Below are 230,686 nucleotides of genomic sequence, written 5' to 3' on the forward strand. Positions count from 1 at the left end.
AGTATTAGACGCCGTTTCCAGCGCTTATCCCAGAGTCCAGGGCAGGTTGCTCACGTGTTACTCACCCGTTCGCCACTGATCCACCCAGCAAGCTGGGCTTCACCGTTCGACTTGCATGTGTTAAGCACGCCGCCAGCGTTCATCCTGAGCCAGGATCAAACTCTCCATAAAAAATGAATACCACCCACAACCCGGGAAAACAGGTCACAAGCAGCGAGTTCAACCATGACCAAAAACGAATATCAAACTGACATCCATGAATTGATCCAAAAAAGACCCCCACCAACCAGAAAACTGGTCGACAGAGAAATAAATTTGGCATTTGACAAGTGCACGCTGTTGAGTTCTCAAAGATCGGACGCACCCGCGTTCTGGCCTCTCAGCCGTCGCCGCAGGGCAACTTCTCTATCTTACACATCCCGACCCGCTTGTCAAACCGCCTCAGCGGGGCACGAGACCCCACCACGGCCGACAGCACACGGAAGTGGAAGAAACCCATCCTAGACCGAAACCGGACAGACTCGCCAGGAGCTGATTCGGATGGGGTGGTCCGCTGCTTGAGGGGAGCCAGGCCTTCCGGCCTTCCGCTCTACCCTTTGGGGCGAACAACAATTACTTTACGTGGCACCGACGCACGCGTCGAATCCACCCCGCATCCCGGGCGTGTCGCACCGCCGATCCGCGTGAATACGCGGAAGCGTCGCCCTCCCACCGCGCTAGCGTTGATCGCATGAGTCAAGAACGATGGGTGTGGGGCGTCGGCCTCGCGACGACCGCAGATGACGGAACCGTGCTCGACACGTGGTTCCCCTCCCCCAGCGCCGGACGGATCCCCCTGGGATTCGACCCCAAGATGCCGCCGGACGAGTTGGACCGCCTGGCTGTCGCCGACCCGCGACGTGCCGTCTCCGTCGACGTCGTCACCCTCGAGGCGGACCTCGACGCGGCGCCGACCTCCACCTCCGACGCGTACCTGCGCCTGCACGCGCTGTCCCACCGGCTCGTCCGCCCCAACGAGGTGAACCTGGACGGCATCTTCTCCCACCTCCCGAACGTGGCGTGGACGAACGCCGGCCCGATGCATCCCGATGCGCTCACCCGGCTCCGCCCCTTCCTCGCGCGCGACGGCATCCAGGTGCAGGGCCTGGACAAGTTCCCGCGCCTGCTGGACTACGTCACCCCGTCGGGCGTGCGGATCGCCGACGCCTCCCGTGTGCGGCTGGGCGCATACCTGTCTCCCGGCACGACCGTGATGCACGAGGGGTTCGTGAACTTCAACGCCGGCACCCTGGGTCAGAGCATGGTCGAGGGTCGCATCTCGCAGGGCGTCGTCATCGGCGACGGCAGCGACATCGGCGGCGGGGCATCCATCATGGGAACGCTGTCCGGCGGCGGCACGCTCAAGGTGTCCATCGGCGCACGCACGCTGCTGGGGGCGAACGCGGGTGTCGGGATCTCGCTGGGAGACGACTGCGTCGTCGAGGCCGGCCTCTACGTCACGGCCGGCACGAAGATCGTCCTCGCGGACGAGACCCCGCGCGCGGACGGCTCGTTCCCGACCGCCAAGGGCGCAGAGCTCTCCGGCCGCGACGGACTGCTCTTCCGCCGCAACTCGCTCTCCGGCGCGGTGGAGGCGGTGCGCCGCGCGGGCGTGGGCGTGACGCTCAATGAGGCGCTGCACGCCTAGCGCGCTGCCCTCGCCGCCCCGGCACTGACGCCGCGGCGCCCCCCGGTGCCATAATGTGCGCGTCAGATCGTGACGCAAAGGGGGGCGGCACGTGGATGAACGCGACGTCGAGCACGTGGATGCCCTCGTGGTGGGCAGTGGTTTCGGCGGATCCGTGGCGGCCTACCGCCTCGCCGAGGGCGGCAGGTCGGTGGTCGTCATGGAGCGCGGACGGCCGTATCCGCCGGGCTCGTTCGCGCGCACGCCGAGCGAGTTCGGCGCCAACTTCTGGTCGCCGTCCGACGCGCTCTACGGTCTGTTCGAGACGTGGAGCTTCCGTGGCCTGGAGGGGGTGGTGTCCAGCGGTCTCGGCGGCGGCTCGCTGATCTACGCGAACGTCCTCCTGCGCAAGGACCCCGAATGGTTCGTGCACGATTCCCCGCTCCCCGGCGGCGGGTACGAGAACTGGCCCATCTCGCGGGAGGACCTCGACCCGCACTACGACAGCGTCGAGGCGATGCTGGGGGCGAACCCGTATCCGTACACCGACACGGCCAAGACGGTGGCGTTCGAGCAGGCGGCCCGACGTGCCGGCCTTCCCACCTTCCGTCCGCCGCTGGCGGTGTCGTTCGCGCCCGAGCGTGAAGGGCGCCCGTCGATCGGGCTCGTGCCGACACCGGCGTACGGCAGCATCCACGGCTCCGAGCGCTTCACATGCATGCTGTGCGGGGAGTGCGACATCGGCTGCAACTACGGCGCCAAGAACACCCTCGATCACACCTACCTCTCCGCGGCGGCCCATGCCGGCGCCGACATCCGTGCGCTCCACGAGGTCAAGGGATTCCACCGCCGCGACGGAGCGTGGGAGGTGCGCTATCGCGTGCACGACGCGGATGCCGCGACCGCGGAGGACAGGATCATCTCCGCGACCTCGTTGATCCTCGCCGCAGGGACCTTCGGGTCCACCTACCTGCTCCTGAAGAATCGGGCCTCCCTCCCCGGCCTCAGCACCGCGCTGGGAACCCGCTTCTGCGGGAACGGGGACCTGCTGGGCTTCCTGTTCAACGCCCGCGAGAGCATCGATCGCACCGCCAAGGCACGATCGCTGGTCAGCAGCCGCGGCGCGGTCATCACGAGCGCCGTCCGCGTGGGCGATCGCGTCGACAGCGACGACACCGATGCGGACGGGCGCGGCTACTACGTGCAGGATGCCGGCTACCCCGGCTTCCTCAACTGGCTGATGGAGCTGAGCCAGCTGCGGTCGGTGATCTCCCGCAGCACCCGCGTGGCCGCCCGCATGCTGGCCTCGCGGCTGTTCGGCGACGGGCGGTCCAACGTCTCGCGCGACCTCGCGGCGGCGATCGGCAAGGTCTCGCTCTCGTCCTCGTCCATGCCCGTGCTCGGCATGGGGCGCGACCTGCCCGACGGGATGATGTACCTCGAGGAGGGTCGCCTGCAGATCGACTGGACGACGGCCACCTCGATGGAGTACTTCGACCGCATGCGGCACACGATGGCCCGCATCGCCGACGAGCTGGGCGCCGAGTACGCCGACAACCCGCTGTGGTGGGCCAAGCGGGTCATCACCGTGCACCCGCTCGGCGGTGCGCCGATGGGGCGGAATCCCTACGAGGGCGTGGTCGACGAATGGGGCCGCGCCTTCGGCGTCGACGACCTCTGGGTGCTGGACGGCGCCTCGATGCCCGGTCCGGTCGGGCCGAACCCCGCGCTCACGATCGCCGCCTTCGCCGATCGAGCCATCGAGCATGCTCTCGAGGCTCCCGCTCCACAGCCCCAGAGACGACCCCGGACCGGTTCCGGCGGCGAGAGGAGACACGCCATGCAGGACGCGCCCCTTCCCGGTCCCGACGCCAGGAAAGTCCGGTTCACCGAGCAGATGAAGGGATTCGTCGCCCTCGGGGCGCGCGACCCGCACGACGCCTACGAGGATGCCCGCATCCTCGACGAGAAGTTCATGTTCGAGCTGACGATCGAGACCTCCGACATCGATGCCTTCGTCGCCGACCCCTCACACGCCGGGACGGCATCGGGATACGTCGACGCGGACGTCCTCGGAGGTCGCGTGCCCGTCGAACGCGGGTGGTTCCACCTCTTCGTCCGACCCGATGACGGGGCGGACCGGCGCATGGTCTACCGTCTGTGGATCACCCCCGACTCCGGTGCGCCCTTCACGGTCCTGGGGATCAAGGAGGTGCGGGACGATCCGGGCTTCGACCTGTGGGACGACACGACGACGCTGTACGTGCAGCTGCTCACCGGGCACGTCCCGCCTCCCGACGTGGGAGAGCTCGGGCAGCTGCATCCCACGGGCGACGAGTTCGTCGCCGGGGCGGGGGTGCTCCGCATCAAGCCGCTCGATTTCGCCCGGCAGATGACGACGTTCCGCGCGACCGGCGAGGACGGCGCCGCCGCGATCGGCGCGTTCGGATCGCTCTTCCTCGGGCAGCTGTGGGACGCCTACGCCGGGCTGGCCGTCAAGGGGGCGTGACCGCATGGCGACGAAAGCGGACCCGGCGCCGTGGCGGTACGTGCGCCGCGGGGCGCGCGGGCACGACACGGAGCTCATCCCGTTCCCGGCGGACGACGGGGTTCCGCTGCTGATGCTCCACCTCACCCGCCCCGGTGCGGAGACTCCCCGCGGACCGGTGATGCTCGTCCACGGCGCCGGCGTGCGCGCCGAGATCTTCCGGCCGCCGCTGGAGCGGACGCTCGTCGACGCGCTGCTCGACGACGGCTTCGACGTCTGGCTCCTCAACTGGCGTGCGTCGATCGACCTGCGGCCGGTGGCCTGGACGCTCGACGACGCCGCCGCGTACGACTACCCGGCGGCGGTGCGCCTGATCCGGCAGCGGACCGGCCACCAGACCATGAAGGCGTTCGTGCACTGCCAGGGGTCGACGTCGTTCATGATCGCCGCGATCTCGGGCCTCGTCCCGGAGGTGACGACGGTCGTCACCAACGCGGTGTCGCTGCACACGGTCCTGCCCCGCTGGTCGACCATGAAGATCCAGGTGCTCTCGCCGATGGTGCGTCGCATCAGCCCCACGCTCTCGCCGAAGTGGGGCTACAAGACGGAGGGGCCCTTCTCGCGAGTGCTGCGCTCGGTCGTCACGGCCACGCACCCGGAATGCGACAGCCCCGTGTGCGCGATGGTGAGCTTCACCTACGGCGCGGGCCATCCGGCGCTCTGGGCGCACCGCAACATCGACCGAGCCACACACGACTGGATCACGGGCGAGTTCGCCGGCTCGCCGATGACGTTCTTCGCTCAGATGCGCGACAGCGTGCGCGCCGGGCATCTCGTCCCGACGGGGGATGTGCCGGAGGTGGTGCCGGATCTCCTGGCCCGTCCGCAGACCGACGCGCGGTTCGTCTTCCTCGCGGGAGCGGACAACCGCTGCTTCCTCCCGCTCGGCCAGCGGCTCTCGTTCGCGCACTTCGAGGCGTTCGCCCCCGGCAGGCACACCCACCACGAGTTCCCGGGCTACGGGCACCTCGACGTGATCTTCGGCGCCGACGCGTGGCGCGACACCCACCCGGTCATCGTGGACGAGCTCCGACGCTAGGCGAAGGACCTCGGCAGAAGCCGTCGGGTCAGGACAGGCCGGGGTAGCTGCGCTCGGATGCGCCGACGTAGAGCTGCTGCGGGCGGCCGATCTTCCCCTGCGGATCGTTCGCCGCCTCGCGCCACTGCGCGAGCCAGCCGGGCAGACGCCCGATGGCGAACAGCACCGTGAACATGCGTGTCGGGAAGCCCATCGCCTTGTAGATCACGCCGGTGTAGAAGTCCACGTTCGGGTACAGCCGCCGGTCCTGGAAGTACGCGTCGTTGAGCGCGATCTCCTCCAGCTCCTTCGCGAGGTCCAACAGCGGGTCGCTGACGCCGAGCGCCGAGAGGACCTCGTCGGCCGACTCCTTGACGAGCTTCGCGCGCGGGTCGTAGTTCTTGTACACGCGGTGGCCGAAGCCCATCAGCTTGACGCCGTCCTCCTTGTTCTTCACCCGCTCGACGAAGCGCTGCACGCTCTCGCCCGAGTCGCGGATGCGCGCCAGCATGTCGAGCACCGCCTCGTTGGCGCCGCCGTGGAGCGGGCCGTAGAGGGCGTTGATGCCGGCGGAGATCGACGAGAACTGGTTGGCGCCCGTCGAACCGACCAGGCGCACCGTGGATGTGGAGGCGTTCTGCTCGTGGTCCTCATGGAGGATCAGCAGGCGCTCCAGCGCGCGCGACATGACCGGGTCGACCTGGTAGACCTCGGAGAGCACGCCGAAGTTCAGCTTCAGGAAGTTGTCGACGAAGCCGAGCGAGTTGTCGGGGTACAGGAACGCCTGCCCGATGCTCTTCTTGTGCGCGTACGCGGCGATCACCGGCAGCTTCGCCAGCATGCGGATCGTGTTGAGCTCGACGTGCTCGGGGTTGTTCGGATCGGACTGGTGCTCGTAGTACGTCGACAGGGCCGACACCGCCGACGACAGCACCGACATGGGGTGCGCCGTGTGCGGCAGGGCTGAGAAGAAGCGCTTGAGATCCTCGTGCAGCAGCGTGTGGCGACGGATCTTCTCGTCGAACTCGCCCAGCTCGTCGGCGGTCGGCAGCTCGCCGTAGATCAGCAGCCATGCGACCTCGAGGTACGTGCTGTTCTTCGCCAGCTGCTCGATCGGGTAGCCGCGGTAGCGCAGCACGCCCTGGTCGCCGTCGATGTAGGTGATCGCCGACTTGGTGGCCGCGGTGTTGACGAACCCGTAGTCGAGCGCCGTGTAGCCGGTCTGGCGGGTGAGGGTCGAGACATCCACGCTCGGTGTGCCGTCCGTGCCCCGCAGCAGCGGGAACTCTGCGGTCTTGTCACCGATCGTGAGGGTGGCCTTCTCCTGCTGGGTGCCCGCTTCGCTCACGGCGCCTCCTCGCGATTGTCGTCGTACGGGGGGTTTCGTCCACTCCGGCGCGACGCCGTGACGTCGTCTGCGTGAGGACTTCGGGAGCGGGACGGGGGATGCCGCGTCGCCGCGTTCCTACAGCCTAGTGCGCCGCTGCGCCTACTGCTGACACAGCCAAACGGACGAGGCATCCGATGGAGGAATCCTCACGACCCGTCTGCGGATGCGGCGCGCAGGCGCTCGGCCGCCCGGAAGATGCCGTCGTCGGTCGCCGTCAGCGACAGCCTGACGTGCTCCGGATGGTGCGTGCCGTAGAAGTGCCCGGGCCCCGCCAGGATCCCGAGGTCTGCGAGCCGGCCGAGGCTCTCCCATCCGTCGCGGCCCTCCGTCGCCCAGAGATACAGGCCCGCTTCGCTCCCGTCGATCCGGAACCCGGCCGCCTCGACCGCAGGACGCAGCACCTCCCGGCGGCGGCGGTACAGCTCCTTCTGGGCGGCGACGTGCGCGTCGTCTTCGAGAGCGGCGACCATCGCCGACTGCACGGGCGCCGGCAGCATCAGGCCGAGGTGCTTGCGCGCGGTCAGCAGGCGCGCGACGATCGCCGGATCTCCGGCGAGGAAGGCCGCGCGGTAGCCGGCGAGATTGGACTGCTTGCTCAGCGAGTACACCGACAGGATGCCGCCGACGTCGCCGTCGGTGACGCGGGGGTCCAGCGCTGAGGGCACCGGCTCGGAATCCCACGGCGCATCCCAGCCGAGCTCCGCGTAGCACTCGTCCGAGGCGAGCACGGCGCCGAGCTGTCGCGCGCGTGCCGCCGCGCGCCGCAGGGCGGCGGCATCCAGGACCCGCCCGTCCGGGTTGCCCGGCGAGTTCACCCACACGAGCCGCGTGCCCTCCGGCCACTCCGCCGGGTCGTCGGACGCCAGGGGCGTCGCGTCGACCAGCCGCGCGCCGACCTCATAGGTCGGGTACGCGGCGCGGGGATGCACGACGATGTCGCCGGGGCCGAGTCCGAGCAGCAGCGGCAGCAGGGCGACGAGCTCCTTGGAGCCGACCGTCGGAAGCACGTGCGCCGGCGTCAGCCCCGGCACTCCCCGCCGCCGCTCGAACCACGCCGCGATGGCGGCACGAAGCGCCGGCGTTCCGACGGTCTGCGGGTACGCGTGCGCGTCGGTGGCCGCCCGCAGCGCGTCCGCCACGACGGCGGGCGTCGCGTCGACGGGCGAGCCGATCGAGAGGTCGACGATGCCGTCGGGGTGGGAGCGGGCGCGCGCCGCATACGGGGCGACGGCATCCCAGGGGTAGTCGGCGAGGTCGGCGACCCCCACGTCAGTGTTCCTGCGGCGGGAGGGCCTCGATGATCGGGTGGTCCTTGTGGATCACGCCCACCTTGGCGGCGCCGCCCGGCGAGCCGATGTCGTCGAAGAACTCGACGTTGGCCTTGTAGTAGTCCTGCCACTCGTCCGGGAGGTCGTCCTCGTAGTAGATGGCCTCGACCGGGCAGACCGGCTCGCAGGCGCCGCAGTCCACGCATTCGTCGGGGTGGATGTACAGCGAGCGCTCGCCCTCGTAGATGCAGTCCACGGGACACTCGTCGATGCAGGCGCGGTCCTTGACGTCCACGCAGGGAAGGGCGATCACGTACGTCACGGTGCCAGTCTAGCCGCGGCCCTCGGCCTGAGCGGCGGGACGCCGATCAGGCGGTGCGATCGGATGCCGCGACGGCGGGCACGCGCGTCTGCGGCCAGGCGATCACGATCGCGGAGACCAGCGGCACGAGGATCGTCCACGCCACGCCGGGATTGAATGCGCCGTCCGCCTCCTGCGGCACCACGACGGAGCCGCCGGGCCCGGCACCGGAGAAGACCAGCGTGGCGACCATGGCGCCCAGTGCGGTCGCCAGCGTCGCCCAGCGGTCGCTCGTGAGCAGCCGGACCGCCACGAGCAGCGCGGTCACCCCGACGAGTGCGAGCACCAGCCCGAGGGGGAACCAGCCGAGCCGGAACCCCTGGGCCACGGTGCCGGCCACGCCGTAGAAGGCGCCGATGACGAACGCCACGACCCAGGCGCCGATGCGCGACCAGAACGAACCCACGTCTCGAGTCTAGGCGGCGGGACCACGCGACGACCGCCCGGCTCAGGCCGCCCAGCCCCACAGCCGCAGGAGCGCGGCCACGAGCGCGGCCGCGATGACGACGACGAGGAACGGCGCCCGCAGCACCAGCAGACCGGCCGCGACCAGCAGCGCGGGCACCCGGGCGTCGACGACCACCGCCTGGCCGGCGCCCAGTGTCTGCACGGCGACGAGCGCTGCCAGCAGTGCGACGGTGAGCAGATCTGCGATCCGCATGGGTCGCGGCGCCGCCACCCACCGGGGCGGGATCAGGTATCCGACCGTCTTCAGCGCCACGCAGACGATGGCTGCCACGAGCACGGCGGTCCACATGGTCACGGCAGTCCCTCCCACGGCTCCTGAGCCCGCCGCTGTGCGGCGTCCTCAGGTTCGGCGCCGTCCGCCGCGTCGTCGGCGCCCAGCCAGTTCGACCAGCCGACGACGATGGCCACGGCGGCGGCGATGATGACCGGCATCCCCGGCATCAGCACCGGGGTCAGCACCGTCGCCACGACCGCGGCGGCGACACCGACCACGATGGGCTGGCGGGCGCGAAGCCGCGGCCACAGCAGGGCGAGGAACGCCGCCGCTGCCGCCGCATCCAGCCCATAGGCGCGGGGATCGCCCAGCACGTCGCCGAGCAGGGCGCCGGCGAGGGTCGAGAGGTTCCAGCCGATGTAGATGCCGATGCCCGTGACCCAGAAGCCCAGCGTGCGCGCGCGATGCGACGACTGCGCGAGCGACACCGCCGTTGACTCGTCGATCGTGAACTGCGCTGCGGCGGCGCGTCGCCAGAATCCCGGGCCGATGACCGGTGACATGCGGATGCCGTAGGCGACGTTGCGCACGCCGAGCAGCCCGGCGGACGCGATGGCGGCGGGCGCGGCGGCGACTCCCCCGGCGCCGACGATGCCGGCGAAGGCGAACTGCGATCCGCCGGTGAACATCACGAGGCTGAGGATGCACGTCTGCCAGACGTCCAGGCCGGACGCGACCGCCAGTGCGCCGAACGAGATCCCGTAGGCGCTCGTCGCCAGGGCGACCCCGAGCGCCTCGCGCACCGCCCGCCTCGCCTCTCCGGCGCTGTGCACGTCGTCGAAGTGAGGGTCGTGGGTCACCTCGTCATGGTAACCAGCGTCGCCGGACGTCGCGGCGGTCCGCTCTGCGACGAGTGGCCCACCCGCCGCGGCATCCGTTCGCCCGTCTCTTACGCGTTGGCGTCCTGCCGCTTGAGACGCGCGGCGGCGCGGCCGCGCTCGGTGGCGTCGAGGACGACCTTGCGGATGCGCACCTTCTCGGGCGTGACCTCGACGCACTCGTCATCGCGGGCGAACTCGAGGCTCTCCTCGAGCGACAGCTGGCGCGGCGGCGTCATCGACTCGAACGCGTCGGCCGTCGACGAGCGCATGTTCGTGAGCTTCTTCTCCTTGGTGATGTTCACGTCCATGTCGTCGGCGCGCGAGTTCTCACCGACCACCATGCCCTCGTACACCTCTTCGGTGGGCTGCACGAAGAAGCTCATGCGCTCCTGCAGCGCGATCATCGCGAACGGCGTGACGACGCCCGCACGGTCGGCGACGATCGACCCGTTCTGGCGGGACTGGATGTGCCCGGCCCAGTCGTCGTAGCCATGGGAGATCGCGTTGGCGATACCGGTGCCGCGGGTGGTCGAGAGGAACTCGGTGCGGAAGCCGATGAGACCGCGGGACGGGACGATGAACTCCATGCGCACCCAGCCGGTGCCGTGGTTGGTCATGCTGTCCATGCGGCCCTTGCGCGCCGCCATGAGCTGGGTGATGGCGCCGAGGTACTCCTCCGGCGCGTCGATGGTGAGGTGCTCGAACGGCTCCTTCACCTTGCCGTCCTCACCCTTGCGCGTGACGACCTGCGGCTTGCCGACGGTGAGCTCGAAGCCCTCGCGGCGCATGTTCTCGACGAGGATCGCCAGCGCGAGCTCGCCGCGGCCCTGCACCTCCCACGCGTCGGGACGGCCGATGTCGACGACCTTGAGCGAGACGTTGCCCACGAGCTCGCGATCGAGGCGGTCCTTGACCATGCGGGCGGTGAGCTTGTGGCCCTTCACCTTGCCGACGAGGGGGCTGGTGTTGGTGCCGATCGTCATGGAGATGGCGGGGTCGTCGACGTGGATCTGGGGCAGCGGGCGGACGTCCTCGGGGTCGGCGATCGTCTCGCCGATCGTGATGTCCTCGAAGCCCGCGATCGCGACGATGTCACCGGGTCCGGCGCTTTCGGCGGGGTACCGATCGAGCGCACGGGTCTTCAGCAGCTCGGTGACGCGGGCGTTGCTGGTCGTGCCGTCGTGGCGCACCCACGCGACCGTCTGGCCCTTCTTGAGCGTGCCGTTGAAGACGCGCAGCAGCGCCAGGCGGCCGAGGAAGGGGCTCGAGTCGAGGTTGGTCACCCACGCCTGCAGCGGCGCCTCGTCGTCGTACGACGGAGCGGGAACATGCTCGAGGATCGCCTCGAAGAGCGGCTCGAGGTCGCCGTTGTCGGGAAGCTCGCCGTTGCCGGGACGGTTGTGGGATGCCGCGCCCGCGCGTCCTGACGCGTACACCACGGGCACGTCCAGCAGCGCGTCGACGTCCAGGTCGGGCACGTCCTCGTGGAGGTCCGACGCGAGCCCGAGCAGCAGATCGTGAGCCTCCTCCTCGACCTCGGCGATACGCGCGTCGGGGCGGTCGGTCTTGTTGACCAGCAGGATCACCGGCAGCTTCGCCTCGAGGGCCTTGCGCAGCACGAAGCGGGTCTGCGGCAGCGGCCCTTCACTGGCGTCGACGAGCAGCACGACGCCGTCGACCATCGACAGACCGCGCTCCACCTCGCCGCCGAAGTCGGCGTGGCCGGGGGTGTCGATGACGTTGATCGTCACCGGGACCTCGGTGTGCACGCCGTTGTAGGTGATCGCCGTGTTCTTGGCGAGGATCGTGATGCCCTTCTCGCGCTCGAGGTCGTTCGAGTCCATCGCGCGCTCTTCCATGTGCTCGTGCGAGCCGAACGAGCCGGTCTGGCGGAGCATGGCGTCGACGAGGGTCGTCTTGCCGTGGTCGACGTGGGCGACGATCGCCACGTTGCGGAGGTCCGGACGGAGGGCGCGCGCCATGAGGGAATCCTTGAAAGTGAGGGGAAGAACGAGGTCGGCCCCTGAACGTGTCGAGGGGACCGGCATCCGTCATTCTACCGGTCCGACCAGGACGTCTCCCGCGAACGCCTCCGCGCCGCCCCGGAGGACCGGGACGGCGCGGCGCCGACAGAGGCCGGCCGGGTCAGCTCGCGGCGGGGCCGCTGCGCTCGAGCAGCGCGGCGCGCGCCTCGCGGCGCACCCGCTGCTCCTCGGGGTTCGGCACCGGCACGGCGGCGATGAGGCGCTGCGTGTACGGATCCTTCGCCCCGCGCAGGATCTGGTCGCGGGTGCCCGACTCGACCAGCTTGCCGTGGTGCATCACCGCGATGCGGTGCGCGAGGATGTCGACCACCGCGAGGTCGTGGCTGATGAACAGGCACGCGAACTGCAGCTCCTGCTGCAGCTCCTGCAGGAGGTCCAGGAACCGCGCCTGCACCGACACGTCCAGGGCCGAGGTGGGCTCGTCGGCGACCAGCAGCTCGGGTGCCAGCGCGAGCGCCCGGGCGATGCCCACGCGCTGGCGCTGCCCACCCGAGAGCTCGTGCGGGAAGCGGTTCCGGTACGACGCGGGCAGCTCGACCTGGCTGAGCAGCTCCTCCACGCGCTTGTCGAGGTCCTTGCCCTTCGCGACCCCGGCGAGCAGGATCGGCTCGCCGATGGACTGCCCGATCGGCATACGCGGGTTCAGCGACGATGCGGGGTCCTGGAACACGATGCCCGTCTTGCGGCGGATCGCGAACAGCTCCTTCTGCGTCGCGTGCGAGATGTCGGTGCCGACGGTGGTGAGCTTGCCCTCGGCGATCGGCAGCAGGCCGATGGCGGCGCGACCCAGGGTCGTCTTGCCGGAGCCCGACTCGCCCACGAGGCCGACGATCTCGCCGGGATAGATCGCGAGATCGATGTGCTCGGCGGCGCGGAACGCCGGGATGCGGCCGCGCTTGGGGTAGTCGATGGCGACGTCCTCGAACGCGAGCACGGGGGTGCGCGTCTCGATGATCTCCTCGGCCGCTTCGCTGGCGCGCTCGCGGATGTAGGAGACCGACGGCACCGCCGACGTCTCGGTGACGACCTCCGCCGGCCCGGGCTCCGCCTCTTCGAGGACGCCGAGGCCGAGGTGCGGCACCGACGCCAGCAGCTGCTGCGTGTACGGGTGCACCGGGGCGTGGAAGATCTTGTCGACCGTGCCCGACTCGACCACGACGCCGTTCTTCATCACCATGATGCGGTCGGCGAGGTCGGCGACCACGCCCATGTCGTGGGTGATGAGGATGATCGCGGAGTCCAGCCGCTTGTGCAGGTTCCGCAGGAGGTCGAGGACCTCCGCCTGCACGGTCACGTCCAGGGCCGTGGTCGGCTCGTCGGCGATGAGCAGCAGGGGGTCGCACGAGATGGACTGCGCGATCATCGCGCGCTGGCGCTGACCGCCGGAGAGCTGATGGGGGTACTTGTGGAACGACTGCTCCGGCTCGGGCATCTCCACCATGCGCAGCAGCTCCACCGCGCGGTCCCGGGCATCGCTCGGGGCCATGCCGCGATCGTGCGAGCGCAGCGCCTCCATGATCTGGAAGCCGACGGTGTAGACGGGGTTGAGGGCCGTCATCGGCTCCTGGAAGATCACGGCGATCTCGTTGCCGCGGAGGGACCGCAGCGCCGCCTCGTCGAGGCCCCGCAGCTCGCGGCCCAGCAGCTTGATCGATCCCGTGACGCGGGAGTTCTCGGGAAGCAGCCCGAGAAGCGCCATCGAGCTCGTGCTCTTGCCGGAGCCCGACTCGCCGACGATGGCGAGCACCTCGCCGCGGCGGACCTGGTAGTTCATGTCGATGGCTGCCGGGTAGAACTGCCCGTCCACCCAGAACTCGACCCCGAGGTTGTCGACCTCGAGGATCGTCTCCGGAAGGGCTCCTCGCGACGCCGCCGCAGCGGCGTCGATGCCCGTCGTGTCAGTCATTCCGTGGTGTCCAATCTGCGAAGCTTGAAGTCATGTCGTTTCAGGAGGTCCGCTACCGGCCGGCGTTCGGCCGCATCCTCGCTGTCGTGACCGTTGTGGTGTGCGCCCTCGGCGTCGTCGCGCTGATCGTCACCGATCCCGCTGCGGCACTGCGCTATGTCTGGCCGATCCTGCTGGTCGGCGTGCTGGCGTGGGCGCTGTTCTGGCGACCGGCGCTCATCGTGCAGGAGCACGGCATCACCGTGGTGAACGTCCTGCGCACGAGCTTCGTGCCCTGGCCGTCGATCACGGCGATCGACACCCGCTACTCGCTCACCCTGCACACCGCCCACGGCCGTGTGCCCGTGTGGGCGGCACCCGCACCCGGCCGGCACCGCACCCTGGGGCTGGCCCCGAAGGACTTCGACGGCGTCGGTGAGACCGCGCGGGGCGAGGTCGGGGAGCTGCGCCCCAACGATGCCGTCACGACGCCCACCGGCAACCTGGCCCAGCTCATCCGCGGCCGCTGGGAGCGCCTGCGCGACGAGGGCGCGTTCGCGAGCGGCGTCGACCCCGAGGCGTCGACGCAGACGTGGCACTGGGGGACGATCGCCACCGTCGCGGCGCTCGGCGCCGCGACGGTGGTCGGCGCGCTGGCGTGAGAGCACGTCACCGCTCCGGATCGAGCGGCTTGTGCTGCACGTCGCCGGGCTCCTCGGGGCGCGGATCGTTGAAGTTCACGATCCGGTCGCCCGTGTAGGCCGTCTGGATGCCGACGTCGACCATCGCCGCGTCGGTCGACGGCGTCGTGTCGACCTCTGGTGCCACCGGTCCGCCCGCCCGACCCGCGCGGGCCATCGCCCGCTCGCTCGGCATCTTCTTCTGGCGCGGGTCGAACGCGTCGCGCAGCCCGTCGCCGATGAAGTTCACGCACAGGGCGATCGCGATGATGAACAGACCCGGCCACCAGAACAGCCACGGACGCGTGGAGAACGCGGCCTGGTTCTCGGAGATGATCTTGCCCAGCGAGGTGTCCGGCGACTGCACGCCGAAGCCGAGGAAGCTCAGCGCCGACTCCAGCAGGATCGCGCCGGCCATCAGCAGGGTGGCGTTGACCACGATCACGCCGACGGAGTTGGGCAGGATGTGCCGGAAGATGATGCGGCGGTCCCGCGCACCCGAGACCCGGGCGGCGTCCACGAACTCGCGCTCGCGGAGGGTGAGGAACTCGCCGCGCACCAGCCGGGCCATGGTGGTCCACGCGAACAGGCCGATGACGACGCCGAGCACGGCCGCACCGAGGCTGCCGAACGTGTTGCCGAGCACGGAGCCGATCACGATGAGGGGGATCGTGATGATGATGTCGGTGAAGCGCATGAGCACCGAGTCGGTCAGCTTGCCGTAGTACCCGGCGACGGCGCCGATCACCACGCCGAAGATCGTCGCGACGACACCGGCGATGACCATCACCATGATCGACTGCTGCGCACCGCGCATGACGACCGCGAAGATGTCGCGCCCGACCTCGTCCTGGCCGAACGGGTGGTCGCCGAACTGCAGCGGCCACAGGCTCAGCGTCGGAACGCCGTTGTCGATCTTCGGGGGGATCTCGTCCCAGGAGTACTGCCACCACCCGGGGATGCGTATGCCCCACAGGTTCACGCCGACGGAGGTGAACGCGAGGAGCACGATGAACGCCAGCACGATCATCGAGATGAGCGCAGCGCGGTGACGGAAGAACCGCCGGCGGACGATCTGGCCCTGGCTGAGGCCCTGGGTCTCCTTCTGCTCGATCGAGATCTCGGCCTTGGCCTCGGTCTCCCTCGAGTCGGAGTCGTTGACGGTCGTGGTGTTCATGTCAGCCCACCTTGATTCTCGGGTCGAGGGCCGCGTAGACGAGGTCCGCGATGAGGTTGAAGAGCACGGCGAGCGTGCCGGTGACCACGAAGAACGCCATGACGGGGTTGGGGTCGTGCACGGCCAGCGCATCGACGAAGAGGCGGCCCATGCCGGTCCAGCCGAACACCGTCTCGGTGATGACGGCGCCGCCGATGAGCGCGCCGATGTCGAAGGCGATGATCGTGGTGATCGGGATCAGCGCGTTGCGGAACGCGTGCCGGACGATCACCGTGCGACCGGTGAGGCCCTTCGCACGCGCGGTGCGGATGTAGTCCTGGTTCATCACCTCGAGCAGGCTCGCGCGCGAGTAGCGGGTGTAGCTCGCGAACGAGATGAGGATGATCGCGATCGTGGGCAGCAGCAGGTGCGTGAACAGGTCGATGCCCTGCACCCAGAAGTTGCCGCCGAGTCCAGGCGTCGAGGCCCCCACCGTCGCGATCGGACGGCCGCGCACGCGGCTGGAGTTGGCGTACGCCTCCCAATACGACATGTACTTGTCCAGCGCGATGAAGGCGGCGACGATGAACCCGACGATCGCGGTGGTCCGCACGACGGGCCCCCGGTCGGGAGCGCCCATGAACCAGCCGATCGCCCCCGAGACGACGACGGCGCCCACTGCCAGGAGCACGAAGACCCACAGCGTCATCCCGTTCAGGATGTAGTTCATCATCGGCGAGTACAGCGCGATGCCGATGGCCGCGACGATGAGGGACGCGTACAGCGCCTTGCGGTTGCGCAGGCCCGTCGAGATGGCCGTCACGCCGACGGCCACGCCGATCGCGAGGAAGGCGTACACGACGATGCCGATGCTGGGGTCTGCGAACCACTGGGTCACCGACAGGAACGTCAGCACCGCTGCGGTGGCGACCGCCGAGATGCCGAAGACGGTCAGCCGGCGGCGCCATCTCCCGCCGACCAGCGACATCCAGATCAAGCCGGCGAAGATCGACATGCCGATGATCACGGGTACCGAGATCGTCGGGTCGCCGAGCCAGTTGTTCAGCTGGATGGCACCGTACTGCTTGAGCAGCACCGCGACCCAGAAGATGGGCAGCGAGAAGAACAGGAATGACAGCAGCGTCACCCCGTAGTCGAAGCCCGTGTACTGGCGCAGCGCCGACACGATGCCGACCGTGATGCCCAGCACGATGGCCACGATCGTCGCCGTGGTGACCAGCGTCAGCGTCGACGTGATCGCGTTGCCCAGCAGGGCGTTGACGGGCTGGTTCTGGATGCTGATGCCGAAGTCCCCGCGGAAGAGCGCGCCGAGCCACAGGAAGTAGCGCAGCGGCGGGGGGACGTCGAGGTTGAGGAGCTTGGTGCGAGCTTCCATGAGCTCGGCTTTGTTCGGTGCATTGCTCTGCCGCAGGTCCTCGAGGGGATCGCCCGAGAAGGACACCAGCAGATACATCAGGAATGTCGCGGCGAAGAGCACGAAGATCGACGCGATCAACCGCCGGATGATGAATGAAGCCATGTTGTGGCCGCCTGCCAATCGATGAAGCAGCGCAGGAGGGCCGGCGAGACGCTCGGCCCGTCCTCCGCCGCTGAGGAGGAGTCTAACGCGGTGGGGTGCAGGCCCCTCGGGGACCTGCACCCCACTTCGGTCACGACCCGGGCATGAGCCCGGCCGTGAGCCGTTATGCGCTTACTCCTCCGAGCCGCCGTCCGTGACTTCCCAGTCCCAGGCGTTCCAGAAGATCGTCGGGGCGAGGATCGACGCGTCGATGTTGGTGACGCGGTCGCTGAAGGCGGTGACCTCGGGGAACTGGAAGATCGTGACTCCGTAGAAGTCCTCCCACAGCAGGCGGTCCATCTCCTGCTGCAGCTCGATCTGGGCCTCCGCGTCGAACTCGACGTTCAGCTGGGAGATGATCTCGTCGACCTCAGCGTTCGAGTAGAAGTTGAGGTTGTTGATTCCACCGGTCTCGAACGTCGGCAGCGAGTTGGTCACGCCGAGGCTCGTCGACTGCCAGCCGAAGAGCGACGCGTCGTAGGCGCCGGGCGTGCCGAGCAGGCCGCCCCACTCCTCCGAGCCGCAGTCCGTGACGTTGAAGCCCGCCGAGTTGGCCGACTGCTGGATGAGCGAGAACTCGTTCACACGACGCGGGTTGTTCGAGGCGTACAGGATGCAGACCTCGGTGTTGGTGACACCCGACTCGGCGAGCAGCGCCTTGGCGCCCTCGATGTCGACCTCGGCGTAGTCCGCGGAGGTGTTGTTCGCGGCCGAGTCGTCGTAGCCCTCTGCACCCGGCACGAACAGCTGCGAGTCACGCAGGATCGCGTCGTCGCCGATGATCGGCTTGATGAGCGTGTCGACGATCTCCTGACGCGGGATCGTCTTCATGAACGCCTCGCGAACGAGCGGGTTCGAGAAGATGTTCTCCGGGTTGCGACCCTGGTCGAACTGCAGGTCGACGTGCTCGTAGGTGCCGCCGAGGCCCGTGTTGACCGTGATGCCGTCGATGCCCTCGAGCGCCGTCGTGATGTCGGCGGTCGCCTGGGGCTGGATGATGTCGACCTCGCCGTTCTCCAGCGCCTGGACCGCAGCGAGCGGGTCAGGGATGAAGCGGATCGTGATCTCCTCGATGTTCGCGGTGTTGTCACCGGCGTACTCGGGGTTCGCGGTCAGCGTGACGTACTGGTCGGCGACGTAGTCGCTGATCATGTACGGGCCGCTCGCGGTGACCAGCTCGGGGTCGTCGGGCATCTCGGTGAAGTTGAAGCCCGAGTTCCAGAACGACGAGATCGGCGCCAGCGCGGCGGCGTCCTCGTCCTGGATCGCGTCGAGGATCGCCTGCTTGGCCGCCTCGTTGTCGTCGAGCTCGAGAGCCTTCTTCGCGACGATGTGGGCCGGCAGCATCGCTCCGACACCCGCGAACGTGAGCTCCCAGTCCACGAAGGGCTGGTCGTACGTCATCGTGATCGACTTGCCGTCGTCGCCGACCTCGGGGGTCTCCGAGACCAGGCCGAGGCCCGACGTGGGCGTCGCACCCGAGTCGAAGTAGACGACATCGGTCGGGAACGACTCGGTGAACTCACCCGTGTCGGGGTCGGTGAACTCTGCCGGGTCGAAGTCCGGGGTGTCCAGCGAGCGCGAGTTGGCGGCCCAGTGCAGCAGCATGTCGGCGGCGTCGACGGGCGTGCCGTCGGACCAGCTCGCGTCGTCGGAGATCGTGTACTTGACGGTGAGCGGGTCTTCGCTGACGAGCTCGTACGAGCCGAACGACTCGTTCTTCACCAGCTCCGGCGTGTTGTCGTAGTAGTTGAAGCCGTCGAGCACCAAGTAGTTGATGTTGTTGTTCGCGGTCGCGTTGCCGAACGACGTGTTGCCGTTCATCGAGTAGAACGCCTGGTTCCACGCAGCCGTGATCGACGAGCCTTCGACGAGACCGGAGTCATCGTTGTTCTCTTCGCCACCACCGGCGGTGCAGCCCGAGATCACCAGTGCGCCGACTGCGGTGAGTGCCACCGCAGTCGAGATGCGCTTAATTCTCACTGTTCCTCCTGTGCAGGGTAATGCGCACACGACCAGTCGATGACCGGTCGGTGCGCGGATGGGAACACGATAAGCACCGGCTGTGAGATGGTCAAAACGATCGACGAAAACGTTACAGAGCCTTAACTCAATCGACGCCGAGTGTGACAATCTGACAAGATGACTCCCCCGAACGCGCCCGCGAACCAGAGGGAATCCACTACCCTTCCCCGGCTGGACCGGTATGGCCGGCAGCGACTGCGGTGGGAGGTCTGGATCGTCCTGGCGATCACGGTCGGCCAGTCCGCCGTGTACTCCGTCCTCTCGCTCGTCCGCAAGCTCCTCGCACCCGTCCCGCTGGGTTCGCAGCAGACGCAGGTCAATCCGTCGCGCGACGCCCAGGCGGTCTGGGACGTGGTGTATCAGCTCCTGTCGGTCTTCTTCGCGCTGGCGCTCGTGGCCCTCGTCGTCTACCTGCTGTGGGAGCCGGGTGGCAACGCGCTGCGCCGCATCGGGCTGGACTTCACGCGGTTCGGCGGCGACGTCGGCCGCGGCATCCTGCTCGCCGCCGTCATCGGCCTGCCGGGGCTCGCGCTGTACGCCGTCGGACGGGTGCTGGGCATCACGGTCGCGGTGGTGGCCTCGCCGCTGGACGCGGCGTGGTACACCGTCCCCCTCCTCCTGCTGTCCGCCCTGCGCGCCGGGCTGACGGAGGAGGTCATCTTCATCGGCTACCTCTTCGACCGCCTGCGCCGCCTGGGCTGGGGCGACTGGACGATCATCCTCACGACCGCCGCGCTGCGCGGCGCGTACCACGCCTACCAGGGCATCGGCGCGATCGTCGGCAACATCGTGATGGGCATCGTCTTCGGCTGGTGCTACCGCCGATGGGGCCGGGTCATGCCGCTCGTGATCGCGCACACGGTGCTCGACGTCGTCGCCTTCGTCGGGTACCCGCTCGCCGTCGCCCTCTGGCCCGGCGTCTTCGCGCCCGTCCCGACGCCGACCCTCACCCCGACCCCGACCCCGACTCCGGCCGCCGCGTCCTGACGGGCCAGGCCGCGGCATCCCGTCGCTCCGGGGGTGTCAGGCGAACGCCTCGATCGGGGGGCACGCGCACACGAGGTTCCGGTCGCCGTAGGCCTGGTCGATGCGGCGCACCGGCGGCCAGTACTTCGTGCGCACGAGCGCGTGGACGGGATACACGGCGGTCTCGCGGGAGTACGGATGCGACCACTCGCCGGCCACGACCGACTCGGCGGTGTGGGGGGCGTTGACCAGCGGGTTGTCGGCGGCGGGCCACTCCCCCGCGGCCACACGGTCGGCCTCGGCCTTGATCGCGATCATCGCCTCGATGAAGCGCTCGATCTCGGCCAGGTCCTCGGACTCCGTGGGCTCCACCATGAGCGTCCCCGCGACCGGGAACGACATCGTCGGGGCGTGGAAGCCGTAGTCGATGAGACGCTTGGCCACGTCGTCCACGGTCACGCCGGTGGCCTCACGCAGCGGGCGCAGGTCGAGGATGCACTCGTGCGCGACGAGTCCCCCCTCACCGGTGTAGAGCACCGGGTAGTGCTCGCGGAGCCGGAACGCGATGTAGTTCGCGGCGAGCACCGCGGACGCGGTCGCCGCGCGGAGGCCCTCGGCGCCCATCATCCGCACGTACGCCCACGAGATCGGCAGGATGCTCGCCGAGCCGTGGGGCGCGGCAGAGATCGGGCCGCCGTCGAACACGCCGCCGGCGTGGTCCTTGCGCTGCGAGAACGGGTGGCTCGGCAGGAACGGCGCGAGGTGCGCCTTGGCCGCGACCGGGCCGACGCCCGGTCCGCCGCCGCCGTGGGGGATCGCGAACGTCTTGTGCAGGTTCAGGTGCGACACGTCGCCGCCGAGGTCGCCGAACCGGGCATAGCCCAGCAGCGCGTTGAGGTTCGCGCCGTCGACGTACACCTGGCCGCCGGCGTCGTGCACCGCCTGCGTGATCTCCAGCACGTCCTGCTCGTACACGCCGTGCGTCGACGGGTACGTGATCATGAGCGCGGCGAGCTCGTCTGCGTGCGCCGCGATCTTCGCACGCAGGTCCTCGAGGTCGACGTTGCCCTGGTCGTCGCAGGCCACGACGACCACCCGCATCCCCGCGAGCACGGCGGATGCCGCGTTGGTGCCGTGCGCCGACGATGGGATGAGGCAGACCGTGCGACCCGGGTCGCCGTTCGCCCGGTGATAGCCGCGGATCGCCATGAGCCCGGCGAGCTCGCCCTGCGACCCCGCGTTCGGCTGCAGCGAGACGGCGTCGTAGCCAGTCACCTCCGCCAGCCACACCTCGAGCTGCTCGATCATCGCGAGATAGCCGTGCACGTCGGCCTCGGGGGCGAACGGGTGCACCCGTGAGAACTCCGGCCACGACACCGCCGCCATCTCGGTGGCCGCGTTCAGCTTCATCGTGCACGAGCCGAGCGGGATCATGCCGCGATCCAGCGCGTAGTCGCGATCGGCGAGCTGCTTGAGATAGCGCATCATGGCCGTCTCGGAGCGGTGGGTGTTGAACACCGGGTGGGTGAGGAACTCCTCGACGCGGCGGAGCTCCGCCGGCACGCCCGCGAGCGGCTCGGCGTCGGTGAACGGCAGCACGCGCTCCCCCTGGGCGCCCGCACCGAGGAACTCCCCCTCCGGCAGGCCGAACGCCCACGCGACGGCCGCCAGGTCGTCCTCGGTCGTGGTCTCGTCGACCGAGACGCCGACCGTCGCGTCGTCCGCCCAGAAGAGCTGATACCCGCGCTCCCGCGCGCGCTCGATCACGCGTCGCGACGCACCGGGCGTCGCGACGCGGATGGTGTCGAAGAACGAGTCCGACCGCAGCGACAGCCCGTACTCGCGCAGTCGCGCGCCGAGCGCCTCGGCCTTCTTCGCGACGTCGGTCGCGATCGCGCGAAGGCCGTCGGGACCGTGGTAGACCGCGTACATCGAGGCCATCACCGCCAGCAGCACCTGCGAGGTGCAGATGTTCGACGTGGCCTTCTCGCGCCGGATGTGCTGCTCGCGCGTCTGCAGCGCGAGGCGGTAGGCGGCGTGACCGGCGGCATCCTGCGACACCCCGACCAGGCGTCCCGGCAGCTGCCGCTCCAGACCCTGACGCACCGCCATGTAGCCGGCGTGCGGGCCGCCGAATCCGAGCGGCACGCCGAACCTCTGGGTCGTGCCGACGGCCACGTCGGCACCGAACGATCCGGGTGAGCGCAGCAGCGTCAGCGCGAGGATGTCCGCGGCGACGACGACGAGACCGCCCGCGACGTGCGCCGCATCGACGACGCCCGAGGGGTCCCAGACGTTCCCCGAGGCGCCCGGGTACTGGACCAGCACGCCGAAGAGCTCGTCGGGCAGCGTCGCGCCGCGGGCGAGGTCGAGCTCGACGAGCCGGATGCCGACGGCCGCCGCCCGGTGGGCGAGCAGGGCCTTCGTCTGCGGGAGCGTGTCGGCGTCGACCACGAAAACGTCGGAGGCGGACTTGGAGCCGCGCCGGGCGACGAGCATGCCCTCGACGACCGCGGTGGACTCGTCGAGCATCGACGCGTTCGCCGTCGCGAGACCAGTGAGATCGGTCACCATCGTCTGGAAGTTGATCAGCGCCTCGAGCCGGCCCTGCGAGATCTCGGGCTGATAGGGCGTGTAGGCGGTGTACCACGAGGGGTTCTCGAGCACGTTGCGCGCGATGACCGACGGGGTGAGCGTGTCGGCGTAGCCGAGTCCGATCATCGGGCGCGCGGTGCGGTTCTGCGACGCCAGCGCGCGCAGCTCGGCGAGCGCCTGCGCCTCCGTCGCAGCGGGCGGGATGTCGCTCGTGGACCGCGGCGTGGCGTGGATGGATGCCGGCACCGCCGCCGCCACGAGCGCGTCGACGCTGTCGTAGCCGAGCGCGTCCAGCATGAGCCGCTGGGCCGCGGCATCCGTCCCGATGTGACGGTCGGCGAACAGACCCGTCATTCGGCGCCCCCGGTCAGCGAGATGTACGCGTCGCGGTCCAGGAGGCCCGCCACCGCGGCGGGGTCGACCGTGATCTTCACGAGCCACCCGGCGCCGAACGGGTCGGCGTTGACGAGACCGGGGTCGTCCACCACGGCGTCGTTGACCGCGACGACCTCGCCCGTCAGCGGCGCGTACAGCTCGCCCACCGACTTCGTCGACTCGATCTCGCCCACGACGGTGGCGGCCGTGACGGCGCTCCCCACGGCGGGCAGCTCCACGAACACGACGTCGCCGAGCTTGTCGGCGGCGTATGAGGTGATGCCGACGGTGGCCACATCGCCGTCGAGGGCGACCCACTCGTGCTCGGCGGTGTACTTGAGGGCGGTGAGGTCGGTCATGTGTTCCTCCGATAGAAGGGCAGGGCGGTCACGGTCGCGGGGATGCGCGTCCCCCGCACGTCGATGTAGAGCTCGGTCGCGGGCGCGCTCGCCGCGGGCGGGACGAAGGCCATGGCGATCGGATGCCCCAGGGTCGGGCTGAGCGCGCCGCTGGTGATCTCGCCCACCGGCGTGTCGGCGTCGGGGCTGTCGAAGACGGCGTACCCGGCGCGGCCGGCGCGACGCCCCTCCGCGACGAGGCCGACGAGCACCGGGGCGTCGGCGGCGGCGCCGGCCTCCAGTGCGGCACGTCCGACGAAGTCGGCGTCCTTCGTCTTCAGCGGCGCGACGCGGCCCAGTCCGGCCTGGGCGGGCAGGACGTCGAGCGAGAGCTCATGGCCGTAGAGCGGCATGCCGGCCTCCAGACGCAGGGTGTCCCGTGCGGCGAGGCCCGCCGGCACCAGGCCGAGCGGTTCGCCGGCCGCGAGCAGCGCATCCCAGAGGGCACCGGCCGCACGGTTCGGAACGAGCAGCTCGAAGCCGTCCTCGCCCGTGTACCCGGTGCGGCCGATGAAGACGTGCTCGCCGTGGAACCGCGACGAGGACCATGCGTAGTATCCGAGGTCCTCGAGCGACGGGTCGGTGCCCTCCAGCGGGGCGGCCTCCAGCACAGCGCGCGCGATGGGGCCCTGCACCGCGATGAGCGCGACCTCGTCGGTGATGTCCGCGACGGTCGCGACGCCGCTCACGCCCTCGAGGTGGAGGAACGCCTCGGTGCCCGCGCCGGCGGGAGGATCTGCGGCGAAGGACGCTGCCACGGGCGCGCGGCGCGCGCGCTCGGCGAACGCGGCGGCCACGGCATCCCGGTTCCCGGCGTTCGCGATCACCAGGAAGCGGTCGTCCGCGATGCGGTAGACGATGACGTCGTCGACGATGCCGCCGTCCTCGGACAGCACGAGCGAGTACTTCGCCTTCCCGACCCGCATCGGCGAGATCGCGCCCGCCACCGCGTAGTCCAGGAATGCGGCGGCGTCGCGACCGGTGACGAGGAACTCGGCCATGTGCGAGATGTCGAACAGGCCCGCGGCGGTGCGGACCGCGTGGTGCTCGGCGAGGTCCGAGGTGTAGCGCACCGGCATCAGCCAGCCGCCGAAGTCGGTGAAGGAGGCGCCGAGCGCCTCGTGGCGCGCATGCAGGACGGTGGTGCGGGGCGGAGCGTCGCTCGGTTCGGTCATGAGTTCTCCCGGTCGTGGGCGGGCAGGCGCCTGTCGACGCCTGTGAACTCCCCCTCTGTCATGGGCCTGAGAGCTTCGCCGGATGCGAGGCATCCTGCTTTCACCGTCGGCGGATCCCGGGCGACGCGTCGCGTCGCTTGAATCGCTTTCCAGAGTCGGCCTGCCCGAACGGTACGCGTACCTGAGAGATTGGCGGGGAGGCTTGCTCCTTCGGTGCCCGGCGATCGCGCTGCCGAGGCTCTCCCGCCCGGGTCATGGGCCGTTGTTGACTTGCGGGGCCAGCATACCGGTCGGCGACCCGATCCACGCGGTTTCGGCGATTCCGTCCGCCGCCGCCGCCGGTTCAGCCCACGCAGGACCCCGACGAGACCGGGTCCGACAGCGACGGCGCCTGGGCGGCGACCGGGGTGAGCTCGGCCATCGTCATGGCGTAGCCGAGGTCCTCGTCGTTCTCCGCCCGCGCGAAGACGACGCCCGCGACGGCACCGTCGGCGGTCAGCACCGGACCGCCCGAGTTGCCCGGCCGCACCACGGACTGCAGCGCATAGATCTCGCGGGGGTTCCACGACTCGTCGTACACGTCGGGGACCGTGGCGGTGCCCACCGACTGCACCGCCGCCGGCACCATGGCGAACGGGCCGCCGAAGGGGTAGCCCTGCACGACGGCCGCGTCGCCGGCGGCGAGCGTGGGAGCGAACGGCAGGGCGGTGGCGCCGAGCTCGTCGACGGCGATCACGGCGATGTCGTCCACGGGATCGAAGTACACGACGCGTCCCTCGCGCGCGGCGACGCCCGGGAGCTCGACGATGGGCGTGTCGACGCCCGCCACGACGTGCGCGTTGGTGACGACGCGGTCGGCGGCGACGACGAATCCGGTCCCGGCCGATCCGCGTCCGCAGGCGTACGCGTTGCCGGTGATGCGGGCGACGGATGCCGCGGCGCGCTGCAGCTCCGGATCGTCCAGGGCGACCGGCGGTGCCGGCTCGACGGTGACCGGCCCGAGGAGCTGGCCGAGGCCGGGCAGCCCGTCGTCGAGGACGGCGCCGCGCAGCTCCGCGAGGGCCGCCGCGACCGGGTCGGGCGTGGCGGCCTCGATGCCCCGCAGGATGCTCGAGGACGCGACGGCCGACGAGACCCCCGGGATGCCGGCGACGGCGACCGCAGGAGCCACGAGGGCGAGCGCGAGGACGGCGGCGAACACCGAGGCGACGCCACCGAGGAAGCGCTCGACGCCGCGGAGCTTCAGCCGGTCGGCGCCCGAGCGCAGCGCCGAGCCGATGGCGGAGCCCAGCGCCGCCCCCACGAACACGAGGCCGACCGCCGTGAGGAGCACGGCGGGGCCGCGCCACACCGGCGACGGGACCCAGGTGCCCACCAGGGGTGTCAGCCAGAACGCGGCCAGTGCGCCGGCGGCGAGGCCGGCGAGGGTGCCGATGCTCGCGAAGAAGCCCCGCTGCGCACCGCTCACGAGAGCGGCCAGCAGGACGAGGACGACGATCACGTCGACGACGATCATCGCCACCCCTTCCGCACGGCCGGACTGCTCCCGCCAGGCTACGCATCGAGCCTGTGAGGGCACCGCGACACCCGGGCTCCGGCGCGTGTTACCCCAGGGGTTTCGCTTCTGGTCACTCTGACACTATGATCGTGGATGGAGAGTTAGAGTCATGATGACAAGAACAGCACCCGACCCCGTCCCGGCCGACGCGATCCGCGTCGCGGTCTCGACGGTGATCTTCACGCTGCGCCGCCTTCCCGGCAGCGACGGCGTCCAGGTGGTGCTCCCGCTGGTGCGGCGCACCCGCGACCCGCACGAGGGCCAGTGGGCGCTCCCCGGCGGCTGGCTGGATGCGGCGGAGGGCCTTGATGCCGCGGCGTCGCGCACGCTCGCCGAGACGACGGGGCTGGCGCCGAGCTACCTCGAGCAGCTGTACGCGTTCGGCGCGGTCGACCGCTCCCCCACCAGGGTCGTCTCGATCGTGTACTGGGCGCTGCTGCGGGCGGACGAGATCGCCGACGGCACGGTCGAGAACGTCGAGTGGTTCGATGCCACGCGGCTCCCGCGACTCGCGTTCGACCACAACGAGATCGTCGACTACGCCCTGTGGCGCCTGCGCAACAAGGTCGGCTACAGCCGCATCGCCCACGGCCTCCTCGCCGACGAGTTCACGCTCGCCGAGCTGCGCGAGGTGTACGAGGTGGTCCTCGGCCGGCGCCTCGATCCGGCGAACTTCCGCCGCCAGGTCGAGAACTCCGGCACCCTCATCCCCACCGACCGGTTCCGCACCGGCAGCCACCGCCCGGCCCGGCTGTACCGGTACAACCAGGACGTCGAACTGGCCGACCGCGGCCCGCTCGGCGCCCGAGACTGACCCGCACCCGAACGAGAGAGCCCATCATGTCCGCCATCAACATCGCTCTGCAGCCTCGGCCAGACCTCGACGCGTCCGTCGATCACGCGATCCAGGCGATCGTCGCCGGTGCGCAGACCGGCGAGACCTGCAACACCGACCTCGCCGCCGGTCCGTGGGACTTCGACGCCCGCCCGGGGTACGGGCCCGGATCGTCGATGGGCGACGTGATCCCGACCGGCGCCCCCCGCCAGGGCGAGCTGCCGCGGGAGTATCGCGAGGCCTCCGAGGAAGAGCTCGACGCGCGCATCCGCGCCGCCAAGGCGACCCTCGGCGAGCGCGTCGTCGTGCTGGGCCACTTCTACCAGCGCGAGGAGGTCGTCGTGCACGCGGACTACGTGGGCGACTCGTTCCAGCTCGCCAACGCGGCGCTCGAGCACCCGGACGCCGAGGCGATCGTGTTCTGCGGCGTGCACTTCATGGCGGAGACCGCCGACCTGCTGTCGCGGCCCGAGCAGGCGGTCATCCTGCCCAACCTCGCCGCGGGCTGCTCGATGGCCGACATGGCCGACATCGACCAGGTCGAGGAGTGCTGGGAGCAGCTCGCCGACGTCTACGGCGAGCTCGACGCCGTCGACGAGGAGGGCCTCGTCCCCGTCGTCCCCGTGACCTACATGAACTCCTCGGCCGCCATCAAGGGCTTCGTCGGTCGCCACGGCGGCATCGTGTGCACGTCCTCGAACGCGCGGACGGTGCTCGAGTGGGCCTTCGCGCGCGGCCGCCGCGTCCTCTTCTTCCCCGACCAGCACCTCGGCCGCAACACGGCGAAGGCGATGGGAGTGCCGCTCGAGCAGATGCCCATGTGGAATCCGCGCAAGCCGCTGGGCGGGGCATCCGCCGACCAGCTCGCCGATGCGCGCGTGATCCTGTGGCACGGCTTCTGCTCGGTGCACCGCCGCTTCTCGGTCGACCAGATCGAGAAGGCGCGCGCGGAGCACCCGGGCGTGCGGGTCATCGTGCACCCGGAGTGCCCCATGGAGGTCGTGGATGCCGCGGACGAGGCCGGTTCGACCGACTACATCCGCAAGGCGATCGAGGCCGCGACCGAGCCTGCCACCTTCGCGATCGGCACCGAGGTGAACCTCGTGCAGCGACTGGCCGCCCAGCACCCGCAGCACGACATCTTCTGCCTCGACCCCGTCGTGTGCCCGTGCTCGACGATGTACCGCATCCACCCGGGCTACCTCGCCTGGGTGCTCGAGGGTCTCGTGGCCGGCGAGGTGCGCAACCGCATCACGGTGCCGCAGGACGTCGCCGATCCGGCACGACTGGCGCTGGAGCGCATGCTCGCCGCCAAGCCGCCCGCCGCCCCCGCCGCCGCATGGGAGCACGCATCATGACTCCGCAGCCGGACCGCGCTCCGCACGCGGTCATCGTCGGGTCGGGCATCGCGGGCCTCCTTACCGCCCTGCACGCGGTGGAGCACGGATGCCGCGTCACGCTGGTGACCAAGGACGTCCTCGAGCACGCCAACACCCGGTACGCCCAGGGCGGGATCGCGGGCGTCATGTTCGACGACGACCGCGCCGACGACCACCTGCACGACACCCTCGTCGCCGGAGCGGGCCTCAGCGACCCCGACGCCGTCCGGGTGCTCGTCGACGAGGGCCCTGACCGCATCCGCGAGCTGATCGACCTGGGGGTCGCGTTCGACCGCGACGGCAGCGGCGGATTCGTGAAGGGTCTCGAAGCGGCGCACTCCTATCCGCGCATCCTCCACGCCGGCGGCGACGCCACCGGCACGGCCATCGAGCGGGCGCTGGTCGCCCGCCTGCGGTCGAGCGCCGTGACCGTCATCGAACACGCGTTCCTCGTCGACCTGCTGACCGATGGGACCCGGGCAACGGGCGTGGAGCTGCTGGTCGGCGAGACGGATTCCTCACCCGGCCGCCGCGAGGCGCTTGCGGGCGATGCGGTGGTGCTGGCGACGGGCGGCGCCGGCGAGCTCTACGCGCACTCGACGAACCCCGAGGTGGCGACGGGCGACGGCATCGCCGCTGCTGTCCGGGCCGGCGCGGCCGTCGCAGACCTCGAGTTCTTCCAGTTCCACCCGACGGTGCTCGCGGTCGGCGATTCGTTCCTCGTGTCGGAGGCGGTCCGCGGCGAGGGCGCGACGCTCGTCGACGAGCGTGGCCGCCGCTTCGCGTTCGACGCCCACCCCGACGGCGAGCTCGCACCCCGGGACGTCGTCGCCCGGGCGATCGCGCGGCGGATGGAGGAGCAGGACGGCCGGCCCGTGCTCCTCGACGCAACGGGCATCCACTCCGCCGACCCCGCGGAGCGCGCCGCGTTCCTCGCCCGCCGCTTCCCCACGATCGACCGCGCGGTGCGCGAGCGCGGGCTCGACTGGGCGCGCCAGCCGATCCCCGTGACGCCGGCCGCCCACTACCTCATGGGCGGGGTCGTGACCGACCTCTACGGACGCACGACGCTGCCGGGCCTGTACGCGGTCGGCGAGGTCGCCCGCACCGGCGTCCACGGAGCGAACCGGCTGGCGTCCAACTCGCTGCTGGAGGGCGCCGTGTTCGGCGCCCGGGCCGGCGACGCGATCGCCGCGGACGCGGCATCCGCATCGTGGCCCGCTCCCGTGCCGCCGACGTCCGGGACGCGTGAGCACTGCGCGGAAGGCGGGCGCGCACCGGCCTTCACGCGAGCGGCGCTGCAGCACCTGATGTGGGAGCACGCCGGACTCCGGCGCGACGAGGCCGGCCTCGCGCACGCGGCATCCGTCATCGCGGCGTGGCGTGCGCAGCACCGGGCCCCCTCCTCCGAGCACGACCGGGAGGACGAGAACCTGCTCCTCGTCGCCGAGCACCTGGTGGCGGCGGCCCGCGACCGCAGCGAGTCCGTCGGGGCGCACTTCCGCTCGGATGCCGCGCCCGTCCCCGTCGGCGCGGTGAAGGAGGCGGTCGCATGCTGAGCCGTGCCCACATCGATCGGGTCGTCGCGCTCGCACTCGAGGAGGACGCGCCGTGGGGCGACCTCACGAGCGAGGCGCTCATCCCCGAGAACGCGGTCGCGCGCGCCGACCTGGTCGCGCGGGAGCGCGGCGTCTTCTCCGGCGGCGAGGTCTTCGAGGCGGCGTTCCGGCTCACCGACCCGCGCACCGACGTCCAGCTCGTCGTCGAGGACGGCGAGTGGTTCGAGCCCGGAGCCGTGCTGGCGGTCGTGACCGGCCCTGCCCGAGGCGTCCTGCAGGCCGAGCGCATCGGGCTCAACTTCGTCCAGCGCATGTCGGGCATCGCGACGCTCACCGGCGCCTATGTCGCCGAGGTGGCGCACACCGGCGCCCGCATCGCCGACACCCGCAAGACGACACCGGGCCTGCGCTCGTTCGAGCGCAAGGCGGTGCGAGACGGCGGCGGCCGCAACCACCGCCACTCGCTGTCGGACGCGGTGATGGCCAAGGACAACCACCTCGCCGTGCTCGCGCAGAAGGGCGTGTCGGCGACCGCTGCGCTGCGCTCGGCGAAGGACCTGCTCCCCCACACGACGCACATCGAGGTCGAGGTCGACCGCCTCGATCAGATCGAGCCGGTGCTCGCCGCGGGCATCGGCACGATCATGCTCGACAACTTCTCGCTCGAGGATCTTCGCGCGGGCGTCGCCCAGGTGGCCGGCCGGGCGACCGTCGAGGCGTCCGGCGGCGTCTCGCTCGAGACCGTGCGTGCGATCGCCGAGACCGGCGTCGACGTCGTCTCCGTCGGCGCGCTGACCCACTCCGCCCGCGCACTCGACCTCGGGCTCGACGTGCGCCTCGACGCCCCGTGACCCGGGCAGGCGCACGATGAGCATGCTGTACCTCGACAACGCCGCCACGACACCGGTGCGCCCCGAGGTGCTCGAGGCGATGATGCCGTACCTCACCCGGTGGTACGGCAATCCGTCCAGCCACCACACCGTGGGCGAGGCGGCGGCCGACGCTCTCGCCGACGCCCGCACCCGCGTCGCCCGCGTGCTCGGCCTGCGATCGGGAGACGTCGTCTTCACCTCGGGCGGCACCGAGGCCAACAACCTCGCGATCAAGGGCATCGCGATCGCCGCCGCGCAGCGCCGGGACGACCGGCGCGCCCACGTCATCACCACGCCGATCGAGCACGAGTCGGTGCTCGAATCCGTCGCGTACCTCGAGCGCGTGCACGGGTACGCGGTGACGCGGGTGCCCGTCGACGCGCACGGACGTGTGGATCCGGATGCTGTGGCCGAGAGCCTGCGCGATGACACGGCGCTGGTGAGCCTGGGGTACGCCAACAACGAGGTCGGCACGGTGCAGGATGCCGCGGCGATCGCGGCGCTCCTGCGCGATCGGCGGGTGCCGCTGCACCTCGACGCCGTGCAGGCGGCGGGCTGGCTGCCGCTGTCGGCGGACGAACTCGGGTACGACGCGATCTCGCTGGCCGGCCACAAGCTCGGAGCACCCAAGGGCACCGGGGTGCTCTGCGTGCGCGGGCGCATCCCGCTCGAGCCGCTGCTCCACGGCGGCGGGCAGGAGCGCGGCCGCCGCAGCGGCACCGAGGACGTCGCGGGCGCCGTCGGGCTGGCGACGGCGCTGGAGCTGGCCGAGTCCGACCGCGTGGCGGCATCCGCGCGCGTGAGCGCCCTCCGCGACCGCTTCATCACGCGGGTGCTCGAGAGCATCCCGCCGGCGCGGCTCACCGGCGACCCGGTGCACCGGCTTCCCGGCACGGCGAGCTTCACCTTCGCCGGCACCAGCGGCGAGGCGGTGCTGCTCGAGCTGGAACGGCGCGGCGTCGTGTCGTCGAGCGGGTCCGCCTGCGCCGCCGGCAGCGACGAGCCGTCGCACGTGCTCGTGGCCATGGGCGTGGCACCCGACGTCGCCCGGACAGCCGTGCGCTTCACCTTCCCGCGCTGGCTCAACGCCCCTCTCGACGCCGTCGCCGATGCCGTCGCCGCCTCGGTCGCGGCCGTCGCCGCACCGGGCCGATGACGCCGGCGCCGCGGCGCCGGGCCGCCTCGCCGCGCCCGTAGGATCGGACGGTGACCCCCGCCGTGACCGTCATCGTCCCCGGGTACGACGTGGCGCTCTACGCCGCCGAGGCGCTCGAATCCCTCCGCGCCCAGACGCGCACGGACTGGGTCGCCATCCTCGTCGACGACGCCTCGAACGACGACACCGGCAGGCTTTTCGACGCCGCGGCGGCGCACGACGAGCGCTTCACCGTGATCCATCATCCCCGGCAGCGCGGACTGGGCGCGGCGCGCAACACCGGACTCGACCTCGTGCGCACCCCGTTCGTGGGCTTCCTCGACGCCGACGACCGGCTTGCGCCGCGGGCCCTGGAGCGGCTCGTCGGCACCGTCGCCGCCAGCGGCAGCGACTTCGCGGTGGGCGCGTACGTGCGGCTGCGGCCCGACACCGCCGGCGGATACGAGGCGGGGAGCGTGCAGCCGTGGGTGGCCGCCGCGACCGATCCGGCGCGGGTCGGCACGACGCTCGCCCGGCACCCGGAGGCGTCCGGCAACATCGTCGCGTGGTCGAAGGTCAGCCGAGCCGACCTGTGGCAGCGCACCGGCCTGCGCTTCCCCGTCGGGAAGGCCTACGAGGACCAGGTCGTCGCGCAGCAGATGTACACGCGCGCGCGGGCGTTCGACGTCATCCCGGACGTCGTCGTCGAATGGCGCGAGCGCGCGGACGGCTCCTCCATCACCCAGCACAAGAGCGAGCTGCCCGTGCTGCGCGACTACCTGGAAGCCCTCTCCGGCGGGGTCGCGGTGCTCGACGCGGCCGGACAGCAGCGGGCGGTGGCATCCCGCGTCCGGCTGATCCTGGGAATGGACCTGCCGCCGCTCGTCGACATCGCCCGCCACCACCCCGACGACGCGTACCGCCGCGCGCTCGGCTCGTTCGCCCGGGCGCTGACGCCGCACGCCGAGCCCGGGTCGCTGCCCGACGCCGCGGCGACGGCGCTGGCCGCCGCATCCCTGTGGTGACGTCGCCGGCGCGGATCAGCCCTCGAGCGGCCGGTCGCCGACGACCGCCCGCCCGATGCCGCGCTCCTCGAGCTGCGCGGCGGTGAGCGCGAGGGGTTGGTCCGGCGCGGTGTCGGCGCGGCGTTCGGGGTGATCGGCGGGCGGCTGATCGACCTCCGCCTCGAGGATGCGGGTGGTCGCGAGCTGCTGCGCCGCGAGCTCGGCGTAGAGTCCGCCGGCGGCCAGCAGCGAACCGTGCGTGCCGGACTCCACGATGCGGCCGGCCTCGACGACATGGATCACGTCGGCGTCGATCACCGTCGAGAGGCGATGGGCGATCGAGAGGGTGGTGCGGCCCCGCGCCGCGGCATCCAACGCCTCCTGCACCACGCGCTCCGACACCGTGTCGAGGGCCGACGTCGCCTCGTCGAGGAGCAGCACGGGAGGGTCCTTCAGCAGCACGCGGGCGATGGCGATCCGCTGCTTCTCGCCGCCCGAGAGACGGTAGCCGCGCTCGCCGACGACGGTGTCGTAGCCCTGCTCGAAGCGCTCGATCACGTGGTGGATGTTGGCCGCGCGACAGGCGGCCTCAAGCTCCGCGTCGGTCGCGTCGGGCTTGGCGTAGCGCAGGTTCTCGCGGATCGTCGCGTGGAACAGGTACGTCTCCTGCGACACGATGCCGACGCTGTCGACGATGGATTCCTGCCGGAGCCGCCGCACGTCCTCGCCCGCGAACAGGACGGATCCCTCGGATGCCTCGTACAGTCGCGGCGTCAGGTACAGCACGGTGGTCTTGCCCGCGCCGGACGGCCCGACGAACGCGACGTGCTGGCCGGGGTCGGCCACGAAGGACACGCCCTGCAGGGTCGCCCTCGTGTCGGGGGCGGCATCCGGATACCGGAACACCACGTCGCGGAACTCGATGCGCCCGACAGGACCCGGCGCCTGCGAGACGTCGATCGCATCGGGGGCGTCCTTGATCGCCGGCACCAGGTCGAGGTACTCGAAGATGCGCGCGAACAGCGCCGCCGAGGTCTGCAGGTCGAGCGAGACGCGCATGAGGCCCATGAGCGGCATGAGCAGCCGCGCCTGCACCGTCGTGAACGCGACGATCGTGCCGGCGGTGATGGCGTCGGTGCCGCTGCCGATGAGGTAGCCCGACACGAGGTAGATGATCGCCGGGACGCTGGCCATGATGACCTGCACGACGGCGAAGAAGCCCTGCCCGCTCATGGCCCGCCGCACCTGCAGGCGGACCTGGTTGACGTTCTCGTCGGCATAGCGGGCGGACTCGGTGCGCTGACGGTTGAAGGACTTGGAGAGCAGGATGCCCGAGACGCTCAGCGTCTCCTGGGTGATGGCCGTCAGCTCCGACAGCGACTCCTGCGTCTCGCCGGCGATGCGCGCCCGCACCTGGCCGACGCGGCGCTGGATGAGGATGAGGAAGGGCATCAGCACGACCGCGATGATCGTGAGCCGCCAGTCGATGAGGATCATGGCCACCAGCGACGCCACGACCGTGACGGTGTTGCCGAGGATGCTCGTCACCGTGTTGGTGAGCACGCCGGAGACCCCGCCGACGTCGTTCTGCAGACGCGACTGGATGACGCCCGTCTTGGTGCGCGTGAAGAACCCGAGCTCCATCGACTGGAGGTGGTCGAACAGCTTCACCCGCAGGTCGCCGGTGACCCGGTTGCCGACCGTGGACGTCAGCCACGTCTGCACGACGCCGACCACGGCCGACAGCAGGAAGAGCACGATCATGGCCAGCACGAGCTGCCAGAGGAGCGTCAGGTCGGGGGCGGAGCCGTCGACGGGGAACAGCGCGTCGTCGAAGACCCGCTGCACCAGCAGCGGCGGGATGACCGCGATGCCCGCTCCCACGACCACGAGCACGCCGGTGATCGCGATCGAGAACGTGTACGGCCGGAAGAGCGCGACGACCCGGCGGCCCAGGTTCGGGATCCGGGGAGCCTCGGCGTTGGCCTTGCGCTGCGCCTCGGTGTCGACCGGCCGGAACCCGGGGTGCCCTCCGCCGCCTCCACCACCGCGCATGCTCACCCCGCCAGCCTAATTCCGCCCGCCGACGCTAGGCTCGTGCCGTGAACTCCACCCCGGACCGTCCCGAGCACGACGGCAGCGACCTTGCCGAGCTCCGCGAGGAGATCGACGCGCTCAAGGCCATCCCCCACGAGGAGATCGTGAGTCCGACGCCCAAGGGCATCGAGGATCGCGAGCCCGAGCCCGAGCCGACCGACGCGATCGGCTCGGAGGACTGGGACGACGAGGAGCCCGCCGGGCGCTGACCGCGCGACCGGCGCACGCCGGCATTCCCGCGACCGATCGGGAATGCGATGTCGGAGCCTGCGGTTAAGTTGGAGGCTTGCCATCGTCGGGTGGCGCTTCGCTGTCCATCCGAGCCTCGAGGAGACGACTTTTGGCCGCCATCGAAACGAATCCCGGTACCGGCAGCATGCCCGCCGTCTCCCGCCAGGCGGCCGGTGCCCCCGTCGCCCTCCGCCCCGAGGAGAACCGCGTCATCTGGCTGCTCCTGGCGGCCGCTTTCGTCGCGATCCTCAACGAGACGACCATGGGCGTCGCGATCCCGCACCTCATCGTCGACCTCGGCATCACCGCGCTCGCCGCGCAGTGGCTGACCACGGCGTTCATGCTGACCATGGCGGTGATCATCCCGATCACCGGCTTCCTGCTGCGCCGCTTCACCACGCGAACGATGTTCGTCGCCGCGATGTCGCTGTTCTCGACGGGCACGCTCCTCGCGTTCCTCGCGCCCGGGTTCCCGATGCTCCTCATCGCGCGCGTCGTGCAGGCCTCGGGCACCGCCATCATGATGCCGCTGCTCATGACGACGCTGATGACCGTGGTGCCCGCAGCCATCCGCGGTCGCATGATGGGCCGCGTCAGCATCGTGATCTCGCTCGCCCCCGCGATCGGCCCGACGCTCGCCGGCGCCATCCTGAACAACTTCGAGTGGCGCTGGATCTTCGGAATGGTGCTGCCGATCGCGATCGTGGCGCTCGTCGTCGGCGCCCGCTGGATCCACAACCTCGGTGAGACCACGCGCGCGCCGATCGACGTGCTGTCGGTGATCCTGTCGGCCCTCGGCTTCGGTGGCCTCGTCTTCGGCCTCAGCCAGCTGGGCGCCGGCGGTCACGGGGGCGGAGCGGATGCCGCCGCTGCGACCGCCGCCTCGACGACGACGCTCATCGTGTCGCTGAGCATCGGCGTGGTGGCCCTCGGCCTCTTCGGCTGGCGACAGGTGCGCCTCCAGCGCAAGGACGACGCACTGCTGGACCTGCGGGTGTTCCGCAGCACGAACTTCTCCCTGTCGATCGCGCAGATGGCCATCATGTCGATGGCGTTCTTCGGCGCCATCACCATCGTGCCGCTCTACCTCCAGGACGTGCTGGGCGCAGACCCGCTGACGGCGGGCCTCGTGGTGCTGCCCGGCGCGCTGGCGATGGGTCTGGCGGGTCCCTTCATCGGCCGCATCTACGACCGCTGGGGCACCACGGTGCTGCTGGTGCCGGGCGCCGTCATCACCAGCTCGCTGCTGTGGTTCTACACGACGTTCACGACCGAGACGCCGGTGTGGCTCGTCGCCGTCGCGCAGACCGCGCTGTCGCTGGGTCTCGCACTCTCCTTCACGCCCCTGTTCACGGCCTCGCTCGCATCGCTGCAGCCCCGGTTCTACTCGTACGGATCGGCGGTCGTCGGCACCGTTCAGCAGGTCGCCGGTGCTGCAGGGATCGCCCTGATGTTCGGCGTCATGGCCGCCGGCACGTCGGCCGCGGTGGCATCCGGCGCCGACGAGGCCGCTGCCGGCGCGGCCGGGACCCACGCGGCGTTCCTCACGGCCGCATTCCTGTCGCTGCCGCTCCTGGTGGGCGCATTCCTCATCCGCAAGCCCGCCGACCAGCCGGTCGGGGCGCCTGCCGCGCACTGACGACGTATCACGCCGATGCCCCGCCCCTCGACAAGGGGTGGGGCATCCGCGATTCTGGATGGCGCCCGAGAACCGACGGGAAGGCAGCAGCATGATCGTCAGCACACCCGATGTCGACACCGCCGCGGGACACGTCGCCGAGATGTACCAGGCGGACCTGCGAGAAGACGGGTTCGTCTTCGCCCACACGCGGGCGATGGCGGTGAATCCTGAGGCGCATCAGGCCTTCGAGGCGCTGATCGGGGCGATCCTGCCCTCGATCGGCCTGCGCACGTACGAGCTCGCCACCCTCGGCGCAGCCCGTGCCCTGGGGTCGGAGCACTGCCTCCTGGCCCACGGGCGCAAGTCGCTGCGGGCGGGACTCCTGGACGAGGACCAGCTGGCCCGGCTCGTCCGCGACGGCGCGGCTGCCGGCACCGGCCTGAGCGATGCCGACGCCGCGGTCGTGCAGTACGCCGAGAGGCTGTCGACGGATGCTGCGGCGATGACCGACGCAGACGCGCAGCGCTTGCGCGATGTGGGGTTCACCGACCGCCAGATCGTGGACATCACCCTGGCCGCCGGTGCGCGCAACTTCTTCAGCAGGTCGCTGCAGGCGCTCGCCGTGCCGGCGGACGACGTGCCGGGGCTCAGCGCGTCGCTCACCTCCGCGCTGCGCGGGACCCGCGGCGCGGCCCGCGTCAGTGGTGGATGACGGCCTTCAGGAGGATGAGGACGCCGCCGAACGCGGCGGTGGTCAGGGCGCTCAGGATGCGCGGGAGCCAGTGAGTGCTCCAGCGGGCGACGGCGATCCACCCGAGCGCGCCGAGCATCACGGTGTTGACGATGAGGGCCACCCACAGGGAGGTGCTGTCCTCGATCACCCGGGAGGTTCCCAGGAGCAGGATCGTGAGCGGCGGCACCGACGCGAGGAGCATGCCGCCGGACTGACGCGACGAGGCCCTCAGGCTGGCGCGAAGACCGGCGTGACCGTCGGTGGCCGCCAGCCTGCCCAGCGTGCCGGCGAAGACGTGCGCCGCGAAGAACACGACGACTGTCACGGCGACCGTGATGAACGCGTCCAGCGACGTGCCCGTCGACGAGCCGCTCACGACGATCATCCCGGACACGAGGATCAGGCCGTAGATCGCCTCCTCGGACATGAGGATGCGCCCGACGCGCGGGGTGATGTGCAGCTGTTCGTCGGTCATCAGCGCGGCGAGAGTCGACTTCGGGCGCCGGGCCTCAGCCCATGCCGCAGGCGCCGCCACCGCAGCAGGAGCTGCCGGACTCGACGACCGTGAGGAGGTTCTTGTCGTCGGAGACGGGGGCGAGGGTGATCGGGGCGGGCTGCTGCGACGTGGTCATGTCGTCCATGCTACCCACGCCGTGCAGCAGCGGGGTCCGCCCTGCCGCCTCGCGCCGGGGTGCGTCGTCAGAGCGGCGCGCCCCCGTTCTGGCACGTCGGGCAGTACTGCGCCACCGTGCTCGAGAACGCGAGATCGCGCACCGTGTCACCGCACACCGGGCACGCCTCGCCGGTGCGGCCGTGCACGCGCATCGAGGCCACCTTCTCGGCCTTCAGCCGGTCGATCGGGACGCCCGTGCGCGCGGCGATCGCTTCGCGCACGGTCGACACCGTCGCATCGAACAATCGGTCGGACTCGCCCGCGTCCAGCGCGGCCGCGTGGGCGAGCGGCGAGACGCGGGCCCGATGCAGGATCTCGTCGGAGTACGCGTTGCCGATGCCGGCGAGCGACTCCTGCTCCTGCAGGATCGCCTTGATCTGCTTGCGGCGCCGCCCGAGAGCCGCGTCGAAGTCCGCACGGGTGAACCCCGGGTCCGCCGGATCGGGACCGAGCTTCGCGATCGCCGGCACCGCTTCCGCGGTGGCCACGACGAAGAGCCCGAGCGAGACCCAGGTTCCGGCATCCGTCACCGCCAGCGTCCGCCCGCCGGCAAGGGCGAATGCGGCCAGAGCAGGCGGCTCGCCGGCAGCGGAATCGGGATCGACGCCGTCGGCGTACCACCGCATCCAGCCGTGTCTGCCGAGCGAGACGACGAGGCTCCCCTCGTCGAGGATCAGCTCGACGTGCTTGCCGTGGCGTGCGGCTCCGGTGATGGTGCGCCCCACGATCGTCGCCGGGGGCGCTGCACGCGTCTTGACGACGCGGTACTCGAGGACATCGACCTCGTCGACCTGGCGGCCGGTGGCCTCGCTGCCGAGGAACCGCGCGAGCGCCTCGACCTCGGGAGACTCTGGCATGGGCACATCCTGCCACGGGCCGCCGACACGGCGAGGGCGTGGTCCCGCGTCGGCCTCACACCCGGGCAGGCGGGCGGTGCGGGATGTGCTGCGGCTTGAGGGCGCCGAGACTGCGACCGCTGTCGACGCGTTCGATCGCGTCGGCGAGCAGCGGCTCCAGCGACGGGTACCGTGCGAATCCCAGCCCCACCGACACCCACACCGCCTCGTAGGTGCCGTCCTCGAGCTCCTCCACGTACGCGATCACACTCGCCGGGTCGCTGTAGGTCAGGGCCCGATCGCACAGGCGCCACGAGCGGTCGCACAGCGGTGCGAGGACCAGCCGCCGAGCGTCTTCCTGCTGCTGCACGGTCGCCGCCGGATGCCTCGCATCACTCGTGGCGGCGGCGACCGCTCCCTTCGTCGAGGCTCCCGCGCCCCCCGTGGGTCCGGACATCATCAACCTCCTGCGGACCGAGCATCGCCCCCCGCACGGAGATCCGCAGAGGGGGTTGACATCGGCCCGGAGACGGTCCAGGCGCGAGCTGGGCTGCTCTAGCCAGGCGTCGGCTGCGTCATTGCGAGCCGCTCGGCGATCGCATCCAGCGCCGCACGGATCGAGTCGAACTCGCACACCCCCGACGAGCCGGTCACCCACAGCAGATACACCCGCTCGTCCTTGCACTCGAGGTACGCGACCGTCCGGCGGGGATCGTTCGGGTCGGCGTCCGGATCGCACGCGACCCAGGCGCCCGACCCGACCCAGGTCAGTTCAGGGCGACGAACCCCATCGGCCGAAATCGGTGCACTGAGCATGGCCACCTCCTGCTGGCGGAGCCCGCCTCGATGCGAGCGCAGGCCCACCATGGCGGCATCCGAAATGCGCCGACAAGGGGTTGACTTGCCGAGGATCCTGTGGGCCGTTCACGCCGCATGTCAAGGGCCGGGCCGGGATGCCGCGACCGGACGTAGAGTGAGCGGGATGCGCGAGTTCGCCCGGGGAGTCGGCCTGCTCGGACGCGGCTTCGCCTACTGGCGGCGGCGTCCCGGGCTGATGGCGCTCGGGCTCGTTCCCGCGGCGATCGTCGCGGTGATCTTCCTGGCCGGTCTCATCGCCCTCGGGACGTACCTGCCGACCATCACGGAGGCGATCACCCCCTTCGCCGACGGCTGGCCGGGTGTGTGGGCCAGCGTCCTCCGGCTCGCCGTCGGCACGGCGCTCCTCGGCGCCTCGCTCGTGCTGGTCGCCGTCTCCTTCACGGCGTTGACGCTGCTCATCGGCGAGCCCTTCTACGACAGGATCTGGAAGGCGGTCGAAGCCGATCTCGGCGACGCCGGAGACGACGCCGGCTACGGGTTCTGGCGATCCGTGGCCGACGGGATCTCGCTCATCTCACGCGGCATGGTGATCGCGCTCCTGGCCGCCATGGTGGCTCTGATCCCGGTCGTGGGCGGCGCGCTGAGCGCCGTCTTCGCGGTGTCGTTCACCGGCTGGCTGCTGGCGGACGAGCTCGCATCCCGCGCGCTCACCGCGCGCGGACTGGTTCCCGCCGACCGTCGACGTCTTATGCGGCGGCATCGCGCGCGCGTCCTCGGCTTCGGCGTGGCGACCCAGCTCTGCTTCTTCGTGCCGCTCGGCGCCGTCGTCACGATGCCCGCCGCCGTGGCGGGATCCACGCTGCTCGCTCGTTCGCTGCTGGAGAGCGCCCCCCGGCGCGCACCCGCCGCAGAGGAGCCCGCACGGCCAGCCGGCACGGTGCCGTCCGCCTGACGCGCGTCGCTGCCTGCGGCGTCAGGAGGCCTGCGCGAGATCCCGGGAGACGTCGACCATGTGCGGGATCGCCCGGTCGATCATGGGCATGGTCGCCGTCAGCGAGACGCGGAAGTGATGCGGCTGATCGAACAGGTCACCGGGCATGACGTACACCCCGCGGGCGGCGAGGGCGTCGCAGAAGACGCGCCCGTCCCCGCCGGGCGCCCGGCCCCAGAGATAGAACGTGCCCTCGGGGCGGGTGACCTGCACACCTGCCTCCGTGAGCACGCCATAGAGGCGGTCCCGCCTCCTCGCCAGCTCCTGCACGTCGATCGTCAGCGACTCGAGCTCGGGGACGGAGTACTGCATGATGGCGTCGGGGAACCCCCACCCGATCGCGAGTCCGAGCGGGAAGAGCGCGGCGCGCAGCTCCTCCCGCTCTGCCGCCGGGATGCGCGGCGAGAGCGCCAGATACCCGAGCCGCTGCCCGGGAGCGAGGAGCACCTTGCCGTAGCTGTAGTCGATGAGCGTCCACGGGTACGAGCCGGCCGGGCTGGCGAACCCGACGCCGTCGAACCGGATCCGGCGGTACGGCTCGTCCGAGAGCAGCCAGATGCGGCGCCCGTGGCGGCGCGACGCACGCTCCAGCTCTTCCGCGAGAGCGTCCCATGCCGACTTCGGGTGCACACGTCCGGTCGGATTGGCGGGCGAGTTGACGATGACGATCCGCGTGCGCGGCGAGATCGCCCGCGCGATGGCATCCACGTCCAGGTCGAAGGTCTCCGGATCGAGCGCGGCCCGCACCGGGACCAGGTCAGCGGCGTACAGCGTCGGCTCGTAGCAGAACCAGCCGGGCACCGGCACGACGACCTCGTCCCCCGCATCGGCCAGCAGCGCGAACGTCAGCGAGATCGCCCCGAAGGCGCCCTGCGTCATCGCGATGTCGTCGGGCTCGAAGTCGAGACCGAGCTCGGTGCGCAGGCCGGATGCGACGACCTCCTGCGCCGACCGCTCGCTGCTCTTGTAGGCGAACCAGTCGACGGACCGCGGCTGGGCGTTCGCGCGCAGTGCGGACGAGAGCCCCGGCAGCGCCATCTCGTGCGGGTTGCCGAACGTGAAGTCGAGGGCATCCTGATCGGCGGCGAGCGCCTGGATCCGGGAGAAGAACGTCGTGACGACGTCCACGGACTTCTTCGCCGCCCTCGCACGCGTCGACATCTCCATCGTCGGACCCCCGCTCCCCAGCGCCGGACTGTGACCTCGCTCAGCTTCCCAAGACGCCGCCGACGCGTCAATGGCCCGCGCGGACGGCGGCGCCGGCGTCTTCTGTCCGCAGCGCGGCGTGAGGCAGGATGAGCCCGTGACCGACGACGACGGACTGGCGCTCGTGCTCGGCGGGGGCGGAGCCTTCGCCGCCGCCCACGTCGGGGTGCTGCAGGTGCTCGCGGAGCGAGGCATCCGTCCCGGCATCGCCGTGGGCACCAGCTCGGGTGCGCTCGTCGCGGCCGCCTACGCCGCCGAGCTCGATCAGGGGGCGATCGAGCGGGCTGCACGCGAGTTCCGCTGGGGGGCGATCGCCCGATGGTCCCTCTCCCCCCGCTGGGGCCTGCTCGACACCGCAGCGGTGCGCGACTCGGTCATCCGCGTGCTCGGCAGGGACCCGCTCATCGAAGAGCTTCCCCGCCGGTTCGCCGCCTACGCCACGGACCTGCGCACCCGCCGCGGGGTGGTCATCGACGAGGGTCCGCTCAGCCTGGCGCTGCGATCGACGATCGCCGTCCCGGGGATCCTGCCGCCGGTGCGGCGCGCCGCGGCGCTGCTGGCCGACGGCGGCATGGTCGACAACGTGCCCGTCGAGGCGGCACGGATGCTCGGCGCCTCCCGCCTCATCGTGGTGCGGCTGCACGCCCGATGGGAGAACGTGCGCATGATGCGCACCGTCGCACGCACCGCCGAACTGGCGGGTGACCCCGCCGTCGTCCTGATCCAGCCGGAGATGGAACGCATGGCGCAGTGGACGATGTCCGACGTCCCGCGTCTCATCGCCGAGGGGCGTCGCGCGGCGCTCGTCGCCCTCGACGAGCGATCCGCGCGCGATCCGGGCGCAGGAGGCGCGGACGCGGAGCCGGTCTCCGGGTGAGACGGCCGCTCCCGCCGCGCTCCCCCGTGTCACATCCGGGCGTAGCGGGCGCGGGCGAAGCAGAAGACGCCGTAGATGATGAGGCCGGCGGCGACGACCCACAGGATGATGCGCCCGAAGGGCAGCTCGGCGAGCGAGTGGAGGGCGGCATCCAGGCCACCGGCGGTCTCGGCGTCGTGCGTGACAGCGGCGACGACGAAGAGCACGCCCGTCACGCCCACGGCGATCCCCTTCGCGATGTAGCCGACGACGCCGAACGTCACGATGCCCTTGCGGACCGACCCTGCCGGCAGATCCAGGTGCTTCTCGAACGCGCGCGTCGCGCCCCGGATGATGAACGCGACGCCCACCGCGAAGATGATGAGGCCCACGAGCACGAGGAGGAACACCCCGCCCGGCGTCGACATGAGCTGGGCGCTGAACGTCTGCGACGAATGGGAGGAGTCCGAGCTGCCGCCCATCGCGTACACGACGGCGGTGGCGGCGATCGCGAGGTAGGCGGCGGCGGTGCCGAGGTACTTCGCGCGGTGGCCCCACTTCTTCTTCTCGTCGGGCTCGCGCTCGAGGAAGGCGTCTGCGATCTGCCATGCGGCCAGCGCCACCAGGCCGATCGCGATCGCCCAGAGCATGAAAATCCCCGCGGGGGTCTCCCGGATGGTCTGCATCGCGCCGCCCTGGTCGGCCTGCCCGCCGCCGCCCGCCGCGACCGAGATGGCGATCGCGCCGATGACGATGTGGAGCACGCCGAGCACGACGTAGCCGATGCGGGCGATGGTGCGGAATACGGGTGATTCCTGTGCGGCCCGCGCCGCGTTCTTCGCAGTGGTCATGCTGGAACCGTATCCCTCGCCGGCTCGCGCAGAAGGGTCTTGAAATGCGGCCGGAGATCACTCATGTATCTCGCGAGACCGACGACTGGGCCCTGCGGATGCGCAGCGCGTGCATGAAGCACCACACCAGCGTGGCGACGGCGACGCCCTCGAGCATGCCCGCCACCACGTCACTGACCCAGTGCGCGTGCAGGTATGTGCGGCTCCACATCATGTAGACCACCCAGCATGCGCCGGCCACCCACACGTACCAGCGCCTGAGCAGCAGGCCCAGCGTCACGGCGACGGTCGTCGCGACGGCCGTGTGGCCGGAGGGGAACGAGGTCGGCACGCTCTCGGCCAGCGAGTTCTCCGGGCGGACGCGCGCGATGATCGCGGCCATCGGCGCGCCGATCGCCACGACGGTGACGATCGCGAGCGCCATGTTCGCCGCATCCCATGGACGCCTGCGCCACAGGAACACGGCGACCAAGAGGATGCCGATCACGATCATTCCGATCGTGCCGCCGACGACCGCGGGGATCCAGGCCAGGATCAGCCCCGCGTCCGTCGTGATGTCGATCATCAGCGCCTGCCACCAGATGTCGAGGGCGAGGGGCTCGTGCCCGCCCAGCGCGACGACGAACCGGAGCACGACGAAGGCCACGGCGGCGCACACGCCCACCACGAGGACAGTGCCGCGGTGCGGGTCGGGGTGCGGCAGCGGCTCGGTGGGCACGGGTGCGAGGGCGGACTGCCCGCCCTGCTGCTCCTGGTCCTCCGCCACGGACACCATTGTCGACCCGAAGGGCGCGGGCGCGAAGTTGTGCCCACACTCTTGCGTCGTCGCGGCGCGCTGGCTATAGGGCCCGCGATTCAGCGGGACGCCGTCCGTCAGCGGGACGCCGTCAGTGCGTATCGCTCGTCGGCGATCGGCCCGCCCCACAGCTCGGCGTCCGGGAGCTCCCGGAGCGAGCCCTCCTGGAGACCGCTCGCAGCGACCAGCCGGCGCGCGTCCTCGGCGGTCATCCCCGCGCCCGTGTGCCACCGCCCCTCGATGAGGACGATCCTGCCGTCCGGCCGCAGCAGGTCGGCCCAGTTGCGCAGAGCCTGGGCGGGGACGGTCATCGCCCACAGCACGTGACGGCTGAGCACGACGTCGAAGTGCGCCACCGGGAGCGGCGGAGCCGAGGCGTCCGCGCACACGAACGTCGCGTCCGCGCCGGCGGTGCGGCTCTTCTCCCGCGCCCGCTGGATCATCGACGGCGAGAAGTCGAGGCCCGTGACCTCGTGGCCGAGCTCGGCGAGCAGCACCGACAGCGTCCCGGTGCCGCACCCGAGGTCGGCGATCCTCGAGCGCCGCTCTCCGACGAGCGACACCAGCAGCGCCCGCCAGGCCTCACGTGCGACCGGATGCCGCAGCCCGTGGTCGACGGCGTCGTCGAAGGTCGCGGCCTCGGCGTCCCACATCGCTGAATCCGACATCGTCACAGCCTGGCAGTCGCCGCGGTCCTTTCCGGCACCGGCGGACGACGGGTCAGTCCCAGTCGAGGTAGTCCTCGATGGGCCACGCCGTCGCGCCGATGTGGGTGACGGGGAACAGGTGCCCGCCGCCCTCGACGGTGGTCACGCTCACCCGGTCGGGCGCGGATGCCTGGAGGGCCTGGCCGTTCGCCGGCGGCGTGAGGCGATCCTCCGAGCCCTGGATGACGAGCACGGGGAGCGCGGGCGGGAGCGTGGACCACTCCACGTCGGGCGTCGACGCATGTGCTGCGCGCTGCATCGCGACGACGTCGCCGTCGCGCGCCTGCGCGGGGACGTCGGAGTCGCCGGCGGCCAGCTCGTCGGTCGCCACCGCGCCCTCGACGCCCAGCAGCAGCACGCCGTTGACGCGGCCGGGGTGATCCAGTGCCACCGTGCGGGCCACGGTGCCGCCGAACGCGTGGCCGCCGACCCAGGCGCCCGCGAGACCGACGTGCGCCATCACGTCCACGACGTCCTGCGCCAGGTCGTGCAGCGACACCTCGGCGTCCGCGGCGGTGGCGGGGTGGCGCGGCCCGATGCGGACGACGTGGAAGTCCTCCTCCACGAGGGCGTGCGCGAGCGGGCCCAGATAGCTGATGTTCAGGCCCTGGCCGGGCAGCAGCACCAGCGCGGGACCGTCGCTGCGCTCGTCGACGTACGGTATCGCCCGGCCGTCGGGCTCGAAGATCTGGGTTTCAGCCACGGGTTGTCCTCTCGAAGGGCGGATCGGGTGCGGGTCGGGGGCTCAGACGTTGAACCGGAACTCGACGACGTCGCCGTCCTGCATGACGTAGTCCTTGCCCTCGAGGCGCGCCTTCCCCTTGGCGCGCGCCTCGACGACCGATCCCGCCGCGACCAGGTCGTCGAACGAGATGACCTCTGCCTTGATGAAGCCCTTCTCGAAGTCCGTGTGGATCACACCGGCAGCCTGCGGGGCCTTCCACCCCTTGCCGATGGTCCACGCGCGCGCCTCCTTGGGCCCCGCCGTCAGGTAGGTCTGCAGGCCGAGCGTGTCGAAGCCGATGCGGGCGAGCTGATCGAGACCGGACTCCTCCTGGCCCGTGGAGGCCAGCAGCTCCGCCGCGTCCTCGGGGTCGAGGTCGATGAGCTCGGACTCGATCTTCGCGTCGAGGAAGACGGCCTTGGCCGGGGCCACCAGCGCTTCCAGCTCCGCCTTGCGGGAGGCATCCGTCAGCACGGCCTCATCCACGTTGAAGACGAAGATGAACGGCTTGGCGGTCAGCAGGCCCAGCTCCTTGATCGGCGCGAGGTCGATGCCCGAGGCCGAGAGCAGCACGCCGCGTTCGAGCGCGTCCTTCGCCTCGGTCGCCGCGGCGAGCACGGCGGGGTCGAGCTTGCGGCCCCTGACCTCCTTCTCGTACCGCGTGATCGCCTTCTCGAGCGTCTCGAGGTCGGCCAGCTGCAGCTCGGCGTTGATCGTCTCCATGTCGCCGCGCGGGTTCACCGCGCCGTCGACGTGCACGACGTCGTCGTCGGCGAAGCCGCGCACGACCTGCGCGATGGCGTCGGCTTCGCGGATGTTCGCGAGGAACTTGTTCCCGAGCCCCTCGCCCTCGCTGGCCCCGCGGACGATGCCGGCGATGTCGACGAACGACACCGCTGCGGGGAGGATCCGCTCCGACGAGAAGACCTCGGCGAGCTTGTCCAGTCGCGGGTCGGGCAGGTTGACCACGCCGATGTTGGGCTCGATCGTGGCGAACGGGTAGTTCGCCGCGAGCACCTGGTTCTTGGTCAGCGCGTTGAAGAGGGTCGACTTGCCGACGTTCGGGAGTCCGACGATTCCGATGGTGAGAGCCACGGGCATCCAGTCTAGTTCGGGACGGATGCCGCTCCCCGCCGCTCCGCGATGGCCGGGCCGTTGCCGGGCCCGGAGCACGGCGGGATACTGAGCCCGTGGACGAGTGCTGCACGCCACGCACCCCCGACGGCTACGACCGCGAGTTCGGCGACCGGTTCGCCCGCCGCCTGGCGCGCGACTACCGGCGCGACGGCCTGACGCCCAGCGCACGGCTCGTCCTCGACTTCGCCCGCACGACCGGGCTGGAGGGCGCCTCGGTGCTCGAGATCGGCGGCGGCATCGGCGACATCCAGCTCGAGGCGCTCAAGGCCGGCGCCGCCCGCACCACCAACGTCGAGCTGTCGCCGGCGTACGAGCCCGAGGCACTCCGGCTCCTCGACGAAGCGGGACTGCGGGACAGGGCGACGAGGATGCTCGGAGTCGACCTCGCCGGTGCGCCCGAGGCCGTCGAGCCGGCCGACATCGTCGTGCTGCATCGCGTGGTCTGCTGCTATCCGGACTACCGGCGGCTGCTCCGCGCCGCCGCCGGTCGTGCCAGGCGCGCCGTCGTCTTCAGCCACCCGGGGAACGCGCTGTGGACGCGCGTCGCCTCCCGCGCGCTCAACGCGCTGTACACGGTGACCGGCAACCCGTATCGCTCCTTCGCCCACGACCCGCGCGCGATGGAGGACGTCCTCGTCCACCACGGCTTCGCGCCGCGCTACCGCGAGCGCAGCGGCCCCTGGCACGTCGTCGGCACCGTCCGGGGATGACGGCGCGGCATTCCTTCCGCGGCGCTCAGGGACGGATGCTGCGGAACGCGCGGGTGACGTACGGCAGGTCGACCACCTCGGCGCCGGTGGCATCGGTGAGCAGGCGCTCGTCGAAGAGGGCCGACACCGCCGCGAGGATCGCGGCGCGGTCCGCGTCGGGCGCGGTGATGACATAGCTGCGCGAGGCCGCCATGTCCAGCAGTGCGGCCCGCGTGAGCGAGCGCGTCCAGGTCCACGTGCGCGCCTCGAGCGCGTCGAACGGATACGCGACCTGCGCTCCGTCCCCGGCGAGCATCTCCTCGGCGTGGGAGCCGTGCAGGGCGGCGGTCAGGCGCGCGACCCACGGATCGGACTCGTCGCGGATGTTCCAGGCGAGGCCCAGCACGCCGCCCGCCCGCAGGACGCGTCCGGCCTCGGCGGACGCCGCGGCCGGGTCGACCCAGTGCCAGGCCTGACCGAGCAGCACCGCGTCGAGGCTGTGGTCGGGAAGCGGCATCCGCTCTGCGGTCCCCACGAAGGTGGGGACGCCGCGCACGTGCTCGCGGAGCGCGGCGAGCATGACCGGGTCCGGGTCGATCGCGACCACCTCGGCGCCCGCCTCGACGACGGTGCGGGTCAGCTTGCCGGTCCCCGCGCCCACGTCCGCCACGCGGAGCGCGCGTCCCGTCTCGCGCACCGGCGCGAGCATCCAGTCCACGGCCTCGCGCGGATAGTCCGGACGCCCGGATTCGTACGCGCCGGCGGCGGCGCCGAACGACAGCGACATCTCCTCGCGACCGGCCATGGTCCGAGCCTATGCCGCGGTGGCGACGGCGGCCCGCGTTCGGCGCGCCTCCGCCCCGCCGGCGCGGGTCCGGGTGAGTCTGGGGACGTGGCACTGGACTTCACCGCGATCGACTTCGAGACGGCGAACTCCAGCAACGCCTCCGCGTGCGCGGTCGGGCTGGTGCGTGTGCGCGACGGGCGCATCGTCGACAAGGCCGGATGGCTGATCCGCCCGCCCGCGGGCCACGACGTCTTCTTCGAGCTCAACGTGCGGATCCACGGGATCCGGCCCGAGGATGTGGCCGGCGCCGCCACGTGGGGGCGGCAGCTCGCCGATCTCGCCGCCTTCGCGGGCGACGACATCCTCGTCGCCCACAACGCCGGCTTCGACATGGCCGTGCTCAAGCGCGCGTGCGACGCGACCGGCGACGAGTGCCCGCCCTACCGCTACGCGTGCAGCCTGCAGGTGGCGCGCAAGGTGTACCGCCTGGACTCGTACCGGCTGCCGTTCGTCGCCGCCGAGGCGGGTTTCGCCGACTTCCCCCACCACAACGCCACGGCGGACGCCCTGGCCTGCGCCCACGTCATGATCGACGCGGCGAACCGCGTCGGCGCGGCGGACATCGAGGGCCTCGCCGCGGCCGTCGGCGTGCGGGTCTCGCAGATCGCGGTCGCGGAGGCTCCCGCTGTCTCGTTCGCGGTCGCCTAGAGCGGATGCCGCGGCACGGTGCCCGGCGATGTCGGAGGGATCGGGCACGCTGAGGCCATGGACGCAGTCGTGATCAGTGCCGTGGTGATCGCCGGGATCGTGGTCGGGGCCCTCGCCGGGTGGGCGGCGGGGCTCGCGCGCGGCGCGGCGCGCGCGGCGCGGCAGCACGCCGAGCTGACGGCGCACCTGGCCGCGTCCGAGGCCGGGCGCCAGGGCGTGCAGGCTCAGCTCGAGCATCAGCAGCTGCTCTATCGCGAGCTGGCCGCGCAGGCTCGCCACGACCAGGCGGCGCGCGAGGAGCGCGAGCGCCGCGAGCAGTCCGTGCTCCGCGCCCTCGCCCCGGTGCAGGAGACCCTGGCCGCTATGCATGTCAAGGTCGACGAGCTCGAGCGCGACCGTCACACGCAGTTCGGCACCCTGGCCGAGCAGCTTCGGCGCGCGCACGAGTCCGATGAGGCGCTGCGGGCCACGACCGAGTCGCTCGCGAGCGCGCTGCGCTCGGGCAGCACGCGCGGCGTGTGGGGCGAGACGCAGCTGCGCCGCGTCGTCGAGGCCGCGGGCCTGACCCGTCACGTCGACTTCGACGTGCAGACATCGATCACGACGGATGCCGGCGCCGGCCGTCCCGACATGGTGATCCGGCTGCCCGGCGACAAGGCGATCGCCGTCGACGCGAAGGTGCCGCTCGACGCCTTCCTCGAAGCCAGCGCCATCCCGCTCACCGCGCAGGGCGCGGAGGCGGCCCGGCGCCGCGCCCTCCTCGACAGGCACGTCAAGGCCGTACGCTCGCACGTCGACGCGCTCGCGCGGAAGACGTACTGGGCCGGGCTGTCGTCGAGCCCCGAGTTCGTCGTGTGCTTCCTGCCGAGCGAGTCGCTCCTGGCGGCGGCGCTGGAGGAGGATCCCGCGCTGCTGGACTACGCGTTCGGCAAGCGGGTGGCACTGGCCTCGCCGGTCAACCTGTGGGCGGTCCTCAAGACCGTGGCGTACACGTGGACGCAGCAGGACGTCTCGCACGAGGCGCGGGCGCTGTTCGACCTCGGCAACCAGCTCTACGAGCGGCTCGGCTCGCTCGCGTCGCACGCCGACGACCTCCGCCGCGCGATCGAGCGCACCGTCGACAGCTACAACCGGTTCGCCGGGTCGCTCGAGACCCGCGTGCTGGTGAGCGCCCGCAAGTTCCCCGGCATCGACGCGACGAAGCTCGACGCGGTGAGCGAGCCCGCGACCATCGACAAGACCCCGCGCCGTCTCACGGCCCCCGAGCTGCTCGACGGCACCCTCACCACGCCAGACAGCGACGAGGCCACCGAGACGCCGGCGGCCATCGCCGAGCTGGGCGATGTGCGGACGCGGATCGCCTCACCGCGCGAATAGATGCGCGGGAGCCGCTGCGCGGTGGTGGTCAGTGACCGCCGGGGACGAAGCTCAGCAGCCCGATCACGGCGGCGGAGACGCCGACGAACGCGCCGATCATCCACCACGCGCTGATCTCGTGGCCCTCGTCGCGGCGCACGCGCAGCAGCACATCGGGGCGGCGAGCCGGGTCGACCGCATTGGCGACGACCGCGTGCGCGCCGGTCTGGGGCGACGAGGTCTCTCCGGTCTGCTGCGTGGCCATCGTCACACTCCTCGCGTGGAAACACTGTGATGTCTCCGTCGGCACCACTTCGATTGTGCCAGAGATCGGTCGCGACGGGGTCACGGACGCATCACAACGACAACATCCGTCACAGCAGTCACACGGCTCCCGCCGATGGATGCCGGCGCGTCGATCGTCGCGCGCGGCGGGCGGGGCTCAGAGCCACTTGGAGACGAGATGCTCCGACGTGATGCGGCGAAGCGTGCCCGAGGCGCCGCGCAGCACGACGCTCTCGGTGTACACGTACCCGCCCTCGCGGCGCACGCCGGCCACCAGCGCGCCGTCGGTCACACCCGTCGCGACGAAGATCGTGTTGTTGCCCTTGACGAGCTCGTCGGCCTCGTACACGTGGTCGTCGAGCTTGAGGCCCGCGTCGACACCGCGCTGCCTCTCCTCGTCGCTGCGCGGCCACAGACGCCCCTGGATGTGCCCGCCGAGGGCCTTGATGGCGCACGCGGTGACGATGCCCTCCGGGCTGCCGCCGATGCCCACGCACATGTCGGTGCGGGCGTTGTGACGCGCGGCGTTGATGCCGCCGGCGACATCGCCGTCGCTCATCAGGCGCGTGCCCGCGCCCGCCTCGCGGATCTCGTCGATCAGCTTCTCGTGGCGCGGGCGGTGCAGCACCGAGACGACGAGCTCGTCGACGGGCTTGCCGAGCGCCTTGGCGAGCCGGCGGATGTTCTCCCCGATGGGAAGGCGGATGTCGACGACCCCGACGCCGGCCGGGCCGGTGACGAGCTTGTCCATGTAGAAGACGCTCGACGCGTCGAGCATCGTGCCGTGATCGGACACCGCGATCACCGACAGCGCGTTGTTGCGTCCGGCCGCGGTCAGCGACGTCCCGTCGATGGGGTCCACAGCCACGTCCGCCCGGGGGCCGCGACCGTTGCCGACCCGCTCGCCGTTGTAGAGCATCGGCGCCTCGTCCTTCTCGCCTTCGCCGATGACGATGGTGCCGTCGAAGTTGACGGTGGTGAAGAACGCGCGCATCGCATCGACGGCGGCGCCGTCGGCGGCCTCCTTCGCCCCGCGGCCGATGAACGGCACGGCGCGGATCGCGGCCGCCTCGGTCGCACGCACCAGCTCCAGGGCGAGGTTGCGATCAGGGTGGAGGGGACTCATATCCGCGGTCAGGCTCACCATGCGGTCAGCCTAGCCAGCATCCCGCCCCGGACCCGCTGATTTCGGTGGCACAGCGGTGAAGGAATCGCGATTCTTTCCGTCATCGCAGGGACGGGGATTTCCCTGCCTTACGGGAGCGGACGCATCCGTCACTGCGTGGACCCCCCTTCGATAGAGTTTGCGGTGACGCCCGCCACTATCAACAGGGAGCACCCATGCCCGTCGCCACCCCGGAGCAGTACGCCGACATGCTGGATCGCGCGAAGGCCGGTGGCTTCGCGTATCCCGCCATCAACGTCTCGAGCTCGCAGTCCATCAACGCGGTCCTGCAGGGCCTGACCGAGGCCGGCTCGGACGGCATCATCCAGGTCACCACCGGCGGCGCCGACTACTTCGCCGGTCACACCGTCAAGGCCCGCGCCGCCGGCGCGCTCGCGTTCGCGAAGTTCGCCACCGAGGTCGCCAAGAGCTACCCGATCACGGTGGCACTCCACACCGACCACTGCCCGAAGCCGGCGCTGGCCGACTTCGTGCTCCCGCTCATCGAGGCCTCCGAGGAGGAGGTCAAGGCGGGGCGCAACCCGATCTTCCAGTCGCACATGTGGGACGGCTCGGCCGTGCCGCTCGACGAGAACATCGAGATCGCCAAGGACCTGCTCCCCCGCCTCAAGAACATCAACGCCATCCTCGAGGTCGAGATCGGCGTCGTCGGAGGCGAAGAGGACGGCGTCCAGCACGAGGGCTCGAACGACGCGCTGTACACGACGGTCGCCGACGTGACAAAGGCGGTCGAGGCGCTGGGGCTCGGCGAGAACGGCCGGTACATCTCGGCCCTCACGTTCGGCAACGTCCACGGCGTCTACAAGCCGGGCAACGTCAAGCTGCGTCCCGAGCTCCTGGGCGAGATCCAGGAGGGCATCGCGGCGAAGTTCGGCACCGGCCCCAAGCCCCTCGACCTCGTCTTCCATGGCGGCAGCGGCTCGTCCGACGACGAGATCGCGCTCGCCGTCGCCAACGGCGTCGTCAAGATGAACATCGACACGGACACCCAGTACGCCTTCACCCGGTCGGTCGCCGGATTCATGTTCTCGAACTACGACGGCGTGCTGAAGGTCGACGGCGAGGTGGGCAACAAGAAGGCCTACGACCCGCGCGCGTGGGGCAAGGTCGCCGAGTCGGCGATGGCCGCCCGCGTCGTGGAGGCCACCCGGCAGCTCGGCTCGCACGGCAAGAGCCTGGCAGCCTGACGCACGATTCCAGCGGATGCCGCGGCATCGCGCCCTGATGGGCGCGGCGTCGCGGCATCCGTCGTCTACACGGGATCGACGTAGCGCTCCAGCAGGCCGGGCGCGCCGTCCGGGCGGTGGATCACGACCACCTCGTCACCGGCCCGGACCGTTCCGCTGCGGACCACGCGCAGGTACGGGCCGAGCCGGCGCTCGGCCGAGAACCGCCTGACCCACCCGCGCGCCGCCGGGCCGCCCACCCACCGGGCGAAGGTCTGGCAGGGCGTACGCGGCATCGTGACCTCGACCTCGACCCGCTCGCCGATCCGCCAGCGCTCGCCGATGAGCGCGGCGTTCACGTCGAGCCCTTCGACGCGGAGGTTCTCACCGAACCAGCCGGGCGGAAGGCTGCGGCCGAGCTCGGACTCCCAGAAGGCGGCGTCCTCCTGCGCATAGGCGTAGAGCGCCTTGTCGAGCCCGCCGTGGTGCTTCCGGTTGGCCTGGACGTCGCCGCGCACGCCGTACGGCCCGACGCGCACCGGTCCGTCCACGGCGCCCTTGTCGATCGCGGTCACGCCGTTGGTGCCGGCGTCGGGTCGGAGCTGTCGGACGGCGCAGACGGCGACGATGCGGGGCATCCGCTCATCGTAGCCAGCCGGCGCCGGGCGAGCGCATCGTTCACCCCGGCGGGTCTTCGCCGCCCGGCGGCGGGAGGAGGGCGTCGGCCCGATCCGGCGTCACGCCCTTCTCCTGCAGCGTCCGGCGCAGGGCGCGCAGGCCGTAGTGCAGGCGGGACTTCACCGTCCCCTCGGGGACCTCCAGCTCGCCGGCCATCTCGGCGACCGACATTCCGCGGTAGTACGCCCGGACCACGACCGACCGGTGCTCGATCGTCAGCGCGGCCAGCGCCTCCCCGATCAGGATCGCCTCGAACAGCGCGTCGATGGCGTCGGGCACGACGCGCTCCGGGACCTCGGCGACGCCGATCTCGCGTCTCCGGTGCGCGCTGCGGGCCTCGTCGACCACGAGGTGCCGGGCCACGGTGAACATCCACGACCTCGTCGCCGACGGGTCCTCCTCGAGGATCCTGGGCGTGCGCCACGCCCTCAGCAGCGTCTCCTGCACGATGTCGTCCGCGCCGGCGCGATCACCCGTGAGGTGCACGACGTAGCGCCACACCGGCGCCGCCTGCTCGTCGTAGAGCGCGGCCAGGCGCTCCGCGTCGCGGCTGTCGGCGCTCCGCCGTCGTTCCACGCTGTCGTGCAGCATCCCTCACCTCCCGCAGGAGACGGAAGACGCGGCGCCCGCGGTGTCAGCCTGACCAGCCGCCGCGCCCGTCCGTCACACCGAGTATGGACCCGGCCGCGGTCCACGCGCGCACGGCTGCACGTCGCGGACGATCAGCGCGCGCCGCCGGCGCTGTCGACGAGGGCCTGCCACACCGCCGGGTCGTTGACGATCGGCACCATCATCAGCGCGCCCGCCGCGAAGGAGAACACGACACCGGCGACGAGCGGGATCCACCAGGTCAGCCGGCCCTTGCGCAGGCTCCAGAGGGAGACGAGCAGTGTGAGGATCCATCCGACGGCGAGCACGAGCGCCGCGGCGATCCCCCACGGGCGGCCGGCGGCCGGGTCGGAGAGCTGCGCGTCCACCCCCATCAGGCCGAGCACCATCTCGGCATACCCGCCGTAGTCCGTGTAGGCCGGGAAGGCGGAGACGACGCTGATGAGACCGTAGGCGAGCAGCGCGAATGTGACGATGCGGTCGACCGTCCGCGGGCGCCGCGGCGCAGCAGGCGCCGGCGACGCGGGGCTCGGAACCGGCGCTTCGGCGACCGCAGGCGCCGTCGTGGGCAGCTGCCAGGGGGCCGGCTCCTGAATGCGGGCGCGCTGCTCCTCGGCCGTCGCGTACTCCCCGTACTGCGGCCGGGGCCGCGGGTCGGTGTGACGGGCCGGGTCGGTCACGAGCGGCTCCGGCCACCGATGGCGCGCTCGTCGCGCCTGCCGGCGGCATCCTGCCGCAGCTCCTTGGGCAGGGAGAACATCAGATCCTCCTCCGCCGTCCGGACCTCCTCGACCTCGCCGTAGCCGGCGGCCGCGAGGTCGCGCAGCACTTCCTGGACGAGCACGTCGGGGACGGATGCGCCGCTGGTGACGCCGACCGTCTCGACGCCCTCGAGCCACGCCTGCTCGACCTCGTCGGCGTAGTCCACGCGGTAGGCGGCCTTCGCGCCGTACTCCAACGCGACCTCGACGAGCCGCACGCTGTTCGAGGAGTTCGCCGATCCGACCACGATGACGAGGTCGGCGTCCTTCGCGACCTTCTTGATGGCGACCTGTCGGTTCTGCGTGGCGTAGCAGATGTCGTCCGACGGCGGATCCTGCAGCTGCGGGAAGCGCGCCCGCAGGCGCCGCACCGTCTCCATGGTCTCGTCGACCGAGAGAGTCGTCTGCGACAGCCACACGACCTTCGACGGGTCGCGCACCTCGATCGTGTCGGCCTCGTCGGGCGAGTTCACGATCGTGACGTGGTCGGGCGCCTCGCCCGCGGTGCCCTCTACCTCCTCGTGGCCGACGTGGCCGATGAGGAGGATCTCGAAGTCGTCGCGTGCGAAGCGCACCGCCTCGCGGTGCACCTTCGTCACGAGCGGGCAGGTCGCGTCGATCGCTCGCAGGCCCCGATCGGATGCCGCGTTCACGACGGCGGGCGACACCCCGTGAGCGCTGAACACCACGTGCGCCCCTTCGGGGACTTCGTCGACCTCCTCGACGAAGATCGCGCCCTTCGCCTCGAGCTCGGTCACGACGTGGATGTTGTGCACGATCTGCTTGCGCACGTACACCGGCGCACCGAAGCGCTCCAGCGCCTTCTCGACGGCGATGACCGCCCGGTCGACACCCGCGCAGTATCCGCGCGGAGACGCCAGCAGCACCTTCTTCTGTCCGGGTACGGCGATATCCTGGAGCGGTTCGCGCCGCCTCGGGATGCGCGGGACGGGCATGCTCACAGGGGCATGGCTCACACGGGTCGATCCCACGGTGCTGGTGCTCACCCCACGATTCTACGGGCGGCCTCCTGAGCGGGGCCTCGGCGCGGAGCCCGTGCCGCCGCGGTCCCATCCGCGGGCACCCACGGCCGGGCACGAAAGGACCGCATGACCTCCTTCCAGCCCGCCGTCGTCCCCGGCGAGCCGCCGCCGGCCGACTCGGTGCGACCCCGGGACTCCACCGCGCAGGCGCCGACCTCGGTGGCCCGCCTCAACGACACGATCCGCGGATTCGTGCAGACCTGGGGCTCGGTGTGGGTCGAGGGCGAGATCACCGCGTGGAACCAGCGCGGCGGCAACGTGTTCGGTCGCCTCAAGGACCTCGTCACCGATGCGACGATCTCGTTCCGCGTCTGGTCGTCCACGCGGGACCGGCTGCCCGGCGACCTCAAGGTCGGCGACCACGTCATCACGTGCGTCAAGGCCGACTACTTCGTCAAGAACGGCGACTTCGGCTTCAGCGTCTCGGCGATGCGCCACGTCGGACTGGGCGACCAGCTCGAGCGGCTCGAGCGGCTCCGCGTGCAGCTGCGCGGCGAGGGGCTGTTCGACCCGTCGCGCAAGAAGGCGCTGCCCTTCCTGCCGCACCTCATCGGCCTCATCACCGGCGAGAACTCCGACGCCGAGAAGGACGTCCACCGCAACGCCGAGCTGCGTTGGCCGCAGGTGCGGTTCCGCACGAAGTACGCCGCGGTGCAGGGCGACCGATGCGTCCCCGAGACGATCGCCGCGCTGAAGGCGCTGGATGCCGCACCCGACGTCGACGTCATCATCATCGCGCGCGGCGGCGGCGATCCGCAGACCCTCCTCGGGTTCAGCGACGAGCGCCTCCTCCGCGCCGTGGCTGCCGCGTCCACCCCCGTCGTGAGCGCGATCGGCCACGAGAACGACCACCCCCTCCTCGACGACGTCGCGGACCTGAGGGCGTCGACCCCGACCGACGCCGCCAAACGGGTGGTGCCGGACGTCGCCGAGCAGCGCGCCCTCGTCGCCCAGCTGCGCGCACGGCTGACGACGCGCCTGACGCAGCGCATCGGCCACGACATCGCGCAGCTGGAGCAGCTGCGCTCCCGGCCCGCGCTGCGCTCGCCGGAGTCGCTGCTCACCTCGCGCGCGCACGAGGTGGAGCTGCTCGCCGCGCGCGGCCGGGAGCGGGTCGACCGGGCGGTGCAGGTCCACGAGCGGCGCACGGCCGAGCTGCGTGCGACGCTGCGCGCGCTCTCCCCCGCCTCCACCCTCGCTCGCGGGTACGCCATCGCACACCTCGCCGACGGTGTCATCGTGCGCGATGCCACGCAGGCTCCGGCATCGACTCCCGTCGTGGTCACCGTCGGACGCGGGTCGTTCGCTGCCCGCTCGGAGGGCGAGGTGGCCGAGGGCGCCTCCCCGGCCGGCGGCGAGCCGGGCGGGGCGTCCGCCGGCGACCCCCAGGGGTCCGGGGCCGTCCCCGCGCCGAACTAGACTGGGGGCCATGACCGAGTCGAGCGGCGCCCCCAGCGACGTCGCGACCCTCTCGTTCGAGCAGGCGCGTGACGAGCTCGTCCGCGTCGTCGCCGAACTCGAGCAGGGCGCACCGACCCTCGAGCACTCGCTCGCTCTGTGGGAGCGCGGCGAGGCCCTCGCGGCCCGCTGCGAGGAGTGGCTCCTCGGCGCCAAGCGCCGGCTGGAGGCCGCCCGTGCCACGGCCGACCCCGGCGTCCGCCGCACCGACGAGAACGGCGGCGCGTGATGGCACGCGAACCGCGGATCGTGGCGGAGCTCGGCCGTCCGGAGACCCCCGACGAGACGGCGGCGCGCAAGGCCGAGTCCTCCCGGGTCTACCGTTCGAGCCAGAACGTCCGCAACCTGGTCGCCGCGCTCCTGGTGACGCTGGGCGTCGTGGTGGTGATCATGTTCGCCGTCCCCCGGGGCACGCCGCCCGCGCGCGAGCCCATCGACGTCGCGGCGGTCGCCGAGCGCGTCTCGAGCTCCGAGGATCGCGTGGTCATCGCGCCCGAGCTGGCGGACGGATGGACGGTCAACAAGGCCGGCATCGAGGGCAGCGGCTCGGTGCGCGCGTTCACCGTGGTCTACGCCCCCTCGGGCGTCGACGACCGCGGATTCCTGCGCGTCGCCCAGGGCTTCGATGCCGATGAGTCGTGGCCGGCGCGCGTGCTCTCCGGCGCTGCCCCCCAGGACACCGTCACCATCGACGGAATCACGTGGGACCGCTACGAGCTCGACCCCGATCGCACCGGGAACATCTCGGTCGCGATCGCCACGGACGCAGGACCCGACACGGTGCTCATCTACGGCACCGCCCCCGACGACGCGCTCGAAGAGACGGCGCGCTCCGTGACCGATCAGATCACCGCACTGCGCGAGGAGGCCGAGTGACCGACCAGCTCACACCCGCGAAGGTCTGGCACGAGATGGAGAGGGGCAACGCGCGGTTCGTCGCCGGTGAGCCCCGGCATCCGCGTCAAGACGTCGACACCCGTCACACGCTCGCCGACGGCCAGCGTCCCCGGGCGGCGCTGTTCGGATGCTCCGACTCCCGGCTGGCCGCCGAGATCATCTTCGACAAGGGCCTGGGCGATCTCTTCGTGGTGCGCAACGCCGGACAGGTCATCTCCGACTCCGTCGTGGGCAGCCTCGAGTACGCGGTCGCCGTGCTCGAGGTGCCGCTGATCGTGGTGCTCGGACACGACGCGTGCGGCGCCGTGCGGGCCGCGATCGACAGCATCGACATGGATGCCGCCCCCCTGCCGCCTCACATCTGGCGGCTCATCTCGCCGATCGTCCCCGCGGTGCGGCGCGTGCAGCGCCAGACGGCCGTCGACGGCGTCGTTCCCGACACCATCGACGCCGAGGAGGTCGGACGCGAGCACCTGCGCGACACCGTCGCCGACCTGCTCCACTCCTCGGAGCTCATCAGCGAGGCCGTCGCAGAGGGCAGGCTCGCGATCGTCGGCGCCAACTACCGGCTCGCCGAGGGCACCGCGATTCCCGACGTCATGGTCGGCATCACGCAGCCGTCCTGAGCCCCCAGATCTCCCCACCCCCAGTACCGACACGTGAGGAACGACGACGTGACCGACACCGAGTACCGCATCGAGCACGACACCATGGGCGAGGTGCGCGTCCCCAAGAACGCGCTCTACGCTGCGCAGACGCAGCGCGCCGTCGAGAACTTCCCGATCTCGGGCGACCCGCTCGAGGCGGCGCAGATCGTCGCCCTCGCGCGCATCAAGAAGGCCGCCGCGCAGGCGAACAAGGAGCTGGGCACGCTGGACGGCGCGATCGCCGACGCGATCGCCGGCGCCGCCGACCGCATCATCGCCGGCGAGTTCGCGGATCAGTTCCCGATCGACGTCTACCAGACCGGCAGCGGCACGTCGTCGAACATGAACATGAACGAGGTCCTCGCGACCCTCGCGACGCAGTCGCTCGGGGCCACGGTGCACCCCAACGACCACGTCAACGCCTCGCAGTCGTCGAACGACGTCTTCCCCACGTCCGTGCACATCGCCGTGACGCAGGAGCTCATCGACGATCTCATCCCCGCGCTCGACCACCTCGCGGTCGCGCTGGAGGCGAAGGCCGAGGAGTGGAAGACCGTCGTGAAGTCGGGACGCACGCACCTCATGGATGCCACGCCCGTCACGCTGGGCCAGGAGTTCGGGGGCTACGCGCGCCAGATGCGTCTCGGCATCGAGCGTGTGCAGGCCGTCCTCCCCCGCGTCGCGGAGGTGCCGCTGGGCGGCACCGCGGTCGGCACCGGCATCAACACCCCGCTGGGCTTCCCGCAGCGGGTCATCGAACTGATCGTCGCCGACACCGAGCTTCCCATCACCGAGGCCAAGGACCACTTCGAGGCCCAGGCCAACCGTGACGGCCTGGTCGAGGCATCCGGCGCCCTGCGCACCATCGCCGTATCGCTCACCAAGATCAACAACGACCTGCGCTGGATGGGCTCCGGGCCGAACACGGGCCTCGGCGAGCTGCACATCCCCGACCTGCAGCCCGGCTCGTCGATCATGCCGGGCAAGGTCAACCCCGTCGTGCCCGAGGCGACGCTCATGGTCTGCGCGCGCGTCATCGGCAACGACGCCACCGTCGCCTGGGCGGGCGCGTCCGGTTCCTTCGAGCTCAACGTGGCGATCCCCGTCATGGGCACCGCGGTGCTCGAGTCGATCGAGCTGCTCGCCAACGCTTCGCGACTGCTCGCCGACCGGACGATCTCCGGACTCCGGGCTGATGTCGAGCGCGCCGCGGCCTATGCCGGCATGTCGCCCTCGATCGTCACGCCGCTGAACAAGCTCATCGGATACGAAGCCGCCGCGAAGATCGCCAAGCACTCCGTCGCCAAGGGGATCACCGTGCGCGAGGCGGTCATCGACCTCGGCTACGTGGAGCGCGGCGAGCTCACCATCGAGCAGCTCGACGAGAAGCTGGACCTGCTGTCGATGACGCACCCGGGCTGAGCCGGCCTCCCGTGCCGGATGACGTGCCAGGGCGGGATAATCAGGGCATGGCCCGCACGCCTCGCCCGATCCCCGCGCGCGTCAGGATCCTCGCAGCGATCCTCGCGGTCGCGTGCGTGGGCCTGGCGATCGTGGGCAGCGTGACGTTCCTGGTGCAACGGGAGCAGGCGATCTCCGGCGTGAACGAACGGCTGCGGACGCAGGTGGCCGCCCTGACCACGCTGGCCGAGGACTCCGGCGCCTCCGGGGCGTCCGGCGGCGCCTCGGCGGCCGCGGAACAGCTCGACCCCGACGACTACGAGACCGTCGACGACTACCTCTACGCCGTCGTGGCCCGGCTCGTGCCGGCGCGCAACGAGGCGTCGCTGGCACTCCTGGACGGCGCCCCGCGCTGGGTTCCGTCGACGTTCTCGGGCTTCCGCATCGCGGACGATCAGGAGTTCATCGATCGCGTCGTCGCCGAGACCAGCGGCGGCGAGACGAAGCGCGGCACGGCGGTCACCGACGAGCGCTCGATCCGGTACATCGCGATCCCCGTCTCGATGCCCGGAGACCCCCGGCAGGGCCTCTACGTGCGCGCGGTCGACCTCGGGGCGGAGCTGCAGCCGGTGACCACGGCCATGGCGACCTACGTGATCGCGGCGGTCGCGGTGCTCGGCGCGATCGGCATCGTGGGGTGGTTCGTGACGGGGCGCCTGCTGTCGCCGATCCGCCACCTGCGTGACACCGCCGACGCGATCTCGATCAGCGACCTGTCACTGCGGCTGGAGCCCCAGGGCAACGACGACATCGCCGACCTCTCCCGCACCGTCAACTCCATGCTCGACCGGCTCGAGGGCTCGGTGGACGGACAGCGTCAGCTTCTGGACGACGTGCGGCATGAGCTCAAGACGCCGATCACGATCGTCCGCGGGCACCTGGAGCTCATGGATCCCACGGACGCCGGCGACGTCGCGGCCGCGCGGGAGATCGGCATCGCCGAGCTCGATCGGCTGGCCCGCCTGGTGGAGGACATCGACGTGCTGGCGGCGGCCGAGGCCGAGTCCTACACGCTCGCCGAGGTCGACCTCGGTGCGTTGACGGCTCGCGTCGGTGAGCTGGTGGCGGTGATCCCCGGCCACACCTGGCGCGTCGAGGCGATCGCCGAGGGCATCACCGTCGGCGATCAGGACCGCCTGCTCCAGGCCTGGCTGCAGCTCGCCGACAACGCCGCGAAGTACACGCCCGCCGGCAGCCCCATCGAGATCGGCAGCGCGCACGACGCCACCGGCGCCAGCCTGTGGGTGCGCGATCACGGGCCCGGCATCCCCGCAGCCTCGCGGACGCGGATCTTCCAGCGGTTCAACCGCGCGCACGTCAAGCGCTCCGTGGGAGGATCGGGGCTCGGACTCGCGATCGTCGACGCGATCGCCAAGGGCCACGGCGGGCACTGCTCGGTGACCGACACCCGCGGGGGCGGCGCCACCTTCACGATCCACCTGCCTCCGACGGAGGTCGATCTTCCGGCGCCCGTGCGCGCGGGGGATGTCGTTCTGCAACGGGAGGCATCGGGATGACGAAGATCCTCATCATCGAGGACGAGCCGCGGATCGCCGCGTTCGTCAGTCGCGGCCTGGAATCCGCGGGGTACGAGACGCTCGTGGTCGAGGACGGCCCGGAGGGCCTTGAGGCGGCGCTCCGCGGCGACGGCGACCTCGTGCTGCTGGATGTCGGCCTGCCGACGATGGACGGGTTCGAGGTGCTGCGAGAGCTTCGCGCCCGCGGCTCGGCGGTCCCCGTGATCATGCTCACCGCGCGGTCGAGCACGCGCGACACGGTGGCCGGTCTGGATGCCGGCGCGAACGACTACGTGCCCAAGCCGTTCACGTTCGAAGAGCTCCTCGCCCGCGTCCGCTCGCGCCTGCGCGAGAGCGTCCCGCAGCCCGGCGTGTCGATCTCGCGCGGCGACGTCACGCTGGACATCCTGGCGCGACGCGCCACGGTGGCAGGGCGCGAGGTGGACCTCTCGGCCCGCGAGTTCGCCCTGGCCGAGCAGTTCCTGCGCAACCCGGGCCGAGTGCTCAGTCGCGAGCAGCTGCTCAGCCGGGTGTGGGGGCTGGACTTCGACCCGGGCTCGAACGTCGTCGACGTGTACGTGCGCTACCTGCGCGGAAAGCTCGGCTCGGACCACATCGTCACGGTCCGAGGCGCGGGCTACCGCTGGGAGTGAATCGCACACGCGGGCACGAAGAAGCCCCCGGTGCTGGGGGACACCGGGGGCTGTGAAAGGCCGGACTGGGGGATCCGGCCATCATCAGTCGCGCTTGTCTGGGGGATTGCGCGACTGGCCCTTCTTCGCGTCGGGATCGGCGTCACCGCCGTGCCCGACGTTCGAGCCCGCGTGTGCGGGACGCTGTGCGTGGGAGGGGTCCTCAGCCTCTCCGACGTCATGGGTTGCGCTCGACGGCTGCGGAGCCGGTGCCATGCGTCGCTCGGCCTCCGAACCGACGAGCTGCTGCTGGTCGCTGCCGGAGTCGCCCGGTGCGGGCGCGTCGGGGCCCTGACCCTTCTCTGCGGTCTGCTCGCGTTCCAGGCGCGCCACCAGCGCGTCGATGCGCCCGGCGGACCAGCCCTGGGCTGTCGCCCACGCGCGGACGGCGTCCCACGAGCCCGAGGTCTTCCCGGTCGCGACGACCGACTCGAGGTCGTCCGCGGGCGCCGGGACGGCGGCATCCGGAATCGAGACGGTCGCCGCAGGACCGGCATCCGCGCGGTCCACGACCACCGGGGCCGGGGCCTCGACGATCTCGGCCCGCGGCGGGGCGGTCGCGTCCGGCGCCGCCGTGGGTGCGGTGTCAGGCGTGGGCCGGGGTGCCGGCGGCGTGGCCGTGGTCGGCGATGCGGCGGCGGGCACGAGGATGCGGCCGGCCGTGACGGTGGCACCCGGGGAATCCTGCAGCGCAGCGGTGTTGGTCAGCGCGACGGCGGTCACCACGGCGACGCTCGCTGCGACAGCGGTCAGACCGCCGATCACGAGCCCCGTGCGTCCGTCCACGTCGTTGTCCTGCCTTCCGTGCGCGAGCGGCGTCCATGTCCGCCTTCCATCGTCGCAGACGGGCCGACGCGGGAGCGCCGAGCGGCATGAGACTCTTCTCATCCTCACCGCGGATGACGGCGCGGACCGTCGGCCGGCCACCGGGGGCGGGATGCGCATCCCGCCCCTGGTGTTCCGACGGCTCGATCTTGCGCCCGCTCAGGCGAGCTCGCCGGCCTCCAACAGGTCCGTGACCAGCGCCGCGATCGCCGAGCGCTCCGAGCGGACGAGCGTCACGTGGCCGAAGAGCGCGTGCCCCTTGAGCGTCTCGATGACCGACGCGACGCCGTCGTGACGGCCCACGCGCAGATTGTCACGCTGCCCGACGTCGTGCGTGAGCACGACGCGCGAGTTCTGCCCGATGCGGCTCAGGACCGTCAGCAGCACGTTGCGCTCGAGCGACTGCGCCTCGTCCACGATCACGAACGCGTCGTGGAGGGAGCGCCCGCGGATGTGGGTCAGCGGCAGCACCTCCAGAAGCCCGCGCTCGATGACCTCGTCGAGCACATTGGCCGACACGACGGATCCGAGGGTGTCGAACACCGCCTGACCCCAGGGGTTCATCTTCTCCTGCTGATCCCCCGGAAGGTAGCCGAGCTCCTGGCCGCCGACGGCGAACAGCGGCCGGAAGACGATGATCTTGCGCTGCTGCTGGCGCTCGAGCACCGCCTCGAGGGCGGCGCACAGCGCGATCGCGGACTTGCCGGTTCCTGCCCGTCCGCCCAGCGACACGATGCCGACCTCGGGGTCGAGCAGAAGGTCGATGGCGATGCGCTGCTCCGCCGAGCGACCGTGGAGCCCGAAGACCTCGCGGTCGCCGCGGACCAGCCGGTACTCGCCGTCACCGACGACCCGGCCCAGGGCGGACCCGCGCTCGGAGTGGATGATGAGTCCCGTGTTCACCGGCAGACCGCGCACCTCTTCGCTGGCGGCCACCTCGCTCTCGTACAGGTCGGAGATGTCATCGCCCGACACGTCGAGGTCGCAGATGCCCGTCCACCCGGAGTCGACCGCCTGCTCGGCGAGGTACTCCTCGGCGGTGATGCCGAGCGACGCCGCTTTGACGCGCATCGGGAGGTCCTTCGAGACGACGGTGACCTCCTGCCCGTCCTGGGCGAGGTTCATCGCGACGGCGAGGATGCGGCTGTCGTTGTCGCCGAGGCGCATTCCGGACGGCAGCACCGAGGCGTCGGTGTTGTTCAGCTCGACGCGGAGGGTGCCGCCGGTGCCCACCGGGACCGGGAAGTCGAGGCGTCCGTGCTCGACGCGCAGCTCGTCGAGATGGCGCAGGGCCTGCCGGGCGAAGTATCCGATCTCGGGGTCGTGCCGCTTCCCCTCGAGCTCCGTGACCACCACGACGGGGATCACGACGCTGTGTTCGGCGAACCGGAAGAACGCCCGAGGATCGCTCAGCAGCACGGAGGTGTCCAGAACGTAGGTGCGCAGATCCTGATCGGATCCGGCGACCTGCCCGAGGTCCTGACGGCGCTGCTCGTGTGGTGCTCGTGTGGTCACAACCCACTCCCGCCCCGGGTGGTTCACCCGGCAGTTACGAGTCGACCAGGGGTCACGAGTCGCGATCCGTGAGGCCGACTCGACCGGGCTCCTTGCCCGATGCGATCACGCTACGACTCCCCTGCGACACCGGCCCGCCCCGACACGCCCGAATCTCGTGACGTCTCGGTGAACGGATGCCGCAGCGTCCGCACCGGGCAGGCGGTCACCAGACGCGTGCCGACGAGAACGCGGCCAGTGCGTCGCCGAACAGCCGCAGTGTGTCGGCGCCGGTGCCGACGTGGGGCGACACGCGGATCCGCCCGCCGCGGGCCGTCACGGTGAGGCCGTGGTTGGCGAGGGATGCCGCCAGCGCCGCGGCGTCCCGCGGCTCCGGCTCCAGCGTCACGATGCCGGCCCGGCGCCCGGGATCGCGGGGGGTGACCACGGGGATCCCGTAGCGGTCGGCGAAGAACATGACGTCGGCGGCTCGATCCGCCAGCACCGACTCGATGCTGCGGACTCCGGCATCGGCGATCTCGCGCAGCGCCGTCGCGAGTCGGGCGGCGGCCAGCGTGTCGGGGCCGGAGACCGAGAAGGCCTGGGCTGAGGCCGACGGCGCGGGCACCGTGTCGAGCGGGAGGTCGCCGTCGACGCCGCGGAAACCGGAGAGCACCGGCGCGATGCGCGCCAGCGCTCGCTCGCCGAACCAGGCGAACCCGGTGCCGCGGCCGGCGCGGAGCCACTTGTAGCCGTGGCCGCACACGACGTCGGCCGCGGCGTAGTCGGCCTCTATAGTGCCGAAGCCCTGGACGGCGTCGACGATGAGGAGGCGATCGCCGATCACCTCGCGCAGCGCCGTCAGGTCGGTGCGGTAGCCGGTGCGGAAGTCGACGAGGCTCACCGCGACGGCGCGCGTCTCGTCGGTGACCGCCGACCGGACGGCATCGGGCGACATGAACCCTCCGACGGGATCGACCCACTGCAGCTGCAGCGAGCCCAGCGCGTCGGACGCCCGGGCCGCCGCCACCGTGAGGCTCGGGAACTCCGCCCGGCTGAGCAGGAGTCCCCCTGCCAGACCGTAGACGGCGTGCATGAGGCCGTACGTGGTGGACGGCTGCAGCACCACCTGGTCGGCCTGGGCGCCGAGGAGCTCCGCGACCAGCTCGCGGGCCTCCCGGACGTGGTCCGCGACGAGCTGGATGCTCGTGCGGCGGCCGGTGCCCAGCAGCTCGGTGTCGCCCTGCGCCTCGCTGCGCACCGCCGGCGACAGCGGGCCGAACGCCGCCCAGTCCAGGTAGCCGGGTTCGGCGTCGAACGACGCCAGGTAGGGGTCCAGGTCGGTCACGCGGATCATTCTGGCAGAGCGCCGGCGCACAGCCCCCCGCACCCGCCTGTGCGCGAAACGGCGCCGCGGATCCGCTTCGGTTCAGCCGCCGTAGCGGCGGTCCCGCGAGCCGAAGTCACGGATCGCGCGGAGGAAGTCGACCTCGCGCAGATCGGGCCCCAGTGCCTCGACGAAGTAAAACTCCGAATGGGCGGACTGCCACAGCAGGAAGTCGCTCAGGCGCTGCTCCCCCGAGGTGCGGATCACGAGGTCGGGGTCGGGCTGGCCGCCGGTGTACAGGTGCTCCCCGATCTGCTCGGGGGTGAGGCTCGCGGCCAGCTGCTCGAGCGAGCCGCCCTCCTGGTCGTGCTTGGCGATGATGCTGCGGACCGCGTCGACGATCTCGCCCCGCCCGCCGTAGCCGACCGCGAGGTTCACGTGCATGCCTGCGTTGCCGCGCGTGCGCGCCTCCACATCGGCCAGCACGCGCGCGAGGTCCTCGGGGAGCGCGTCGGCGCGACCGACGTGCTTCACCCGCCAGTCGCGTTCGTGCGAGAGCTCGTCGGCGAGTTCGGCGATGATCTCGATGAGGTCGGACAGCTCGCGCGAGTCGCGCTTGCGGAGATTGTCGTTGGAGAGCAGGTAGAGCGAGACGACGCGGATGCCGACGTCGTCGCACCAGCGCAGGAACTCCTTCATCTTCGCCGCACCGGCACGGTGGCCGTGCGCGGCGGAGTCGTAGCCGAGCTGCTTGGCCCACCGGCGGTTCCCGTCGATCATCATCGCGAGGTGATGCGGCACGGACGCGGGGTCCAGCCGCCGGCGCAGGCGGTTGATGTAGAGGCGGTAGAGAGGTCCTCTGCCTTCGTTCGTCGAACCGCGCGCCACACGCCTACGCTACCCCGCGGGCGGGCCCGACCCTAGCGCGCGGCCGGGTACCGGCATCCGCGTCCCGGCGTGTGCCGTCGACGGCATGCGTCGCCGTCTACCCTGGGAGGATGAGCCGTCGCCGCCGCCTCACCGAGGCCCCTGACGTCCCGTCGCTGCCGCTCATGGACGCCGCGTCCGTCGATGCCGCCGCACCCGAGATCCGGCCCACGTGGCGGGGCTGGGTCCACGCCGGCACGTTCCCCGTCGCGATCGTCGCCGGCATCGTGCTGATCACCGTCGCACAGGGCGCCCCCGCCAAGTGGGCCTCGGCGGTGTTCATGGCCACGTCGCTGCTGCTGTTCGGCAACTCGGCCCTCTATCACCGCTTCGACTGGAAGCCCCGGACGAAGGCGATCCTCAAGCGGATCGACCACGCCAACATCCTGCTGCTGATCGCGGGCACCTACACTCCGATCGCCACGCTCGCCCTGCCGCCCGAGAAGGGCGTTCTCCTGCTCACCCTGGTGTGGGCCGGAGCGCTCCTGGGCATCCTGTTCCGCGTCTTCTGGCTCCACGCCCCGCGATGGCTGTACGTCGCGCTCTACCTGGTGCTCGGGTGGGCGGCCGTCATGTACCTCGTGGACCTCTTCGAGGCCAATGCCGCCATGATGATCCTCGTGGCGGTGGGCGGCGTGCTGTACACCGTCGGCGCCGTCGTGTACGCCATGAAGCGGCCGAACCCGTGGCCCGGCCACTTCGGCTTCCACGAGATCTTCCACGTCTGCACGGTGCTGGCGTTCCTGTGCCACTGGACCGCGGCGCTGCTCATCGCCCTGGATCCGCTGTCGCCCTCGCTGGGCGTCCCGGCCTGACGGCGATGACGGATGCCGCGGCTCGCGGCATCCGATCGCTCCCCCGTCGCGCGGGTCAGGCCTTCGGCGGGGCGGTGCCGTCGGGCTCGTCACCGGTGCGGTCGTCTCCGGCCGCGCCGGCGTCCTCGTCGTCCGTCCTCGTCGCGGCGGCGGCGCGCTGCGACTGCTCCTTCGCGTCGAGCTCCTCCTGGATGTCGGCGCGCACGCGCCCGCGGCGGATGCGGCGCATCATGTCCCAGACCAGGAAGATGACCGCCACGGCGACCAGCGCCGTGATGACGAATCCCCAGACCCCGGGGGTGACGAGGTCGGGGTCGACGTCCGCCGTCGGGGTCGGCGCGGGGGTCGTCGCAGCGCTGACGAGGGCGGCGAGCGCGTGATGCATGGGTGTCCTCGCTTGCCCGCGAGGCGGGCGGTGTCGTCGGGGATGCGCGCGAGCGCATAGCCTGGAGTTCCCAGCCTAATCTTCGCAGGGCGACCCCCGAGACCTCAGGAGCGGCGTGACCACGCAGGACATGCTCGACGAGCGCTACGGCCGGCGGCGTTCTCCGGCGCGACGCTGGATCATCGGCGCCGGCGTCGCGCTCGCGGCGGCTGCCGTCGCGCTCTTCGGCTGGACGACGGTGCAGGGGACGCTCGCGGCCGTCGACGCCGACACGACGTCGTTCGAGATCGCCGACGGACACTCCGTCACCCTCGGGTTCCAGATCTCCGCTCCCGTGGGGGCGGCGGTGGCCTGCGCCCTCGAGGCGCAGGACGAGGAGCACGGCGTCGTGGGCTGGCGGGTCGTGGAGCTGCCGGCATCCGACCTCCCCGCCCGCGCGTTCCGCGAGGTGATCCCCACCACCGCACCCGCGACGACGGGTTTCGTGAACTCGTGCTGGGTTTTGTCCTGATCGGCAACCTGTCGTAGTCTGACGGGAGATCATCCATTCGCGCCCTGGCCCGTGAGCCGGGGCGTTCGGTTTATGTCCCGTCGCGCTTCGCGCCGACGGGCGCTACGAAGGAGTCAGCCGTGTCCGATGCACCCGTGACCTTCCTCACCCAGGACGCGTACGACCGCCTGGCGGCCGAGCTCGAGCACCTCTCGACGACCGGCCGCGAGGAGATCGCCAAGCGCATCGAGGCCGCGCGCGAAGAGGGCGACCTCAAGGAGAACGGCGGCTATCACGCCGCGAAGGACGAGCAGGGCAAGCAGGAGGCGCGCATCCGCACGCTGCAGCAGCTGCTGAAGACGGCCAAGGTCGGCGAGGCACCCGAGAGCAGCGGCGTCGTCGAGCCCGGCACCGTCGTGACGGCCGTCATCGCCGGCGGCGAAGAGGTGTTCCTCCTCGGCAACCGCGAGATCGCCGTGGGCTCCGAGCTCGACGTCTACAGCGAGGCGTCCCCCCTCGGCACCGCGATCCTCGGCCGCAGGGAAGGCGAGAAGACCTCGTACACCGCGCCCAACGGTCGCGAGATCGCCGTCGAGATCGTCAAGGTCGAGACCTACAACGGGCAGTGACTCCGCGGGCCGGCCGGCGGACCCGGCCGGTCAGTCGTGCACGACGGTCGGCATGTAGCCGGCGTCCTCCAGCACCGAGATGACGTGCGCGCGGTGCTCCTCCCCGCGCGTCTCGACGCTCAGCTGCAGGATCACCTCGCTGATCTGCAGCCCCTGGCCGTGACGCGTGTGGAGCACCTCGATGACGTTCGCCCCGGCGATCGCCAGCAGCTCCGACACGCGCGCGAGCTGGCCGGGCCGATCGGGCAGCGGGATCCGCAGGGTCATGTAGCGGCCGGATGCCGAGAGACCGTGCGCGACGACGCGCTGCAGCAGCAGCGGGTCGATGTTTCCGCCGGACAGCACGGTCACCGTGGGGCCGTGCGCCACCACCTTCCCCGCGAGGATCGCGGCCACGCCGACGGCGCCCGCGGGCTCCACCACCTGCTTCGCCCGCTCCAGCAGCACCAGCAGGGCACGGGCGATGTCGTCCTCCGAGACGGTCACGATCTCGTCGACGTACTCGCGGATGATCTCGAACGGCAGGTCGCCGGGGCGCGCCACGGCGATGCCGTCGGCGATCGTCGGAGACGTCGGGACCTCGAGCGGATGCCCCGCCGCCAGCGACGCCGGGTAGGCGGCCGAGTTCTCCGCCTGCACGCCGATGACGCGCACGGTGCGGCCTTCGGCGGCGGCTCGCGCCTTGACGGCCGCGGCAACGCCGGCGATCAGCCCTCCCCCGCCGATGCCGAGCACGACGGTGTCGAGGTCGGGAAGCTCGTCCATCAGCTCGAGCCCGAGCGTGCCCTGCCCCGCGATCACGTCGGGGTGGTCGAACGGGTGAATGAACACGGCGCCGGTGCGCTGCGCGAACTCGGCGGCCAGGCGCAGCGGCGTCTCGACCGTCGCGCCCTCCAGCACCACGTCGGCGCCGTACCCGCGGGTGGCCAGGAGCTTGGGCACCGGGACGCCGAGCGGCATGAAGATCGTCGCGTGGATGCCGAGCGCTTTCGCCGCCAGCGCCACGCCCTGCGCGTGGTTGCCCGCCGAGGCGGCGACGACGCCGCGCGCGCGCTCCTCGGCGGTCAGCCGCGACAGGCGGTAGGTCGCGCCGCGGATCTTGAACGACCCGGTGCGCTGCAGGTTCTCGAGCTTCAGGTGCACGGGCACGCCGAGGACATCGGAGAGGTGCTGCGACTCGTCGAGCGGCGTGTGGGCGATGACCCCCTCGAGGGTGGCCGCGGCATCCGCGAAGTCCTTCAGGGTGGGCGCCGGCGATCGCAGCGCCGCCGCGGCGGGCGGCAGCCCGTCGGCGCGCTCGGTGTGGTCGGCGGATGGCATGGCAGTGGTCACTTGCGGACTCTCCTCGGCCGGGGGACGGTGCTCCAGATGAGGTCTCCGGTGGGCTTGGCGCCGGTCTCCCACGCGCGTTCGCCGAGATACACGGCGACGACGTTGACGAAAGCTGCGAGCGGGACGGCGAACAACGCCCCCGGGATGCCGGCGATCATGGCACCGCCGGCGACGACCAGCACGACGGCGAGCGGGTGCACCTTCACGGCCGAGCCCATGAGCAGCGGCTGCAGGACGTGACCCTCGAGCTGCTGGACGCCGAGGACGACGACGAGCATCCACAGCGCGATCCACGGCCCGTTGTACACCAGCGCGAGGAAGACCGCGACGGCGCCCGTGACGACGGCACCCACGATGGGCACGAACGCGCCGAGGAAGACCAGCACGGCGACGGGGATCGCGAGCGGCACTCCGAGCAGCGCGGCGCCGAGGCCGATGCCCACGGCGTCGATGGTCGCGACCAGCAGCTGCGTGCGCGCGTAGTTGACCACCGTGATCCAGCCCGCCCGGCCTGCGCCGTCCGCGGCGGGACGGGCCTTCTTGGGGAAGAGCTTGAGCGTCCACCGCCAGATCCCGGCGCCATCCGCGAGCAGCGTCAGCAGGATGAACAGCGCGAGGATCCCACCCGTGGCCACGTGGCCGATGGTGGTGCCGAGGGCGAGGGCACCCGACCACAGCACCCCCGCCTGCTCCTGCGCCAGCGCCGACCCCTGGGTCAGCAGATCGTCGATCTGCTCGGCGCTGAGGTGCAGCGGCCCGTCGATGAGGTACTGCCGGAACTGGGCCATCGCCGCGACGGTGCTCTCCTGCACCGAGCCCCACTGCCGCACGACCTGCCATCCCACCAGCCACAGCAGCCCCGCCACGATGGCGAGGGTGCCCAGGACCGAGAGGACGATCGCGAGCCAACGCGGCACGCGGTGCCGCAGCATCCAGGTGAAGGCGGGCCACAGCAGCGCGGTGACGAGGATCGCCACCAGCAGCGGGATGACGAGGAGCTTCAGCTGGATGACCAGCCACACGGCGACGCCGATCGCCGCGGCGACGACGATCAGTCGCCACGAATATGCGGTCGCGATGCGCAGACCGCGCGGGACGGCGGCGGACGTGTCGGTGGTGACGATCCGGCTGCGATCGCGCACGGCGTCGAACAGAGAGCCGCGTGGCTTGTCGTCGGAGCCGCTCATCCGCCCAGTCTAGGCGCGTCGCATTCCGTGCCGGTGATGAAGCGGACCGGGCGATGTCGGCGGCTCTGGCTAGGCTGACGCGCGTGAAGTCGTCGCTGAGCGCCGCCGAGGCGCGCCGGGTCTCGCTCGCCGCCCAGGGCTTCGACCGCGCGCGCCCCGCCGCGGCCGGCACCCGCCAGCTCAACCTCGCGCTCGCGAGGATGTCGACGCTGCAGATCGACTCGGTGAACGTCTTCGCCCGCTCCCACTACATGCCGCTGTTCTCGCGGGTGGGCAGCTACGACACCGCCGCCCTCGACCGGCTCCTCTTTGCCCGGCGCTCCCCCTACGTGGAGTACTGGGCGCACGTCGCCGCTTTCGTGCCCGCCGCCGACTGGGGCCTGTTCCACTTCCGCATGCAGGATCTGCGGGCCAAGTACGGCTCGAAGCCCGGCGGGTGGTTCGACACGCATCGCGACCTGGTGGACTGGGTCCGCGCCGAGCTCGCCGATCGCGGCCCGCTGCGCCCGGCGCAGATCGAGCACGACGTCAAGAAGGGCGCGCGCGGGCCGTGGTGGGACTGGGACGTCGTCAAGCACGCGCTGGAGTACCTGTGGCTGTTCGGCGAGGTCGCGATCGCCGGTCGCCGGGGCTTCGAGCGCCGGTACGCCCTCGCGGAGGATGTGATCCCTCGGGAGGTGCTCGAGGCTCCCGTGCCGCGTGACGAGGCCGTCCGCGAGCTCGTCCGGCGCGCCGCGCGCGCCTGTGGGGTCTCCACGGCTGCCGATGTCGCCGATTACTGGCGCATCGCCGACCGCAAGGCGGTGACCGCCGCGCTGCACGAGCTCACCGACGCCGGTGAGCTGCATCCCGTGACGGTCGAGGGCTGGACGACGGCGGGACGGCCCTCGCGCGCCTGGCTCCACCGCGATGCGACGGTGCCGCGACGCATCGATGCCGCGGCGATCCTGACGCCGTTCGACCCCGTGGTGTGGTTCCGCGACCGCGCGGAGCGCCTCTTCGACTTCGAGTACCGCATCGAGATCTACACACCCGCACCCCAGCGCCGCTACGGCTACTACTCTCTGCCCGTCCTGATCGGCGACGACATCGTCGGGCGCGTCGACCTCAAGGCCGATCGCCCGGCCTCCCGCCTCCTGGTGCAGTCCGCATGGTGGGAGCACGGACGCCCGGCAGAGGCGGCGGCGCGGCTGGCCGACGAGCTCCGGCTCGCCGCCGCCTGGCAGGGGCTCGAGACCATCTCGATCTCGCACTGGGGCGACGCGACCGACGATCTCGCCCGCGCCCTGCCCGAGGCGACCCGTCACGAGTCCGGCTCCCGGGAGGCCGTGGCGCTCGCCGCCGACGAGCCCGACGGCCTCGACGCCGCGGGTGGGGACGGCCTCGCGAGCTGACATCGGATGCGGACGCCCGGCGTCGCCGTCGGGTCGGCGTCCGGGCTCACGGCCGCGCAGGCCCGGACACCTCCAGTCCCAGCCAGCGTGCGAGCTCGCTGACCTGCGCGTCCACGGCGTCGCGCACGGCGTCGGTGAACGGCTCGTCCTCATGCACCGCCTGCACGCGGAAGACACCGGCCTTGCGATCGGCCTTCGCGTCGAGCTTCCCCACGAACCGGTCCCCGTGCAGGATCGGCACCGCGAAGTACCCCCAGCGCCGCTTCGCCGCGGGCTTGTACATCTCGAGGAAGTACTCGTAGCCGAAGATCTCGTCCAGCCGCCGCCGGTCGAACACCAGCCGGTCGAACGGCGACAGCAGAGCCGTCCGCGGCGAGAACCCCTCGAGTGCGTCGAGCGCTGCAGGGTCGACACGCCATGTGCCGGCGACGCCGTCGACGACCGCCTCCTCGCCGACCGCACCCACGTCGATCGGCTCGAAGGGCTGTGCGACGCCCTTCGCCCGGGCGATGCCGAGCGACCTCAGCCGGCGCTCGGCGCGCTCACGCGCCGCCTCGTGCTCGTCGAGCACCGGAACGTCGGGCGGATACACCCGGTCGGCGACGTCGAAGAGCCGGCCGCCGGAGTCGCGGGAGTGCACCGCCACGTCGCCGCAGAGCACCAGCATCTCGAGCAGCTGCATCGAGTTGCGGTTGTCCGTCCACCCCGACGAGCGCCACGACACCTGCGCCGTGTCGGGGATCTCGGCCGCCCGCAGCGGCCCCTCGCTGCGGAGCCGCGCGAGCACCTCACGCCGGAACCGGTCGTTCGCGGCGAGCCACTGTCGGGCCTGGGCCGACTCGGGCCGCCGCCGCATCTCGGGCAGCAGCAGGGCGAGGTCGGTCATGGCGCGGTAGAACCCGCCCCACTCGAAGATCGCCCGGTCCTCCTCGACGAGCCTGACGAGGTCCGCCGGCTGGTACGGCCACCCCAGCCTGCTCCACAGGATGAGGTCCGCGCTCGGCGCGACCGCCGCCGTCGGCTCGATGTTCACGACCGTGAGCGCGTCGACGGTCTCGACGATGCCCGACGGCCGGTCCGCGCTCAGCAGCTGCGCCTGGACCGCGATGCGGCGCGCCTCGCCGCGGGTGAGCTGGAGTGTCACACGCCCGACGCTACCGGCGGGCGCGGACAGTGAGATCTGGATACGCGGGAGATCTCGATACGCTCGTTCCTCGCGACCCGCCTCGACTCAGAACTGCACGCGCGGGGGCTCGGAGATCGCGGCGCCGTCGATGACCTCGAAGAACTCCCGCTCGTGGAAGCCCAGGTTGCGGGCGAACATGTTGTTCGGGAAGACCTTGATCTTGGTGTTCAGCTCGCGCACGCCGCCGTTGTAGAAGCGGCGCGAGGCCTGGATCTTGTCTTCCGTGTCGACGATCGACTGCTGCAGCTGCAGGAAGTTCTGGCTCGCCTGCAGCTGCGGGTAGGCCTCGGCGACGGCGAACAGCGACTTCAGCGCCTGCTGCATGCGGCCCTCCGCGGCCCCCGCCTCGGCGGGCCCGGAGGCCGAGAGCGTATCGGCGCGGGCCTGCGTCACCCGCTCGAACACCGCCTTCTCGTGGGTCGCATAGCCCTTCACCGACTCGATCAGGTTGGGCAGCAGGTCGGCTCGCCGCTTGAGCTGCACCGTGATGTCGCTCCAGGCCTCGTCGACGCGCACGTTCAGCTGCACCAGCGAGTTGTACGTCGCCCACAGATAGATGCCGACGATGACGGCGAGCGCCACCACGATGAGGACTGGGATCAGCCATTCCATTGCCGGGGCTCCGTTCGGTAGTGCACTCATACTATCGACGCGGGTCCACCGCATAACGGGCCCGGCCTGGGACTCTCAGCCGTTACCCACCGAGAACCCGTTCGAGATATCGGTTGCGGAAGACCCGCTCCGGGTCGAGGCGGTCGCGCAGTTCCACGAAGGCGTCGAAGCGCGGGTACCGCGGCCGCAGCGCGTCGGCGTCCAGGGTGTGCATCTTGCCCCAGTGCGGCCGCCCGTCGAAGCGGAGCATGATCTCCTCCACCGCCTCGAAGTACTCGGCCGGGTCCTCACGCCAGTACCGGTGCACCGCGATGTACGCGGACGCGCGGTCGTGCGCGGTGGACAGCCAGCGGTCGTCGGGCGCCGCGAAGCGGACCTCCACCGGGAACCCGACCCGCCAGCCGCGTGCGTCGATGAGAGCGCGCACCGCCTCGAACGCGGGGCGGACGTTCGCGACCGGCAGCGCGTACTCCATCTCGCGGAAGCGCACCGACCGACGCGTGGCGAAGACGCGGGCCGAGGCATCCGTGAACTCGCGATTCCCCCAGATCCGCGCGGACACCCGGTTGATCGGGGGCACCAGCGGCGGCACCGCGGCGCCCGCCGCGCACGCGACGCGATGGAGGCCGCCGCCGACGAGGACGTCGTCGACCCACTTGCCGACCCGCGGGAGCGGATGCCGCGGCGCGCTCTCGGGCAGGCGGATGTTGGTCTTGGTCATCGCCCGGTCGGTGTGGGGGAACCAGTAGAACTCGAAGTGATCGACGCCGGCGACGCGGTCCTCCAAGCCCGCGATCACCTCATCGAGGGGCTCGGGCTGATCCACCGCATGGAGCACGAAGGCGGGAACGCACTGCAGCGTGACCTCGACGAGGATGCCCAGCGCACCCAGCCCGAGCGCCACGGCCGGGACGAGCTCGGGGTTCTCGTCCTCGTCCACGCGCAGGAGATCCCCCGTCGCCGTCACGAGAGTCGCCCCGACCACCTGGGCGGCGATGCCCCCGAACCGCGCGCCGGTGCCGTGCGTGCCGGTCGAGACGGCGCCGGCGATCGACTGCCGGTCGATGTCGCCGAGGTTCTCCATCGCGAGGCTGTAGCGCGCGAGGAGGCCCGGAATGCGGTGCAGCCGGGTGCCGGCGAGGAGCGTCACCCGGGCGCGCTCGACGTCGACGGCGACGAGGCCGCTGAGGTCCGCGAGCTCCAGCAGCACCCCGGGGGCGACGGCGATGCCGCTGAAGCTGTGACCGGCGCCCACTGCCTTGACCGGCAGTCGCTGGGCCGCGGCGGCGGCGACGGCGCGCTGCACCGCCGCGACCGTGCGCGGATACTCCACGCGCTGGGGCCTCACCGCCTCGGTGCGCGCCCAGTTGCGCCATGTCCCGCCCGGACGCGTCACAGGAACACCTTCCCCTCACCGCGGTACGTCGGCAGGTCGGCGACGACGGCCCCGCCGTCGACGACGTGGTAGCGGTCGACGTGCTCGGCCGGCTCACCGCTCTTGGCGTGGCGGAACCACACGCGGTCCCCGACGCGCAGGTCTCGTGCCGCGTCGCCGCGCAGCGGCGTCTGCACCTCGCCGGCGCCCTCGCGCGGGGCCATGCGCAGCCCCTCCGGCCACACCGCTCGCGGCTGTCGTGACGCCAGCGCCGGGCCTGAGGCGATCCAGCCCCCGCCGAGCACCGTCGCGACGTCGGGCGCGGGCTTGCGCACCACGTCGAGGGCGAACGCGGCCGCCGGCGCCGGATGGAAGGCGCGGTATCCGTCGAACAGGTGGCCCGCGAGCAGCCCGCTGCCGGCGGTCACCTCGGTGACGGACTGATCGGATGCCGTGCGCTCCAGCGAGCCGGTGCCTCCGCCGTTGACGAACTCGAGCGGGGCGATGTCGCGCAGCCCTGCGACGATCGAGGCGCGGCGGTCGAGCAGCTCGGCCGCCGAGCGCCGCTGCATCCACCGGATCACGGCGTCGCCGGCGCCGGTGGCGTCGCCCTGCCCGGCGATCTGCGCCTCGTACATCATCAGCCCGACGAGCCGGAACCCCGGACGCGCCGCGATCGAACGCGCGAGCGCCGCCACCTCCGACGCCTCGTGCACGGGCGAGCGGAGGACGCCGATGTGACCCAGCCCCGACGCTCGCCACGACGCATCGGCGTCTATCGCGACGCGCAGCTCGGGGCGCGCGCCGGGAGCGGCCACGGCGTCGACGAGGTCGAGCTGCGCGAGGTCGTCCACCATGAGCGTGACCCGGGCCGCCGCGCGCTCGTCGGCGGCGAGCGCCGCGATCGCCGCGCGGTCGGCCGTCGGGTACCCGAGCACGATGTCGTCATGCGTGTCTGCCAGCCACAGGGCCTCCGGCAGCGTGTACGCGAGGATGCCGCGGTACCCGGGGAGGGCGAGGACGGCGTCCAGCACCTCGCGGACGCGCACCGACTTGGTGGCGACACGGATCGGCACGCCTCCCGCGCGCACGACGAGGTCCAGCGCGTTGTACCGGAGTGCGCCGGCGTGGACGGCGGCGACCGGACCGCTGACGTCGGCCACCGCGCCGGTCATCTCGCCCCAGTACGCGGCGGGACGACTCCACGGCTTCGCCGCCGGGGACGTGGACAGCAGGTCGAGACTCAACGGGCTCGGCTCCGGTGCGCGCGCATCGCCCCAGCCTACGATGAGCCGCGGTGAGCGCGCAGACCGGGTCGGTACCCCCGGTGGGATTCGAACCCACACTTGGGCGAGTTTAAGTCGCCTGCCTCTGCCGGTTGGGCTACGGGGGCGATCGCGGGAACGCGGATGCCGCAGGCTCATCCTCTCAGACGAGCCTGCGGCATCCGTTCCACATCAGTTCGCGGCGACCTTGCCGGCGTCGGCGGCAGCCTTGGCCGGAGTCTTGCGGGCCGGCGCCTTGCGAGCGGGCGCGGCGGCCGGCGTCTCGGCGGGGGCCGCCTCGACCGGCTGCGGCGGACGCGGACGCGCGGCGAACTCCTCGAAGACATAGCGGGGGTTCTGGACGGTCGACAGGTTCACCAGGTCGCGGCCCAGCCAGAAGTTGTTCCACCAGCCCCACAGCACGCGCCACTTGCGCTCCCACGAGGGCATCGCCAGGCCGTGGTAGCCGCGGTGGGCGAGCCACGCGATCGGGCCCTTCAGGGCGAGGTTGCCCGACTGGAAGACGCCCACCCACAGGCCCAGGCCTGCGACGGCGCCGAGGTTCTTGTGGAGGTACTCGCGCGGAAGCTCGCCCCGCAGCACCGCGACGAGGTTCTTCGCGAGGAGCTTCGCCTGACGCACCGCATGCTGGGCGTTGGGCACGCAGTAGCCGCCCACGCCGCCGCCGCTGAGGTCGGGAACGGCCGAGACGTCACCGGCCGCCCAGGCGCCCTCGACGATCTCCTCCTCGGTGCCCACGCGCAGGTCGGCGCGGGTGCGGATGCGTCCGCGCTCCTCGACCGGCAGGTCGCCGCCGCGCACCACCGTCGGGTTGGCCATGACGCCCGCCGTCCAGATGATGAGGTCGCTGGGGATCGTCTCGCCGGTGGAGAGCTCGATGTTGCCGCCCACGGCGCCGGTGACCTGCGTGTCGAGGTGCACCGAGGCGCCGCGCTGGGCGAGGTTCTTCAGCACCCACTCGCTGGTCTTGAGCGAGACCTCGGGCATGATGCGCCCCATGGCCTCGATGAGGTGGAAGTGGGTGTCGCTGAACGTCAGCTGCGGGTAGCTCTTGACCAGCGCGGAGGCGAGCGAGCGCAGCTCGGCGAACACCTCGATGCCCGCGAAGCCGCCGCCGACCACGACGACCGTCAGCAGCCGGTCGCGCTCGGGGCCGGGAGGCAGTGTCGAGGCCTTGTCGAAGTTCGACATCAGGCGGTCGCGGATGGCGACGGCCTCCTCGATGGTCTTCAGGCCGATCGCGTTGTCGGCGATGCCGGGGATCGGGAAGGTGCGCGAGACGGCGCCGGCGGTGACGACGATCTGGTCGTACTCGAACTCGTACGGCTCGCCCGCGATGGGGGTGATGGTGGCGACCTTGTTCGCGTGGTTGATGCCGGTGACCTTGGCGGCCACGACGGTCGTCTTCTTGAGGTGGCGACGCAGCGCCACGACGGAGTGACGCGCTTCGATGGAGCCGGCCGCGACCTCCGGGAGGAAGGGCTGGTAGGTCATGTAGGGCAGCGGGTCGACGATCGTCACGTCCGCTTCGCCCTTGCGCAGATGCTTCTCGAGCTTCCAGGCCGTGTAGAAGCCTGCGTATCCGCCACCGACGATGAGGATCTTGGGCACGGTGTTGGTCACGGTTTGGAGTACTCCTCCTGTGTCAGCGGCTCGGCGCGCGGGACGCCAATCGGATGCGTCGGACAGCAGCGGTGACGCCGAGCGCCACCAGTATAGCCGCCGCCGTGAGCATGGTGAGCGGAAGGGTGCCGTACAGCACGGTGTTCCGGTCGGGCAGGAGCGGCGACGACAGCCTGGTGGGCGCGTCCGGTTCGGGCAGGGCCGGCACGGGGGCGCTGGCCTGCGGCTCCTCCGTGACCGGCTCCGCCGGGGCCCGCCGGTACAGCCTCACCCAGTCCGCGAGGCTTCCCATCGGGTTGGCGGTGACGGCCGCCACGTCGGCGGCGACGGCGGCCGCGGCATCCACCAGTCCGAAGCCGTAGAGCAGGCGCGACTCATCGGTGTCGCCCACGGGCTCGGCCGTCTTGACGATGCGGTTGATGACGTTCGCCGCGTCGAGGTCGGGATGGGCGGCCCTGACGAGCGCCGCGATGCCGGCGACGATCGGCGCGGCGCCGCTCGTGCCGTTCCACGAGACCAGTGTCGAGTCCGCCGACACGCCGATGAGCTCTTCGCTGGGCGCGGACACCCCGATCGTGATGCCCTGCGTCGAGGCATCGACGCTCGCCCTGCCGGAGCGGTCGACGCCGCCGACGGTCAGCACGCCCGGGATCGTCGCGGGCGCTCCCACCTTGGTCGTGCCGCTTCCTCGGTTGCCGGCGGCGACGACGATGACGACGTCGTTCTCGAAGGCGTAGAGGAACGCGTCGTCCCAGCTCTCGGGCCAGTCCGGGACGTTCGTGGTCAGCGACATGTTGATGACGTCGGCGCCGTTGTCGACCGACCACCGGATCGCGTCGGCGATCTGGTCCGAGAACGGCCGCGTGGCCGACGAGCCGAAGGCGACCGACACCGAGAGCAGCTGCGCCTCGGGCGCCACGCCGACCATGCCGGTGTCCGGTCCCGTTCCACGGCCGGCTGCGAGCGAGGCGACCCAGCTGCCGTGGTCGGCGTCGACGGCGCCCACGGGCGTGCGCCCGTCAGGCGAGCCGGCGCCGGAGACATCCGTGCCGCCGACCACCGCACCGGTGAACTCGATCGGCCCGCGGCCGATGCCGGTGTCGATCACGGCGATCTTCACGCCGGCGCCGCGGGTCGTCTCCCACGCCTTCTCGATGCCGTAATCGTCGAGCCAGTACTCGGCGGCCCGGACCGGATCCTCGTCGGCCGGCGCGGCGATCGCGGCCGCGGGGGCGGCCGTGAAGAGTGTGAGCGTCATCGCGGTGGAGGCGATGGCACCGACGAGGCGACGCATCATCCGCCGGATCCCGGCTGGGTGCACACGCAACGCTGCGGAGACCAGGACGACATCGCGAGGGCCCGGTCCCCGATCGGATTGACCCCGGGACCGGCGGCGAGCGCGTGGCCGGCGAGCGCGTGCAGGCACTTCACGCGCGTCGGCATGCCGCCCGCGGAGATGCCCTCGATCTCCTCGACGGCGCCGTACGCCGCGCGGTCGCCGAGATACGCCTCGTGCGCCAGGCGATAGGCCTCGGCCACCTCGTCGTCGCCGGCGAGCACATCCGAGAGCTCCCGCATCACGTGGTCGGCCTCGAGCATCGACATCGCCGCCGTCGCCGCCGGGTGGGTGAGGTAGTAGAACGTCGGGAATGGCGTCCCGTCCGGCAGTCGCGGCGACGTCGCGACGACGGTCGGGTTGCCGCACACGCAACGCGCCGCGATCCCCACCACACCGCGGGCGGGTCGTCCGAGCTGCTCGCGGAGCACGGCGAGATCGGCGTCGCTGACAGGGGGGAACGGCGGGGTCGTCACGATTCCAGGCTAGCGGCGCCGCCTGGCAGGGCGCTGGACCGCGCCCGCCCGCGGGCGGATGCCGCAGCCGGCTGCGCTCACGGCGACGGCGTCGTCGCGGGCTCCGGGTCGGGGACGCCCACCGTCAGGGGCGCCACGGTCTGGGCGAGCCCGGCCTCGGCGACCGATCGCACGAGCTGCGACATCCAGTCCGCGCGTGCGGCCTCGAGCTCCTCGCTCACCGGCTCCTGCTCCTGCGGCTCGAGCTCGGGCGGCAGGTCGTCGTCGACGAGGTAGACCACCTCCCCCGGCTTGACGTAGTACAGCCGCTCGCGAGCCTGCGTGGTGATGTAGGCGGGATCCTGCCACCGCTCGCGCTGAGACTCCAGCTCCTCCACCTCGTCGCGGCTGACCTGGACCGCCTCCTCGAGCGCGGCGATCCGCTGGCGCTGATCGACATACGTGCCGATCGTGGGCACCAGCACGAAGGCGGCGAGCACCACGAGGCCCATCATGATCACCATGAAGCCCGAGAGCCGGATGCCGCCCAGCCACGCGCGCACGTCGACCGGGGCCCGGCCGCCCACCGGACGACGGCGCGCGGCCGGTGCCTGCCGGGTACGGGAAGGGGGAGCCGTCGTCTTTCCCACGGCTCCCCCTCTCGTCATAACGCTGTCAGCGCATCAGCCCTGGAAACGGGGGAACGCTCCGCGGCCCGCGAACACCGCGGCCTCGCCGAGCTCCTCTTCGATGCGCAGAAGCTGATTGTATTTCGCGACGCGCTCGCTGCGGGCGGGCGCGCCGGTCTTGATCTGACCCGCGTTCACCGCGACCGCGAGATCGGCGATCGTGGTGTCCTCGGTCTCGCCCGAGCGGTGCGACAGCATCGAGCGGTAGCCGTTCTGCGTGGCCAGCGAGATCGCATCGAGGGTCTCGGACAGCGTGCCGATCTGGTTCACCTTGACCAGCAGCGCGTTGGCGACACCGAGGTCGATGCCGCGCTGCAGGCGCTCGGGGTTGGTGACGAACAGGTCGTCGCCGACGAGCTGCACCTTCGTGCCGATCTTGTCGGAGAGGGCCTTCCACGCGTCCCAGTCGTCCTCGGCGAGGGCGTCCTCGATCGTGACGATCGGGTAGTTCGCGACGAGGTCGGCGAAGTAGTCGGTCAGCTGCTCGGCCGACCACGGCTTGCCCTCGACGGTGTAGACGCCGTCCTTGAAGAACTCGGTGGCGGCGACGTCCAGGCCCACGGCGATGTCGCGGCCGGGGGTGAAGCCGGCCTTCTCGATCGCCTGGATGAGGAAGTCCAGGCCCTCGCGGTTGCTGGGGAGATCGGGGGCGAAGCCGCCCTCGTCGCCGAGGCCCGTCGCGAAGCCGGCGGCCTTCAGCTCGCCCTTGAGGACGTGGTAGACCTCGGTGCCCCAGCGCAGCGACTCGGCGTACGTGTCGGCGCCGATCGGGGCGAGGAAGAACTCCTGGAAGTCGATGCCGTTGTCGGCGTGCTCGCCGCCGTTGATGACGTTGAACAGCGGCACGGGCAGCACATGGGCGTTGGGTCCGCCGAGGTAGCGGAACAGCGGCAGGTCGGCCGAGTCCGCGGCCGCCTTGGCGACCGCCAGCGACACGCCGAGGATGGCGTTGGCGCCGGTGCGGGACTTGTTCTCGGTGCCGTCGGTGGCGATGAGGATCTCGTCGATGACGCGCTGCTCGCTCGCCTCGACCCCCTCGATGGCCGGGCCGAGCTCGTCGATGACGGCCGCGACCGCCTTCAGCACGCCCTTGCCGCTGTAGCGGCTCTTGTCGCCGTCGCGCAGCTCGTACGCCTCGAAGGCGCCGGTCGACGCACCCGAGGGAACGGCCGCGCGCTGGACGATGCCGTCGTCCAGCAGCACCTCCACCTCGACGGTCGGGTTTCCGCGCGAGTCGAGGATCTCGCGCGCGCCTACAGCCTCGATCTGTGCCACAGGGGTTTCTCCTTGCTTAGGGTGATTCGCCGGAGCGTCGTCGGTCCGCCCTTCAGCGTAGCGACCGGCACGGTCCGGTGGTGACGGATGCCGCGGCCACAGGCTCGCGTCACACCACGAGTGCGATCGCGATGCCGTCGTATCCCTTCGCGTCGAGCGTCTGGATGGCCGTGGCGTCGAAGCGCGGGTCGCGGCTGAGCATCTCGAGGCCCCGCTGCACGCCGATGACCTGCGGATTCTCGGTCGCCGGATTGGCCACCTCCCCGCCGCGCACCGTGTTGTCGACCAGGACGACGGTGCCCGGCCGGCCGAGACGCGCCGCCCAGTCGAGGTAGATCGTGTTGGATTCCTTGTCGGCATCGATGAAGACGAGGTCGAACGCCCCCTCGCCCTCGAGCGTCGGCAGCACGTCGGCGCCCCGCCCGAGCCGGATGTCGACCCTCTCCCCCACGCCCGCACGGTCGAGGTTGACGCGCGCGATCTCGGCGTTGCGGGGTTCGGCCTCGATCGTCACGACGAGCCCGTCCGGAGGGAGGGCGCGTGCCAGCCAGATCGTCGAGTATGCGCCCAGCGTGCCGATCTCGAGCACACGCCGGGCGCCCGACATGCGCGCGATGAGATGGAGCAGCTTGCCGTTGACCGGCGCGACCTCGATCGCCGGCAGTCCGGCCTCGTTCTGGTCGGCCACCGCGCGTTCGAGCCCGGGGTCGTGCCCGACGAGCAGCTCCGTCAGGTACGCGTCGACGCGGGACCACTTCTCGGGGGTGGGCCAGGTGTCGGGTGCGGGTGCCGCCATGCCTTCAGCCAATCCGGCCGCGGGCCGGGCGTCAAGGCCTGGCGGCCGCCCGGCTCACCAGGGCCTCGAGAAGCGCGGCGCCCGTCGCCGCGTCGTCCACGGTGACCACGAAGCGCGTGCCGCTGCGGCGGAGCACTTCGATCGCCTCGCCGGCGCGCAGCACCACGCCGAAGCGCCCCCCGGTCGACAGGCGCAGGCCCCAGCCGCCGAACTCGCCCATCGGGTTCACGTCGACGCGCGCGGCCGACTCGATGTCGCCCAGCGGCACGTGGTATCGCGGGATGCCGAGCACCGACTCGACGTGCATCCCGCTGTCGTCGACGCGGACGTGGAAGGCGAGGGTGGTCGCGGCGATCGCCAGGAGCAGCACCGCGACTCCGACCAGGAACCACACCAGCAGCGGTTCCGCGCCGGTCACGCCCGCCACCGCGGCCGACAGGGCGATGACGAGCACTCCCGCGAAGATCGCGATCGCCGCGCCCCGGGCGATGCTGGTCGTCCGCATCCAGAGCGCCTGCTCGTGCGCCGACAGGGCGAGCGGGATCGCCGGCGGGGTCACGGCACCCGCCGACTCGCCACGAGGCTGGACGAACCACGCCGCGACGCCGGCGACGGACGCCGCGACGAGCGACGTGACGAGGGCGGGCCACACCGCGGGCGCGTCGGCGGCACTGTCGAGGCCCGCCTGCATCGCGAGCGTCCACGTCAGCGCCACGCTCACCATCGCCGACACCGCGGCGGCCGTGGCGCCCATCAGGCGGTAGGTGGGCCCGTGGTCGCCCCGACGGAGACCGGGGAGGGACGTGAGGGCGATGAGCACCGGCACGCCGAGGCCGAAGACGACGGTAGCGATCGGCTGCGTCCACGCGGGTGCGAACCGGTCCGCCTCGCCCGAGGCGCTCCAATGGACGGCGATCGTGGCGGGCGCCTGGGGCAGCAGCAGCAGCAGCTGCACGGCGACGCCGAGCGCGACGAGCGCGACGGGGAGCCACACGGCGACCAGCATGAATCGTCGCAGGGCGGGGCGGGACGGGGCTGTGCCATCAACGGTCACGGGCGATCTCCTTCACAAGGGCGGCGAGGGCGTCGGGTGAGAGTCCCGCCGCGCGCGCCCGCGCGACGAGGTCGTGGATGTCGTGACGGAGGTCCTCGAGCGTGCTCGCCTGGGAGGTCAGGACGGCGCCCCGACCGCGGCGGAGCTCGACGAGGCCTTCGTCGCGCAGGTCCTGATAGGCGTGCAGCACGGTGTGCACGTTGACCCCGAGGGCGGCGGCGATGTCGCGTGCCGCCGGAAGCCGGTCGCCGGGTCGCACGCGCCCGGCGGCGGCATCCGCCCGCACCGACGCGGCGATCTGCGCGAACAGCGGGGCGTCACTCTCGGGATCGATACGGAGCAGCATGCTGTTAATTCTAGTACCACTAGAACAAGTCGAGATGACATTCGTGGGGTCGGTCCCAGCGCTCGCCGACCGACTCGAGCTCCGCGAGGAGAGCCGGCAGCAGCGCCTCGGCGGTGCGCCGGTACCCCAGTGCGCTCGGATGGAATCTGTCGAGACTGAACATCTCGTCGGGCTGGGTGACGAAGAACGGACCCACCGCGCGCCTCAGCGACACCGGTCGCGCACCGCACCGGGAGGCGGCGTCGGCCTGGGCGTCGGCGAGCTGGCGCGACAGGCGCGAGCCGAGCGCGCGCAGCGGCTGCGGCACCGGTCGCAGCGCCCCCAAGTCGGGGCAGGTCCCGACCACCACCACCGCACCCCGAGCGCGCAGGCGCAGGATCGCGTGTTCCAGGTGCGCGATCGAGGTGGGCACGGGCACGCGGTGGGTGATGTCGTTGCCGCCGACGACGATGACCGCCGCGTCGGGCGCGTAGTCGGCGGGGAGCCCGTCGACCTGCTGGGCGAGCACCGACGACTCCGCGCCGACGATCGCGGCGGTCCGCAGCCGCACCGGACGGCCGAGCTTGCGCGCGACCCCCTTCGCGAGTCGGGCGCCCAAGGTGTCCTTTCGGCGCTCGGCGCCCAGTCCCGCGGCGATCGAGTCGCCGAGCACGACGAGGTCGACCGGCTCGCCGTCGAAGCGCCGCGCCCAGATGCGGTCGGCGTCGAGCGCCTCCTCCCCGAGCGGCTTGCCGATGCGACGGCGGGCGACTGCCGCCTGCCGTGACAGCACCGCGCGGCCTCCGAGCAGCACGAGCCCCGCCCCGATGGCGGCGCCGGCGAACGCGGCGGCGACGGCGCCCGGACCGGCCTGGTGGGTGCGCGGCATGGCGTCATGGCACAGCACCCGCATGAACGGATGCCGTCGCCCCGGTGACGCGGAGATGCCACGCCGGCGCGCTAGGGTTCGGCCGTGGCATCCCCCTCCCTGCAGCGCCGGCTCGGCCTCGGCGACGCTGTGTTCATCGGTCTGGGCTCCATGGTCGGCGCGGGGGTCTTCGCCGTCTGGGGCCCCGCGGCGGATGCCGCGGGCACGGGACTGCTCATCGGGCTCGCGATCGCGGCTCTCGTGGCCTTCGGCAATGCGACGTCGTCGGCGCAGCTCGCCGCGGCGCACCCGACGTCGGGAGGGACCTACGCCTACGGGCGCGCCGAGCTCGGGCCGTGGTGGGGATTCGTCGCCGGCTGGGGCTTCATCATCGGCAAGACCGCCAGCTGCGCGGCGATGGCGCTCACGTTCGCCGCCTATGCCGCGCCGAGCGGCTGGGAGCGACCCGTGGCCATCGGCGCGGTCGTCGTCCTCACCGCCGTGAACTGGTTCGGGGTGACGCGCACCGCGTCCGCCGCCCGCGTGATCGTCGTGATCTCGCTGGGGGCGCTCGCCGCCGCCGTCACCGCCGCCTTCTCCGCGGGCGCCGCTCCCGGGTGGCTCTCGGCCGAGACCCTCTGGACGGGCGGCGCGTACGGCATCCTGCAGTCGGCCGGCCTGCTGTTCTTCGCATTCGCCGGCTACGCGCGCATCGCGACGATGGGCGAGGAGGTCCGCGACCCGCGCCGGGTCATCCCGCGGGCCATCGTGATCGCCTTCGCCATCGCGTTCGCCGTGTACGCCGTGGTCGCGGTGGCGGTGCTCGGCTCCCTCGGTCCGGCCGCCGTCGCGGCGTCGACCGAGCCGGTGGCCGATGCCGCGGCGCGCTCCGGCTGGGCCTGGATCGACACCGCGGTCCGCGTCGGCGCGGCGGCCGCCTCGCTCGGGGCGCTGCTCGCCCTCATCGCCGGCGTCAGCCGGACGACGTTCGCGATGGCCCGGGAGCGGGACCTGCCGCGGTTCCTCGACGGCGTGCACCCCCGCTGGCATGTGCCCCACCATGCCGAGCTCGTCGTGGCCGCGGTCGTGGTGGTGCTGGTCGCGATGGTCGACCTGCGCGGCGCGATCGGGTTCTCGTCGTTCGGCGTGCTGCTGTACTACTTCGTGGCGAACGTCGCGGCCTTGCGTCAGCGCGGCGACGCACGGCGGTATCCGGCAGCCCTGCAGATCCTGGGCGGCGTCGGATGCCTCGTCCTCGCGGTGACGCTCCCCTGGCCGTCCGTGGCCGCGGGAGCGGTCGTCGTCGCCGTCGGCGTCGCCTACCGCGCGCTGCGTCTGCGCTTCGGGCGGGCCTGACCGGCCGGCGTCAGCCCAGCGGCTTCACCTCGAGCGCAGCCGTCGCGGCGCCGGCGCCGACGGTGGCGAACGCCGTGTAGCCGTCCGCCGCCGCGCGCTCCAGCAGCGCCTTGAGGTTCTTCGTGCGCTGCTCGAGGCGCACACGCGATCCCTGACGCACGAGGGCCGCCTTGTGCGCCAGGAGCTCCCCCTCGGGCACGTCGCGGTCATGGACGAGGACGACAGCCGGGGCCGCGGCATCCGTCTGCTCCGCGATGAGGTCCACGATGCGCTCGAAGCCGATCGAGAACCCGACCGCCGGGGCGTCCTGCCCGAGGAAGCGGCCGACCATGCCGTCGTAGCGGCCACCGCCGCCGAGCGAGTACTCCACGGACGGGTGGGCGAGCTCGAAGATCGTTCCGGTGTAGTAGCCCATGCCGCGCACGAGGAAGGGGTCGAACACGACCGGGATGTCCGCGAGACCCTCGTCGCCTGCCGTCGCGCCCGGCGTCGCCGCGCGGGCCGCGGCCACCGCGTGCCCGATGCCGACGAGATCCGCGACGACGTCGTCGGGCGCGCCCTCGGGCAGCGCCTTGCGGATCTGGCGTTCACCGTACGGGTTGTACTCGAGCGTCATCGGGCGGCGCAGGAACGCCTCGAAGGCGTCGACCGCGGCCGGGGACGCCCCGCGGTCGCGCAACTCGGCCACGATCCCCTCGGGGCCCAGCTTGTCGAGCTTGTCGACGGTGATCAGCACGCCCGGACGCTCCTCGACGCCGAATCCGAAGCTGTCCAGCATCCAGTCCAGCACCCGGCGGTCGTTGATGCGCACGCTCCCGCCGTCCAGGCCCATCGCGTCGAGCGTGTCGAGGGTGGCCACGATGAGCTCGGCCTCGGCGCGGGGCGACGGGTCGCCGATGATGTCGATGTCGCACTGCACGAACTGGCGGTAGCGGCCCTTCTGCGGACGCTCCGCGCGCCAGACCGGTGCGATCTGGATGGAGCGGAAGACGGCGGGGAGCTGCCCGCGGTTGGTCGCGTAGAACCGTGCGAGCGGGACCGTGAGGTCATAGCGCAGGCCGAGATCGGTCAGGCTCGCCGGGTCGTCGGCGGCCGCGCGGATCGCCTCGGCGTCGAGCCCCCGCTTGAGCACGTTGTAAGCGAGCTTCTCGTTGTCGCCGCCGATCCCGGCGTGGAGCCGGGAGTACTCCTCCATCACGGGCGTCTCGATCTCGTCGAAGCCGTGCACGCGATAGCGCTCACGGATGACGGCGAGCACACGCTCGCGCCGGGCCTTCTCAGCGGGGAGGAAGTCGCGCATGCCGCGCGGCGGATTGACGGATGCCACGCCCCTATCCTTCCAGGTCGCCCGGGGTGCCCTCGGCGGCGCGGATGTCGTGCTCGAGCCCGCGCAGACGCTCGCGCAGCGCGCGCTCGGCGTCCCACCCGTTGGCGCGCGCCGTCGCCACGAGGGCCAGCAGCGCGTCGCCGAGCTCGGCCTCGGAATCCGGCTCGGACGACCCGGCCGCTGCGGAGACCCCGACCTGCGACCCCTTGGACAGCAGCTTCTGGGCGAGCGCGAGGCTCGGCATCCGCTCGCTCACGCCCTCCAGCACCGAGCGCCGGTGGTGCTTCTCCGCTGCCTTGGCGGCGTTCCAGTGCACGAGCACCTCTTCGGGCGTGGTCGCCACGGCGTCGCCGAAGACGTGCGGGTGGCGTCGCACCATCTTCTCGGTCAGCCCGCGGGCGACGTCGTCGATGTCGAACGGCGCCTCGGGGTCGCGCGAGGCGATCTCGGCGTGGAACAGCACCTGCCACAGCAGGTCGCCCAGCTCTTCGCGCAGCTCGTCGCGGGTGCCGTCCTCCACGGCGTCGATGAGCTCCGCGCTCTCCTCGACGAGGTACGGGACCAGTGCGCGGTGGTCGATCTGCTGCGTCCACACGCAGCGGTCGCGCACCGCGCGCATGACGTCGGCCGCCTCGCGCAGCGGGTCGGACGCGGGACCGGATCCGGCGGTCATGCGATCTGGCCCTCCGTCGCGGCCGGCGGGGGCATCTCATCGCTCGGCGACGCGGACTCCGAGCGGCGGTAGTGCCGCGCCCGCTGGGCAACGAGGACCGCCGCGAGCAGGATCGAGATCATCGATCCGCCCAGCACGCCCAGGGTCGCCTCGTCGCGCAGGAGCGGATCGCCGGAGAAGGCGAGCTCGGACAGCAGCAGCGAGACGGTGAAGCCGATCCCGCCCAGGGCTCCTGCCGCGAGCAGGTCGGCGAAGGACAGATGCGGCGTCGCGCCGCGGTTGCCCACGCGCAGCGAGATCCAGCCCGCGAGGGAGATGCCGATGACCTTGCCGACCGGGAGCGCGACGAGGATGCCCCAGAACGCCGGCGACAGCTGCGACGGAGAGACGGACGGGATGACGACGAGCGCCGCCGAGAACGCGAACAGGGGAAGCACGATGCCGTTCACCCACGGCTCCAGCTCGTGCCGGGTGCGCAGGGCGGGACGCTGCGCCATCGCGAGACCGAGTGCGACGCCGGCGATGGTGGCGTGGACACCCGACAGGTAGACCAGCACCCACGTGGCGATCGCCAGCACGCCGAGCACGATCGCGATCGGCACCTGCGCGCGGGTGTCGAGCCGGCGGCTCAAGAAGCCGAACACGATCACGACCACCGCGGCGAGCGCGAGCAGCCCGACGTTGACGTCCTCGGTGAACAGCACCGCGATGAAGACGATGCCGACGATGTCGTCGAGGATCGCCAGAGCGAGGAGGAAGATGCGGATCCCGGAGGGAAGGCCCCTGCCGAAGACGGCCAGCACGCCGAGGGCGAAGGCGATGTCGGTCGCGGTGGGGATCGGCCACCCGTCGACCGCGTCGGAGCGTGCCGCGAACAGCAGGAACACGCCGATCGGCACGATGACGCCGCCCGCGGCCGCGATCGCCGGCTGCAGCGCCTTGCGCGCCGAATTCAGCTCGCCGTTGGTGAGCTCGTACTGCAGCTCGACGGCCACGATGAAGAAGAAGACGGCCAGGAGCCCGTCCTGCACCCAGTGCCCCACCGACATCTCGAACACGCCCGGAATGCCGACGTAGGCATCCTTGACGGACGCGACCGCGGGTCCGAGCGGCGAGTTGGCGAGCACGAGCGCGAGGATCGCCGCCGCGAGGAGGACGATCGCCGGAAAGCGGGCAGAGCGGAGCAGGGACACACGGGTCCTTTCGTCGATCATCGGGTTCCGGCGCCGAAGCACCGCGCCGACCAGACTTCCCGGCACACCAGGGGCCCAGTCTATCCGGACGGCGCCCGGCGGCCTTCGTCACACAGCGTCCCGCGTGACGTCGCCGAAACGACGCGCCGTTAGCCTGGAGGGATGCGCGAACTCACCCACACCGAAGCGATCGACCTCGTCGGACGATTCGAGGCGGAGCAGGCGATTCCCGAGAAGATGCGCGGCGACGTGCGCATGCTCGGCACGCTGCTGGGGCAGGTCCTGCGCGAGAGCGGCTCGCCCGGGCTGTACGAGGACGTGGAGCGACTGCGCACCGCGACCATCCAGGCCTACACCGATGAGACGCCGGAGGCCTTCGCCCGCGCCGCCGAGATCGCCGAGTCCTTCACGATCGCCCGCGCCGACGAGGTCGCCCGGGCGTTCACGGCGTACTTCCACCTCGTGAACCTGGCCGAGGAGCACCAGCGCGTGCGTGTCCTCCGCGAGCGCGACGGGCGCCCCGACCGCGAGCAGGCCACGGACTCCGTCGCCGCGGCCTTCGTGCGCCTGGCCGCCGAGGTCGGCGACGACACCGCGCTGCAGCGCCTCCAGGCCATGCGCTTCCACCCGGTCTTCACGGCCCACCCCACCGAGGCGCGCCGTCGGGCGGTGTCGTCGAGCATCCGGCGGCTCGCCGCCCTGCTCGAGGAGCACGATGCGTCCCTGCGCAACGGCGCGGACGAGCGGCGGGCGGAGCGGCGCATGCTGGAGGAGATCGACACGCTCTGGCGCACCGCTCCGCTGCGCCCCGAGAAGCCCTCGCCGACCGACGAGGTGCGCGCGGTGATGGCCGTCTTCGACGAGACGCTCTACACCGCCGTGCCCCACGTGTACCGCCGCGTCGACGACGCGCTGCAGGGTCCCGCCGCCGGAGGCCGCGCCCCCGTCGTGCGCTCCTTCGTGCGCGTCGGCTCGTGGGTCGGCGGCGACCGCGACGGCAACCCGTTCGTGACGGCATCCGTCACCCGCAAGGCATCCGCGATCGCCAGCGAGCACGTGCTGCTCGGTCTGGAGCGCACCGCGAGCCGCATCGGGCGGACGCTGACGCTGGATGCCTCCACCACGCCGCCGAGCGACGCGCTGGTCGCCCTGTGGCAGCGCATGAAGGCCGCCGACGAGGACGCGGCGAAGGAGATCGCCAAGCGATCGCCTGACGAGCCGCACCGCCGCATCCTGCTGCTCATCGCCCGGAAGATCGAGGCGACGCGTCAGCGCGACGCCGACCTCGCCTACCGGGATCCGGAGCACCTCCTCGCCGATCTGCGGGTGGTCCAGGACTCGCTCGTGCAGGCGGGCGCGCCCCGTCAGGCGTACGGGCACCTGCAGCAGCTGCTGTGGCAGGTCGAGACGTACGGGTTCCACCTGACCGAGCTCGAGGTGCGTCAGCACTCGGCCGTGCACGCCAAGGTGCTGGCGGAACTCGAAGCGGGCGGCCCGCTCAGCGAGCAGGCCGAGGAGGTGCTCGACGTGATCCGGAGCGTCGGGTTCCTGCAGGAGCGCTACGGCCCGCGAGCGGCCGGACGGTACATCGTGTCGTTCACGCAGTCGGCGGACGACCTCGCGGCGGTCCACAAGCTCGCCCGCTTCGCCGTCGGACCTGACGGCACGCCGCCGGTGCTCGACGTGATCCCATTGTTCGAGACCTTCGCCGACCTGCAGGCGGCGCCCGCGATCCTCGCAGAGATCGTGCAGCACCCCGAGTTCGCCGCGCGTCTGGATGCCACCGGCCGGCGCCTGGAGGTCATGCTCGGCTACTCGGACTCGTCGAAGGACGTCGGACCGGTCGCCGCGAACCTCGCGCTGTACGAGGCGCAGGCGAAGATCGCCGCGTGGGCGGACGAGAACGGCATCGAGCTGACCCTGTTCCACGGCCGAGGCGGAGCCCTCGGACGCGGCGGCGGGCCTGCGAACTCCGCGATCCTCGCGCAGCCGCCCCACTCGGTGGACGGTCGATTCAAGCTCACCGAGCAGGGCGAGGTCATCTTCGCCCGCTACGGCGATCCCGCCATCGCGATGCGCCACATCGACCAGGTGGCCGCGGCCATCCTGCTGGCATCCGCGCCGTCCAACGAGCAGCGCAACAGGGCGGCGGCGGACGAGTTCGCCGCCGTCGCGGCGACGATGGACGAGGCATCCCGCGAGCGCTTCTTCTCGCTCGTGAAGGCACCCGGCTTCGCGCCCTGGTTCGCCCGCGTCACCCCGATGGAGGAGATCGGCCACCTCGCGCTCGGCTCGCGTCCCGCGCGGCGCGGGCTCTCCGTCGAGTCCCTCGAGGACCTGCGCGCGATCCCGTGGGTGTTCGCGTGGACCCAGGCCCGCATCAACCTCGCCGGCTGGTTCGGGCTGGGCACGGCCCTCGACCGCGTCGGCGACGAGGAGCTGCTGCAGCGGGCCTACCGGGAGTGGCCGCTCTTCCGCACCCTGATCGACAACGTCGCCATGAGCCTGGCCAAGACCGACGACCGCATCGCCCGCCACTACCTCGAGCTCGGCGACCGCGACGACCTCGCCGCCCTCGTGCGCGACGAGATGAGGCTCACGCGGGACTGGGTGATCCGGGTCACCGGCGGCACCGAGCTGCTCGGCAACAAGCCCGTCCTCCAGCGCGCGGTCAAGATGCGCAGCCCCTACGTGGACGCGCTGTCGCTGCTGCAGCTGCGCGCCCTGCGGGCGCTGCGCGCCGCACCCGAGGGGGCACCCGTCGATCCCGAGCTCCAGCGCCTCCTGCTGTTGTCTGTCTCGGGCGTGGCCGCAGGCCTCCAGAACACCGGCTGAGCACGCGCTCGCGCGTCAGGGCTGCCCGTCCTCGGCGGCCGGCGCCTCGCCCGCCGTGCCTTTCGGTGCGTAGCGGCCGAGCCGGACGTCGACCGCCGCGGCGGCGGTGCGGGCGCTGGGACCGTATCCGACGACGACGGCGATGAAGCGGTCCGCCGCCAGCCCCTTGAGCGCGAGGGCCGTGCGCGCCACGACGGTCGCCGTGCGCCGGGTGCGTCGCAGGAGTGCGATCTCGCCGAACCCCTCCCCCTCCCCCAGCGTCGCCACCACGCGATCGTCGCCGATCACGTCCGCCTCACCGGACGCGATGACGTAATAGCGGTCGCCGACGTCCCCGGCCACGAACACCGCCCGCCCGGCGGGCACGTCGACCGGCTCGAGCCCCCGCGCCAGCTGCTCGATCGCCGGAAGCGGCAGGGGCTGGAGCATCGGCACCCGCTGCAGCAGGGCGACGTCGGCATCCAGCGCGCCGACCGCGCCGTCCAGCCGGCGCAGGCGCCACCACGAGAGCATCGCCAGCACCGGGCAGATGAGGCCGATGCCGATGAGGGCGGGCTCCAGGCCGAGCCAGGCGATGAGTGCCGAGGCCAGGATCGATCCCACGCCGATCGAGATGACGACCAGGCTCTCGAGCACGCCGAAGATGCGGGCCATGACCTCGTCGGGGGCGAGTCGGCCGATGAGCGTGAACCCCGCCAGATCGATCAGCGCGTTCCCGACGCCGACGAACGAGAGCAGCAGCAGCGCGGCCGCCTGCCCGGGGAACACGCCGACCAGCGCGATCGGCAGACCCCACAGCGCGACCCCCACCGCGAACCACGCGCCGAGTCGTCCGGTGCCGACCAGCAGCGAGGCGCACAGCGACCCCACGACTGCGCCCACGCCCACGGCAGCCATCAATGCGCCGGCGCCCGACTCGCCCATGCCCAGCAGCTCGATCGCGACGACGACCGAGAACACCGTGAGCGCGCCGCGCGTCAGCGCCTGAGCGGCCGCGAGGCCGAGGATGAGCAGGAGGTCGCGGCTGCGCACGACGGCGCGAAGGCCGTCGATCGCCTCCCGCATCAGGTCGGGTCGCGGCGCCGGTGGCCGCGGGGGCGCGTCGTAGCGGACACGAAGCAGCAGGACTGCCGCCCAGAAGGAGGCCGCCGCCGCGACCGCGAACACGATCGACACGTCGGCGACCGCCAGCAGGACCGCCGCGATCAGCGGTCCGATGAGCGTCGCGACGGAGTCGAGCAGACCCCGAACCACGTTCGCGCTCGCGAGTTCGTGCCCGGTGCGCGACAGCGTCGGCAGCAGCGCGGAGTGGGCCGGGCGGAAGAGGGTCGCCGCGATCGTGGACAGCACGGCCAGCGCGTAGACGACGAGGACCGGGCCGGCGAGGACGACCACCGCCGCGGCGACAGCGGTCGCCGCCCCGCGCAGGAGCGAGACCGTCACGAGCACCCGCTCCCGCCGTCCGCGGTCGGCGAAGGGCGACAGGATCGGCGCCAGGAGGGCCGACGGAAGCATGCGCAGGAGGCCGACCAATCCCAGCGCAAGCGCGCCGCCGTCGTTGTAGGCCACGATTCCCAGCGCGACGGTGAAGGCCCACTCCGCCGTCCAGGCGCCGAGGAAGCTCAGCTGGGCGCGGCGCAGATTGGGGTTGCGCCAGTTGCTCGAGAAGGCCCCCGCAGCCTGTTCGAGCTTCGATCGGGTCCCCAGAAGGCCCATGGACCGACCCTAGATGCTCCCGCGAGCGCCCACCAGGGTCCCGAGGTCGCTTCGCGCAACGCCGGCGGGGCCGGCCCGGCCGGAGGAGGCGACGGGCTCGCGTCAGTCCAGCCGGCGGTCGTCGGCGTGGCGGGCGAGGCTGCGTCCGTAGCGCTCGGTGAGCTGCACCATGAGGTCGGGCGTCTCGCGGTCGAGGCCGAAGACGTAGCCCGGGAAGTCGAGCTCCCGCTGCGCGGCCCAGATCTCCTCGTGCCGGTCCGGCGAGAGGATCTGCACCGGATGTCCGACCGCGACCCATCCGATCGGCACGGTGGAGTCGGGCGGCAGCGTCGTCCGCAGGTGCACCACGGCGTTGATGCGCACCTCGCTGCGCGCTCCCACGTACGCGCCGTTGAACACCCGCGTGCCGGTGGCGAGGAAGACCTCCTCCTCCACCACCGCTCCAGAGATGCTCGCCATCGGCCCGACGAGGACGTGGTCGGCGATGTGCACGGGGTTGGTGGCGGTCGCCCGGATGAGCGCGTTCTCCATCACGATGACGTTCGACCCGAGCGTGATCGCGCCGCCCTCCGCGGTGACGACCGCGCCGTGCAGGATCTGGCAGTCGGGTCCGATCACGACGTCGCCGCTGATCACCGCCGTCGGGGCGACCACCGCGTCGGGATGGATCCGGGGCGTGACCCCGAGGTGCTCGAATCGCATCATGCCTCCTCGCCTCCGCTGCCGTGCATCATCGGCGCCGGCGCGGCTCGGTTCACAGCGTAGTGCGATGCCGCGGCCCCGCGCCCGGCGCCGGGCGCCGGGGACCGCCGTCACACGGGCCGAGTGCCGTTCGGCCGTGGGTAGGGTGAAAAGGTGCCGCATCCCGGCCCATCGCTCCACCCCCCGAAAGCCTGCACCATGACTTCTGCGCCGCCCGTCGCCTCGCCCCCCGCCGCGATCGCCGCCTCCGACTCCATCCGCCTCGTCCTTGACACCGTCGAGGCGCGCAACCCGCACGAACCGGAGTTCCTGCAGGCGGTGCACGAGGTGCTCGAGTCCATCGCGCCGGTGCTGGAAGCCCACCCGGAGTTCGTCGACGGCGGCATCCTCGAGCGGCTCGTCGAACCCGAGCGCCAGATCCTCTTCCGCGTGCCGTGGGTCGATGACACCGGACGCCTGCAGGTCAATCGCGGCTACCGGGTGCAGTTCTCGTCGGTCCTCGGCCCTTACAAGGGCGGCCTGCGGTTCCACCCGTCGGTGAACCTCTCGATCATCAAGTTCCTCGGCTTCGAGCAGATCTTCAAGAACGCCCTCACCGGCCAGGGCATCGGCGGCGCCAAGGGCGGCAGCGACTTCGATCCCCACGGCAGGTCGGACGCCGAGATCATGCGCTTCTGCCAGTCCTTCATGAACGAGCTCTACCGCCACCTCGGCGAGCACACCGACGTGCCGGCCGGCGACATCGGCGTCGGCGCCCGTGAGATCGGATACCTGTTCGGCCAGTACCGCAAGGTGACCAACCGCCACGAGTCGGGCATGTTCACCGGCAAGGGCGTGCAGTGGGGCGGCGCCGAGGTGCGCACCGAGGCCACCGGCTACGGCGCGGTCTTCTTCGTCGACGAGATGCTCGGCGTCCACGGCGAGACCCTCGAGGGCAAGCGGGTCGGCGTCTCGGGCTCGGGCAACGTGGCGATCTACGCCATCGACAAGGCACGCCAGCTCGGCGCGACGCCGGTGACGGCATCCGACTCCTCCGGCTATGTCGTCGACGACGCCGGGATCGACGTCGACCTCCTCCGGCAGATCAAGGAGATCGAGCGCGCGCGCATCTCGGAGTACGCGGCGCGCCGCTCCGGCGCGCGCTATGTCGAGGGCGCGCGTCCCTGGGAGGTGCCGGTCGACGTGGCGATCCCGAGCGCGACGCAGAACGAGCTGGAGGCCGAGGACGCGCGCGCGCTGGTCGCGAACGGGGTGCGCGCGGTCGCCGAGGGCGCCAACATGCCCTCGACGCCCGAGGCGATCGAGCTGTTCCAGTCGGCGGGTGTGCTCTTCGGCCCCGGCAAGGCCGCGAACGCCGGCGGCGTCGCGACGTCCGCCCTGGAGATGAGCCAGAACGCGGCCCGACAGCGCTGGAGCTTCGACGACAGCGAGGCGAAGCTGCGTGCCATCATGGCCGACGTGCACGACTCCGCGTTCGCCGCCGCCGAGAAGTTCGGTCACCCGGGCGACTACGTCGTCGGCGCCAACTGCGCCGGCTTCGAGCGCGTCGCGCACGCGATGCTGGCTCAGGGCGTCATCTGAGCCGACCGCGGCTTCGCGAGCCTCCGGGCCGATGTGTCAGGATCGGCGTCGTGAGCATCCACGTGAGCGCCGACAACTTCACCCGCGCCGAGACGGACCGCATGTTCCGCGACCTCCAGCACAAGGCGGGCGGCGTGAACCGGTTCGTGCACAATCGGACGCCTGCGGCGATCGACGACCAGACCGTCATCCGGCTCAACCGCGACACCCTGTACAGCTTCGCCGTGGTGGATGCGACCGCCGGCGCGACGCTGACGCTCCCGGAGCACGGAGACCGCTACCTGTCCGCGATGGTGCTCGACCAGGATCACCACGTCGTGGCGGTCTACCACGATGCCGGTGCGTACCAGCTGAGCGCAGCCCGACCGGGCAGCCGCCACGTCGTGGTGGCCGTGCGGACGCTCGTCGATCCCGGCGACGCCGACGACCTGGCTGCCGTGCACGAGATCCAGGACGCCATGGGTCTGACAGCAGCCTCCGCTGCCGCCTTCGACTATCCGGACTACGACACCGGCTCGCTCGACGAGACCCGCGACGCCCTCCTGGCACTCGCCCGCAACCTGACGTCGTTCGACCGCACCTTCGGCACGCGGGACGAGGTCGACCCGATCCGTCACCTCATCGGCACCGCCGCGGGCTGGGGCGGGCTGCCCACCAGCGAGGCGGTCTACGTCAGCGAGGATCCCCGCCTCCCCGTCGGCCGGTACGAGCTCACCGTCGGCGAGGTGCCGGTCGACGGATTCTGGTCCATCTCGGTCTACAACGCCGCCGGCTTCTTCGAACCGAACGACCGCGACGCGTACACGGTGAACAACATCACCGGCGTGCGCAATCCGGACGGGTCGACCACCGTGCGCTTCGGCGACTTCCCGCCCGGGACGGCCAACGCGATCCCCGTCACCGAGGGCTGGAACTACCTGGTGCGCCTCTACCGGCCGCACCCCGAGGTGCTCGACGGCTCGTGGACCTTCCCGCGCCTGGAGGCGTCCGGCTCCTGAGTCCGGCGCACCGCCGCCCGATCAGGCCGTCGCCGCCTCGGCCGCCGTCTTCTCGGGCCAGAGCTGCTCGATGAGCTGCGCCACCCACGCGACGAGCTCGTCGTCGCCGAGCTGCTCGCCGCCTGCGGTCGGCAGGGGCACGACCAGCGCCTCGCCGCCGGCGACGACCTTCGCCTTCGGGTGCAGGCGCTGCAGCCGCACCCGCATCGAATCGGGCAGGTTCGCCGGCGCGATGCGCAGGTTCGGACCCATCGCGACGACATCGGCGAGGCCGGCCTGACCGGCGCGGCGCCGCAGCCGCGCCACCGCGAGCAGCCCCTCGACCTCCGCCGGCGGCTCCCCGTAGCGGTCGGTCAGCTCCTCGATCACCAGGTCGATCGCGTCGGGCGCCGCGGTGACGGATGCGGCCGCCGACAGCTTCTGGTAGGCCTCGAGACGCAGTCGCTCGCTGTCGATGTACGAATCGGGTATGCGCGCCTGCACCGGCAGCTCGAGCCGGAGCTCCGTCGGGCCCTCGGTGTCCTCGCCCCGGAAGGTCGCCACGGCCTCGCCGATCATGCGGAGGTACAGGTCGAACCCGACGCCGGCGATGTGCCCGGCCTGCTCGGCGCCGAGGAGGTTGCCCGCGCCGCGGATCTCGAGGTCCTTGAGCGCCACCTGCATGCCCGAGCCCAGGTCGTTGTTCACGGCGATCGTCTCGAGGCGGTCGGCCGCCGTCTCGCTCAGCGGCTTCTGGTCGTCGTACAGGAAGTACGCGTACGCCCGCTCGCGCGCACGGCCGACGCGGCCGCGCAGCTGGTGGAGCTGGCTCAGCCCGTACTTGTCGGCGCGGTCGATGATGATCGTGTTGGCGTTGGCGATGTCGAGGCCGGTCTCGATGATGGTCGTGGAGACCAGCACGTCGGCCTTGCGCTCCCAGAAGTCGTCGACGACCTGCTCGAGCTGGTGCTCCCCCATCTGCCCGTGCGCGACGACGATCCGCGCCTCCGGCACCAGCTCGGCCAGCTGCGATGCGACGCGCTGGATCGACTGCACGCGGTTGTGGACGTAGAAGATCTGCCCCTCCCGCAGCAGCTCGCGGCGGATCGCCGCGGCGATCTGCTTGTCGTTGCGTGGGCCGACGTAGGACAGGATCGGGTGCCGGTCCTCCGGCGGCGTCTGCAGCGTCGACATCTCGCGGATGCCGGTCACAGCCATCTCGAGGGTGCGCGGAATCGGCGTCGCGCTCATCGCGAGGATGTCGACGTTGGTCTTGAGCTTCTTCAGCTGGTCCTTGTGCTCGACGCCGAAGCGCTGCTCCTCGTCGATGATCATGAGGCCGAGGTCCTTGAACAGCACCTTCTCGGTGAGGATGCGGTGCGTTCCGATGACCATGTCGACGGTGCCGTCCGCGAGGCCTGCGACCACGTCGCGCGCCTGCTTGTCGGTCTGGAACCGCGACAGCGCCCGCACCTTGACCGGGAACCCGGCGAACCGCTCGGTGAAGGTCTCGAGGTGCTGCTTGACCAGGAGTGTCGTGGGCACCAGCATCGCCACCTGCTTGCCGTCCTGGATGGCCTTGAAGGCCGCGCGCACGGCGACCTCGGTCTTGCCGAATCCGACGTCGCCGGACAGCAGCCGGTCCATCGGGATCGGCTTCTCCATGTCGGCCTTGATCTCGTCGATCGTCTGCAGCTGATCGGGGGTCTCGGCGAAGGGGAAGGCCTCCTCCAGCTCCCGCTGCCACGGGGTGTCGGGGCCGAACGCGTGCCCCTTGGACGCCATGCGCGCCGAGTACAGCTTGACGAGCTCGACGGCGATGTCGCGCACCGCGCGACGGGCCTTGCTCTTGGCCTGCGCCCAGTCGCTGCCGCCCATCTTCGACAGCGACGGCGCTTCGCCGCCGACGTAGCGCGAGAGCAGGTCGAGCTGGTCGGTGGGCACGAACAGCTTGTCGCCCGGGTAGCCGCGCTTGGACGGCGCGTACTCCAGCACGAGGTACTCGCGCACGCTCTTCACGGCGTTGCGCCCGCCGCTGGAGACCTCGCGCTGGGTGAGCTCGACGAACCTGCCGATGCCGTGCGTGGCGTGAACGACGTAGTCGCCGGCCTTGAGCTGCAGCGGGTCGACGACGGTCTTGCGTCGCGACGCGAGCTTCTTCACGACACGGCTGTCGCCGCCGATGGTCCTGCCGTAGAACTCCGACTCGGTGAGCACCGCGAGCTTGGCGTCGGGGAACTGGAAGCCGCGCTCGAGGACGCTCACCACGACGTGGGCGATGCCGGGTTCGGGGGCGTGGTGCACCTCGTCGACCTTGCGCGCGGCGATGCCCCGCTCGGCGAGGACATCGCGCGCCCGCTCCACGAGGCCGGCGCCCGACGCGGCGACCACGACGCGCCACCCTTCGGCCAGGAGCGCGCCGACATGCTCGGTGGCGCCGTCGACGTTGCCATGGAATGAGGGCACGGGGGCGCCGGGGACGCGGATCGCCGCAGCGGCCTCGAGCGCGACGTCGACGTCGTCGTCGATCGCGGCGTCGAGGAGGCCTTCGGCCACGGCATCGGCCTGCCCGGAGTCGAACGAGCTCATCCGCCACCAGACACTCCCCCGCTCGCGCGCCGCCTCGCGGAGCTCGGGAAGGGTGAGGAAGTCGCCGGCACCGAGGTCGACCGGAGTCCGGGCGCCCGCTGTCGCCGCGCTCCAGGCCGCGTCCAGGAACTCGCGGTTGGTCTCGCCCAGCGTGATCGCGCGCGTGACGGCGCGCTCGGGATCGACCAGCGCGACGGCGGATCCTTCGGGGAGGTAGTCCGCGAGGGTCACGAGGTCGTCGACCACGGCCGGAAGCAGCGACTCCATCCCCTCGACCGGGATGCCCTCGGCCATCTTCTCGAGCATCGCGGCGAGTCCGGGAAACTCGTCCTTGAGCTGTCGCGCGCGTCCGCGCACGGCCTCGGTGAGAAGGAGCTCCCGGCTCGGCAGCAGCGTGACCTCGCGCACATCCCCGGCGAGGGAGCGCTGGTCGGCCACCGAGAAGGCGCGGATCTGGTCCACCTCGTCGCCGAAGAACTCGACGCGGTACGGGTGGGCGGCCGTCGGCGGGAACACGTCGAGGATGCCGCCGCGTACGGCGAACTCGCCGCGTCGCGACACCATGTCGACCCGGTGGTAGGCGAGCTCCACCAGTCGCGCCGACACCTCGCCGAGGTCGTGCCCGCGGCCGCCGACGACGATCTCGATCGGCTCGACGTCGTCCAGTCCCGCCGCCAGCGGCTGGATCGCGCCGCGCACCGATGCGGTCACCACGAGCGGCGTCGAGGCGTCCCATCGTGCGATCCGGCGGAGGATGTCGAGGCGGGCGCCCACCGTCTCTGCGCTCGGGCTCAGCCGCTCGTGCGGCAGCGTCTCCCACGCCGGGAAGTGGAGCACCTCGGCTCCGGGCAGCAGCGCTCCCAGCGCAGGCCCGAGGGATTCGGCACGGCGCCCCGTCGGGGCGATCACGAGCACGGCAGGCGGACGCCCGGCCGCGCGCCGGCGTTCCACAAGCGCCGCCAGGAGGGGGGCGTCGAGGCCCTCGACGAGCGAGAAGTCGGCGTCGACGGATGCCGCGGCCACAGCGTCCCGGAACGGTTCAGCCTGTTCGAGGGCGCGCACGATCCCGGGAACTGTCACCGCACGAGTCTACGACGCGCCGCCGACACCGGGCGCCGCGAGCCAGGGGCGGGGCGGCCGCGAACGTCGTCGGCGCTCCTAGGATGAGTCGCGTGAGCGATCCCTCGCAGCCCTCGGCCACGCCGGCCCCGCCCCCGCCCGCACCCCCGCAGACGTGGGCGCCGCCCGGAGCGGCACCCTTCGGTCCTCCGCCCGCCTCCGCGTACGCGCCCCCGCCGGGCTATGCGCCGCCCGCCGGGTTCGGCGGCACTCCCGGCGCCGCGCCGGCCATGTCGCCCTCCGCGGCACCCGCACCCGCGCGGCGCCGCGGCACGCTCGGACTCGTCGCCCTCGGCCTGGCTCTCATCGCGACGGTCGGCGCGAGCCTGCTCGCGGCGGTCGCCGCGTTCAACATCGGGCTCGGAGCGGGTCGCGAGATCAGCGCGCGCACCACCACCGGCGATTTCGACTGGTCGATCCTCTCGCCCGTGCGCGATTGGGTGCTCATGGGCGAGATCGCCTTCTGGGCCGGCACCGCGCTCGGCCTGTGGGCCCTCATCCAGGGCGTGGTGGCCATCGTGACCTCCCGCGGACGGGGAGCCGGCATCGCGGCGGTGATCATCGCCGCTCTCGGCCCCATCGCCTACGGCGCGGTGGCGCAGGGCTTCCTGACGGCCGGCCTCGCCGCCGCGGGCTGAGCCCGGAGCTACTCGCGGGGCGCGTGGTGCTTCTGCTGCGCGGCGAGGAGTCCCTCGTCGACCAGCTGCTCCACGGCGTCGGCGGCGTCGCCCAGGAGGATCGGGAGGTTCTTGCGCTCGGTGGCGCCGAACGGGTCGAGCACCCAGTCCGCCGGGTCCTGCCGGCCGTGCGGGCGGCCGATCCCGACGCGCACGCGCGGGAACGCCGGGGTGTCCAGCGCTTTGGCGACGTCGCGGACGCCGTTGTGACCGCCGTGGCCGCCGCCGACCTTCAGCTTGATGGTGTCGAACGGGATGTCCAGCTCGTCGTGGATCACCACGACGTGCGCGGGGTCGATCCCGTAGAACTTCGCCAGCCCCGCGACGGGACCGCCCGATACGTTCATGAACGTGTTCGGCTTCGCCAGCACCAGCTTCGCGCCGCCCGGCCGCAGCCACGTCTCGACCACGCGGGCGTTCGCCTTGTGCGTCTTGAAGGACTCGCCGCGCCGTCCCGCCAGCTCGTCGACCACGAGCTGGCCGACGTTGTGGCGGGTCAGCTCGTATCGGGGCCCCGGGTTGCCCAGGCCTACGATCAGCCACGCCTCTGCCATGACTTCCATCCTGCCCGACCGGGCGTCCGGCCCGGATCGAGCTCGTCGTGGAACGGGACGAGGGGGTGCGGCATCCGCACCCCCTCGCCTGAAAAGCGCTCCGAGGCTTACTCGGACTCGTTCTCCTCGGCCGGGGTCTCGGAAGCCTCCGACTGCTCGGCGGCGACCTCGGCGTCGGCCTCGGCGATCTCGTCCTCGGCGGCCAGCGTGGCAGCGGGGACCGAGATGGCGACGACGAGCATCTCCGGGTCGGCGGCGAGGGTCGCGCCACGGGGCAGCGTGAGCTCGCCGGCGGTGATGTGCGTGCCCTCCTCGAGGCCCTCGACGTCGACCTCGATGTGCTCGGGGATGTGGGTCGCCTCAACCTCGAGCGCCACGGTCTGCGCGTCCAGGTTGACGATCGTGCCGGCGAAGGGCTCGCCGTTGACGATGACCGGGACGTCGACCTGGATCTTCTCGCCCTTCTTCACGACGAGGAGGTCGATGTGCTCGATGATCTGGTGCACCGGGTCCTTCTGGACGTCCTTCACCAGCGTCAGCTGCGCCTTGCCGTCGAGATCGAGCTCGAGCACCGCGTTGGCGCGGCGGATGAGCAGCGACACCTGGTGGCCCGGAAGGGCCACGTGGACGGGATCGGTGCCGTGGCCGTAGATGACGGCGGGGATCTTGCCGGCGGCGCGCAGGCGGCGGGCGAAGCCCTTGCCGAAGTTCTCGCGCAGCTCGGCCTGGACCTTGGTGTCGACCTCAGTGGACATGGGTTCTCCTTGCGGGCCTGGGGCCCGTTGTCGCTCGGCCCGCGAGGTGGCGGACCGTGGGTATCGGGGGTGTCTTCGACTCGAACGCGCGCGCGTGAGGAAAGCCGGGGGCCCGCATCACCGCGTCGATCACGGATGCCGCAGCCCGCCGGTGGCCGACAGGCGCGAGGCATCCCTCGCCGAAGTTCGACACGAGTCTACCAGCGCCCCCACTACGATGAGGAACGCACCGACTTCCCGCTCACACGGAGGACCCCATGGAATACGGCTTCTGGTCTCACGCCCTGCTCTGGCTGATCGGCGCGATGGCCGCGGTCGGCGCCCTCGGGACGGCGCTGGCCTTCTGGGGCCTCGGGCGTCAGGCGTACCGCAACAAGGACTGAACGGGGCTATCGGAGCGCCGGATACCGGCGGATCGCGTGAACCGCGGCGTCGACGACGTCCGCCAGCGGCGGGTCCCCCGCCACCACCACGCCCGGCTCCTCGGGCTCCAGGTGCTCCAGCGTCTTCAGCTGGGAGGCCAGCAGCGACGACGGCATGAAGTGCTCGCGCGTCGCCATGCGCCGGGCCAGCTCGCGGGTGGACGTCCGCAGCTCGACGAAGACCGTCGCCGGTGCGCCGGAGAGGATGCGCTCCCGATAGCGTCGTGCCAGCGCCGAGCACGCGACCACGACTCCACCGGGCGCGTCGTGGAGCTCGGCGGCCACCACGTCCAGCCACGGCATCCGATCCGCGTCGTCCAGCGGCACCCCGGCGGCCATCTTCGCCACGTTCGCCTCCGGGTGCAGGTCATCGGCATCCACGAACGGGAGAGCGAGGCGTGCGGCCACCGCGCTCCCCACCGCGGACTTCCCCGAGCCGCTCGGACCCATCACGACGATCCGGGGGCCTTGCGCAGCGGGACTGCCGGCGGTCGCGCCGGAGTGAGACGGGATCACCCCGCCACGGTAGCCGACGGCCGCCCGCACGTCACAACCCGGCTGCGTGCCGTGTGAGCTTCCGGCCGCTGCGGCGTAACACGGAGCCGTCAGACTCTAGGCTGAAAGCGACGACTCAACCCCAGGAGCACGCGTGTCTTCCAACGATCCTTCGCTGACCGGCGAGCAGGCCCAGACCACCATCTCGACGGATCAGGACCAGGCGCCTGATGAGGCGACGACGGCGCACGAGGCCGCGCCCGCGCCCGAGGACGTCGAGCGCCCCACCCCGGAGCCGGAGGGCCCGGAGCTCGCCGTCGCCGCGACGGCGAACATCGGCGTGGTGGGCCTGGCGGTGATGGGCTCGAACCTCGCCCGCAACCTCGCCTCCCGCGAAGGCAACACCGTGGCCGTGTACAACCGCAGCCGGTCCAAGACCGACGAGCTGACCGAGACGCACCCGGAGGCGGGCTTCGTTCCCGCGTTCTCATACGAGGAGTTCGCCGCGTCGCTGCAGAAGCCGCGCGCGGCGATCATCATGGTGAAGGCCGGCCGCCCCACCGACGCGGTCATCGACTCGCTGGTCGAGGTGTTCGAGCCCGGCGACATCATCGTCGACGGCGGCAACGCCCTCTTCACCGACACCATCCGCCGCGAGAAGGCCGTCCGCGAGACCGGCATCAACTTCGTCGGCGCCGGGATCTCCGGCGGCGAGGAGGGCGCGCTCAACGGCCCGTCGATCATGCCCGGCGGCTCGGACGAGTCGTGGGTGACCCTCGGACCGATCCTCAAGTCCATCGCGGCGGTCGCGGAGGGCGAGCCGTGCGTCACGCACGTGGGTCACGACGGCGCCGGCCACTTCGTGAAGATGGTGCACAACGGCATCGAGTACGCCGACATGCAGCTCATCGCCGAGGCCTACGACCTGATCCGCCGCGGCACCGGAAAGACGCCGGCAGAGATCGCCGAGGTGTTCGCCGAGTGGAACCGCGGCGAGCTGGAGTCGTACCTGATCGAGATCACCGCCGAGGTCCTGCGCCAGGTGGACGCCGCGACCGGAGAGCCCCTGGTCGACGTCATCCTCGACCAGGCCGGCGCCAAGGGCACCGGCGCGTGGACCGTGCAGACCGCGCTGTCGCTCGGCGTCCCGGTCTCGGGCATCGCCGAGGCCACCTTCGCACGGTCGCTCTCCAGCCACCCCGAGCAGCGCGCGGTCTCCCGCGGCCTGCCCGGCCCCGCTGAGGGCCTCCAGGTCGACGACCCCGACGCGTTCATCGAGGACGTCCGCCTCGCGCTGTACGCGTCGAAGATCGTCGCCTACAGCCAGGGCTTCGACGAGATCCGCGCCGGTGCCGCCGAGTACGGCTGGACCATCGACCTCGGCGCCGTGTCGAAGATCTGGCGCGCAGGCTGCATCATCCGGGCCCAGTTCCTCAACCGCATCGCCGAGGCCTACGACCAGACCCCCGACCTGGCGGTGCTGCTGACCGCCCCGTACTTCGCCGACGCGCTCGGCCGCGCCCAGGGCGCATGGCGCCGCATCGTCTCGGCGTCTGCGAACTCCGGCGTCCCGGCTCCCGCGTTCTCGTCGTCGCTGGCCTACTACGACGGGCTGCGCGCCGAGCGCCTCCCCGCCGCGCTGATCCAGGGCCAGCGCGACTTCTTCGGCGCCCACACCTACAAGCGCATCGACAAGGAAGGCACCTTCCACACGCTGTGGTCGGGCGACCGCACCGAGATCGAGGCGGAAGACACGCACTGACGCACCGCCTGAGCGGACAGAGGGCGGATCCCCGGCCGGGGATCCGCCCTCGGCGTCTCAGGCGGCCTGTCCGTCCGAACCCGGCCGGCCGTCGCCCTCGGGCTGCACGTTGTGGTTGCGGCAGAAGACATTGCCCGGGTCCCACGTGCGCTTGACCGCCGCCAGTCGCGCCATCGTCGCCGGCGGGTAGATTCGCGCGGCGTAGGAGGGGTCGGTCGACACCGTGAAGTTGCCGTACACGCCCGAGCCGCTCGCCTCGATGGCGTCCCACGCGGCCAGCGCCCGCGCCCGGGCGTCGTCGTCGACCATGCCCGGGATGTCGAACGCCCCCGCCATGGCGAACCACGTCGCGTTGCGCGCCGGGAACGCGGAGTCGTCCTGGGCGACGTCCCCGTACGCCCCGCCGAGCGACCGCAGCAGCACGACCGATGCCGGGTTCGCCTCTCGGAACGAGACGATCCGATCGATCGCGTCATCGTCGAGGTCCGCCACGAGCGTGTTCCCCCCGAGGAACCCCGGCATGGGCTGGTCGGGGTCGAACTCGGGCGCCTCGAGCAGCACATCGGGGTAGCTCTGCACGCCGAACTCGAGCTCGGACACCCCGGGGGCTTCGGCGAGCGGCCCGAGCGCGCGGCGCGCCGCCTCCTCGTCGGTGCCGATCCACACCGCGGTAACCGTGGCGCCGGCAGGAGCGTTCGGGTCCATCGGCGGGACGTCCATGTAGGTGACGGTCAGCTCGCGCGGAGCGTCTGCGAGGATGTCGCGCAGCACCCGCAGCGCGGGCCGTGCGTCGGCATCGATGCCGTAGACGGCGTGCACCACGCCGTTCAGCCGGTGCGCCTCGAAGTCGAAGCGCGTGACGACGCCGAAGTTGCCGCCGCCGCCGCGGAGCGCCCACAGGAGCTCGGGATGCGAGGCATCCGTCACCTCCGCCACCTCGCCACGGGCGGTCACGAGCTGCGCGCCCACCAGCTGGTCGCACGCGAGCCCCCACGCGCGCACCATCCAGCCGATGCCGCCCCCGAGGGTGAGGCCGCCGACGCCGACGGACGCGGTGTCGCCGGAGCTGAGTCCGAGGTCGTGCTCGGCGAGCGCGTGCGCGACGGCACCCCACCGCGCACCGCCCCCGACACGCACCCGCGTGCCCTCGACGGAGATGGCGTCCAGCGCCGAGATGTCGAGGGTGAGACCGCCCGGGACCTCGCCCCACGCGCTGTGGCCGCCGCCGCGGATCATGACCTCGAGGCGCTCGGCCGAGGCGTAGCGGATGGCCCCTCTCACGTCGTCGACGGTGGAGGCCCGGATGACGGCGGCGGGCGAGCCGATGCCGGAGTGGAAGCGACGTGCGGACTCCCACTCGGGGTCGCCCGGACGGATGACGGTGCCGCCGGAGGCGGCGCTGAGATCGTCGTTGCTCATGCGCGCCAGACTAGGGGGCGGGACCGACATCGCGCACGGGGTCCGTCCGCGGCGGGCGTCGGCGTCGAGGCGCGTCGCCCCTGGTCGGGCGTAGGCTCGCGAGGGTGACGAGCATCCTCTACATCGGCGGTACCGGAACCATCAGCGCGGCGTGCGTCCGCCGCTCCGTCGCCCTCGGGCACGACGTCGCGGTGCTCAACCGCGGCAGCGCCCGGCGGCCCATCCCGCCCGAGGCGGAGCTGATCGAGGCCGACATCCGCGATGCCGCAGCGGTGCGCGCCGCACTGGGCAGTCGGCGCTTCGACGTGGTCGCGGAGTTCCTGGCCTTCACGCCCGACCACATCGCTTCCGATCTCGAGCTCTTCGAGGGGCGCACCGGGCAGTACATGTTCATCAGCTCGGCCTCGGCGTACGAGAAGCCCCCGCGGCGGGTGCCGGTCACCGAGTCGACGCCGCTGCGCAATCCCTATTGGCAGTACTCGCGCGACAAGATCGCGTGCGAGGACGTCCTGGTCGCCGCCCACCGGGAGCGGGGGCTTCCTGTCACCATCGTCCGCCCCTCGCACACGTACGACGAGCGTCTGCTCCCCACCCTCGGCGGCTGGACCGACATCGCCCGCATGCGCGCGGGGCGTCCCGTCATCGTGCACGGCGACGGCACGAGCCTGTGGACGATCACGCACAGCGACGACTTCGCGGTCGCGTTCACGGGGCTCGTCGCGAACCCCGCGGCGATCGGAGAGGCGTTCACCATCACCGGAACGCACGCACCGACCTGGAACCAGATCTACGGCTGGCTGGCCGAGGCTGCGGGCGTGGCCGACGCCGACATCGTCCACGTCGCCTCCGACACGATCGCGGCGTTCGCCCCCGACCTCGGTCCCGGCCTGATCGGAGACAAGGCGCACTCGATGCTGTTCGACGTCTCGAAGGTGACCGAGCTCGTGCCGGAGTTCCGCACGACGGTCACGTTCGACGAGGGGGCGCGGCGGATCCTGGCGTACTACGACGCCGCCCCCGGCGCCCGCCGGGTCGACGAGGACCGCGACGCGCTGTTCGATCGCATCGCGGCCCACGCGCGTTCGGCCGGCTGACGCCGGATCCGATCCCCGCGCCGCGGACTGGATTTCACAGCCCGCGCATAGCCGGCTCCATAGGAAGCGCATAGGAAGCCATCCACAATGGACGCATGACCAACCCGGCACCGGCCCTCCTCCGTCCCGACGGCTCCAGCCTGCGCGTCCTCGTCGTGGACGACGAGCAGATGCTCACCGATCTGCTGTCGATGGCGCTGCGGATGGAGGGCTGGGAGGTGCGCACCGCCGGGTCGGGGTTCGAGGCGCTGCAGTCGGCGCGCGAGTTCGAGCCCGACGCCATGGTGCTGGACATCATGATGCCCGACCTCGACGGCATGGCCGTGCTGCAGCGGCTGCGCCAGGCCGGCGACGACGTCCCCGTGCTCTTCCTGACCGCCAAGGATGCCGTCACCGACCGCGTGGCGGGTCTCACCGCCGGCGGCGACGACTATGTGACGAAGCCGTTCAGCCTCGAGGAGGTGGTCGCGCGGCTCCGCGGCCTCATGCGCCGCGCCGGCACCGCGCACGCGGCGGGCGCCGAGCCGATCCTGCGCGTCGGGGACCTGACGCTCAACGAGGACAGCCACGAGGTCGAGCGCGCCGGTGAGCAGATCGAGCTCACCGCGACGGAGTTCGAGCTGCTGCGCTACCTCATGCGCAACCAGCGACGCGTCGTGTCGAAGGCGCAGATCCTGGACCGCGTGTGGAACTACGACTTCGGCGGCCGCTCCAGCGTCGTCGAGCTCTACATCTCCTACCTCCGCAAGAAGATCGACGCCGGCCGCGAACCCCTCATCCACACCGTGCGTGGTGTCGGCTACATGATCAAGGCGCCCCAGTGACGGACCGGAGCCGTACGACGACGGAGCCGGATGCCGCGACCGGCGCCGGCATCGAGCCCCCGCGCGACGAAGAGGCGCCCGGGACGGGTGCTCCTGCCTCGGACGAGCTTCCCCGGCGCGCCGCGTGGACGCTGCAGCGGAAGCTCATCGTCACCGTCGTCGGCATCACGTCGTTCATCATGGTGCTGGTCGGCGTGGCGACCAGCGCGATCCTGGGGACGGTGCTCGAGGAGGGACTGAGCAGCGAGCTGCGCTCGACCGCCGACCGCATGTCGGCGCTCACCCGGCAGCCCGTGGGTGCGGGGCTCACCGCTCAGGAGATCCTGGAGCAGCAGCCCCAGCAGGCCGGATTCCTGCTGGCCATCGAGACTCCCCCCTCATCGCCCACCGCGGCGGTGACCGAGCCGGACGGCACCGTGACCGCGCTCGACGACGAGCAGATCGAGCAGCTCGCGGCGGGACTGCGCGCAGAGGGCCCGCTGGTGGTGACCATCGACGGCGTCGGCACGTTCCGCGTCGAAGGGCGCAGCGTCGACGGTCAGTCGATCGTCGTCGTGGGGCTGTCCCGCGACGAGGTGGCCGCCACGATCGCGCGCATGCTCACCACCATCGGCCTGCTGACCGCCGGCGGCCTCATCCTCCTCGCGGTCGCGACGGCATGGACGATCCGCGCCGGCCTCGCGCCGCTGCGCGCGGTCGCCGCCACGGCCGAGCGGGTCTCCCGGCAGCAGCTGGACCAGGGCGAGGTGTCCATCAGCGAACGGGTCCCCGCGCGCCAGGCGGACCCCCGCACCGAGGTCGGCCGGGTCGGCGAGGCGCTGAACACGCTCCTGGACCACGTCGACGAGTCGCTCACCGCCCGCCAGCGCAACGAACAGCGCATGCGCGCGTTCGTCGCCGATGCCAGTCACGAGCTGCGCACGCCGCTCGCCTCGATCCGCGGCTACTCCGAGCTGTCGCTGAAGGCGCTCGGTCTGGCACCGCGGCCGGAGCCCGGGCCCGCCGCCGCGACCCTCGAGACGACCGAGGCGTCGCTGGAGCGCATCCAGGCGCAGTCGCTGCGGATGACGTCCCTCGTGGAGGATCTCCTCCTCCTCGCCCGGCTCGACGAGGGCCAGGAGCTGGTGTACGGCACGGTCGATCTCACGCGGCTCGCCATCGACGCGGTGGGCGATGCCCGCCCGACCGGTCCCGACCACGAGTGGGTGCTCGAGGTCGGCGACGAGCCCGTGCTCGTCGCGGGCGACGCGAGCCGCCTCCAGCAGGTCGTCACCAACCTGCTCGCGAACGCCCGCACGCACACACCTGCCGGCACCACGGTGACGGTGACGGTGGCGCGGGACGGCGGCACGGCCGTGCTCCGCGTCCATGACGACGGCCCCGGCGTCGACCCGCGCATCGCCGACGAGCTGTTCGAGCGCTTCGCCCGCGGCGACCGCTCACGCGCGCGTCAGACCGGGGGCACAGGCCTCGGCCTCTCGATCGCGCGCGCCATCGTCGACGCGCACGGGGGCTCCATCTCGGTGGACACCCGGCCCGGCGACACCACCTTCGAGGTGCGCCTGCCCGCCCGTCCCCTCGATCCGGCCCCAGGGATCGGCGTCGGCACGGCTCAGTAGCCGCTGAAGGCGTCGGTGGTGATCGAACGGGCGCGCTCGAGGGCGGGAGCGAGATCGGCGATCAGACCGGCCGGCCCCGAGATGTAGGCGTGGCGGGAGGCGATGTCGGGTACCACCCGCATCAGGCCCTCGGCGTCCAGGCGCACGCCCTGCGCCCACTGCCAGTGACTCGGCAGGTCGACCGGACGGTCGCGCGTGAAGACCACGACGCGAGCGGCGGATGCCTCGATCTCGCCGCGGAACGCCAGCTCCGAGGCATCCGACGCGACATAGACCAGCACGATGTCGCGCTCGAGGCCCGCCGCGGTCAGATGCCGCAGCTGCGACACGAAGGGCGTCACGCCGATGCCGGCGGCGACCATGAGGATCGGCGCGGCATCGCGCTTGGGCAGCAGGAAGTCGCCCCACACCCCGGTGATCGCGAGGTCGTCGCCCGGCCGCACCTGCGCGAGGGCCTTCTTGTAGGAGCTCAGCGGCTTCGTGCCCGTGCCGTCCTTGAACGCGACCTTGAGCAGCGGCAGGTCCTCGGGCGCGGACGCGATGCTGAACTCGCGCCGCGTGCCGCGCGCGTCGGGGTGACGGTGCGGCACCTCCAGCTCCAGGTACTGCCCGGGCAGGAAGGCCAACCGGTCGTGCACCCGGAATGTGAGCTCTTCGACGGTCGGTGTGGGCTCGGCCCGCGAGACCAGGGTCAGCCGCACCGCCGTGCGCAGCGCGAACGCGAACGCGACCAGGTTGCCGATGAGCAGCGCCCGCTCCTGTCCGAGGGTGATGTCGCCGAGTGAGATCGGCCAGCCCGCGAGCACTCCGACGACCGCGGCGACGGTGAACTGCTGCCAGCGCCGGGGCGGCAGCGTGAGCGGCTCGGACAGCATGAAGGCGCCGAGGAACAGGAAGGGCGAGGACCACAGCACAGGCCACAGCACGTCGAGGATCTCCACCTCGACCCCGGCGGCCTGATACTGCGCGGCCGTGCGGATGACGGCGACCGCGACGGCGACGACGAGGAACACCGCCACGACCCGGAGCTTCTCGGTGCGCACCAGCACCGCCAGGCCCAGCACGATGACCGGTGCGGCGAGGGCGGGCGTGCCCACCCACCACGCCGACGAGCCGAGCGCCGGCCACGCGAGGCTCAGCAGCGTGAGCACGGTGGCACCCACGGCGGCGGGGTTGAAGATGTGGCGCCCGCGCCAGGCGAGCAGGTACTTCGAGAGGGACGCGACCGCGGCGGCGATCGCGATCCCCGCCAGCCCGGCGAGCTCCAGCGTCGGGCGCAGCACGAAGAGCAGGATGTGCGCCGTGATGAGCGATGACTCCAGGCGCCACGGCAGGGTCAGCACCCGCTGGGCGGCGGCATCCACCCCCACGCAGACGGCGGCGAGCACGAGCAGCGTCGCGATGAGCTCGACCGGGTCGGGTCCGACGAGGTCGAAGAGCGAGAGCACCAGGGCGACGACCGCGAGCGCCGCGAGCGCGAGGTAGACCAGGCGGTACATCGACACGCGGCCGAGCACCGCGAAGACGCGGTTCCAGAAGGCGGTGAGCGTTCCCACATCACACCGCCACGATCGGCTCGTGAATCACCAGTCCACGTTATCCGTTCGCAGGAACAGCTCGGCGCTGCAGCCGGGCGACCACTCCGCACGCCCGTCGGTCGTCATGCGCACCCATTCGACACCCCGCTCGTGCGCGAGGCGCGGGCCACCGTCGAAGAACAGCGCGGTCGCGACCGCGTCGGCCGTCATCGCGTCCCGCGCGACGGCCCACGTCGCGGCGATCGTGCGCACCGGCTGCCCCGTCCGCGCGTCGAGCACGTGATGCAGCGTCGTGCCGGTGGCCGACGGCCAGGCGCGCCGGGTGACCGCCGACGCGCACAGCGCGGCATCCGTCACCTCCCACACGCCGATCGCGCGACGCGGATCGAACGGATGCTCCAGCCCGATGCGCTGCGGCGTCCCCCGCACCGCCAGATCGCCGCCCGCGTCGACCGTGACGTCCCCCGCCGTCTCGTCGCATACGACGTCGAGCACGATGTCGACCAGGCGTCCCTTGCCGAGGGCGCCGACGTCGATCGTCGCGGCGCTGGAGAGCATGAGCCGCTCGTCGTCCCACGCGAGCAGCCTGCGCCAATCGGGGGGCGCCGCCACCGCCCCGCGATCGACCAGCGAGTACCGCGCGTCGTAGCCGAGCGCTTCGAGGGATCGCCCGACGAGCGGGTTCACGGCGCCGTCCGTCGCCTCCCACACCGCCGCCAGCGCGTCGAGCATCGGCCCGGCGTCGTCGGGGAGCGGGACTTCCCCGCCGGCCCGCGCGAGCCGGGTCACCACGGAGTCCTTCCGGAACCGCGACCAGGTGCGGTCGAACGCCTCGATGCGGCCCCGTACGCGGTCGCGTGCAGGCTCGGGCAGCGGCTCGACGGTGACGACCTCCCAGACGGTGCCGATGGCGTCGAATCGCCAGGAGGACGCCGACCCGCCCATGGCTCAGGCGGCCGCCTCGGACTTGATCGCCTCGATCGCCTCGTTGAAGCCTCCGCTGGTCAGCGACGAGCCCGCGACGCGGCTGACCTGGATGTCGTCGATGTCCTGCCCGACCACGACGTCCGCGATGCCGCCGATGAACCGCCCCTGGTACTCCTCGGACTCGCTCTTCTGCGGGTCGCCGGTCACCTCCACATCGGTGATGACGTCGCCCTCCAGGGTGACGGTGACGGTGATGGTCTCGACGGACTCGGGGGTCGCGTAGGCGCCGTCGGCGGTGTACGTGCCGTCGGCATACGAGCCCGAGGCGCTGCCGGAGCCCGTCGACCCGGAGCCGGTCGCTTCCTGATCGGCTCCGGTGGCCGGCTCCTCCGCATCGGAGGCCGTCGCCGCGCAACCGGCGAGGAGCGCGATCCCGGCGGCGGCGCTCAGTGCGGCGCCGGCTCGGACGGTGCGGGATGCGGGGGCGGTGCGGATCATTGCGGTCCTCCAGCTCGTGTCGTCGACGCGTCGGGCGTCGCGGCGATCCTCGCAACCGGTCCTATGAGGAAGCTTTGAGCGCGGGTGCCGGTGCGGACGCGGGCGGCCGGGCGCGCAGCAGCGCCTTGAGCACCTCGACGGCGACGAAGATCACGACCGAGAGCACGATGGGGAGGATCCACGCCGACGGGTCGAGCGGACGCGAGTCGAACAGCACGTTCATGAACGGCACATACGTGTAGATCAGCTGGAGGACGACGAGAGCAAGCGCCGACCACCACACCGCGCGGTTGCCGCGCAGCACGTCGAGGGTGAAGCTGGAGCGGGTCAGGAGCCGGCAGTTGAAGAGGTAGGCGAGCTGCCCCAGCGCGAGCATGAGCACCGCCTCGGTGCGTGCCACCTCGATGTCGACGCCGGTCGCCACGACGCCGTAGAACACGCCCATCGCCGCCCCGCCGATGAGGAACGACACGGCGAGCACGAAGCCGAGCTCGCGGCGGTCGATGATCGGCCCGCCGGTGGCGCGCGGGGGGCGTCGCATGATCCCGCGCTCGGCGGGCTCGTAGGCCAGCGCGAGCGAGAGGGTGACGGCGGTGACCATGTTGACCCACAGCACCTGCACCGACGTGAGGGGAAGGGCGAGCCCGAAGACGACCGCGACCAGGATGACGAGCGACTGCGCGCCGTTGGTGGGCAGCAGGAACACGATGGACTTGCGCAGGTTGTCGTAGATGCGCCTGCCCTCGGCGACGGCGCTGCGGATCGTGGCGAAGTTGTCGTCGGCGAGCACGAACTCCGCGGCCTCCTTGGTCGCCTCCGTGCCCTTGATCCCCATCGCGATGCCCACGTCCGCCCGCGTCAGGGCGGGGGCGTCGTTCACGCCGTCGCCGGTCATGGCGACCACCTCGCCGTGGGACTGCAGCGCGCGCACGATGCGGATCTTGTGCTCGGGGCTCGTGCGGGCGTAGACGTCGACGTCGCGCACCACCTCCCGCAGCTGCTCCTGGCTGAGCGCCTCGAGTTCGGTGCCGGTGAGAACCTCGGCGTCGGCGCCGGCGAGGCCCATCTCGCGGGCGATCGCCAGGGCGGTGCCGGCGTGGTCGCCGGTGATCATCTTCACGCCGATGCCGGCGGTGTGGCAGTCGGCGATCGCGTCGATCGCCTCCGGGCGCGGCGGATCGACGATCCCCCAGAGCCCGATGAACTCGAGGTCGACGAGGTCGTCCAGCGCGAACTCCTCGGTCGTCGCGCGCACGGGCTTGCGGGCGGCGGCGAGCACGCGCAGCCCGCGGGAGCTCAGCGCGGCGACCTGCTCCTCCCAGTGCGTGCGGTCCAGGGGCTGGGAGCCGTCCTCGCTCCGCTGCGTGAGCGAGCGCTCCAGCAGGCGGTCGGGCGCGCCCTTCACGAGGATCGCGCGCGACACCTCCCCCGCCGCCCCACCCGAGCGCGGGCCCTCGTTGAGCGTCGCCATCAGCTTGTTGGCCGAGTCGAACGGGATGACGGCGACGCGCCTTCCCCCCGCGCCCCCGACACCGCCCTTCATCGCGACGACCTTCAGTGCGCCCTCGGTGGGCTCGCCCACGAGGCTCCATCCGCCGTCGTCGTCGCGCACGATGTGGGCGTCGTTGCAGAGCGTGCCGATCGCCAGGATCGCGGAGAGGTCTCCGGGCAGCCCGTCCCCGGGCAGCCCGGCTCCGCCCGCCGGGGCGATGCGCCCCTCCGGCCGGTAGCCCAGACCGGTCACCTCGTAGTGCGCGAGGGGCGTGACGATGTGCCGGACCGTCATCTCGTTCCTGGTGAGCGTGCCGGTCTTGTCGGAGCAGACGGTGGTCACCGAGCCCAGCGCCTCGACAGCGGGGAGCTTGCGGGTGATGGCGTTGTGGCGGGCCATCTGCTGCACGCCGATCGCCAGCGTGATGGTCACGAGCGCGGGGAGGCCCTCGGGGATCGCCGCGACCGCGAAGCCGATGGCCGCCGAGATGAGCTCGGGGTACGGCATCCCGTGCAGGAAGCGCCCGATCATCATCATCACGGCCGCCATGCCCAGGATCACGAGCGTGAGGATCCGGCCGAACCCGTCGAGCTGGCGTGTGAGCGGCGTGGCGAGCGTCTCGGCCTCTTCGGCGAGGCTCTGGATCCGGCCGAGCTCGGTGGTCGCCCCGGTCGCGGTGACGACGCCCCGGCCCTGGCCGGCGCTCACGATGGTGCCCGAGAACGCCATCGACCGGCGGTCGCCGACGCCGGCATCGGGGTCGACCGGGTCGTCGACCTTCGACGACGGGACCGACTCACCGGTGAGCGCCGCCTCGTCGATCCGCAGCTGGAAGGCCTCGAGCAGCCGGAGGTCGGCGGGGACCTTGTCGCCCGGCATCAGCCGCACCACGTCGCCGGGGACGAGATCGGCCGCCGCCACCGTGATCCACCCGCCGTCGCGGCGGGCGCTGGCCTCGGCCGACAGCATCCCGCGAATCCCCGCGAGCGCCCGCTCGGCGCGCCCCTCCTGGATGTAGCCGATGACGGCGTTGATGATCGCGACGACCATGATGACCCAGAAGTCCAGCCAGTCCCCCATCAGCGCCTTGATGACGGCGGCGCCGAGGAGGATGTAGATCAGGGTGTCGTTGAAGTGCGAGAGGAACCGCAGCACGGCGGGGCGGCGCGCGGGCTCGGGAAGGCGGTTCGGTCCGGCGATCTCGAGGCGTCGGCCGGCGTCGTCGGAGGTCAGCCCCGACGCGTCGGCCTCGAGGTGCGCGAGCACCGCGTCCACGGGGAGCGCCCAGGGTCGTGCGACCGTCAGGCGGGCTTCGGTCAGCGGCTGCGACATCCTCACTCCGTCCTTGCGGTGCCGCCGCCCCGGCCGGGCCCGGGGGTCCGGGCCGCCTCGTCCGGCGTCGGCGTCAGGCGGCCCCGTCGAACATGCTGGTCACGGAGCCGTCCTCGAACACTTCGTGGATCGCCCGTGCGAGCAGCGGCGCGATAGGCAGAATCGTAAGGCTCGGGAAGCGCTTCTCGTCGGGGATCGGCACCGTGTCGGTGACGACGACCTGGTCGATGGCGGGGCTCTGCAGGCGCTGCGCCGCGGGGTCGCTGAAGATCGCGTGGGTCGCGGCGACGATGACCTTGACCGCGCCGTTGGCCTTGAGGGCCTCTGCGGCCTTCACGATGGTGCCGCCGGTGTCGATCATGTCGTCGACGAGGAGGCACACGCGGCCGTCGACGGCGCCGACGATCTCGTTGACGGTGACCTGGTTGGCGACGTTCGGGTCGCGGCGCTTGTGGATGATGGCCAGCGGCGCGCCGAGGCTGTCGGACCACGTGTCGGCGACGCGGACGCGGCCGGTGTCGGGCGAGACCACCGTGAGCCGGTCACGGTCCTCCGCGCTCAGGGTGTTCTCGAAGTACTCCAGCAGCACCGGCTTGGCGAAGAGGTGGTCGACGGGGCCGTCGAAGAAGCCCTGGATCTGCGCCGCGTGCAGGTCGACGCTCATGATGCGATCGGCGCCGGCGGTCTTGAACAGGTCGGCGACCAGGCGGGCGCTGATCGGCTCGCGACCTCTGCCCTTCTTGTCCTGACGCGAGTACGGGAAGTACGGGGCGACGACGGTGATGCGCTTCGCCGACGCGCGCTTGGCGGCGTCGAGCATGATGAGGGTCTCCATCATCCACTCGTTGACCGGGGGCCCGAAGCTCTGGATGAGGAAGAGGTCGCAGCCGCGGATCGACACCTCGAAGCGCGTCAGGATCTCCCCCGACGCGAACGTGCGGTACTCGGTGGGGACGAGCTCGGTGCTCAGCTGCTCGGCGACCTCGCCGGCAAGCTCGGGGTGCGAGCTGCCGCGTGCGACGACGAGGCGCTTCTTGGTCTTCGCGACGAGACCGGGGGCGATGTCGTTCGCCCGGTCGAGTTCAACGGTCTTCTTCTTGCGCGCCATCGTCCGCCTTCTGTGCGCCACGGGCCTTGGCGGCGACGTCCGCCGCACCTGTTCCCGGTCTGTTCTTCTCGACCCACCCCTCGACGTTCCGCTGAGGGGCGACGCTCAGTGCGAGGGCGCCGGCGGGGACATCCTTTCGGATGACCGCCCCGGCTCCGGTCTTCGCGCCGTCTCCGATCCTAACGGGCGCCACGAAGACGTTGTGCGAGCCGGCGTGCACCTCGTCGCCGATCTCGGTGCGGTGCTTGGTGAGGTCGTCGTAGTTGGCCGTGATGGCACCCGCGCCCAGGTTGACGCCCCTGCCGATCGTCGTGTCGCCGATGTACGACAGGTGGGGCACCTTGCTGCGCTCGCCGATGGTCGAGTTCTTCGTCTCGACGAACGTGCCGATCTTGCCCTTGTCGCCGAGGTACGTGCCCGGACGAAGGTAGGCGAACGGGCCGACCGTCGCCCCGGCGCCGATGACTGCCAGCGTGGCGTCGGTGCGGGTCACGACCGCGTTCTCGCCGACCTCGCAGTCCACGAGGCTGGTGTCGGGGCCGACGGTGGCGCCGCCGGCGATCACCGTCGCGCGCAGGATGTGCGTGTTGGGCAGCACCGTCACGTCGGGCGCGAGCTTCGCCTCGACGTCGATCCAGGTCGTGGCCGGGTCGAGGATCGTCGCGCCCTCCAGCTGCCACCGCCGCACGGTGCGCGCGTTGAGCACGCGGGCGGCCTCGGCCAGCTGCACCCGGTCGTTCACGCCCAGGGCGGCGGCGGCATCCGGCGCGGGCTGGGCCGCCACGGCGAACCCGTCGCCGCGCAGCAGCGCCACGACGTCGGTGAGGTACTTCTCGCCCTGTGCGTTGGCGGTGCCGACGAGCGCGAGCTCGGTGCGCAGCGCCGTCGCCTGGAAGACGTAGACGCCCGCGTTGATCTCGGTGACGGATGCCTCCTCCGCGGTGGCGTCCTTCTGCTCGACGATCCGCGACACGGTGCCGTCGGCGTCGCGGATGACGCGCCCGTAGCCGGTGGCGTCGCCCACCGTGGCGCTCAGGACCGTCGCGGCGACGGCGCGATCGCGGTGCGTGCGCACGAGCGCGGCGAGCGTGTCGGTCTCGAGCAGCGGCACGTCGCCGCTGAGGACCAGCACGTCCCCGGCGAAGTCGGCCAGCGCGTCCAGGGCCACCTCGACCGCGCGGCCGGTGCCGGGGATCTCGTCCTGGTCGACCACCACGACGTCGGGCGCGGCGCCGGCGACGGCCTCCGCCACGAGGTCGCGCTCGTGGCGGACGACCACGACCACGCGCTGCGGATGGAGGGAGAGCGCGGTGTCGAGCACGTGCCCGACCAGCGGACGGCCGCCGATGCGGTGCAGCACCTTCGGCAGCGAGGACTTCATGCGCGTGCCCTGCCCGGCGGCGAGCACGATGACGGCCAGGGGGGTGTCACGGGGGGTGTCGGTCATGCTCCGCCGCCAGGACTCGAACCTGGACCTCACAGCTCCAAAGGCTGTCGTGCTGCCACTACACCACGGCGGACCGCCGCTCGCGCGGCCTCGTCAAGTCTGCCAGACCGCCCACCGGTCACTGAGCCTGTCGATGGCGGTACCTGCCGCGGCGCCCCGCGATAATGAAGGCATGACGGCGCAGAGCGACGAGGTGGACCGCATCGTCGAAGCGTGGATCACCCAGCGACCCGACCTCGACTTCTCGCCGCTGGGCGTGCTGTCGCGCGTCGACCGGCTGTCACGTCATCTCGACCGCGCACGCCGCGACGCCTTCCGGCGCAGCGAGCTCGAGCCGTGGGAATGGGACGTTCTGTCGGCCCTGCGCCGCGCCGGCGAGCCGTTCCAGCTCAGCCCGAAGCAGCTGCTGCAGCAGACCCTCGTCTCCAGCGGCACCATGACCAATCGCATCGACCGGCTGGTCGGCCGCCGCCTCGTGCGGCGCGAGGCCGACCCCGACGACGGCCGCAGCGTGCTGGTGACGCTGACCGACGAGGGCAGGATCCGGGTGGATGCCGCGATCACACGGCTCGTCGACGCCGAGGCGCTCCTGCTGGAGAGCCTCTCCCGCGCCGACAGGGACCGCCTGGCCGCGCTGCTGCGAAAGCTGAGCCTCGGGTTCGACAGCGCGGACTGAGCGGCCGGCGCTCAGCCGATCTGCTCCGTGAGCTCGAACCAGCGCTCCTCGACGCCGTCCCGCTCCTTCTCGAGCTCGCCGATGCGCGTCATCTCCGCGCCGAGGCCGACGTAGTCCGACTGGTCGTGGTCGGCGAGCGCCGTGCGTGCCGCATCGATCTGCGACTCGAGCTTCTCCAGCCGCCGCTCCAGCGCGGCGACCTCCTTCTGCGCCGCCCGCAGCCCCTGCCCCGACAGCGAGGGGGACGCCGCGGGCGCGGCATCCGTCGCCTTCTCGGTCGCCGGCGACGCCCCGCGCTCCCGCTCGCGCAGCCGCAGGTACTCCTCGACGCCACCGGGAAGGTGACGCAGGCGACCGCCGAGGATCGCGTACTGCTGGTCGGTGACGCGCTCGAGGAAGTAACGGTCGTGCGAGACGACCAGGAGCGTCCCCGGCCACGAGTCGAGGAGGTCCTCGATAGCGGCCAGCATGTCGGTGTCGAGGTCGTTCGTGGGCTCGTCGAGGATGAGGACATTGGGCTGCTCGAGGAGGATGAGCAGCAGCTGCAGCCGCCGCTTCTGCCCGCCGGAGAGGTCCTTCACCGGCGTCGAGAGCTGCGCGTTCAGGAAGCCCATGCGCTCGAGGAGCTGTCCGGGCGTCAGCTCCTGCGCCTTGGATCCGCTGCCGAACGTGTACGTGGTGCGCAGGCCCGCGATGACGACCCGCACGGGATCGTCGAGGTGCTCCTCGAGCTCGTCGAGACGCTGGGTCAGCGTCGCGACCTTGACGGTCTTCCCCCGCTTGACGCGGCCCGTCGTCGGCTGGACGTCGCCGGAGACCAGGCCGAGGAGCGTCGACTTGCCGGCGCCGTTGACGCCGAGGATGCCGGTGCGCTCGCCCGGTGCGATGCGCCACTCGACGGGCCGCAGCACCTCACGCCCGGCGTAGGAGACGCCCGCGTCGAGAAGGTCGACGACGTCCTTCCCCAGCCGCGAGACGGCGAGGGAGCGCAGCTCGGTGGCGTCGCGGATCTCGGGGACGTCGGCGATGAGCACGTTCGCGGCGTCGATGCGGAACTTCGGCTTCGACGTGCGCGCGGGCGCACCGCGGCGCAGCCACGCCAGCTCCTTGCGTGCGAGGTTCTGGCGCCGCTGCTCGATGACGGCAGCCTGGCGGTCCCGCTCGACCCGCTGCAGGATGTATGCCGCGTAGCCGCCCTCGAACGGCTCGACGATGCGGTCGTGCACCTCCCAGGTCGTCGTGCACACCTCGTCGAGGAACCACCGGTCGTGCGTCACGACGAGCAGTCCGCCCTGGTTGGCGGGCCAGCGCCGCTTGACGTGGTCGGCAAGCCACGCGATCGCCTCGACGTCGAGGTGGTTCGTCGGCTCGTCGAGGAACAGCACGTCGTGGTCGCCCACGAGGAGGGCGGCGAGTGAGACGCGCCTCCGCTGGCCGCCGGAGAGCCCGGCGACGGGCCCGTCCCAGGCGAGGTCGCCGAGGAGTCCGGCAATGACGTCGCGCGCGCGTGCGTCGCCGGCCCACTCATGATCCGGCCGGTCGCCGACGACCGCCTGACGCACCGTGAGCGCCTCGTCGAGGGCATCGGCCTGGTCGAGCACGCCGACCCGCACGCCCCCGCGCACGGTGACGCGTCCGCCGTCGGGCTCGAGGCGGCCGGCGAGCATCGCCAGCAGGCTCGACTTGCCGTCGCCGTTGCGTCCGACGACGCCGATGCGGTCGCCCTCGTCGATGCCCAGCGACACGCGGTCGAAGACGACCTTGGTCGGGAACTCCAGGTGCAGGGCCTCGGCCCCCAGAAGATGTGCCATCCCTTACAGGCTAGGCGAGGGAGAGGAACAGCTTCTCCAGCTCGTCGGGCTGCGGGCCGTCGGCGTCGGGGTCCGACAGACACCCCTTCAGCGCTGTCGAGATGACGAGGAAGCCCGCCCGGTCGATGGCTTTGGAGACGGCCGAGAGCTGCTGGACGACGTCGCGGCAGTGCGCGTCGCCCTCCACCGCCGCGATGACGGCGGCGAGCTGGCCGTGCGCCCGTCGCAGCCGGTTGGCGATCTTGCGCTGAGCCTCGGGGTCGTAGGCCGAGATGGCCCCAGTGGCTTCCGTCATGGCGGGTCCTTCCGATCGGATTTGACATCGATAATACCCCGTGGGGTATAGTTCGGGATACCCCCCAGGGTATTCACCCAATCAACGGAAGCGAGTGGGATCCATGTGCCGAGCAACGACATGCCGCATCTGCGGGAAGACGACGTGGGCCGGATGCGGACAGCATGTGCAGTCCGTGAAGCGGACCGTGCCGGCGTCGCAGTGGTGCGACGGCAACCACACCGCAGCACAGCGCGACGCCGCCACCGCGACGAGCGGCGGATTCTTCGCACGCCTCTTCAGCCGATAGGACCGGACCCCATGACCACGACAGCACTCACCGCCGCCGACTTCGAGACCACCGTGACCGGCGAGGGCATCGTCCTCGTCGACTTCTGGGCCGCGTGGTGCGGCCCCTGCCGGGCGTTCGCACCGGTGTTCGAGCAGGCCGCCGCCCGGCACCCCGACATCGTGTTCGCGAAGGTCGACACCGAGGCCGAGCAGCAGCTCGCCGCGGCGATGCGGATCACCTCGATCCCCACCCTGATGGTCTTCCGCGACGGCATCCTCGTCTTCTCGCAGCCGGGCGCCCTCGCCGCGCCTCAGCTCGAACAGCTCGTCGCGGGCGCCCGCGCCCTCGACATGGACGACGTCCGGCGACAGATCGCCGCACACGAAGCCCGCGGCGCGGACGCCGCCTGAGCCAGACGACGGAGACGCGACATGCTGCTCGAGCACATCTACGACGAGGACCTCGCTCAGGCGAGCTACGTGATCGGATGCCAGGCCCAGGGCGTGGCGATCGTCGTCGACCCGCGCCGCGACGTCGAGGTCTATCTCGAGATCGCCCGCAAGAACGGGATGAAGATCACCGCGGTGACCGAGACCCACATCCACGCGGACTACCTGTCCGGCACGCGCGAGCTCGCCGCCAGGACCGGCGCGACGATGCACGTCTCCGACGAGGGCGGGCCCGACTGGACGTACGGCAGCGGGTTCGCCGACGCGGTGAGGATGAAGGACGGTCACGAGATCCGGATCGGCAACATCACCGTCACGGCGGTGCACACCCCGGGCCACACCCCCGAGCACCTGTCATTCCTCGTCACCGACGGCGCCTATGCCGACGCCCCCGGTTTCATGCTCACCGGCGACTTCGTGTTCGTCGGCGACATCGGGCGTCCCGATCTGCTGGACGAAGCGGCGGGCGGCGGCGACACGCGCTTTTCCGGAGCCCGGGACCTCTTCGCGAGTCTGCGCGACAAGTTCCTCACACTGCCCGACTACGTGCAGGTGCTCCCCGCGCACGGCTCGGGAAGCGCGTGCGGCAAGGCGCTCGGCGCGGTGCCGACGTCGACCGTGGGCTACGAGCGCGCCTTCGCGTGGTGGAGCCGCTATCTCCGCGACGACGACGAGCAGGGCTTCGTCGACGAGCTGCTCAGCGGCCAGCCCGACGCCCACGCGTACTTCGCACGGATGAAGGCGCAGAACAAGAGCGGCCCCGCCGTCCTCGGGCCCCGGCCCCCGCTGGTCGAATACGCACCCGACCGCCTGCGGGCGGCGCTGTCCGCCGATGAGGTGATCTTCGTCGACACCCGCCACCACCGCCAGGTGCACGAGGGGACGGTCGCCCGTTCGCTCAACATCCCGGGTGCGGCGAAGGCCGCCACCTACGGCGCGTGGGTGTACGACCCCGAGCGCGAGAGCCGTCCGCTGTTCGTCCTGGCGGAGGACCGCGAACACGCCGACGAGCTGCGCGATCATCTGGTCCGCGTCGGGATCGACGCGGTCGCCGGCTTCGCGACGTCTCTCGCGGGCCTCGACCTCGTCACGCCCGCCACGGTGGCGCCGGACGCCCTCGGCGAATTCCCGCACTCGCTCCTGCTGGACGTGCGCAACAGGACGGAGTACGCGGCGGGGCACCTGCCCGGCGCGCAGCAGCTCAGCGGCGGGCGCGCCCTGTGGGAGCGGGCCCGGCTCGCGGGGTCAGGCACGATCGTCACGTACTGCCAGAGCGGCGTGCGCAACAGCGTCACGGCCAGCGCCCTGCGCCGCGACGGGTTCGACGTCGTCGAGCTCGACGGGTCGTACCTCGGCTGGCTGGCCGTCCCGGGCAATGTGCCGGTGACCGACGAGACCGCGTCCGACACCACGCTCGCGGCATAGCGCGCCCTGCGCGCAGCCCGGCACCACCCGGAGATCCGCCATGGACCCCAGTCATTTCGTCGCAGGGCTGCTGCTCGCAGTGGTCGTCGGCGTCCTGCTCGGCCTCCTCGGCGGCGGCGGCTCGACCGGAACCGCCGTCGCCGGATCCTTCGTCGGCAGCGCCCTCGCCGGACGACTCCCCGAGCGCGCGCTGCGGACGGGCTTCGGCGTCTTCGTCCTCGCCATGGGTGCATTCGTGCTCTCCCAGGAGCTTCCCCGGCTGCTGGCGCTCGCGCCCGGCTGACGGCAGGACCCACCCCCTTCCCCCTCCCCCATTCCCCCGCATCACAAGGAGAACACCATGTCCCGCATCCCCGCGATCATCCTGGGCGCCGCGGCGCTCGCGCTGACCCTCACCGGCTGCGCCGGCGCCGCCGCGTCGCCCGTCGACGTCAGCGATGAGGCGATCATCATCGACGTGCGCACGGCGCAGGAGTACGCGGCAGGCCACCTCGACGGAGCGGAGAATCTCGACGTCACCTCGGGAGAGCTGTCCGCGGCCCTCGCGACGCTCGAGCAGGACGCGGAGTACCTCGTCTACTGCCGGTCGGGCAACCGCTCCGCCCAGGCCGTCCGGCTCATGCAGGACGCCGGGTTCACCGATGTGACCGACCTCGGCTCACTCGACCAGGCCGCGCAGTCGACGCAGCTCCCCGTCGTGGGCTGACCGGCGATCAGTACCAGAAGCTGAGGCGCGGCGTCGTGTGCCAGGACAGCAGGCGCGTCGCCGCGGCGATCGGCCCGGTGCCGTCGGGGCCCTCGTGCGAGGCATCCGTCACACGCGCCCGGCCGGCCGCGGCGAGCGTCGCGAGCGAGACGCCGCCGAGGTAGGTCGCCGACAGCTCGGCGATGCCCAGCTCGACCACCGGCGCGTCCGGCTCCTCGTCGTCCGCGAGGCGCCGGACGCGGCCCGCGCCGGCCTCGTCCACCTCGAGCAGACAGCGCCCGCCGGCGAGGTCCAGCGGATCGGAGACGTCGAGCACGACACGCCCCGCGGCACCGTACCGGCGCGCCTCCAGCGCGGCGACCACATCGATGATCCGCACGTACTGGTGGTCGCGCACCGTCACCTTCGCAGCGCGCTGGTCGGCGATCATCCACAGCAGCGGCTCGTCCGCCGAAAGCTCCGCCGCGTGCACCTCGGCCACCAGGTCGAGCTCGAGCAGGAACCGCCACAGCGCGGCGTAGGCGGCATCCGTCTCGGCCAGCAGGTAGCGGACCTCCACGGTCGCCTTCGTGAAGTCGTCGTGGTTCTCGCGCACCGTGTACACCGCGGCGCCGCGGACCTCGCCGTCGGCATCGGCGTACTGCACCGCGCGCCTGTCGCCGGCCTTCTCGGCGGTGGGGTTCGTACCGGCGAAGCCGTCCCAGTGACCTCCGGGCACGTCGATCTCGCCCGCGGTCCGCCGGCGGACGCGCTCGTGCAGCATCGGCAGCAGCTCGCGCACCCGCTCGCGGCTGATGAAATCGATGCGCCCGTCGGGCCGAGGACCCACCCACCCCGCGCGCCTGGTCTCGATGCGCCACGAGGCCCCCGCCGCCGCCGGCCCGAAGCCATAGCGTCCGTACAGGGTCGACTCGCTCACGGTGAGCATCGCCATGGGCACGCCGGCGTCCCGGGCTGCGCGCAGCTCGCCCTCGAGCATCGCGCGCGCCACGCCGCGCCGGCGGTGCGTCGGCGCCACCGTGACGGCGGAGATCGCGCACGACGGGACGACGCCGCCACCGGGCACCGTGAGCTCGCCGATCCACGACGCGATGGTCGCCACCGGGGTCTCGGGCGCGGGTCCCGCGCCGTCGAAGACGCCGGTGAGCCTGCGGTATCCGCTGCGCTCGCGCGCAGCGGCGATCTGCTCGTCGCTGCGCTCGCCGTCCTGGAAGCCGCGCGCGACCGACTGCAGCCAGGGCGCATACCCGTCGCCGTCGACGGCGACGCGGCGATAGTCCAGACCGGTGCGGGCGAGGCTCTCGCGGGACCGGGCGTCGACGTCGCCGGCGCGGAAGGCCGCGCGGTCGGACTCGCCGGCAGGGGCGTGGGCGTCGGGCTCGTTCATGGATCCTCCGTGTCTGCCGCGGGGCGCGGCCTGAGTCGATGCGGCGTGCTACGGCAGCACGCGGGCTCCGGCGACGGGACCGTGCACGTGCAGCGCCTCGTAACCCGCAGCCGACAGCGTGATCTGGACCTCGAGCGCCGCCTCCGGGTCGACGGCGAGGAAGGCGAGCGTCGGCCCCGATCCCGAGACCATCCCGCTCAGAGCGCCGGACTGCTCGCCGAGCTCCAGCACCTCGCGCAGCTCGGGGCGCAGCGAGAGCGCGGCGATCTGCAGGTCGTTGCGGGTGTGCTCGGCCAGCGCGACGGGGTCGCCCGCGCGCAGGGCCTGCAGCACGCCCGGTTCGACGGCGGGCACCCGGGCGCCGGCGGCGATGTCGGGGCGATCCCGCAGCTCGTCGAGGTGCGCGTACACCTCGGGCGTCGACAGCCCGGCGTCCGAGGGGACCACCACCCAGTCGAATCGTCCCTTCGCCAGGGCGGGGCTCAGCTGGTCGCCCCTGCCGGTGCCGATCGCCGTGCCGCCCAGCAGCGCGAAGGGCACATCGGCCCCCAGGCGCGACGCGAGCTTGAGCAGCTCGGCCGTGCCGAGCTCGGCGCCCCACAGCGCATCGCACGCGACGAGGGCGGCCGCGGCATCCGCGGATCCTCCCCCCATGCCGCCGGCGACCGGCACGTGCTTGACGATGTCGAGATGCGCGCCGCCCGTGTGGCCGATCCGCTGCGCGACGAGCCTCGCGGCACGCACCGCGAGGTTGCGGTCGTCGGCGGGCACGCCCGAGACGTCGACCGTCCCCGTGACGGCGACCGTGAAATCGTCGCTGGGCGTCGCCCACACGTCTTCGTACAGCGAAACCGCCTGATATGCCGACGCCACATCGTGGTAGCCGTCGGACTGCACGCCGCCGACCTCGAAGAAGAGGTTCAGCTTTCCCGGCGCCCGAACCCTGACGCCGTCGGCGGCGAGGGCCTGGCTCACCGGTTCGCCGATTCCGCCCAGAGGTCCACGTCGATCCCGTCCGACAGGGCGTCGATGCGCTCCTCCTCCTCCATCGTGAAGGCGGGACCGTCGAGCGCCTTGAGGTTCTCGTCGAGCTGCGCGGGACGCGACGCACCGATGAGCGCCGAGGCGACCACCGGATCGCGGAGCACCCACTGGATCGCCATCTGCGCCAGGGACTGCCCTCGCTCCTTCGCGATGACGTCGAGCGAGCGCAGCGTCGACAGGCCCCTGTCGCTGAGCGGGCCGCCGGGAAGCGAGGCCCGCTGCTGGGCGCGGTCGGCGGTGCCGCCGGCGAGGTACTTGTCGGTGAGCAGGCCCTGCGCCAGCGGCGTGAAGGCGATCGCCCCCATGCCCTCCTTCTTCAGCACGCCCGTCAGGCCGTCCTCGACCCAGCGGTTGAGGATCGAGTACGCGGGCTGGTGGATCACCAGCGGAGTGCCGAGCGACCGGGCGACGGATGCCGCCACCGCCGTGCGCTCGGCGCTGTACGACGAGATGCCGACGTAGAGCGCCTTGCCCTGCCGCACGAGGGTGTCGAGGGCTCCGACGGTCTCCTCGATCGGCACGTCCGGGTCGACGCGGTGGGAGTAGAAGATGTCGACGTAGTCGATGCTCATCCGCTTCAGGGACTGCTCGGCGCTGGCGATGATGTACTTCCGCGACCCGCCGTTGCCGTACGGGCCGTGCCACATGTCGTAGCCCGCCTTCGACGAGATGATGAGCTCGTCCCGGTACGGGGCGAAGTCCTCCCGCATCATCCGGCCGAAGTTCGTCTCGGCCGTGCCGTAGGGCGGGCCGTAGTTGTTCGCGAGGTCGAAATGGGTGATGCCCCGGTCGAACGCGTGACGCAGCAGCGCGCGCTGGTCGTCGAACGGGATGTTGTCGCCGAAGTTCCACCACAGCCCCAGCGAGACCGGCGGCAGCGTGAGTCCCGACGTCCCGACACGGCGGTAGGATGACCCCGCGTAGCGGTCGGCGTCGGCGGTGTAGGGGCGGTGGAGGTCTCCTCCACGGGACAGGTAGCGCGCGTCTTCGGTCACCGGTCCAGGCTAGCGACGTCGGCGGCGACGTGCAGGGGTTCGGGCACGCACACCCTCGGACAGCGTGTCAAGGGCCTGGCCCGAAACGTCCGCGTAACGGAACCTCTTTATGGTGGCGTCACCAGGCGTGAGCCCCGCCGCGCGCCACCACCCCGCCTCGCCTCGCCCCAGAAGGAGGACTGCATGACCGTGCTGTCTGCGCTGCCCCGTGCCACCGACCCGTCGACCGCGCTCATCGAGCGTCCTGACGTGATCGTCGATCGCGGAGTCCTCCATCTCGTGCACGACGACCTCGCCCCGCACCAGGCGCGCGAGGCCGATCTGCTCCTGGTCGCCTCCGTGCTCGAGGAGGCGGGCATCGATGTGCTCCTCATCCGTCATGACCGCAGGCTTCCCGCGCTCGTGGTCGATGTCAGCCGACGCGAGGCCGCGCAGGCGGCCCTCGCGGCCGTGTGCGACCGGGAGCCGCTGTACCTGAAGGCGAAGGGCCGGGCCCCGGTACTGGCGTGCGACGCGCCCGCGCTCTCGGACGCCCCCTCCGTCGTGCGGGTATACCGCCCGCGGCTGACGAGCTCGGGCGGGCATCGCTACGGCGCGGCGTGGGGCGTGCACCTGGAGTTCTGGCGCTTCGGCGCCGACACCGTCGACGCGCCGCGCGACAACGCGCTGACGCGCCGCGTCACGGCTACGGACGACATCGCGTACGAGACCGTCGAGCGGCACGGGCGCCCGTGGCGATCCGTCGCGGGGATGTTCGATCCGCAGCCGCTGGAGGTCGTCGACGACATCGACATCGTCTTCTCGTGGGTCGACGGCTCGACCAGCGAGTTCCAGCGGCAGCGCGCCGCCCAGATGGCCGAGTACGTGGTCGGCGACGGCGACGACGGCCCCGCCCGCTACCGGCACGTCGACGAGCTGCGGTACGCCCTGCGCAGCGTCCACATGTACGCACCGTGGGTCCGTCGCATCTTCATCGCCACCGACTCCCCCGCCCCGTCGTGGCTGCTCGACCACCCCAAGGTGACGATCGTGCGCAGCGAGGAGTTCTTCGCCGACCCGTCGGTGCTGCCGACGCACAACTCGCACGCGATCGAGGCGCAGCTGCATCGCATCCCCGGCCTCGCCGAGCACTTCCTCTACTCCAACGACGACATGTTCTTCGGCCGCCCCGTCGAGCCCGAGCTGTTCTTCACGCCCGGCGGCGTCACGAAGTTCGTCGAGTGCGAGGTGCGTATCGGGGCCGGTGCCCCGGCGCCGCACCGCAGCGGCCACGACAACGGTCTGCGGGTGAACCGCGCGCTCCTGCGCGAACGGTTCGGCCGCACGATCGTCCGCGACCTGGAGCACTGCGCCGCCCCGCTGCGCAAGAGCGTCATGGCCGAGCTCGAGGCGGCGTTCCCCGAGGACTTCGCGCGGACCGCGGCATCCCGCTTCCGCTCCGCCACCGACATCTCGGTGACCAACAGCCTCTACCACTACTACGCGCTGCTCACGGGCCGGGCGATCTCGACGCGCGCCCCGCGGGTGCGCTACGTGCAGACGACGGTCGCGTCCGGATTGCGCCGGATGCAGCGGCTCACCGAGCGCGCCGACGCCGACATGTTCTGCCTCAACGACGGCGGCGAGGTCGAGGTGCCGGAGGAGATCCGCGTACGGGCGATCCGCGACGCGCTGGAGCGCCTTTTCCCGGTGCGCGCCCCGTGGGAGCGCGACGAGCTCAGCGCAGCACGGGAATCGGCTCGGTCGGCGCATCCCTCCGCTCGGAGATGACGGGCGCCACGCCGGCGGACGCGAGCCGGCGGGCGGCCTCCGCCGCGTCGATGTGCTCGAGCGTGCGCGGCGCGTCGACCGGCACGACCGAGTGCACCACCGTGTCGTCGTAGACGTGCACGATGTTGAACGCCTGCGCGCCGTCCTGAGGCCGCGTGCCGCCGACCGGCACGGTGAGGTCCTGCGCGTAGCAGGTCGATGACGCGACCGAGACCGGGATGCCGGCGAACGTCGCGAAGGTGGAGTAGTGCAGGTGGCCGGCGATGATCCCGCGCACGTCGGTGGCGCGCAGCACGTCGGCGAGCCGGCGCTGATCCCGCAGCTCGACGCTGGCCGCCAGGGGCAGGACGCTCGGCACCGGCGGGTGGTGCATCGCGAGGATCGAGCCCAGCGGCGCAGGCGTGGCCAGCACGTCGCGGAGCCACTCCAGCTGCGCGTCGCTCACCTCACCGTGGTGGTGGCCGGGCACGGTCGTGTCGAGCGTGACGACCCGGAGGCCGTCGAGCTCGTCGACCCGGTCCACCGGGAGGGCGGCGGATGCCTCGTTGAGGAGGCCCGCACGGAAGGCGCCGCGGTCGTCGTGGTTGCCCATCACCCACAGCACGCGCGCGCCGAGGCGCGCGGCGAAGGGCTCGACGAGCGCCGTCAGCGCGGCGTAGGCGCCCGGCTCGCCGAGGTCGGCGAGATCGCCGGTGACGACGATCGCGTCGGGCAGGATTCCGCTCGCCTCGATGGCGTCGATGGTCTGCGCCAGGCGCTCGGCGCCGTCGACGGCGTCGAAGAGGCGCGGGGTGGCGGCATCCCGGAGGTGGGTGTCGCTCAGGTGCAGCAGGATGCGTTCGGGGGCCGGGTACTCGGCGGTGCGCATGTCGGGTTCACTCCGGTCCGCCGGATGGCGATCTGCCAGTGTAACCGGACGGCGGACGCTCGGAATGTTACCGGCTTGTTTCGAAAGGTCTCCGACGACGCGGTGAAGATCCGCTGAATATCATCTTTCCAGCGGCTCCGCCGCGCGGGCGATCCGCACGTAGTCGTCGACGGAGAGGTCCTCGCCGCGCGCCGTCGGCGCCACGCCCGCGGACTCGAGGACGGCGGATGCCGCGGTGGATGATCCGCCGAGCACCTGCGACAGCGCCTGGCGCAGCATCTTGCGCCGCTGCTGGAACGCCGCGTCGACGATGCCGAAGGTGCGGCGCCGCAGCGCCTCGTCGCCGCGCGGCTCGGGATCGCGGCGGAAGCCCACCAGCACGGAGTCGACGTTGGGCACCGGCCAGAACACCTGCCGCGACACCGTGCCGGCCAGTCGCCACGGTCCGTACCACGCCGCCTTGACGCTCGGCGCGCCGTACACCTTCGAACCCGGCGCCGCGGCCAGGCGCTCGCCGACCTCGGCCTGCACCATCACCACGCCCCGTTCGAGGCCCGGGAACGTCTCGAGGAAATGCAGGAGCACCGGCACGCTGACGTTGTAGGGCAGGTTCGCCACCAGCACCGCCGGGTCGCCGGGCAGCGCCGTGACGCGCAGCGCGTCGGCGTCCACCACGGTGAGCGCGCCGTCGTCGACGCCGTGGGCTGCCGCCGTGGCCGGCAGCCGCTCGGCCAGACGGTGGTCGATCTCGACGGCGGTGACCGATGCCCCGGCCTCGAGGATGGCGAGGGTCAGCGACCCGAGACCGGGCCCCACCTCCACCACGCGGTCGCCCGCCGAGACCTGGGCGACGGCCACGATCTTGCGCACGGTGTTCGCGTCGACCACGAAGTTCTGCCCGAGCTTCTTCGTCGGCGTGACGTCGAGTTCTGCGGCCAGCGAGCGGATCTCGGCCGCACCGAGCAGTGTCACGGGCATGCACTCACTGTAGCCGCGCGATGCAGGTCGCCCGGACCCGCGCAACACCTTGACAGCGTCGCCAGCGCCACGCCAGGGTGTGCCCCAGTGCAGGCGGGAACCGCATGCCGGGCGAACGAGGAGGATCCATCCCATGACTTCGGCGCACACGTCCGGTCACGACGTCTCGGTCCCGCTCGCGAGGGTGGTGCTCGTCGCCTCGACCGCCGCGCTCGGCGGGTTCCTGTTCGGCTTCGACACCGCCGTGATCAACGGCGCGGTGAGCGCGATCGGCGAGCAGTTCCAGACCGGACCCTTCCTCCTGGGCTTCTCGGTCGCCTCGGCCCTCATCGGCTGTGCGATCGGAGCGTGGTTCGCCGGACGCATCGCGGACCGGTACGGCCGCATCCGCGTGATGATCATCGCCGCGATCCTGTTCGTCGCGAGCGCCCTCGGCTGCGGCCTCGCCTTCAGCGTGTGGGACCTGTCGTTCTGGCGGGTGGTGGGCGGTCTGGGCGTGGGCGCGGCATCCGTCATCGCCCCCGCCTACATCGCCGAGGTCTCACCCCCGGCGTACCGCGGACGCCTGGGCTCGCTGCAGCAGATGGCGATCGTCACGGGCATCTTCGTGGCGCTCCTCACCGACGCCGCCATCGTCGCCGCCGCGGGCACCGCCACCGCTCCGTGGCTGCTCGGCCTCGAGGCGTGGCGGTGGATGTTCCTGTCGGAGCTCGTCCCCGCGGTGATCTACGGCGCCCTCGCGCTCACGATCCCCGAGTCGCCGCGATACCTCATCGCGCGCGGTGAGATGAAGCGGGCCAAGGACGTGCTGTCGCGGTACGTGGGCGGCGACGTGGAGAAGACCTCGACCGACATCCTGAAGACCGTCGAGGGCAAGGAGGACCGGCCGCGATTCCGCATCCTCCGCGGCAACGCCCTCGGCCTGCTGCCGATCGTCTGGATCGGCATCGGCCTGTCGGTGCTCCAGCAGTTCACGGGCATCAACGTGATCTTCTACTACTCCACGACGCTCTGGCAGGCGGTCGGCTTCACCGAGCAGGACTCGCTCACGATCACCGTCATCACCTCGGTCACGAACATCGTCACCACGATCGTCGCGATCATGCTCATCGACCGCGTCGGCCGCAGGCCGCTGCTGCTCATCGGCGCGATGGGTCAGTTCGTGTGCCTCGGCGTGCTGACGGTGATCTTCGCCTCGGCCCCGATCGTCGACGGCGAGCCCGTCCTGGAGGGAGCGGCCGGCACGATCGCGCTGCTGGCGGCGAACCTCTACGTCGTCTTCTTCGGAGCGTCGTGGGGGCCGGTCGTCTGGGTGCTGCTGGGCGAGATGTTCAGCAACCGCATCCGCGCGGTGGCGCTGTCGGTCGCCGCGGCCGCCCAGTGGGCTGCGAACTTCGTCATCTCCACGACGTTCCCCGCACTCGCCGCGGTCGGGCTCGGACTCGCGTACGGCGTGTACACGTTCTTCGCGTTCGTGGCGATCTTCTTCGTGATCCGGTACGTCCGCGAGACGAAGGGGCAGACTCTGGAGTCCATGGTCGACTCGCCCGCGCGCCGGAGGGCCTCGTAGGGGCCGGCTCGCGAGGCGCGCCCCTGGCCGCCCCGACCGAGGCGTCGGGGCGATCCCGGCGATCGTAGGATGGCGGGATGCCCTCCCTCGGCGACCTGATCGCGCCCCGCCGTCTGGGACGGGACTTCCGCTGGCTGCTGGCGTCGTCGTGGACCAGCAACCTGGGCGACGGCATCGCCCTGGCGGCGGCTCCGCTGCTCATCGCATCGCTCACCTCGTCGCCCATCCTCGTGGCCGCCGGCGCCATGATGCAGTTCCTGCCCTGGCTGCTGTTCGGCCTCCTCGCCGGCGCTGTCGCCGATCATCACGACCGACGGCGCCTGGTGATGCTGGCGAACGGCATCAGAGCCGTGGTCGTGCTGGTGCTCGTCGTCTTCCTCGTGACCGGCCAGGCGACGGTGTGGCTCGTGCTCGCGACCGCCTTCCTCTACGGCACGGCCGAGGTGTTCGCCGACTCGGCCGGGAGCACACTCCTGCCGATGCTCGTCAGGCCCGCCGACCTGGGCATCGGTAACGCCCGCATGCAGGCGGGCTATCTCGTCGCCAACCAGCTCGCCGGCCCGCCGCTGGGCGCGTTCCTGTTCGCGCTGGGATCCTTCTGGCCGTTCCTGCTCCAGGTGCTCTGCGTGTCGCTGGCCGTGCTGCTGATCTCGCGCATCGCGCGCACGCCGGTGCCCGAGCATCCCGCCTCCGCCCCGGGCAAGGGGCACGCCATCCGCGAGGGGCTGCGCTGGCTGCGCCACAACGCGCCGGTGCGGACGCTCGTCATCATCATCCTCGTCTTCAACGTGACGTGGGCGGCGCCGTGGGGGGTGCTCGTGCTGTACGCCACGGAGCACCTCGGCATGGGCCCGGTCGGCTACGGCGCCCTGACGACGGCGTCGGCGCTCGGCGGATTCATCGCGATCTTCGGCTTCGGTCGGCTCGAGAAGCACGTGTCCTTCGCGACGCTCATGCGCGTGTGCCTCTCGCTCGAGGTGCTGATGCATCTGTCGTTCGCGCTCACCACGTCGCCGATCGTCGCGTTCGTCATCATGTTCGGCTTCGGCCTCTACGCGTTCGTCTGGGGCACGATCTCGACCACCGTCCGCCAGCGCCTGGTCCCCATGGAGCTGCAGGGCCGCATCGCCTCCGTCAACATGGTCGGCGTCTTCGGCGGCCTCGTGATCGGCCAGTTCATCGGCGGCATCCTGGCGCAGCTGTTCGGGCTGACCGCACCGTGGTGGTTCGCGTTCGCGGGGTCCGCCGTCACCCTGCTGCTGGTGTGGCGGTCGATCTCGCACATCGCCGCCGCCAAGCCCGTGCTCGACGACGAGACAGCCGATCGGATCCCGCCCGAGGACGAGCCCGGCACCGGTGGAATGCCGCTGCCCGACTGAAGGGCTGTTCGTCGTCATGTTCGAATGTCAGCGGTGTCTGACAGGATGAACCATGGCCTTCTTCTCCGAACTCGAGACGCGGCTCGTTCTGCTGCGTGAGATGTTCGGCGGCGAGTTCGATGCGTGCGATCTACCCGTCGTCGTGGAGGGGCTCGGTGACGATGCCGTCGTGGCAGCCTTGGTCGCGGCGACGGAGCTCGTTCGCGCGGGCGAGAAGGTGCGAATCGCCGCGGCGGGCGTCGCTGCGGCGAGATCCGCGCGAAAAGCGGGTCACGACGGGCTCGCACAGAGTCGGGGCCATCGCTGCCCCGCGGCGCTCATACAGGAGATCACCGGCGCCACCCGGGCCGAGGCCGTGAAGCACGTCCGTTTGGGGGAGTCACTCCGGATCGGCGCCGGTCTCGATCCCTTCGTGACATTGAAGGAGCGATGACGGATGCCGCGGCCCCGGCCGGACCGGCACCGGGATGCGCGGAACCTGAGCCGTGGCACGCGCCGCTCGGCCGCGCGCTTCTGGCAGGCTCCATCGGGTCCGCGCAGCACGACGCGATTCTTCGCGGGCTGGGGGAACCACCCGAATCCACCGACGGCGCCGAGGCGCTGCGTCGAGGGAGGGAAGCGTGGTCTCTCGCCGCCGAGCAGCTGATCGCCGAGGCGCAGGAGCGCACCGTGGAAGAGCTCGGACGAACCGCCCACACGGTTCGCGACCAGCTCGATCCCGAGGGAGCGCAACGGCGTTTCGACGAGCGGTTCCTTCGGCGGTCGTTCCGCCTGTGGCGCGACGCCGAGGGTGTGCGGCGCGGTTCGATCGTGTTCGACGACTTCGGCGGCGCCTGGACGCAGGCGGTGCTCGATGCCGCCCTGCGGCCACGACGCGGCGGGCCCAGGTTCGTCGATCCGGATGAGAGGGCGAGTGCCGAGGCGCTCGCCGCCGACCCTCGCGCCAACGACCAGCTTGCCTACGACCTGCTGCTCGATGTGTTCCGCGCCGGCGCGCTCGCCGACGCGAAGGCCGTGTTCGGGACGCGACAGGCCGGTGTGCGAGTCGTGATCAGCGCCGCCGGACTCGAGGTGGGTGCCGCCGGAGCACCAGCCGTCGGCCTCACCGAAGACGACCAGACGACGCTGCCGGCATGGCTTATCGCACAGCAGACGTGCGAGTCCGGCACCGTCACCTGCACTGTCGACGGCGCGGGGAATCCGCTCGACCTCGGACGCGATGCCCGCCTGTTCACGCCGAAACAGCGCATCGCGCTCGCGGCGCGCGACGGCGGGTGCCGGTGGCGCGGGTGCGACCGTCCCGCCTCCTACTGCGAAGCGCATCACATCGACTCCTACGCGACGGGGGGCCGCACCGACGTCGATCGCGGCATCCTGCTGTGCCGCTTCCATCACATGGAGCTTCATCACGGCGGCTGGCGCATCACCCGCCATAGGCGCGCCGACTTCGTGCTCCACCCGCCGTCGGGCAGGGGCGACCCCGTACTGCTACCGCCTCGCCTCGGACTCCGCTGTCTTTGGGCCGAACTCGAACCTCCGCCCCCACGCTTCCGGCCGGCGGCGTGAGCGGGCTGTGTCGGCGGATCGGGCACCCGCGAGGATCCGGTCAACCCGGGTGAACGGTACGGGGCCGCGCCGGTGATCGACCGCGCACGCCGGGCGCGTACGTGGCCCGCTACTCCGGGGAACGGCCGACCAGTTCGCGGAGCCTTTCGCCCAGCTGCTCAAGTCTCAGCACCCACGGACCTGCCATGTCACCGGCATCACAACGCCGCAGCGCCTCAGAGAACGGAACCCAGGTGCTCTCGCACACCTCTTCCGGATCGAGCTGCAGCACAGGATCGCCCGACACACGCGCGAAGTACAGGTCGAAGAGCGCCTCCCGCTCGACCACGCGACCGACGAACTCCAGTTCATCGACGCCGACGCGGACGCCGGCCTCCTCCTCGAGCTCCCGCACCGCACCCTCGGCGCTCGACTCACCCGCGAGCGCACTTCCGGCGGGGAATTCCCAGCACAGGGGCCAGTCCTTCGCCGCCGCCCTCCGCGTCATCAGGACGAGACCGTCACCGCGCAGGACGCACACCGACGCCACGATGTGGAAGAGAGCCTTGGGAAAGTCGGGATCACCGCGACGGAAAGTCGCACCAGTCGGCGCGCCCGAGGCATCCGTCAGGTCCCACAGCTCGCCGTCCATGGATCAGTCCTCGAACGCCCCGTACACCTCGAGCGTGTTGGCGGCCACCTGTGCGCACAGCTCGTCCACGTCCACGCCGAGCTCGGTCGCCATGAAGCGCATCGTCACGGGGATCAGGTACGGCGCGTTCGGCCGCCCGCGGTGCGGGACGGGGGTCAGGAACGGGGCATCCGTCTCGACCAGGATCCGCTCCCGCGGGATCACGGCGAGGGCGTCGCGGAGGTTCTGCGCGTTCTTGAACGTGATGTTCCCCGCGAACGAGAGGTAGTAGCCGCGCTCCCCCGCGATGCGCGCCATGTCGGCGTCGCCCGAGAAGCAGTGGAAGACCGTGCGCTCGGGCGCTCCGACGCGGTCCAGGGTCTCGAGCACGGCGTCGTGGGCGTCGCGATCGTGGATCTGCATCGCGATCCCGTGCTTCTTGGCCAGCGCGATATGCGCCTCGAAGCTCTCGGACTGCGCGGGCACGCCGTCCGCGTCGGTGCGGAAGAAGTCCAGGCCCGTCTCGCCGATCGCCCGCACCCGCGGCTGCGCGGCGAGCTCGTCGATCACCGCGATCGCCTCATCGAGGCGCCCCGCCCGCGCATACGCGGGCGCCTCGTTCGGGTGGATCGCCACCGCCGCCAGGACACGCGGGTGGGATGCCGCGGCCCACGCCGACCAGCGGCTCGAGTCGATGTCACCGCCGGCCTGCACGACGCCGATGACGCCGACCTCGCCGGCGCGCGAAAGCTGCTCGTCGAGCGACAGCCCCACGCCGTCCTCGATCTCGAGGTGGGCGTGGTTGTCGTACACCGGCACCGCAAGCGGCTCGGGTGCCGCCGGATAGGTGACGTCGCGGGAGCCCTTCTCGCGCGTGCGGACGTAGGTGCTGGGGTCGCTCATCACGCCGTCTGCTCGACGCGCGGGAACAGCGGCGCGAGTCCGTTCACCGAGGTGCCGGGCTTGAGCAGGCCCCAGGCGCCGGCCTCGCGGATCGGCTGGTCCTGCAGGCGCCCGAGCGAGTCGGCCGCGCCCAGCGCGATCCACAGCTTCTCGGTCGCGACCGGCATCACCGGCGACAGCAGCACGGCGAGCGCGCGCAGACCCTCGGCCGCCGTGTACAGGACGGTGCCCAGGCGCTCGCGCCGGCTCTCGTCCTTCGCGAGCGCCCACGGCTCGTTCTCGGTGATGTAGTGGTTCAGCGCGTCGACGATCGTCCATACCGACGAGATCGCCTCGTCGATGCGGAACCGCTCGATGGCGGCGTCGGCGGCGGCCGCGGCATCCGCCACCGTCCGCTGGATGTGCAGGTCGGCGTCGGTGTACGTGCTCGGCGGCGGCACGACGCCTTCGAAGTACCGCTCGACCATCGCGGTCGTGCGCGAGGCGAGGTTGCCGAAGCCGTTCGCGAGCTCGGCCTGGTACCGCGCCGACAGGTCCTCCCACGAGAACGAGCCGTCCTGCCCGAACGCGATCGCCGACAGGAAGTAGAAGCGGTAGGCGTCCGAGCCGAAGACGTCGGTGATCTCGGTCGGCGCGATGCCGGTCAGCTTGGACTTCGACATCTTCTCGCCGCCGACCAGCAGCCAGCCGTGCGCGAACACGCCCTTGGGCACGTCGACGCCCGCGGCCATCAGCATCGCCGGCCAGATGACCGCGTGGAAGCGGAGGATGTCCTTGCCCACCACGTGGTACGCCGGCCAGCGGCGCGCGAACTGCTCGGGGTCCGAGCCGTAGCCGACGGCGGTGGCGTAGTTGAGCAGCGCGTCGACCCACACGTAGATGACGTGGGACTCGTCCCACGGCAGCGGGATGCCCCAGTCGAAGGCGGAACGCGAGATGGACAGATCCTTCAGCCCCGACCGCACGAACGAGACCACCTCGTTGCGCGCGCTCTCGGGCTGCACGAAGTCGGACTGGTACAGCTCGAGCAGGCGCTCCTGGAACTCGCTCAGCTTGAAGAAGTAGTTCTTCTCCTGCAGCAGCTCCAGCGGCTTCGAGTGGATCGCGCAGACCTTCAGGCCCTCGAACGGGCCCGTGCCGTCGACGATCTCGGACTCCGGCTTGAACTCCTCGCAGCCCACGCAGTACAGCGCCTCGTACTCGCCCGCATAGATGTAGCCGCGGTCGTAGATGGCCTGCACGAACGCCTTGACGCGCTCCTCGTGCCGCTCCTGCGTGGTGCGGATGAAGTCGTCGTTGGCGACGTCGAGCGTCTGCAGCAGCGGGAACCACGACTCGCTCACGAGCTTGTCGACCCACTGCTGCGGCGTCACGCCGTTCGCGCTGGCCGCGCGCAGCATCTTCTGCCCGTGCTCATCGGTGCCCGTGAGCATCCAGGTGTCGTCGCCGGCCTGGCGGTGCCAGCGCGCGAGGGTGTCGACCGCCACGGTGGTGTAGCCGTGGCCGATGTGGGGCACGTCGCTCGGGTAGTAGATCGGCGTCGTGATGTAGAAGGACTGGCGGCCGGAGGTCACCAGGAGAGTCTAGTTCGAGCGGATGCCGCGCCCGCCGTCGTGACAAGGCGGCGTCGTGGGCCGCCCGCAGCGGGGGCACTCGTAACACGCACGCGCCGCGCGCCCTCCGCGCATCCGCGGGTCAGGCGCTCTCGCGCACGATGAGCGTCGTCGGCAGGGTGATCGGCCCAGGCGCCCCGCCGGCGATGACGTCGAGGAGCAGCGAGACCATCTCGTTGCTCAGGCGCTCCCACGGCTGGCGCATGGTGGTCAGCGGCGGCATGTGCGTGGCGGCGAGCCCCGAGTCGTCGAAGCCGGCGACCGCGATGTCATCGGGCACGCGCAGTCCCGCCGCGCGCAGGACCGTCACGGCGCCTGCCGCCATGCGGTCGCTGGCCGCGAACACGGCGTCGATGTCGCGCGTGCGCTCGAGGAGCCGGGACATGGCGGCGGCTCCGGAGTCCTGGCTGTAGTCACCCTCTTCGACCAGGGTGGGATCGAAGTCCTCACCCATCTCCTGTTCGAACCCCACGAGCCGGAAGCGTCCGCCGGGGGTGTCGTGGGGGCCGGCGATCATCGCGATGCGGCGATGCCCGCGCCCTCGCAGGTAGCGGGTCATCTCGCGAGCCGAGCCGATCTCGTCGACCGAGACGGTGGGCACCTGCGCCTCGTGGCCCAGCGGGATGCCGCAGCACACGGTGGGCACGCCGGCCTCGAGCAGCTCCTCGACGAGCGGGTCGGCCTCGTGCGACGAGATGAGCAGCACGCCGTCGACGTGACCGGCGCTGACGAAGTGGGCGACGTTGGCCCGCTCGGCGGGCGTGCCGGCGACGAGGAGGACGAGGGTCATCGACCGCTGCGCCAGCGCCTCGGCCGCGCCGCGCAGCAGGAGCGCGAACGTCGGGTCGTCGAACAGCAGGTGCTGCGGCTCGGTGAGCAGGAACGCCAGCGAGCCGGCGCGTCCGGTCGCGAGGCTGCGCGCGGCGTGATTGGCGGTGTAGCCCGTGCGGCGGATGGCCTCCTCGACCGCGGCGCGCGCGTCGGGCGAGACCCAATGGCCCCCGTTGATGACGCGTGACACCGTGCCCCGCGACACGCCCGCCGCCGCGGCCACATCCCGGATCGTCGGCTTGCGCCGCACGGTCGTCGACTCCCCCACGACGAGCGACTCTACTCCCGTCGGGAGGCGTCGCCGGTGCCGACACGAAGAGAACCTGTGACCGGTCACAGTTCGGTAACGGTTGCGGGCGCACCCCTGCCGCACAACGTCGGCGCGGGTAAGACTGTGACCGGTCCCAGTCGGCACAGCCGCGTGACCGCCGATCCCACACCTGACCCGATGGAGCGTCCATGACCTCGCCCGACCGCTGGCCCGAGATCCGGGGCATCGCCTATGGCGGCGATTACACCCCCGAGCAGTGGCCGAGAGAGGTGTGGCGCGAGGACGCCGCCCTCATGCGCGAGGCCGGGGTCAACCTCGTCAGCGTCGGGATCTTCGCGTGGGCCCTCATCGAGACGAGCGAGGGCGTCTTCGACTTCGCGTGGCTCGACGAGCTGCTGGACCTGCTGCACGAGAACGGCATCTCCGTCGATCTGGGAACCCCCACCGCGTCGCCGCCGGCGTGGTTCTTCGCCGAGCACCCCGACGCGCGGGTCGTCTCCCGCGACGGCGTCACGATGGGGTTCGGCGCGCGCGGCATGGCCTCGCACGCCTCACCCGCGTACCGGGCGGCGATCGTCCGCATCGCGTCGGCCCTGGCAGAGCGCTACGGCTCGCACCCCGCGGTCGTGATGTGGCACGTCCACAACGAGTACGGCGTCCCGGTCGGCGAGGACTACTCCGCCCAGTCGGTGCGCGCGTTCCGCGAGTGGCTGCGTGAGAGGTACGGCTCGCTCGACGCGCTCAACGCGGCGTGGGGCACGGCCTTCTGGGGCCAGCGCTACGGCGAGTGGGAGCACGTCGGCGCCCCCGCCGCGGCACCGTCGGTGGTGAACCCGGCGCAGCGCCTGGACTTCGCGCGGTTCACCGACCACCAGCTGCGCGCGTGCTTCATCGCCGAGCGCGACGCCATCCGGGCGCACGCCTCGCAGCCGGTCACCACCAACTTCATGGCCAACCAGAGCTGGACCACCGACATGTGGGCGTGGGCGCGCGAGGTCGACATCGTCTCGGACGACCACTACCTGTGGGCGGCCGATCCCGAGGGCGAGATCGGCCTCGCGATCGCCGCCGACCTCTCCCGCTCGGTCGGCGGCGGAAAGCCGTGGATCCTCATGGAGCACTCGACATCTGCGGTCAACTGGCAGCCCCGCAACGTCGCCAAGCGCCCCGGAGAGATGGCGCGCAACTCGCTCAGCCACCTCGCGCGCGGGGCCGACGCGATCCTCTTCTTCCAGTGGCGCGCCTCCCGCTCGGGGGCCGAGAAGTTCCACTCGGCGATGATCCCGCACGCCGGCACGTCGTCGCGGGTGTGGCGGGAGGTCGTGGGACTCGGCGACGCGCTCGGACGCCTCGACGAGGTCCGCGGCTCCCGCGTGGACGCCGACGTCGCGATCCTGTGGGACTTCGAGTCGTTCTGGGCGCAGGACCTCGAATGGCGCCCGTCGGTCGACGTCTCCCACGCCGAGCGGGTCCGCGCCTTCTACGAGCGGCTGTGGCGCGACGGCATCACGGTCGACTTCGCACTGCCCGGCCACGACCTGTCGCGCTACAAGCTCGTGGTCGCCCCGGCGCAGTACCTGCTCGGCGCCGCCGACGCCGCGAACCTCACGCGGTACGTCGAGGCGGGCGGGACCCTCGTCGTCTCGTTCTTCTCGGCGATCGTCGACGAGAACGACGCGGTCCATCCCGGCGGCTTCGCGGCCCCGCTGCGTGACGCTCTCGGGCTGGTCGTCGAGGAGTTCCTGCCGCTGCGAGAGGACGCGCGGCACGCCGTGCAGTGGTCGGGGGCGGCATCGGCCACGACCCTCTCCGCGGATGCGTGGCAGGAGGACCTCGTCATCGCCTCCGCCGAGGTCAAGGCGACCTACGTCGACGGCCCCGGCGCCGGCAAGCCCGCCATCACCCGCAACGCGCACGGAGCGGGACACGGCTGGTACATCAGCACGCGGCTGGACGCCGCCGGCCTGCGCGCGGTGATGACCGACGTCTACGCCGACGCGGGGGTCGCCCCCGCGGCGCACCCGGAAGGACTGGAGGTCGTCGTCCGGCGCGGCCACGCCGCCGACTTCGCGGTCGCCATCAACCATCGCGACGAGCCCGCCGCGTTCGCCGCCACGGGCCTCGAGCTGCTCAGCGAGGCCGCCGTCGACGGCGAGCTCGTCGTGCCGGCCGGAGGGGTCGCGGTCGTCCGCACCGACCGTGCCGGCACGGCCGGATCGTCCTGACCCTGCAAGATCCATCCACCACCGAAAGGGAAACCATGCGAAAGGAGATCGCACTCGGAGCGCTGGCGCTCACAGCAGCGGTCGTCCTCGCCGGCTGCGCCGGCGGCGGCTCGTCCGACGACGGCGATGAGGCCGAAGGCAGCGGCGCCGAGCTCGTCATCTGGACCGACGAGGAGCGCGAGCAGGCCATCTCCGACGCCGCAGCGGCGTTCGAAGAGGAGACCGGCGCGACGGTCACGCTCGTGCAGAAGAACTTCGAGGACCTGCGCAACGACTTCATCGCCCAGGTGCCGACGGGCGAGGGCCCCGACATCACCGTCGGCGCACACGACTGGCTGGGGGCGCTCGTCGCCGCCGGCGTGGTCGACACCATCGACCTCGGCGACAAGGCGTCGGAGTTCGAGCCCGTCGCCCTCGAGGCGATGACCTACGACGGCCAGCTCTACGCCCTCCCCTATTCGCTCGAGACCATCGCACTCGTGCAGAACGCCGACCTCGTGGGCGAGGAGGCGCCGGCGACGTGGGATGACATGATCCAGCGCGGCCTGGCCTCCGGCGCCGAGCGCCCCTTCGTCATCAACACCAACGGCGAGACCGGCGACGGCTACACCATGTACGGGTTCCAAACGTCCTTCGGCGCCCCGGTGTTCGTCCAGGACGACTCCGGCTCGTACACGACCGAGGTCGGGATGGGCGGTCCCGCGGGCGAGGCGTTCGCGACCTGGCTGGGCGCCAACGGCTCGGCCGGCACCGGCTACATCTCGACGACCGTGGACTACGACATCAACAACGAGCTGTTCAACACGGGCAAGGCTCCGTACACGATCCAGGGCCCCTGGGCGATCAGCGCCTACACCGACGTCGAGAACATCACGGTGAACCCGATCCCGTCGGCGGGCGGCCAGACGGCCGCGCCGTTCGTGGGCGTGCAGGGCTTCTACCTGAGCTCGCAGTCCGAGAACGCGCTCCTCGCGCAGGAGTTCCTGGTGAACCACCTCGGCACCGAGGAGGCCCAGCGCGCGCTCTACGAGGCCGACCCGCGCATCCCGGCCTGGTCGACCCTCGCCGCCGAGGTCGCCTCCGACCCGATCATCGCCGGATTCCTCGCCTCGGCGCAGAACGGCGTGCCGATGCCGAGCATCCCCGAGATGGGCTCGGTGTGGGACCTCTGGAACGCCGCGCAGTCGCAGATCATCAACGGCGCCGACCCCGTCTCGACGTGGAACACCATGGTCGCCGACGTCCAGGCGGCGGTCGCGGGCTGAGCCCGGCCGCCTGACGACCAGGCCGCGGGCGATCGCGGCCGACAGACTCCGGGAGGCGGGTGAGTGCCTCTCCCCGCCTCCCGGACCCCAACCCCGCTCCGCGCACAGGCCGCCGGAGCACATCCCGCGACAGGAGCCGACGGTGGACGCACCCCCTCAGACGACGACGGCCGGCGCGCCGCGACCGAGCGAGCCGCACGGCCGTCGCTGGCGCGGCCCCGGCTGGGGCTTCCTGGCGAAGCTCGCCCTGATGGCGCTCGTCAACGCGTTCGGGGTCATGACCCTGCTGAGCGCGTTCCGCGCCGAGTCCTGGCTCGTCTTCTCGGCCACGCTCGTGCTGCTGCTGGCGGCCGACATCGTGTACTTCACCAAGCGCGCGCTGCCGCTGAAGTACCTGCTGCCGGGGCTGGTGTTCCTGCTGGTCTTCCAGATCTTCATCTTCGCCTACACCGCCTACATCGCCTTCACCAACTACGGCACCGGTCACGCCGGCACGCAGGAGCAGGCCGTCGAGGCGGCCCTGATCCAGGGCGAGCGTCGCGTCGAGGACTCCCCCACCTACCCGCTGTCGGTCGTCGAGCGTGTCGGTGAGCTCGGCTTCGCGATCGTCGACGAGGACGGCGACGTGCTCGTCGGCTCGGCGACGCAGCCGCTGGAAGAGGCGCGGGACGCCGCGATCGGCAGCGGCGGAACCCCGTCCGAGGTGCCCGGCTGGGAGGTCGTCCCGCGGGCGACCGTCATCACCGATACCGCCCTGCAGGAGCAGATCGCGAGCCTTCGCGTGCCCGTGTCCGAGGATCCGAACGACGGCTCGGTCCGCACGCGCGACGGCTCGTCGGGCGCCGTCTACGAGTCGACGCTGGTGTGGGATGCCGACGCCCAGACGATCACCGACACCACGACCGGCACGGTCTACAGCGCCACCGCCAACGGCTCGTTCGTCGCCGGGGACGGCTCGGCGCTCCCCGCCGGCTGGTACGTGAACGTCGGATTCGAGAACTTCCTGCGGCTGTTCACCGATCCCGCGCTCGCCCAGACGCTCGCGATGGTCACGGTGTGGACCTTCGTCTTCGCGACGCTCTCGGTCGTGCTGCCGTTCGCGCTGGGCCTGCTGCTCGCGCTCATCTACAACGACGCGCGCCTGAAGGGCCGGCGGTTCCTGCGGACGCTGTACATCCTCCCCTACGCCTTCCCCGCGTTCATGTCGGCGCTGCTGTTCCGCGGCATGTTCAACGCGGAGTTCGGCGTCATCAACGACCTGTTCTTCTTCGGCGCCGACATCAACTGGCTGGGCGATCCGTGGCTGGCCCGTGCCGCGGTGGTCTGGGTGAACCTGTGGCTCACCTACCCGTACTACTTCCTGGTGTGCACCGGCGCGCTGCAGGCGCTCCCGCAGGACACGCTGGAGGCGGCATCGATCGACGGCGCCGGCCGCTCGCGCCAGCTGCGGTCGATCATCCTGCCGCTCGTGCTCGTGGCGACCGCCCCGCTGCTGATCTCGTCGTTCGCGTTCAGCTTCAACAACTTCACCGTGATCTACATGTTCAACAACGGCGGTCCGGCGATCCCCGGCGCGCCCTATGCGCTGGGCGCCACCGACATCCTGATCTCCGCCATCTACGACATCTCGGGGGTGTCCGGCGGCGCCGCCGACTACGGCCTCGCGAGCGCCCTGTCGATCCTCGTGTTCGCCGTCGTCGGGGGCATCTCGGCGATCGCCTTCCGCCAGACCCGCAAGCTCGAGGAGTTCCAGTGATGTCCACGACAACCGCTGCGTCCGCCGCCTCGACGACCGCGCGCGGCACGGGTGACCGCCGCACCGCGCGCCGTCGCCGCTGGCTGCTCGAGGTCGGCTGGAAGTATCTGCTGGCCGTCGTCGTGATCTTCTACGCGGTGTTCCCGCTCGTGTACGTGCTGTCGGCATCCCTCAACCCGAACGGCACGCTCGCCGCCAGCAACGCCCTGTTCAGCGTGATCGACCTGTCGAACTACGCGGCCCTGGGCGAGACGCGGTTCTGGACGTGGGCGGGCAACACGCTGCTCATCGGCGGCATCGCCGCCGTGGGGGCCGTGCTCATGGGAGCCGCCGCCGCGTACGCCTTCTCGCGGTTCCGCTTCGCCGGCCGGCGCCCCGGCCTCACCGGCCTGCTCATCATCCAGATGTTCCCGCAGGCACTGGCCTTCGTGGCCATCTTCCTGATGCTGCTCGCACTGGGCGAGGTCGTGCCCGCGCTGGGGCTCAACTCCAAGATCGCCCTCATCTGCGTGTACCTCGGCGGCGCGCTCGGCGTGAACACATTCCTGATGTACGGCTTCTTCAACACCGTGCCGATCGAGATCGACGAGTCCGCGAAGATCGACGGCGCGACGCACGCGCAGATCTTCTGGCGGCTCATCATGCCGCTCGTGACGCCGATTCTCGCCGTGGTCGCGCTGCTGGCGTTCATCGCCGCGTTCGGCGACTACATCATCGCCAAGATCGTGCTCGTCTCCGAGGAGAACTGGACCCTCGCGGTGGGCATGTACCAGTGGGTGTCCAACCAGCTCGCCTCCAACTGGGGGCTGTTCGCGGCCGGCGCCGTCATCGCGGCGGTCCCCGTGCTCGTCCTCTTCCTGTCGCTGCAGCGCTACATCGTCGGCGGCCTCACCGCGGGGTCCGTCAAGGGCTGACCCCTCCACCTGACACTGATCACCGTCGATCGGAGAATCGCATGTCCCACCCCTCCCGCCCCCGCCGCATCCGGACCGTGCTCAGCGCGGTCGCGGCATCCGTCGCCGTCGTCTGCGCGGGTGCGCTCGCCGTGCCCACCGCCTCGGCGGCAACGGTCGATGACGGGCCGGTCGACGCCGGCGTCTTCGTCGACAGGGTCGACGGCCTCGCCGAGGACTTCGCGATGGGGGTCGACGTGTCGACCGTGCTGTCGCTCGAGGAGAGCGGCGTGGTGTTCCGCGACGCCGCCGGTGACCCGGCCGACCTGTTCGCGGTGCTCGCCGACAACGGCGTGAACTCGGTGCGCATCCGCGTCTGGAACGACCCGTACGACGCGTCGGGCCGCGGCTACGGCGGCGGCACGGTGGACGTGGACCGGGCCGTCCGGATCGGGCAGCGCGCGACCGCCGCCGGCCTGGACGTGCTCGTCGACTTCCACTACTCCGACTTCTGGGCCGACCCCGCCCGCCAGCTGGCGCCGAAGGCGTGGCAGGGGCTCAGCGACGCCGACACGGTCACCGCGCTGCACGACTTCACCGCCGATGCGCTGCAGCGCTTCGAGGACGCGGGCGTGGATGTGCGGATGGTGCAGGTCGGCAACGAGACCAACAACGCCATCGCGGGGCACACGCGTCCGGGGCGCGAGATCGACGCGCAGTTCGCGGCGCTCGTCTCGGCGGGCAGCGCCGCCGTGCGCGAGGTGCTTCCCGACGCCCTCGTCGCCGTGCACTTCACGAACCCCGAGACGCCTGGCCGCTACGCGACCTATGCGGCGGGGCTCGACGCCTTCGACGTCGACTACGACGTCTTCGCGAGCTCCTACTACCCGTACTGGCACGGCGCGATCGACAACCTCACGGCCGTGCTGACGGAGGTCGCCACGACCTACGGCAAGCAGGTCATCGTCGCCGAGACGAGCTGGGCGCACACGCTCGAGGACGGCGACGGCTACCCGAACGTCATCGGGGCGGGCGGCATCACCGGCCAGTACCCGGTGAGCGTGCAGGGGCAGGCGTGGGAGCTGCGCGACGTGATCGCCGCGGTCGCCGCGGTCGGCGATGCCGGCATCGGCGTCTACTACTGGGAGCCCGCGTGGCTTCCGGTCGGGCCGCCGTCCGAGGTCGAGGCGAACCGACAGCTCTGGGAGCAGTTCGGCTCGGGCTGGGCGACGAGCGCGGCCGGCGACTACGATCCCGTCCACGTCGGCGAGTACTACGGCGGTTCGGCGTGGGACAACCAGGCCCTCTTCGCGTGGGACGGCACGCCGCTCGAGTCGCTGCGCACCTTCTCCTACGTGCGGACCGGCGCCGTCGCGCCGCGCGAGATCGTGTCGGTCGAGGAGGTGTCGCTCCTCGTCGTCGACGGCGCCCCGATCGCGCTGCCCGACACCGTCGAGGTCGCCTACAACGACCGCACCACCGAGCAGCACGCGGTGCACTGGAGCGACGCCGTCGCGTGGATCCGCGGACCCGGCACGTACTCGATCCCCGGGAGGACGGACTCCGGGCTCGACGTGACCGCGGACGTCACGGTCGAGGCGCCGAACCTCGTCGTGAACCCCGGCTTCGAGAGCGCCGACATGAGCGCGTGGACGCTCACCGGACCGGCGGCCAGGCAGGAGACGGCCGACGGCTTCGCGGGCGACTACGCCGTCACCTTCTGGAACGGGTCGGCGTACGAGACGTCGGCGTCGCAGACCGTCACCGGCGTGCCCGCCGGAACGTACGTGCTGCAGGCGACGACGCAGGGCACCAACAGCCCCGCCACCGACACCCGGACGCTCGAGGCGACGACCTCGGCGGGCACCTGGACCGCGCCGCTGGAGTTCACCGTGTGGAACGACTTCCACACGGCGACGGTGCCCGGCATCGTGGTGGGAGAGGACGGCGTCGTCTCGATCTCGGCCGAGTTCTCGCTGTCGGCCGGAGCGTGGGGCGTTCTGGACGAGGTGCGACTCGTCGACGCGGCATCGGTGGGCGGCGGGTCGCAGCCCGACACGACGGCGCTCGAGCAGGCCCTCGCCGATGCGGCATCCGTCGACCGCGACCGCTACTCGGTCGACTCGCTCGCCGTCCTCGACGACGCGATCGCCGTCGGCGAGGTCGTCCTCGCCGGATCGAAGGCGACCGCTGCGGATGTGAAGGCCGCCACGAAGCAGGTCGACAAGGCGATCCACCGCCTGAAGAAGGTCAAGCGGTAGGGACCGCCCACCGGCGGCGCTCAGTCCCGCGCGGACAGAGACGCCTGATAGAGCTCGCGGCTGGAGTGTCCCGTCACCTGGGACACTTCGGCCGCGGCGTCCTTGCGCCGCACGCCGCCGGCGACGAGGGCGACCACTTGGGCGACCGCATCCGGGAAGGCGACGGCGCGCGCGGCGGCCCCCGCCACCACGATGACCACCTCGCCGCGCACGCCGCCGTCGGCCCACTCGACGAGCTCGGAGAGGGTCCCCCGCGCGACTTCCTCGTGCAGCTTCGTCAGCTCGCGGCACACGGCCGCCCGCCGATCCGCTCCGAACTCGGCGGCCATGTCGGCCAGGGTCGCGGCCACGCGCGACGGCGCCTCGAAGAACACCATCGTGCGAGGTTCGCCGGCGAGGGCACGGAAGGCCGCGAGTCGCTCGCCCTGCTTGCGCCCGACGAATCCCTCGAATGTGAATCTGTCTGTCGGCAGGCCCGACACGGCGAGCGCGGTCAGGACGGCGCTCGGGCCGGGGATCGCCGTGACCTGCACGCCCGCCGCGGCGGCCGCGGCGACGAGCCCGTAGCCGGGATCGCTCACCGTCGGCATGCCGGCGTCGCTCAGGACGAGCACGTCCCCGTCGCGGGCGAGGGCGACGAGCTCGGGCGCCCGTTCCTTCTCGTTGTGGTCGTGCAGGGCGATCAGGCGCGGGCGGTTGCCGACGCCGAGCGCGGCGAGCAGGCGCTGCGTGGTGCGGGTGTCCTCAGCGGCGACGACCGTGGCGCTCTCCAGCGCCTCGACCAGCCGGCGGGAGGCGTCCCCGAGGTTTCCGATCGGGGTCGCCGCGAGGATGATCACGCCCTCAGCCTAGACTTGACCGGGTGACGGATGCCCCGCGGCTCGAGACCGACGAGACCGCCGCGCCGCTCCTCCCCCCGGCCCGGCCGAGCCTCTACGACCGGTTCACCCGCCGCCTCGGCGAGGACCCACGGGCGGCCCGCCTCTACGCCTGGCTGGGCCCCGCGATCGTCCTCCTCATCGCCGCCGTCCTGCGCCTGTGGAATCTCGCCGCCGCGCACGACCTGATGAACCAGTTCGACGAGACGTACTACGTCAAGGACGCCTGGACCCTGCTGAACCTGGGCTACGAGGGCTCGTGGCCGGCCGACGCCAACGACCGATTCCTGTCGGGCGATGTCGACGCCTTCACCGACGAGCCGTCGTTCGTCGTGCACCCGCCGCTGGGAAAGTGGATCATCGCGCTCGGCATGATGACGCTCGGCCCCGGGTCCGGCTGGGGGTGGCGGATCACCGTCGCGCTGCTGGGCACGGCAGCCGTCCTGGTGCTGATGCTGATCGCGAAGCGGCTCACGCGCTCGACCACGTTCGCCGTCGTCGCGGGCCTGCTCATGGCGGTGGACGGCCTGGCGATCTCGATGAGCCGCGTCGCGCTCCTCGACACGCCGCTGACGTTCTTCGTGCTGCTGGGGTTCCTGTTCGTCCTGATCGACCGCGAGCGGACGATGGGCCGCATCGCGGAGACCGTCGCGGCGCGGTACGACGGCGACGAGCCGCCGTCGTGGGGCCCGCTGCTGTGGAACCGGCCCTGGATCGTCGCGGCGGGCGCGGCCATCGGCGCCGCCAGCGCCGTCAAGTGGTCGGGGGCCTGGGTCCTCGCGGGGCTCGGGATCTACCTCGTCGTGACCGACGCGCTCGCGCGGCGCCGTGCCGGCGTGCTGCTGTGGCCGACGGATGCCGTGCGCCAGGGTCTGGTCACGTTCCTCCTGTTCGTCCCGGTCGCGGTGGTCGTCTACGTGGCGTCCTGGACCGGCTGGCTGGTGACCGACAGCGGCTACGACCGCAAGTCCGGCGGCACGGCGCTGGAGAGCCTGTGGCGGTACCACGTCGCGATGTACGAGTCGACGTCGGGGATCGTCGCGCACCACGCCTACGCGAGTCCCGCGTGGCAGTGGCCGCTCCTGCTGCGTCCCACCGGGATCTACTACCGCCAGGACGCGTTCGGCGTCGACGGCTGCCAGGCGGCGAACGGCTGCTCCGAGGTGATCTCGTCGATGCCGAACCCGCTGGTCTGGTACGCCGGCGTCGCCGCTGTCCTCTACCTCGCCTACCGGTTCGTCGTGGCCCGCGACTGGCGCCACGCGATCGTCCTGACCGGCGTCGCGGTGACCTACGTGCCGTGGCTCTTCCTCCCCGACCGCACGGTGTTCCAGTTCTACACCGTGGCGATCCTGCCGTTCCTGCTCCTCGCTGTGACCTTCGCCCTGAGGGACATCGCCGGCGCGCACTCGGCGGACTCCTACCGGCGGCTCACCGGTCAGCGTTTCGTGCTCGTCTTCCTCGGCGTCGCGCTGGCGCTGGCCGCGTTCTGGTACCCGATCATCTCGGCGATGAACGTGCCCTACGACTTCTGGCACCTGCACATGTGGCTGCCGAGCTGGGTCTGACGCGGCCCCTCAGGCGTCGAGCTGCGCGGGGTCGGTGACCGGCAGCCGGCACGCGAAGTCGCGGCAGTCGTACGCCGTCGGACGACCGTCGCGCATCGCCTTGTCGGCGAAGAGCCCGAAGCCGGCATCCGCCCACGCCGCCGCCTGCTCGGGCGAGACGACCACCACGGCGTCGGCACGGATGCCGCGTGCCCGGCCCGCCATCGGTGCATCGGGGTCTGCGCTCACGACGACCACCTGCCGCGGCGCGGCGGCCAGGGTCGTGGCCACCCGCAGGAGAGCGCCGTACGCGAGCGGCTGCGAGAGCGCGGCTCGGATGTGGGTGCCGACGAGCCGCCCGGCGAGGACGCGGTAGTCGTCGCCGGCCCCCAGGATCCACAGGGCGGCGGCCGCCTCGGCGAGGGATGCCGCGCCCGACGGCTCGTCGGCGTCGGAGGCGGTGTCGGGCGCGCCGATCCCCTGCCGCGACAGCACCGGGTCCCCGCCGCCGGGCACGACGGCGCCGCCGTCGTCTTCGGCGGCGGCGGCACAGGCGTCGACGAGCGCCCGCGCGGTCACGGCGTAGGCGACCTCGCCGGACGCCGCGGCGAGCGCGAGGAGCCCGGACGCCAGCTGGCCGTGGTCGGCCAGGGTCGCGCGGGCGCGGGAGGGCACCTCGTCCAGCGAGGCCCTCATGAGCCGCCCCTCGGCATCGATGTTCACCTCGAGCACGGCGTCGGCGGCCCACCGCGCCGCCTCGATCCACGACGGCTCGCCCAGCCGGGCGCCGGCGCGGGCCAGTGCGCCGATCGCGAGGCCGTTCCATCCGGTCACCACCTTGCCGTCGACGGCGGGCGCCTCGAGCAGCTCGCGCGCGGTCGCGTCGCGGAGGTAGTAGCCGCCCTCGCTGCGCACGCCGGCGATCCACGACTCCGAGTCCTGCGCGGCGCCGAAGCCGCCGCCGGGCTGCTGCAGGACCTCGGTGAGGAAGCCGGCGACGCCGCGCGCGACGTCCTGGCGGGCGGGTGCCGCGTCCATCGCGACGTCCAGCAGCTGTGCGTTGTCGGTCAGCATGCGCTCGTAGTGCGGCACCGTCCAGTCCGGACGGGTGGCGTAGCGGAAGAACCCGCCCTCGACCCGGTCGCGCAGTTCGGAGGACGCCATCGCCTCCAGCGCCCGGTCGGCGACGGCGGACGCCTCGGGCGCCCTGTCGCGCACGAGGATGGACTGCAGGAACCGCAGCGCCGTCGCGACCGGGAACTTCGGGGCGGGCGAGGCGGGATCGCCGAACCCGCCGTGCCGAGGGTCCTCCCGCGCCGCCAGTGCCACCGCGGCCGCCGCCAGCTCGTCAGCCGTCGGCAGTTCGACGTCACCGGCAGGCGCCGCGGCGCGGACGTCGGCGAGCGCGTCGGCGACGGCGTCCGCGGTCGCATCGATCTGATCGCGGCGCTCGGTCCAGGCCTCGCGCACCGCGGCGAGCACCTGGCGGAACGACGGCATGCCCGCGCGGGGCTCGGGCGGGAAGTAGGTGCCGGCGTAGAAGGGCCGCCCGTCGGGCGTGGCGAAGACCGTGAGCGGCCAGCCGAGGCTCTGGGTGAACGCGGCGGCGGCGGCCATGTACGCCGCGTCCACCTCCGGGTGCTCCTCGCGGTCGACCTTGATCGACACGAACCCGGCGTCGAGCTCGGCGGCGGTGCGGTCGTCCTCGAACGACTCGCGAGCCATGACGTGGCACCAGTGACAGGTCGAGTATCCGATCGACACCATGACCGGGACGTCGCGTCGGCGCGCCTCGGCGAACGCCTCCTCGCCCCACGGGAACCACGCGACGGGGTTGCCGGCGTGGGCACGCAGGTAGGGGCTGGTGGCCTCCGCGAGACGCGGGTTCACGGCATCCGCTCCCTCGCCGCTCGTGGTCAGTTCACCTCGTCGGGATGCGCGCTGACGCGGCCCGAGCCGTCGCCCGGGTCCATGGCGTCGATCGCGGCGACCTCATCGGCGGTGAGCTCGAAGTCGAAGACGTCGAGGTTCTCCTCGAGGCGCTCCCGGCGCACCGACTTCGGGAAGACGATGAAGCCCTTCTGCAGGTGCCAGCGCAGCACCGCCTGCGCGGGCGTCTTCGCGTGCGCGGCGGCCGCGGCGGCGACGGGCTCCGCGTCGAACAGGTCGTACTTGCCCTGGCCGAGCGGACCCCACGACTCGATCCGCACGTCGTGCGCCGCGGCCCAGTCGGTGATCTCGCGCTGCTGGTACGCGGGGTGCAGCTCGATCTGGTTCACGGCGGGCACGACCCCCGTGGCGGCGACGATCCGCTCGAGGTGCGGGACCAGGTGGTTGGAGACGCCGATGCTGCGGGTGAGGCCGGCGTCGCGGAGCTCGACCATCTTCTCCCAGGCGTGCACGTAGTCGTCCTTGGCGGGCGTCGGCCAGTGCACGAGGTAGAGGTCGACCTTCTCGAGGCCGAGCTTGCCGAGGCTCTCGCGGATGGCGGCGTGCGGCTCGTCGTCGTGGTGCCGGTCATTCCACAGCTTGGTGGTGATGAAGAGCTCGTCGCGGCCGATCCCGCTCGCCGCGATCGCCTTCCCGACGCCTTCCTCGTTGCCGTAGATGGCGGCCGTGTCGATGTGGCGGTAGCCGACCTCGAGCGCCTCGGCGACGGCCCGCTCGGTGTCGGCGGGCGGGACCTTGAAGACGCCGTAGCCGAGCTGAGGGATCGAGTTGCCGTCGTTGAGGGTCACGCTGGGGACTGTCATGCGTTCAGCCTAGGCGCGTCCGCGCGGGCGCGGCCGGGGAGGCTCCACCCATCGCCGTCAGCGGCTGCGACGGGATACGATCGAAGGCTATGTCTGCGCCCGAGCCCGTCATCTCGTATCCCCCCGAGCTGCCCGTCAGTGCGGCGCGGGAGGAGATCGCGCACGCCATCCGGGATCATCAGGTCGTGATCGTCGCCGGCGCGACGGGCTCGGGCAAGACGACGCAGCTGCCGAAGATCGCGCTGGAGCTCGGTCGCACGCGCATCGCGCACACCCAGCCGCGCCGCATCGCCGCGCGCACGATCGCCGAGCGCATCGCCGAGGAGCTGCGGGTCCCGCTCGGCACGACCGTCGGCTACAAGGTGCGCTTCACCGACAAGGTGTCGGAGGACACCCGGATCGCGCTCCTCACCGACGGCATCCTCCTCAACGAGATCCACCGTGACCGGCTGCTGCGACGGTACGACATGATCATCGTCGACGAGGCGCACGAGCGCTCGCTCAACGTCGACTTCCTCCTGGGTTACCTCCACCGCATCCTGCCCAGGCGGCCCGACCTCAAGGTCGTCATCACCAGCGCCACGATCGACCCCGAGAGCTTCGCTAAGCACTTCGCCCGCGCCGACGGCACGCCCGCGCCGATCATCGAGGTGTCCGGTCGCACGTACCCCGTCGAGGTGCGCTACCGTCCGCCGGCGCAGTCCGGCGACGAGGACTCCGACGACGTGGACGGCATCACCTCGGCCCTGCGCGAGCTCGACCGCGAGCCCGCCGGCGACGTGCTGGTGTTCCTGCCCGGCGAAGCCGAGATCCGCGACGCCGCCGACGCGGTGCGCGGCATGTACGCGAAGGATGCCGCTCCCACCGAGGTGCTCCCGCTCTACGGGCGCCTGTCCTCAGCGGAGCAGCATCGCGTGTTCGAGCCGTCGCGGCTGGCGGGGGTCCGCCGGCGGGTGATCCTCGCCACGAACGTCGCCGAGACCAGCCTCACCGTGCCCGGCATCCGGTACGTCGTCGACACCGGCACGGCGCGCATCTCGCGCTACAGCAACCGCAGCAAGGTGCAGCGCCTGCCGATCGAGCCGGTGTCGCAGGCGTCCGCGCAGCAGCGCTCGGGTCGCGCCGGGCGCACCAGCCCCGGCGTGGCGATCCGCCTGTACGGCGAGGACGACTTCCAGACGCGGCCGGAGTTCACCGAGCCCGAGATCCTGCGGACCAGCCTGGCATCGGTCATCCTGCAGATGCTCTCGCTCGGCTTCGGCGACATCTCGTCGTTCCCGTTCCTCACACCCCCCGACTCCCGCGGTGTGAAGGCCGCGCTCGACCTGCTGATCGAGCTCGGCGCGGTCCGCCCCTCCGGCTCCGGCGCCGGACGCGACCACCCCGCTCTCACCGACATGGGCCGCGAGATCTCGCGTCTGCCCATCGACCCGCGCTTCGCACGCATGCTCGTCGAGGCGCGCCGCAGCGGCGTGCTGCGCGACGTGCTGGCGATCGTCGCGGGCCTGTCGATCCAGGACGTCCGCGAGCGGCCGGAGGAGCGGCGCGAGGAGGCCGACCGGCTCCACGCCCGGTTCACCGACCCGTCGAGCGACTTCCTGAGCCTGCTGAACCTCTGGAACCACCTGCAGGAGAAGCAGGCCGAGCTCGGCTCCAGCGCCTTCCGGCGCCTGTGCCGTGCCGAGCACCTGAACTACGTGCGCGTGCGCGAATGGGCCGACGTCCATCGTCAGCTGAGCGCGCTCGTGAACGCGCCACGCGCGTCGACCCGCGCGGGTGCGGGCGGTGCCGTCGCCGACCCCGACGAGATCCACAAGGCGATCCTGTCGGGTCTGCTGTCGCAGCTCGGCATCCTCGACGAGCGCACCGCCGGCGCCTCCGCCCGCGGACGGGGCGGGTCGGAGCGCTCCGACCGCGCCGAGCAGCGGCGCGGCGCCGAGTACGTCGGCTCGCGCGGCACGCGCTTCGCGATCTTCCCCGGCTCCGGGCTGAAGAAGAAGCGGCCGAGCGCCGTGATGGCCGCCGAGGTCGTCGAGACCAGCCGCCTCTTCGCGCGCACCGTCGCCGCGATCGATCCCGCGTGGGCCGAGCCGCTCGCGGGCGATCTGGCGAAGCGCTCGCTCAGCGAGCCACACTGGTCGAAGGCGTCGGGAGCGGCATCCGCCTACGAGAAGGTCACGCTCTTCGGCCTCGAGATCATTCCGAAGCGCCGGGTGCAGCTCGCCCGGTTCGACCGCCCCTTCGCGCGCGAGCTGTTCGTGCGGCACGCGCTCGTCGAGGGCGAGTGGGACTCGTCGCACCTCGACAAGCGGCTGACCGCCTTCGAACGACGCAATCTCGAGCTGCGGCGCCGCCTGGAGAAGATCGAGGAGCGCGAGCGCCGCCGCGACATCCTGGTCGGCGACGAGGCGGTGTTCCGGTTCTACGACGCACGGATCCCGCGCGACGTGTTCGACGCCCGGTCGTTCGAGGCGTGGTGGAAGGAGGCGTCGGCCCGCACGCCGCGGCTTCTGGACATGACCGAGGCCGACCTCGTCGACGAGGGCTCGCGCGGCGACGAGCGCGACTTCCCTGCGCGCTGGACGCAGGGCGACCAGGTGATCTCGCTGGCCTACCGCTTCGAGCCCGGCGCACCCGACGACGGCGTCACGGCCGTGGTGCCGCTCGCGCTGCTCGCACAGCTGCGACCGGACGGGTTCGACTGGCAGGTGCCCGGCATGCGGGACGAGCTCATCACCGCGCTGCTGCGGTCGCTTCCCAAGGCCATCCGCCGGCACGTCGTGCCCGCCGCCGACTGGGCGGCGACGTTCGCCGCGGATCTGGCGGGGCAGGGCCCCGAGGCGCACGACGGCTTGCCGCCGCTGCCGCTGCGCCAGGCGCTCGCCGCCCGCATCCAGCGGGTCGCGAACCAGCCCGTCACCGCGGAGGACTTCGAGCTCGACCGCGTCCCGGCGCATCTGCAGGTGTCGTTCCGCGCGGTCGACGAGCGCGGACGCACCGTGGGCTCGGACCGCGACCTCCGGTCGCTGCAGGAGCGCCTGTCGGACCGGGTCCGCGCGTCCGTCTCGAAGTCGCTCACCGCCCGGGCCGCGTCGACCAGACCGGGTCCCGCGGCGTCGATGGCCGCTGCGGCCCCGCGCGCGGCCGGCCCGGGCGCGGCGAACGGCGCGGCCGGTGTGCAGGCCTCGCCGGGCTTCGCCGAGCGCGCGGGCCTGACCGAGTGGAGCTTCGGAGACCTCCCCGACGTGGTCGACACCAGAGTGGCCGGCGGCATCGTGCGCGGGTACCCCGCCGTCGTCGACGAGGGACCGACGGTCGCGCTCCGGATCGAGGCGACCCCGGAAGCGGCAGCACGGGAGACGCGGCAGGGCGTGCGCCGGCTGGTGCTGCTGTCGGTCGCCTCGCCGGCGGCGTACGTGCTCGAGCACCTCACCTCCGCGGAGAAGCTCGCGCTCGCGGCATCCCCGTACCCGTCCGCCAAGGCGCTCATCGAGGACTGCCGCGTAGCCGTCGCCGACGCGGTGATCGCCCGGACGGCGCACGACGGCACGGTGCGCACCCGGGCACGGTTCGAGGAGGTGCGCGACGCGCTGTCGGCCGTCGTCGTCGACGAGCTGTTCCAGACGGTGTCCCTCGCCGCGCGCATCCTCACCGCGGCCCGCGAGGTGGAGCGGACGATGCGCGACGCGAACTCGCTGACGCTGCTGGGGGCGCTGGGCGACGTGAAGGGCCAGCTCGCCGGGCTCGTGTTCCCGGGCTTCGCCGCCCTGACGGGGACCGACCGGCTCGCCCACGTCCCCCGCTACCTGCGCGGCGCGCGGGACCGGGTGCGCGCGCTGTCCGACAACCCCGGCCGCGACCGCCAGCGCATGACCGAGTTCGAGCGCGCGGCCGCGCTGTTCGCCGACGCGGGGGGCACGATCCCGCCGGCAGAGGACGCGCCGCCCTCCCTCGTGCACGCGCGCTGGCTGCTCGAGGAGTACCGCGTCAGCCTCTTCGCGCAGACGCTGGGAACGGCGGAGCCGGTGTCGCTGCAGCGGATCCAGAAGGCGCTGCGCGGCTGAGCGCCCGAGTCGCCCGCACGTTTGACAGGCTGGGAGTCCCGGCGACGCCGACGACCGCCGCGAGACAGGAGCTCTGCACGACATGACCACCGCGATCGCTTACACCGAGTTCGGCGCCCCCGACGTCCTGCGCGCGATCGAGGAACCCGACCCGGTGCCCGGGCCGGGAGAAGTCGCCGTCGAGGTGACGGCGGCGGGGGTCAACCCGATCGACGTCAAGCTCCGCAGCGGCATCCGCACGTCGGCGCCCATCACCACGCCGCGCCGGGTCGGCAGCGACGGCGCCGGCGTGGTCACCGCGGTGGGCGAGGGCGTCGACGGCTTCCGCGCCGGCGACCCCGTGGTGTTCGCCGGCGCCTCGGGCGCGTACGCGAGAGACGTCGTCGTCGGGGCCGGGCACCTCTTCCGGCGACCGCCGCAGGTGAGCGCCGCCGAGGGCGCGGCGCTGGGCATCCCCGTCGGCACGGCGTACCAGACGCTGCGCTCGCTCGGCGTCGGCTCCGGCGACACGCTGCTCGTGCACGGCGGCTCGGGCGCCGTCGGCCAGGCGCTGATCCAGTACGCGGTGCTCTGGGGCGCGACGGTGATCGCCACGTCGTCCGAGCGCCGGTTCGAGCGCGTGCGCGCGCTGGGCGGCATCCCCACCGCTTACGGGGACGGGCTCGCCGACCGTGTCAGGGAGGCTGCTCCCCGGGGTGTGACGGTCGCGATCGACGCCGCAGGCACCGACGAGGCCCTGCAGACCTCGATCGGGCTGGTCCCGGATCGCGACCGCGTCGCGACACTCGTCCGCGGACGGGATGCCGCCGGCCTCGGCATCCGCGCCTTCTCCGGCGGTTCGCCCGTGCCGCTCACCGCGCAGCAGCAGGCGTGGCGGATCGAGGCCGTGCCGGTGACGCTCGCGCTGCTCGCCGCAGGCGCGTTCTCCGTCGAGCTCGGCCCCTCCTTCGCCCTCGCGGCGGCCGCCGAGGCCCACCGCGCTGTCGAGGCCGGCGTCGACGGCAAGGTCGTCCTCGTCCCCTGACCGCAGGCGCCCGGCGCCCGGCGCCGCAACAGTTCGACATACGACGCGCGCCGGGCAGCGGTGCGGCCCGACAATGCTCTGTATGCCCGAATCGGTCTGCGCGTCCGACACGCCCCACGCCGCCCCGCGCTCCTTCGCGACGGCCCAGGTGCAGGCCGGCTTCGTTCCGGGCGTGGCGGAGAACACCGCCGTGCCCTCGATCCACCAGTCCAACGCGTTCGAGTTCCGCTCGCTCAGCGAGGCCCGCGACCTCTTCGCGCTGCGCAAGGACGGCAACATCTACAGCCGGGCGGCCAACCCGACGGTCCTCGTCTTCGAGCGACGCGTCGCCGAGCTCGAAGGCGGGATCGCTGCGGCGGGCGTGTCCTCCGGCCAGGCGGCCGTCGCGGTCGCGCTGCTGGCGCTGGCCAAGCAGGGTGAGCACATCGTCGCCGCACGCCAGCTCTACGGCGGCACGGTCGACCTTCTGAACGACACGTTCGCCGACTGGGGCATCGAGGTGACCTTCGTCGACCAGGACGACCTCGGAGCCTGGCAGGCCGCCATCCGCCCGACCACGCGCGCCCTGTTCGCGGAATCGATCTCGAACCCCATCGCGCAGGTCCTGGATCTGGGCGCCGTCGCGGCGGTCGCACGCCGCGCCGGCGTGCCCCTCGTGATCGACAACACGGTCGCGACGCCCTACCTCCAGCGGGCGAAGGACTTCGGCGCCGACATCGTCGTGCACTCCGCGACCAAGTTCCTCGGCGGCCACGGCACATCGCTGGGCGGTGTGGTGGTCGATCTCGGCACCTTCGATTTCACGGCGGAGCCCGATCGCTGGCCGCAGCTGACGCAGACCTACGCCCGCGTTCCGGACGGCAGCCTCGTCGAGCGGTTCGGCGCCACCGGCTCCCCCTACATCGCGCTCGTGAAGACCAAGTACGTCCACGACCTCGGGCCCTCGCTCTCGGCGTTCAACGCCTTCCAGCTGCTGCAGGGCATCGAGACGCTCGACCTGCGCGTCCAGCGGCACACCTCGAGCGCGCTGACCGTCGCGCGGTTCCTCGAGACGCATCCGGCGGTGGCGCGCGTGCATCACCCCGGCCTGGAGTCCAGCCCGTGGCACCGCAGCGCGCAGACCTACCTGCCGCGGGGCGCGAGCTCGGTGTTCGCGTTCGACCTCCCCTCGTCGGGGGACGACGAGGCGGACTTCCGCCTCGTCGAGGAGGTCGTCGCCCGCCTCCAGGTCGTCAAGCTGGTCGCCAACATCGGCGATGCCCGCAGTCTCGTCGCGCACCCGGCGTCGATGACCCACAGCCACATGACGCCCACCCAGCTGACGGAGGCGCACATCGGCAGCACCACGGTGCGCCTGTCGATCGGCCTGGAGGATCCGCGCGACATCGTGGAGGACCTCGCCCGCGCGCTCGACCCGCTCGTCGTCGCACCGGGGCAGCCCGCGCTCGCCGAGAGCCGCACGCAGTAGGGGGGCGGACGGGGCGATAGCCTCGGTTCATGACTTCCCCCTCGTCCCTGCGCTGGGGCATCCTCGGCCCGGGCGGCATCGCCCGCGCTTTCACGAGCGACCTCCGCACCGCCGGCCTGGACGTCGCCGCCGTCGGGTCGCGCCGGCAGCAGACCGCCGACGCCTTCGCCGCCGACTTCGGCATCCCCCGCGCCCACGGCTCGTACGAGGACCTGGTCGCCGATCCCGACGTCGACATCGTGTACGTCGCGACGCCGCATCCGATGCACGCGGCGAACGCGCTGCTGGCCATCGAGGCCGGCAAGCATGTGCTGGTGGAGAAGCCGTTCACGCTGAACGCCGCCGAGGCCGCGGAGGTCCGCGACGCCGCCGCAGCCAGAGGCGTGCTCGCGATGGAGGCGATGTGGACCCGCTACCTCCCGCACATGGTCCGCATCCGCGAGCTCATCGCATCCGGCGCCCTCGGCGAGGTGCGCGCCGTCATCGCCGATCACACGCAGCTCCTGCCGGACGACCCGGCGCACCGCATCAACGCCCTCGAGCTCGGGGGCGGCGCGCTGCTGGACCTCGGCATCTACCCGATCTCGTTCGCGTGGGACGTCCTGGGCGCCCCGCTGTCGATCGCGGCCTCGGCACGCCTCGGCGACGCCGGCTCCGACACCGAGGTCGCCACCGTCATGGCGCACGAGTCGGGCGCGATCTCGACGTCGCTGTCGGCATCGCGTGCGGCTGGTCCCAACACGGCCACGGTGATCGGCACGCAGGCCCGCATCGAGATCGACCGGGTGTGGTACTCCGCGACGTCGTTCCGCGTGGTCGGACCCGACGGAGCGGTCCGCGAGGAGTACCGCTCCGACATCGACGGACGCGGGATGCAGTACCAGGCGCTCGCCGCCGAGCGCGTGATCGGCGAGGGACGCACCGACTCCGACATCCTGCCGATCGACGAGACGGTCGCGATCATGGAGACCCTCGACGAGATCCGCGAGCTCGTCGGCGTGCGCTACCCCGGGGAGGAGTGAAGTGGCCGAACTGCAGAACGCCCGCGTGGCGGTCTACCTGGACTTCGACAACATCGTCATGTCCTGGTACGACCGCGTGCACGGCAAGAACTCGTACTCGCGCGATCGGCAGAAGATCTCGGCGGGCGGCTCGGACCCCGAGATCGCCGAGCGCCTGACCGCCGCCACCATCGACGTCGGAGCCATCATCGACTACGCCACGTCGTTCGGGACCCTCGTGCTCACCCGCGCCTATGCCGACTGGTCCGCGCCGGTCAACGCGGAGTACCGCTCGCAGCTCGTCGCGCGGGCGGTCGACCTGGTGCAGCTCTTCCCCGCCGCGGCCTACGCCAAGAACGGCGCGGACATCCGCCTCGCCGTGGACGCCGTCGAAGACATGTTCCGGCTGCCGGATCTCACCCACGTCGTCATCGTCGCGGGCGACTCCGACTACGTGCCGCTCGCCCAGCGCTGCAAGCGCCTCGGCCGGTTCGTCGTGGGCGTGGGCGTCGCCGGCTCGACGGCGAAGTCGCTGGCGGCGGCGTGCGACCAGTTCGACTCGTACGACGCCCTGCCAGGTGTGGCAGGACCCCCGGAGGACAAGAAGGATGCCGCGCCGCAGCGTCGTCGCAGCAGGAAAGCCGCGGCGGACCCGGCGGGCTCGCTGCTGGAGCGCGCGCTGCGCCTGGAGAGCGACAAGGACGACGTCGAGTGGCAGCACGCGTCCGCGGTCAAGAGCCTCATCAAGCGACTCGACCCGTCCTTCAGCGAGAAGGCTCTCGGCCACCGGAGCTTCTCGGAGTTCGTGAAGGCGCATACGGACGTCGCGGAAGTCGACGAATCCGGCAACATCGTGCTCATCCGCCTCGCCGAAGGGCGCCGCTGACCGGCAGGTCCACCGGCGATTGCCGCCCGACCTGCGAAATCGGGGGTCCGCTACAGTGAAGCTGTGGCACGCCGTAACGCCCCGCCGGGCTCGCAGACCTCGCTGCGCGAGGCCAACCGCGCGCGCGTCGTCGAGTCGCTCAAGCGCCACGGCCGTCTGACGCAGATCGAGCTCGCCGGCAGCACCGGCCTGTCTCCGGCGACGGTCTCCAACATCGTCAAGGAGCTGACCGCGTCGGGCCTGCTCCACACGTCCTTCACCACCAGCAGCGGCCGCCGCGCCACGCTGGTGTCCCTCGCCCGCCGCCTCGGCCTCGTCGCCGGCGTGCACTACAGCTCCCGCCACCTTCACATCGCGATCGCCGACACCGCGCGCACCATCGTGACGCAGTCGTCGCTTCCGCTCCCCCTCGACCATCGCCATGACTCCGAGCTCGACCGGCTGGCGCTCCTGCTGGGCGACATGATGGAGTCGCTCGGAAGCACGCTCACCGACCTCCTGGCGGTGGGATTGGCGCTGCCTGCGCCGATCGACCCGCGTACGGGCATGGTCTCGACCCCGGGTCTGCTGCGCGGCTGGGAGGGCGTGGACGTCGCCGAGAGCCTGTCCGCGCGCATCGGGCGGCCGGTCTACGTCGACAGCGAGGCCAACCTGGGCGGGCTCGCCGAGGCGCGCGAGGGGAACGGCCGCGCGGCCGCATCCAGCGTCTTCATCCGCGTCGGCCACACGATCAGCGCCGGTCTCATCGTCGACGGCGACCTCTTCCGGGGCGTCAACGGCAAGGCAGGGCAGATCGGGCACGTGACGCTCGACGAGAACGGGCCGATCTGCCGCTGCAGCAACCGCGGGTGCCTCGAGACGTACGCCGGCGGGCCGGCGCTGCTGTCGCTCTTCCCGCCGAGCGAGGGCATGCACCGCCTCGGCGACCTGTTGCAGGCGGCCGAGACCGGCGACGGCGCCGCCCGGCGCGTCATCGCCGACGCCGGACGCCACATCGGCATCGCCGCGGCGAGCCTGTGCAACCTCGTCGACCCCGGGCTCATCGTGATCGGCGGCGAGCTGGGCCAGGCCGGCGAGATCCTCATGGCGCCGATGCGCCATGCCCTCGAGCGCACGGCGCTCGCGTCCGCCGACGGCCTCCCCGAGATCGTCGGGGCTTCGTTCGGCGAGTGGGCGGAGTCGCGCGGGGCGATCGCGATCGCCCTCGATCACGTCACGGTCGACGCACAGCTGCCGAGCGCGCCGTCGCTGCCCATCACCGCGTGAGCGTACCCATGCGCGGCATGCACCCCCACGGGTCGCGGCAGGGCCGCACCCGGCGCAGCGCAGCGGTCGCGGCATCCGCTCTCCTCCTCCTCGCCGCGCTGCTGGCGGCGTGCACGACGTCGCCCGCGCCGGGGCGCGCCCCCTCCGACGACACCGTCGCCCTGCTGCTGCCCGATGCGAAGACCGCGCGGTACGAGACGTTCGACCGCCCGCTGTTCGAGGCGCGGATCGCCGAGCTCGGCGACTACCGCGTCCTGTACGCCAACGCCGACCAGGACGCCGCGAAGCAGCAGCAGCAGGCCGAGTCCGCCCTCACCGCGGGGGCCGGCGTGCTCGTGCTCGACCCGGTCGACGCGAACGCCGCCGTCAGCATCGTGACCTCGGCGAACGCGAAGGGGGTGCCGGTGATCTCGTACGACCGCCTCGTGGCCGGCGGCGACCTGGCGTACTACATCTCGTTCGACAACGAGAAGGTCGGCGTCCTGCAGGCGGAGGCGTTCGTCGAGGGCGTGCGGGCCAACGGCGAGGACGGCGGCATCCTCATGGTCAACGGCTCGCCCACCGACAGCAACGCCGCGCTGTTCAAGCGGGGGGCGCACAGCATCATCGACGAGAGCGGGCTGCGCGTCCTCGCCGAGTACGACACCCCCGGCTGGAGCCCGGAGAAGGCCCAGGAGTGGGTGTCGGGCCAGATCGCGCAGCACGGCGACGCGATCACCGGGGTCTACGCCGCCAACGACGCCACGGCCGGGGGCGCGATCGCGGCGCTGCGCGTCGCCGACGTCGATCCCCTCCCGATCGTGACGGGACAGGATGCCGAGCTCTCGGCGATCCAGCGGATCCTCACCGGCGACCAGCACATGACCGTCTACAAGGCGATCAAGCCGCAGGCGGAGCTCGCCGCCGAGGTCGCCGTGAAGCTGCTGAACGGCGAGGAGGTGACGGCGCCGATGGAGATCGACGGGACGCCGGCGACGCTGCTCGACCCCGTCGCCGTCACCGTCGACGACATCATGGGCACCGTCGTCGCCGACGGCTTCTGGTCCGTCGACGACATCTGCACCCCCGCCTACGCCGATGCGTGCGAAGCCGCAGGGATCGGGTAGGGTCCTGTCTCTGGCGGCGAACGGCCGGGACGCGATGATGGGGACGGGGCGAGGATGTCGGTGACGCACCCGCGGACGGGAAGGCCGCGCGAGCGCGTGCTCACCATGCGCGGCATCGGCAAGCACTTCGGCGCCGTCAAGGCGCTCACCGACGTGGACTTCTGGGTCAACGAGGGCGAGGTGGTCGCCCTCGTCGGCGACAACGGCGCGGGCAAGTCCACGCTGGTCAAGGTGCTCGCCGGGGTCCATCCGCCGGATGCGGGGACCCTCGAGTTCGACGGCGAGCCGGTCGACATCCACTCCCCCGCGGACGCGCAGGATCTCGGCATCGAGACGATCTTCCAGGACCTCGCGCTGTGCGACAACCTCGACGTCGTGGCGAACCTGTGGCTCGGGCGCGAGCTGCGCGACGGCGCCACCCTCGACGAGGTGGGCATGGAGCAGCGCACCTGGACGCTGCTGCGCGAGCTGTCGGCCAAGATCCCCTCGGTCCGGGTGCCGGTGGCGTCGCTGTCCGGCGGGCAGCGGCAGACCGTCGCGATCGCGCGGTCTCTCATCGGCGAGCCGCGCGTGGTCATCCTCGACGAGCCCACCGCGGCGCTCGGGGTGGCGCAGACGGCGGAGGTCCTCAATCTCATCGAGCGTCTGCGCGAACGCGGCCACGGCGTCATCCTCATCAGCCACAACATGGCCGACGTCATGGCGGTCGCCGACCGCGTCGTCGTGCTGCGGCTCGGACGCAACAACGGCGTCTACAACGTCGCCGACGTCACGAGCGAGATCCTCATCGCGGCCATCACCGGCGCCGCCGACCACTCCGCGCTCCGGCGCACGCCGGATCGCGGCACGGCGCCGCCGCCTCCCGTGGACGAGCCGCAGGTCGAGACCGAGACGGCCGGGGGCACGGTGATCCGGATGCCCCGACGCGGGTCGCGGCGGCCGCCGCGGCCCCGCGGGGAGGGGACGCGATGAGCGCGCGCGGCGACGAGCGTCTGGCCGAGCCGCTCCCCGAGGAGCGCGTGCTCAGCGGCAGCCGGCTCCGCCACGCGTGGGAGGGGTTCGTCGCCCGGATCCGCGAGGGCGAGCTGGGCACGCTGCCGGTCGTCCTGGGGATCGCGGTGATCTGGACGGTGTTCCAGCTTCTGAACCCGGTGTTCCTCTCCAGCGAGAACCTCGTGAACCTCACGATGCAGTGCGCCGCGATCGGCACGATCGCCCTCGGCGTGGTGCTGGTGCTGCTGGTGGGCGAGATCGACCTCTCCGTGGGATCGGTGTCGGGCCTGGCGGCGGCCGTGCTCGCGGTCACGTTCGTGCAGCTGCAGTGGAACCCCATCATCGCCGTCCTCGCGGGCATGGCCATCGGCTGTCTCGTCGGCCTGCTCTACGGCTACCTGTTCACCAGGTTCGGCCTGCCCAGCTTCGTCATCACGCTCGCCGGCCTGCTCGGCTTCCTCGGCCTGCAGCTGTGGGTGCTCGGCGAGACAGGCTCCATCGCCATCCCGTTCGACTCGTGGCTGGTGCAGTTCGCCCAGCAGCTATTCCTTCCGCCCTGGGCGTCGTACGTCCTCGCCGTGGTGGCGGCGGGCGCGTTCGCGTGGTCGCTCGTGCGGCGGGCGCACCGCCGTGCCGCCGCCAACCTCGTCAGCCAGAGCTACGCCGAGATCGCGACGCGGAGCATCGCGCTCCTGGCCTTCCTCCTCGCCGCGACCTGGTACCTGAACCTGTACCGCGGCGTGGGCGTGATGTTCCTGTTCTTCCTCGGGCTCGTCGTCGTGATGAACTTCCTGCTGACGCGCACCCGGTGGGGACGCGCGGTGTACGCCGTCGGCGGTTCCGTCGAGGCCGCCCGTCGCGCCGGCATCCGCGTGAACCGGATCTATCTGTCGGTGTTCGCGATGTGCTCGACGCTCGCCGCCGTCGGCGGCATCCTCGCCGCGGCGCGACTGGCCTCGGCCAACCAGAGCTCGGGCACCGGCGACGTCAATCTGAACGCGATCGCGGCCGCGGTCATCGGCGGAACAAGTCTCTTCGGCGGGCGAGGGTCCGCGTTCTCGGCCCTCATCGGCATCGTCGTCATCCAGTCGATCTCGTCGGGCCTGACGCTGCTCAACCTCGACTCTTCGGTGCAGTTCATGGTCACCGGGGCCGTGCTGGTGCTGGCGGTGATCGTGGACTCGCTGTCGCGTCGCACGCGGGCGGCGACCGGTCGCGCGTGACGGGCGAGGGTCGCTCGCTGTCTTCACTTGACGAACACGCTACCGCGGCGTACCGTGCACACTACGTGGCGTACTGCGCAATCTGCTTCTGATCTGCGCATCAGACAAGCATTCTGCACGGAAAGCGCTCTCGCGGCACAGGAACACGAGTGGGGCGATGACCCGGCGTCCCGGCGTTGTCAAAGCGTTATGTTCAAGACTTGACGCCAAGATTCGATCATCGCCATGATCGCTTTCAGCGCGATGCGCACGGGAAGGGACCCGGGCCTCGCTCGCTTCAATGACGAAAGGCGAATGATGAAGAAGTCTTCACTCCTCGCCGTGGCGGCCCTCACGGGCGCGGCCGCGGTGGTGCTGGCGGGATGCGCCGGCGGCAACGGCGACACCGGGGACGGGGGCGACGGCGGCGACGGCGGCGGCGACGCCGCGGGCCGCGCGTGCGTGATCCTCCCCGACGCGGCATCCTCGCCGCGCTGGGAGAACTTCGACCGCAAGTACCTCCAGGAGGGCCTGGAGGGCGCCGGCTTCGACGTCGACATCCAGAACGCCCAGGGCGACGTCAACAAGTACTCGACGATCGCGGACCAGCAGCTCACCCAGGGCTGCGGCGTCATGCTCCTGGTCGACTACCAGGGCGCTGCAGAGGCCGTGGCGGCGAAGGCGAAGGGCGAGGGCATCCCCGTCATCGCCTACGACCGTCCGTTCGAGGGCGCCGACTACTACGTGTCGTTCGACAACGTCGAGGTCGGCCGCCTCGAGGGCCAGACGGTCCTGGACGGACTGGAGGCCGCCGGCAAGGACCCGGCCACGGCTGTCGTGGTGTACATGGGCGGCGACCCGACCGACGGCAACGCGGCCATGTTCAAGGAGGGCGCGGTCGAGGTCATGGAAGGCGCGGGCATCACGCCGGCGGCGGAGCCCCCGGGGGTGTGGGACCAGGCCAAGTCGCAGACCAACTTCGAGCAGGCGCTGACCTCGCTCAACGGCCAGGTCGACGGCGTCTGGGTCGCCAACGACACCAACGCGGCCGGCGTCATCAAGGTGCTGCAGGACAACAACCTCGAGGGCGTCGCCGTCTCGGGACAGGACGCGAACGTCGCGGGCCTGCAGAACATCCTCCTCGGCTGGCAGACCGCCACGGTCTACAAGCCGGTGAAGGACGAGGCGGATGCCGCGGTCGAGACCGCGGTGGCGCTCCTGAACGGCGAGGACGTGACGACCGAGGCCGAGCTCGACGACGGCACGCCGTACATCCAGGTCACCCCGATCCTGGTGGGACCGGAGCAGGTCAAGGACGTCATCGCGGCGGGCGACGCCGAGTACGACGACGTCTGCACGCCGGAAGTGATAGCGGCCTGCGAGGAGTACGGAGTCACCGCAGAGTAGTCCGCGGGCCTGCGGGCTGAACCGCAGGGGCGTCGCGCCGCAGGGCGCGACGCCCCTTCTCGCCGGAACACCGTCATCGCAAGGAAGCGAGCATGTCAGACACACTCACCGCCACAGAGCCGATCATCAAGCTGGTCGGCGTCAAGAAGTCCTTCGGCCCCGTCAGCGTCCTCAAGGGCGTCGACCTCGAAGTCCGCCCCGGGAAGGTCACCGCACTCGTCGGTGACAACGGCGCCGGGAAGTCCACCCTCATCAAGGGCCTCGCCGGCGTGCAGCCGTACGACGAGGGCGAAGTCCTCATCGACGGCCAGCACCGCGACCTCCACGCGCCCCGGGATGCATCCGGCCTCGGCATCGAGGTCGTCTACCAGGACCTGGCGCTCTGCGACAACCTCGACATCGTGCAGAACATGTTCCTCGGTCGCGAGGAGCTGTCGTTCGGCACGTTCGACGAGGGCCGCATGGAGAAGGAGGCGTCCGACACCCTCCGCTCGCTGTCCGTGCGCACCGTGAAGTCGGTGCGGCAGAAGGTCTCGAGCCTGTCCGGCGGGCAGCGGCAGACCGTCGCGATCGCCCGCGCGGTCCTCAAGAAGGCCCGCGTCGTCATCCTCGACGAGCCGACGGCGGCCCTGGGCGTCGCGCAGACCGAGCAGGTGCTGAACCTGGTCACACGCCTCTCCGAGCAGGGCGTCGCGGTGGTCCTCATCAGCCACAACCTCGCCGACGTCTTCCAGGTCGCCGACGACATCGCGGTGCTGTACCTCGGCCAGATGGTGGCGCAGATCCCGACGAGCCAGACCACGCGCGACGACGTGGTCGGCTACATCACCGGCACCAAGACACCCCAGGGCGTCACGATCCTCGACACCTCGACTGTCCGCACCGAAGGAGGCGTGGAATGACCGCGAATGCGACCCGCACCGAGGCCGCGCCCGATCCCCTCGCGAGCGACCTCATCGGCAGCGGCGTCGAGGGCGGCGTCGGCGACCAGCTCCGGGCGTGGTGGCAGCGCGTGCGCGGCGGCGACATGGGCGCGCTCCCGGCCATCGGCGGGCTCGTCGTCCTGTTCACCCTGTTCTCGATCCTGAGCCCGTTCTTCCTCACCGAGCGCAACTTCGCGAACCTGCTGAACCAGGCCGCGACCCTCGTGGTGCTCGGCATGGCGCTGGTCTTCGTGCTGCTGCTGGGCGAGATCGACCTGTCGGCGGGCGTCACCGGCGGTGTCGGCATGGCCCTGTTCGTGGTGCTCGCCTCGCAGGGCGTCCCGTGGCCGCTGGCGCTGCTGATCGGCTTCGGCTTCGGCTTCCTCACCGGCGCGCTGATAGGTTTCTTCGTCGCCAGGGTCGGCATCCCGTCGTTCGTCGTGACGCTGGGCCTGTTCCTGGGCTTCCAGGGTCTCGCGCTGGTGATCATCGGTCCGGGCGGGCTGTTCCGCCTCGAGGTGCCCGAGCTGATCGCGCTGCAGAACGGCAACCTGCCCGTGTGGGGCGGATGGGTGATGCTCGCGATCATGCTCGTCATCTCGGGCGCCACGTCGTTCTGGGACCGCGCGCGCCGCACGCGCGCGGGTGTCCCGAACCGGGCGCTGTCGCTGGTGTGGATCAAGCTGGCCGTCATCGCCGTGATCGGCGGCGTGGTCGTGTTCGTGCTCAACCAGAACCGCGGCCAGTCCGTGGTCGAGGTCGCCGGCGTCCCGATCGTCGTGCCCGTGGTGCTCGCCATCCTGTGGCTCGGCACGTTCCTGCTCGACCGCACCCGGTTCGGCCGCTACATCTACGCCATCGGCGGCAACGCCGAAGCCGCGCGCCGCTCGGGCGTCAAGGTGCGGTGGATCAAGTGGTGGGCGTTCGTCATCTGCTCGAGCCTCGCCGTGTTCTCCGCGCTCCTCAGTGTCGCCCGCGTCGGATCGGTCGACGCGACCGTCGGTCGTGACATCGTGCTCTCGGGTGTCGCCGCGGCGGTCGTCGGCGGCGTCAGCCTCTTCGGCGGCAAGGGGCGTCTGATGCACGCGGCGATCGGCGCGCTCGTGATCGCGACGATCACGAACGGCCTCGGTCTGCTGAACCTCCCCGCGGGGGTCAACCTGCTGGTCACCGGCGGCGTGCTCATCCTTGCCGCGACCGTCGACGCGCTCTCGCGTCTGCGCTCGGGCGGCGGGCGGACGTAGTCCGCACCCGTCGATGCGACGGCGCCGGGTGGAGCAACTCCGCCCGGCGCCGTCGCGTGCCGCCGGTGCGCGCAGCCGGTTCAGCCCGGCTCCGCCCGCCCCTCGACGATCTCGTCCACCCACTGCGGCACCAGCTCGCTCGCCCGGCCGGCGCGCGCATCGTCGAACGGGATGATCGCGTCGCTCGGATCCAGGTTCAGCTCGACCGTGCGAGCGCCGAATGCCGATGCGAGGGCGACGTAGCCGGCGGCGGGATAGACGGCGCCCGACGTGCCGATCGAGACGAACACGTCGCACGCGACGACGGCCTGTTCGATGCGGTCGAGCTCGTACGGCATCTCGCCGAACCAGACCACGTCGGGCCGCAGCATCCGCTCCCCGCACACCGGGCAGGCTGGTCGGCCGATGAGGTCGCCGTCCCACGCCGGGCGCGCGCCGCACGTCAGGCACAGCGCGCGGCGCAGCTCGCCGTGCATGTGCACGAGATTGCGGCTACCGGCCCGCTCGTGCAGGTCGTCGACGTTCTGCGTCACGAGGAGCAGGTCGTCGGCGATCGCCCCCTCGAGCCTCGCGAGGGCGCGGTGCGCGGCGTTCGGGGCGACGGATGCCAGCGCCCGCCGCCTCGCGTCGTAGAAGGCCAGCACGGTGTCGGGGTCGCGCTCGAACGCCTCGGGCGTCGCGACGTCCTCGACGTCGTGCCCCTCCCACAGCCCGCCGGCATCGCGGAACGTGGGGACGCCGCTCTCGGCCGAGATGCCCGCCCCCGTCAGCACGACGATGCGGGTCACCGCACGGTCCCCGGCGCGACGTGCGAGAGGACCCGCTCCCACACGTCGGCGAGGATGAGGCGCGACTGCGGATCCGACGTCTCGGGGATCATCTCCACGCGGGCCGACGCCAGGCGGTCGCCGAACCAGCGGGCCGCCGGGGCCGCGGCGTCGGGATCGTCCCGTCCGTTGAGGATGAGCGTGGCAGCGGTGACGCCGGCCAGCACCTCGGCGACCTCTGCGCCGCCGAGCTCGGTGTCCGGCCGGGGCACGGCGACGAGCGCCAGGCGGTCGACTCCGTCACCCAGATGAGCGGCGACGAGGATCGCCACCTCGCCGGCGTCGCCGACGCCGACGACGCCGACGGGACGGCCGTGACGCTCCTCCGCGACGAATCGAGCGATCGTCGCGGCCGTCATCTCGGCCGCCGTCGCCCCGCGATACGCCGCGGGGTCGTCGATGTCGTCGATGGTCAGACCCACTGCCACGATGCGCGCGTCCCGCCGGGCGGTGAGGTCCGGTCGCGGGTCCGACAGCGTCGAGATGCCCGCCCTGAGCAGGAAGACGGTGCGCTGCGCACCCGGCGCGCCGAAGCTGCGGTGCTCATAGGAGGCGCTGGGCGCCGGTCCCTTGGTCATGCCGCGATCCTACGAGGGGGCGCCCGCGGCGGTCACGCCATCAGAGGAATGGCTCCGACCAGCACCCCGACGGCGAGCATCGCGAGCGAGACCACGCAGGCCCGCCACAGCACCTTCTTGTGGTGATCGCCGAGGTTCACGCTCGCCAGCGAGACCAGCAGCAGGATGGCCGGCACGAGCGGGCTCTGCAGGTGCACCGGCTGGCCGGTGATGGAGGCGCGAGCCATCTCCACCGGCGCGATCCCGAAGTGCTCCGCGCTCTGGGCGAGCACCGGCAGGATGCCGTAGTAGAACGCGTCGTTCGACATGAAGAACGTGAAGGGGATCGACAGGACGCCCGTGATGACCGCGAGGAACGGGCCGAGGGATGCCGGGATCACCGTCGTGATCCACGTCGCCATCGCGTCGACCATGCCGGTGCCGTTGAGCACCCCGACCAGCACGCCGGCGGCGAGCACCATCGACACGACGCCCACGATGCTCGGGGCGTGCGCGACGATCTCGTCGGCCTGCCCCTTGAGCTTGGGGAAGTTGACGACGAGGGCGACGGCGGCGCCCACCATGAAGACGTAGGCGAGCGGGAAGACGTCCAGCACGAGGAGCACCATCACGGCGATCGTGAGCGCCAGGTTGAACCAGATCAGCTTGGGCCGCAGGGACGCCCGGTTCGGGTCGAGGATCGTGTCGGCCATCGCGGTGTCCTCGCGGTCGACGACCGCCGTCGCGACGGGCACTGCGCCGCGTCCGCCGGCGAGCGTCACGATGTTGCCGGTGCGCAGCGTCGCGCGGGCGCCGGGCTTCGCGTCCGAGCCCCGGAAGATGCGCGGACCGGCGAGCACCCCGCCCCCGTCGTCCAGGCGCGACGTGTCGATGCTGCCCAGCCGCTTGCGCTCGGCGAGACCGAGGAACCACGAGAACGCCAGGGCGATGACGACGCCCGCCGCCAGCGACGGCAGCATCGGCACGAAGACATCGGTCGGCTGGAGGCCGAGCGCCGTCGCCGCGCGCACTGTGGGCCCGCCCCACGGCACGATGTTGAGGGTGCCGTTCATCAGCCCGGCGACGCACGTGAGCACGACCGGGCTCATGCCCAGGCGCAGATAGATCGGCAGCATGGCCGAGGTCGTGATGATGAACGTCGTCGACCCGTCGCCGTCGAGCGAGACGGCGCCGGCGAGGAGCGCCGTGCCGAGCACGACCTTCGCCGGATCGTCGCCGAGCAGACGGGTGATCGAGCGGATGAGGGGGTCGAAGAGACCCACGTCGATCATGATGCCGAAGTACATGATGGCGAACATGAGCAGCGCCGCGGTCGGCGCCATGCTGCCGATCGCGTCGAGGATCATGTCGCCCAGTCCGAGTCCCGCACCCGCGAACAGCCCGAACGCGGTCGGCACGACGATGAGCGCCACCATGGGCGTGAGGCGCCTGGTCATGATGAGCGCCATGAACACCAGGACCATCGTGAACCCGAGTGCCACCAGCACCCACTCCGGCGGGACGAACGCGGTCGCGTAGCCCTCCTCCGCCTCGGCGGCCTGGACGATCAGCGAGGCTGCAGCCTGCATGTCGACTCCTTCGTCGTGTCGTGCGTCCGCACCCCTCGGTGCGCGTCCGGACACGTTACGAAAGGCCGGCGGCGCGGCGCGCGCTTGCTCGCATTGCCGCAGGTTCTGCGCGTAGGGTGTCTTCTGCGCATTGTGCTCACGTGCGCGCAAGACCGGGACGGACGCTGGGGGTGGGATGCGCTTCGCGACGCGGCTCCTGCTGGCGCAGCTCGCGACCGTCGCCGCCGTCGTCGCGGTCTGCGCCGTCGTGTTCGGGTGGCTGGGGGTCCGCCAGCTGCGCGAGGAGTCCGAAGCCGCTGCGCTCAACATCGCCCGCACGGTCGCCGAGGACGGGGACGTGAAGGCGCTGGTCGCCGAGCTCTCGGCGGACCCCGGGACTCCGGATGCCGCGGATCTGCGCGGCGGGCCGCTCCAAGCGATCGCGGCGGACGTCACCGAGCGCACCGATGCCCTCTTCGTGGTCATCACCGACGATCACGGCATCCGTCTCGCCCATCCCACCGAGGCGCTCCTCGGCGAGGTCGTCTCCACGCCGTTCGCGGAGGTGCTCGAGGGCAACGAGGTCGTCGACTGGGAGGTGGGCACGCTCGGCGAGTCCGCGCGGGCGAAGGTGCCGATCTACCCCGAGGGCGAGGGCGCGCCGGTCGGCGAGGTGAGCGTCGGCTTCGAGCCCGCGAGCGTCTTCGACGACCTCCCGGCGCTGCTCGCGACGATCGCCGTCGCCGCCGTGGGCGGCGTCGCGCTCGCCGCGCTGGCCACGCTGCTGCTGCGGCGGCGGTTCGAGCGGCTGACCCTGGGCCTGCAGCCCGAGGAGCTCGTCGCGCTGGTGCAGAACCAGGCCGCGGTCCTGGAGGGAGTCGGCGACGGCGTCCTGGCGCTGTCGCCCGACGGCCGGGTGCAGGTCTGCAACCAGGCGGCGGAGCGGATGCTCGGGCTCGACGAACCGGTCGGCCGCCGGTTCGAGGAGCTGCCACTGCCCGACGCAGTCCGTGAGGCGGTCAGCGGGGGCGCGTCCGCCGTCGAGGCGGTGGTGGGCGACCGCGTGCTGTACCTCGACACCCGCCCCGTCGTGCGCGGCGGACGCGCGCTCGGCCGGATCGTCGTGGTGCGCGACCGCACCGACGTGGAGGCGCTGGCCGGGCGCCTGGAGACCGTGCGTGCCATGACCGAGGCGCTGCGGGCGCAGCGGCACGAGTTCGCGAACCGGCTGCACGTGGCATCCGGTCTCATCGATGCGGACCGCGTCGACGAGGCGCGCAGCTTCCTCAGCGACCTCACGGAGCGCGGCGCGGTGGACTTCGGCGTGGCCGGCCTCGAGCGCGTGCCGGATGCGTTCCTCACGTCGCTCATCGGCGCGACCGCGGCCACGGCCCGGGAGCGCGGCGTGAGCGTCCGCATCTCCGACGACACGCTCCTGCTGAGCGAGGTCGTGGCGGCGGAGGACGTGGCCGCGATCCTCGGCAACCTCGTGGGCAACGCCGTGACCGCGGCGGTCGACGGATCCGGGCCTGCCTGGGTCGAGATCGCGCTGTTCGGCGACGAGGATGAGCTCGTCATGACCGTGTCGGACTCCGGCCGCGGCATCCGCCCCTTCGGCGCCGACCCGTTCGCGCGCGCGGGCTTCCGCGACCCCGTCGAGGCCGACGCGGACGACGGGGCCGGCGACCGCGTCCACGGTCACGGCTTCGGACTGCCGCTGTCGCGCGATCTCGCCCGGCGCCGCGGCGGGGACGTCTGGGTGATCGACGCCGGCGGCGCGCAGTCGGGCGCCGTCTTCGGGGCGAGGATCCCCGGCGCGCTGCGCGCCGGACGGAACACGGATGAGGAGGAGAACCGGTGACCGGATCCATCCACGTGCTCGTCGTCGACGACGACTTCCGCGTCGCGGGACTGCATCGCGACATCGTCGCATCCCGCCCCGGCTTCACCGCGCTGGCTCCGGTGCACTCGCTGGGCGCGGCGCGGCAGGCGCTGCGGACGCAGCGTCCCGACCTGCTCCTGGTCGACGCCTTCCTCCCCGACGGTGACGGCGTCGACTTCGTCGCCGGCGTCGACACCGACGCGTTCGTGCTGTCGGCGGCGACCGATGCCGCCACCGTGCGCCGGGCCCTTCGCGCGGGTGCGATCGCCTACCTCGCCAAGCCGTTCGACGCACGCGCGCTCGCGGACCGGCTCGACCGCTACGCGCGCATGCGCAACCTGCTCCTCACCGACCGTCCTCTCGAACAGGAGCAGATCGACCGGGCGCTCATGATCATGCACGGCGGCGCGGAGCCGGCGACGGTGGCGCGATCGGCGACGGAGCAGCTGATCCTCGAGGGCCTCGGCGACAGCGAGGCCTCCGCGTCCGAGGTCGCCGAGCGGGTGGGGATCTCCCGCGCGACCGCCCAGCGTCACCTCGCGGGCCTGGCGAGCCGCGGGCAGGTCGAAGTCCGGCTGCGGTACGGCACGACGGGCCGGCCGGAGCACCGGTATGTCGTCGCAGGCGGTTGACGCGCGACGGGGGTGGACTCATCCGCGCAGCAGGGCTCGCAGCGTCTGGATCGTGTCGGCCTCGTCGGGCCGCTTGTCTGGCCGGTAGCCCTTGACCCGCGCGAAGCGCAGGGCGACGCCGCCCGGGTAGCGCGGCGAGCGCTGCACGCCGTCGATGGCGATCTCGACCACCGTGACGGGACGCACGTGCACGGCGGAGGGCGAGCGATGGGTCTCGATCGCCGGGAAGTGCTCGGTCTGCCACCGCAGCGTCGCGTCGGTGAGGCCCTTGAACGTCTTGCCGACCATGACGAAGCCGCCGGGCTCGCCGAACTCCCCGGTCGGGTCGAGTGCGCCCAGATGGAGGTTGGAGAGCAGCCCGGTGCGGCGGCCCGAGCCCCACTCCACCGCGAGCACCACGAGGTCGTACGTCAGCACCGGCTTCACCTTCAGCCAGCTCTTGCCACGGCGCCCCGCCGCATACGGCGCGTCGACGGCCTTGACCATGATGCCCTCGTGACCGGCAGCGAGAGCCTCGCGCGAGAACTCCTCCGCCCGCCCGGGGTCGCTCGTGACGATGCCCGGCATGCGCGCGTCGCCGGCGATGCGCGCGAGCTCGCCCAGCCGTGTCTCGAGGGGCTCGTCGATGAGATCCCGGCCGTCGACGTGCAGGATGTCGAAGAACCAGGGTCGCAGCACGACCGCCTGGGCGGACTCGGCGCCGAAGGCGTCGGCCGTCTCGGAGCCGAAGCGCGCCATGGTGTCCTGGAACGGCCGGGGGCCGCCGTCCTCGTCGAGCGCGAGCGTCTCGCCGTCGAGGATCACCCGCCGGGCGGGGAACGCCCGCACGACGTCGACGATCTCGGGAACGCGGTGCGTGATCTCGGCGAGGCTGCGCGTGTACACGTGCACCTCGTCGCCGTCGCGATGCACCTGGATGCGCGCACCGTCGAGCTTGAACTCGACCGACGCCGCGGCCTGCCCGCCGGCACCGCCGATCGACTCGAGCGCGGCCGTCGGAGACGACGCGGTGGCCGCCAGCATGGGCAGCACGGGCCTGCCGACCGCGAGCCCGATGGCGGCGAGGTCGGCGGGAGTTCCGGCCAGGGCCACGCGGGCTGTCGCGCCGAGATCGCCCGACAGCATCGCCGCGCGGCGCACCGCCGGCGCGTCACGGTCGGACGCCTTCGCGATGGCGTCGAGCAGCACGCCTTCGAGCGCGCCGGTGCGGAGCTCGCCGAGCATCACGCGCTGGAGGAAGTCCCACTCCCCCGCCGTCGCGCGGGCCGCGAGCGCCTGCAGCTCGCCGCGTCGCGCCGCCACCGATCCGGGTCCGTCGGAGCCGGCGAGCCGGCTCAGCGCCGCGTCGACGTCGAGGATGCCGAGCGAGGGAGCGTCGGCGTGGCCGACGTCGAGGTCGCTGAGGCCGCGCCACCCGACGCCGAGCCGCCCCTGCCTCGGGCTCGCGACCAGGAACCCGATCGCGGGAGCGACCTCGTCGGGGTCGAGTTCGCGCACCACCGCCGCGAGCGTGGCCACCTTGGCAAGTCGCGACGACGTCGCGGCCACCGCCTCCGTCGCGAGGACGAGATCGTTGAGCAGCACCCCCGCATTGTCGCACCGTCCTCCGACAGTCGCCGCGCGCATCCGCGCGGACGCTTCCTCGGGTGTTCTTCCGCTCGTCACCTCCCGCGCCTAGCGTGGAGGCGGTATCCCCACCGTCACAGGATCTCGCCCCGAAGGAGCCCCGATGTCGACTCGACTCCGCGGCACGCTCGCCGTCGCCGCCGCTCTCGCCCTCGCCGCCACCGGCGCGGCACCCGCCGTTGCGGCCCCCGGATCCCCGGGTCGCCCCGTCCAGGACGAGACCCTGCGGGTGGCGACCTTCAACCTCTCGCTGAACCGCGCGAACGCCGGCGACCTGGTCACGGATCTGTCCACCGGCGCGAACGCGCAGGCGCGGACCGTGGCCGAGATCATCCAGCGGGCGGATCCCGACGTCGTCCTCCTCAACGAGTTCGACTACGTCGAGGGCGGCATCGCGGTCGACCTGTTCCGCGAGAACTACCTCGAAGTCGGCCAGCAGGGTGCCGACCCCGTCGAGTATCCCTACGCGTTCGTCGCGCCGTCCAACACCGGCATCCCGAGCGGGTTCGACCTGAACAACAACGGCGCGGTCGGCGGCGGCGACGACGCGTTCGGCTTCGGCGCCTTCCCCGGCCAGTACGGGATGGTCGTGCTCTCGAAGCATCCGATCGTGGCCGACGACGTGCGCACCTTCCAGGGCTTCCTCTGGAAGGACATGCCCGGCGCTCTCCTGCCCGACGACCCCGCGACGGCCGCGCCCGCCGACTGGTACTCGCCGGAGGAGCTCGCGGTGTTCCGGCTGTCGAGCAAGTCGCACTGGGACGTCCCGGTGCAGGTGGGCGATCAGACCGTCCACGTGCTCGCATCCCACCCGACGCCACCCACGTTCGACAGCACGGAGGACCGCAACGGACGCCGGAACCACGACGAGATCCGGTTCTGGGCCGACTACGTCACCCCGGGCCAGGGGCGCTACATCTACGACGACGAGGGTGTGCGCGGCGGCCTCTCACCCGCCGAGTCGTTCGTGATCCTCGGCGACCAGAACGCGGACCCGCTGGACGGAGACTCGGTCGACGCCGCGATCGACCAGCTGCTCGGCAACCGTCGCATCCAGGATCCGCTGCCGGCGTCGGCGGGGGCCGTCGAGGCGGCCGCGCTGCAGGGCGGCGCCAACGCCACCCACCGCGGCGACCCGCGCTTCGACACCGCCGACTTCGCCGACACGGCACCGGGCAACCTGCGCGCGGACTACGTGCTTCCCTCGCGTAAGCTCGGCATCGCCGACGCGGGGGTGTTCTGGCCCGTGCAGGCCGACCCGCTGTCGGCGCTGACCGGCGTCTTCCCCTTCCCGAGCAGCGACCACCGCCTGGTGTGGGTCGACCTCGAGGTCCCGCGTACGGGACGCTGACCGGTTCGTTCAGGTCGCGGCGGTCGCCGCGACCTGAACGAACCGCTCGTACGCCGCCGGGGACTCCTCGGCCACGATCGCCCGGAGCACCACCTCGTCGACGTGAGGACGGTACGCCGCGAGGCCGTCGGCGACGGCGTCCGGACGCAGCACCGTCGCGCCGGCGTCGATGCCGAGCCGCTCGAGGTTCGCCGCATACGCCGGAAACCCCGCGTAGCGCGCCGTCTCGGCCTCCAGCCGCGGGATCGCCGCGTCCTCGACAGCGGTCCGCACGTACAGCGCGACGTGGGCGTCGGACGCGAGCCCGTGGGCTTCGGCCGCCTGTTCGCGCGCCGCCTCGGGCGTGAGCCAGCTCAGGAGCAGACCATCGGATGCCGTGGCCCCGAGCCGCCGCATCCGCGGGCCCAGCGCCCCGACGACGACGCGCGCGCGGGAGCCCTCGCGGAGCGCGGCGGCGGCGTCGCGCACCCGCGCGAGCGCGCCGACGGCGCCCGCGCCGGAGCCGATCCCCAGCACGAGCCGGTCGGCGGGCAGATCCAGCTGGGCGACGCGCTCGAGGATCTGCGCGGGCTCGCGCCGGTCGACGGGAAGCACCCCGGTCGCGAGGACCAGACGCTCCGACGCGCGAGCGGCCGCGGCGAGCACCTCCAGTGCATCGGAGCCCGGGGTGTCGTTGACCCACAGCGCGTGGAAGCCGGCGGCCTCGATCTGCGGTGCGAGGCGCGCAGCGAGATCGGCGCCGGCGGCCGCTGCGATCCCGATCGAGACGCGCGCGCTCACCGCCCGCGCTCCACGAGCCGGGCGACCTCTCCTGCGGCGGCGTAGAACTCCGGCATGCCGGTGCGCGACGCAGGGAGCAGGACCACCTCGTCGACGCCGGCGTCGAAGAACGCGCCCGCACCCGCCGCGACGGCCGCGGGATCCCCCCACAGGGCGCGCTCGGCGGGGTCGGGCTTGTCGCCGACGTCGGCGATCGCGCGGGCCTCGGCATCCGCCCCGAACGCCGTCACCACGTACGCGACGATGTCGTGCTCGCCGGACCGGCCCGCGGTCATCCGCGCATCGCGGATCGCCGAGATGCGCTCGGCGACCTCCGTCGCGGTGTGTCCGGAATCGAGCACGGTGCCGTCGGCGACCTCTCCGCTCAACCGCACCGTCTTCGGACCCTCGGCTGCGGCGTACACGAGCGGCGGCGTCGCCGGCGGGTAGTCCAGCTGCACGCCGTCGAGCCGGACGTAGCGGCCGTCGACGTCGACGCGCTCGCCGGCAAGCAGGCTGCGCAGGGCGGGCACGTACTCGCGCATGAGCGAGAGCGGCGAAGAGACGCGCGCGCCGACCTGACCCATCCACGGCAGCACCCCGTGACCGACGCCGGGCAGCAGCCGGCCGGGGAACAGCCGCTCGAGCGTCGCGATCTCCATCGCCGTCGCCGCGGCGTTGCGCAGCGGCATCGGCGCGATGCCGATCCCGACGCGCAGCCGGTCGGTCCACGCCAGTGCGGCCCCGACGGCGGCGAAGGCGGACAGTCGGAAGCAGTCCTCCCACACCCACAGCTCGGGGACGCCCGCGCGCTCGGCCGCCAGCACCGCGTCGCGGAACTCGTCGGGGGTGTGCGTGTAGGGGTTGAAGATCGCGCCGATGCGGGTCATGGACCCACTCTGGCAGGCGGCGCCGACACCGCGCGATCACGCGGGCGGACAGCGCAGGGTCTACAAGCATCCCTGCCGGTTCGCAACCCGCTCCCGACGCGTCGAGGACCACGTGCATCCTGGGCACATGGCACGGATCGGGACGTCGGGCTGGGTCTACCCGCACTGGCGAGGTGTGCTCTACCACGGGGATCAGCGGGGGTGGCTGGACCAGTACGCCGCCGAGTTCGACGTCGTGGAGCTCAACGGCAGCTTCTACCGCTGGCCCGCCGACGCGCGCTTCGCCGCGTGGCGCGACCGGCTTCCCGAGGGGTTCGAGATGGCGGTCAAGGCGCCGCGGGGGCTGACCCATGCCCGGCGGCTGCTGGAGCCCGAGGTGTGGATCGATCGGGTCACGCGGGGCATGCACGAACTGGACGGGCGACGGGGCCCGCTGCTGGTCCAGCTCCATCCCGCGATGGAGCGCGACGACGCGCGGCTGGACCACTTCCTCTCGACTCTCCCGGCGTGGATCCGGCCCGCGATCGAATTCCGCCACCCGTCGTGGGTCGACGAGAACGTCTTCGGGATGCTGGAACGCCACGGCGCCGCCTACTGCGTCATGAGCGGGGCGCGGCTGCCGTGCGTCCTGCGGGCGACCGCGCACCTGGTCTACGTGCGCCTTCACGGCCCGGACCACAGGCACCTGTACCGCGGCTCGTACTCGGATGCCGACCTCGCGTGGTGGGCCGAGCGCATCCGCGAGTGGGAAGGCTCGGGTCACGAGGTGCACGCGTACTTCAACAACGACGGCGAGGGCCACGCGGTGCACAACGCGCGCACGCTGCGGAGGCTCCTGTCGGCGTGAGCCGCCGGCGCTTCCCGGCGCGGGGACGGGCTCCTCGCCGGCCGGACGACGAGAGGCGCCGTGCCCGACGGCACGGCGCCTCTCGGCCTGAGGGTCCGCTATGCGGCCGCCGCGAACGCCGAACCGGCTGCGACGGACAGTCCGTCCGCTGCGGCATCCACGGTGACGGTGCCGCCGTCGGCCAGCGCACCCGTCACGAACAGGTCCGCGATGCGGTCGTCGACCTCGCGCTGGATGAGCCGGCGCAGCGGGCGCGCGCCGTACTCGGGCTCGTAGCCGTGCTCGGCCAGCCACGCCACGGCGCCGTCGGTGACGATGAGGTCGACCTCGCGCCTGGCCAGACGCGACTCGGATGCCCCCAGCAGCAGGCGGACGATGCGCTCGAGCTGCGGCTTCTCGAGCTTGCGGAACAGCACGATCTCGTCGATGCGGTTGAGGAACTCGGGTCGCATCGCCTCGCGGAGCTTGCCGAACACGCGATCGCGCAGATCCTTCTCCGATCCGAAGCCGGTAGGACCGCCCCCGTCGGGGAGGAATCCGATGGCGCCGCCGCGCGAGGCGAGGAACTCCGAGCCGAGGTTGGACGTCATGACGATCACGGTGTTGCGGAAGTCGATCGTGCGGCCCTGCCCGTCGGTGAGGCGCCCGTCGTCGAGCACCTGCAGGAGCAGGTTGAACACGTCGGGGTGCGCCTTCTCGATCTCGTCGAACAGCACGATCGAGTACGGGTTGCGCCGCACGCGCTCGGTGAGCTGGCCGGCCTCGTCGTAGCCGACGTATCCGGGAGGAGCGCCGACCAGCCGCGACACCGTGTGCCGCTCGCCGAACTCGCTCATGTCGAAGCGGATGACGGCGCCCTCGTCGTCGAAGAGACTCGCCGCGAGCGCCTTGGCGAGCTCCGTCTTGCCGACGCCCGTCGGGCCGAGGAAGAGGAACGACCCGACCGGGCGCCGGGCGTCGCCCATGCCCGTGCGGTTGCGTCGCACCGCCTTGGCGACGGCGGTCACCGCGTCGTCCTGGCCGATCACACGGCCGTGCAGCTCGTCCTCGAGCGCCGCGAGACGCTCCCGCTCGGTCTCGGTGAGGCGGTTCACCGGAATGCCGGTCGCACGGCTGATCACCGCGGCGATCTCCGGCTCGTCGACGATCGCGTCCGCGCGGGTCGCGGCGCCGGCAGCGGTCGCCCGCTCGATCCGCCCCTGCACGTCGCCGATCTCGTCGCGGATGCGCGACGCCTCCTCATAGTGCTCGGCCGAGACGGCGGCGTTCTTGTCCGCCTCGAGGGTCGCCAGCCGCTCGATCAGACCGCTCACGTCGACCTGGGCGCCCAGGCGCAGCCGCAGCCGCGCACCGGCCTGGTCGATGAGGTCGATCGCCTTGTCGGGCAGGACGCGCTCGGTGAGATAGCGGTCGCTGAGCTCGACGGCGGCCCGCAGCGCCTCGTCGGTGTACACGATGCCGTGGTGCTCCTCGTACGCGGACTTGAGGCCCCGCAGGATGAGCACGGCGTCCTCGATCGAGGGCTCGCCCACCTTCACCGGCTGGAACCGGCGCTCCAGCGCCGGGTCCTTCTCGACGAGGCGGTACTCCTTGAGCGTGGTCGCACCGACGAGGTGGAGGTCGCCGCGCGCGAGCCGTGGCTTGAGGATGTTCCCCGCGTCCATGCCGCCGTCACCGGCGCCGCCCGCACCGACGACGGTGTGCACCTCGTCGATGAAGACGATCAGCTCGCCCTTGCGGGCGGCGATCTCGTCCATCGTCTTGGTGAGGCGCTCCTCGAAGTCGCCGCGGTAGCGCGTGCCCGCGAGCATCGCGGGCAGGTCGAGCGAGACCACGCGCCGGCCGAGCAGCTGCTCCGGCACCGCGCCGTCGACGATGGCCTGGGCGAGTCCCTCCACGATGGCGGTCTTGCCCACGCCGGCCTCGCCGACGAGCACGGGGTTGTTCTTGGTGCGGCGGCTCAGGATCTCGATCGTCTGCTCGATCTCGTCGGCCCGCCCGATCACCGGGTCGAGTTCGCCGGCCGCGGCGCGAGCCGTCAGGTCGGTGCCGTACGCGGCGAGCATGGGGGTGCCGGATGCCGCGGCATCCGTCTCGTCATCGCCGTCGGGTGCCGCGGACGGCGACACCGTCTCGCGGGCGCCCTGCGTGAGCGCCTCGGCGGTCACGCCGGCCCGTGCCAGCACCTGACCGGCAGGGGTGTCCTGCGCCAGCACCAGCGCGAAGAAGAGGTGCTCGGGGTCGACGTACGTCGAGCCGGATGAGCGCGCCACCTGGAAGGCGTGGAACAGGGCGCGCTGCACCGACGAGGTGACGACGGCCCCGTCGACGTCGGCAGCCGCCGACGCCGCGGGGAGGCGGTCCTCCGCGGCGCGCACGATCGCCGCGACGTCGGCGCCGATGCGACGGACCGCGTCCCGGGCCGGGGGCTCGGAGACGAGGACGCGCAGCACGTGGAGGGCGTCCAGCTCGTGCTGTCCGCGCTCGAGCGCGTACCTGCCGGCGCGCTGGAGGAGCTCCTGCGTGCGGGCGCCGAGGTACCGGCTGAGATCGATGGAGCGCTCTGCGCGCGCACGCTCCCCCGCGAGGTAGCGTGCCAGGAACTCGTCGAACGAGCTCTCCTCGCCGCCGGCCTGTGGGGTGAAGTCTTCGGGCATTCCGTCTCTCCTGAACTTGAGTGGACGAGTATCAAGTCTTGAACTTGATACCTGCGATGTCAACTTCAACGCGAGCTCGGGCGCGGGCTATTCCCGGCGGTGACGGCTCAGTCGCGCCCGCTGGGCGGGCCGAGGATCAGCAGCACCACGAAGAGCGCGATCACCGCGAGCGCGATGAGCGCACCGAGAACCCACGGCCGCCGCAGGAACCAGCGCATCAGCCGGTCGAACCAGCTCGCGTCCCGCGGGTCATCGGTCGCCTCCAGCCGCCACGCCCCAGCCAGCCGTCCGGTGCGCTGCAGCCACAGCTCGGTCGGGATCGTCGCATAGGGGATCACGGCACTGACGAGTGCGACGGCGGTCGGGGCGACCCGCCACCGGTTGTTCAGCGCGACGAGGACGACCGTCGCCGCGTACGACAGGAAGATGAAGCCGTGGATGCCGCCGCCGATGGTGACGCCCGGCGCCCACCCCGTGGCGGCACGGGCGATGAGTCCGGCGATGAGGAGGGTCCAGGAGACGGCTTCCGCGATGGCGAGGAAGCGGAACAGCGAATGCGGGTTGCGAAACACACCTTCAGCGTAGCTGAAACTCCTTCAGGTTCCCTGAAGCCGTGTGGGGCGGTCCAACCCGTAGGGCTCCTCATGGAGTCCCTCGAGCGCGGTGGCGAGTTCCGGCGCGCCCTCCGCGAGGGCGGCGTCGAGACTGGCCAGTCGCTCCTCGGCTGCCCGAAGCACCGCGCCGCCACGGTCGGTGACGCGAAGATCGGACGCCGCTCCGGCATGCGCGGTGGCGTCGGCGACGAGTCCGGCGTCCACGAGGGTCTGCACGGCGGTGTGCGCGGACTGCACCGTGATCTGAGAGCGGCGGGCGAGCTCGCTGAAGGAGATGCCCGGGGTCACGTCGATGTGCGCGAGCAGCCCGTACTTCCTGGTGGTGAGCCCGAGGTCGCGCAGCTGGGCGCCGAGGTGCTGGTCCCACACGCTCGCCACCGTCAGCAGCGCGATGACGGGGCTGAACGGACGCTCGGACACGGGCTAAATGCTAGCCCCCGGCGCGTCCGAGCGCCGCTCATCCGCGGCCGGGCGGCCGATCCATCCCACGCGGCGACCGCTACCGTGGGACGGTGACGTTCTCGATCGACGGTCTGCGGCGGTGGCCCGACGTCGAGGCTCCCGATCTCCTGGCGGCGGATGCTGCGGACCGGCTGCTCCTCGACGAATCGGCCGCCGCCCGTCGCAGAGCCGACGCCGGCGAGCTCGTCGTCATCGGCGACGGCTACGGCGCCCTCACGCTGGGCGCAGCGGCCGAGGGGGCGCGCGGCGTCCGCGTCCACCAGGACCCGCTCACCGGCGAGCGGGCACTGGCCGCCAACGCCGCGCACTGCGGCCTGGGTGACGCCTTCTCGTCGCTGCCGCTGGACCCGGAGCTGGTGCGCGACGCGCGGGTCGTGCTGCTGCGCCTGCCGCGCTCCCTCGACGCCCTGCGCGACATCGCCGGGCTGCTCGCGGCGCACGCGGCCCGCGACGTGGAGGTCTACGCGGGTGGGCGGGTGAAGCACATGTCGCTCGCGATGAACGACGTCCTGCGCGAGCGATTCGCACGGCTGGACGTCAGCCACGCCCGTCAGAAGTCGCGGGTGCTCGTCGCTCGTGAGCCCCGCGGCGGCGCAGACCCAGAGCCCCGGATGCAGGTGCACGACGGCCTCGTCGTGTGCGCGTTCGGCGGCGCGTTCGCCGGCCCCTCGATCGACATCGGCACCCGGTTCCTCCTGGAGCATCTCCCCCTCGTAGACGATCGCGCGTCGCCGGCCATCGACTTCGCCTGCGGCACCGGCGTGATGGCCACCGCGCTCGCCCTGCGCAATCCAGGGCTGCGCGTGCTCGCGACGGACCAGTCCGCCGCCGCCGTGGCATCCGCCCTGGCCACGGCGGCCGCGAACTCCGTCGCGGACCGCGTCGAGGTGGTCCGCGACGACATGCTGCGTTCGCGGGCCGACCGCAGCGCTGCCTTCATCGCCCTCAACCCGCCCTTCCATTCCGGCTCAGCGGTGCACGAGGGCATCGCCCCGCTCATGTTCGCCGAGGCCGCCCGCGTGCTCCAGCCGAGCGGGCGGCTGTGGGCGGTGTGGAACTCCGGCCTGCGGTACCGCTCCGCACTCGAGCGCATCGTGGGCCCGACGACGCAGATCGGCCGGAACGCCAAGTTCACGGTCACCGCGTCGACGCGACGCTGAGGTCTACTCGTCCGGCGACGGCTCGGGCGCGGGCGTCGGGCCGAACAGCACCCACTCGCCGGCCGCGCACTGGTAGAACTGCACCGTCACGGTGTCGATGAAGACGTCTCCGTCCGTCGCGCAGGCGTCCGCGTCCGGTTCCGACGTGCCGAGCAGGACCTGGGTGCCGGGCGCACCCTGCTCCCCCTGCTCCCCCTGCTCCCCCTGCTCCCCCTGCTCGCCTTCCTCGCCCTGCTCGCCCTGCGGGCCGGCGGGGCCCTGGGCGCCCTCCGGGCCCTGCTCGCCGCTGAGGTTCTCAGCCGCCGCGTCCCGCAGGTTCGCCACGAAGGACCAGTCCTCCTGGAACAGATACAGGTCCGCGGTCAGGATGTCGATGTACACATCGCCTTCATACCCCTTGCCCGACTCCGGCGGTCCCGAACCCGCCCGCACGGCGGAGCCCGCCGGCAGCACGTCGGCGAGCACCTCGTCGTACTCGGGCGTCGCGATGGTGGCGGAAGGCGACGGGGCGGGGTCCGCCGTGTCGACGCTCCTCGCCAGCCACGACCCGAGGAAGGCGGCGAAGAAGGACAGCAGCACGAACGCGAGGCCGAACCAGATCAGCGTTCCGCGCGTCACCGGCGCGGCGGTGGCCGCGTCGCCCTTGGATCCCGAGTCCATCTCCACGGCCCACTCCCCATTCCACCGCGTGCGACACCGGTTCGCAGGCTCCCACAGCCCGCGTCGATGTGACCACTGTAGGAACGCGGACGGCCTCGTGTCACGCGTTCGGCCGAATTCGCCTCCGGGCGCGTGCCGGCGCCGAGCGGGCGCCCCGTCAGCGCACCCCGTTGGCCGGCTCGTAACGCTCCGGCACGATCTCGAGCTCACCTTGGCCGGCGGTGAGCGAGCGCAGGTCGAGCACGTACCGGCGCAGTTCGGAGTCTGGGACCGTCGCCCTGATGCGGGCGCGGCCGTCGTCGCTGCGCTCGGTGGAACCGACGCGAGCCCTGCGGCCGGCGAGGTCGGTGAGAACCGGGCCCTGCAGTGTCGCCGGGACGGTGACGGTCACCCTCGAGACCGGCTCCAGCAGCACGGTGCCCGCCTGCGCCAGTGCCGCCTTCACCCCCAGCGATGCCGCCGTGCGGAACGCCATCTCGGACGAGTCGACCGAGTGCGCTTTGCCGTCGTAGAGCTCCACGCGCACGTCGACCACTGGATGCCCCTGCGGCCCTCCCGTCGCCAGCGCGTCACGGGCACCCCTCTCGACGGCGGGGATGTACGAGCGGGGTACGGCACCGCCCACGACGGAGTCCTGGAACTCGAACCCGCCGCCGGGCGCCAGCGGCGAGACGCGCAACTGCACGATGGCGAACTGCCCGTGACCGCCCGACTGCTTCTTCAGCTTGCCCTCAGCGCTGGCCGTGCCCGCGATCGTCTCCCGGTAGGCGACCGGCGCCGGCGAGGTCTCGACGTGCACGCCCAGCACGCGGGCCAGTCGCTCGACGGCCACCGCGACGTGCGTGTCGCCGAGGCCCCGGAGGACCGTCGCCCCGCCTGCACGATCGACCACGAGCGTCGGGTCGTCCGATACGAGCCGCGCGAGCGCGGTCGTCAGCTTCGCGTCGTCGGACTGCGAGACCGGCTCCAGGCTCACCGCGTACACCGGATGCCGCTCCGGCAGGCGCCTCGGCCGCGCACCGGTGCGCGGCCTGCTCCACAGCAGCGAGCCCGACGGCGTGCCGGCGAGCTTGGCCACCGCGCCCACGTCGCCGGCGCGGAGAGCGTCGGCAGGGAGGTGCTCGGCGCCGCGCAGCCGGAACAGGGCCGGCATCCGCTCGTCCGCACCGGTCGTCGCGTTGTGCAGCCGGTCCCCCGGCCGGAGCACCCCGGAGAGCACCTTGAGCATCGCGACCTGTCCGACGAACGGATCGGCCAGCGTGCGGAAGACATGCACCAGCGGCTCGCCGGCCGCGTCGATCGCGACCGCCTGCTCGGTACCGCCCTCGCCGTCGTCGTCGACGCCGATGCGGATCGACCCGTCTCTCGTCCCCGGCGCGGGAGCGAGCTCGCAGAGCAGATCCAGCACGCGGTCGACGCCGGCCTCCGAGCCGGCGGAGCACAGCAGCACGGGGACGGCCTCGTTCGCGGCGACCTCCTTCGCGAGGGTGCGGCCGAGCTCGCGGGCGGACGGCTCGTCGCCGTCGAGGTACGCCTCCAGCTGGGCGTCGTCGTGCGACACGATCTCCTCGGTCGCATCCTGGTGGAGCCGGTGCTCCTCGTCGGCGATGTCAGCGGGGATGGGCTCCTCCTGATGACGACCCCCCTCGTCGTACACCAGCAGGTGCTCGCCGAGCACGTCGGCGATGGCATGGAAGCCCTGCTCCTCGCCCACGGGAAGCTCCAGCGGCACGAGCCGCGAGCCGAACGTGCTCCGCAGCTCTCCCAGCACGCGGCGGAAGTCGGCGCGCGCCCGGTCCTCCTGCGTCACGACGACGATGCGCGGGACACCGGCCCCCTCGGCGGCCGCCCACGCCGCCTTCGTGCCCGCCGTCACGCCGTCCACGGCGCTGACGGCGACGACGGCGACGTCGGCGACGGACAGCGCGGCGTCGACCGCGCCGATGAAATCAGGATGCCCCGGCGTGTCGGCCAGCGTCAGCGCGGTGCTGCCGCCCTCGGCCGCCCACACCAGGTACGCCAGCGACAGTCCCAGCGACACGCCTCGCGCGGTCTCCTCGGCCTCGAAGTCGCACACGGTGGTGCCCTGCTCGACGCTCCCCATTCTCGGGATCGCACCGGCGCGGTGCAGCAGGGCCTCGGCGAGTGTCGTCTTGCCGGCGCCGCTGGCCCCGATGAGCGCGACGGTGCGATGTGTGACAGGGGACGCGGCATCCACGAAGACCTCCCGCGACGGTGCGGACTCACGACTAGGTCCATCGTGTCGGGGAAGCCGCGACGGCGCCAGATGGCGATCGGTCGAGGGGAGATATGACCGGGGGGCCGACGCGAGAATGTCGGCACCCCCGGTAGCCGCAAGCTCGGGACTCGCGGCCGGGGCACCGGACCGGGGCTCCGGCGTCATCCCCCATTGAAGAGACACCGCACCGGGGTGTCTATTACGCGACTTCGGGGAGTTCGTCGGCGGGACCGGAGCGATCCTGTGAAACACCTGTACGGCGCGCCTCGCGCGAGGATCGCGAAAAATGCCGTGTCCACTCGGTATGGTGGCACCGGGTCGATCCCCGCACATGTTCGGCCGCGTTACGAAGGCATCCCCAGTGCCGAGCCCCTCCCCAATGGGCGTGTGACAACGCTGCGGGGGACGCCCAGGTCCCTCGGACGCTACAGGCTCTATCTGCAGCGTCCGAGGGACCCTCCTATGCGCCGGGGGGTGCGCACGGGGAAGGTCGGCGGCGTAGCCCCAGAGATTCCCCAGTCGGCCGAGGAGAGGTCATATTCCCAGGACCTCGCTCCCCGCCCGGCCGCAACACTACCGTGTCCCCCATTCGGGGGACAATGCGCTGCACGCGAAACGCCCCGGCATCCCCCACCCGAGGGTGAGGAACGCCGGGGCGCTCGTGACTGTCCGGAGGCCGGCCAAACGGCGATTCACCCGCCGCGGCCCGGGGGTGATCTAGAAGTCCCAGTCCTCGTCTTCGGTGGCCTCGGCCTTGCCGATGACGTACGACGAGCCCGACCCCGAGAAGAAGTCGTGGTTCTCGTCGGCGTTCGGCGAGAGAGCCGACAGGATCGCCGGGTTCACGTTCGTGACCGTGGCGGGGAACATCGCCTCGTAGCCCAGGTTCATGAGGGCCTTGTTGGCGTTGTAGTGCAGGAACTTCTTGACGTCCTCGGTGAGACCGACGCCGTCGTAGAGGTCCTGCGTGTACTGCACCTCGTTGTCGTAGAGCTCGTACAGCAGCGAGAACGTGTAGTCCTTGATGTCGTTGCGAGTGGCCTCATCGACCCTCTCGAGCCCGCGCTGGAACTTGTAGCCGATGTAGTAGCCGTGCACGGCCTCGTCGCGGATGATGAGGCGGATGAGGTCGGCGGTGTTGGTGAGCTTGGCGCGGCTCGACCAGTGCATCGGCAGGTAGAAGCCCGAGTAGAACAGGAACGACTCCAGCAGGGTCGAGGCGACCTTGCGCTTGAGGGGCTCGTCGCCTCGGTAGTACTCCATGACGATCTGAGCCTTCTTCTGAAGGTTCTCGTTCTCCACCGACCAGCGGAACGCCTCGTCGATCTCCTTCGTCGAGCACAGGGTCGAGAAGATCGACGAGTACGACTTGGCGTGCACCGACTCCATGAACGCGATGTTCGTGTAGACGGCCTCCTCGTGCGGGGTGAGGGCGTCCGGGATCAGCGAAACGGCGCCGACGGTGCCCTGGATCGTGTCGAGCAGGGTGAGCCCGGTGAACACCCGCATGGTGAGGGTCTGCTCCTCGGGGGTGAGCGTGTTCCACGACTGGATGTCGTTGGACAGCGGCACCTTCTCGGGCAGCCAGAAGTTGTTGACGAGGCGGTTCCACACCTCGAGGTCCTTGTCGTCCTGGATGCGGTTCCAGTTGATGGCCTGGACGTGATCCAGGAGCTGGAGCTTCTCGCTCATCTTTCCTTCTTCTCCGAAAGTCTCAGGTCGGATCACAACGTGCACGAGACGCACTCGGACATGTCCGTGCCCTCGAGCGCCATCTGCCGCAGACGGATGTAGTAGATCGTCTTGATGCCCTTGCGCCAGGCGTAGATCTGGGCCTTGTTGATGTCGCGCGTCGTGGCGGTGTCCTTGAAGAACAGCGTCAGCGACAGCCCCTGGTCCACGTGCTGGGTGGCGGCGGCGTACGTGTCGATGACCTTCTCGTAGCCGATCTCGTAGGCGTCCTGGTAGTACTCCAGGTTGTCGTTCGTCATGAACGCGGCCGGGTAGTAGACGCGGCCGAGCTTGCCCTCCTTGCGGATCTCGATCTTGGCCGCGATCGGGTGGATCGACGAGGTGGAGTTGTTGATGTACGAGATCGAGCCGGTGGGCGGCACCGCCTGCAGGTTCTGGTTGTAGATGCCGTGCTGCTGGATCGACGCCTTCAGCTCGCGCCAGTCGTCCTGCGTCGGGATGTGGTGACCGGCGAACATGTCCTTCACCTTGTCGGTCGCCGGGACCCATGCCTGGTCGATGTACTTGTCGAAGAACTCGCCGGTCGCGTACTTGGAGTCCCAGAAGCCGTCGAACACCTCGCCACGCTCGATGGCGATCCTGTTCGACGCGCGCAGCGCGTGGAAGAGCACCGAGTAGAAGTAGATGTTCGTGAAGTCGACGCCCTCTTCCGAGCCGTAGTGCACGTGCTCGCGCGCCAGGTAGCCGTGGAGGTTCATCTGCCCGAGGCCGATCGCGTGCGAACGGTCGTTGCCGTCCTCGATCGAGCGGACGGAGCGGATGTGACTCTGGTCGCTGACGGCGGTGAGGGCGCGGATGCTGGTCTCCACCGTCTTGGCCAGGTTGCCGCCGTCCATCGCGAGGGCGATGTTGAGGGAGCCCAGGTTGCAGGAGATGTCCTTGCCGATCTGCGCGTACGAGAGGTCCTCGTTGTAGGTCGTCGGCGTGTTGACCTGGAGGATCTCGGAGCACAGGTTGGACATGTTGATCCGGCCCTTGATCGGGTTGGCCTTGTTCACCGTGTCCTCGAACATGATGTACGGGTAGCCCGACTCGAACTGGATCTCGGCCAGCGTCTGGAAGAACTCGCGGGCGTTGATCTTCGTCTTCTTGATGCGCGGGTCGTCGACCATCTCGCGGTACTTCTCGGTGACCGAGACGTCACCGAAGGGCTGGCCGTAGACGCGCTCGACGTCGTACGGCGAGAAGAGGTACATGTCCTCGTCGTTCTTGGCCAGCTCGAAGGTGATGTCCGGCACCACGACGCCGAGCGACAGCGTCTTGATGCGGATCTTCTCGTCGGCGTTCTCGCGCTTGGTGTCGAGGAAGCGCATGATGTCGGGGTGGTGGGCGTTGAGGTACACCGCGCCGGCACCCTGACGGGCGCCCAGCTGATTGGCGTAGCTGAAGCTGTCTTCGAGCAGCTTCATCACCGGGATGATGCCCGAGGACTGGTTCTCGATCTGCTTGATCGGAGCACCCGACTCGCGGATGTTCGACAGCAGCAGGGCGACGCCGCCGCCCCGCTTGCTCAGCTGGAGGGCGGAGTTGATGCCGCGCGCGATCGACTCCATGTTGTCTTCGATGCGCAGCAGGAAGCACGAGACGAGCTCGCCGCGCTGCGCCTTGCCGGCGTTGAGGAACGTCGGGGTGGCGGGCTGGAACCGGCCGGAGATGATCTCTTCGACCAGGTCGGTGGCCAGCTTCTGGTCGCCGTCGGCCAGCGCCAGCGCCGTCATGACGACGCGGTCCTCGAAGCGCTCGAGGTACCGCTTGCCGTCGAAGGTCTTCAGCGTGTAGCTCGTGTAGTACTTGAAGGCGCCGAGGAACGTCTCGAAGCGGAACTTCTTGCCGTACGCGAAGTCGTTCAGCTGCTGGATGAACTCGAACGGGTACTTCTCGAGCACCGTCGGCTCGTAGTACTCCTTCTCGACCAGGTAGTCCAGGCGCTCCTTGAGGGAGTGGAAGAACACCGTGTTCTGGTTCACGTGCTGCAGGAAGTACTCCCGTGCGGCGCGCTTGTCGGCGTCGAACTGGATCTTCCCGTCGGCGTCGTACAGGTTGAGCATCGCGTTGAGGGCGTGATAGTCCATGCCCTCGAACCGTGCCTGAGTCTTGAAGTCGCTCTGCGTCAGAGTTTCCACCATCGTTCCAATCCCGCGTTCACGCGTTCCACATCTTCAGGCGTGCCGAATACCTCGAGCCGATACAAGTGCGGCACGTGGCACTTGCGGCTGATGATTTCGCCGGCGAGACAGAAGTGCTCGCCGAAGTTGGCGTTCCCCGCGGAGATCACTCCGCGGATGAGGCGCCGGTTGCGCTCGTCGTTGAGGAACCGGATGACCTGCTTCGGAACGGCGCCCTTCTCGACTCCCCTACCCTGGCCTCCGCCATAGGTGGGAGTCACGAGGACGTACGGCTCGTCGACCACGAGCGACGGATCCGTCGTGTGCAGAGGGATCCGGACCGCCCGGGCGCCGAGCTTCTCGATGAAGCGTGCGGTGTTGCCCGACACGCTGGAGAAGTAGACCAGCAGCGGCGCGTCTGTCGCGACGCGCTGCGTCACGACGGACATCGGTCAGCCCAGTCGCGAGGCGAGCTCGTCGATCTTGTCGGGACGGAAGCCCGACCAGTGGTCCTCATCGGTGATGACGACCGGCGCCTGGAGGTAGCCCAGCGCCTTGACCTGCTCGAGGGCCGCGGGGTCCTCCGAGAGGTCGTGGATCTCGTACTCGATCCCCTTGGAATCGAGCGCCCGATAGGTGGCCGTGCACTGCACGCACGCGGGCTTGGTGTAAACCGTGATCGCCATGTCGATTCCGTCTCCTCAGTGCTTCCCCCGGTGGCATCCGGTGCGATTCCCGGTAGTCCCCCCACCGGGAGTCCAATACTACATATGGGTACCGACATCCGATAGCACCACAAGGGCTAGTAGTTACATCCGTGTGATTTTCCACCGTTCTCCCCATGTACAACACAGGTTGTCCACCGATCCATCCACAGCGGACGAAGCCTGGAAAACGCCTGGATCCCCATGCTTTCCCGGCCCCTGCCGCCCGTTCCTCCACAGCGGCGATGCCGCATCGGCGACCGGCATCGGATTCGCCTGTGGAGAGCCGCCTCGGCGTGTCGTCGGCGTGTCGTCGGCCGGGCCGCGCATGACGTAGCGTTTACAGGTGGCCGGCTACCGGGAACTCCTGCGCACTCCCGGGGTCGCCCGTATCATCGCCGCCCAGCTGACGGCACGATTCCCCAACGGGATGATCAGTCTCGTCATCCTGCTGCACATCGAGGGGATCACCGGTTCCTACGGCGCGGCGGGCGTCGTGCTGGCGGCGGTCTCGATCGGACAGGCCCTCGCCGGTCCCGTCACCAGCCGCTGGATGGGCCGCTGGGGCATGCGGCGCGTGCTCACGCTGACGACCGCGGTCTGCGCAGCATCCCTCTCCGCCATCGCGTTCCTCGTCGTCCCGGTGCCCGTCTACATCGTGCTCGGATTCCTCGCCGGCGCCTCGACCCCGCCGATCGTCGCCGCGGTGCGCACCATCTACGCCAAGATGGTGAACTCGACGCAGCTGACCGCGCTCTACTCGCTGGACGCGTCGCTGCAGGAGGTCATCTGGATCCTCGCCCCGGTGCTCATCACCTTCGTCGCCACGCAGGCCGGCACCGTCGTCGGGCTGGTGCTGGTCGTGGTGATCCTGGTGTCGGGCGGCACGTGGTTCATCCTCTCCCCCGAGGTCGGACGCGTCCGGATCCCGCGCAGCAAGAGGTCGTTCGGCACGGTGCTCACGCGCCCGGCGATCCTCATCGCCACGGTGATCGGCTTCCTCCTCATCGGCTCGTTCGCCGCCGTGGAAGCCGCCGTGGTCGCGACCTTCGATCACGGCGGACTCCAGGCGGGACTGGTGCTGGCGGTCTTCTCGGTCGGCAGCCTGATCGGCGGCTTCGCGTTCGGCCACCTGCCGATGGGGTCCTGGGCGATGGCCCGGCGGCTGACGGTGGTGACGCTCGGGCTCGCCCTGACGGCGCTGTGGCTGAACGTGTGGTGGATCGGAGCCACGCTCTTCGTCGCGGGCATCGGCATCGCTCCGGCGCTCGCCGTGCTCTCGGCGGTCACGACGGCGAGCGTGAAGTTCAGCGACACGGCCGAGGCGTTCGGGTGGGTCGGCACCGGGCAGCTCATCGGCGCGGCGGTGGGCTCGGCGGTGGCGGGGTTCCTCATCGACGGCCCCGGCGGCGTGGCTGCGGCCTACATCGCCGCGGCGGCGTTCTGCGGCCTCGCGCTCACGGTCGCCATCGCCTTCGTCCGTGGCCTCCCCGATCTGCGCGTGCGGGGCGCGAGCCCGATCCCCGACACCGAGCCGGTCAGCACGATCGGCTGACGTCCAGCCTGCGCACCGGCCGCGTCCGCCCTTCCGTCACGTCGGAGGGCTGACGTCACGCGAGACGGCCCAGAAGCTCCAGGACCGCGAGCGCGTAGGCGTCGGCGGGTTCGGGATGCTCGAACACCCGCCGCTCCCCGCCCAGCACGATCTCCACCTCGTGCGTGTCCGGAAGGCGCCGGAGCGCGCGGAAGGCCCCGCGCAGGAGTTCGCGCAGCTGGTGCTCGTGCGGCAGCCACAGCGCGTCCTCGAGGGCGACGGAGTCCAGCGCCCACTCCGTGGTGCCGTTGAAGGCGAGCAGCTTGCCGGTGGCGTACTCCCTCGGCTCGATCGTCATCTCGCTGACGGTGAAGACGTCGGCCTCGAACTCCGGCTCGTTCAGCTGGAACCGGTCGCCGGAACGCGGATGCCAGATGAGGCCGGCATCGCGCAGCGCCACCGCCAGTTCGGTCGAGATCACCAGTCCATTGTGCGCGTGCCGGGCGTCAGGCGGCGACCGCAGACACCGGGCGGGGCTGCTCCGGGCCTGTCTCGGCGCTCGGTGCGTCCGGCGCTTCGCCGTTCCACTCCAGCACGATCCCCCGGCCCGACATCGCCTCGTCGGCGAGCGTGCGGAGGTACTCGCGATCCAGGCTGTCCGGCTCGGGACCGTCGAAGACGAAGCGGAGCGGGATCGAAGGCTGCATCCACACCGAGGTGCGGCCCTGCGCCGGGTCCTCGCCGTTCGGCCACGTGAGCATGAACGACTCCCCGCGACGCAGCTTGGTCGCCGCCAGCACCTTGATGTGCGCCAGCACATGGTCGGGAATCTCGGCGGGACGGGCCTCTGCTCCGTAGTACAGCTGTGCCATCTCTCAATCCTCCTCACGCCGTCGGTGGCATACAGTCCACCATCTGTCAACACCAGTGAATATGTATCACAGCCGTTGTGTAATTCACTAGACGTCATAACCGCCAAGTGCGTATGCTACGGAGACAAAATGACGATGGTCGAACGCGTCGCAGGGCGCATCCGGGAAGATCGCTCGATCGCGACCTGGCACGAAGTCGACAGCGGCTTCTGGGTGGGGAACGCCTCCGGCGGATTCCTCGGCTCCATCGAGCGTCTGGGGCGCGCGCGGTACCTCGCGCGCGACGAGTTCAGTCGGCCCCTGGGCGAGTACGTCGGGCTGAGCTACGCGCGGGACGCCGTCGTCGAGCGCCATACGTGACTCGAGCACCGGGGAGGCCCCATGCCGCAGAATGTGATCCGCCACGAGAGCGAGCATCTCTACGCCGCGCAGCCGCGCTCCGCTGCCGGTCAGCGACTGAGCGCGGCGATCCTGCAGCTGCGCGCCGCCGAGCGCCGCCAGTCCGACCGGGCGCTGCGGGCCTCCGGCCTCTCGAGCCTGGACCTCACAGCACTGCGCCTGCTGGTCCAGGGTGTGCGCGACCACCGCGATCTCGGCCCCAAGGACCTCATCACGATGCTCGACACGTCCAGCGCCACAGTGACGAACGTGGTGGAACGCCTCGTGGGACGCGGCTTCGTCACGCGCGTCCAGCACCCGCGCGACCGGCGGGCCCACTTCCTGGTCCCGACGCCCGACGGCGTGCAGCGGGTGGACGAGGTGTTCGCCGCCCACCACTCGGCCATCGTGAAGGTCATCGACGACCTCCCCGACGACGAGTCCGAATGCGCGGCGACCGTCCTCGGCAAGATCGCCGACGCGCTCGAGCAGGTTCGCTGAGTTCGGCTCGTCCGCCGTGCGCCCGCGCTCCTAGGCTGGGCGCATGCCCACTCCCGTGACGCTGCCCCGCCTCTCGTGGGGTCACCACGCGGCCGAGCGCCGCGCCCTCCTCATCCACGGCCTCGGCTCGAACGGCGCGCTGATGTGGCGCTACGGCGTCGCCCTCGCCGACGCGGGATGGCGGGCCGATGCCGTCGACCTGCGCGGTCACGGATCGGCGCCGCGCGTCCTCGACTACACGCTCCCCGCCTACGCGGCCGACGTCGTCGTCGCCCGCGCCGGCGACCGCCCATGGGATCTCGTCATCGGTCACTCGCTCGGCGGCGCGGCGGCCGTGCTCGCCGCCGCGTCCGACCCCGGCTGGACGCGGCAGCTGGTGCTCATCGACCCGGCGATCGCACTGACCGATCGCGACCGCGGCATCGTCCGCGACAGCCAGACCCGCGCCTTCGACGACCCGTCCCAGGCCGCCGTGCGCGCGGAGCACCCCGACTGGCACCCGCAGGACATCGAGCTGAAGGCGCTGTCGGCGCAGCAGGCGAGCCGGTGGGCGGTGGAGCAGACCAGCGCGCAGAACACGCGCTGGGATGTGACCGAGGCGGCTCTGCGCATCGAGGTGCCGACCCACGTCATCGCCTCGGACCCCCGTGTGTACTCGATCTTCCGCGGCAAGCCCGCCGAGGCGGCGGTCGCGGCGAACCGGCACTTCACGGTCTCGGTGGTGGCGGGTGCCGGCCACTCACCCCATCGGGACCTGCCGGAGGCGACGATGGCGGCGCTGCGGGCCGTGATCGGCTGACGCGCCCGCGGACGCGCATCCTCGCGGAAGAATGACGGGATGGCCCCCTTCGATCCCCGCGACATCCTCGACGACGATCTGCTCGAGCGCATCCGCTCGCGCGCTGCGGTGCACGACCGTGAGAACACCTTCCCCGACGACGATCTCGCCGACCTGAAGGACGCCGGGTACCTGTCGATCCTCGTCCCCCGCGAGCTCGGCGGGGCGGGACTCGGCCTGGGCGAGGCATCCGTCCTCCAGCAGCGCCTGGCCGGGGCGGCGCCCGCGACGGCACTCGCGGTGAACATGCACCTCGTCTGGACCGGCGTGGCGAAGGTGCTCGCCGACCGCGGCGTGGACGCCCTGCGCTTCGTGCAGGAGGGAGCGGTGGCCGGCGAGGTGTTCGCGTTCGGGATCAGCGAGGCCGGGAACGACCTCGTGCTGTTCGGCAGCGGGACGGATGCCGCTCCCCTCCCCGACGGCGGCTATGCGTTCACCGGCACGAAGATCTTCACCTCGCTCGCACCCGTGTGGACGCAGCTGGGCCTGCACGGCCTGGACACCTCGACGGAGAACGCGCCGCAGATGGTGTACGCGTTCGTGCCCCGCTCGGAGGTGCAGACCGGCCGGGTGGTGGTGCGCGACGACTGGGACACGCTGGGCATGCGGGGCACGCAGTCGCGCACGACGGTGCTCCGCGACGCGGTGGCCCCGGCAGACCGGGTGGTGCGCACGCTGCCCCCGGGGCCGAACGCGGATCCGCTCGTCTTCGGCATCTTCAGCGTGTTCGAGCTGCTGCTGGCCTCGGTGTACACCGGCATCGCCCGCCGTGCGCTGGACCTCGCAGTCGACGCCGCGAACCGGCGCACCTCGAAGCGCACCGGCAAGCCGTACAGTCAGGACCCCGACATCCGCCGGCGCATCGCCGACATGGCACTGGCCTACGACGCCCTGCCGCCGCAGCTCGAGTCGCTCGCTCGCGACGTCGACACGCTCGTCGACCACGGACCGCGCTGGTTCTCGCTGCTGGCCGGCGTCAAGCACCGCGCGGTGACGTCCGCGAAGGCGATCGTCGACGACGCCGTGCTCGTCGCCGGCGGCTCGTCGTACTTCGCGGGCCACGAGCTCAGCCGCCTGTACCGCGACGTGCTCGCCGGGCTCTTCCATCCGTCCGACCCCGAGTCCGCGCACTCGGCCGTCGCGACGGCGTGGCTGGGCCCGACCGAGGACTGAGCGAGAGCAGCCGGTCGGCCGCCGTGTACCTCGTCGGGGACGCTGCCGCAACCGCCGACGCGTATCGCGCTCGCGTCACCGGGCGCGTGCGAGGATGACCCCATGGCGAGGACCCCGACCCATCTGCTGAGCCCCGCCGACCAGGAGCGGCGGCGCGGCCTGCGCACCATGAAGGGCGTCGCCCTCGGCGCGCTGGTCTTCATGGCGGTGCTGTTCGCGTTCTCCTTCGCGTTCCAGCAGGACGTGCCCGCGCTCGCCTACGTCCGGGCCGCCGCCGAGGGCGGCATGGTCGGGGCGCTGGCCGACTGGTTCGCGGTCACCGCCCTGTTCCGCCATCCCCTCGGGATCCCCATCCCGCACACCGCGATCATCCCCAGCCGCAAGGACGAGATCGGCCAGACGCTCGGCGAGTTCGTCGAGACGGAGTTCCTGCGCGCCGACGTGGTGCGCGCCAAGCTCGAGCAGACGGCGATCTCGGCGCGCCTCGGCGAGTGGCTGAGCGAGCCCGCGCATGCCGAGCGCGTGGCGGCAGAGGCATCCGTGATGGCCGCCAGCGTGGTGCGCGCGCTCAGCGACGAGGACGTGGGCGACCTGCTCGAGGAGCTGGCCCGCGAACACCTCATCGCGCCCGAGTGGGGGCCTCCGCTGGGCGGGTGGCTCGGCCGGATCATCGAGGCGGGCGGCCATCACGCGGCGGTCGACCTCGCCGCGGACACGGTCGCGGCGTGGCTGGCGGCCAATCGCGCCGCCTTCGGCGGGCTCGTCTCGCGCCGCCTTCCGTCGTGGGTGCCGTCGGTCGCGCACCGGTTCGTCGACGACACGGTGTACAACGAGGCGGTGAAGCTGACAGCGGCCGTCCGCGCCGACCCGCAGCATCCCGCGCGCGTCGCCATCGACGGCTACCTCGCGCGGCTCGCCGAGAACCTGCAGCACGACCCCGCGACGATCGGGCGCTTCGAAGACGCCAAGCTCGCGGTGTTCGACAGCCCGCGCGTGCGCGAGCTCGCCTCCGAGGCGTGGACCACGGCGAAGGCGGGGCTGCTGGACTCCCTCGCCGACGCCGACAGCGGGCTGCGTCGCCGGGCGGCGGAGGCGCTCGGCGAGATCGGCGTGCGACTGACGACGGATGCCACGCTCCAGCGCCGCGTCGACGTGTGGGTGACCGATGCCGCCGTGTTCCTGGTCGACCGGTACCGCCATGACATCGCCTCGATCATCACCGACACGGTCGAGCGGTGGGACCCCGCCGAGACCACCGAGAAGATCGAACTCATGGTCGGCCGCGACCTGCAGTACATCCGGCTCAACGGAACCATCGTGGGATCGCTCGCCGGACTCGCGATCTTCTCGATCGCGCACGCGCTGCTGGGCTGAGGCGCCGCCACGGCCGCGCCGGGCGTCGGCGGATCCGCCGTGTAAACACTCGATGACAGATCCGCCGTGACGGCTGCGCAACGGGTTGGATGGAGGCGTGTCCGACGACCTGCCCAGCCAGCTCCTCTTCACCTACGGCACCCTGCGGCATCCCGACGTGCAGCTCGACACGTTCGGCAGGCTGCTCGACGGCGACGACGACGCGCTGCCGGGCTACACGGTCGACTACGCCGAGATCGCGGACCCGCGGGTCGTGGACCTGTCGGGTCTGACGGTGCACCCGATCGTGCGCGAGACCGGCAATCCCCTCGACAAGGTCGTGGGGCGGGTGCTGCGCGTCACCGACGACGAGATCGACGCGGCCGACGAGTACGAGGTGTCGCTGTACCGGAGGATCTCGGTCGTGCTGGCCAGCGGCCGGTCCGCCTGGGTCTACGTCGGCATCTGACCGGAGCCGGCGGATCGGCGGCGGTCCCGCGATGCGGGCGGGGGCTGCGCCCGCGCCCGGCCGCCCGGTAGCGTCGGAGCGTGACGCTTCCGCATGACGTCCTGTGGCCGCGCGCGGGTGCGTGGCCCCCGATCGACGAGGGCGACTGGGATGCCGCGCTCCTCGGCGTCCCGGCCTTCCGCACGTCGCTGTCCCCCACCGGCGCGCATGCGACCCCCGCCGCGATCCGAGAGGCGCTGCGCCGCTACAGCCCCACCCTGCTCGGACCGCCGCCGGTCGACCTGGACGACCGCCTGCGCATCGCGGACGTCGGCGACATCGACGAGCCCGACGGTCAGGCCGGGGAGGCATCCGTCCGGCTGGCGGTGGCCGCCCTGCGGGAGCGCGCCGACCTCGTGATCGCGCTCGGCGGCGACAACTCGATCACCTACGCCGTGGCGCAGGGCGCGGACGCCGCGGGACTCATCACGATCGACGCGCACTTCGACCTCCGCGACGGCGTCTCGAACGGCTCGCCGGTGCGCCGGCTCGTCGAGGACGGCCTCGACCCGCGCCGCGTCGTGCAGCTCGGGATCGCCGACTTCGCGAACTCGGTCGCCTACGCGCGGCGCGCCGCCGACCTCGGCATCACCGTCGTCACGATGGACGACCTCCGCCGCCGCGGCACGGCCGACGTCGTCGCGGAGGCGCTCCGGGTCGCCGGGGCGGGCGGTGGGCCGGTCCACCTCGACATCGACGTGGACGTGTGCGACCGGTCGGTGGCACCGGGGTGCCCGGCCTCGGTCCCCGGCGGGCTCGCCGCCTGGGAGCTGCGCACCCTCGTGCGCGCCGTCGCCGCGGACGCCCGCGTGCACAGCGCCGACATCGCAGAGGTCGACGCGACGGCCGACGCCCCCGACGGTCGCACCGTGCGGCTGGCGGCGCTGTGCGTCCTGGAGCTCCTCGCGGGGAAGGCGGTCGGGCCATGATCCGTCTGGCGCTGGTGCGGCACGCGAAATCCGACTGGGGCGACCCGGAGCTGGACGATCACGACCGCCCGCTGAACGACCGCGGCAGGAGGGATGCCCCGCGCATGGCCCGCGGGCTCGCGGAGTCCGGATTCCGGCCCGACATCATCCTGTCCAGCACCGCGGTGCGCGCCCGCAGCACGGCGCGCGCGTTCGCCGAGGCGCTGGACGTCCGCGTCTCGCTCGATCCCGAGCTCTACGGAGCCCCGGCCGGCGTGCTGCTGGCGACGGCGGCCGGCAGCCGCGGCAGGTCGGTGCTCGTCGTGGCGCACGACCCCGGGATGAGCGTGCTGGCCGGACGCCTGTCCGGCGACGCCATCGGCCACATGCCCACCTGCGCCGTGGCGACCTTCACGTGGTACGCGGACGACTGGGACGTCGCGTCATCGCTCGACCCCGACGAGTGGACCTTCGACACGCCCCGCTGAGATCGTCGACGACCGGAGCCGCCCGGCCCTGCCCGAGCGACTCCGGCCCGTCACGCGACGGTCCGGCCGCCCACCCATGCGGTGTGGACGAGGGGGACGCCGGGCCGATAGGCCAGGTGCACGCGCGTCGGCGCGTCGAGCATCACCAGATCGGCGCGCATGCCGGGTGCGAGCGCGCCGACGTCGTCGCGCCGGAGCGCTCGTGCCCCACCGGCCGTCGCCGCCCACAGCGCCTCGGCGGGTGTCATCCCCATCTCGCGCACGGCGAGCGCGATCATGAGCGGCATCGAGCTGGTGAAGCTCGAGCCGGGGTTGCAGTCGCTGGCGAGGGCGACGGTGACGCCGGCGTCGATCAGGCGGCGCGCATCGGGGTACGGCTGGCGGGTCGAGAACTCGACCCCCGGCAGGAGCGTGGCCACCGTCCGGGAGCGGGCCAGTGCCGCCACGTCGGCGTCGTCGAGGTAGGTGCAGTGGTCGACGGATGCCGCGCCCGCCGCCACCGCGACGCGCACGCCCTCGCCGGGGCCGAGCTGGTTGCCGTGCACCCGGGGGGCGAGCCCCTGGGCCACCCCCGCGGCGAGGATCCGCCGGGTCTGGTCCGGCGTGAACGCGCCGCGCTCGCAGAAGACGTCGATCCAGCGGCTGTGCGGGGCGCACGCCCGCAGCATCTCGCCGCACACCAGCTCGACGTAGTCGTCGGGCCGCTCGGCGTACTCGGCCGGCACGACGTGGGCGCCGAGGAACGTGACCTCCGGCGTCACCTCGGCCGCGAGCCGGGCGAGGCGCTCCTCGTCGGCGACCGTGAGCCCGTACCCCGTCTTGACCTCGAACGTCGTCGTGCCCTGGGCGTGCAGCTCGGCCACGAACGCGCGCAGTCGCGCGCGGAGCACCTCGTCGCCGGCGGCGCGGGTCGCGGCGACCGTGCGTCGTATGCCGCCCGCCGCATACGGCGTACCCGTCATCCGCGCCTCGAACTCGTCCGCGCGGTCCCCGCCGAACACCAGATGCGTGTGGCTGTCGACGAACCCCGGGATGAGCGCGCGGCCGCCGGCGTCGATCACCTCGGCATCCCCGGCGCTCGGGGCCTCCGCGCCCGGGCCGACCCACGCGACGCGGTCCCCCTCGATCAGCAGTGCGGCGTCGTGCAGCGTGCCGCACGGATCCCCGTCCCGCTCGACGTTCGTCGTCAGCTCGCCGATGTTCGTGAGCAGCATCGTGGTCACGGCATCCGTCCGTCCTCCTGCTCGCCGGCAGGCTCACGCATCGAGCATCGGCACCTTCAGGCCACGCTCACGGGCGACCTCCTTGGCGCGGTCGTACCCCGCGTCGACGTGGCGCATGACCCCGGTGCCGGGATCGTTGGTGAGCACGCGCTCGAGCTTCTCGGCGGCGAGCGCCGTGCCGTCGGCGACCGTGACCTGGCCGGCATGGATGCTGCGGCCGATGCCGACGCCGCCGCCGTGGTGGATCGACACCCACGCCGCGCCGCTGGCCGTGTTGAGCAGCGCGTTCAGCAGCGGCCAGTCGGCGATCGCGTCGGAGCCGTCGGCCATCGCCTCCGTCTCGCGGTACGGGGAGGCGACAGAGCCTGCATCGAGGTGGTCCCGGCCGATCACGATCGGGCCCGACAGCTCACCCGACGCCACCATCTCGTTGAACCTCAGCCCGGCGAGGTGGCGCTCCTGGTATCCCAGCCAGCAGATGCGTGCGGGCAGCCCCTCGAAGTGCACGGCGTCCCCGGCCTTCTCGAGCCAGCGGACGAGGCCGGCGTTGTCGGGGAACAGCTCCGCCACCGCGCGGTCGGTCTTGCGGATGTCCTCCGGGTCGCCCGAGAGCGCGACCCAGCGGAAAGGACCGCGACCCTCGGCGAACTGCGGCCTGATGTAGGCCGGCACGAAGCCGGGGAACGCGAAGGCGCGGTCGAAGCCGCCCAGCTGCGCCTCGGCGCGGATCGAGTTGCCGTAGTCGAAGACCTCGGCGCCGGCATCCTGGAATCCCACCATCGCCGCGACGTGCTTGGCCATGCTGCCGCGGGCGCGGGCGGTGAAGCCCTCGGGATCGCGGGATGCCTCGGCCTTCCAGTCCTCGAATGCGATGCCGACCGGCAGGTAGGCCAGCGGGTCGTGGGCGCTCGTCTGGTCGGTGACGATGTCGACGGCGACCTCGCCGGCGCGGTGGCGGAGCAGCATGTCGCCGAAGACCTCGGCGGCGTTGCCGACCACTCCGACCGACAGCGCGCGGCCCGCCTCCTTCGCGGCCACCACGCGGGCGACGGCCGCGTCGAGATCGGTCGTGTACTCGTCGAGGTAGCCGTGCTCGACGCGCCGGGCCAGCCGCGACTCGTCCACGTCGACGATGAGCACCGCTCCCCCGTTGAGCGTCACGGCGAGCGGCTGCGCGCCGCCCATGCCGCCCGCGCCGCCGGTGAGGGTCAGCGTGCCCGACAGGTCGTCACGGCCGAGCGACCGCGCCACCGCGGCGAACGTCTCGTAGGTGCCCTGCAGGATGCCCTGCGTGCCGATGTAGATCCACGAGCCGGCGGTCATCTGTCCGTACATCGTGAGCCCGAGCGCCTCGAGGCGGCGGAACTCGGGCCACGTCGCCCAGTCGCCGACGAGGTTCGAGTTCGCGATCAGGACGCGGGGCGCCCACTCGTGCGTCCGGAAGACGCCGACGGGCTTGCCCGACTGCACGAGCAGCGTCTCGTCGGGCTCCAGCTCGTCGAGCGTGCGCACGATCGCGTCGAAGGCCTCCCACGAGCGCGCCGCACGGCCGGTTCCGCCGTACACGACGAGATCCTCGGGGTGCTCGGCGACCTCCGGGTCGAGGTTGTTCATGAGCATGCGCTTGGCGGCTTCCGCGCCCCAGCTCTTCGCGGTGCGCTCCGCACCGCGGGGTGCGCGCACCGGCGGGTGCGCGGTGGCCGCGTGCGTGTCGATCGTGGTCATGAGTCGATTCCACACACCGGCCGCGCTCCGGACAACACCCTGCTCCGGCGGCCTGTCTGGCATGACAGACATGCTGGCGCGGCCATCGTTCGGGATCAGCGGGCCGCGTGCGCGAACGCCGCCGTCGCGACCGCCCCCGACGCGACGAGATCGGTCACGGCCTCGATGTCGGGCGAGAGGAACCGGTCGGGTTCCGGGCCGCCGACGACGGTGCGCACCACGTCTCGCACGGCGGCGGTCGCCGCCGCGGGCTCGAGCGGCGCGCGCAGATCGAGAGCCCGGGACGCCGTGAGCACCTCCACCGCCAGGACCCGCGACAGCCCGTCGATCGCGCGGCGGAGCTTCCGGCCGGCCGCCCAGCCCATCGAGACGTGATCCTCCTGCATCGCCGAGGACGGGATCGAGTCGACGGATGCCGGCACCGCGAGCCGCTTGAGCTCCGAGACGATGCCCGCCGCGGCGTACTGCGCGATCATGAGCCCGGAGTCCACGCCCACCTCATGCGCGAGAAACGGGGGCAGGCCGTTGCTGCGGGCCGGGTCCAGCGCCCGATCGATGCGCCGCTCGGCGATGGACGCGACATCCGCGACGGCGATCGCCAGGAAGTCCAGCACGTACGCCACCGGCGCGCCGTGGAAGTTGCCGTTGGACTCGACGCGGCCGTCGTCGGTGATCACCGGGTTGTCCACTGCGGCCGAGAGCTCGCGCGCGGCGATCAGCTGCGCGTGGTCGGCCGTGTCGCGGGCGGCGCCGTGCACCTGCGGCGAGCAGCGCAGCGAGTAGGCGTCCTGCACGCGCGTGCAGACGGCCGGGTCGCGGTGCGATGCGACGATCGGCGAGCCGGTCAGCACCGCACGCAGGTTCGCCGCCGACACCGCTTGGCCTGCCTGCGGGCGCAGCGCCTGCAGGTCGGCCGCGAAGACCGCGTCCGTCCCGAGCTGCGACTCCACCGACATGGCAGCGGCGACGTCGGCCGTGTCGAGCAGGACCGAGAGGTCGTGGAGGGCGAGCAGCAGCATCCCGAGCATGCCGTCGGTGCCGTTGATGAGCGCAAGGCCCTCCTTCTCGCGCAGGACGAGCGGGGCGATGGATGCCGCCGCGAGCGCCTCGGCGGCGTCGGCCTCCGTCCGGTCGGCGGTGCGCACGCGTCCCTCGCCCATCGCGGCGAGGGCGACGTGCGACAGCGGCGCGAGATCGCCGGAGCACCCGAGGGATCCGTATTCGCGCACGATCGGCGTGATGCCGGCGTTGAGCATGGCGGCATACGTCTCGACGACCACCGGCCGGACGCCGGTCCGGCCGGTCGCGAGGGTCTGCAGCCGCAGCAGCATCAGCGCGCGGACGACCTCGCGCTCGACCTCGGGCCCGGTGCCCGCGGCGTGGGAGCGGATGAGGCTGGCCTGCAGCTGCATCCGCCGCTCGGGGGCGATGAAGGTCGTCGCCAGCGCACCGAATCCGGTGGAGATGCCGTAGTGCGGCTCGGGGTCGTCGGCGAGGCCCTCGACGAGAGCCCTGGTCGCCGCGACGCGCTCGAGCGCTCCGGGATCGATCTCCACGCGGGCGTCGTGCCGCGCCACCGCGGCGACGTGCTCCCGGGTCAGCGGTGCGGCGCCGACGGTGACCAGCTGCTCGGTCGTAACGGTCATGGTTCGATTGCACACCCCGGGTGTTCCCCGGCACGGCGGGCCGTGGCATCCTGTGTCTGTCATGGCAGACATCCCCGCTCACCCGCCCGGCCGTCCGCAGGTGCCGGCGGCGGATCAGACCCTGCGGATCCTGTCGTTCCTCGCACGTCAGCGCGGACCGGTGCCCGCACGCACGGTCGCCACGGGGCTCGGGATCCCCCGGTCGAGCGTGTACCACCTGCTCGCGACGCTGCACGAGCATCAGTTCGTCGTGCATCTCCCGGAGGAGCAGCGCTGGGGACTCGGGATCGCCGCGTTCGAGCTCGCCGGTGGGTACTCCCGGCAGCAGCCGCTCGCGCGCCTGGGCCGCCCCGTCCTGGCCGACCTCGTGGATCGAGCCGGCGAGAGCGCCCACCTCGCGGTGATGCACGGGCGGGACGTGCTCTACATCGTCGAGGAGCGGGCGTCCCGACGGCCGGCGCTCGTCACCGAGGTCGGCGTGCGCCTGCCCGCGCACCTGACGGCGACCGGGCGCGCGATGCTGGCGGCGCTTCCCCGGGAGCAGGTGCGCGCCCTGTTCCCGGACGCCGCGTCCTTCTCGGACCGCACGGGTCGGGGTCCGGGCCGGCCCGGCGAGCTGCGGGAGCTGCTGAGAGAGGTGCGGTCGCGGGGCTGGGCCTTCGAGGACGGCGAGGTGACCCTCGGGCTCGCCTCGGTCGGGGTCGCCGTCCTCGACCACGTCGGCTGGCCGATCGCGGCGATCGCGGTGACCTACCCGGCCGACGGCGAGCGGGACCCGGCCGCCGTCGCAGCACTGCTGGCCCCCGCGGCCCGGGAGCTCGAGCGCCGCATCCGGGGCACGAGGCCCGCGCCGCTATGACGCGTCCTCGCGTTGCCGCACGATCAGCTCGGGCTCGATGAGGCGGTGCCAGGCGCCGTCGTGCGTCTCCGTGTCGGCGACCAGCAGGTCGAGCACGGCGTCGGCCACTCGCTCGGGCCGCTGCTCCACGCTCGAGAGCTCGAGCGCCTCGGCGACCGGGGTGTTGTCGAATCCGACCACCAGCATGTCGGGGTGCCCGCCGTGCGATGCTGCGAGGTGCGCACCGACGGCGAGGGTGTCGCTCGCGCACACGATGGCGTCGACGGCGCCGGCGGCGAGCCCCTGCTCCGCCACCGCGCGCGCCGCCGACACCGTGTCCACCGCCGTCCATCGGAGGGCCTGAAGATCTTCGCCGGGGCCCATCGCCTCGCGCCAGCCGCGCTCGCGGTCATCGCCGGTCCCCGACCCGCTCGGCCACCCGAGGAACGCCACCCGCGGACCGTGGGTCAGCGCGTGCACGGTGGCGGCACGGGTGCCCGTGGCACCGTCGACGTCGACCCAGGGCCGCTCGGGGTTCCCCATCGCGGCGCCCTCGCCGGGCTCGCCCCACGGACGGCCGAAGGCGACGAACGGGATGCCGTGCTCGGCGAGCCAGTCGGCGCGGGGATCGCCCGCGTAGGTGCCGGTCAGCACGATGCGGTCGATCTCTCCCCCTTCGCGGAGCTGGCGCACGCGCCTCAGCTCCTCCTCGGCGTCGTCGGCCGCGTACACGAGGATGCGAAGCCCGCGCGGAGTGGCCCGCTCGGTGAGGGCGTGGATGAACCGGTCGAGCACGATGCCCGAGATCCCCCCCGCATACGGGTCGAGGTGAATGCCGATCGTCGCACTGCGCTGGGTGCGAAGCCGTCGAGCGGCCATCGACGGCGCGTAGCCCAATCGGGTGATCGCGGCACGGACGCGCTCCCGCGTCGCCTCCCGCACGATCTCCGGCGTGTTCAGGACATTCGACACGGTCTGCCGCGACACCCCGGCCGCTCGGGCGACGTCCTCGACCGTCGGCGACTTCGCCATCACACCTCCCGGGCACCCGACTTGAGCGTTCAAATCGTTATCCTACGGCTCCGTCAAACGGGTTGACAGTCGCGGGAGAGCCGTTCTACCGTGACCATCGACGGCAGACTTTGATCGTTCAAATTCGAACGACCCCACACGGAGTCGACTCCTCGCCGGCCGTCGCGCCTGACTCATCAAAGGAGAGAGACATGACACGGCACATCGCGCGCGCCGCCCTCGGGGCCGGGGCGCTCCTCGTCACCGGGGCACTGGCCCTTGCGGGCTGCGGTTCCGGATTCGACGACTCCGGCGACACCGGTGGCGGCGCCGCCGACGGCGAGCTCACGAGTTCCGACGAAAGCCTCACCATCCTGTTCGGATCGAGCGGTGACGCCGAGACCGACGCGGTGACGGAGGCGGCCGCGGCCTGGTCCGAGGAGTCGGGCATCGACGTCGAGGTGAAGGTCGCCACCGATCAGGCGCAGGAGCTCTCGCAGGGCTTCGCGGCGGGAGACCCGCCGGACCTGTTCTACCTGGCCCCCGAGTTCCTCGCGGGCTACGCCGACAACGGCTCGCTGGTCGCGTACGGCGACCTGCTGGAGAACAAGGACGACTTCTACCCGTCGCTCATCGAGAACTTCACGTACGACGACCAGTTCTACTGCGCTCCGAAGGACTTCTCGACGCTCGCCCTCATCATCAACAAAGGACTGTGGGATGCGGCGGGCCTGACCGAGGACGACATCCCGACGACATGGGACGAGCTGGCGACGGTCGCCCAGACGCTCACGAAGGACGGCGTCGTGGGGCTCGGATTCGGCTGGGAGTGGCAGCGCATCGGGACGTTCATGGCGCAGGCCGGCGGCGGCCTCATCGAGGACGGCGAAGTCATCGCCAACAGCCAGGAGAACGTCGACGCCCTCACCTACGTGCAGGAGCAGATGGCGGCGGGCTCGTTCGCGTACGCGCAGGATCTCGGCGCCGGCTGGGGCGGTGAGGCATTCGGAAAGCAGCTGAGCGCGATGACGATCGAGGGCAACTGGATCACCGGTGCCATGACGAACGACTTCCCCGACGTGGAGTACATCGTCGCGGAGCTGCCGGAGGGACCCGCCGGAAAGGGCACCCTGCAGTTCACGAACTGCTGGGGCATGGCGGCCGACAGCCCGAACCAGGAGGCGGCGCTCGACCTCGTGGAGTTCATGACGAGCGCGGAGCAGCAGCTCGCGTTCTCGGAGGCGTTCGGGCCGATGCCTTCGGCGGAGTCCGCTGCGGACCAATGGACCAGCGACAACCCGGAGCTCGCGGCCTTCCTCGCGGGCGCCGACTACGCGCAGGGCTTCCCGACGTACGACGGGTCCGCCGACGTCATCACCGACTTCAACTCCGCGCTCCAGGGACTGAAGGACGGCGATCCGCAGGAGATCCTCGACACGGTCCAGTCGAACTTCGAGGCGATCGTCGGCTGAGGGCGACTGCGATGACCGCCACCGCTTCAGCGTCTCGCCGTGCACGGGGCTCCCGATCGGGGATCCGTCGCGGCGAGACGCTGGCGGGCTGGGTCTTCACCCTGCCCGTCATCGTCATCCTCGGCGTCTTCCTGCTCGTCCCGGTGCTCATGGCGCTGTGGGTCAGCGTCTCCGACTGGAGCGGGCGCGGAAGCCCGTTCTCGGGCAACGTGAGCTTCGTCGGCCTCCAGAACTACGCCAGCGTCGCGACCGGCGAGGGCCTGACCGCGCGCGACTTCGGCACCGCCATGCGCAACAACGCGTGGTATGTGCTCCTCGTCGTGCCGCTGCAGACGGCCCTGTCGCTGTTCCTCGCCCTGCTCGTGAACGGGGCGGTGCTCCGCGGTCGCGGGTTCTTCCGCACGGCTTTCTACTTCCCGTCGGTGACCGCGAGTGTGGCGATCACGGTGCTGTGGCTGTTCCTGTTCAACCCGCGCGGCGTGGTCAACGCCGTGCTCGCCGTCGTGGGCATCGACGGACCCAACTGGTTCGCCGATCCACGAGGCATCTTCCACGTGCTGCTGTCCGGCCTCGGCGTCCGGGAGGGTCCGACGGTGCTGACCGAGAACGGGTTCATCGCCGTCTCCTGGTGGAATTGGATGGCCGGGCCCTCGGTGGCGATGTCGGCCTTCATCCTCATGGCCATCTTCACCACGAGCGGCACGTTCATGCTGCTCTTCCTCGCCGCACTGCAGAACATCGGCCCGGAGATCCAGGAAGCGGCGATGGTGGACGGGGCGAACGCCTGGCAGCGCTTCTGGCAGGTCACACTCCCGCAGCTGCGTCCCGCGCTGTTCACCGTACTGACCCTCGGGCTCATCGGCTGCTGGCAGGTGTTCGACCAGATCTACACGGGCACCCGCGGTTCACCGGCGAAGACCACGCTGACCCCGGCCTATCTGTCGTACGACGCGAGCTTCCTCGACCAGAACTGGGGTCAGGGCGCGGCGATCGCGTTCATCCTCTTCGCGATCATCGTGGTGTTCACGATGCTGCAGCGCTGGGTGCTGCGCGAGCGTCCGGTCTCACGCCGGCGCGCCCGCCAGTACGAGCTGCCCACGCGTCCGTCGACAGCGACTCCCGCCACAGTCGCCGCCAACCAGGTCCCCAGTCCGCCCGACCGGGCCGGCGCGTCCGACGCCGGCGACCCCGACCGCACGAACGGAGCCGAGCGATGACCGAGACGACCGTCGGCCGGCCGCAGACCGCGGCGCCCGCAATGCCCCGACCACGAACCCCGCAGCGACGTCGCACCTCCGGCATGGGTTGGCAGATCCTGCTGTACGCCGTGCTCATCGCCATCGCGCTCGTCTACATCTATCCGTTCCTGGTGCAGCTGTCGACGTCGTTCAAGACGGACGCCGAGGCGGCCGCCAACCCCGTGTCGCTCATCCCCCAGGTCTGGTCGACCGCGGCGTACGAGCGTCTCTTCCTGCGCAGCGACTTCCCGGTGTGGTTCGGCAATTCGGCGATCGTGACCATCACCGTCACGATCCTGCGGGTGTTCTTCGTCTCGCTCGCGGGCTACGCCCTGGCCCGACTCGACTTCCGCGGTCGGGGGATCGTGTTCGCGGCCGTCATCGCCGTCATGGCCGTTCCGAGCGTCGTGCTGCTGATCCCCCGGTTCCTCGTCATCAACCAGCTGGGCATCTACGACTCGTACGCGGGCATGATCCTGCCGCTGCTCGTCGACGCCGCGGGCGTGTTCATCATGAAGAACTTCTTCGAGTCGATCCCGGTGTCGGTCGAGGAGCAGGCGCGCATCGACGGGGCGGGCACCTTCCGCATCTTCTGGTCCGTCGTCCTCCCGATGGCCCGGCCCGCGCTGATCACGATCGTCATCCTGTCGTTCCAGGGCTCGTGGAACGAGCTGTCGCACTTCATCGTCTCGACGCAGTCGCCCGAATTGACGACCCTCACCAAGGGCGTCGCCGGGCTCGCGTCGGGCCAGCTGAGCCAGGGCACGCAGTATCCGCTCAAACTGGCGGCCGCACTGATCATGACGATCCCGGTCGCGGTGCTCTTCTTCATCTTCCAGCGGAGGATCATGAACGCCAGCCAAGGAGCCGTCAAGGAATGAGTCACGTCCCGGGCACCACGCCCCCTACTCCCCTGCAGCCGTTGCTCGACGACGCGACGATCGTCTTCCGCGCCCCGACGCAGACGTGGTCGGGTCCTCACGGCGATCTGGGCGTCGCGCCGATCCACGGGCTCTACCACGGCGACGTGCGCCACGTGCGGGCGCTCTCCCTGTCGTGCGAGGACTCGCCCGTGGAGTGGATCTCCGCCGCGCCGGACGGGCCCGACCGGCTCGTGTTCGGAGGGCTCCTCCGAGGCCTGGACGATCCCACCCCGGATCCGAAGGTGCGGATCGCCCGCGATCGCCGGGTCTCATCCGGTCGCGTCACCGAGACGATCACCGTCGCGTCCCGGCTCCCGACGCCCCTGAGGACGACCCTCACGCTCCGGCTCACGCCGGACTTCGCCCCACTGCACGACGTGAAGGCCGGCATCCCCGCCCCGCGCGTCGCCGACATCGGGAGCCCGTCGACGGATGCCGCCACCGCGGCCTCGACCGCCGGGCAGCGGCTCTCCGTCCACGCCCCGGGAGCAGCCGTCGCCGTCGACGGCGGTGAGGTCGCCGCGAGCTGGCCGGTGGAGGTGCCGCCCGGCGGTCGTGCCGAGGTGACGTGGTCGCTCGAACTGGAGGACGACGCGCTCGTCGTCCGCGAGGCGCCCTCGCCCGCACCGTGGGACGCCGGCGAGCTCGCCGCCGAGGTCGCCGTCCGCGAGCCGCGGCTCGCACGGTGGCTCGAGACGGCGCTCGGCGACCTGGACGCGCTGCGCCTGAGCCTCCCGGAGCACCCCGACGACGACTTCTTCGCCGCCGGTGCCCCCTGGTTCTTCACGCTGTTCGGACGCGACGCCCTGTGGGCGGCCCGCCTCGTGCTCCCCGTCGACGCGGGGATCGCGGCATCCACTCTCCGCGTCCTCGCGAGGCTGCAGGGGAGCAAGGACGATCCCGACACGGCGCAGGAGCCGGGCAAGATCCTCCACGAGCTTCGCGCGACGACGCTCGAGATGCCGGGCGAAGGCATCGTGCTGCCGCCGCTGTACTACGGGAGCGTCGACTCGACGCCGCTGTGGGTGTGCGTGCTCGCCGACGCCTGGCGCGCCGGGATGCCCGACGCCGAGGTCCGCGACCTCCTCCCCGCGCTCGTGCGGGCTCTCCGGTGGATCCTCGACCACGGCGACAGCGACGGCGACGGCTTCCTCGACTACGTCGACCGCACGGGCCGAGGGCTCGCCAACCAGGGATGGAAGGACTCCGGCGACTCGATCCAGTGGCGCGACGGCCGCCTCGCGGAGGGCCCGATCGCGCTCTGCGAGGTGCAGGCGTACGCGTACGAGGCGGTGATGTCGGGCGCCGATCTCCTCGACGCCTTCGGCGATGAGGGGCGGGATGCCTCGCCCGACGTGCCGGCGCCGGACGAGCTGCGCGCATGGGCGGCGCGGCTGCGCGAGCGGTTCGCCGCCGCGTTCTGGGTGGAGACGCCGGAGGGGCGCTATCCCGCGATCGCGCTGGACCGCGAGAAACGCCCCGTCGACACGCTGACGAGCAACATCGGGCACCTCCTCGGGACGGGACTGCTCGACCCCCAGGAGGAGGAGCACGTCGCGGAGCTGCTCGTGTCGCCCTCGATGGCCAGCGGCTTCGGCATCCGCACCATGTCGACCGGGGCGGCCGGCTATTGGCCGCTGTCGTACCACGGCGGCAGCGTCTGGACCCACGACAGCGCCATCTGCGCGCACGGCATGGCCCGCGCAGGACTCCGGGAGCCCGCCCGCCGGGTGGTCGACGGTCTCTTGGCCGCGGCCGAGGGGTTCGGCTATCGCGTGCCCGAGCTGCACGCCGGTGACGCCTCCGTCGACACGTCACGGCCTACGCCGTACCCGGCCGCCTGTCGCCCCCAGGCGTGGTCGGCCGCCGCGGCGGTCACGTGCCGCGAGGTCCTCCGCGGCTGAGCCCCACGGCCCGGCTACCCGGCGAAGTGCGCCAGGATCCTCGCCACCACCTCCTCCCGCGCCTGGTCGGACTCCAGCTGCTCCAGGCCGAAGCCGAACAGGAGCGTGTCGGGCGTCGCCGTCGCGCTGTGGAACGGTCCCTCGGCGTCGTACCGGAAGAACTCCGCCGCGTTGCCCGGGCTCGACTCCGGTGCCCCGAGCACCTGCCATGCGCCGGTGCCGGTCTCGAAGCCCTCGACCTCGGTCGCGACGCCGCCGACCACGAGGGCCGTGTCGTCGAGCATCAGCCCGGTCTCGCCGGTGAACGGGTCGGTGACATAGCTGACGACGATCTCGACCTCTTGGCCGGCATACGCCGAGAGGTCGAACGACACCGGGATCCACCCGCCCGAGTTGCCCGTGAACGAGTTCCACTCCCCCGTGGCGGTCGTCGGCAGGCACGGGTCGCCCTGCGTGATGTACTCCGCCAGCTGCGGGTGGATGGCCAGGAAGAAGCCCGCCTCGCACTCGGCGGGCACCTCCGTCGAGGTGGCGCCGTTCTCGTCCGCGAGCGTGGTCCAATGGTCGCCGCCCACGACACGGGCCTCGACGATGACGTGGTCGTAGCCGAGCTCCGTGGAGTACGACATCTTCGCGTCGAAGGTCGCCGTCTCGCCCGCTCCGAGCGACGGCACCGTGTAGGTGCGCCCCAGCCGCTGATAGCCGTCGTCGATGTGCGACGCGAACATCGCCCACTCGCCTCCGACCGGGATGAACGGGCCCGAGGGCGCCACGTACTCGGCCGCCGCCCAGCTCTCGAACTGCGGGAACTGCTCGACCGGGAGCACGTCGCTCGTCGCCGTGAGCAGGCCCGCCTCGTCGATGGGGTTGTCCGCGACGGCCGGTCCGCCGAACAGGGCTTCCAGGTCTGTCAGCGGTTCGGCGATGCCGGTGATCCCGTCGGCGGCGACCGGCGTGCGGTCGTAGGCGCCGAGCCAGTACTGCGTGAAGTCGTCGGCCAGAAGCAGGCAGTCCGCGAAGAAGTCCGACGTCACGACGCAGTCCTCATCCGGCGCACCGTCCAGGCCGTAGTAGATGCCGCCCAGCGCGGCTCCGAGCTGGCCGTAGTACCCGACCGTCTCGCCGGCGAGCGCGAGCTTCCCGCCCTCGTTGAGGAAGTCCCGCACCGCGATCGTCAGGTACTGCTGACGCTCGGCGACCGAGAGGTCGGTGACCTCGCCGAACAGGTAGGTCTCGGTGAGGAGGTCCTCCTCGTCCTGCGTCAGCCGGTTGTCGCCGAGGTACCACAGCACGGCGTCGTAGTGGCTGAGCACGCCGAGGTCGTGCGGCACGCCGTCGACGTCGACGTCCCACACGTCCGCGGCGACGCCGTTGGCCTCGAGCGCGGCCACGTGCGCGTCGGCGTACTTCGGCCCGTCCTCCTGTCGCGGCTCGCCGGCGTTGCGGGCGCCGGAGTAGTCCTCGTTGGCGATGACCAGCACCGCGCTGGAACTGTCCTGCACCACGTCGTACGTGAAGTGCGTGCTCTCCACGCGCTCGTTCGCACCCCGACCCCTGGTGTCGCCCGCCGCGGGTCTGGCAGAGAACCACACCTCCACGCTGTCGCCCGGCCCGGCGCCGGTGACGCTGCCGCGGTACTCCGCGTAGTAGTCGGAGTTCTCGTCGCCGTAGCGCTCGCCGCCGCGCCACTCCTCGACCGGGACCGAGACCGCCGGCCCGCCGTCGATCCGGTAGTTCATCTCCATCTTGCGGAGGTCGCGCTTGGCCCACACCGCGACCGTCTGCGGGTCGCCGTACGAGACCGAGAACGTGTCGACGCGGAAGTCCTCGGCGTCGCGTCCGACCACCGAGACGGGGTCGTCCGGGTCCTTCGCCGACTCGGCGACCGCCAGCGCGAACGGGATGTTCTTCTCGAACTCGGCCTGGATGAGCTCCTCGTCGTCGGGGAAGTGGAACCCGCTCGCGCAGTCCTCCGCCTCCCATTCGTCGTCGGGAACCGAGTCCGAGGCCGACTCGCACGTAGCCATCTCCGGTGTGAAGCCGAGCACGCCGTACGCCTCCTGCGCGTGCGAGTCGGTGTCGCCGTTGGTGGTGTAGAGCTCCGCCGAGAGGTCGGGGTCGTAGCCGGGCACCGCCGGGTCGGCGTCGTCTCCGACCATCGCCTCGTAGACGACGTCGTCGGGAGAGGGCGTGGCCACCTGCCAGCCGATGCCGTGGAGCAGCAGCTCCGCCGCCGAGTGGTAGTTGACGAGGAACTCCGGCGTGAGCTCGGCGAAGAGCCCGTCGAGCGCCTGCGTCTCGGGCTCGGAGGCCGGCGACGGGCCGCGGTAGGTCTCGGAGCCCGGTGACGGCGAGGACCCCTCGTTGTCGTAGCCCCAGCGCGTCGGGAAGTTGCGGTTGAGATCGACGCCGTCGTCGGGCGTGATGGCGCCGTCGCCGTTGTTGTCTTTCAGGTTCTTCCGCCACAGGCGCCGGCCGGGCTCGAAGGTGAAGTCGTAGCCGTCGGGGTTCGCCACGGGCACGAACCAGAGCTCCGTGGTGTCCACGAGGTCGGTGATCCGCGGGTCCTCCCCGTACGAGGTGACGATGTGGTCGAGCAGCCGCCGCACCATCTCGGGGGTGATCCACTCGCGGGCGTGCTGCGCCCCGACATAGATCGTCGTCGGCCGTGCGCCGTCGTTCCGGCTGCCGGCAGCCTTGGTGATCCGCACGGCACCGATGTCCTGCCCCTGCGTGGACTGGCCGATGACCCGGAAGTCCGCGATCTTCGGATGCTGCGCCGCGACGTCCTGGAGCTCCTCGAGCAAGCCCCCCGGGCCGCCGTACATGCGGAACACGCCGTCCCCCGCGGCCAGGGAGCGCAGGCCTGCGGTCGGCCGCTTCGGCTCGAGCGCCGTCCCCTCCTCCGCGAGCGCCGCTGCCTGGTCGGGGCTGAGGATGACCTGCACCCCCATCTCGCCGGGTGCGTCGCCTGCGGTGGTCACGACCTCGTGCCGGTCCACGCCGAGGCCGACGATCGCCGCCAGGCCGTCGGCATCCACCGAACCGGTGTAGACGGCGAGGGCGTCGTCCGTCGGCGGCGGCTCGGGACCGGCGAAGGCGGGACTCACCGTGAGACCGGTGAGGACGAGGGCTGCGGCGGCGGCCGCGGCGAGCGTGCGGATCATGAGCTTCCCCTTGTCACGCGTGTGCGGTGACCGGGTCGCGGCGGGTGTCCCCCGGCGCTCGGCGCGACGCGGACGGTCAACTTCTACCCCTCGCGCGATGACGCGTCAAGGGGACGGCGCGCGGGTGCCCGGCGTTCGGCTGCTCAGTCGACCTTGGCGACCGTGCCGCCGGTGAGGCGCACGAGCTCGTCGAACGTGAGGGGGAACACGGTGTGCGGCGTGCCGCCCGCCGCCCAGATCTCGGGATAACCCGCAAGGTCCTCGTCGACGACGGTGGCGAGCGGTGCCGGGTGCCCTGTCGGTGCGACGCCGCCGATCGCCTGACCGGTCGCCTCGCGCACCTGCTCCGGGGTGGCGCGCCGGATCCTCCCGCGACCCAGGCGCTCGGCCAGCAGCGTCGTGTCGACACGGTGCGCACCGCTCGTCATGACCAGGAGCGGCTCGTCGTCGCTCCAGAAGACCAGGCTGTTGGCGATCGCGCCGACCTCGACACCGAGAGCCGCCGCGGCGAGGGCCGCGGTGGACGCGGCATCCGGAAGCACCACGATGTCACCGGCGATGCCGGCCGCGCGCAGCGCGTCGTGCACGAGCCGACTGCGGGCGGGAAGGGAGTCGGGGATGGTCACCGCATCAGCCTAGGGCGAACGCGCACGCGCGAGGGGCACCGCGGCCGCGCACTCTGCGCCCCACTGCGCGAGGAGCCCCGCGCTCACGGGGCATTGTGCGCAATCGCCGCCGAGACGGTTGAACAATCCGCAGGATCGGTGTGCAATGAGAACGGATGCCGCAACGCCGCGGCATCCGCAGCGCACTGCCCACGAGGCCCGCCGAAGGAAGTATCGCGATGACGCACTCTCTGCCCTCCCTGCCCCTGCCTGATTTCACGCACGAACGGGTGGAGGTGATCACCGGCCGGCGGAGCGGCCTGTTCATCGCCGTGGCGCTGCACTCCTCGGTGCTCGGCTCCGCGCTGGGCGGCGCGCGGCTGTGGTCGTACCCGCACTGGAGCGACGCGCTCGGCGACGCACTGCGGCTGTCGGCGGCCATGACGCTCAAGAACGCCGCGGCCGGCCTCGACGCCGGCGGCGGCAAGTCCGTCATCGCGCTGCCCCCCGGCCTCACGCTCGACGCCGATGGCAGGCGCGCGGCGTTCCTCGATCTCGGCGACGCGGTGGAGTCGCTGCACGGCCTGTACCGCACGGCGGAGGACGTGGGCTCGACGACCGACGACATGCTGGTCGTGAGCGAGCGCACCGAGCACGTCGTCGGCCTCCCCGACGCCGTCGGCGGCTCAGGCGAGCCGGCCGGCCCCACGAGCCTCGGCGTGTACGAATCCATCCGCGCGACACTCGAGCGCATCGCCGGCTCGGCCGACGTCGCAGGGCGCCGCATCACCATCTCCGGACTCGGTCAGGTCGGCAGCCGCCTCGCCGTGCGGCTGTCCGCCGAGGGCGCGCACCTCACCGTGACGGACGTCAACCCTGCCAAGCGCGACCTCGCCGCCGAGATCGACGCCCGCTGGGCGCTGCCCGGCGAGGAGCACCTCATCCCCGCGGACGTCTTCGTGCCGGCCGGGATCGGCGGCCTCCTGACCGACGAGGTCATCGACGCCCTCGACGCGAAGGCCGTGTGCGGACCGGCGAACAACCCGCTCGCCGACCACAGCGGCGCCGACCGGCTCGCCGCCCGCGGCATCCTGTACGCACCAGACTTCGTCGTCAACGCCGGCGGCGTCATCTACCTCGACCTCGAGGCGAAGAAGCTCGGCACGCGCGCCGAGATCATGGACCGTGTGGCCCGCATCGGCGACACGGTGCGGCGCATCTTCGACGAGGCCGAGGCACGCGGGGTGACGCCACTCGAGGCCGCGGAGGGGCTCGCCGCCGAGCGCCTGGCATCCGGCGGGCGCCAGCCCGTCCTCGCCCACTGATCCCGGGGGCCGACCCGTCCGCGCGTCCCGCCGCCGCGGACGGCCGCCACGGCTAGGTTGGCGCCATGGAAGGGCTGTGGCTCGCGGCGCTGAGCGGCCTGATCGGCGGCGGCACGCTCCTGGTCGGCGCGACGGTCGCCTGGTACGTCGACATCCCGCAGCGGGTCGTCGCGGGCATCATGGCGGTCGGCGCGGGTGTGCTGATCTCGACGCTCGCCTTCGAGCTCGTCGAGGAGGCCGCCGAGGACGGCGGCCTCCTCCCGACGACGGTCGGCTTCCTGGGCGGCGCGGTCCTCTACATCGTCGCCGACCAGCTGCTGTCGCGACGGAGCAGACCGGCGCAGGCCCCGACGCCCGCGCGGGACGGGACCCCGGCGAACATCGCCGCCCGACGTGCCGGGACCCGCATCGCCGGCGGTGCAGGGCTGGTCATCGCGGTCGGCGCCCTCATCGACGGCATCCCCGAGTCCCTCGTCATGGGCCTGTCGGTGCTGCAGGGCGGAATCAGCATCCCGATCGTCGCGGCGATCGCGATCAGCAACTTCCCCGAGGGACTGGGCTCCACAGCAGCGCTCAAGCGAGGCGGCAGCAGCGGCCGCTTCGTCGCCCTGCTGTGGGGCGGCATCGCGCTCATCACGGTCGTGGCGGCGGTGCTCGGCTACGTCGCGTTCCAATCCGCCACACCGAACCTCATCGCACTGATCACCACCATCGCCGCCGGAGGCCTGCTCGCGATGGTGTGCAACACCATGATCCCCGAGGCGTTCGACGAGCAGCACGCGCTCACCGGCCTGTGGGCGACGATCGGCTTCCTCGCCGCGTTCCTGCTGCACGAGCTGGCGGGCTGAAAGCCGGGGCGGCGGCGGGGCGCGCGTCGATGCCAGAGTGGGTGCCATGAGACTCCTGCGCCGGCTCGCGCGCTACCCGCTGGTGTGGCTCACGCTGGCGGTGCTGATCGCCGTGCTGTCGCTCGGCGCGGCCGGCAGCACCGACGCGGCGAAGTGGCTGGCGATCGTGTACGTGGGCGGCGTCATCGCCTGGACGCTCCTCGGCATGATCCGGGACGTGCTCCGCGGCCACGTCGGGCTCGACATCCTCGCCGTCGTCGCGATGATCGCGACGCTCGCCGTCGGCGAGTACGTCGCCTCGCTCGTGATCGTCCTGATGCTCTCGGGCGGCGAGGCGCTGGAGGACTACGCCGGCCGTCGCGCGAGGCGGGAGCTCACCGCCCTCCTGGACCGCTCCCCCCGGATCGCGCACGTGCTGGTCCATCCGGGGTCGGGCAGCGACGAGGCGCAGGACACGGATGCCGACGACGTGCGCATCGGCGACATCCTCCTGATCCGCCCCTCCGAGATCGTCCCGGTCGACGGCACGCTGCTCTCCGGCGAGGCCTCGTTCGACGAGTCGTCGCTCACCGGCGAGAGCCTGCCCGTCCACCGTGCCGTCGGCGACGAGGTGCTGTCGGGGTCGGTCAACGGCTCGCACGCCGTGCACGTCCGCGCGCTGCGGCGCAGCGCCGACAGCCAGTACCAGCAGATCGTGGAACTCGTGAAGCAGGCGCAGGACGAGCGGGCGCCGACGGTGCGGCTCGCCGACCGCTTCGCCGTCCCGTTCACCGCCGTGTCACTGGTGATCGCCGGCACCGCATGGGCGGTCTCGGGCGATCCCACGCGGTTCGCCGAGGTGCTGGTGCTGGCGACGCCGTGCCCGCTGCTCATCGCGGCGCCGGTCGCGTTCCTCGGCGGGCTCTCGCGCGCGGCGAAGGCGGGCGTCGTGGTGAAGGGCGGCGGTGTCATCGAGCAGCTGGCGCGGGCGCGGTCCGCCGCATTCGACAAGACGGGCACCCTCACCGAAGGGCGTCCGGACCTCGTCGCTGTCGATGCCGCCGACGGGTTCGACGAGGACGAGCTCCTCGCGCTCGCCGCCTCCGCCGAGCAGTACTCCAGTCACGTGCTGGCCGCCGGCATCCGGCGCGCGGCCGCGGACCGCGGCATCCCCCTTCGCCCCGCCGCCGACGCGCAGGAGGTCGCCACGAACGGCGTGACGGCCGTGATCGACGGCCGCACGGTGGTCGTCGGAAAACCCGCGTACGTGGCCGCCTTGGCGCCGGACACCGTCCGCCGCGACGTCGACACCGGTGAGGCCGCGGCGTACGTGGCCGTGGACGGGCGGTTCGCGGGGACGCTGGTGCTCGCCGACGACCCGCGCCCGGAATCGGCCGCCGTCGTGGCGTGGCTGCGGGAGCAGGGCATGGAGCGCATCGTCATGCTCACGGGAGACACGAAGACGACAGCGGATGCCGTCGCCCGCGCCGTCGGCATCACCGACGTCAACGCCGAGCTCCTCCCCCGCGAGAAGGTGCACCTCGCCGCTGAGATGCGGCCGCGGCCGGTGCTCATGGTGGGCGACGGGGTGAACGACGCCCCGGTCCTGGCCGCCTCCGACATCGGCATCGCGATGGGAGCCAAGGGCGCCACCGCCGCGGGCGAGGCGGCCGACGCGGTCGTGCTGAAGGACTCGCTGCTGGGCGTGGCCGAAGCGATATCGATCGGCCGGCACACCCTGCGCGTCGCCTACGTCGCCATCTGGATCGGCATCGCACTGAGCATCGCCCTGATGCTGGTCGCGACCACGGGTGTGATCCCGGCCGTCGTGGGCGCGCTCATCCAGGAGGTCGTCGACCTGGCGACGATCCTCTACGCCCTGCGGGCGCTGACCGGTCCCCCGACCGGGCTCACGGCCCCCACCGGTGCTCCCGCACGCGCGAGCACCGGTGGGCCCGGTTCGCGAGCAGTCTGAATCCGCACCCTCTGCCGGGCGTCGGCTCAGGCCGTGGCCCAGAGGCCGTCGTCGTCGGCGACGGGTGCCGGGGCGTCGGCCGAGAGGCCGTGCAGCAGCTCGAGCGCGGCGCGCGCGTCGTCGATGCGCCCTTCGACGGCGAGCTCCTTGATGCGCACCGACGGACGGTGCAGCAGCACGCCGGCGAGGTGGCGCAGCGCCGCCTCGACGTCGTCGCCGGCGCCGCGCGAGCGGGCGCGGGCGATCTCGTCGTCGACGATCTTCAGCACGTCGCGGCGGAGCGCGGTGATCGCGGGTCCGGCCTCGCGGTCGGCGTGGAACTCCGTCGCCGCGTCGCCGACGATGGCGCGGGCGTCGGCGTGCGCGTTGAACTGCTCCAGCGGAGCGTGGAGGCGGATGGTCTCGAGGTCGAGCAGCTCGACGGCCTGGACGGCGCCGACGGCCGGGTCGACGTTGCGAGGCAGGCCCAGGTCGATCACGAGCACCCGGTGCCCTGGGACGAACGCGTCGGCGTGCACGACCGCGTCGGCGGTGCAGGTGATGACGACGTCGGCCTGCGCCGCCGCCGCGGCGAAGTCCGTCACCGGGATGAGACCGCGCTGCGCGGCGAACGCCTCCGCGCGGCCCGAGGGCGAGAAGACGTGGATGTCGCCGGCACCGCGGGCGCGGAGCGCGTCGACGGTGCGCGCGGCGTAGCGGCCGGTGCCGACGAGCACGACGCGGGCGGTGGCCCAGTCGGCGACGCGGCTCGACGCGAGCTCGAGCGCCAGGCGCACGAGGGACCGGTGCGCGCCGCGAAGCTGCGTGCGGTTGCGCACGCCGCGGCTGGTGTGCGTGGCCCTCTGGAAGAGACGCTCGAGCTCACCGCTGGTGAGTCCGTCGGCCCGCGCGGCGTCGAGGGCGCGGCGCACCTGCCCGGAGATCTCGTCCTCGCCGACGACGACCGATTCGAGGCCGCTGGTGACGGCGAAGAGGTGGGCGGCGGCATCCGCCCCGGAATGCACGGCGACCGACGCGCGCAGCAGATCCGCGGAGACGCCGGATGCCTCGGCCATGGCCTCGACCACGGACTCGACCGCGACGGCCTCGCCGCCGGTGAGGGGCTCGTCGATGTCGAGGTACGCCTCGAACCGGTTGCACGTCGCGAGCACGACGGCGCCCGACACGAAGAACTCGTCCTCCACGAGCGCCCGGGTCGCCGTGGGCGCACCCACGGACAGACGCTCCAGGACGTCGAGGCTCGCGTTCCGATGGTTCGCGGTCAGACAGAGGAGCACGAGCCTAATCTTAACGTGTGCTGTTGCATGACTCTCACCCTTCCGTCCTTCAGAGAAACGATCCCCCGCCGCTGATACGCGCGTATCGCGGCGAGCGGCCGACCCCGACCCCGGTGTGGTTCATGCGGCAGGCGGGCCGATCACTGCCCGAGTACCGCGAGCTGCGGGTGGGCACCGACATGCTCGACGCGTGCCTGAACCCGGAGCTCGCCAGCGAGATCACGCTGCAGCCCGTGCGGCGGCACGGTGTCGACGCGGGGATCTTCTTCAGCGACATCGTGATCCCCGTGCGCCTGTCGGGCGTCGACGTGCGCATCGTCGCGGGCCGCGGTCCTGTGCTGGAGAACCCGGTGCGGACGGCTGCGGATGTCGCGAACCTCCCGCCGCTGGACCCCGCAGCGCTCGCTCCGATCCGTGAGGCCGTGGCCCTCACCGTCGCCGAGCTCGGCACGACGCCGCTCATCGGCTTCGCCGGAGCCCCTTACACGCTGGCGTCGTACCTCGTCGAGGGCGGCCCCTCGAAGGAGCAGCTCAGGACGCGCGCGCTCATGCACTCGGATCCCGAGACCTGGGCCGCGCTGCTCGGCTGGTGCGCCGAGATCACCGGCGCTTTCCTCGCGGCCCAGATCGAGGCGGGCGCTTCGGCCGGGCAGCTGTTCGACTCGTGGGCGGGCTCACTGAGCCTCGCCGACTACACGCAGCACGTCGCGCCGTTCTCCGTCCGCGCGCTGGACGCCGTGCGCGACCTGGGCGTGCCCCTGGTGCACTTCGGTGTCGGCACCGGCGAGCTCCTCGCCGCGATGCGCGACGTCGGCGTCGACGCGGTCGGCGTGGACTGGCGCCTGCCGCTGGACGAGGCGGTCCGCCGGCTCGGGACCGGCGTCTCGGTGCAGGGCAACATCGACCCCGCTCTCCTGCGCGCGCCCTGGCCGGTGCTCGAGGCGCACATCGTCGACGTGCTCGAGCGCGGGCGGGCGGCGCGGGCCCACGTGGTGAACCTGGGGCACGGCGTGCCCCCGGACACCGACCCGGCGGTGCTCACACGCATCGTGGAGTTCGTCCACGCGCATGACTGACTTCTCGGTCGTCGGAGGCGGCGTCGCGGGTCTGGTCGTCGCCCGCCGGCTCGCGGCCTCGGGCGCGGCGGTGACCCTGTTCGAGGCATCCGATCGCCTCGGCGGAACTGTGGCGAGGCACGACGTGGCCGGCATCGCGCTGGATGCCGGCGCCGAGAGCTTCGCCGTCCGCGGCGGGGTCGTCGCGGCCCTGCTCGCGGAGTTGGGCCTGGCCGACGACATCGTCGCCCCCGCCCCCTGGCCGGCGTGGCTGCAGCCCGTGGTCGGCGAAGCCGTGCCGCTGCCGGCGACCGCGCTCCTCGGCATCCCGTCCGACCCGCTCGCCGACGACGTGGTGCGGGTGGTCGGCCGCCCCGCCGCAGAGCGCGCGGTCGAGCTCGATGCCCGCCCGTGGGGAGCAGCGGTGCCGTCGACACTCGGGGCCCTTGTCCGCGAGCGGTTCGGCGACGACGTGCTCGATCTCCTCGTGGCGCCCGTCGTGCACGGCGTGCACTCGCAGCATCCCGACGAGCTGCCCGTCGCCCGCGCGCATCCCGGGCTGCCCGAGGCCCTCACCAGCGCCGGATCGCTCGGGGGCGCCGTCGCGCGGCTCCGCGCCACCGCAGCGCCGGGTGCGGCGGTGGCGGGCATCCGCGGGGGCATCAACCGCGTCGTGCCGGCCCTCGCCGAGGATGTCGCCCGCCACGGCGGCGACATCCGTCTCTCCACGCCCGTCGGCGATCTCGCGACGCTGGGCGGCACCGTGGTCGTCGCCGCGCCCCGCCTCGCGGCGCCCGCCGCCCCCGGTCGACGCATCGATCTCGTGACGCTCGTCGTGGAGCAGGACCGACTGGATGCCGCGCCACGCGGCACCGGACTGCTCGTCGCCGCGGGGGCACCGGTGGGCGCACGCGCCCTGACCCACGCCACGGCCAAATGGGAGTGGCTGCGCGAGGCGGCCGCCGGCCGCCACGTGCTGCGCCTGTCGTACGACGCGACCCCGGCCGATCCCGTCGCCGCCGCGCGCGCCGACGCCGAGACGCTCCTCGGCGTGCCGCTGCCGGTCGTCGTCGGCACCGCACACGTCTCGTGGGTGCGGCCTGCGGCGGCGACCCCGCCGGCCGGGCTCACGGTCGTCGGCGAGACGGTCGCCGGGTCGGGCCTGGCGGGCCTCATCGCCCACGCCGAGCGCACCGCCGCCGAGCTGCTCGCCCGCTGAGCCTCGGACGGCGCCACCGGAAACGCTCCCCGCGAGGAGTGGAAGGATAGAGGGTATGACCGATGTCCCGGCGACCACCCCCTCTGAAACCCTCGGCTACACCCTGTGGGCGGTCTTCCGCCGGGACCCCTCCCGGCCCGCGCCGGCCGGCGATCTGACGGCCGCGGTGGCCGAGGTCGAGGCATCCGGAGTCGTCGTCCGCGGGTTCTACGACGTCTCGGGGCTGCGCGCCGACGCCGACATCATGATCTGGCTCACCGGCATCGGGATCGCGCCGGAGGCGCTGCAGTCCGCGCTGCGGACGCTGCGCCGCGCCGAGCCGCTCGGGTCGCTGCTGCCGGTCTGGAACGCCATGGGCGTGCACCGCGACGCCGAGTTCACCGCCAGCCACCTGCCCGCCTTCATGCGCGACAAGGATCCGGAGGCCTGGCTGACCGTCTACCCGTTCGTGCGCTCGTACGACTGGTACATCCTCCCCGACGAGGAGCGGCGGCAGATGCTCGCCGACCACGGCCGCAAGGGCGCCGCGCACCGCTCCGTGCTGAGCAACACCGTCGCCTCCTTCGCACTCGGCGACTACGAGTGGATCCTCGCGCTCGAGGCGCCGGAGCTGGTCGAGCTGGTCGACCTGATGCGGGACCTCCGCCAGACCGAGGCGCGGCGCCACGTGCGCGAAGAGGTGCCGTTCTACACCGGCCGTCGCATCGACCTCGCCGAGATCGCCGAGGTGCTGGCGTGACCACGCTCCGGATCGGCACGCGGGGCAGTGCGCTGGCGCTCGCCCAGACCGGCATGGTCGCCGACGACCTCGCCGACGCCACCGGCGTCGCGACCGAGCTCGTCACCATCACGACCGACGGCGACCGCTCGAACGAGCCGCTGTCACGCGCGGGCGGGACGGGCCTGTTCACCGGCGCGCTCCGTGACGCGCTCCTCGCCGGCCAGTGCGACGTCATAGTGCACTCGCTCAAGGACCTCCCCACCGCACCGCACGACGAGCTCGTGGTCGCCGCGATCCCCGCCCGCGAGGACCCGCGGGACGCGCTGTGCGCCCGCGACGGGCTCACGCTCGAGCAGCTTCCCGCCGGCGCGCGCATCGGGACCGGGTCACCTCGCCGCATGGCGCAGCTGCGGGCGCGCCGTCCCGACGTGGAGGTCGTCGACATCCGCGGCAACGTCGACACGCGCCTCGGAAAGGTGAGCGGCGGAGAGCTGGATGCCGTCATCCTCGCCGCCGCCGGGCTCCGTCGCGTCGGCCGCACCGACGTCGTGACCGAGTACCTCGACGCCGACGCGTGGCCCACCGCGCCCGGCCAGGGGGCCCTCGCGATCGAGGTGCGCCGCGGCCAGGAGCACCTCGTCGACGCCCTCGACCACCGCGAGACCCGCGCCGCCGTCGAGGCGGAGCGCGAGGTGCTCGCCCTCCTCGAGGCCGGCTGCTCGGCGCCCGTCGGCGCGCGCGCCGTCGTCGACGCCGGACTCCTGCTGCTGTCGGCGAGCGTCTACAGCCTCGACGGTGCGACGAGGCTCACGTCGTCGCACGCCACCACGTGGCCCGAGGACGAGGGCGATCCGCCGCGCGAGGTCGCGGCATCCGTCGCCCGTGAGCTGCTCGATGCCGGCGCGGCCGGCCTGACGGGAGAACGCCCGTGACGTACGCACCCGCCGACCGTCCCCGCCGCCTGCGCGCCACCCCGGCGATGCGGCGTCTCGTCGCCGAGACGCGGCTGCACCCGGCCGAGCTGATCCTCCCGATGTTCGTGCGCGAGGGCGCCGGCGAACCGGTCCCCATCTCGTCCATGCCCGGCGTCGTGCAGCACACGACCGAGAGCCTGAGGCAGGCGGTGGCGGATGCCGCGGCCGCCGGCATCGGCGGCATCATGCTGTTCGGCGTGCCCGAGCACAAGGACGCGGTGGGCTCCGGCGCGACCGATCCCGACGGCATCCTGAACGTCGCGACGCGCATCGCGGTCGCCGAGGCGGGCGACGCGCTCGTCGTGCAGACCGATCTCTGCCTCGACGAGTTCACCGACCACGGCCACTGCGGCGTGCTCGACGCCCACGGCTACGTCGACAACGACGCGACCCTCGAGCGATACCGCGAGATGGGTGTGGCCCAGGCCGAGGCCGGGTCGCAGCTGCTGGGCCTGTCGGGCATGATGGACGGCCAGGTCGCCGCGGTGCGCGACGCGCTCGATGACGCCGGTTACGGGAACACCCCGATCCTCGCGTACGCGGCGAAGTACGCCTCGGCGTTCTACGGCCCGTTCCGCGAGGCCGTGCAGTCCTCGCTCGAGGGCGATCGGCGCACCTACCAGCAGGACCCCGCCAACCGCCGCGAGGGTGCCCGCGAGCTCGATCTCGACATCGCCGAGGGCGCCGATATCGTCATGGTGAAGCCCGCGATGAGCTACCTCGACGTGCTGGCCGATGCCGCGGCCGCGAGCCCGGTGCCGGTCTGGGCGTACCAGGTGTCGGGCGAGTACGCCATGATCGAGGCGGCCGCCGCGCACGGGTGGATCGACCGCCGCCGCGCCATCGAGGAGTCGGTGATCGGCATCCGCCGCGCCGGCGCCGACGCCGTGCTGACCTACTGGGCCCTGGAGCTTGCGGAGTGGATCCGATGACGACGAATCAGCAGGAGTTCGCCCGCGCCCGCGGCGCGATGCCCGGCGGCGTGAACTCGCCCGTGCGCGCGTTCGGCTCGGTGCACGAGACACCGCGCTTCTTCGTGTCGGCGTCGGGCCCCTACGTCACCGACGTCGAGGGTCGCGAGTACGTCGACCTCGTCGGCTCGTGGGGGCCGGCGATCCTCGGGCACGCCCACCCCGCCGTCGTGAAGGCGGTGCAGGATGCCGCGGC

General features: G+C 71.8%; 206 protein-coding genes, 2 tRNA genes, 1 rRNA gene and 2 riboswitches (1 of these 211 cut by a window edge). Of the genes, 98 read left to right on the forward strand and 111 right to left on the reverse strand.

Annotation, left to right across the window (positions count from 1 at the left end):
* Positions 1-171: ribosomal RNA gene (locus V6R91_RS18435) — 16S ribosomal RNA — on the reverse strand; the annotation flags it as partial.
* 559 nt (positions 172-730) lie between these two features.
* On the opposite strand from V6R91_RS18435, the gene dapD reads away from it, so the two are divergent.
* The 3 genes from dapD to V6R91_RS18450 all read left to right on the forward strand — a co-directional run bounded on the left by dapD (position 731) and on the right by V6R91_RS18450 (position 5,253).
* Positions 731-1,687: a 2,3,4,5-tetrahydropyridine-2,6-dicarboxylate N-succinyltransferase gene (gene dapD, locus V6R91_RS18440; protein WP_336396378.1), complete on the forward strand. Its 957-nt coding sequence runs from the start codon at positions 731-733 to the stop codon at positions 1,685-1,687.
* Positions 1,688-1,778: 91 nt separating this feature from the next.
* Positions 1,779-4,175 (forward strand): GMC oxidoreductase, encoded by a 2,397-nt coding sequence (locus V6R91_RS18445; RefSeq protein WP_336396379.1) that lies wholly within the window; start codon positions 1,779-1,781, stop codon positions 4,173-4,175.
* A 4-nt stretch (positions 4,176-4,179) separates the two neighbouring features.
* The gene (locus V6R91_RS18450) at positions 4,180-5,253 is read left to right on the forward strand and encodes an alpha/beta fold hydrolase (protein WP_336396380.1); all 1,074 of its coding nucleotides are present in this window, start codon (positions 4,180-4,182) and stop codon (positions 5,251-5,253) included.
* A gap of 28 nt (positions 5,254-5,281) precedes the next feature.
* Here the strand turns inward: V6R91_RS18450 and V6R91_RS18455 are convergent, their stop codons facing one another.
* The 8 genes from V6R91_RS18455 to V6R91_RS18490 form a co-directional block, all read right to left on the reverse strand.
* Complete coding sequence (locus V6R91_RS18455) at positions 5,282-6,580, reverse strand: citrate synthase (protein ID WP_336396381.1); 1,299 nt, start codon at positions 6,578-6,580, stop codon at positions 5,282-5,284.
* A gap of 188 nt (positions 6,581-6,768) precedes the next feature.
* Positions 6,769-7,890, reverse strand: coding sequence for a succinyldiaminopimelate transaminase (gene dapC / locus V6R91_RS18460; RefSeq protein ID WP_336396382.1), 1,122 nt, complete (start codon positions 7,888-7,890; stop codon positions 6,769-6,771).
* A gap of 1 nt (position 7,891) precedes the next feature.
* Positions 7,892-8,212, reverse strand: a complete 321-nt coding sequence (fdxA, locus tag V6R91_RS18465; protein WP_336396383.1) for a ferredoxin — start codon at positions 8,210-8,212, stop codon at positions 7,892-7,894.
* Positions 8,213-8,258: 46 nt separating this feature from the next.
* Positions 8,259-8,657, reverse strand: a complete 399-nt coding sequence (locus tag V6R91_RS18470; protein WP_336396384.1) for a DUF6113 family protein — start codon at positions 8,655-8,657, stop codon at positions 8,259-8,261.
* A gap of 42 nt (positions 8,658-8,699) precedes the next feature.
* Positions 8,700-9,014 carry an AzlD domain-containing protein gene (locus V6R91_RS18475; RefSeq protein ID WP_336396385.1) on the reverse strand — a complete coding sequence of 105 codons (315 nt, stop codon included), beginning with the start codon at positions 9,012-9,014 and terminating at the stop codon, positions 8,700-8,702.
* A complete protein-coding gene (locus V6R91_RS18480) occupies positions 9,011-9,793 on the reverse strand; it encodes an AzlC family ABC transporter permease (protein ID WP_336396386.1) in 783 nt (260 codons plus the stop codon). The genes V6R91_RS18475 and V6R91_RS18480 overlap by 4 nt, the downstream gene beginning before the upstream one ends.
* An 89-nt stretch (positions 9,794-9,882) precedes the next feature.
* Positions 9,883-11,796, reverse strand: a complete 1,914-nt coding sequence (gene typA / locus V6R91_RS18485; RefSeq protein ID WP_336396387.1) for a translational GTPase TypA — start codon at positions 11,794-11,796, stop codon at positions 9,883-9,885.
* A gap of 163 nt (positions 11,797-11,959) precedes the next feature.
* Positions 11,960-13,765, reverse strand: coding sequence for an ABC transporter ATP-binding protein (locus V6R91_RS18490; protein ID WP_336396388.1), 1,806 nt, complete (start codon positions 13,763-13,765; stop codon positions 11,960-11,962).
* 32 nt (positions 13,766-13,797) lie between these two features.
* Here V6R91_RS18490 and V6R91_RS18495 point away from each other — a divergent pair, with 32 nt between their 5' ends.
* The gene (locus tag V6R91_RS18495; RefSeq protein WP_336396389.1) at positions 13,798-14,406 is read left to right on the forward strand and encodes a PH domain-containing protein; all 609 of its coding nucleotides are present in this window, start codon (positions 13,798-13,800) and stop codon (positions 14,404-14,406) included.
* Positions 14,407-14,413: 7 nt separating this feature from the next.
* Here V6R91_RS18495 and V6R91_RS18500 read toward each other — a convergent pair whose 3' ends face one another.
* The 3 genes from V6R91_RS18500 to V6R91_RS18510 all read right to left on the reverse strand — a co-directional run bounded on the left by V6R91_RS18500 (position 14,414) and on the right by V6R91_RS18510 (position 19,115).
* Positions 14,414-15,601 carry an ABC transporter permease gene (locus V6R91_RS18500; protein ID WP_336396390.1) on the reverse strand — a complete coding sequence of 396 codons (1,188 nt, stop codon included), beginning with the start codon at positions 15,599-15,601 and terminating at the stop codon, positions 14,414-14,416.
* A 1-nt stretch (position 15,602) separates the two neighbouring features.
* The gene (locus V6R91_RS18505; RefSeq protein ID WP_336396391.1) at positions 15,603-17,120 is read right to left on the reverse strand and encodes an ABC transporter permease; all 1,518 of its coding nucleotides are present in this window, start codon (positions 17,118-17,120) and stop codon (positions 15,603-15,605) included.
* Between the two features lie 171 nt (positions 17,121-17,291).
* Positions 17,292-19,115: an ABC transporter family substrate-binding protein gene (locus tag V6R91_RS18510; protein ID WP_336396392.1), complete on the reverse strand. Its 1,824-nt coding sequence runs from the start codon at positions 19,113-19,115 to the stop codon at positions 17,292-17,294.
* A 186-nt stretch (positions 19,116-19,301) separates the two neighbouring features.
* On the opposite strand from V6R91_RS18510, the gene V6R91_RS18515 reads away from it, so the two are divergent.
* The gene (locus V6R91_RS18515; RefSeq protein WP_336396393.1) at positions 19,302-20,171 is read left to right on the forward strand and encodes a CPBP family intramembrane glutamic endopeptidase; all 870 of its coding nucleotides are present in this window, start codon (positions 19,302-19,304) and stop codon (positions 20,169-20,171) included.
* Between the two features lie 36 nt (positions 20,172-20,207).
* Here the strand turns inward: V6R91_RS18515 and gcvP are convergent, their stop codons facing one another.
* The 4 genes from gcvP to V6R91_RS18535 all read right to left on the reverse strand — a co-directional run bounded on the left by gcvP (position 20,208) and on the right by V6R91_RS18535 (position 26,209).
* A complete protein-coding gene (gene gcvP, locus V6R91_RS18520; RefSeq protein ID WP_336396394.1) occupies positions 20,208-23,099 on the reverse strand; it encodes an aminomethyl-transferring glycine dehydrogenase in 2,892 nt (963 codons plus the stop codon).
* A complete protein-coding gene (gene gcvH, locus V6R91_RS18525; RefSeq protein WP_336396395.1) occupies positions 23,096-23,479 on the reverse strand; it encodes a glycine cleavage system protein GcvH in 384 nt (127 codons plus the stop codon). The genes gcvP and gcvH overlap by 4 nt, the downstream gene beginning before the upstream one ends.
* Positions 23,476-24,693 (reverse strand): glycine cleavage system aminomethyltransferase GcvT, encoded by a 1,218-nt coding sequence (locus V6R91_RS18530; protein WP_336396396.1) that lies wholly within the window; start codon positions 24,691-24,693, stop codon positions 23,476-23,478. Before V6R91_RS18530 ends, gcvH begins: the two co-directional genes overlap by 4 nt.
* Positions 24,694-24,741: 48 nt before the next feature.
* Positions 24,742-24,851, reverse strand: a riboswitch (glycine riboswitch).
* A gap of 1 nt (position 24,852) precedes the next feature.
* A riboswitch (glycine riboswitch) is annotated at positions 24,853-24,949 on the reverse strand.
* Between the two features lie 87 nt (positions 24,950-25,036).
* Positions 25,037-26,209, reverse strand: coding sequence for a MarP family serine protease (locus V6R91_RS18535; RefSeq protein WP_336396397.1), 1,173 nt, complete (start codon positions 26,207-26,209; stop codon positions 25,037-25,039).
* Positions 26,210-26,363: 154 nt separating this feature from the next.
* Between V6R91_RS18535 and V6R91_RS18540 the strand changes: the two genes are divergently transcribed.
* Genes V6R91_RS18540 through V6R91_RS18565 form a run of 6 tightly spaced genes read left to right on the forward strand, consistent with a single transcriptional unit; the run spans position 26,364 to position 33,056 of the window.
* Positions 26,364-27,065, forward strand: a complete 702-nt coding sequence (locus V6R91_RS18540) for an NUDIX hydrolase (RefSeq protein ID WP_336396759.1) — start codon at positions 26,364-26,366, stop codon at positions 27,063-27,065.
* 26 nt (positions 27,066-27,091) lie between these two features.
* A complete protein-coding gene (gene nadA, locus V6R91_RS18545; protein WP_336396398.1) occupies positions 27,092-28,444 on the forward strand; it encodes a quinolinate synthase NadA in 1,353 nt (450 codons plus the stop codon).
* Positions 28,441-30,024: an L-aspartate oxidase gene (gene nadB, locus V6R91_RS18550; protein WP_336396399.1), complete on the forward strand. Its 1,584-nt coding sequence runs from the start codon at positions 28,441-28,443 to the stop codon at positions 30,022-30,024. Before nadA ends, nadB begins: the two co-directional genes overlap by 4 nt.
* Complete coding sequence (gene nadC / locus V6R91_RS18555) at positions 30,018-30,875, forward strand: carboxylating nicotinate-nucleotide diphosphorylase (protein WP_336396400.1); 858 nt, start codon at positions 30,018-30,020, stop codon at positions 30,873-30,875. Before nadB ends, nadC begins: the two co-directional genes overlap by 7 nt.
* Before the next feature lie 22 nt (positions 30,876-30,897).
* Positions 30,898-32,052, forward strand: a complete 1,155-nt coding sequence (locus tag V6R91_RS18560; protein ID WP_336396760.1) for a cysteine desulfurase family protein — start codon at positions 30,898-30,900, stop codon at positions 32,050-32,052.
* A 50-nt stretch (positions 32,053-32,102) separates the two neighbouring features.
* On the forward strand, positions 32,103-33,056 hold the full coding sequence (locus V6R91_RS18565; RefSeq protein ID WP_336396401.1) for a glycosyltransferase family 2 protein: 954 nt from the start codon (positions 32,103-32,105) through the stop codon (positions 33,054-33,056).
* 15 nt (positions 33,057-33,071) lie between these two features.
* Here the strand turns inward: V6R91_RS18565 and V6R91_RS18570 are convergent, their stop codons facing one another.
* Positions 33,072-35,090: an ABC transporter ATP-binding protein gene (locus tag V6R91_RS18570; RefSeq protein ID WP_336396761.1), complete on the reverse strand. Its 2,019-nt coding sequence runs from the start codon at positions 35,088-35,090 to the stop codon at positions 33,072-33,074.
* A gap of 47 nt (positions 35,091-35,137) precedes the next feature.
* Between V6R91_RS18570 and V6R91_RS18575 the strand changes: the two genes are divergently transcribed.
* The 3 genes from V6R91_RS18575 to V6R91_RS18585 all read left to right on the forward strand — a co-directional run bounded on the left by V6R91_RS18575 (position 35,138) and on the right by V6R91_RS18585 (position 37,696).
* Positions 35,138-35,341 carry a hypothetical protein gene (locus V6R91_RS18575; RefSeq protein WP_336396402.1) on the forward strand — a complete coding sequence of 68 codons (204 nt, stop codon included), beginning with the start codon at positions 35,138-35,140 and terminating at the stop codon, positions 35,339-35,341.
* Between the two features lie 167 nt (positions 35,342-35,508).
* On the forward strand, positions 35,509-37,002 hold the full coding sequence (locus V6R91_RS18580; protein WP_336396762.1) for a DHA2 family efflux MFS transporter permease subunit: 1,494 nt from the start codon (positions 35,509-35,511) through the stop codon (positions 37,000-37,002).
* 91 nt (positions 37,003-37,093) lie between these two features.
* Positions 37,094-37,696: a carboxymuconolactone decarboxylase family protein gene (locus V6R91_RS18585; protein ID WP_336396403.1), complete on the forward strand. Its 603-nt coding sequence runs from the start codon at positions 37,094-37,096 to the stop codon at positions 37,694-37,696.
* Here V6R91_RS18585 and V6R91_RS18590 read toward each other — a convergent pair.
* From V6R91_RS18590 to V6R91_RS18610, 5 genes are all read right to left on the reverse strand, one after another.
* The gene (locus V6R91_RS18590; protein ID WP_336396404.1) at positions 37,683-38,192 is read right to left on the reverse strand and encodes a hypothetical protein; all 510 of its coding nucleotides are present in this window, start codon (positions 38,190-38,192) and stop codon (positions 37,683-37,685) included. The genes V6R91_RS18585 and V6R91_RS18590 overlap by 14 nt on opposite strands.
* Positions 38,193-38,226: 34 nt before the next feature.
* On the reverse strand, positions 38,227-38,349 hold the full coding sequence (locus V6R91_RS18595) for a hypothetical protein (RefSeq protein ID WP_336396405.1): 123 nt from the start codon (positions 38,347-38,349) through the stop codon (positions 38,227-38,229).
* Positions 38,350-38,416: 67 nt separating this feature from the next.
* Positions 38,417-39,247 carry a DNA-formamidopyrimidine glycosylase family protein gene (locus V6R91_RS18600; RefSeq protein WP_336396406.1) on the reverse strand — a complete coding sequence of 277 codons (831 nt, stop codon included), beginning with the start codon at positions 39,245-39,247 and terminating at the stop codon, positions 38,417-38,419.
* Positions 39,248-39,302: 55 nt separating this feature from the next.
* Positions 39,303-39,683 (reverse strand): hypothetical protein, encoded by a 381-nt coding sequence (locus tag V6R91_RS18605; protein ID WP_336396407.1) that lies wholly within the window; start codon positions 39,681-39,683, stop codon positions 39,303-39,305.
* Between the two features lie 98 nt (positions 39,684-39,781).
* The gene (locus V6R91_RS18610; protein ID WP_336396408.1) at positions 39,782-40,093 is read right to left on the reverse strand and encodes a hypothetical protein; all 312 of its coding nucleotides are present in this window, start codon (positions 40,091-40,093) and stop codon (positions 39,782-39,784) included.
* Between the two features lie 115 nt (positions 40,094-40,208).
* Between V6R91_RS18610 and V6R91_RS18615 the strand changes: the two genes are divergently transcribed.
* Positions 40,209-40,997 carry an EI24 domain-containing protein gene (locus V6R91_RS18615; protein ID WP_336396409.1) on the forward strand — a complete coding sequence of 263 codons (789 nt, stop codon included), beginning with the start codon at positions 40,209-40,211 and terminating at the stop codon, positions 40,995-40,997.
* A 21-nt stretch (positions 40,998-41,018) separates the two neighbouring features.
* Here the strand turns inward: V6R91_RS18615 and V6R91_RS18620 are convergent, their stop codons facing one another.
* On the reverse strand, positions 41,019-42,197 hold the full coding sequence (locus tag V6R91_RS18620) for an aminotransferase class I/II-fold pyridoxal phosphate-dependent enzyme (protein ID WP_336396410.1): 1,179 nt from the start codon (positions 42,195-42,197) through the stop codon (positions 41,019-41,021).
* 142 nt (positions 42,198-42,339) lie between these two features.
* On the opposite strand from V6R91_RS18620, the gene V6R91_RS18625 reads away from it, so the two are divergent.
* Positions 42,340-43,119, forward strand: coding sequence for a patatin-like phospholipase family protein (locus V6R91_RS18625; RefSeq protein ID WP_336396411.1), 780 nt, complete (start codon positions 42,340-42,342; stop codon positions 43,117-43,119).
* A gap of 29 nt (positions 43,120-43,148) precedes the next feature.
* Here V6R91_RS18625 and V6R91_RS18630 read toward each other — a convergent pair whose 3' ends face one another.
* The 5 genes from V6R91_RS18630 to ychF form a co-directional block, all read right to left on the reverse strand.
* Positions 43,149-43,949, reverse strand: a complete 801-nt coding sequence (locus V6R91_RS18630; RefSeq protein WP_336396412.1) for a DUF1206 domain-containing protein — start codon at positions 43,947-43,949, stop codon at positions 43,149-43,151.
* Positions 43,950-44,010: 61 nt separating this feature from the next.
* Entirely contained in the window at positions 44,011-44,715 is a 705-nt protein-coding gene (locus V6R91_RS18635) for a phosphatase PAP2 family protein (RefSeq protein WP_336396413.1), read from the reverse strand.
* A 107-nt stretch (positions 44,716-44,822) separates the two neighbouring features.
* Entirely contained in the window at positions 44,823-45,413 is a 591-nt protein-coding gene (locus tag V6R91_RS18640; protein ID WP_336396414.1) for a class I SAM-dependent methyltransferase, read from the reverse strand.
* A 52-nt stretch (positions 45,414-45,465) separates the two neighbouring features.
* The gene (locus V6R91_RS18645; RefSeq protein ID WP_336396415.1) at positions 45,466-46,155 is read right to left on the reverse strand and encodes an alpha/beta fold hydrolase; all 690 of its coding nucleotides are present in this window, start codon (positions 46,153-46,155) and stop codon (positions 45,466-45,468) included.
* A 42-nt stretch (positions 46,156-46,197) separates the two neighbouring features.
* Positions 46,198-47,271, reverse strand: coding sequence for a redox-regulated ATPase YchF (gene ychF, locus V6R91_RS18650; RefSeq protein ID WP_336396416.1), 1,074 nt, complete (start codon positions 47,269-47,271; stop codon positions 46,198-46,200).
* A gap of 95 nt (positions 47,272-47,366) precedes the next feature.
* Between ychF and V6R91_RS18655 the strand changes: the two genes are divergently transcribed.
* Positions 47,367-48,023 carry a methyltransferase domain-containing protein gene (locus V6R91_RS18655; protein WP_336396417.1) on the forward strand — a complete coding sequence of 219 codons (657 nt, stop codon included), beginning with the start codon at positions 47,367-47,369 and terminating at the stop codon, positions 48,021-48,023.
* Between the two features lie 25 nt (positions 48,024-48,048).
* On the opposite strand, the gene V6R91_RS18660 is transcribed toward V6R91_RS18655, so the two are convergent.
* Entirely contained in the window at positions 48,049-48,807 is a 759-nt protein-coding gene (locus V6R91_RS18660; protein WP_336396418.1) for a class I SAM-dependent methyltransferase, read from the reverse strand.
* 87 nt (positions 48,808-48,894) lie between these two features.
* Here V6R91_RS18660 and V6R91_RS18665 point away from each other — a divergent pair, with 87 nt between their 5' ends.
* On the forward strand, positions 48,895-49,497 hold the full coding sequence (locus V6R91_RS18665; RefSeq protein ID WP_336396419.1) for a 3'-5' exonuclease: 603 nt from the start codon (positions 48,895-48,897) through the stop codon (positions 49,495-49,497).
* A 57-nt stretch (positions 49,498-49,554) separates the two neighbouring features.
* The gene (locus tag V6R91_RS18670) at positions 49,555-50,874 is read left to right on the forward strand and encodes a DNA recombination protein RmuC (RefSeq protein ID WP_336396420.1); all 1,320 of its coding nucleotides are present in this window, start codon (positions 49,555-49,557) and stop codon (positions 50,872-50,874) included.
* Positions 50,875-50,902: 28 nt separating this feature from the next.
* Here V6R91_RS18670 and V6R91_RS18675 read toward each other — a convergent pair whose 3' ends face one another.
* On the reverse strand, positions 50,903-51,118 hold the full coding sequence (locus tag V6R91_RS18675; RefSeq protein ID WP_336396421.1) for a UDP-N-acetylmuramyl pentapeptide phosphotransferase: 216 nt from the start codon (positions 51,116-51,118) through the stop codon (positions 50,903-50,905).
* Positions 51,119-51,295: 177 nt separating this feature from the next.
* Complete coding sequence (glpX, locus tag V6R91_RS18680; RefSeq protein ID WP_336396422.1) at positions 51,296-52,285, reverse strand: class II fructose-bisphosphatase; 990 nt, start codon at positions 52,283-52,285, stop codon at positions 51,296-51,298.
* A 194-nt stretch (positions 52,286-52,479) separates the two neighbouring features.
* Here glpX and fbaA point away from each other — a divergent pair, with 194 nt between their 5' ends.
* Positions 52,480-53,511: a class II fructose-bisphosphate aldolase gene (gene fbaA, locus V6R91_RS18685; RefSeq protein ID WP_336396423.1), complete on the forward strand. Its 1,032-nt coding sequence runs from the start codon at positions 52,480-52,482 to the stop codon at positions 53,509-53,511.
* Between the two features lie 65 nt (positions 53,512-53,576).
* Here fbaA and V6R91_RS18690 read toward each other — a convergent pair whose 3' ends face one another.
* The 4 genes from V6R91_RS18690 to V6R91_RS18705 form a co-directional block, all read right to left on the reverse strand.
* The gene (locus V6R91_RS18690) at positions 53,577-54,128 is read right to left on the reverse strand and encodes an MOSC domain-containing protein (RefSeq protein ID WP_336396424.1); all 552 of its coding nucleotides are present in this window, start codon (positions 54,126-54,128) and stop codon (positions 53,577-53,579) included.
* Positions 54,129-54,168: 40 nt separating this feature from the next.
* The gene (locus tag V6R91_RS18695; protein WP_336396425.1) at positions 54,169-54,759 is read right to left on the reverse strand and encodes a sigma-70 family RNA polymerase sigma factor; all 591 of its coding nucleotides are present in this window, start codon (positions 54,757-54,759) and stop codon (positions 54,169-54,171) included.
* 131 nt (positions 54,760-54,890) lie between these two features.
* Entirely contained in the window at positions 54,891-55,457 is a 567-nt protein-coding gene (locus V6R91_RS18700) for a DUF6264 family protein (RefSeq protein WP_336396426.1), read from the reverse strand.
* On the reverse strand, positions 55,454-56,494 hold the full coding sequence (locus tag V6R91_RS18705; protein WP_336396763.1) for a 4-hydroxy-3-methylbut-2-enyl diphosphate reductase: 1,041 nt from the start codon (positions 56,492-56,494) through the stop codon (positions 55,454-55,456). The genes V6R91_RS18700 and V6R91_RS18705 overlap by 4 nt, the downstream gene beginning before the upstream one ends.
* A gap of 153 nt (positions 56,495-56,647) precedes the next feature.
* On the opposite strand from V6R91_RS18705, the gene xseA reads away from it, so the two are divergent.
* The 7 genes from xseA to V6R91_RS18740 are packed head-to-tail and all read left to right on the forward strand — an operon-like array spanning position 56,648 to position 63,214.
* Positions 56,648-58,000 (forward strand): exodeoxyribonuclease VII large subunit, encoded by a 1,353-nt coding sequence (gene xseA, locus V6R91_RS18710; RefSeq protein ID WP_336396427.1) that lies wholly within the window; start codon positions 56,648-56,650, stop codon positions 57,998-58,000.
* A 10-nt stretch (positions 58,001-58,010) separates the two neighbouring features.
* On the forward strand, positions 58,011-58,268 hold the full coding sequence (locus V6R91_RS18715) for an exodeoxyribonuclease VII small subunit (RefSeq protein ID WP_336396428.1): 258 nt from the start codon (positions 58,011-58,013) through the stop codon (positions 58,266-58,268).
* Positions 58,268-58,915 carry a DUF4245 family protein gene (locus V6R91_RS18720; RefSeq protein ID WP_336396429.1) on the forward strand — a complete coding sequence of 216 codons (648 nt, stop codon included), beginning with the start codon at positions 58,268-58,270 and terminating at the stop codon, positions 58,913-58,915. Before V6R91_RS18715 ends, V6R91_RS18720 begins: the two co-directional genes overlap by 1 nt.
* Before the next feature lie 35 nt (positions 58,916-58,950).
* Positions 58,951-59,562, forward strand: coding sequence for a carbonic anhydrase (locus V6R91_RS18725; protein ID WP_378882122.1), 612 nt, complete (start codon positions 58,951-58,953; stop codon positions 59,560-59,562).
* A 48-nt stretch (positions 59,563-59,610) separates the two neighbouring features.
* Positions 59,611-61,005, forward strand: a complete 1,395-nt coding sequence (locus V6R91_RS18730) for a class II fumarate hydratase (RefSeq protein WP_336396431.1) — start codon at positions 59,611-59,613, stop codon at positions 61,003-61,005.
* A 47-nt stretch (positions 61,006-61,052) separates the two neighbouring features.
* On the forward strand, positions 61,053-62,561 hold the full coding sequence (locus tag V6R91_RS18735; protein ID WP_336396432.1) for a sensor histidine kinase: 1,509 nt from the start codon (positions 61,053-61,055) through the stop codon (positions 62,559-62,561).
* On the forward strand, positions 62,558-63,214 hold the full coding sequence (locus V6R91_RS18740) for a response regulator transcription factor (RefSeq protein WP_336396433.1): 657 nt from the start codon (positions 62,558-62,560) through the stop codon (positions 63,212-63,214). Before V6R91_RS18735 ends, V6R91_RS18740 begins: the two co-directional genes overlap by 4 nt.
* 84 nt (positions 63,215-63,298) lie before the next feature.
* Here V6R91_RS18740 and V6R91_RS18745 read toward each other — a convergent pair whose 3' ends face one another.
* The 4 genes from V6R91_RS18745 to V6R91_RS18760 form a co-directional block, all read right to left on the reverse strand.
* A complete protein-coding gene (locus tag V6R91_RS18745) occupies positions 63,299-64,039 on the reverse strand; it encodes a hypothetical protein (RefSeq protein ID WP_336396434.1) in 741 nt (246 codons plus the stop codon).
* A gap of 198 nt (positions 64,040-64,237) precedes the next feature.
* Positions 64,238-65,593, reverse strand: a complete 1,356-nt coding sequence (locus tag V6R91_RS18750) for a PhoH family protein (protein ID WP_336396435.1) — start codon at positions 65,591-65,593, stop codon at positions 64,238-64,240.
* Positions 65,594-65,798: 205 nt separating this feature from the next.
* On the reverse strand, positions 65,799-66,920 hold the full coding sequence (locus V6R91_RS18755) for an aminotransferase class V-fold PLP-dependent enzyme (protein WP_442928154.1): 1,122 nt from the start codon (positions 66,918-66,920) through the stop codon (positions 65,799-65,801).
* Between the two features lie 81 nt (positions 66,921-67,001).
* Positions 67,002-67,787 carry an isoprenyl transferase gene (locus tag V6R91_RS18760; RefSeq protein WP_336396437.1) on the reverse strand — a complete coding sequence of 262 codons (786 nt, stop codon included), beginning with the start codon at positions 67,785-67,787 and terminating at the stop codon, positions 67,002-67,004.
* Positions 67,788-67,897: 110 nt separating this feature from the next.
* Between V6R91_RS18760 and trhA the strand changes: the two genes are divergently transcribed.
* Complete coding sequence (gene trhA, locus V6R91_RS18765; RefSeq protein WP_336396438.1) at positions 67,898-68,641, forward strand: PAQR family membrane homeostasis protein TrhA; 744 nt, start codon at positions 67,898-67,900, stop codon at positions 68,639-68,641.
* A 55-nt stretch (positions 68,642-68,696) separates the two neighbouring features.
* On the opposite strand, the gene V6R91_RS18770 is transcribed toward trhA, so the two are convergent.
* Entirely contained in the window at positions 68,697-69,026 is a 330-nt protein-coding gene (locus tag V6R91_RS18770; protein ID WP_336396439.1) for a hypothetical protein, read from the reverse strand.
* Between the two features lie 115 nt (positions 69,027-69,141).
* Here V6R91_RS18770 and V6R91_RS18775 point away from each other — a divergent pair, with 115 nt between their 5' ends.
* On the forward strand, positions 69,142-69,537 hold the full coding sequence (locus V6R91_RS18775) for a DUF4307 domain-containing protein (protein ID WP_336396440.1): 396 nt from the start codon (positions 69,142-69,144) through the stop codon (positions 69,535-69,537).
* Between the two features lie 119 nt (positions 69,538-69,656).
* A complete protein-coding gene (gene greA / locus V6R91_RS18780) occupies positions 69,657-70,145 on the forward strand; it encodes a transcription elongation factor GreA (RefSeq protein WP_336396441.1) in 489 nt (162 codons plus the stop codon).
* 30 nt (positions 70,146-70,175) lie between these two features.
* Here greA and ilvA read toward each other — a convergent pair whose 3' ends face one another.
* Positions 70,176-71,465, reverse strand: coding sequence for a threonine ammonia-lyase (gene ilvA, locus V6R91_RS18785; RefSeq protein ID WP_442928157.1), 1,290 nt, complete (start codon positions 71,463-71,465; stop codon positions 70,176-70,178).
* 8 nt (positions 71,466-71,473) lie between these two features.
* Positions 71,474-72,664, reverse strand: a complete 1,191-nt coding sequence (locus tag V6R91_RS18790; RefSeq protein ID WP_336396443.1) for an AI-2E family transporter — start codon at positions 72,662-72,664, stop codon at positions 71,474-71,476.
* Positions 72,665-72,747: 83 nt separating this feature from the next.
* Here V6R91_RS18790 and V6R91_RS18795 point away from each other — a divergent pair, with 83 nt between their 5' ends.
* Positions 72,748-74,058 carry a winged helix-turn-helix domain-containing protein gene (locus V6R91_RS18795; RefSeq protein ID WP_336396444.1) on the forward strand — a complete coding sequence of 437 codons (1,311 nt, stop codon included), beginning with the start codon at positions 72,748-72,750 and terminating at the stop codon, positions 74,056-74,058.
* 46 nt (positions 74,059-74,104) lie between these two features.
* Here V6R91_RS18795 and V6R91_RS18800 read toward each other — a convergent pair whose 3' ends face one another.
* The 14 genes from V6R91_RS18800 to V6R91_RS18865 all read right to left on the reverse strand — a co-directional run bounded on the left by V6R91_RS18800 (position 74,105) and on the right by V6R91_RS18865 (position 86,959).
* On the reverse strand, positions 74,105-75,202 hold the full coding sequence (locus V6R91_RS18800) for a DNA glycosylase AlkZ-like family protein (protein ID WP_336396445.1): 1,098 nt from the start codon (positions 75,200-75,202) through the stop codon (positions 74,105-74,107).
* A gap of 87 nt (positions 75,203-75,289) precedes the next feature.
* Positions 75,290-75,856, reverse strand: coding sequence for a LemA family protein (locus tag V6R91_RS18805; RefSeq protein ID WP_336396446.1), 567 nt, complete (start codon positions 75,854-75,856; stop codon positions 75,290-75,292).
* Between the two features lie 82 nt (positions 75,857-75,938).
* On the reverse strand, positions 75,939-77,252 hold the full coding sequence (locus V6R91_RS18810) for a D-arabinono-1,4-lactone oxidase (RefSeq protein ID WP_336396447.1): 1,314 nt from the start codon (positions 77,250-77,252) through the stop codon (positions 75,939-75,941).
* The gene (locus tag V6R91_RS18815; protein ID WP_336396448.1) at positions 77,249-78,478 is read right to left on the reverse strand and encodes an alanine racemase; all 1,230 of its coding nucleotides are present in this window, start codon (positions 78,476-78,478) and stop codon (positions 77,249-77,251) included. Before V6R91_RS18815 ends, V6R91_RS18810 begins: the two co-directional genes overlap by 4 nt.
* Before the next feature lie 72 nt (positions 78,479-78,550).
* Positions 78,551-78,624 (reverse strand) — tRNA-Leu (locus V6R91_RS18820).
* 64 nt (positions 78,625-78,688) lie between these two features.
* Positions 78,689-80,128 carry an NAD(P)/FAD-dependent oxidoreductase gene (locus V6R91_RS18825; RefSeq protein WP_336396764.1) on the reverse strand — a complete coding sequence of 480 codons (1,440 nt, stop codon included), beginning with the start codon at positions 80,126-80,128 and terminating at the stop codon, positions 78,689-78,691.
* 34 nt (positions 80,129-80,162) lie between these two features.
* On the reverse strand, positions 80,163-81,398 hold the full coding sequence (locus V6R91_RS18830) for a S8 family peptidase (RefSeq protein ID WP_336396449.1): 1,236 nt from the start codon (positions 81,396-81,398) through the stop codon (positions 80,163-80,165).
* A 35-nt stretch (positions 81,399-81,433) separates the two neighbouring features.
* A complete protein-coding gene (locus V6R91_RS18835) occupies positions 81,434-81,952 on the reverse strand; it encodes a DUF501 domain-containing protein (RefSeq protein WP_336396450.1) in 519 nt (172 codons plus the stop codon).
* 77 nt (positions 81,953-82,029) lie between these two features.
* Complete coding sequence (locus tag V6R91_RS18840) at positions 82,030-82,581, reverse strand: FtsB family cell division protein (protein ID WP_336396451.1); 552 nt, start codon at positions 82,579-82,581, stop codon at positions 82,030-82,032.
* A 33-nt stretch (positions 82,582-82,614) separates the two neighbouring features.
* The gene (gene eno, locus V6R91_RS18845) at positions 82,615-83,895 is read right to left on the reverse strand and encodes a phosphopyruvate hydratase (RefSeq protein WP_336396452.1); all 1,281 of its coding nucleotides are present in this window, start codon (positions 83,893-83,895) and stop codon (positions 82,615-82,617) included.
* A gap of 109 nt (positions 83,896-84,004) precedes the next feature.
* On the reverse strand, positions 84,005-84,691 hold the full coding sequence (locus tag V6R91_RS18850; protein ID WP_336396453.1) for an O-methyltransferase: 687 nt from the start codon (positions 84,689-84,691) through the stop codon (positions 84,005-84,007).
* A 31-nt stretch (positions 84,692-84,722) separates the two neighbouring features.
* Positions 84,723-85,745: a DUF1648 domain-containing protein gene (locus tag V6R91_RS18855; protein WP_336396454.1), complete on the reverse strand. Its 1,023-nt coding sequence runs from the start codon at positions 85,743-85,745 to the stop codon at positions 84,723-84,725.
* Entirely contained in the window at positions 85,735-86,091 is a 357-nt protein-coding gene (locus tag V6R91_RS18860) for a GntR family transcriptional regulator (protein ID WP_336396455.1), read from the reverse strand. Before V6R91_RS18860 ends, V6R91_RS18855 begins: the two co-directional genes overlap by 11 nt.
* 19 nt (positions 86,092-86,110) lie before the next feature.
* Positions 86,111-86,959, reverse strand: coding sequence for an SGNH/GDSL hydrolase family protein (locus V6R91_RS18865; RefSeq protein ID WP_336396456.1), 849 nt, complete (start codon positions 86,957-86,959; stop codon positions 86,111-86,113).
* A gap of 84 nt (positions 86,960-87,043) precedes the next feature.
* Here V6R91_RS18865 and V6R91_RS18870 point away from each other — a divergent pair, with 84 nt between their 5' ends.
* Positions 87,044-88,294, forward strand: a complete 1,251-nt coding sequence (locus tag V6R91_RS18870; protein WP_336396457.1) for an APC family permease — start codon at positions 87,044-87,046, stop codon at positions 88,292-88,294.
* A gap of 10 nt (positions 88,295-88,304) precedes the next feature.
* On the opposite strand, the gene hisS is transcribed toward V6R91_RS18870, so the two are convergent.
* The 3 genes from hisS to nhaA are packed head-to-tail and all read right to left on the reverse strand — an operon-like array spanning position 88,305 to position 91,487.
* Positions 88,305-89,594, reverse strand: coding sequence for a histidine--tRNA ligase (gene hisS, locus V6R91_RS18875; RefSeq protein WP_336396765.1), 1,290 nt, complete (start codon positions 89,592-89,594; stop codon positions 88,305-88,307).
* 31 nt (positions 89,595-89,625) lie between these two features.
* Complete coding sequence (locus V6R91_RS18880) at positions 89,626-90,294, reverse strand: MazG family protein (protein ID WP_336396458.1); 669 nt, start codon at positions 90,292-90,294, stop codon at positions 89,626-89,628.
* Positions 90,291-91,487: a Na+/H+ antiporter NhaA gene (gene nhaA / locus V6R91_RS18885; protein WP_336396459.1), complete on the reverse strand. Its 1,197-nt coding sequence runs from the start codon at positions 91,485-91,487 to the stop codon at positions 90,291-90,293. The genes V6R91_RS18880 and nhaA overlap by 4 nt, the downstream gene beginning before the upstream one ends.
* Before the next feature lie 162 nt (positions 91,488-91,649).
* Here nhaA and V6R91_RS18890 point away from each other — a divergent pair, with 162 nt between their 5' ends.
* Entirely contained in the window at positions 91,650-94,322 is a 2,673-nt protein-coding gene (locus V6R91_RS18890) for a phosphoenolpyruvate carboxylase (RefSeq protein ID WP_336396460.1), read from the forward strand.
* Positions 94,323-94,337: 15 nt separating this feature from the next.
* On the opposite strand, the gene V6R91_RS18895 is transcribed toward V6R91_RS18890, so the two are convergent.
* Positions 94,338-96,038: an MFS transporter gene (locus V6R91_RS18895; protein WP_336396461.1), complete on the reverse strand. Its 1,701-nt coding sequence runs from the start codon at positions 96,036-96,038 to the stop codon at positions 94,338-94,340.
* Between the two features lie 102 nt (positions 96,039-96,140).
* On the reverse strand, positions 96,141-96,740 hold the full coding sequence (locus V6R91_RS18900; protein WP_336396766.1) for a gamma carbonic anhydrase family protein: 600 nt from the start codon (positions 96,738-96,740) through the stop codon (positions 96,141-96,143).
* Positions 96,741-96,938: 198 nt separating this feature from the next.
* Between V6R91_RS18900 and gdhA the strand changes: the two genes are divergently transcribed.
* Together gdhA and V6R91_RS18910 are read left to right on the forward strand one after the other, a co-directional pair.
* A complete protein-coding gene (gdhA, locus tag V6R91_RS18905) occupies positions 96,939-98,321 on the forward strand; it encodes an NADP-specific glutamate dehydrogenase (RefSeq protein ID WP_336396462.1) in 1,383 nt (460 codons plus the stop codon).
* Positions 98,322-98,371: 50 nt separating this feature from the next.
* Positions 98,372-99,319: a DUF1214 domain-containing protein gene (locus V6R91_RS18910; RefSeq protein WP_336396463.1), complete on the forward strand. Its 948-nt coding sequence runs from the start codon at positions 98,372-98,374 to the stop codon at positions 99,317-99,319.
* 21 nt (positions 99,320-99,340) lie between these two features.
* Here the strand turns inward: V6R91_RS18910 and mfd are convergent, their stop codons facing one another.
* Positions 99,341-102,967, reverse strand: a complete 3,627-nt coding sequence (mfd, locus tag V6R91_RS18915) for a transcription-repair coupling factor (RefSeq protein ID WP_336396464.1) — start codon at positions 102,965-102,967, stop codon at positions 99,341-99,343.
* Between the two features lie 92 nt (positions 102,968-103,059).
* Between mfd and V6R91_RS18920 the strand changes: the two genes are divergently transcribed.
* Positions 103,060-103,644 (forward strand): hypothetical protein, encoded by a 585-nt coding sequence (locus V6R91_RS18920; RefSeq protein WP_336396465.1) that lies wholly within the window; start codon positions 103,060-103,062, stop codon positions 103,642-103,644.
* A gap of 8 nt (positions 103,645-103,652) precedes the next feature.
* Here the strand turns inward: V6R91_RS18920 and pth are convergent, their stop codons facing one another.
* Together pth and V6R91_RS18930 are read right to left on the reverse strand one after the other, a co-directional pair.
* Positions 103,653-104,237, reverse strand: a complete 585-nt coding sequence (pth, locus tag V6R91_RS18925; RefSeq protein ID WP_336396466.1) for an aminoacyl-tRNA hydrolase — start codon at positions 104,235-104,237, stop codon at positions 103,653-103,655.
* Positions 104,238-104,344: 107 nt separating this feature from the next.
* Entirely contained in the window at positions 104,345-104,992 is a 648-nt protein-coding gene (locus tag V6R91_RS18930) for a 50S ribosomal protein L25/general stress protein Ctc (RefSeq protein ID WP_336396467.1), read from the reverse strand.
* A gap of 257 nt (positions 104,993-105,249) precedes the next feature.
* Between V6R91_RS18930 and V6R91_RS18935 the strand changes: the two genes are divergently transcribed.
* Positions 105,250-105,375, forward strand: a complete 126-nt coding sequence (locus V6R91_RS18935) for a hypothetical protein (protein ID WP_336396468.1) — start codon at positions 105,250-105,252, stop codon at positions 105,373-105,375.
* 6 nt (positions 105,376-105,381) lie between these two features.
* On the opposite strand, the gene V6R91_RS18940 is transcribed toward V6R91_RS18935, so the two are convergent.
* Positions 105,382-105,864 carry a gluconokinase gene (locus V6R91_RS18940; protein ID WP_336396767.1) on the reverse strand — a complete coding sequence of 161 codons (483 nt, stop codon included), beginning with the start codon at positions 105,862-105,864 and terminating at the stop codon, positions 105,382-105,384.
* A 199-nt stretch (positions 105,865-106,063) separates the two neighbouring features.
* On the opposite strand from V6R91_RS18940, the gene gndA reads away from it, so the two are divergent.
* On the forward strand, positions 106,064-107,671 hold the full coding sequence (gndA, locus tag V6R91_RS18945) for an NADP-dependent phosphogluconate dehydrogenase (protein WP_336396469.1): 1,608 nt from the start codon (positions 106,064-106,066) through the stop codon (positions 107,669-107,671).
* Positions 107,672-107,728: 57 nt separating this feature from the next.
* Here the strand turns inward: gndA and V6R91_RS18950 are convergent, their stop codons facing one another.
* On the reverse strand, positions 107,729-109,090 hold the full coding sequence (locus tag V6R91_RS18950) for an FAD-binding oxidoreductase (RefSeq protein WP_336396470.1): 1,362 nt from the start codon (positions 109,088-109,090) through the stop codon (positions 107,729-107,731).
* 104 nt (positions 109,091-109,194) lie between these two features.
* Between V6R91_RS18950 and V6R91_RS18955 the strand changes: the two genes are divergently transcribed.
* The 3 genes from V6R91_RS18955 to V6R91_RS18965 all read left to right on the forward strand — a co-directional run bounded on the left by V6R91_RS18955 (position 109,195) and on the right by V6R91_RS18965 (position 112,627).
* Positions 109,195-110,184 (forward strand): SDR family oxidoreductase, encoded by a 990-nt coding sequence (locus V6R91_RS18955; RefSeq protein WP_336396471.1) that lies wholly within the window; start codon positions 109,195-109,197, stop codon positions 110,182-110,184.
* Between the two features lie 95 nt (positions 110,185-110,279).
* Positions 110,280-111,008, forward strand: coding sequence for a response regulator transcription factor (locus V6R91_RS18960; RefSeq protein ID WP_336396472.1), 729 nt, complete (start codon positions 110,280-110,282; stop codon positions 111,006-111,008).
* A 179-nt stretch (positions 111,009-111,187) separates the two neighbouring features.
* Positions 111,188-112,627 (forward strand): sensor histidine kinase, encoded by a 1,440-nt coding sequence (locus tag V6R91_RS18965; RefSeq protein WP_442928158.1) that lies wholly within the window; start codon positions 111,188-111,190, stop codon positions 112,625-112,627.
* Here the strand turns inward: V6R91_RS18965 and V6R91_RS18970 are convergent.
* The 7 genes from V6R91_RS18970 to V6R91_RS19000 all read right to left on the reverse strand — a co-directional run bounded on the left by V6R91_RS18970 (position 112,621) and on the right by V6R91_RS19000 (position 121,042).
* On the reverse strand, positions 112,621-114,183 hold the full coding sequence (locus V6R91_RS18970) for an FAD-dependent oxidoreductase (protein WP_336396474.1): 1,563 nt from the start codon (positions 114,181-114,183) through the stop codon (positions 112,621-112,623). The two genes, V6R91_RS18965 and V6R91_RS18970, sit on opposite strands and share 7 nt — an antisense overlap.
* A gap of 27 nt (positions 114,184-114,210) precedes the next feature.
* Positions 114,211-115,110 carry an FAD:protein FMN transferase gene (locus V6R91_RS18975; RefSeq protein WP_336396475.1) on the reverse strand — a complete coding sequence of 300 codons (900 nt, stop codon included), beginning with the start codon at positions 115,108-115,110 and terminating at the stop codon, positions 114,211-114,213.
* Between the two features lie 3 nt (positions 115,111-115,113).
* Positions 115,114-115,590: an FMN-binding protein gene (locus V6R91_RS18980; RefSeq protein ID WP_336396476.1), complete on the reverse strand. Its 477-nt coding sequence runs from the start codon at positions 115,588-115,590 to the stop codon at positions 115,114-115,116.
* A 61-nt stretch (positions 115,591-115,651) separates the two neighbouring features.
* Positions 115,652-118,414, reverse strand: coding sequence for a cation-translocating P-type ATPase (locus V6R91_RS18985; protein ID WP_336396477.1), 2,763 nt, complete (start codon positions 118,412-118,414; stop codon positions 115,652-115,654).
* A 73-nt stretch (positions 118,415-118,487) separates the two neighbouring features.
* Positions 118,488-119,522, reverse strand: coding sequence for a ribose-phosphate diphosphokinase (locus V6R91_RS18990; protein WP_336396478.1), 1,035 nt, complete (start codon positions 119,520-119,522; stop codon positions 118,488-118,490).
* Positions 119,497-120,969, reverse strand: a complete 1,473-nt coding sequence (gene glmU, locus V6R91_RS18995) for a bifunctional UDP-N-acetylglucosamine diphosphorylase/glucosamine-1-phosphate N-acetyltransferase GlmU (protein WP_336396479.1) — start codon at positions 120,967-120,969, stop codon at positions 119,497-119,499. Before glmU ends, V6R91_RS18990 begins: the two co-directional genes overlap by 26 nt.
* A 1-nt stretch (position 120,970) precedes the next feature.
* A tRNA-Gln gene (locus V6R91_RS19000) sits at positions 120,971-121,042 on the reverse strand.
* Positions 121,043-121,141: 99 nt separating this feature from the next.
* On the opposite strand from V6R91_RS19000, the gene V6R91_RS19005 reads away from it, so the two are divergent.
* Positions 121,142-121,645, forward strand: a complete 504-nt coding sequence (locus tag V6R91_RS19005) for a MarR family winged helix-turn-helix transcriptional regulator (RefSeq protein ID WP_336396480.1) — start codon at positions 121,142-121,144, stop codon at positions 121,643-121,645.
* An 11-nt stretch (positions 121,646-121,656) separates the two neighbouring features.
* Here the strand turns inward: V6R91_RS19005 and V6R91_RS19010 are convergent, their stop codons facing one another.
* Entirely contained in the window at positions 121,657-123,456 is a 1,800-nt protein-coding gene (locus V6R91_RS19010) for an ABC-F family ATP-binding cassette domain-containing protein (RefSeq protein ID WP_336396481.1), read from the reverse strand.
* Positions 123,457-123,466: 10 nt separating this feature from the next.
* Positions 123,467-123,751, reverse strand: coding sequence for a metal-sensitive transcriptional regulator (locus V6R91_RS19015; RefSeq protein ID WP_336396482.1), 285 nt, complete (start codon positions 123,749-123,751; stop codon positions 123,467-123,469).
* 103 nt (positions 123,752-123,854) lie between these two features.
* Here V6R91_RS19015 and V6R91_RS19020 point away from each other — a divergent pair, with 103 nt between their 5' ends.
* Genes V6R91_RS19020 through V6R91_RS19040 form a run of 5 tightly spaced genes read left to right on the forward strand, consistent with a single transcriptional unit; the run spans position 123,855 to position 126,602 of the window.
* A complete protein-coding gene (locus V6R91_RS19020) occupies positions 123,855-124,040 on the forward strand; it encodes a hypothetical protein (protein WP_336396483.1) in 186 nt (61 codons plus the stop codon).
* A gap of 11 nt (positions 124,041-124,051) precedes the next feature.
* Complete coding sequence (gene trxA, locus V6R91_RS19025) at positions 124,052-124,432, forward strand: thioredoxin (RefSeq protein WP_336396484.1); 381 nt, start codon at positions 124,052-124,054, stop codon at positions 124,430-124,432.
* A gap of 21 nt (positions 124,433-124,453) precedes the next feature.
* Complete coding sequence (locus V6R91_RS19030) at positions 124,454-125,896, forward strand: MBL fold metallo-hydrolase (protein ID WP_336396485.1); 1,443 nt, start codon at positions 124,454-124,456, stop codon at positions 125,894-125,896.
* 40 nt (positions 125,897-125,936) lie between these two features.
* On the forward strand, positions 125,937-126,179 hold the full coding sequence (locus V6R91_RS19035) for a hypothetical protein (RefSeq protein ID WP_336396486.1): 243 nt from the start codon (positions 125,937-125,939) through the stop codon (positions 126,177-126,179).
* A 57-nt stretch (positions 126,180-126,236) separates the two neighbouring features.
* Entirely contained in the window at positions 126,237-126,602 is a 366-nt protein-coding gene (locus tag V6R91_RS19040) for a rhodanese-like domain-containing protein (protein ID WP_336396487.1), read from the forward strand.
* 7 nt (positions 126,603-126,609) lie between these two features.
* Here V6R91_RS19040 and V6R91_RS19045 read toward each other — a convergent pair whose 3' ends face one another.
* Genes V6R91_RS19045 through V6R91_RS19055 form a run of 3 tightly spaced genes read right to left on the reverse strand, consistent with a single transcriptional unit; the run spans position 126,610 to position 130,028 of the window.
* A complete protein-coding gene (locus V6R91_RS19045) occupies positions 126,610-127,989 on the reverse strand; it encodes a GNAT family N-acetyltransferase (RefSeq protein WP_336396488.1) in 1,380 nt (459 codons plus the stop codon).
* A 48-nt stretch (positions 127,990-128,037) separates the two neighbouring features.
* On the reverse strand, positions 128,038-128,964 hold the full coding sequence (locus tag V6R91_RS19050; RefSeq protein WP_336396489.1) for a 4-(cytidine 5'-diphospho)-2-C-methyl-D-erythritol kinase: 927 nt from the start codon (positions 128,962-128,964) through the stop codon (positions 128,038-128,040).
* Positions 128,961-130,028 (reverse strand): aldo/keto reductase, encoded by a 1,068-nt coding sequence (locus V6R91_RS19055; protein WP_336396490.1) that lies wholly within the window; start codon positions 130,026-130,028, stop codon positions 128,961-128,963. The genes V6R91_RS19050 and V6R91_RS19055 overlap by 4 nt, the downstream gene beginning before the upstream one ends.
* 183 nt (positions 130,029-130,211) lie before the next feature.
* Between V6R91_RS19055 and V6R91_RS19060 the strand changes: the two genes are divergently transcribed.
* Positions 130,212-131,798 carry a stealth conserved region 3 domain-containing protein gene (locus tag V6R91_RS19060; protein ID WP_336396491.1) on the forward strand — a complete coding sequence of 529 codons (1,587 nt, stop codon included), beginning with the start codon at positions 130,212-130,214 and terminating at the stop codon, positions 131,796-131,798.
* Here V6R91_RS19060 and V6R91_RS19065 read toward each other — a convergent pair.
* Both V6R91_RS19065 and rsmA read right to left on the reverse strand, forming a co-directional pair.
* Positions 131,746-132,666: a phosphodiesterase gene (locus tag V6R91_RS19065; protein WP_336396492.1), complete on the reverse strand. Its 921-nt coding sequence runs from the start codon at positions 132,664-132,666 to the stop codon at positions 131,746-131,748. The genes V6R91_RS19060 and V6R91_RS19065 overlap by 53 nt on opposite strands.
* 120 nt (positions 132,667-132,786) lie before the next feature.
* The gene (gene rsmA / locus V6R91_RS19070) at positions 132,787-133,644 is read right to left on the reverse strand and encodes a 16S rRNA (adenine(1518)-N(6)/adenine(1519)-N(6))-dimethyltransferase RsmA (protein ID WP_336396493.1); all 858 of its coding nucleotides are present in this window, start codon (positions 133,642-133,644) and stop codon (positions 132,787-132,789) included.
* Positions 133,645-133,777: 133 nt separating this feature from the next.
* On the opposite strand from rsmA, the gene V6R91_RS19075 reads away from it, so the two are divergent.
* The 4 genes from V6R91_RS19075 to V6R91_RS19090 all read left to right on the forward strand — a co-directional run bounded on the left by V6R91_RS19075 (position 133,778) and on the right by V6R91_RS19090 (position 138,159).
* A complete protein-coding gene (locus V6R91_RS19075) occupies positions 133,778-135,214 on the forward strand; it encodes a sugar porter family MFS transporter (RefSeq protein ID WP_336396494.1) in 1,437 nt (478 codons plus the stop codon).
* Between the two features lie 77 nt (positions 135,215-135,291).
* The gene (locus V6R91_RS19080) at positions 135,292-136,593 is read left to right on the forward strand and encodes an MFS transporter (protein WP_336396495.1); all 1,302 of its coding nucleotides are present in this window, start codon (positions 135,292-135,294) and stop codon (positions 136,591-136,593) included.
* Between the two features lie 52 nt (positions 136,594-136,645).
* Entirely contained in the window at positions 136,646-137,026 is a 381-nt protein-coding gene (locus tag V6R91_RS19085; RefSeq protein ID WP_336396496.1) for a hypothetical protein, read from the forward strand.
* Positions 137,023-138,159: an HNH endonuclease signature motif containing protein gene (locus V6R91_RS19090; protein WP_336396497.1), complete on the forward strand. Its 1,137-nt coding sequence runs from the start codon at positions 137,023-137,025 to the stop codon at positions 138,157-138,159. Before V6R91_RS19085 ends, V6R91_RS19090 begins: the two co-directional genes overlap by 4 nt.
* A 109-nt stretch (positions 138,160-138,268) precedes the next feature.
* On the opposite strand, the gene V6R91_RS19095 is transcribed toward V6R91_RS19090, so the two are convergent.
* The 4 genes from V6R91_RS19095 to V6R91_RS19110 form a co-directional block, all read right to left on the reverse strand.
* Positions 138,269-138,790: an NUDIX hydrolase gene (locus V6R91_RS19095; RefSeq protein WP_336396498.1), complete on the reverse strand. Its 522-nt coding sequence runs from the start codon at positions 138,788-138,790 to the stop codon at positions 138,269-138,271.
* A 3-nt stretch (positions 138,791-138,793) separates the two neighbouring features.
* The gene (locus tag V6R91_RS19100) at positions 138,794-139,672 is read right to left on the reverse strand and encodes a TatD family hydrolase (protein ID WP_336396499.1); all 879 of its coding nucleotides are present in this window, start codon (positions 139,670-139,672) and stop codon (positions 138,794-138,796) included.
* Positions 139,672-141,246 (reverse strand): methionine--tRNA ligase, encoded by a 1,575-nt coding sequence (gene metG, locus V6R91_RS19105; protein WP_336396500.1) that lies wholly within the window; start codon positions 141,244-141,246, stop codon positions 139,672-139,674. The genes V6R91_RS19100 and metG overlap by 1 nt, the downstream gene beginning before the upstream one ends.
* Before the next feature lie 121 nt (positions 141,247-141,367).
* Entirely contained in the window at positions 141,368-142,384 is a 1,017-nt protein-coding gene (locus V6R91_RS19110; protein WP_194395839.1) for a LacI family DNA-binding transcriptional regulator, read from the reverse strand.
* 191 nt (positions 142,385-142,575) lie between these two features.
* Here V6R91_RS19110 and V6R91_RS19115 point away from each other — a divergent pair, with 191 nt between their 5' ends.
* From V6R91_RS19115 to V6R91_RS19135, 5 genes are all read left to right on the forward strand, one after another.
* The gene (locus V6R91_RS19115) at positions 142,576-144,612 is read left to right on the forward strand and encodes a beta-galactosidase (protein ID WP_336396501.1); all 2,037 of its coding nucleotides are present in this window, start codon (positions 142,576-142,578) and stop codon (positions 144,610-144,612) included.
* A 35-nt stretch (positions 144,613-144,647) separates the two neighbouring features.
* Positions 144,648-145,877: a sugar ABC transporter substrate-binding protein gene (locus tag V6R91_RS19120; protein ID WP_336396502.1), complete on the forward strand. Its 1,230-nt coding sequence runs from the start codon at positions 144,648-144,650 to the stop codon at positions 145,875-145,877.
* Between the two features lie 142 nt (positions 145,878-146,019).
* Positions 146,020-147,633, forward strand: coding sequence for an ABC transporter permease subunit (locus tag V6R91_RS19125; protein ID WP_336396503.1), 1,614 nt, complete (start codon positions 146,020-146,022; stop codon positions 147,631-147,633).
* Complete coding sequence (locus V6R91_RS19130; protein WP_336396504.1) at positions 147,633-148,547, forward strand: sugar ABC transporter permease; 915 nt, start codon at positions 147,633-147,635, stop codon at positions 148,545-148,547. The genes V6R91_RS19125 and V6R91_RS19130 overlap by 1 nt, the downstream gene beginning before the upstream one ends.
* A gap of 41 nt (positions 148,548-148,588) precedes the next feature.
* Positions 148,589-150,787, forward strand: coding sequence for a glycosyl hydrolase 53 family protein (locus V6R91_RS19135; protein WP_336396505.1), 2,199 nt, complete (start codon positions 148,589-148,591; stop codon positions 150,785-150,787).
* A 20-nt stretch (positions 150,788-150,807) separates the two neighbouring features.
* On the opposite strand, the gene rsmI is transcribed toward V6R91_RS19135, so the two are convergent.
* Positions 150,808-151,626 carry a 16S rRNA (cytidine(1402)-2'-O)-methyltransferase gene (gene rsmI, locus V6R91_RS19140; protein ID WP_194395845.1) on the reverse strand — a complete coding sequence of 273 codons (819 nt, stop codon included), beginning with the start codon at positions 151,624-151,626 and terminating at the stop codon, positions 150,808-150,810.
* A 23-nt stretch (positions 151,627-151,649) separates the two neighbouring features.
* Here rsmI and V6R91_RS19145 point away from each other — a divergent pair, with 23 nt between their 5' ends.
* Positions 151,650-153,233: a dolichyl-phosphate-mannose--protein mannosyltransferase gene (locus tag V6R91_RS19145; RefSeq protein WP_336396506.1), complete on the forward strand. Its 1,584-nt coding sequence runs from the start codon at positions 151,650-151,652 to the stop codon at positions 153,231-153,233.
* Positions 153,234-153,242: 9 nt separating this feature from the next.
* Here V6R91_RS19145 and V6R91_RS19150 read toward each other — a convergent pair whose 3' ends face one another.
* On the reverse strand, positions 153,243-155,102 hold the full coding sequence (locus V6R91_RS19150) for a thioredoxin domain-containing protein (protein WP_336396507.1): 1,860 nt from the start codon (positions 155,100-155,102) through the stop codon (positions 153,243-153,245).
* 26 nt (positions 155,103-155,128) lie between these two features.
* Entirely contained in the window at positions 155,129-155,965 is an 837-nt protein-coding gene (locus tag V6R91_RS19155; RefSeq protein WP_336396508.1) for an aldo/keto reductase, read from the reverse strand.
* Between the two features lie 89 nt (positions 155,966-156,054).
* Here V6R91_RS19155 and hrpA point away from each other — a divergent pair, with 89 nt between their 5' ends.
* The 12 genes from hrpA to V6R91_RS19215 all read left to right on the forward strand — a co-directional run bounded on the left by hrpA (position 156,055) and on the right by V6R91_RS19215 (position 172,549).
* Positions 156,055-160,029, forward strand: coding sequence for an ATP-dependent RNA helicase HrpA (hrpA, locus tag V6R91_RS19160; protein ID WP_336396509.1), 3,975 nt, complete (start codon positions 156,055-156,057; stop codon positions 160,027-160,029).
* A gap of 82 nt (positions 160,030-160,111) precedes the next feature.
* Complete coding sequence (locus V6R91_RS19165) at positions 160,112-161,053, forward strand: quinone oxidoreductase family protein (protein WP_336396510.1); 942 nt, start codon at positions 160,112-160,114, stop codon at positions 161,051-161,053.
* An 82-nt stretch (positions 161,054-161,135) separates the two neighbouring features.
* A complete protein-coding gene (locus V6R91_RS19170) occupies positions 161,136-162,521 on the forward strand; it encodes an O-acetylhomoserine aminocarboxypropyltransferase/cysteine synthase family protein (RefSeq protein WP_336396511.1) in 1,386 nt (461 codons plus the stop codon).
* A 29-nt stretch (positions 162,522-162,550) separates the two neighbouring features.
* Positions 162,551-163,543, forward strand: coding sequence for a Gfo/Idh/MocA family protein (locus tag V6R91_RS19175; protein WP_336396512.1), 993 nt, complete (start codon positions 162,551-162,553; stop codon positions 163,541-163,543).
* Between the two features lies 1 nt (position 163,544).
* A complete protein-coding gene (locus tag V6R91_RS19180) occupies positions 163,545-164,408 on the forward strand; it encodes an NYN domain-containing protein (RefSeq protein ID WP_336396513.1) in 864 nt (287 codons plus the stop codon).
* A 63-nt stretch (positions 164,409-164,471) separates the two neighbouring features.
* Positions 164,472-165,674, forward strand: coding sequence for an ROK family transcriptional regulator (locus V6R91_RS19185; RefSeq protein WP_336396514.1), 1,203 nt, complete (start codon positions 164,472-164,474; stop codon positions 165,672-165,674).
* Positions 165,671-166,780, forward strand: a complete 1,110-nt coding sequence (locus tag V6R91_RS19190) for a substrate-binding domain-containing protein (protein ID WP_336396515.1) — start codon at positions 165,671-165,673, stop codon at positions 166,778-166,780. Before V6R91_RS19185 ends, V6R91_RS19190 begins: the two co-directional genes overlap by 4 nt.
* A gap of 54 nt (positions 166,781-166,834) precedes the next feature.
* Positions 166,835-167,752, forward strand: a complete 918-nt coding sequence (locus V6R91_RS19195) for an ATP-binding cassette domain-containing protein (protein ID WP_336396516.1) — start codon at positions 166,835-166,837, stop codon at positions 167,750-167,752.
* The gene (locus tag V6R91_RS19200; RefSeq protein ID WP_336396517.1) at positions 167,749-168,996 is read left to right on the forward strand and encodes a sugar ABC transporter permease; all 1,248 of its coding nucleotides are present in this window, start codon (positions 167,749-167,751) and stop codon (positions 168,994-168,996) included. The genes V6R91_RS19195 and V6R91_RS19200 overlap by 4 nt, the downstream gene beginning before the upstream one ends.
* A 297-nt stretch (positions 168,997-169,293) precedes the next feature.
* A complete protein-coding gene (locus V6R91_RS19205; RefSeq protein WP_336396518.1) occupies positions 169,294-170,382 on the forward strand; it encodes a sugar ABC transporter substrate-binding protein in 1,089 nt (362 codons plus the stop codon).
* Positions 170,383-170,474: 92 nt separating this feature from the next.
* Positions 170,475-171,284, forward strand: a complete 810-nt coding sequence (locus V6R91_RS19210) for an ATP-binding cassette domain-containing protein (RefSeq protein WP_336396519.1) — start codon at positions 170,475-170,477, stop codon at positions 171,282-171,284.
* Positions 171,281-172,549, forward strand: a complete 1,269-nt coding sequence (locus V6R91_RS19215) for a sugar ABC transporter permease (RefSeq protein ID WP_336396520.1) — start codon at positions 171,281-171,283, stop codon at positions 172,547-172,549. Before V6R91_RS19210 ends, V6R91_RS19215 begins: the two co-directional genes overlap by 4 nt.
* Positions 172,550-172,629: 80 nt before the next feature.
* On the opposite strand, the gene V6R91_RS19220 is transcribed toward V6R91_RS19215, so the two are convergent.
* Genes V6R91_RS19220 through V6R91_RS19230 form a run of 3 tightly spaced genes read right to left on the reverse strand, consistent with a single transcriptional unit; the run spans position 172,630 to position 175,522 of the window.
* On the reverse strand, positions 172,630-173,337 hold the full coding sequence (locus V6R91_RS19220; protein WP_336396521.1) for an NAD-dependent deacylase: 708 nt from the start codon (positions 173,335-173,337) through the stop codon (positions 172,630-172,632).
* Positions 173,334-173,954, reverse strand: a complete 621-nt coding sequence (locus V6R91_RS19225; protein WP_336396522.1) for a hypothetical protein — start codon at positions 173,952-173,954, stop codon at positions 173,334-173,336. Before V6R91_RS19225 ends, V6R91_RS19220 begins: the two co-directional genes overlap by 4 nt.
* A 32-nt stretch (positions 173,955-173,986) precedes the next feature.
* On the reverse strand, positions 173,987-175,522 hold the full coding sequence (locus V6R91_RS19230; RefSeq protein ID WP_336396523.1) for a CitMHS family transporter: 1,536 nt from the start codon (positions 175,520-175,522) through the stop codon (positions 173,987-173,989).
* A gap of 175 nt (positions 175,523-175,697) precedes the next feature.
* On the opposite strand from V6R91_RS19230, the gene V6R91_RS19235 reads away from it, so the two are divergent.
* The gene (locus V6R91_RS19235; RefSeq protein ID WP_336396524.1) at positions 175,698-177,362 is read left to right on the forward strand and encodes a sensor histidine kinase; all 1,665 of its coding nucleotides are present in this window, start codon (positions 175,698-175,700) and stop codon (positions 177,360-177,362) included.
* On the forward strand, positions 177,359-178,015 hold the full coding sequence (locus V6R91_RS19240; RefSeq protein ID WP_336396525.1) for a response regulator: 657 nt from the start codon (positions 177,359-177,361) through the stop codon (positions 178,013-178,015). The genes V6R91_RS19235 and V6R91_RS19240 overlap by 4 nt, the downstream gene beginning before the upstream one ends.
* An 18-nt stretch (positions 178,016-178,033) precedes the next feature.
* On the opposite strand, the gene V6R91_RS19245 is transcribed toward V6R91_RS19240, so the two are convergent.
* Entirely contained in the window at positions 178,034-179,599 is a 1,566-nt protein-coding gene (locus V6R91_RS19245) for an ATP-dependent DNA ligase (RefSeq protein WP_336396526.1), read from the reverse strand.
* 145 nt (positions 179,600-179,744) lie between these two features.
* On the opposite strand from V6R91_RS19245, the gene V6R91_RS19250 reads away from it, so the two are divergent.
* Positions 179,745-180,992, forward strand: a complete 1,248-nt coding sequence (locus tag V6R91_RS19250; protein ID WP_336396527.1) for an endonuclease/exonuclease/phosphatase family protein — start codon at positions 179,745-179,747, stop codon at positions 180,990-180,992.
* Between the two features lie 9 nt (positions 180,993-181,001).
* On the opposite strand, the gene V6R91_RS19255 is transcribed toward V6R91_RS19250, so the two are convergent.
* Together V6R91_RS19255 and V6R91_RS19260 are read right to left on the reverse strand one after the other, a co-directional pair.
* Positions 181,002-181,772, reverse strand: coding sequence for an LLM class flavin-dependent oxidoreductase (locus V6R91_RS19255; RefSeq protein ID WP_336396528.1), 771 nt, complete (start codon positions 181,770-181,772; stop codon positions 181,002-181,004).
* The gene (locus V6R91_RS19260) at positions 181,769-182,641 is read right to left on the reverse strand and encodes an LLM class flavin-dependent oxidoreductase (RefSeq protein WP_336396529.1); all 873 of its coding nucleotides are present in this window, start codon (positions 182,639-182,641) and stop codon (positions 181,769-181,771) included. Before V6R91_RS19260 ends, V6R91_RS19255 begins: the two co-directional genes overlap by 4 nt.
* 127 nt (positions 182,642-182,768) lie before the next feature.
* Between V6R91_RS19260 and V6R91_RS19265 the strand changes: the two genes are divergently transcribed.
* Positions 182,769-183,488, forward strand: a complete 720-nt coding sequence (locus V6R91_RS19265; protein ID WP_336396530.1) for a DUF72 domain-containing protein — start codon at positions 182,769-182,771, stop codon at positions 183,486-183,488.
* 98 nt (positions 183,489-183,586) lie between these two features.
* Here the strand turns inward: V6R91_RS19265 and V6R91_RS19270 are convergent, their stop codons facing one another.
* From V6R91_RS19270 to V6R91_RS19280, 3 genes are all read right to left on the reverse strand, one after another.
* Entirely contained in the window at positions 183,587-186,145 is a 2,559-nt protein-coding gene (locus tag V6R91_RS19270; protein ID WP_336396531.1) for an ATP-dependent Clp protease ATP-binding subunit, read from the reverse strand.
* A gap of 107 nt (positions 186,146-186,252) precedes the next feature.
* Positions 186,253-186,717 (reverse strand): DUF3817 domain-containing protein, encoded by a 465-nt coding sequence (locus V6R91_RS19275; RefSeq protein ID WP_336396532.1) that lies wholly within the window; start codon positions 186,715-186,717, stop codon positions 186,253-186,255.
* A gap of 24 nt (positions 186,718-186,741) precedes the next feature.
* A complete protein-coding gene (locus tag V6R91_RS19280) occupies positions 186,742-187,179 on the reverse strand; it encodes a MarR family winged helix-turn-helix transcriptional regulator (protein WP_336396533.1) in 438 nt (145 codons plus the stop codon).
* Positions 187,180-187,271: 92 nt separating this feature from the next.
* On the opposite strand from V6R91_RS19280, the gene V6R91_RS19285 reads away from it, so the two are divergent.
* A complete protein-coding gene (locus tag V6R91_RS19285; RefSeq protein WP_336396534.1) occupies positions 187,272-188,381 on the forward strand; it encodes a class I SAM-dependent methyltransferase in 1,110 nt (369 codons plus the stop codon).
* A gap of 3 nt (positions 188,382-188,384) precedes the next feature.
* On the opposite strand, the gene V6R91_RS19290 is transcribed toward V6R91_RS19285, so the two are convergent.
* The 6 genes from V6R91_RS19290 to nrdH all read right to left on the reverse strand — a co-directional run bounded on the left by V6R91_RS19290 (position 188,385) and on the right by nrdH (position 195,823).
* Positions 188,385-189,047 carry a hypothetical protein gene (locus tag V6R91_RS19290; protein WP_336396535.1) on the reverse strand — a complete coding sequence of 221 codons (663 nt, stop codon included), beginning with the start codon at positions 189,045-189,047 and terminating at the stop codon, positions 188,385-188,387.
* A gap of 151 nt (positions 189,048-189,198) precedes the next feature.
* Complete coding sequence (locus V6R91_RS19295) at positions 189,199-191,259, reverse strand: elongation factor G (RefSeq protein ID WP_336396536.1); 2,061 nt, start codon at positions 191,257-191,259, stop codon at positions 189,199-189,201.
* Between the two features lie 738 nt (positions 191,260-191,997).
* Complete coding sequence (gene nrdF, locus V6R91_RS19300) at positions 191,998-192,972, reverse strand: class 1b ribonucleoside-diphosphate reductase subunit beta (protein WP_336396537.1); 975 nt, start codon at positions 192,970-192,972, stop codon at positions 191,998-192,000.
* Positions 192,973-193,004: 32 nt separating this feature from the next.
* Positions 193,005-195,158 carry a class 1b ribonucleoside-diphosphate reductase subunit alpha gene (gene nrdE, locus V6R91_RS19305; RefSeq protein WP_336396538.1) on the reverse strand — a complete coding sequence of 718 codons (2,154 nt, stop codon included), beginning with the start codon at positions 195,156-195,158 and terminating at the stop codon, positions 193,005-193,007.
* Positions 195,143-195,586, reverse strand: coding sequence for a class Ib ribonucleoside-diphosphate reductase assembly flavoprotein NrdI (gene nrdI / locus V6R91_RS19310; RefSeq protein WP_336396539.1), 444 nt, complete (start codon positions 195,584-195,586; stop codon positions 195,143-195,145). Before nrdI ends, nrdE begins: the two co-directional genes overlap by 16 nt.
* A gap of 3 nt (positions 195,587-195,589) precedes the next feature.
* A complete protein-coding gene (nrdH, locus tag V6R91_RS19315) occupies positions 195,590-195,823 on the reverse strand; it encodes a glutaredoxin-like protein NrdH (protein WP_336396540.1) in 234 nt (77 codons plus the stop codon).
* A gap of 364 nt (positions 195,824-196,187) precedes the next feature.
* Between nrdH and V6R91_RS19320 the strand changes: the two genes are divergently transcribed.
* On the forward strand, positions 196,188-197,396 hold the full coding sequence (locus V6R91_RS19320) for an MFS transporter (RefSeq protein WP_336396541.1): 1,209 nt from the start codon (positions 196,188-196,190) through the stop codon (positions 197,394-197,396).
* Between the two features lie 55 nt (positions 197,397-197,451).
* On the opposite strand, the gene V6R91_RS19325 is transcribed toward V6R91_RS19320, so the two are convergent.
* Positions 197,452-197,856: a pilus assembly protein CpaE gene (locus V6R91_RS19325; protein ID WP_336396542.1), complete on the reverse strand. Its 405-nt coding sequence runs from the start codon at positions 197,854-197,856 to the stop codon at positions 197,452-197,454.
* A 25-nt stretch (positions 197,857-197,881) separates the two neighbouring features.
* Positions 197,882-198,247: a DUF7882 family protein gene (locus tag V6R91_RS19330; protein ID WP_336396543.1), complete on the reverse strand. Its 366-nt coding sequence runs from the start codon at positions 198,245-198,247 to the stop codon at positions 197,882-197,884.
* 129 nt (positions 198,248-198,376) lie between these two features.
* Here V6R91_RS19330 and V6R91_RS19335 point away from each other — a divergent pair, with 129 nt between their 5' ends.
* From V6R91_RS19335 to V6R91_RS19370, 8 genes are all read left to right on the forward strand, one after another.
* Positions 198,377-198,607 carry a hypothetical protein gene (locus V6R91_RS19335; protein WP_336396544.1) on the forward strand — a complete coding sequence of 77 codons (231 nt, stop codon included), beginning with the start codon at positions 198,377-198,379 and terminating at the stop codon, positions 198,605-198,607.
* Positions 198,608-198,628: 21 nt separating this feature from the next.
* The gene (locus V6R91_RS19340; protein ID WP_336396545.1) at positions 198,629-199,126 is read left to right on the forward strand and encodes a MarR family winged helix-turn-helix transcriptional regulator; all 498 of its coding nucleotides are present in this window, start codon (positions 198,629-198,631) and stop codon (positions 199,124-199,126) included.
* Positions 199,127-199,169: 43 nt separating this feature from the next.
* Entirely contained in the window at positions 199,170-199,925 is a 756-nt protein-coding gene (locus tag V6R91_RS19345) for an alpha/beta fold hydrolase (protein WP_336396546.1), read from the forward strand.
* A gap of 39 nt (positions 199,926-199,964) precedes the next feature.
* A complete protein-coding gene (locus tag V6R91_RS19350) occupies positions 199,965-201,137 on the forward strand; it encodes an acyl-CoA dehydrogenase family protein (RefSeq protein WP_336396547.1) in 1,173 nt (390 codons plus the stop codon).
* Between the two features lie 102 nt (positions 201,138-201,239).
* Positions 201,240-202,511 carry a DUF445 domain-containing protein gene (locus V6R91_RS19355; RefSeq protein WP_336396548.1) on the forward strand — a complete coding sequence of 424 codons (1,272 nt, stop codon included), beginning with the start codon at positions 201,240-201,242 and terminating at the stop codon, positions 202,509-202,511.
* 97 nt (positions 202,512-202,608) lie between these two features.
* A complete protein-coding gene (locus tag V6R91_RS19360) occupies positions 202,609-202,959 on the forward strand; it encodes a gamma-glutamylcyclotransferase family protein (protein ID WP_336396549.1) in 351 nt (116 codons plus the stop codon).
* Positions 202,960-203,039: 80 nt separating this feature from the next.
* Complete coding sequence (locus V6R91_RS19365) at positions 203,040-203,927, forward strand: agmatinase family protein (RefSeq protein WP_336396550.1); 888 nt, start codon at positions 203,040-203,042, stop codon at positions 203,925-203,927.
* Positions 203,924-204,394, forward strand: coding sequence for a SixA phosphatase family protein (locus V6R91_RS19370; RefSeq protein ID WP_336396551.1), 471 nt, complete (start codon positions 203,924-203,926; stop codon positions 204,392-204,394). Before V6R91_RS19365 ends, V6R91_RS19370 begins: the two co-directional genes overlap by 4 nt.
* A 50-nt stretch (positions 204,395-204,444) precedes the next feature.
* Here V6R91_RS19370 and hutI read toward each other — a convergent pair whose 3' ends face one another.
* The 3 genes from hutI to hutH form a co-directional block, all read right to left on the reverse strand.
* Positions 204,445-205,617 carry an imidazolonepropionase gene (gene hutI, locus V6R91_RS19375; RefSeq protein WP_336396552.1) on the reverse strand — a complete coding sequence of 391 codons (1,173 nt, stop codon included), beginning with the start codon at positions 205,615-205,617 and terminating at the stop codon, positions 204,445-204,447.
* A gap of 33 nt (positions 205,618-205,650) precedes the next feature.
* The gene (gene hutU / locus V6R91_RS19380) at positions 205,651-207,342 is read right to left on the reverse strand and encodes a urocanate hydratase (protein ID WP_336396553.1); all 1,692 of its coding nucleotides are present in this window, start codon (positions 207,340-207,342) and stop codon (positions 205,651-205,653) included.
* A 95-nt stretch (positions 207,343-207,437) separates the two neighbouring features.
* Positions 207,438-208,988: a histidine ammonia-lyase gene (hutH, locus tag V6R91_RS19385; protein ID WP_336396554.1), complete on the reverse strand. Its 1,551-nt coding sequence runs from the start codon at positions 208,986-208,988 to the stop codon at positions 207,438-207,440.
* A 61-nt stretch (positions 208,989-209,049) separates the two neighbouring features.
* Between hutH and V6R91_RS19390 the strand changes: the two genes are divergently transcribed.
* On the forward strand, positions 209,050-209,847 hold the full coding sequence (locus V6R91_RS19390) for an IclR family transcriptional regulator (RefSeq protein ID WP_336396555.1): 798 nt from the start codon (positions 209,050-209,052) through the stop codon (positions 209,845-209,847).
* On the opposite strand, the gene V6R91_RS19395 is transcribed toward V6R91_RS19390, so the two are convergent.
* Positions 209,842-210,858: a LacI family DNA-binding transcriptional regulator gene (locus tag V6R91_RS19395; RefSeq protein ID WP_336396556.1), complete on the reverse strand. Its 1,017-nt coding sequence runs from the start codon at positions 210,856-210,858 to the stop codon at positions 209,842-209,844. The genes V6R91_RS19390 and V6R91_RS19395 overlap by 6 nt on opposite strands.
* A 191-nt stretch (positions 210,859-211,049) precedes the next feature.
* Between V6R91_RS19395 and V6R91_RS19400 the strand changes: the two genes are divergently transcribed.
* From V6R91_RS19400 to V6R91_RS19415, 4 genes are all read left to right on the forward strand, one after another.
* A complete protein-coding gene (locus V6R91_RS19400; RefSeq protein ID WP_336396557.1) occupies positions 211,050-212,309 on the forward strand; it encodes a sugar ABC transporter substrate-binding protein in 1,260 nt (419 codons plus the stop codon).
* A gap of 11 nt (positions 212,310-212,320) precedes the next feature.
* Positions 212,321-213,526, forward strand: a complete 1,206-nt coding sequence (locus V6R91_RS19405) for a carbohydrate ABC transporter permease (RefSeq protein ID WP_336396558.1) — start codon at positions 212,321-212,323, stop codon at positions 213,524-213,526.
* 83 nt (positions 213,527-213,609) lie between these two features.
* Entirely contained in the window at positions 213,610-214,428 is an 819-nt protein-coding gene (locus V6R91_RS19410) for a carbohydrate ABC transporter permease (protein WP_442928155.1), read from the forward strand.
* Complete coding sequence (locus tag V6R91_RS19415; RefSeq protein ID WP_336396559.1) at positions 214,425-216,374, forward strand: glycogen debranching N-terminal domain-containing protein; 1,950 nt, start codon at positions 214,425-214,427, stop codon at positions 216,372-216,374. Before V6R91_RS19410 ends, V6R91_RS19415 begins: the two co-directional genes overlap by 4 nt.
* Before the next feature lie 14 nt (positions 216,375-216,388).
* Here V6R91_RS19415 and V6R91_RS19420 read toward each other — a convergent pair whose 3' ends face one another.
* Both V6R91_RS19420 and V6R91_RS19425 read right to left on the reverse strand, forming a co-directional pair.
* Positions 216,389-219,541, reverse strand: a complete 3,153-nt coding sequence (locus V6R91_RS19420) for a M14 family metallopeptidase (protein WP_336396560.1) — start codon at positions 219,539-219,541, stop codon at positions 216,389-216,391.
* Between the two features lie 143 nt (positions 219,542-219,684).
* Positions 219,685-220,161, reverse strand: a complete 477-nt coding sequence (locus V6R91_RS19425; protein WP_336396769.1) for a YbaK/EbsC family protein — start codon at positions 220,159-220,161, stop codon at positions 219,685-219,687.
* Between the two features lie 224 nt (positions 220,162-220,385).
* On the opposite strand from V6R91_RS19425, the gene V6R91_RS19430 reads away from it, so the two are divergent.
* The 3 genes from V6R91_RS19430 (at position 220,386) to V6R91_RS19440 (ending at position 224,273) form a co-directional block, all read left to right on the forward strand.
* Positions 220,386-221,471, forward strand: a complete 1,086-nt coding sequence (locus V6R91_RS19430; RefSeq protein ID WP_336396561.1) for a Glu/Leu/Phe/Val dehydrogenase family protein — start codon at positions 220,386-220,388, stop codon at positions 221,469-221,471.
* A gap of 65 nt (positions 221,472-221,536) precedes the next feature.
* Positions 221,537-222,319, forward strand: coding sequence for a ZIP family metal transporter (locus tag V6R91_RS19435; RefSeq protein WP_336396562.1), 783 nt, complete (start codon positions 221,537-221,539; stop codon positions 222,317-222,319).
* A 46-nt stretch (positions 222,320-222,365) separates the two neighbouring features.
* Positions 222,366-224,273 carry a heavy metal translocating P-type ATPase gene (locus tag V6R91_RS19440; protein ID WP_336396563.1) on the forward strand — a complete coding sequence of 636 codons (1,908 nt, stop codon included), beginning with the start codon at positions 222,366-222,368 and terminating at the stop codon, positions 224,271-224,273.
* Between the two features lie 26 nt (positions 224,274-224,299).
* On the opposite strand, the gene V6R91_RS19445 is transcribed toward V6R91_RS19440, so the two are convergent.
* Positions 224,300-225,550 (reverse strand): glutamyl-tRNA reductase, encoded by a 1,251-nt coding sequence (locus V6R91_RS19445; protein WP_336396564.1) that lies wholly within the window; start codon positions 225,548-225,550, stop codon positions 224,300-224,302.
* A gap of 17 nt (positions 225,551-225,567) precedes the next feature.
* On the opposite strand from V6R91_RS19445, the gene hemE reads away from it, so the two are divergent.
* The 6 genes in view from hemE to hemL are tightly spaced (at most 55 nt apart) and all read left to right on the forward strand, a layout consistent with a single transcriptional unit that may run on beyond the window.
* A complete protein-coding gene (gene hemE, locus V6R91_RS19450; protein WP_378881688.1) occupies positions 225,568-226,626 on the forward strand; it encodes a uroporphyrinogen decarboxylase in 1,059 nt (352 codons plus the stop codon).
* The gene (locus V6R91_RS19455; protein WP_336396565.1) at positions 226,619-227,824 is read left to right on the forward strand and encodes a protoporphyrinogen/coproporphyrinogen oxidase; all 1,206 of its coding nucleotides are present in this window, start codon (positions 226,619-226,621) and stop codon (positions 227,822-227,824) included. The genes hemE and V6R91_RS19455 overlap by 8 nt, the downstream gene beginning before the upstream one ends.
* Positions 227,825-227,879: 55 nt before the next feature.
* Positions 227,880-228,563, forward strand: a complete 684-nt coding sequence (gene hemQ / locus V6R91_RS19460; protein ID WP_336396566.1) for a hydrogen peroxide-dependent heme synthase — start codon at positions 227,880-227,882, stop codon at positions 228,561-228,563.
* Positions 228,560-229,477 (forward strand): hydroxymethylbilane synthase, encoded by a 918-nt coding sequence (hemC, locus tag V6R91_RS19465; protein WP_336396567.1) that lies wholly within the window; start codon positions 228,560-228,562, stop codon positions 229,475-229,477. The genes hemQ and hemC overlap by 4 nt, the downstream gene beginning before the upstream one ends.
* Entirely contained in the window at positions 229,474-230,451 is a 978-nt protein-coding gene (gene hemB, locus V6R91_RS19470; RefSeq protein WP_336396568.1) for a porphobilinogen synthase, read from the forward strand. Before hemC ends, hemB begins: the two co-directional genes overlap by 4 nt.
* On the forward strand, positions 230,448-230,686 hold the start of the coding sequence (gene hemL, locus V6R91_RS19475) for a glutamate-1-semialdehyde 2,1-aminomutase (RefSeq protein WP_336396569.1). The gene runs 1,078 nt beyond the window's last position; only the first 239 of its 1,317 coding nucleotides appear in the window; its start codon is at positions 230,448-230,450; the stop codon falls past the right edge of the window. Before hemB ends, hemL begins: the two co-directional genes overlap by 4 nt.

Source organism: Microbacterium sp. CCNWLW41 (genome assembly GCF_037083505.1).

Coding starts and splice junctions, on each gene's coding strand:
- V6R91_RS18610 (WP_336396408.1), bottom strand. CDS start 40,093: ATGGTGGGCCTGCGCTCGCATCGAGGCGGGCTCCGCCAGCAGGAGGTG.
- V6R91_RS19340 (WP_336396545.1), top strand. CDS start 198,629: ATGCCGCAGAATGTGATCCGCCACGAGAGCGAGCATCTCTACGCCGCG.
- V6R91_RS18605 (WP_336396407.1), bottom strand. CDS start 39,683: ATGTCCGGACCCACGGGGGGCGCGGGAGCCTCGACGAAGGGAGCGGTC.
- V6R91_RS18705 (WP_336396763.1), bottom strand. CDS start 56,494: ATGCCCGTCCCGCGCATCCCGAGGCGGCGCGAACCGCTCCAGGATATC.
- V6R91_RS18805 (WP_336396446.1), bottom strand. CDS start 75,856: ATGGAATGGCTGATCCCAGTCCTCATCGTGGTGGCGCTCGCCGTCATC.
- rsmA (WP_336396493.1), bottom strand. CDS start 133,644: ATGCCCGTGACACTGCTCGGTGCGGCCGAGATCCGCTCGCTGGCCGCA.
- V6R91_RS18935 (WP_336396468.1), top strand. CDS start 105,250: ATGGAATACGGCTTCTGGTCTCACGCCCTGCTCTGGCTGATCGGCGCG.
- V6R91_RS19030 (WP_336396485.1), top strand. CDS start 124,454: ATGCTGCTCGAGCACATCTACGACGAGGACCTCGCTCAGGCGAGCTAC.
- V6R91_RS19430 (WP_336396561.1), top strand. CDS start 220,386: ATGACGCACTCTCTGCCCTCCCTGCCCCTGCCTGATTTCACGCACGAA.
- V6R91_RS19015 (WP_336396482.1), bottom strand. CDS start 123,751: ATGACGGAAGCCACTGGGGCCATCTCGGCCTACGACCCCGAGGCTCAG.
- V6R91_RS18960 (WP_336396472.1), top strand. CDS start 110,280: ATGACCAACCCGGCACCGGCCCTCCTCCGTCCCGACGGCTCCAGCCTG.
- V6R91_RS19195 (WP_336396516.1), top strand. CDS start 166,835: ATGTCGGTGACGCACCCGCGGACGGGAAGGCCGCGCGAGCGCGTGCTC.
- V6R91_RS19270 (WP_336396531.1), bottom strand. CDS start 186,145: ATGCCCGAAGACTTCACCCCACAGGCCGGCGGCGAGGAGAGCTCGTTC.
- hrpA (WP_336396509.1), top strand. CDS start 156,055: ATGTCTGCGCCCGAGCCCGTCATCTCGTATCCCCCCGAGCTGCCCGTC.
- V6R91_RS19210 (WP_336396519.1), top strand. CDS start 170,475: ATGTCAGACACACTCACCGCCACAGAGCCGATCATCAAGCTGGTCGGC.
- V6R91_RS19060 (WP_336396491.1), top strand. CDS start 130,212: ATGACCGTGCTGTCTGCGCTGCCCCGTGCCACCGACCCGTCGACCGCG.
- hisS (WP_336396765.1), bottom strand. CDS start 89,594: ATGCGCGACTTCCTCCCCGCTGAGAAGGCCCGGCGCGAGCGTGTGCTC.
- V6R91_RS19370 (WP_336396551.1), top strand. CDS start 203,924: ATGATCCGTCTGGCGCTGGTGCGGCACGCGAAATCCGACTGGGGCGAC.
- V6R91_RS19390 (WP_336396555.1), top strand. CDS start 209,050: ATGGCAGACATCCCCGCTCACCCGCCCGGCCGTCCGCAGGTGCCGGCG.
- V6R91_RS18585 (WP_336396403.1), top strand. CDS start 37,094: ATGATCGTCAGCACACCCGATGTCGACACCGCCGCGGGACACGTCGCC.
- V6R91_RS18670 (WP_336396420.1), top strand. CDS start 49,555: ATGGACGCAGTCGTGATCAGTGCCGTGGTGATCGCCGGGATCGTGGTC.
- V6R91_RS18850 (WP_336396453.1), bottom strand. CDS start 84,691: ATGGCGGCACCCGCACCCGACACCTGGCCCACCCCCGAGAAGTGGTCC.
- dapD (WP_336396378.1), top strand. CDS start 731: ATGAGTCAAGAACGATGGGTGTGGGGCGTCGGCCTCGCGACGACCGCA.
- V6R91_RS18725 (WP_378882122.1), top strand. CDS start 58,951: ATGGAGAGGGGCAACGCGCGGTTCGTCGCCGGTGAGCCCCGGCATCCG.
- V6R91_RS19415 (WP_336396559.1), top strand. CDS start 214,425: ATGAGTCACGTCCCGGGCACCACGCCCCCTACTCCCCTGCAGCCGTTG.
- glpX (WP_336396422.1), bottom strand. CDS start 52,285: ATGGTGAGCCTGACCGCGGATATGAGTCCCCTCCACCCTGATCGCAAC.
- V6R91_RS19090 (WP_336396497.1), top strand. CDS start 137,023: ATGACGGATGCCGCGGCCCCGGCCGGACCGGCACCGGGATGCGCGGAA.
- V6R91_RS18630 (WP_336396412.1), bottom strand. CDS start 43,949: ATGACCACTGCGAAGAACGCGGCGCGGGCCGCACAGGAATCACCCGTA.
- V6R91_RS19100 (WP_336396499.1), bottom strand. CDS start 139,672: ATGAGCGACCCCAGCACCTACGTCCGCACGCGCGAGAAGGGCTCCCGC.
- V6R91_RS19420 (WP_336396560.1), bottom strand. CDS start 219,541: ATGATCCGCACGCTCGCCGCGGCCGCCGCCGCAGCCCTCGTCCTCACC.
- V6R91_RS19040 (WP_336396487.1), top strand. CDS start 126,237: ATGTCCCGCATCCCCGCGATCATCCTGGGCGCCGCGGCGCTCGCGCTG.
- V6R91_RS18690 (WP_336396424.1), bottom strand. CDS start 54,128: ATGCCCCGCATCGTCGCCGTCTGCGCCGTCCGACAGCTCCGACCCGAC.
- V6R91_RS19095 (WP_336396498.1), bottom strand. CDS start 138,790: ATGGACGGCGAGCTGTGGGACCTGACGGATGCCTCGGGCGCGCCGACT.
- V6R91_RS18495 (WP_336396389.1), top strand. CDS start 13,798: ATGTCGTTTCAGGAGGTCCGCTACCGGCCGGCGTTCGGCCGCATCCTC.
- V6R91_RS18980 (WP_336396476.1), bottom strand. CDS start 115,590: ATGATCCGCACCGCCCCCGCATCCCGCACCGTCCGAGCCGGCGCCGCA.
- V6R91_RS19120 (WP_336396502.1), top strand. CDS start 144,648: ATGCGAAAGGAGATCGCACTCGGAGCGCTGGCGCTCACAGCAGCGGTC.
- V6R91_RS19455 (WP_336396565.1), top strand. CDS start 226,619: ATGACTGACTTCTCGGTCGTCGGAGGCGGCGTCGCGGGTCTGGTCGTC.
- nrdE (WP_336396538.1), bottom strand. CDS start 195,158: ATGGTGGAAACTCTGACGCAGAGCGACTTCAAGACTCAGGCACGGTTC.
- V6R91_RS18830 (WP_336396449.1), bottom strand. CDS start 81,398: ATGACGCTCACACTCTTCACGGCCGCCCCCGCGGCCGCGATCGCCGCG.
- gcvH (WP_336396395.1), bottom strand. CDS start 23,479: ATGACCGACCTCACCGCCCTCAAGTACACCGCCGAGCACGAGTGGGTC.
- V6R91_RS19115 (WP_336396501.1), top strand. CDS start 142,576: ATGACCTCGCCCGACCGCTGGCCCGAGATCCGGGGCATCGCCTATGGC.
- V6R91_RS19335 (WP_336396544.1), top strand. CDS start 198,377: ATGACGATGGTCGAACGCGTCGCAGGGCGCATCCGGGAAGATCGCTCG.
- fbaA (WP_336396423.1), top strand. CDS start 52,480: ATGCCCGTCGCCACCCCGGAGCAGTACGCCGACATGCTGGATCGCGCG.
- V6R91_RS19230 (WP_336396523.1), bottom strand. CDS start 175,522: ATGCAGGCTGCAGCCTCGCTGATCGTCCAGGCCGCCGAGGCGGAGGAG.
- V6R91_RS18950 (WP_336396470.1), bottom strand. CDS start 109,090: ATGAGCAACGACGATCTCAGCGCCGCCTCCGGCGGCACCGTCATCCGT.
- ilvA (WP_442928157.1), bottom strand. CDS start 71,465: ATGCCATCCGCCGACCACACCGAGCGCGCCGACGGGCTGCCGCCCGCC.
- V6R91_RS18880 (WP_336396458.1), bottom strand. CDS start 90,294: ATGACCGCCGGATCCGGTCCCGCGTCCGACCCGCTGCGCGAGGCGGCC.
- nrdI (WP_336396539.1), bottom strand. CDS start 195,586: ATGTCCGTCGTGACGCAGCGCGTCGCGACAGACGCGCCGCTGCTGGTC.
- V6R91_RS19200 (WP_336396517.1), top strand. CDS start 167,749: ATGAGCGCGCGCGGCGACGAGCGTCTGGCCGAGCCGCTCCCCGAGGAG.
- V6R91_RS19215 (WP_336396520.1), top strand. CDS start 171,281: ATGACCGCGAATGCGACCCGCACCGAGGCCGCGCCCGATCCCCTCGCG.
- V6R91_RS19250 (WP_336396527.1), top strand. CDS start 179,745: ATGTCGACTCGACTCCGCGGCACGCTCGCCGTCGCCGCCGCTCTCGCC.
- V6R91_RS19265 (WP_336396530.1), top strand. CDS start 182,769: ATGGCACGGATCGGGACGTCGGGCTGGGTCTACCCGCACTGGCGAGGT.
- V6R91_RS18940 (WP_336396767.1), bottom strand. CDS start 105,864: ATGGGTCCGAGCGGCTCGGGGAAGTCCGCGGTGGGGAGCGCGGTGGCC.
- gcvP (WP_336396394.1), bottom strand. CDS start 23,099: ATGACGGGTCTGTTCGCCGACCGTCACATCGGGACGGATGCCGCGGCC.
- V6R91_RS18740 (WP_336396433.1), top strand. CDS start 62,558: ATGACGAAGATCCTCATCATCGAGGACGAGCCGCGGATCGCCGCGTTC.
- V6R91_RS19165 (WP_336396510.1), top strand. CDS start 160,112: ATGACCACCGCGATCGCTTACACCGAGTTCGGCGCCCCCGACGTCCTG.
- V6R91_RS19005 (WP_336396480.1), top strand. CDS start 121,142: ATGACGGCGCAGAGCGACGAGGTGGACCGCATCGTCGAAGCGTGGATC.
- V6R91_RS18570 (WP_336396761.1), bottom strand. CDS start 35,090: ATGCGCGGTGGTGGAGGCGGCGGAGGGCACCCCGGGTTCCGGCCGGTC.
- V6R91_RS18890 (WP_336396460.1), top strand. CDS start 91,650: ATGCGCGAACTCACCCACACCGAAGCGATCGACCTCGTCGGACGATTC.
- trhA (WP_336396438.1), top strand. CDS start 67,898: ATGAGCCGTCGCCGCCGCCTCACCGAGGCCCCTGACGTCCCGTCGCTG.
- hutU (WP_336396553.1), bottom strand. CDS start 207,342: ATGACCACGATCGACACGCACGCGGCCACCGCGCACCCGCCGGTGCGC.
- V6R91_RS19130 (WP_336396504.1), top strand. CDS start 147,633: ATGTCCACGACAACCGCTGCGTCCGCCGCCTCGACGACCGCGCGCGGC.
- V6R91_RS19020 (WP_336396483.1), top strand. CDS start 123,855: ATGTGCCGAGCAACGACATGCCGCATCTGCGGGAAGACGACGTGGGCC.
- V6R91_RS19395 (WP_336396556.1), bottom strand. CDS start 210,858: ATGGCGAAGTCGCCGACGGTCGAGGACGTCGCCCGAGCGGCCGGGGTG.
- V6R91_RS18865 (WP_336396456.1), bottom strand. CDS start 86,959: ATGCCGCGCACCCACCAGGCCGGTCCGGGCGCCGTCGCCGCCGCGTTC.
- V6R91_RS18450 (WP_336396380.1), top strand. CDS start 4,180: ATGGCGACGAAAGCGGACCCGGCGCCGTGGCGGTACGTGCGCCGCGGG.
- V6R91_RS18590 (WP_336396404.1), bottom strand. CDS start 38,192: ATGACCGACGAACAGCTGCACATCACCCCGCGCGTCGGGCGCATCCTC.
- V6R91_RS18515 (WP_336396393.1), top strand. CDS start 19,302: ATGACTCCCCCGAACGCGCCCGCGAACCAGAGGGAATCCACTACCCTT.
- nrdH (WP_336396540.1), bottom strand. CDS start 195,823: ATGGCGATCACGGTTTACACCAAGCCCGCGTGCGTGCAGTGCACGGCC.
- V6R91_RS18660 (WP_336396418.1), bottom strand. CDS start 48,807: ATGGCCGGTCGCGAGGAGATGTCGCTGTCGTTCGGCGCCGCCGCCGGC.
- pth (WP_336396466.1), bottom strand. CDS start 104,237: ATGGCAGAGGCGTGGCTGATCGTAGGCCTGGGCAACCCGGGGCCCCGA.
- V6R91_RS19170 (WP_336396511.1), top strand. CDS start 161,136: ATGCCCGAATCGGTCTGCGCGTCCGACACGCCCCACGCCGCCCCGCGC.
- xseA (WP_336396427.1), top strand. CDS start 56,648: ATGACCTCCTTCCAGCCCGCCGTCGTCCCCGGCGAGCCGCCGCCGGCC.
- trxA (WP_336396484.1), top strand. CDS start 124,052: ATGACCACGACAGCACTCACCGCCGCCGACTTCGAGACCACCGTGACC.
- V6R91_RS18930 (WP_336396467.1), bottom strand. CDS start 104,992: ATGTCCACTGAGGTCGACACCAAGGTCCAGGCCGAGCTGCGCGAGAAC.
- V6R91_RS18505 (WP_336396391.1), bottom strand. CDS start 17,120: ATGGCTTCATTCATCATCCGGCGGTTGATCGCGTCGATCTTCGTGCTC.
- V6R91_RS18770 (WP_336396439.1), bottom strand. CDS start 69,026: ATGCATCACGCGCTCGCCGCCCTCGTCAGCGCTGCGACGACCCCCGCG.
- V6R91_RS19135 (WP_336396505.1), top strand. CDS start 148,589: ATGTCCCACCCCTCCCGCCCCCGCCGCATCCGGACCGTGCTCAGCGCG.
- V6R91_RS18715 (WP_336396428.1), top strand. CDS start 58,011: ATGACCGAGTCGAGCGGCGCCCCCAGCGACGTCGCGACCCTCTCGTTC.
- V6R91_RS18500 (WP_336396390.1), bottom strand. CDS start 15,601: ATGAACACCACGACCGTCAACGACTCCGACTCGAGGGAGACCGAGGCC.
- V6R91_RS19440 (WP_336396563.1), top strand. CDS start 222,366: ATGAGACTCCTGCGCCGGCTCGCGCGCTACCCGCTGGTGTGGCTCACG.
- V6R91_RS19075 (WP_336396494.1), top strand. CDS start 133,778: ATGACTTCGGCGCACACGTCCGGTCACGACGTCTCGGTCCCGCTCGCG.
- V6R91_RS19355 (WP_336396548.1), top strand. CDS start 201,240: ATGGCGAGGACCCCGACCCATCTGCTGAGCCCCGCCGACCAGGAGCGG.
- V6R91_RS18530 (WP_336396396.1), bottom strand. CDS start 24,693: ATGACCGAACCGAGCGACGCTCCGCCCCGCACCACCGTCCTGCATGCG.
- V6R91_RS19065 (WP_336396492.1), bottom strand. CDS start 132,666: ATGCGCACCGCCGAGTACCCGGCCCCCGAACGCATCCTGCTGCACCTG.
- V6R91_RS19155 (WP_336396508.1), bottom strand. CDS start 155,965: ATGACAGTCCCCAGCGTGACCCTCAACGACGGCAACTCGATCCCTCAG.
- V6R91_RS18695 (WP_336396425.1), bottom strand. CDS start 54,759: ATGCTGCACGACAGCGTGGAACGACGGCGGAGCGCCGACAGCCGCGAC.
- V6R91_RS19175 (WP_336396512.1), top strand. CDS start 162,551: ATGACTTCCCCCTCGTCCCTGCGCTGGGGCATCCTCGGCCCGGGCGGC.
- V6R91_RS19080 (WP_336396495.1), top strand. CDS start 135,292: ATGCCCTCCCTCGGCGACCTGATCGCGCCCCGCCGTCTGGGACGGGAC.
- V6R91_RS18735 (WP_336396432.1), top strand. CDS start 61,053: ATGGCCCGCACGCCTCGCCCGATCCCCGCGCGCGTCAGGATCCTCGCA.
- V6R91_RS18595 (WP_336396405.1), bottom strand. CDS start 38,349: ATGACCACGTCGCAGCAGCCCGCCCCGATCACCCTCGCCCCCGTCTCC.
- V6R91_RS19350 (WP_336396547.1), top strand. CDS start 199,965: ATGGCCCCCTTCGATCCCCGCGACATCCTCGACGACGATCTGCTCGAG.
- nrdF (WP_336396537.1), bottom strand. CDS start 192,972: ATGAGCGAGAAGCTCCAGCTCCTGGATCACGTCCAGGCCATCAACTGG.
- V6R91_RS18560 (WP_336396760.1), top strand. CDS start 30,898: ATGCTGTACCTCGACAACGCCGCCACGACACCGGTGCGCCCCGAGGTG.
- V6R91_RS18895 (WP_336396461.1), bottom strand. CDS start 96,038: ATGGGCCTTCTGGGGACCCGATCGAAGCTCGAACAGGCTGCGGGGGCC.
- V6R91_RS18790 (WP_336396443.1), bottom strand. CDS start 72,664: ATGAGCGGCTCCGACGACAAGCCACGCGGCTCTCTGTTCGACGCCGTG.
- V6R91_RS18540 (WP_336396759.1), top strand. CDS start 26,364: ATGACAAGAACAGCACCCGACCCCGTCCCGGCCGACGCGATCCGCGTC.
- V6R91_RS19225 (WP_336396522.1), bottom strand. CDS start 173,954: ATGACCAAGGGACCGGCGCCCAGCGCCTCCTATGAGCACCGCAGCTTC.
- V6R91_RS19035 (WP_336396486.1), top strand. CDS start 125,937: ATGGACCCCAGTCATTTCGTCGCAGGGCTGCTGCTCGCAGTGGTCGTC.
- V6R91_RS18720 (WP_336396429.1), top strand. CDS start 58,268: ATGGCACGCGAACCGCGGATCGTGGCGGAGCTCGGCCGTCCGGAGACC.
- V6R91_RS19330 (WP_336396543.1), bottom strand. CDS start 198,247: ATGGCACAGCTGTACTACGGAGCAGAGGCCCGTCCCGCCGAGATTCCC.
- V6R91_RS18620 (WP_336396410.1), bottom strand. CDS start 42,197: ATGTCGACGCGTGCGAGGGCGGCGAAGAAGTCCGTGGACGTCGTCACG.
- nadA (WP_336396398.1), top strand. CDS start 27,092: ATGTCCGCCATCAACATCGCTCTGCAGCCTCGGCCAGACCTCGACGCG.
- V6R91_RS18600 (WP_336396406.1), bottom strand. CDS start 39,247: ATGCCAGAGTCTCCCGAGGTCGAGGCGCTCGCGCGGTTCCTCGGCAGC.
- V6R91_RS18580 (WP_336396762.1), top strand. CDS start 35,509: ATGCCCGCCGTCTCCCGCCAGGCGGCCGGTGCCCCCGTCGCCCTCCGC.
- V6R91_RS18985 (WP_336396477.1), bottom strand. CDS start 118,414: ATGTCGCAGCCGCTGACCGAAGCCCGCCTGACGGTCGCACGACCCTGG.
- V6R91_RS19010 (WP_336396481.1), bottom strand. CDS start 123,456: ATGGCACATCTTCTGGGGGCCGAGGCCCTGCACCTGGAGTTCCCGACC.
- V6R91_RS18975 (WP_336396475.1), bottom strand. CDS start 115,110: ATGGGCGGGTCGGCGTCCTCCTGGCGATTCGACGCCATCGGCACCGTC.
- V6R91_RS19260 (WP_336396529.1), bottom strand. CDS start 182,641: ATGACCCGCATCGGCGCGATCTTCAACCCCTACACGCACACCCCCGAC.
- V6R91_RS18675 (WP_336396421.1), bottom strand. CDS start 51,118: ATGGCCACGCAGCAGACCGGAGAGACCTCGTCGCCCCAGACCGGCGCG.
- V6R91_RS18965 (WP_442928158.1), top strand. CDS start 111,188: ATGGTGCTGGTCGGCGTGGCGACCAGCGCGATCCTGGGGACGGTGCTC.
- V6R91_RS19400 (WP_336396557.1), top strand. CDS start 211,050: ATGACACGGCACATCGCGCGCGCCGCCCTCGGGGCCGGGGCGCTCCTC.
- V6R91_RS19435 (WP_336396562.1), top strand. CDS start 221,537: ATGGAAGGGCTGTGGCTCGCGGCGCTGAGCGGCCTGATCGGCGGCGGC.
- nadB (WP_336396399.1), top strand. CDS start 28,441: ATGACTCCGCAGCCGGACCGCGCTCCGCACGCGGTCATCGTCGGGTCG.
- hemQ (WP_336396566.1), top strand. CDS start 227,880: ATGACCGATGTCCCGGCGACCACCCCCTCTGAAACCCTCGGCTACACC.
- V6R91_RS18640 (WP_336396414.1), bottom strand. CDS start 45,413: ATGTCGGATTCAGCGATGTGGGACGCCGAGGCCGCGACCTTCGACGAC.
- V6R91_RS19405 (WP_336396558.1), top strand. CDS start 212,321: ATGACCGCCACCGCTTCAGCGTCTCGCCGTGCACGGGGCTCCCGATCG.
- glmU (WP_336396479.1), bottom strand. CDS start 120,969: ATGACCGACACCCCCCGTGACACCCCCCTGGCCGTCATCGTGCTCGCC.
- gdhA (WP_336396462.1), top strand. CDS start 96,939: ATGACTTCTGCGCCGCCCGTCGCCTCGCCCCCCGCCGCGATCGCCGCC.
- V6R91_RS18860 (WP_336396455.1), bottom strand. CDS start 86,091: ATGCTGCTCCGTATCGATCCCGAGAGTGACGCCCCGCTGTTCGCGCAG.
- V6R91_RS19085 (WP_336396496.1), top strand. CDS start 136,646: ATGGCCTTCTTCTCCGAACTCGAGACGCGGCTCGTTCTGCTGCGTGAG.
- V6R91_RS19235 (WP_336396524.1), top strand. CDS start 175,698: ATGCGCTTCGCGACGCGGCTCCTGCTGGCGCAGCTCGCGACCGTCGCC.
- V6R91_RS18615 (WP_336396409.1), top strand. CDS start 40,209: ATGCGCGAGTTCGCCCGGGGAGTCGGCCTGCTCGGACGCGGCTTCGCC.
- typA (WP_336396387.1), bottom strand. CDS start 11,796: ATGGCGCGCGCCCTCCGTCCGGACCTCCGCAACGTGGCGATCGTCGCC.
- V6R91_RS19410 (WP_442928155.1), top strand. CDS start 213,610: ATGGGTTGGCAGATCCTGCTGTACGCCGTGCTCATCGCCATCGCGCTC.
- V6R91_RS18535 (WP_336396397.1), bottom strand. CDS start 26,209: ATGATCGTCGTCGACGTGATCGTCGTCCTCGTCCTGCTGGCCGCTCTC.
- V6R91_RS18900 (WP_336396766.1), bottom strand. CDS start 96,740: ATGCGATTCGAGCACCTCGGGGTCACGCCCCGGATCCATCCCGACGCG.
- V6R91_RS19205 (WP_336396518.1), top strand. CDS start 169,294: ATGAAGAAGTCTTCACTCCTCGCCGTGGCGGCCCTCACGGGCGCGGCC.
- hutH (WP_336396554.1), bottom strand. CDS start 208,988: ATGACCGTTACGACCGAGCAGCTGGTCACCGTCGGCGCCGCACCGCTG.
- V6R91_RS18990 (WP_336396478.1), bottom strand. CDS start 119,522: ATGGCGCGCAAGAAGAAGACCGTTGAACTCGACCGGGCGAACGACATC.
- V6R91_RS18490 (WP_336396388.1), bottom strand. CDS start 13,765: ATGACTGACACGACGGGCATCGACGCCGCTGCGGCGGCGTCGCGAGGA.
- nadC (WP_336396400.1), top strand. CDS start 30,018: ATGCTGAGCCGTGCCCACATCGATCGGGTCGTCGCGCTCGCACTCGAG.
- V6R91_RS19345 (WP_336396546.1), top strand. CDS start 199,170: ATGCCCACTCCCGTGACGCTGCCCCGCCTCTCGTGGGGTCACCACGCG.
- V6R91_RS19045 (WP_336396488.1), bottom strand. CDS start 127,989: ATGAACGAGCCCGACGCCCACGCCCCTGCCGGCGAGTCCGACCGCGCG.